The organism is Serratia sp. 1D1416, assembly GCF_003641105.1.
Classification (GTDB): domain Bacteria; phylum Pseudomonadota; class Gammaproteobacteria; order Enterobacterales; family Enterobacteriaceae; genus Serratia; species Serratia ficaria.
In genome coordinates this window covers 1256359-1487044 of sequence record NZ_CP032738.1, presented here as the reverse complement: position 1 = coordinate 1487044, position 230686 = coordinate 1256359, and the positions used below count along the sequence as shown (strand labels likewise).

Genomic DNA, 230686 nt, shown 5'->3' with positions numbered 1-230686 from the left:
TAGGTCATCAGCTGACGCACGATGCCTTCATATTCCTGGTCGACCTTTTTATCTTCGCGATAAATACGGATCGCTTCATCCAGATCCATGCGCGCAAAGGCGTCCAGCACATCGTGCAGCATCTGCACGGTATGGCGGCCCAGCGATTCCAGGCTGACCAGCAGCGGCTGATGCTGGTGCGAGAACTTCTCCAGCGCGGTGCGGCAGATCTTGTCCGCCACGTCGCCGATGCGTTCCAGCTCGGAAATGGTTTTGATGATCGCCATCACCAGGCGCAGATCGCTGGCGGTGGGCTGGCGCTTGGCGATGATGCGCACGCAGGCTTCGTCGATCGCCACTTCCATCATGTTGACCTTGGCGTCGCCTTCGATCACGCGCTTGGCCAGCTCGCCGTCCTGATTGTGCATGGCGGTGATGGCGTCGGTCAGCTGTTGCTCCACCAGCCCGCCCATGGTCAGCACCTGGGTGCGGATATGCTCGAGCTCTGCGTTGAACTGGCCGGAAATGTGTTTATTTAAATTCAGGTTATCCATGATGCGTCCTATCAACCATAACGGCCAGTGATGTAGTCTTCAGTCTGCTTTTTCTGCGGCGCAGTGAACAGGTTATCAGTATCACTGAACTCGATCAGTTCGCCCAGATACATAAATGCGGTGGAGTCGGAGCAGCGCGCCGCCTGCTGCATATTGTGCGTCACGATCACCACGGTGTAATCGGACTTCAGCTCGCTGATCAGCTCTTCAATCTTACCGGTGGAGATCGGATCCAACGCCGAGCACGGCTCATCCAGCAGCAAGACATCCGGGCGGATGGCGATGCCGCGGGCGATGCACAGGCGCTGCTGCTGGCCGCCGGACAGGCTGTAGCCGCTCTGGTGCAGCTTGTCCTTGGTTTCGTTCCACAGCGCCGCCTTGGTCAGCGCCCACTGCACGCGCTCGTCCATGTCGGCGCGCGACAGCTTTTCGAACAGGCGAACGCCGAAGGCGATGTTGTCGTATATCGACATCGGGAACGGCGTCGGCTTCTGGAACACCATGCCGACCTTGGCGCGCAGCAGAGCGATGTCCTGGTTATCGGTCAGGATGTTCTGGCCGTCCAGCAGGATGCCGCCTTCCGCACGCTGCTCCGGGTACAGCTGATACATCTTGTTGAAGGTGCGCAGCAGGGTGGATTTGCCGCAGCCGGATGGGCCGATGAACGCGGTGACCTTGTTCTTGGCGATATCCAGCGTGATGTTCTTCAGCGCATGGAATTTGCCATAGTAGAAGTTCAGATCGCGTACCTGAATTTTGCTGCTGGAAGCGTCAGTAACCATACTCATCAAGACTTCTCTCTTTTCATCAGCGCCGCCAGGGCAGCGCTCAAAATTTTATGAATGCTTTTTCTTGGCGAAAACCACACGCGCCAGAATATTCAGTAACAGTACGCACAGGGTGATCAACAGCACCCCGGCCCAGGCCAGCTGCTGCCATTCGGCGAACGGGCTCATGGCGAATTTGAAAATGGTCACCGGCAGGTTGGCGATCGGCTGCATCAGGTCGGTGCTCCAGAACTGGTTCGACAACGAGGTGAACAGCAGCGGAGCGGTTTCCCCGGCGATACGCGCAATCGCCAGCAGCACGCCGGTGATAATGCCGGACACCGAAGCCTTCAGCGTGATGGCGGAAATCATGCGCCATTTCGGCGTGCCCAGCGCATAGGCCGCTTCGCGCAGCGTGTCCGGCACCAGCTTCAGCATGTTCTCGGTGGTACGGATGACGATCGGCACCTGCAGCAGCGCCAGCGCGATAATGCCGGCCCAGCCGGAGAAGTGCTCCATCTTCGCCACCACGATGGTGTAGACGAACAGCCCCACCACGATCGACGGCGCAGACAGCAGAATATCGTTGATAAAGCGGATAACCTCCGCCAGCCAGGATTTGCGGCCGTATTCCGCCAGGTAGATGCCGGCCATGATGCCCAGCGGCGTGCCGAATATCGTCGCCCACAGGATCAACAGCCCGCTGCCGGCGATGGCGTTGGCCAGGCCGCCGCCCGCGGTGTTCGGCGGCGGGGTCATTTCGGTGAACAGCGCCAGCGACATGCCGTCGACGCCCTTGGTGACGGTGGAGAACAGGATCCACACCAGCCAGAACAGGCCAAACACCATGGTCGCCATCGACAGGAACAGCGCCAGGCGGTTCTTCTGCCGGCGCCAGGCCTGCATTTTGCGGCGGCTTTCCGCCAGCGCTACGTTGTTTTGCATATCCATCGTCGTCACCTTAGCGGCCCTCGTTCTTGGCCAGACGCATGATCATCAATTTCGACAGCGCCAGGACGATAAAGGTAATCACAAACAGAATCAGGCCCAGCTCCATCAGCGCGGCGGTATGCACGCCCGATTCCGCTTCGGCGAATTCGTTGGCCAGCGCCGAGGTGATGCTGTTGCCCGGCATATACAGCGAAGCGCTGTCGAGCTGGTAGGTGTTGCCGATGATGAAGGTCACCGCCATGGTTTCACCCAGCGCGCGCCCCAGGCCCAGCATAACGCCGCCGATCACGCCGTTCTTGGTGAACGGCAGCACGATGCGCCAGATAACTTCCCAGGTGGTGCAGCCGATGCCGTAGGCCGATTCTTTCATCATCACCGGGGTTTGTTCGAACACGTCGCGCATTACCGCGGCGATGTAAGGGATGATCATGATGGCCAGGATCACCCCGGCGGCCAGAATGCCGATGCCGAAGGCCGGGCCGGAGAACAGCTCACCGACGATCGGAATGCCGGACAGCACCTCGCCGACCGGGGTCTGGAAATACTCGGCGAACAGCGGGGCGAACACGAACAGACCCCACATGCCGTAAACGATGCTCGGGATCGCCGCCAGCAGCTCGATGGCGATGCCCAGCGGGCGCTTCAGCCAGTTTGGCGCCAGTTCGGTCAGGAACAGCGCGATGCCGAAGCTCACCGGCACGGCGATGATCAATGCAATCAGCGAGGTGACCACGGTGCCGTAGATAGGCACCAGCGCGCCGAACTGCTCGGCCGGCGCATCCCACTCTTTGGTCCACAGGAAGGCGAAGCCGAATTTCTGCATGCTCGGCCAGGAGGCGAAGATCAGCGAAACAATAATGCCGCCCAGCAACAATAGGGTAATCAGCGCAGCCAGTCGAACCAGCGCGCTGAAGATGACGTCACCATTTTTACTCGGTGCTTTAATGGTCGGCTTGTACTCAGCCATAGATTGCTCTCTGTTTTAACCCTGGCAGGCCCACCCAATACGGGCTGAACCCTGAAAAACTGAGTGGGGCGCGGCGTTACCCGCGCCCCTGCGTTGTTAGTACAGCGCTTTACCGGAACTGTCTTTTACGTTGGTTTTCCATGCCGCGCGCACCTGCTCAACCACTTCGTTCGGCAGAGAAGCGTAGTCCAGGTCGTTAGCCTGTTTGGCGCCGGTTTTGTACGCCCAGTCGAAGAATTTCAGCACTTCGGCGCCCTGAGCAGGGTTTTTCTGCTCTTTGTGCACCAGGATGAAGGTGGTGGAGGTGATAGGCCACGCGTCCTCACCTTTCTGGTTGGTCAGGTCCTGTGCGAAGGTCTTGCTCCAGTCCACGCCTTTGGCGGCGTTGCTGAAGCTCTCTTCGGTCGGGCTCACCGGCTTGCCGTCTGCGGAGATAAGCTTGGTGTAAGCCAGGTTGTTCTGCTTGGCGTAGGCGTACTCAACGTAGCCGATGGAGCCAGGCAGACGCTGTACGAAGGCGGCGATGCCGTCGTTGCCCTTGCCGCCCAGGCCGGTTGGCCAGTTAACGGTAGAACCGGCGCCGATTTTCTCTTTCCACTGCGCGTTGGCCTTGGCCAGGTAGCTGGTGAACACGAACGAGGTGCCTGAGCCGTCAGCACGGCGCACCACGGCGATATTTTGATCCGGCAGCTTCACGCCCGGGTTCAGCTTGGCGATTGCCGGGTCATTCCATTTCTTCACGTTGCCCAGGTAGATATCGCCCAGGGTTTGGCCGTCCAGCGTCAGTTCGCCGGATTTGATGCCCGGAATATTGACCGCCAGCACCACGCCGCCGATCACGGTCGGGAACTGGAACAGGCCGTCAGCCGCCAGCTTGTCGTCGGACAGCGGGGCGTCGGAGGCGCCAAAGTCAACGGTATTGGCCACGATCTGCTTCACGCCGCCAGAGGAACCGATCCCCTGATAGTTAACTTTGTTGCCGGTTTCTTTCTGATAAGAATCTGCCCACTTGGCGTAAACCGGAGCGGGGAATGTCGCACCTGCACCGGTCAGGCTGGCAGCAGCGAACGCGGACACGGCGGTCAGGGAGAAAGTCGCTGCCACAATACTGGCGACGGTGGTACGCATCAGTTTCATAATCCCTCCTAATGGGATATTTAAAATCGACTTCGAGTCGTTTTAATCAGAGTAAGTATTGCTGCAGGAGGGAAAATAGGACAGTTTGGTGACAGAAAAATGTACGCAATATGACAGTTATATTACACCCGATAAAAACGGACTAACTCACCATAAAAATCAGCCAGTTAAATATAAAACACCTCAATTATCAATCAATAAAAAAACCGTTTTCACCCTATCTATCCGCTTGAATATGACAACTTTTATTCAAAATGTCGCTTCGGTGTCATGGTGGTTGCCGCCATGAAAAAAGCCGGCGCAGCGGCCGGCTTTTCGATGATGCCTGAGAAAAATTACTCTACGGTGACAGACTTCGCCAGGTTGCGCGGCTGGTCAACGTCGGTGCCTTTGATCAGCGCCACGTGGTAAGACAGCAGCTGCAACGGCACGGTGTAGAAGATTGGCGCCACGATTTCTTCGACGTGCGGCAGAGGGATGATGGTCATGCCTTCGCTGCTGACGAAGCCGGCGTCCTGATCGGCGAACACGTACAGCTGGCCGCCGCGCGCGCGCACTTCTTCAATGTTGGATTTCAGCTTTTCCAACAGCTCGTTGTTCGGCGCCACCACGATCACCGGCATATCGGCGTCGATCAGCGCCAGCGGGCCATGCTTCAGCTCGCCCGCCGCATAGGCTTCGGCGTGAATGTAGGAGATCTCTTTCAGCTTCAGCGCCCCTTCCATGGCGATCGGGTACTGATCGCCGCGGCCGAGGAACAGCGCGTGGTGCTTGTCGGAGAAACCTTCCGCCAGCGCCTCGATGTTTTTGTCCATCGACAGCATCTGCTCGATGCGCGCCGGCAACGCCTGCAGCGCATGCACGATGTCATGCTCGACGCTTTCCGCCATGCCCTTCAGGCGGCCGAGGCGCGCCACCAGCATCAGCAATACCGCCAGCTGGGTGGTGAAGGCCTTGGTGGAGGCCACGCCGATTTCGGTGCCGGCCCGGGTCATCAGCGCCAGATCGGATTCGCGCACCAGCGAAGAACCGGCCACGTTGCACACCGCCAGCGACCCCAGATAGCCCAGCTCTTTGGACAGGCGCAGCGCCGCCAGGGTATCGGCGGTTTCACCGGATTGGGACAGGGTGATGATCAGGCTGCCCGGGCGCACCGCCGATTTGCGGTAGCGGAATTCGGAGGCGATTTCGACGTCGCACGGTACGCCGGCCAGCGCTTCGAACCAGTAACGCGCCACCATGCCGGAGTGGTAGGAAGTGCCGCAGGCGATAATCTGCACGTGCTGTACCTTCGCCAGCAGTTCGTCGGCGCGCGGGCCCAGCTCGCTCAGGTTGATTTGCCCCTGGCTGAAACGCCCTTCCAGGGTGTTTTTCAGCGCCAGCGGCTGTTCGTAGATCTCTTTTTGCATGTAGTGGCGGTAAGCGCCCTTGTCGCCGGCGTCGTACTGCACCTGAGATTCGATTTCAGGGCGCTCGATGGCGTTGCCCTGCTTGTCGAAAATGCTGACGGTGCGGCGGGTCACTTCCACCACGTCGCCTTCTTCCAGGAAGATAAAGCGACGGGTTACCGGCAGCAGCGCCAGCTGATCGGAAGCGATGAAGTTTTCGCCGACGCCGCGGCCAATCACCAGCGGGCTGCCGGAACGCGCAGCCACCAGCACGCTGGGATCGCGGCTATCCATCACCACGGTGCCATAGGCGCCGCGCAGCTGCGGGATCACGCGCTGGACCACTTCCAGCAGCGTGCCGCCCTGCTTTTGCTCCCAGTGCACCAGGTGGGCAATCACCTCGGTGTCGGTTTCCGAGCTGAAACGATAACCGCGTTCGATCAGCAGTTCACGCAGCGGTTCGTGGTTTTCGATAATGCCGTTATGCACCACGGTAATGTAATCGGAAACATGCGGGTGCGCGTTCGCTTCGGTCGGTTCGCCGTGGGTCGCCCAGCGGGTATGAGCGATACCGGTGCCGCCGTGCAGTTCATGCTGCTCTGCGGCTTCGGAAAGCGCATTCACCTTGCCTACGCGGCGCAGGCGGCTGACGTTGCCTTCGGCATCAACCACCGCCAAACCGGCGGAGTCGTAACCGCGGTACTCGAGACGGCGTAAACCTTCCAACAGGATTTCTGCAATATCACGTTGCGCTACTGCGCCTACAATTCCACACATCAGTTGTATTCCTAATTAAACGCCCTTTAAGGACGCTTTCGATGTCTTGACCTGATTTTCGCCGGTTTTTACCGTGCGGCCCCGAGCCTGTAGATGGTGGGGATTATTATGTTTTGTATTGGGCTCTGCATTGGAGCGCAATATAAAACATACTCTTTATACTACCGCCCAATAGATTTCGGGCTGCAGCTAGGCGGCAAATGCCAGAATCCCCAGGAGCTTACTCAAGTAAGTGACTGGGGTTCCGGCATGAAGCCAACAACGCTGCAGTTCGAAATATGAAGGGCTTCCCCTATTTCTTCTTCAGCGGACGTTGCCAGCCCTGAATATGCACCTGCTTGACGCGGCTCAGCACCAGCTCATCGTCGCCGATATCGCGCGTCACCGTGGTGCCGGCGGCGATGGTGGAGCCTTTGCCGACCGATACCGGCGCCACCAGCTGGGTATCGGAGCCGACGAACACGCCGTCGCCGATGATGGTCTTGTGCTTATTGGCGCCATCGTAGTTGCAGGTGATGGTGCCGGCGCCGATATTCACGTCGTCGCCAATCTCGGCGTCGCCCAGATAGCTCAGGTGGCCGGCTTTCGAGCCTTTGCCGAGGCGCGCCTTTTTCATTTCCACGAAGTTGCCGACGTGGGCGCCGGCCGCCAGTTCGGCGCCGGGACGCAGGCGAGCGAAAGGCCCGACGGTGCAGTCGGCTTCCAGCACCGCGTCTTCCAGCACGCTGTACGGGCTGATTTCGCAGCCGTCGCCGATCGCGCAGTTTTTCAGTACGCAACCCGCGCCGATTTTCACCCGGTCGCCCAGCGTGACGCGGCCTTCGATAATCACGTTGGCGTCGATAGAAACGTCGCGGCCGTGGACAAGTTCACCGCGCAGATCGAAGCGCGCCGGATCCAGCAGCATAACGCCGGCCAGCAGCAGCTTTTCAGACTGTTCCGACTGATACACCCGCTCAAGCCGCGCCAGCTGCAGGCGATTGTTGACGCCTTCCACTTCGCTCAGACGCGCCGGATGCACCGCCTCGATCTTTTTGCCGTCGGCATGGGCCAGAGCGATGATATCCGTGATGTAGTACTCGCCCTGCGCGTTGTCGTTGCTCAGCATCCCCAGCCAGCGTTTAAGGTCACGCCCGTTGGCCACCAGGATGCCGGTGTTGATTTCGTTGATCTGGCGCTGCGCTTCGCCGGCGTCCTTATGCTCCACGATACCCACCACCTCGCCGTTTTCACGCACGATGCGGCCGTAGCCGGTTGGGTCGTCCAGCTTCACCGTCAGCAGGCCGATGCCGCCCTGCGGCTTGGCCGCCAGCAGGCGCGTGAGCGTGTCGACAGAGATCAGCGGCACGTCGCCGTACAGCATCAGCACGTCTTCGTCGTCGGCGAAGTGCGGCGCGGCCTGCTGCATGGCATGGCCGGTGCCCAGCTGTTCCGCCTGCAGCACCCAGTTCAGGGCGCCGTCGGACAGGGTGCTTTTCAGCAGGTCGCCGCCGTGGCCATACACCAGATGGACGTTTTGCGCGCCCAGTTTCATCGCGGCATCAATGACGTGCTGCACCATTGGCTTGCCCGCCAGCGGATGCAACACCTTGGGAAGATCGGAATACATGCGTGTTCCCTTGCCCGCGGCGAGGATCACCACACTCATTGCGCTGTTCGACATAAGCAACCTGATAACTCCATTTTGATAGACGAAAGTAAAACCGTTTAGTGACTAAATTACTACATATTTCTCTGCACGAACCGGGCTCAGGCCGCGCGAGCCTTGGCTTGTCGCCGACCCGGTTAATTCTGCGCCGGGATGAAAAAACTGTCGGCGATCGGCGACGTTTCCCTCAGGGTATTGGCGGTTATACACCACAATGGTCGCCGGGCCGAAACGGTTATTTTAAAGCAAAAAAAAAGCGACCCTATAGGCCGCTTTCTTAAATTTGGGTGCACGTTGAGCACCCAAACCTTACATCGCTTTTCTGGTGAGCTCGATAACGCGAAGTTTTGCGATCGCTTTCGCCAGTTCAGCGGATGCCTGAGCATAGTCGACATCGCCATGAGAGCTGCGAATGTGTTCCTCAGCTTTACGCTTAGCTTCCAGCGCTCTCGCTTCGTCGAGGTCAGTTCCACGGATAGCAGTGTCCGCCAGCACGGTAACCACGCTCGGCTGTACCTCAAGGATACCGCCGGACAGGTAGATGAACTCTTCTTCACCGTGCTGTTTAACAATACGCACCATGCCAGGCTTGATGGCAGTCAGCAGCGGCGCATGGCCAGGGAAGATCCCCAGTTCACCTTCGCTGCCTGTCACCTGGATCTTCTGCACCAGGCCGGAAAACATCTGCTTTTCCGCGCTGACGACATCCAGATGGTAAGTCATAGCCATATCACCCTCCTCTCAAGGCGTTACAGTTTCTTGGCTTTTTCCACTGCTTCTTCAATGGCGCCAACCATGTAGAACGCCTGTTCTGGCAGGTGGTCGTAGTCGCCGTCCATAATGCCTTTGAAACCACGAATGGTGTCTTTCAGCGATACGAACTTGCCCGGAGAACCGGTGAAGACTTCTGCCACGAAGAACGGCTGAGACAGGAAGCGTTGGATTTTACGCGCACGGGATACAACCAGCTTGTCTTCTTCAGACAGCTCGTCCATACCCAGGATGGCGATGATATCTTTCAGCTCCTGGTAGCGTTGCAGAATGGACTGCACGCCACGCGCTACGTCGTAGTGTTCCTGGCCAACCACCAGCGGATCCAGCTGACGGCTGGTGGAATCCAGCGGGTCAACGGCCGGGTAGATACCCAGGGAAGCGATGTTACGGCTCAGTACCACGGTTGCGTCCAAGTGCGCAAAGGTGGTGGCTGGCGACGGGTCGGTCAAGTCATCCGCAGGAACGTAAACGGCCTGTACGGAGGTGATGGAACCGGTCTTGGTCGAGGTGATACGTTCTTGCAGAACGCCCATCTCTTCCGCCAGCGTTGGCTGATAACCTACCGCGGATGGCATACGGCCCAGAAGTGCGGACACTTCGGTACCGGCCAGGGTGTAACGGTAAATGTTGTCAACGAACAGCAGAACGTCGCGGCCTTCGTCACGGAATTTCTCCGCCATGGTCAGGCCGGTCAATGCAACGCGCAGACGGTTACCCGGCGGCTCGTTCATCTGGCCGTAAACCAGGGATACTTTGTCCAGAACGTTGGAGTCGTTCATTTCGTGGTAGAAGTCGTTACCCTCACGAGTACGCTCGCCCACGCCCGCAAACACGGAATAACCGGAGTGCTCGATCGCGATGTTACGGATCAGCTCCATCATGTTTACGGTTTTGCCCACGCCCGCACCACCGAACAGACCGACTTTACCGCCCTTGGCGAACGGACAAATCAAGTCCATTACCTTGATACCGGTTTCCAGCAGGTCCTGGGAGTTGGACAGCTCTTCGTAGCTTGGCGCAGGACGGTGAATCGCCCAACGCTCTTCTTCGCCGATCTCGCCTTTCATGTCGATTGGTTCGCCCAATACGTTCATGATACGGCCCAGGGTAGCTTTACCCACCGGCACTTCAATCGGGTGTTCCAGGTTGTTCACTTTCAGACCGCGACGCAGACCGTCAGAGGTCCCCATTGCGATACAGCGAACGACGCCACCGCCCAGCTGCTGCTGAACTTCCAGCACCAGTTTCTCGGTACCGTTTTCTACCTCAAGGGCATCGTACACTTTTGGTACGGCATCCTGAGGGAACTCGACGTCCACCACGGCGCCGATTACCTGGATAATCTTTCCAGTAGCCATCTTGAATCCTCTACGTAATTCGTTTACCCGTCATATTTCAAACTGCAGGCGCGTTGGCTGCCTTCTCTCACCCCGGTTGCTTACTCCGGTAAGCGCCAGGGGATTCGCTCAGTTGCCGCCTTCCCGCAATCTGAACTATTTGGGGTAATAACCTGGTTAAACCGCGGAGGCTCCCGAAACGATCTCGGTGAGTTCCTGAGTGATGCTGGCCTGACGAGCCTTGTTGTAAACCAACTGCAGCTCTTTGATCAGGCTACCGCCGTTATCGGTTGCGGCTTTCATCGCGACCATTCGTGCGGCCTGCTCGCTGGCCAGGTTTTCCACGACGCCCTGATAAACCTGCGACTCCACATAACGGCGCAGCAAGGTATCAAGCAGCACTTTTGGATCGGGTTCATACAGGTAATCCCAAGGCGTTTTCTTCAGCTCTTCGTCATCGGCTGGCGGTAACGGCAGCAGCTGAATGACCTGCGGCTCCTGGGACATCGTATTGACAAATTTGTTGCTGACAATGTACAGCTTGTCCAAACGACCTTCGTCGTAGGCCTGCAGCATCACTTTCACCGGCCCGATCAGATCCGACAGGGAAGGTTTGTCCCCCATGCCGGTCACCTGGGCAACCACGTTGCCGCCCACGGAACCAAAGAAAGAGGCCGCTTTAGAGCCAATCAGCGCCAAATCAGTTTCAACGCCTTTTTCGGACCAGCCTTTCATCTCCGCCAGCAGCTTTTTGAACAGGTTGATGTTCAAGCCGCCGCAGAGACCACGGTCAGTAGACACCACCAGATACCCGACGCGCTTAACGTCACGCTCATCCAGGTACGGGTGCTTGTACTCCAGATTCCCTAACGCAAGGTGACCAATCACTTTGCGCATGGTCTCTGCATAAGGACGGCTGGCCGCCATGCGTTCCTGCGATTTACGCATTTTGGAGGCGGCGACCATTTCCATCGCTTTAGTGATCTTTTGCGTGTTTTGCACGCTAGCGATCTTACTACGTATCTCTTTTGCGCCGGCCATCTCTGCTTCTCCTCAGTGCCAGACGGCCTGCTGTTTTTCAACAGCAGGACCGTTCGACGTTACCAGGACTGGGTTTTCTTGAAGGTCTCGAGCACGCCTTTCAGCTTGCCTTCGATCTCATCGTTGAAGTTGCCAGTTTGGTTGATGTGGTTCAGCAGTTCGGCGTGCTCGCGGTCCGCATAAGCAACCAGCGCGGCTTCGAAGCTCACGACTTTCGCGACTTCGACGTCGTTCAGGTAACCGCGTTCTGCGGCAAACAGCACCAGAGACTGTTGTGCGACCGACATCGGCGCATACTGTTTCTGTTTCAGCAGCTCGGTCACTTTCTGACCGTGGCTCAGCTGTTTGCGGGTCGCATCGTCCAGATCGGAAGCGAACTGGGAGAACGCGGCCAGTTCACGATACTGCGCCAGAGCGGTACGGATACCACCGGACAGTTTTTTCATGATCTTGGTCTGCGCTGCACCACCCACACGGGATACCGAGATACCCGGGTTAACCGCCGGACGAATACCGGAGTTGAACAGGTTGGATTCCAGGAAGATCTGACCGTCGGTAATCGAGATTACGTTGGTCGGAACGAACGCGGAAACGTCACCCGCCTGGGTTTCGATGATCGGCAGAGCGGTCAGTGAACCGGTTTGGCCTTTGACTTCACCTTTGGTGAAGGCTTCAACGTATTCGGCGTTAACGCGCGCAGCACGCTCCAGCAAACGGGAGTGGAGGTAGAATACGTCGCCCGGGTAAGCTTCACGACCTGGCGGACGACGAAGCAGCAGGGAGATTTGACGGTAAGCGACGGCCTGTTTGGACAGGTCATCGTATACGATCAGCGCATCTTCACCGCGGTCACGGAAGTATTCACCCATAGCACAACCGGCGTATGGCGCCAGGTATTGCAGTGCGGCGGATTCAGACGCGGTAGCCACCACAACGATGGTGTTGGCCAGTGCGCCGTGCTCTTCCAGTTTGCGCACCACGTTAGCGATGGTGGACGCTTTCTGGCCGATAGCCACGTAAACGCATTTGATGCCGGAGTCGCGTTGGTTGATGATCGCATCGATCGCCAGCGCGGTTTTACCGGTCTGACGGTCGCCGATCACCAGCTCACGCTGGCCACGGCCGATTGGAATCATGGCGTCGACAGATTTGTAGCCAGTCTGCACCGGCTGGTCAACGGATTGACGCTCGATAACGCCAGGGGCGATGGCTTCAACCGGGGAGAAACCGTCGTTCTCAACCGGGCCTTTACCGTCGATAGGCGCGCCCAGGGTGTTAACAACGCGGCCCAGCAGGCCACGGCCAACCGGAACTTCCAGAATACGGCCGGTGCACTTAACCTTCATGCCTTCGGCCAGATCCGCGTACGGACCCATAACCACGGCACCTACGGAGTCGCGCTCCAGGTTCAATGCGATTGCGTAACGGTTGCCCGGCAGCGCGATCATCTCGCCCTGCATGACTTCGGCCAGGCCGTGTACGCGGATGATCCCGTCGCTGACGGAAACGATAGTACCTTCATTGTGAGCTTCGCTCACTACATTGAACTGAGCAATGCGCTGCTTGATCAGTTCGCTGATTTCGGTGGAATTCAGTTGCATGCTCCAGTCCCCTTAAGACTGCAAGACGTCTGTCAGGCGTTCAAGACGACCGCGAACGCTGCCATCAATCACCATATCGCCGGCGCGGACGATAATGCCGGCCAGTACAGACTTGTCAATTTTGCAATTCAGCTTAACTTTGCGTGACAGACGTTTTTCCATCGCAGCGGCAATTTTAGCCTGCTGTTCGTCGCTCAGTGCGCTCGCAGAGAGCACTTCGACTTCGACGGTGGATTCCAGCGAGGCGCGCAGTTCGATGAACTGCTGCAGCACGGCAGGAAGAACCAGTAAACGTCCATTTTCGGCCATTACACGGATAAAGTTCTGGCCATTTTCGTCGAGCCGATCGCCACAAACCGCGATGAACGTCTTGGACAGCGTCTCCGGCGCAACCGCGCCAGACAGCAGTTCAGAAATCTGTTCATTGCGAGTGACAACAGCCGCAAACGCCAGCATATCCTGCCAGCGCTCTACGCTTTGGTGCTCAACGGCAAAGTCAAAAGCTGCTTTGGCGTAGGGGCGAGCTACAGTTACAAATTCAGACATCAGCCCCTCCCTCCTTACAGTTCAGCGACCAGTTTATCAACGATGTCGCTGTTAGCAGCTTCATCCACGGAACGTTCGATGATCTTCTCGGCGCCGGCAATTGCCAGCATCGCGACTTGCTTACGCAACTCTTCACGAGCGCGCTTACGTTCGGCTTCGATCTCAGCCTGAGCCTGCGCCACGATTTTGTTACGTTCCTGCTCGGCTTCGGCTTTCGCTTCATCCATGATCTGAGCTTTGCGTTTGTTCGCTTGCTCGATGATCACCTGAGCTTCTGCTTTAGCAGTTTTCAGCTGGTCGGTCGCATTGGCTTGCGCTAAGTCCAGATCTTTTTTGGCACGCTCTGCAGAAGCGAGACCGTCAGCAATTTCTTTCTGACGCTTCTCGATGGCAGCCATAATCGGCGGCCATACGTACTTCATGCAGAACCAGACAAACAGAACGAACGCGATGGCCTGGCCGAGGATTGTTGCGTTAAGATTCACAGCACAATGCCTCTTTAAAAGTTAATAGTGTGGTTTCAGTGTAGAGAAATTCTCTACTTACGCGACGGCGAACATCACGTACAGACCCAGACCAACAGCGATCATCGGGATGGCGTCAACCAGACCCATAACGATAAAGAACTGTGTACGCAGCAGAGGAATCAGATCAGGCTGACGCGCTGCGCCTTCCAAGAATTTACCACCCAGGATGCCGATACCGATCGCAGCACCGATTGCCGCTAAACCCATCATCACAGCGGCAGCCATGTACAGCAGATCCATACTCAGGTTTTCCATGACAGTCTCCAGTTTGTTTCAGTTTAAAAGTGCAAGTGTTTTAAGAAAATCAGTGCTCTTCAGACGCCATCGACAGATAGACGATCGTCAGAACCATGAAAATAAAGGCTTGAAGCGTAATGATCAGGATGTGGAAGATAGCCCAAGGCAAGCTCAGGACCCACTGTGACCACCACGGCAACAGGCCGGCAATCAGGATGAAGATCAACTCACCCGCATACATGTTGCCGAACAGTCGCAGGCCCAGTGAAACAGGCTTGGACAGCAGGCTGACACCTTCAAGAATCAGGTTAATCGGAATGAATACCGGGTGGTTGAACGGCTGCATGGTTAACTCTTTAACGAACCCGCCAACGCCTTTCATTTTGATGCTATAGAACAGAATCAGGATAAATACGCCCAACGCCATCGACAAGGTCACGTTCACGTCGGCGGTAGGCACTACGCGCAGCGCAGGCAGACCGAAAAAGTGTTCGCCAACGTACGGCAGGAGGTCGATTGGCAGCAGGTCCATCATGTTCATCAGGAATACCCAGACGAACACGGTCAACGCCAGCGGCGCAATCACTTTGCTCTTGCCGTGATACATGTCGCGAACGCTGCTGTCGACGAACCCGACCACCAGTTCCACTGCGGTTTGCAGTTTACCCGGCACGCCGCTGGTGGCGTTTTTGGCCACTTTGCGGAAGATCACCAGGAAGAGAGCTCCGAGGACAACGGAGAAAAACATCGAGTCGATGTTGATCGACCAGAACCCCGTCCCGACCTGAAGCTGCGTCAGGTGGTGACCGATATACTCCTGTGGAGTCAAGACTTCTCCTGCAGACATGATGCCTCTTACCCTTATTTAGTTAAGTTCGGTAACTGTTAATCACGGCCGGTGCCACTATCTGCACCACTAACACCGCTAAATAGGTCAGGCCAAGCGGTATAAACTCCGCCTTGAACACCCCCAGCGCCACGATCAGCAAAACGATGGTGATCACGACCTTTAGCCCCTCGCCGATGGCGAACGACCAGGCAACCCGTCCGGGCGCCGGCGTCTGCGCCTGATGGCGCAAGGCAAACAGCATAAACATTGCACTCGGCAACCAGGCGGCAAGACCGCCAGCCAGTGCCGAAGCGCTCCATTCCGGGCTTTTCAGCAGGAAAGCAGCGCTGATCAGAACAAAAGTCATTAACTGCAGGAACAGCAGTTTGCGTGCGACTTTCCCGCTGTAAAGGGACACAGACATGACGTTTGTTCTCTCCGTACCCCTGAGGGGGTATGCTGAGTGACGTATACAACTGTTTTTGCTGTCCTGAGTCAAGCAGCAAAAAACGAGCAAATTATACGGGGCATACCAACGAATTCAATCGATAAGTAGCGAAAAGGTGAACAATTATTTAAATTGCCCCATTTCAGGCTATTTTCACAAGAAATCGTTCGGAATAATAGGCCGCATTTTATTGTCTGATTATTCCAACGTTGCACTACGAAACGCGAAATCGATCACAATAATGTGCCTTTCTGATTTATAGCCGATGGTCAATCAAAAGGTCTTTAGCAATTTGAGCGATCAAAAGATTATATAAATCAAAATATTACAAGTTAACTGTTCAAAAACAATCCGTATACCCGGCAAAAACCTTTTATTGACAGACAACGGGGCAATATTCCAACAACCAATTAACATTAGCAGTAAAGCGAAATCTTTCGCACATGATTGCTAACGTGACTATTTCCAACTGCAATTACCCTATTGTCGCTAATTAGCCGCCGTTTTTGTGTTAATAAAAAGTAAATTAACTAAAAAAAGCGACCAATTAATTAGCCTGCTTACTTTTACACATTTCACTACCGGTTAATTCACGCTTGTTTGATCAAAAGCAAACTCAGTTTGCCTTAAGGATCACCAGATGGCGTTCACCTTCCAGTTCAGGCACCTGCAGCCGCACCACCGACTCCAGGCTGACGCCTGCCGGCAGCTGCGCCAACTCTTCATCCGGGCGCACGCCCTTCAGCGCGTAGAAACGGCCCTGCCCTTTCGCCGGCAGATGGTGGCACCAGGACAGCATGTCCTGCAGCGAAGCGAAGGCGCGACTGATGACGCCGTCGAACGGCGGCTCGGCCGGGAACGCTTCAACGCGGCTCTGCACCGGCTCGATATTGGTCAACCCCAGTTCATGCTGCACCTGCCGCAGGAAGCGCACGCGCTTGCCCAGGCTGTCCAGCAGCGTGAAGTGTGAATCGGGGCGAACGATCGCCAGCGGAATGCCCGGCAGCCCCGGCCCGGTGCCGACGTCGATAAAGCGTGTGCCCTGCAGGTGCGGCTCCACCACGATGCTGTCGAGAATGTGGCGCACCAGCATTTGCTGCGGATCGCGTACCGACGTGAGGTTATACGCCTTGTTCCACTTATCCAGCATGCCGACATAGCCCAGCAGCTGCTGCTTTTGCCGATCGGGCAGTTCAATGCCTGCCGCCGCGAGCAGCGAGTCTAATTTTTTTTGCACAACGGATCCTCTGACAGGCGCTGACGGCCAGCAGTTCTGCGGCTGGCGTTACGAGGCGACTATGATAATTCAGGCCGGGATTGATGTCAGCGGCCGTTTGCTCATCCGGTGAACAAACGGCCGCTCAAATGCGGGTTTTATGCGCTGCGGCGCAGCAGCCCCTGCTTTTTCAGCCAAATCAGCAAAATTGAGATCGCCGCCGGGGTGATGCCGGAGATACGCGAAGCCTGGCCAATCGAATTCGGCTTGTGGTCGTTCAGCTTGGCGATCACTTCGTTCGACAGCCCGGACACCTGGCGATAATCGAGATCCAGCGGCAGCACGGTGTTTTCGTTGCGCTGTTGCTTTTCGATCTCTTCCTGCTGACGAGCGATATAACCTTCGTACTTAACCTGGATCTCCACCTGCTCGGCAGCCTGGGTATCGGCCAGCGCCGGCGCAAAGGCGTCTACGCGGGTCAGCAGCGAGTAGTCCATTTCCGGCCGGCGCAGCAGCTCTTCACCGTTGGCTTCGCGCGACAGCGGCGCTTTCAGCAGCGCGTTGACCTGCTCGACGTTCTCGGCATGCGGATGCATCCAGATATCGCGCAGACGCTGACGCTCCCGCTCGATATGCTCCAGCTTCTCGCTGTAGCGCGCCCAACGCACGTCGTCCACCAGGCCCAGCTCGCGGCCTTTCTCGGTCAGACGCAGATCGGCGTTGTCTTCACGCAGCATCAAACGGTATTCGGCGCGCGAGGTGAACATGCGGTACGGCTCTTTGGTGCCGAGGGTGCTGAGGTCGTCCACCAGCACGCCCAGATAAGCCTGATCGCGGCGCGGCGCCCAGCCTTCGTCTTCCACGGCGTAGCGTCCGGCGTTCAGGCCGGCCAGCAGGCCCTGGGCCGCGGCTTCTTCATAACCGGTAGTGCCGTTGATCTGGCCGGCGAAGAACAGGCCCTGAATGAATTTGCTTTCCAGCGTCGGCTTCAGGTCGCGCGGATCGAAGAAATCGTACTCGATGGCGTAACCCGGGCGAATGATGCGGGCGTTTTGCATGCCTTCCATCGAACGGACGATCTGCATCTGCACGTCGAACGGCAGGCTGGTGGAGATGCCGTTCGGATAAATTTCGTTGCTGGTCAGGCCTTCCGGTTCGAGGAAGATCTGGTGCGCGTTACGATCGGCGAAGCGCATCACCTTGTCTTCGATCGACGGGCAGTAGCGCGGTCCGATCCCTTCGATGATCCCGGCGTACATCGGGCTGCGATCGAGGTTATTGCGGATCACGTCATGGGTTTTTTCATTGGTGTGGGTGATATAGCACGGCATCTGTTCAGGATGCTGGCTGGCATCGCCCAGGAAGGAGAACACCGGCACCGGCGTATCGCCGTGCTGCGGCGCCAACACGCTGAAATCGATGGTGCGGGCGTCGATGCGCGGCGGCGTACCTGTTTTCAGCCGGTTAACGCGCAGCGGCAGTTCACGCAGGCGTTGCGACAGCGAGATCGACGGAGGATCGCCGGCGCGGCCGCCGCTGTAATTCTCCAGGCCGATGTGGATCTTGCCGTCCAGGAAGGTGCCCACGGTCAGCACCACCGCCTTGGCGCGGAATTTCAGCCCCATCTGGGTCACGGCGCCCACCACCCGATCGTTTTCCACGATCAGATCCTCGACCGGCTGTTGGAAGAGAGTCAGGTTAGGTTGGTTCTCCAGCGCAGTGCGCACCGCCTGGCGATACAGCACCCGGTCGGCTTGAGCGCGGGTTGCCCGTACCGCGGGGCCCTTGCTGGCGTTTAGTATCCTAAACTGGATGCCGGCGTGATCGATCGCCGTGGCCATCAGCCCGCCGAGTGCATCAATTTCCTTAACCAGATGCCCTTTACCAATACCGCCAATCGCCGGGTTGCAGGACATCTGCCCCAGCGTATCGATATTGTGCGTCAATAATAAAGTCTGACGCCCCATGCGCGCCGCGGCCATGGCGGCCTCGGTACCTGCATGGCCACCACCGATGATGATGACGTCAAATTGATCTGGATAAAACATGGAACTGCACCTCGCCGTATTGCGAACGATCGTTGTTTGCCCTGGGGTGGGGGATTCTACTCAAGTTTAGACGATCGACCAAGTGGTCAGGATCGTCGGTAATTAAAAGAAGATCTTTTTTATTTAAAGATCTCTTTATTAGATCTCTTATTAGGATCGCGATCCTCTGTGGATAAGTGATTATTCGCGATTGAGATCAGCGGATTAAGAAGGATCGTTAGCTGTGAATGATCGGTGATCCTGGCGCTTATAAGCTGGGATCTAAATGGCATGTTATACACAGGACAAAAAGCGACCTTGGGTTGTTATTGGGATAACTACCGCTTTTACCCTGCTTTTAAGCTTAGTTATCCACAATCGTTCGCGCGATCTTTAAGCGAATTAGAGTAAATTAATCCAGTTTTTCACCCATTCCTCCGCCGGATCCTCGGGAATTTCGTGTTCGGTCACGTCGATCTCGAGCCGATCGCCGATCCTTTTCGCCCCTCTGGCGATCAGAAGATCGTCGATCCGTTGGATCGCGCCGCAGAAGGTATCGTATTCCGAGCTGCCTAAACCGACTGCGCCAAACTGCACCTGGGAGAGATCGGGTTGCTGTTCGACGATCTGGTCCAGCAGCGGCTGCAGGTTATCGGGAAGATCCCCGGCGCCGTGGGTGGAAGACACCACCAGCCAGCGTCCGGCCAGCGTCAGCTCATCCAGTTCAGGGCCGTGCAGCATTTCGGTGGTGAAGCCGGCTTCTTCCAGTTTTTCAGCCAAATGTTCGGCAACGTATTCGGCGCTGCCAAGCGTACTGCCACTGATCAGAGTAATGTCTGCCATGAATGAACGATCCCAACCTTCTACAAAGTGGCAGCATTGTACGCTGTGAATCGGCTGGGATCTACCTGTGGATAATATGGGTATAGTAATTTGCCGCTTAGGGAGTGATGGTGCGCATGATGGGGTTCTGCAGCGAGATCAGGGTTTCGGTGGACTGGATCTCGTCGATGGTCTGGATCTTGTTGATAAGTACCTGTTGCAGCGCGTCTATTGATCGGCACATCACTTTGATGAACACGCTGTAGTGGCCGGTGGTGTAGTAAGCCTCCACCACTTCCTCCAGGCTTTCCAGCTTCTTCAGCGCCGAAGGATAGTCTTTGGCGCTCTTCAATATAATGCCGATGAAGCAGCAGACGTCGTAACCCAGCTGTTTGGGATTCACGTCGATCCGTGCGCCGGTAATGATGCCGGCCTGTTTCATCTTCTCGACCCGCACATGGATGGTGCCGGGGCTGACGGCAAAGTTCTTCGCCAGTTCGGCATAGGGCGTGCGCGCATTGTCCATCAGGGCGTTGAGAATGCCGCGATCGAGATTATCGATCTGATAAATTTCCGCCATTTAATTCCCCATTAATTAATGATTGTTGAATTATACAGCCATAAAAATGAACGATTAAAAGTGAAAAGGCAATATTGATTGATGGATATTGAATATCGATGCCGTTCTGTTGCTTAATCGCTGCAACAGAGACAGGTTTATAAGAGATACGGCAATGAAAAAACAGTTTATCCAAAAACAACAACAAATCAGCCTGGTTAAATCCTTCTTTTCCCGCCAGCTGGAACAGCAGCTTGGTCTGATTGAAGTGCAGGCGCCGATCCTCAGCCGCCTGGGCGACGGCACGCAAGACAACCTTTCCGGCAGCGAGAAGGCGGTGCAGGTCAGGGTAAAAACCCTGCCGGACGCCACCTTCGAAGTGGTGCACTCGCTGGCCAAATGGAAACGCAAAACGCTGGGCAGCCACGACTTCGGCGCCGGCGAGGGCCTGTATACCCATATGAAAGCGCTGCGCCCGGATGAAGATCGCCTGAGCGCCATCCACTCGGTGTATGTCGATCAGTGGGACTGGGAACGGGTGATGGGCGACGGCGAACGCAGCCTGGATTACCTGAAAAGCACCGTGCGCAGCATTTATGCGGCCATCAAGGCGACGGAAGCGGAAGTGAGCCGCGAATATGGCTTGGCGCCGTTCCTGCCGGAACAGATCCACTTTGTGCACAGCGAAACCCTGCTGCAGCGTTACCCGGCGCTGGACGCCAAGGGCCGTGAACGGGCGATCGCCAAAGAATTGGGCGCGGTGTTCCTGATCGGCATCGGCGGCAAGCTGTCGCACGGCAAGTCACACGACGTGCGGGCGCCGGATTATGATGACTGGACCACTCAGGCGGCGGAAGGCCTGGCCGGACTGAACGGTGACATTCTGGTGTGGAACCCGGTGCTGCAGGACGCCTTCGAAATTTCCTCTATGGGCATTCGCGTCGACGCCGCTGCGCTGAAGCGCCAGCTGGCGTTGACCGGCGATGAAGATCGCCTGAAGCTGGAGTGGCACCAGTCGCTGCTGCGCGGCGACATGCCGCAGACCATCGGCGGCGGTATCGGCCAGTCGCGCCTGGTGATGCTGCTGCTGCAGCTGTCGCACATCGGCCAGGTGCAGTGCGGCGTGTGGTCGCCGGAAGTGCGTGGGGCGGTCGAAGGCCTGCTGTAATTCGGCCTAGCGCCGCCAGCGGCGCATCAGACGGCTTTTTAGCCCGGTATCAAAACGCCAGATGTGATCGAAGATGCGCATGATGCCGGGTTTGCCATAGGCGGACATCGCCACCGCGTGAAAGCGCTGATGATGGCTCTGCTGCTGCTGTTTCACCTTCTTTATTACCTCATCCGGCAAGCGCTGGGCGATAAAGTCAGAAATGATCACCGCATCGGCGTCAAACCAGCCGCTTTCCGCCATCTTGCCGGCGGTGGCGTTCAGGCAGGCCGCCAGATCGGTGCCGCCGCGGAAGTGTTGGCCGAGAAAGCGCACCGCCTGTTCGATGCCGCTGGCGGCGGTGAGCTCGTAATGCACGATCTGATTGGCGAACAGCATGATGTAGCAGCGGCGGTTATCCGCCAGCGCAATGCGCAGCAACGCCAGGCAGAACGCCTTGGCGCACTGCTCGTTGAAACCGCCCATCGAGCCCGAGGTATCCACGCAGACGATAAACGGCCCGCGCGGCTGCTGATCCTGCTGCTGGTGGGTGACCTGACGGATCAGGATCTGCTCCTGCCAGACGTCGCCCTGCAGCCGATAGCTCAACAGCCGTTTTTCCAGCAGGCGGCGATAAAACTCGAATTCTAGCTCTTCAATACCCAGCGTCGCCAGCTCCGGCGGCAGCAGGCGCAAGATATCATCGCTCTGGTGAATGCCGCTGACTTCTTCCGGCAGCGTGGCCGGCACCTGCACCATCACGCGAAACGGCTCCGGCTGCGCATCCTGCTGCTGCACCGCCTTGGCCTGATAGCTGCGGCCCAGCTGCTGCGCCAGCTTTTTCAGCTCCGGCTGCCGCTGCAGAAAATCGCCGTACTCCACCAGCCGCTGGTAGTCGCCGCGCTGCAGCTGGCCTTTGCTCATGTCCCACAGCCGCCCGGCGGCGGTGTCGTTTTCCGACAGCAGCGGCTCCAGCGCGCCGCTCAGCGCCAGACGCTCCTGCAGTTCCGCCATCAGCTGTTCGCGCTCCTGCTCCAGCAGCTGGTGGTGCAGCATGGTGGCCTGCAGCGTCAGGCTGATGCGCCAGCGCTGCAGAAACAGGGTCTGAAAGCTGTCGTCCAGCGGATGATTGGGCAGATCGGCGGCGTCCACCAGCGTGCGCGCCTGTTCATAAAACGGCGAGACCAGCTGGCGCAGCAGCTCCAGCGTATCGCTCAGGTTATGGTAGAACTGGGCGTTGTTTTCCAGCTGGCACTGCTGATAGCGATAAAACTCCTGCGCCAGCGCCGGGGGCACCATGGCCTCATGAATGCGCTCCTTGAGCTGCAGCTTCCAGCGCGGCAAGTCGCGATCCAGCGCCCGGCGGATGGCGGGAAACTTTTTGAAAAACACCGTCAGCTGCGGCGCCGCCAGCATGCCGACGATCATCTCTTCGATCAGCTCGCCTTCGGTGATCGCCAGCAGCAGATCGAGCGTCTCCAGGCTGAGCATGGTTACTGGCCGCGCATCTGCTGATGCTGCTGTTTGAGCTGTTCCGCCACCTGCAGCAGGCTGGCTTCGATTTTGGCCAGGCCGGCGGCCGGGGTGAACAGGCAGGGCTGATGCTGGCTGAACAGACGGCGCTGCTCCGCCAGCCGCTGGGCCAATGCCTCCATTTCATCCAGCAGCGCCTGCGGCGTGGCGGTGGTTTGCTTGCCCGGCAGCGCCAGCAGAGAAGGTTGACGGCTGACGTCCAGCACCGTCAGATGCAGCTGCTCATCCACCTCCAGATCGATCTGCTGGGCAAAGCCGATGCCGTTCAGCTTGGCGCGCACGTCACCGCCTTTTTGCAGCCAGTTGTCCAGCGCGCCGCTTTCGATGCTCAGGTGATTAACTTGAATGTCATGCAGCTGCAGCGGTTTTTGCAGCAGTAAGGTCAGGGTGCCGGCGGCGAACGGCGTCGCCGGCGCATACTGCGGCCTGCGGCTGAACATGCCGCCTTTTTTCACCAGGCTGATAGCCTGGCGATCGCTTTGCTGCTGTTGATCCTGCAGCCAGCGGGTGTGTATCTGCTGCAGTTGGATCAGCATCGACTGCTGCTGATAAGCCTGTTCGGTCAGCAGTTGGTCAATCTGCTGCTGCAACAGCTTCAGCGAGGTGAGATCGTGCCACAGGCAGTCTTTCAGCAGCATCAGGTCCAGCGGGGCGAGGGTGTCGCGCCCGCTGAAGAAGGCGCAGGCCTGCAGCAGCCGCAGCGCTTTCTTCCAGCGGCGGTCGGAAACGTAGGGCGCCTGTTCCAGCGCGTCCAGCCGCTGGCGCAGCTGGAAAATCAGCTCGAAGCACGCCTCGGGCAGTTTGACCTTATCGATCTGCGGCTGCCATTGGTGGAATTCTTCATCGCTGATGCTCAGCGCCTCCGGCACCGGGTTGATGCTTTCGCTCTGGCGATTGACCAGCAGCGAACGGAAGTTCTGCTTGTCCTGCACCTTGTCGAGCCACAGGCGGATCAGCATGCGGTCATACAGCGCTTCCAGGCTGTTATCCGCCTCCGGCAGTTCGTTGGAGGCGGTCACCAGCAGCCGCAGCGGGATCGGTTCCTCGCTGTTGCCGTTGCGGAAGCGGCGCTCGTTGATCGCCGTCAGCAGGGTGTTGAGGATCGCCGGCCCGGCCTTCCAGATTTCATCCAGGAACACGATCTCCGCTTCCGGCAGGTAACCGGCGGTCAGCCGCTGGTAGCGCCCTTCGTCTTTCAGCGCCTGAATCGACAGCGGCCCGAACACCTCTTCCGGCGTCGAGAAACGCGTCATCAGATATTCAAACGAGCGGGCGTTGCGGAAGGCGAACTTCAAGCGGCGCGCAATCAGGCTCTTGGCGATGCCCGGCGGGCCGAGCAGGAACACGCTTTCGCCGCTCAATGCGGCCAGCAAGCACAGGCGAATCGCCTCTTGCCGTTCATAAAGACCGCTCTCCAGCGCGCTGCTGAGGCGGGAAATTCGTTCTGCCAGAAGTGATGATGGCGCCATATAATTGTCGCGTTGTCCGAGAGTTAGCCAATCTTGGTCGATAATCCGATGATAAACCACCATTATTTTTAATGGTATAGCTTGTTGATTAGTAAAATCTTTCTATTATCAAAAGGGCGGCTGGTTCACATTTTGTTTATTTTTCGGCTCTGATATAAGAGTAGGCAAGCAGTGTAAATGGTGCATACTGTGCGGCTTTCGAGTGGGCGTGACGGATCTTCGAGCCCGTATCTCTAGCTTGATGCGGACGCATCGCTAACGGATGTTCTGAAAAAGAAACGAATTATGAGCACAGAGCATAAACAGTCCTTATCGGCGGTAACCCTGGCGGCAATTGGGGTGGTTTACGGTGATATCGGCACCAGCCCTCTCTATACCCTGAGAGAGTGTTTCTCCGGCCATTATGGCTTCGATGTGCGTCCGGACGTGGTATTCGGCTTCCTGTCGCTGATCTTCTGGATGTTGGTCGTCATCGTTTCCCTCAAGTATCTCACCTACGTCATGCGGGCGGATAACGCCGGCGAGGGCGGAATCCTGACGCTGATGTCCCTGGCCGGGCGCAATACCTCGGCGCGCACTACCGCGCTGCTGGTGATACTGGGCCTGATAGGCGGCAGCTTCTTCTATGGCGAGGTGGTGATCACCCCGGCGATATCGGTGATGTCGGCGATCGAGGGGCTGGAAATCGCCGCGCCTTCGCTTGACGCTTATATCGTGCCGCTGTCCATTCTGGTGCTGACGCTGCTGTTCGTTATCCAAAAACACGGCACCGGCAGCGTCGGCAAGCTGTTCGCCCCGGTGATGCTGCTGTGGTTTATCGTACTGGCGGTGCTGGGCGCGCGCAGCATCATGGCCAACCCGGAGGTGCTGCAGGCGCTGAACCCAAAATGGGCGCTCAACTTCTTCCTCGAATACAAGAAGGTGTCGTTCTTTGCGCTGGGGGCGGTGGTGCTGTCGATCACCGGCGTCGAGGCGCTGTATGCCGATATGGGCCACTTCGGTAAATTCCCGATTCGTCTGGCCTGGTTCACCGTGGTGCTGCCTTCGCTGGTGCTCAACTACTTTGGCCAGGGTGCGCTGCTGCTGAAAAATCCCGAGGCGATCAAAAACCCGTTCTTCCTGCTGGCGCCGGACTGGGCGCTGATCCCGCTGCTTGTTTTGGCGACGCTGGCGACGGTCATCGCCTCGCAGGCGGTGATTTCCGGCGTATTCTCGCTGACCCGCCAGGCGGTGCGCCTGGGGTATCTGTCGCCGATGCGCATCATCCATACCTCGGAAATGGAGTCCGGCCAGATCTATATCCCGGTGATTAACTGGACGCTGTACATCGCGGTGGTGCTGGTGATCATCGGCTTCGAGCATTCCAGCAACCTGGCGGCGGCGTACGGCATTGCGGTCACCGGCACCATGGTGTTGACCAGCATTCTGGTCACCTCGGTGGCGATTAAAAACTGGCACTGGAATCGCTTCCTGGCGATCGGCATCGCGATTATCCTGCTGATTATCGACGTGCCGATGTTCTCCGCCAACGCCCTGAAGCTGTTCTCCGGCGGTTGGCTGCCGCTGATGCTGGCGCTGATGATGTTCATCATCATGACCACCTGGAAGAGCGAACGCTTCCGCCTGCTGCGCCGCATGCACGAACACGGCAATTCCCTCGAAGCGATGATCGCTTCGCTGGAAAAATCGCCGCCGGTGCGGGTGCCCGGCACGGCGGTATTCATGTCGCGCGCCATCAACGTGATCCCGTTTGCGTTGCTGCACAATCTGAAGCACAACAAGGTACTGCATGAGCGGGTGGTGCTGTTGACGCTGCGCACCGAGGACGCGCCTTACGTGCACAACGTGCGCCGGGTGACCATCGAACAGCTTTCGCCGACCTTCTGGCGGGTGGTGGCCAGCTACGGCTGGCGTGAAACGCCGAACGTCGAGGAGGTGTTCCACCGCTGCGGGCTGGAAGGGCTGCCGTGCCGCATGACGGAAACCTCGTTCTTCATGTCGCACGAATCGCTGATCCTCACCAGGCGGCCGTGGTATCTGTTCCTGCGCGGCAAGCTGTTTATCGCGCTGAGCCGCAACGCGTTGCGTGCGCCGGACCAGTTTGAAATCCCGCCGAACCGGGTGATCGAGCTCGGCACTCAGGTCGAGATTTAATTCCCTCTCAGGGGCTCAGCCAGGCTGGGCCCCTGTCGTTTGCGCTTCCCGCCGCGCGAGCGAAACGTTTCGATAGCGATCACACTTCTGTATTCTCCCGGTTGCCTTCCCCTGACGTTTTTTTAAACTCGCCGCATAGCGAAACGTTTCGCTGCCGGAGTGAGAACATGAAAAAAGGCGTATTACTGAATGCTGAGTTGTCCGCGGTGATTGCGCGGCTTGGCCATACCGATCAGCTCACCCTGTGCGATGCGGGCCTGCCGATACCGGCGGTGACGCAGCGCATCGATCTGGCGCTGAGCCAGGGAGTGCCGACATTTTTGCAGGTGCTCGGGGTGGTGACGCAGGAGATGCAGGTAGAAAGCGCCATCCTGGCGGAAGAGATCGTCGAGCAAAATCCGGCGCTCCATCAGGCGTTGCTGGCCCAGCTGACAGAGCTTGGCCAGCGCCAGGGAAACACCATCAGCCTGCGCTATATCAGCCATGAGGCGTTTAAAGCGCAGACCGGGCACAGCCGGGCGGTGATCCGCAGCGGGGAATGTTCGCCTTATGCGAACCTGATCCTGTGCGCCGGCGTAACTTTCTGAGGCATTTATGCAACCTTTACTGCAACTGAAAGGGATTGATAAAGCCTTTCCCGGCGTGAAGGCGCTTTCCGGCGCCGCCCTCAGCGTGTATCCCGGCAAGGTGATGGCGCTGGTGGGAGAAAACGGCGCCGGGAAATCCACCATGATGAAAGTGCTGACCGGCATCTACCAGAAAGACGCCGGCAGTCAGTCTTTTCTCGGTAAAGAGGTGGTGTTTAACGGGCCTAAAGATTCGCAGGATGCGGGCATCGGCATTATCCATCAGGAGTTGAACCTGATCCCGCAGCTGACTATTGCGGAAAACATCTTCCTCGGCCGCGAGTTCGTCAACCGCTTCGGCCGCATCGACTGGAAGCGCATGTACGCCGAGGCCGATCGGCTGCTGGCCCGCCTCAATCTGCGCTACAGCAGCCACCGGCCGGTGGGCGAGCTGTCGATCGGCGATCAGCAAATGGTGGAGATCGCCAAGGTGCTGAGCTTCGAATCGAAAGTCATCATCATGGATGAGCCGACGGATGCGTTGACCGACACCGAGACCGCCTCCCTATTCAAGGTGATCAACGAGCTGAAGGCGGAAGGCCGCGGGATTGTCTATATTTCGCACCGCTTGAAAGAGATCTTTGAAATTTGCGATGACGTCACGGTGTTCCGCGACGGCCAGTTTATCGCCGAGCGCCCGGTAAGCGAGCTGCAGGAGGATCGGCTTATCGAAATGATGGTCGGCCGCAAGCTGGAGGAGCAGTATCCGCGGCTGCGGCTGCCGCGCGGTGAAAAACGCCTGCAGGTCAGCCACCTTTCCGGCCCCGGCGTCGACGACGTCAGCTTTACGCTGTACCGCGGGGAAATTCTCGGCGTGGCCGGGCTGATGGGCGCCGGGCGCACCGAACTGATGAAAATCCTTTACGGCGCCGCGCCGCGCAAGGCCGGCGGCGTGACGCTCGACGGGCATGAGGTGATCGCCCATTCGCCGCAGGACGGCCTGGCGAACGGCATCGTTTATATCTCCGAAGACCGCAAGCGCGATGGCCTGGTCTTGGGCATGTCGGTGAAGGAAAACATGTCGCTCACCGCGCTGCGCTATTTCAGCCGCGCCGGCGGCAGCCTGAAGCAGGCCGATGAACAGCAGGCGGTGGGCGACTTCATCCGTTTGTTCAATATCAAGACCCCGTCGATGGAGCAGCCGATTGGTCTGCTCTCCGGTGGCAATCAGCAGAAAGTGGCGATCGCCCGCGGCCTGATGACCCGGCCGAAGGTGCTGATCCTCGACGAACCGACGCGCGGCGTCGACGTCGGCGCCAAAAAAGAGATCTATCAGTTAATCAACCAGTTCAAACAGGAAGGGCTGAGCATCATTTTGGTGTCTTCGGAAATGCCGGAGGTGCTGGGCATGAGCGATCGCATCCTGGTGATGCACGAAGGCCGGCTCAGCGGCGAGTTCCCGATTGAACAGGCCACCCAGGAAGCGTTGATGGCTGCGGCCGTCGGCAAGCAATACGGCGTAAAGCAGGAGTAATCAGATATGAGTTCCCAGACTATCGCAGCTAAGCGCTGGTTCAGTAAAGAGTGGCTGTTAGAGCAGAAATCCCTGATTGCTCTGCTGGTGCTGATCGCCGTGGTCTCTTCCATGAGCCCGAATTTCTTCACCCTGAACAATCTGTTCAATATTCTGCAGCAAACCTCGGTGAACGCCATTATGGCGGTGGGGATGACGCTGGTGATCCTCACCTCCGGCATCGATCTGTCGGTCGGATCGTTGCTGGCGCTGACCGGTGCGGTGGCGGCTTCGATCGTCGGCTTTGAGGTGAATGCGCTGGTGGCCGTTGCGGCGGCGCTGGCGCTGGGGGCGGCGATAGGCGCCTGCACCGGGGTGATCGTCGCCAAAGGCAAGGTGCAGGCGTTTATCGCCACGCTGGTGATGATGCTGCTGCTGCGCGGCGTCACCATGGTCTACACCAACGGCAGCCCGGTGAATACCGGCTTTACCGACGTGGCCGACGCCTTCGGCTGGTTCGGCATCGGCCGCCCGCTGGGGGTGCCTACCCCAATCTGGATTATGGCTATCGTGTTCATCGCCGCTTGGTACATGCTGCATCACACCCGCCTGGGCCGCTATATTTATGCCTTGGGCGGCAACGAAGCGGCGACCCGCTTGTCCGGCATCAGCGTCGATAAAGTGAAAGTTATCGTCTATTCGCTGTGCGGCCTGCTGGCGGCGCTGGCCGGAGTGATCGAAGTGGCGCGCCTGTCTTCGGCGCAGCCGACCGCCGGCACCGGCTACGAGCTGGACGCCATCGCCGCCGTCGTGCTGGGCGGCACCAGCCTGGCGGGCGGCAAGGGCCGCATCGTCGGCACCTTGATCGGCGCGCTGATCCTGGGCTTCCTGAACAACGGCCTGAATTTACTGGGTGTTTCTTCCTACTACCAAATGATCGTGAAGGCAGTGGTGATACTGCTGGCGGTTCTGGTAGATAACAAAAGCAACAAGTAACCTCCCCCTACAGGAATCACGATGATGAAAATGAAAAAACTGGCAGTTTTAGCTTCCGCCTTCGCCCTGAGCGCCACGCTGAGCGCCAATGCGCTGGCCAAAGACACCATCGCGCTGGTGGTATCGACCCTCAATAACCCGTTCTTCGTTTCAATGAAGGAAGGCGCGCAGCAGGAAGCCAACAAGCTGGGTTACAACCTGGTGGTGCTGGATTCGCAAAACAACCCGGCGAAAGAGCTGGCCAACGTGCAGGATCTGATGGTACAGGCGCCTAAGCTGCTGCTGATCAACCCGACCGACTCCGACGCGGTCGGCAACGCCATCAAGATGGCCAACCAGGCCAAGATCCCGGTCATTACCCTGGACCGCGTGGCGAGCAAGGGCGAAGTGGTTAGCCACATCGCCTCGGATAACCGCGTGGGCGGCAAAATGGCCGGCGACTTCATCGCCAAGAAAGTGGGGGCAGACGCGAAAGTGATCCAACTGGAAGGCATTGCCGGCACCTCCGCCGCACGCGAGCGCGGCGAAGGCTTCAAACAGTCGCTGGATCAGAATAAATTCAAACTGTTGGCCAGCCAGCCGGCCGATTTTGACCGCACCAAAGGCCTGAACGTGATGCAGAACCTGCTGACCGCGCATCCGGACGTGCAGGCGGTGTTTGCCCAGAACGATGAAATGGCGCTGGGTGCGCTGCGTGCGCTGCAAACCGCCGGAAAATCCGACGTGGTCGTGGTAGGCTTCGACGGCACCGCCGACGGCGTGAAAGCGGTGGAGGGCGGCAAACTGGCGGCGACCGTGGCGCAGCGCCCGGATCAGATCGGCGTAATTGGCGTGGAAACCGCCGACAAAGTGCTGAAAGGCGAGAAAGTGCCGGCCACTATTCCGGTAGATTTGAAACTGGTCACCCAATAAGTCATACCCGCGCCATCTTAGGGTGGCGCGCAATTCAGGAATCAATGCGATGGAAACAGGTAAGCTGGTGGTTCTGGGCAGCATCAATGCCGACCATATCCTCAATATTGAACGCTTCCCTCACCCGGGCGAAACGGTGATCGGGAAACAGTATAAGGTGGCGTTTGGCGGCAAGGGCGCGAATCAGGCAGTGGCGGCCGGGCGCAGCGGGGCGGATATCGCCTTTATCGCCTGCGTGGGCGCCGACGATATCGGTGAACGCATCCGCCAACAGCTGGCTGCCGATCGCATTGATACCCAACCGATCGAGGCCATCGCCGACAACACCACCGGCGTGGCGCTGATTTTCGTCAACGCCGAGGGCGAAAACGTCATCGGCATCGATGCCGGTGCCAATGCCGCGGTTACGCCGGACTATCTGGCGCGCTATCGGCAACGGGTGATTGACGCCGATGCCCTGCTGATGCAGCTGGAGTCGCCGCTGGAGACGGTTATCGCCGCCGCCCGCCTGGCGAAAAGCCATCAAACTCAGGTGATCCTCAACCCGGCGCCGGCGCGCGAACTGCCGGATGAGCTGCTGGCGACTATCGATATGATCACCCCCAATGAAACCGAGGCCCAGCTCCTGACCGGGATTGCGGTCGACAACGATGCAGATGCGGCGCGCGCCGCTCAGGTTCTGCACGATAAAGGCATCGCCACGGTGATCATTACCCTCGGCAGCCGCGGGGTATGGCTGAGCGAAAACGGCGACGGCAAACTGGTGCCGGGCTTCAAGGTGAAAGCGGTGGACACCATCGCCGCCGGCGATACCTTTAACGGCGCGCTGGTCACGGCGTTGCTGGAAGGGGAAACCATGGCGCATGCGGTGCGCTTCGCCCATGCGGCGGCGGCGATCGCCGTGACGCGCCCCGGCGCGCAGCCTTCCGTGCCCTGGCGCGAAGAGATCGACGCCTTCTTGCAGCGGCAGGAGTAAGCCCTTTGGCCACCATGAAAGATGTCGCCCGCCTGGCGGGCGTTTCAACCTCCACCGTATCGCACGTAATCAACAACAATCGCTTCGTCAGCGACAGCGTGCGCGACAAAGTCATGGCGGCCGTTGAACAGCTGAACTACGCGCCCTCCGCCCTGGCGCGCAGCCTGAAGCTCAACCAGACGCGCACCATCGGCATGCTGGTCACCTCCAGCAACAACCCGTTTTACGCCGAAGTGGTGCGCGGCGTCGAGCGCAGCTGCTACGAACGCGGCTACAGCCTGATCCTGTGCAATACCGAAGAAGACGCGGCGCGCATGAACCGCAGCATGGAAACCCTGCTGCAAAAGCGCGTCGACGGCTTGCTGCTGATGTGCACCGAGAATCACCGGCCGTCGCAGGATGCGCTGCGCCGCTACCCCTCTTTACCTATCGTGATGATGGACTGGGCGCCGTTTGAAGGCGCCAACGACATTATTCAGGACAATTCGTTGCTGGGCGGCGAGATGGCGACCGATCACCTGATCGCCAGCGGCTACCGCAAAATAGCCTGCATCGCCGGCCCGCAGGATAAGACCACCGCCCGGCATCGCCTGGAGGGCTATCGCAATGCCATGCGGCGCGCCGGCCTGCCCATTCCGCCGGGCTATGAAGTGCACTGCGACTTTGAATTTGAAGGCGGGGTTAACGCCATGCGGCAGCTGCTGGCGCTGGACGAGCCGCCGCATGCGGTGTTTGCCGGTAACGATGCGGTGGCGGTGGGCGTCTATCAGGCGCTATACCAGGCCGGGCTGTCGGTGCCGCAGGACATGGCGGTGATGGGCTATGACGATATCGAACTGGCCAAATACCTGGCGCCGCCGTTGAGCACCATTCACCAGCCGAAGGATTCGCTGGGTGAATTGGCGATCGATGCGTTGATCAACCGCCTGCAAAACCCGGAGCGCGAGGCGCAGGTGCTGGTGTTGACGCCTGAGCTGGTGGAGCGCGCTTCCGTTGGCCGCCGTTAGCTCGAAGCCTTGGCTTCTTTCCTGCTTTCCCGGCCGCTGATCAGATTGCGGCCGTCCTTCCTTCTCAACAGCATAAACACCAGCGCCGAAGCCACGGTGACGATCCCCATGGTAATAAAGGTGTAGTGGAAGTGGTCAATCATGGTGCCGAGCGACAGGGAGTCGTAAAAGCGCAGCACCGCCGCGCTGATCGCCACGCCAAAGCTGATGGACAGCTGCTGGGTTACCGCCAGCACGCTGTTGCCCGAGCTGGCGTTGGCGTCGTTCAGATCCGCCAGGCTGATGGTGTTCATGGCGGTGAACTGGGTGGACATCGCCATGCCCAGCACGAACAGCGGCAGGATCATCAGCCACAGCGGCATGCCCGGGCTCTGCAGCGCGAACTGGGCGATCAGCACGCCGATGATGACGGTGATGCCGACCAGGGTTTTGCGGTAGCCGAACCAGCGCAATACCTGGGTGACGGTGGATTTCGCCATCAGCGAGCCGACGGCGGTCGGCGCCATCATGCAGCCGGCGACGATTGCCGAGTAGCCAAAGCCCACCTGCAGCATCAGCGGCATCAGGAAGGGCACGCAGCCGGTGCCCAGCCTTGATGCGACGTTGCCGGCGATGCCGACCGAGAAGGTGCGGGTCTTGAACAGGTCCAACCCGATCAATGGCTGAGGGTGGCGGCGCGCGTGGGCGATATAGCCGAACAGCATCACGAAACCGCTGAGCAGAATGCCCAGCGAGATGTAGCTCGCCAACACCCGTTCGCCAAACAGCTCAAGGCCGGTCGAGACCAGCACCAGGCTCAGGCCGAACAGCAGAAAACCGATAAAGTCGAAGCGGCGCTTGGGGGTGGTGAAATCCGGCATGTATTTGCGCGCATAGAAGATGCCGAGCAGGCCGATAGGAATGTTGATCAGGAAAATCCAGTGCCAGGTGGCGTAGGTCACCAGCCAGCCGCCCAGCAGCGGCCCCAGTATCGGCCCGACCAATCCGGGCATGGTGACGAAGTTCAGCACCGGCAGCAGCTCGCTGCGCGGATAGGCGCGCAGCAGGGCCAACCGCGCCACCGGCATCATCATCGCGCCGCCGACGCCCTGGATAACGCGCGAGGCGACCAACACGCTCAGCGTGGGGGACAGTGCGCACAGCAGCGAGCCGAGGGTAAATAACGATACCGCGAAGATAAACACCCGCCGGGTGCCGAAGCGGTCCGCCAGCCAGCCGCTGACCGGGATCAGCATCGCCACCGTCAGCGTATAGCTGATGACGGCCGACTGCATCGCCAGCGGCGAACGTTCCAGGCTGTGGGCGATCGCCGGCAGCGCGGTGTTGAGGATGGTGGCGTCCAACGCCTGCATAAAGAACGCCATTGCGGCGATCCAGGGTAGCCCTGCCATACTGCGCGCGGATTTGGTCATGGTCGGTCCTGGTTAATGATCGTCTGTCCCTCTCATCTTTCTTCTATATATAAGCAGAGGAGGCGTCTAGTCTTTCTCTTTAAGCAATACCTGGCAGGCGGCCAGAGCGCCGGCGCTGTCTCCGGCGAGTATCGCGTCGACGATTGCCTGGTGATGCCGCAGCTTGATCACTTCGTTGCCGGTGATGGCGCGGAAGTAGCTTTGATACACCGAACTGAACAGGTTGGCGAACGAGGTCAGGAAGGGGTTGCCGCTGGCTTCGTAGATAAGCTGGTGGAACTGGGTATCAACCTGGATCCAGCGTTCGCGGTCAAACTGGGTGTGCAGCGCGCGCATTTCCGCCATCAGCTCCGCCAACAGCCCGGTTTGTTGCGCGCTGGCGTGGCTGGCCGCCAGCGCGCAGGCCTGCGGTTCCAGCGAGGTGCGCAAGATAAGGAAGTGCTGCATGACCTGATCGAAGTTTTCCCGCGTCATCCACCAGGTCAGCAAATCCTGATCGAGGAAGTTCCATTGGCTGCGCGGCATCACCCGGGTGCCGATGCGCGGGCGCGGCAGCAGCATGCCTTTGGCCGCCAACATCTTGACCGCTTCGCGCACCGCCGTGCGGCTTACGCCGAATTGTTCGCCCAGTTCCATCTCGCCGGGCAGGATGCTGCCGGCCTGATAGTCGCCCGCCAGGATTTGTTGGCCGAGTTTTTCCGCCAGAAGATAAGAAAGATTGCGTTGGGCGGCCTGTTGTTGAGCATTAAATTGCATGGCTGCGGGTCCTTACTGAACATCGTTATTCTTATTTTACTCCAGGGATCGCCAGCTTTTATGGCTGTTTGCCGGAAAAAGTGACATAAAAGCGCCGCTTTTTGACCCGTTTGCCGAAAAAAACCGCGCTTGAAAAGTTTTTTGCATTTAGGGGTTGCGGCGTTCTGAGAACTCCCTATAATGCGCCTCCACTGACCGGGAACAACGACTCCTCTAACGAGAACCAGTCGACCAGCCAGGAAGAAGCAAGCCGGTGAAAACGCCGTTTCTTAATAAGAAAAAAGCTTGACTCTTCAGCGGGAAAGCGTAATATGCACCTCCCGCGTTACCGAGAGTTATCTCTCAGTAACCAACGCTCTTTAACAATTTATCAGACAATCTGTGTGGGCACTCCACAAGACGATATCCAGCATCTTCGGATGCGAAAAAATATCAAGTCTTGAAGAGTGACTACTGAAGTAAAATTCATGCAGTAACCTTTGAGCATCGCTTCACGAGTTGAAGCAAATCAAGCTTTTAATTGAAGAGTTTGATCATGGCTCAGATTGAACGCTGGCGGCAGGCCTAACACATGCAAGTCGAGCGGTAGCACAAGAGAGCTTGCTCTCTGGGTGACGAGCGGCGGACGGGTGAGTAATGTCTGGGAAACTGCCTGATGGAGGGGGATAACTACTGGAAACGGTAGCTAATACCGCATAACGTCTACGGACCAAAGTGGGGGACCTTCGGGCCTCACGCCATCAGATGTGCCCAGATGGGATTAGCTAGTAGGTGGGGTAATGGCTCACCTAGGCGACGATCCCTAGCTGGTCTGAGAGGATGACCAGCCACACTGGAACTGAGACACGGTCCAGACTCCTACGGGAGGCAGCAGTGGGGAATATTGCACAATGGGCGCAAGCCTGATGCAGCCATGCCGCGTGTGTGAAGAAGGCCTTCGGGTTGTAAAGCACTTTCAGCGAGGAGGAAGGGCGATGTCTTAATACGGCATCGCATTGACGTTACTCGCAGAAGAAGCACCGGCTAACTCCGTGCCAGCAGCCGCGGTAATACGGAGGGTGCAAGCGTTAATCGGAATTACTGGGCGTAAAGCGCACGCAGGCGGTTTGTTAAGTCAGATGTGAAATCCCCGCGCTTAACGTGGGAACTGCATTTGAAACTGGCAAGCTAGAGTCTCGTAGAGGGGGGTAGAATTCCAGGTGTAGCGGTGAAATGCGTAGAGATCTGGAGGAATACCGGTGGCGAAGGCGGCCCCCTGGACGAAGACTGACGCTCAGGTGCGAAAGCGTGGGGAGCAAACAGGATTAGATACCCTGGTAGTCCACGCTGTAAACGATGTCGATTTGGAGGTTGTGCCCTTGAGGCGTGGCTTCCGGAGCTAACGCGTTAAATCGACCGCCTGGGGAGTACGGCCGCAAGGTTAAAACTCAAATGAATTGACGGGGGCCCGCACAAGCGGTGGAGCATGTGGTTTAATTCGATGCAACGCGAAGAACCTTACCTACTCTTGACATCCAGAGAACTTTCCAGAGATGGATTGGTGCCTTCGGGAACTCTGAGACAGGTGCTGCATGGCTGTCGTCAGCTCGTGTTGTGAAATGTTGGGTTAAGTCCCGCAACGAGCGCAACCCTTATCCTTTGTTGCCAGCGATTCGGTCGGGAACTCAAAGGAGACTGCCGGTGATAAACCGGAGGAAGGTGGGGATGACGTCAAGTCATCATGGCCCTTACGAGTAGGGCTACACACGTGCTACAATGGCGTATACAAAGAGAAGCGAACTCGCGAGAGCAAGCGGACCTCATAAAGTACGTCGTAGTCCGGATTGGAGTCTGCAACTCGACTCCATGAAGTCGGAATCGCTAGTAATCGTAGATCAGAATGCTACGGTGAATACGTTCCCGGGCCTTGTACACACCGCCCGTCACACCATGGGAGTGGGTTGCAAAAGAAGTAGGTAGCTTAACCTTCGGGAGGGCGCTTACCACTTTGTGATTCATGACTGGGGTGAAGTCGTAACAAGGTAACCGTAGGGGAACCTGCGGTTGGATCACCTCCTTACCTAATGATATCGATTCGCGTGAAGTGCTCACACAGATTGTCTGATGAAAAAGTAACGAGCAATGCGCACCTGTTGATGTAATGAGTCTCTGACTCATGCTGATGCGAACCGATTAAAACGTTCAGTTTAATCGGATTTTCGTGTCCCCATCGTCTAGAGGCCTAGGACACTGCCCTTTCACGGCTGTAACAGGGGTTCGAATCCCCTTGGGGACGCCATTCCGATAATGAGTGAAAGACATTATCACCGGTCATGCGTGACCAAAAAATCTTAAAGATGACTCTTGCGAGTCGTGTTTAAGATATTGCTCTTTAACAATCTGGAACAAGCTGAAAATTGAAACATGACGGCTGAAACTTGTCCCTCCGTAGAAATATCGGGATGAGGAGTAACCTGTCATAGAGTCTCTCAAATGTTTGCAATGCGAAGTGTCGATTATTCATAAAAGACACCTTCGGGTTGTGAGGTTAAGTGACTAAGCGTACACGGTGGATGCCTAGGCAGTCAGAGGCGATGAAGGGCGTGCTAATCTGCGAAAAGCGTCGGTAAGGTGATATGAACCGTTATAACCGGCGATACCCGAATGGGGAAACCCAGTGCAATTCGTTGCACTATCGTTAAGTGAATACATAGCTTAACGAGGCGAACCGGGGGAACTGAAACATCTAAGTACCCCGAGGAAAAGAAATCAACCGAGATTCCCCCAGTAGCGGCGAGCGAACGGGGAACAGCCCAGAACCTGAATCAGTTCTTGTGTTAGTGGAAGCGTCTGGAAAGTCGCGCAGTAAAGGGTGATAGCCCCGTACACTAAAATGCATTGACTGTGAGTTCGATGAGTAGGGCGGGACACGTGACATCCTGTCTGAATATGGGGGGACCATCCTCCAAGGCTAAATACTCCTGACTGACCGATAGTGAACCAGTACCGTGAGGGAAAGGCGAAAAGAACCCCGGCGAGGGGAGTGAAATAGAACCTGAAACCGTGTACGTACAAGCAGTGGGAGCACCTTCGTGGTGTGACTGCGTACCTTTTGTATAATGGGTCAGCGACTTATATTTTGTAGCAAGGTTAACCGTATAGGGGAGCCGTAGGGAAACCGAGTCTTAACTGGGCGAATAGTTGCAAGGTATAGACCCGAAACCCGGTGATCTAGCCATGGGCAGGTTGAAGGTTGGGTAACACTAACTGGAGGACCGAACCGACTAATGTTGAAAAATTAGCGGATGACTTGTGGCTGGGGGTGAAAGGCCAATCAAACCGGGAGATAGCTGGTTCTCCCCGAAAGCTATTTAGGTAGCGCCTCGTGAACTCATCTTCGGGGGTAGAGCACTGTTTCGGCTAGGGGGCCATCCCGGCTTACCAAACCGATGCAAACTCCGAATACCGAAGAATGTTATCACGGGAGACACACGGCGGGTGCTAACGTCCGTCGTGAAGAGGGAAACAACCCAGACCGCCAGCTAAGGTCCCAAAGTCATGGTTAAGTGGGAAACGATGTGGGAAGGCATAGACAGCCAGGATGTTGGCTTAGAAGCAGCCATCATTTAAAGAAAGCGTAATAGCTCACTGGTCGAGTCGGCCTGCGCGGAAGATGTAACGGGGCTAAACCATGCACCGAAGCTGCGGCAGCGACGCTTAGGCGTTGTTGGGTAGGGGAGCGTTCTGTAAGCCGTTGAAGGTGGCCTGTGAGGGTTGCTGGAGGTATCAGAAGTGCGAATGCTGACATAAGTAACGATAAAGCGGGTGAAAAGCCCGCTCGCCGGAAGACCAAGGGTTCCTGTCCAACGTTAATCGGGGCAGGGTGAGTCGACCCCTAAGGCGAGGCTGAAAAGCGTAGTCGATGGGAAACAGGTTAATATTCCTGTACTCGGTGTTGCTGCGAAGGGGGGACGGAGAAGGCTAGGCTAGCCGGGCGACGGTTGTCCCGGTTTAAGCGTGTAGGGGGGTGTTCCTGGTAAATCCGGAACGCTGTCAACCCTGAGGCGTGATGACGATGCACTACGGTGCAGAAGTAGTTGATGCCAAGCTTCCAGGAAAAGCCTCTAAGCATCAGGTAACACAGAATCGTACCCCAAACCGACACAGGTGGTCAGGTAGAGAATACCAAGGCGCTTGAGAGAACTCGGGTGAAGGAACTAGGCAAAATGGTGCCGTAACTTCGGGAGAAGGCACGCTGGCGCGTAGGTGAAGTCCCTCGCGGATGGAGCTGAAGCCAGTCGCAGATACCAGCTGGCTGCAACTGTTTAATAAAAACACAGCACTGTGCAAACACGAAAGTGGACGTATACGGTGTGACGCCTGCCCGGTGCTGGAAGGTTAATTGATGGGGTCAGCCGCAAGGCGAAGCTCTTGATCGAAGCCCCAGTAAACGGCGGCCGTAACTATAACGGTCCTAAGGTAGCGAAATTCCTTGTCGGGTAAGTTCCGACCTGCACGAATGGCGTAATGATGGCCAGGCTGTCTCCACCCGAGACTCAGTGAAATTGAACTCGCTGTGAAGATGCAGTGTACCCGCGGCAAGACGGAAAGACCCCGTGAACCTTTACTATAGCTTGACACTGAACATTGAGCCTTGATGTGTAGGATAGGTGGGAGGCTTTGAAGCGTGGACGCCAGTCTGCGTGGAGCCAACCTTGAAATACCACCCTTTAATGTTTGATGTTCTAACTCGGCCCCATAATCTGGGGTGAGGACAGTGTCTGGTGGGTAGTTTGACTGGGGCGGTCTCCTCCCAAAGAGTAACGGAGGAGCACGAAGGTTAGCTAATCACGGTCGGACATCGTGAGGTTAGTGCAAAGGCATAAGCTAGCTTGACTGCGAGAGTGACGGCTCGAGCAGGTACGAAAGTAGGTCTTAGTGATCCGGTGGTTCTGAATGGAAGGGCCATCGCTCAACGGATAAAAGGTACTCCGGGGATAACAGGCTGATACCGCCCAAGAGTTCATATCGACGGCGGTGTTTGGCACCTCGATGTCGGCTCATCACATCCTGGGGCTGAAGTAGGTCCCAAGGGTATGGCTGTTCGCCATTTAAAGTGGTACGCGAGCTGGGTTTAGAACGTCGTGAGACAGTTCGGTCCCTATCTGCCGTGGGCGTTGGAAGATTGAGAGGGGTTGCTCCTAGTACGAGAGGACCGGAGTGAACGCACCACTGGTGTTCGGGTTGTCATGCCAATGGCACTGCCCGGTAGCTAAGTGCGGAAAAGATAAGCGCTGAAAGCATCTAAGCGCGAAACTTGCCTCGAGATGAGTCTTCCCTGGGCCTTTAAGGCCCCTGAAGGAACGTTTAAGACTAAGACGTTGATAGGCTGGGTGTGTAAGTGCAGCGATGCATTGAGCTAACCAGTACTAATGATCCGTGAGGCTTAACCTTACAACACCGAAGGTGTTTTTAGAGAGACGAATAATTTTCAGCGAAGTTCTTAGATTGGTTCTGGTGGTTACGCGAGTAACGGCCAAGAATGAAACAGAATTTGCCTGGCGGCAATAGCGCGGTGGTCCCACCTGACTCCATGCCGAACTCAGAAGTGAAACGCCGTAGCGCCGATGGTAGTGTGGGGTCTCCCCATGCGAGAGTAGGACACTGCCAGGCATCAAATAAAACAAAAAGCCCCATGCGAAAGCATGGGGCTTTTTGTTATGTGCAAAAAAGCAAAAAAGCGCAGCTACGCTGCGCCTTTCAGCCATTCCATGATGAAATCGGCAATGCTTTCCGGCCGATTGATATCCAATGAGCGCACGTTGGCGGTTACCGGACGATCGCTGGCGACGGCGAGCACAAACTCGTCCAGCATCTCCTCAAGCGGCCGGCCTATTTCTTCGCGGTAGAGAATAATTTTACCGATAGGTTCATGCTTGAACCCTTCCACTAAAATCAGATCGACCTTATCGGCATCAAAACGGCTGGCCAGATACTGAAGGTCCAGCGGTTGCTGCTCAGGCGTTTCGGTCATCAATGCCCAACGGCGATCGCTGGCGACCAGCGTTTGATCGGCACCGGCTTTGCGCAGTTCATAGCTGTCTTTACCCGGTGTATCCACATCCATATTGTGATGGGTGTGTTTGATCAATCCGACTCTTACCTGCCGCTGCTTCAGCAGAGGGATCAGCCGTTTAAGCAGGGTGGTTTTTCCTGTTCCGCTATAGGCGCCAATGGCCAGCAGCGGCGGCAGTGAGTTATTCATCGCGCAATCCTCGCTCCTGCTGCCAACGCCGGCAGTCGTCAGGCGTATTAAGATTATGGAATGCCGCCTGTTGTCCGCTGAAGACGACCCGCTGAGCCTGAACCTCCTTCAGAAACAGCATCAATTTACGTTCCCCGCGGGCCAGATAGTCGGTCAGTTGCGGTATAAGGCCGGTGTGCAGCAATGCCAGCGTAGGGTGATCCCGTTCACCGTCGCTGGCATAGGCGGCCAGGGCATCGCCTTTCTGCCGCCAGAGTTCTTCGACTAATGTCGCTGGGAAATCAGGCACGTCGCAAGGTACAAAGGCCACCCATTTGCCGGCTGCATGTTCCAACCCGGCCAACATGCCGGCCAGCGGGCCGGCAAAGTCGGGCGTCAGGTCGCCGATCACCGGCAGACCGCTGGCTTGGTAACGTTTCTGATTGCGATTGGCGCTGATGGCGACGGCAGTTACCTGCGTACGTAACCGCGCCAGCACGTACCGATAAAGCGCTACGCCGCCAATCGGTACCAAGCCCTTATCCTCACCGGCCATCCGCGTCCCGCGGCCGCCGGCCAGAATAACGCCGGTAATTTCTTCATGCATATTTTTCTTCCCGCACTGTTAATGCCCTGATTGTAGCGCTAAAGCCGGTGTGACATCAGGATTTACCTTTATTGACAAGCTGCTTCTTTCACTGCGTTGGTAAGCCTGTTACTTTGTGTGTTTATTCATACCACTGGACGATATTGAGATGAAAACGCATCGCGTAAACGAGCTGATCGAGCTGTTGCATCCGGCCTGGCAGGAAGATCCCGATCTCAATCTGATCCCATTTTTGCAAAAGCTGGCGAAGGAAGCCGGTTTTCAAGGCGAGCTGTCCGAGCTGAGTGACGATATCCTCATCTATCACCTGAAAATGCGCGGCAGCGCCGGCACGGATCAGATCCCCGGCCTGAAAAAGGATTATGAAGAAGACTTTAAAACGGCGCTGTTGCGCGCCCGCGGGGTTATCAAGGATTAGCTTTTGTGCGGTGCAGGGAAGCATTACTCGTGAAACTCGCCATTAATGCTACTATTTCTCATTCCCGGCACCCTGCGGTTACCAAGCGAACGTTATGAATAACTCTGCCTTTAATTTTGAAACCCTGTCGCCCGATCTGATTATGGATGCGCTCGAAGGGGTTGGCCTGCGCGTCGATTCCGGGCTGACGGCGCTGAACAGCTATGAAAACCGCGTCTATCAGTTTATGGACGAAGATCGTAAACGTTACGTGGTGAAGTTTTACCGCCCCGAGCGCTGGAGCGCGGAGCAGATCGGTGAAGAACATCAGTTTGCCCTGGATCTTGCTCAGGCGGAGATCCCGGCGGTAGCGCCGTTGGCGCTGCAGGGCAGTACGCTGCATACCTATGGCGGTTTCTTCTTTACCGTTTTCCCCAGCGTAGGTGGGCGGCAGTACGAGATTGATAATCTGGATCAATTGGAATGGGTAGGCCGTTTTCTCGGGCGTATTCATCAGGTGGGAGGCGAAAGGCTGTTTGCCGAACGCCCGACGATGGGCGTGGAGGAATATCTCACTGCGCCGCGCCAGGTATTGGCGAACTGCGCGCTGTTGCCGAATGCGCAGCGCGACGCCTTCCTGAAGGCGACAGACCGCCTGATCGAGGCTATCAAGCAACATTGGCGCCTGGACTGGCAGCCGCGCCGTTTGCACGGCGATTGCCACCCAGGCAATATTCTGTGGCGCGATGGCCCGCTGTTCGTCGATCTTGATGACGCGCGCAATGGCCCGGCGGTGCAGGATCTGTGGATGTTGCTGCACGGCGAGCGCCGCGATCGCTTGATGCAGTTGGATATTTTGCTGGAAGCCTACGCCGAGTTTGCCGAGTTCGATCAGCGCGAACTGGCGTTGATCGAACCGCTGCGGGCGATGCGCATGGTGTATTACCTGGCCTGGGTGGCGCGCCGCTGGCAGGATCCGGCATTCCCCAAAAGTTTTCCGTGGATGGCGGAGTCTGATTTCTGGTTATCTCAGACCGCGGCTTTCACTGAACAGGTTAAGCTGTTGCAGGAGCCCCCGCTGCAGCTGACGCCAATGTATTGAAGCTTTAACATAATGGAGAGTTTAGTCTTATGAAGAAAATATGGTTGGCGCTCGTTGGCATGGTGATGGCGTTCAGCGCCTCTGCCGCGCAGTTTAGCGATGGTACGCAATACGTGACTCTGGACAAGCCGGTAACCGGCGAGCCGCAGGTGCTGGAGTTCTTCTCCTTCTATTGCCCGCACTGCTATCAGTTCGAGCAGGTTTATCACGTGTCTGAAAACGTGAAAAAGGCGCTGCCTGTCGGCACCAAGATGACCAAATACCACGTTGAGTTCCTGGGCCCGTTGGGCAAGCAGCTGACCCAGGCCTGGGCGGTTGCGATGGCGCTGGGCGTAGAAGACAAGGTCAGCCCGCTGATGTTTGAAGCGGTGCAGAAGACCCAGACGGTGCAAACCCCGGATGATATCCGCAATGTGTTCGTGAAAGCGGGCGTGAGCGCGGCGGACTATGATGCGGCCTGGAACAGCTTCGTGGTGAAATCCCTGGTGGTTCAGCAGGAAAAAGCGGCGGAAGATCTGCAGTTGCGCGGCGTGCCGGCGGTATTTGTTAATGGCAAATACATGGTTAAAAACGACGGCCTGGACACCAGCTCGATGGATGCCTACGTGAAGCAGTTTGCTGACGTGGTTAAATTCCTCAGCCAGCAGAAGTAACCGTGATTTAAAATGAAAAACGCCGGCTCAGCGCCGGCGTTTTTTTATCCATATTGGCGTTTCAGTTTATCCAACAGCCGATCTTTCTCCTGCCACAGCCTGTTCAGCCACAGTTGGAAACGCCGTTTGAACAGCTTGTCATTGAAGTAGTCGCCATGCATGGTCTCATCGATCGGTAGCATTTCGATTCTCACCACGATACGCGTCAGCCGCCCGCACAGCATATCCATAAAGGGATGGGCGTTATTTTCCGGATAAAGCAGGGTGACATTCAGTACCTTGTCGAACTGGCTGCCCAATGCGCTCAGCGTAAAGGCGATGCCGGCGGCTTTTGGCGCCAGCAAATTGCGATAGGGTGAACGGGTTTTAATTTTCTTGGCTTCGGTGAAGCGCGAGCCCTCGACAAAATTGACGATGGTGGTCGGCCGCTGGCGAAACTTCTCGCAGGAGCGGCGCGTGGTCTCGATATCCTTGCCGCGCCTTTCCGGATGCTTGAGCAAATAGGCGCGCGAGTAGCGTTTCATAAACGGCATATCCAGCGCCCAGCAGGCCAAGCCGACGAAGGGTACCCAGGCCAGCTGCTGCTTGAGGAAATATTTATTCATAGGGATATGGTTTCTGAACAATACGCACAGCACCACAATATCCGACCAGCTTTCATGATTGCTGATCAGCAGATACCAGTTTTTACGTTCCAGCCCTTCGAGACCTTCAATATCCCAACGCAGCCGCCAGTTAATGCGCAATAACAGCGCCAGCCCCTGGCACCAGCACCACATCATAAAATCGGCAAAGGCGGAGATACGCCGCCAAACGGCGGGGATGGGCACCAATAGCTTTACGATACCGGCCAGCGTGATGGGGATCGAACACAGCACCGTCACCAAAATGGTAAGCATGGCAGAAATGATAAAAATAACAGGGGCTAACAATTTTGGCATGGTTATGGGCTGACGGTTTATGGGAACATCGTTACATGGCGGAGTGCATGAACAAAAAAATATTTTAACAGAAACCGCCAAAGGAAAGCGCCGCTAAAAATCACTGTTTTCCCGCCGGGGCGAAATAGTCATTTGCTGGGTTTTCGTGCAACCTGCTCATCTTGTGCTATGGTAATTGAGGCGCTGAATTTGATTAATAGCGCGATTAAAATCCGATGCAAGTTATATCCACAAATTGAATAAAAGCCGATAATTATCCGTCGGTAAAAACCATTCATTTAACGCAGTGATTTCAATAGGAATTTTATTCTTAATTATAACGATGATCGCATCGTTATAATCCGTTATCTTTTCTATGCACAAAGTTATCCACAGCAGGGATCTTGTGGATCCTCTCGCACAATCCCATCATTTTCACCCGTAATGCACGCTAAGGTTCGTCTCCGGCGGCCACCTATGGCATGCTTACCGCTATGTCCGATCACGATAAAGAAACGCTATGGCCCAGATTGCAGAAAACCCATTAATCCTGGTTGACGGTTCCTCCTACCTCTACCGTGCTTACCACGCTTTCCCTCCGCTGACCAACTCGGCGGGCGAGCCGACCGGAGCGATGTACGGCGTGCTGAATATGCTGCGCAGCCTGTTGCTGCAGTACCAGCCCAGCCACGTTGCGGTGGTGTTTGATGCCAAAGGGAAAACCTTCCGCGATGAGCTGTTCGCAGAGTACAAGTCGCATCGGCCGCCGATGCCAGACGATCTGCGGGCGCAGATCGAGCCGCTGCACAAAATGGTCAAGGCGATGGGGCTGCCGCTGCTGGTCACGCCAGGCGTAGAGGCCGACGACGTTATCGGTACCCTGGCGCTGGAGGCGGAAAAAGCCGGCCATGCGGTGTTGATCAGCACCGGGGACAAAGACATGGCGCAGTTGGTCACGCCGAACGTCACCCTGATCAACACCATGAACAACAGCATTCTCGGTCCGCAGGAAGTGTGCGACAAGTACGGCATTCCGCCGGCGCTGATTATCGACTACCTGGCGCTGATGGGCGATGCCTCGGATAACATCCCGGGTGTGCCGGGCGTGGGCGAGAAAACCGCCCAGGCGCTGCTGCAGGGCGTGGGCGGACTGGATGCGCTGTACGGCAACCTGGACAGCATCGCCACGCTCAGCTTCCGCGGCGCCAAGACCATGGCCGCCAAGCTGGAGCAAAATAAAGAGGTGGCCTACCTCTCTTACCAGCTGGCGACGATCAAGACCGACGTCGAGCTGGAACTCTCCTGCGCCGATCTGGAGGTGTCCGCACCGGACGCCGACGTGCTGCAGCAGCTGTTCAAACAATATGAATTCAAACGCTGGCTGGCGGATGTGGAAGCCGGCGTCTGGCTGGAAAACAAAAAAGGCGCCGGGGTGAGAACCGCCGGTGCGGCGAAACCCGCCGCCGCCGCGCCGGAAGCGCCAAAGGCCGCAGCGGAAGCGAGACTGTCCCAGGACGGCTATGTCACCATTCTGGACGAAGACACCTTCGCCGTTTGGCTGCAGCGCTTGAAAAAGGCCGAGGTGTTCGCCTTTGATACCGAAACCGACGGCCTGGACACCCTGAGCGCCAACCTGATTGGCCTGTCGTTCGCCGTGGCGCCGGGCGAAGCCGCCTACCTGCCGGTGGCGCATGATTATCTGGACGCGCCTGCGCAGCTGGATCGCGCCTATGTGCTGGAAACGCTCAAACCGCTGCTGGAAGACGAAAAGGCGCTGAAGGTCGGGCAAAACCTGAAGTTCGATATGAGCCTGCTGGCGCGCTATGGCATTAATATGCGCGGCATCGCCTTCGACACCATGCTCGAATCCTACGTGCTGGACAGCGTCGGCGGCCGCCATGATATGGACAGCCTGGCCGACCGCTATTTGGGCCATAAGACCATCACCTTTGAAGAGATCGCCGGCAAGGGCAAAAACCAGCTGACGTTCAACCAAATCGCCCTGGAGCAGGCGGCGCCCTACGCCGCGGAAGACGCCGACGTCACGCTGCAGCTGCATTTGGCGATGTGGCCGCAGCTGCAGCAAAGCGCCGAACTGCTGACGGTGTTCAATCAGATTGAGATGCCGTTGTTGCCGGTGCTGTCGCATATCGAACGTACCGGGGTGCTGATCGACCCGGCTATCCTGGCTGCCCATTCGCAGGAGCTGGCCAAGCGCCTCGGCGAGCTGGAAATTCAGGCGCATGAGTTGGCGGAAGAACCCTTTAACCTGGCGTCGACCAAACAGCTGCAGGCGATCCTGTATGAGAAGCAAAAGCTGCCGGTGCTGAAGAAAACCCCGGGCGGCGCGCCATCGACCAATGAAGAGGTGCTGGCCGAGCTGGCGCTGGATTATCCTTTGCCTAAGGTGATCCTGGAGTACCGCGGCCTGGCGAAGCTGAAAACCACCTATACCGATAAGCTGCCGCTGATGATCAATCCGGTCAGCGGTCGGGTGCACACCTCTTATCATCAGGCGGTAACGGCTACCGGGCGTCTCTCGTCCAGCGATCCGAACCTGCAGAACATCCCGGTGCGCAACGACGAAGGCCGGCGCATTCGCCAGGCGTTTATCGCGCCCGAGGGCTACCGCATCGTCGCGGCCGACTATTCGCAAATCGAACTGCGCATCATGGCGCATCTGTCGCAGGACGAAGGGCTGCTGAAGGCCTTTGCCGAGGGTAAAGACATTCACCGCGCTACGGCAGCCGAGGTGTTTGGCGTGCCGCTGGACAAAGTTACCGGCGAGCAGCGCCGCAGCGCCAAAGCGATCAACTTTGGCCTGATTTACGGCATGAGCGCCTTCGGCCTGGCGCGCCAGCTGGGGATCCCGCGCGGCGAAGCCCAGCGCTATATGGACCTCTACTTCGAGCGTTACCCCGGGGTGCTGGATTACATGGAACGCACTCGTCAGCAGGCCGCTGAGCAGGGCTACGTCAGCACTCTGGACGGTCGCCGCTTGTACCTGCCGGACGTGCGCTCCAGCAACGGCATGCGCCGCAAGGCCGCAGAGCGCGCGGCGATCAACGCCCCGATGCAGGGCACCGCCGCGGATATTATCAAGCGGGCGATGATCGAAGTCGACGCCTGGCTGCAGGGGCAGGAGCAGCCGTTGGTGCGCATGATCATGCAGGTACACGATGAACTGGTGTTCGAGGTGCATGAATCGGTGATTGAAGCGTCCAGCGATCGCATCCGCGAACTGATGGAAAGCAGCATGGCGCTGGCGGTGCCGCTGAAGGTGGATGTCGGCGTGGGCATCAACTGGGATGAAGCGCATTGATCGCCCGGTTATCGCCAGATGCGCTAACTGGCGATAACCTAAGCACTTTTCGTAATTAAGCTACAAGATGCGGCGATTGTTTCCGCAACTTCGCCATTCTTGAGCGTTAAATTGTGTAAGTAAACTACAAAAAATTCTTTTGCCCTGCGAAAAAATGAGGTAGAGTTACAGACGTAGGGTACAGAGGTAAGATGTTCTATCTTTCAGACCTTTTACTTCACGTAATCGGATTTGGCTGAATATTTAGCCGCCCCAGTCAGTATTGACTGGGGCGTTTTTTATTGTAAAAACAGCGAAAAACCATAAGTTTTCCCTATCTCGCCCGCCGCTTTTTCCATCGCCTCGCCAGCTCGCCAGCCCCGATATCCGGGCAGGGAGTTCAATTTATCCGATAAGTTTTTATGATGGCTTTTTGTCAGAATTGTAATTAGATAACAAAAAAGCGCAGTTATCGCCGAAAGACGCGCATAAAAAAACCGATGCGTTACCGCATCGGCTCTGACGACGTGCCGGACGATTTTACTCGCCGTCGGCGTCTTCTTCCGGCAGCACTTCCGGCGGGATCTCATTGAACCAGGTATTCAGCTTCTGGCTCAGCTTGTCGACGCCGATTTTTTTCGGTGAAGAGAAGGCTTCAACCTGAATATCGCCCATAAACGGCAGCACCGCTTCCCGCACCATGTTGAGCTGCGCCTTGCGCGCGCCCGAGGCCAGCTTGTCGGCCTTGGTCAGCAACACCAGCACCGGGGTGCCGACGTCGACCGCCCACTGGATCATCTGCTGGTCGAGATCTTTCAGCGGGTGACGAATATCCATCAGCACCACCAGGCCTTTCAGGCAGTTGCGCATTTGCAGGTATTCACCCAGCGCGCGCTGCCATTTGCGCTTCATCTCTTCCGGCACTTCGGCATAGCCATAGCCCGGCAGGTCGACCAGGCGAATGCCTTCTTCCACTTCGAACAGGTTGATCAGCTGGGTACGTCCCGGCGTTTTACTGGTTCGCGCCAGGCTTTTTTGGTTGGTCAGGGTATTTAACGCGCTGGACTTGCCGGCGTTGGAGCGGCCGGCGAACGCGACTTCAATACCTTCATCCCCCGGCAGATGGCGAATATCGGGCGCACTGGTGACGAAGTGGGTCACATGATAATTGTAATTCTTGCTGGTCAAAATTTTTCGTCTCCGTGAGGATGGCTAACTGGTTGGCGATTATAACTGCATCAGCGGTAAAAATGGTGTGTTTCTCTGTTTTTAAGCGGCTGGCCAGCAGGGAGTGGCAGTTATGCCGGGCGAAGCCTGTGAGACATTTGCCATTCGAATCGAGGGTAATGTCGCTTTATTCGAAAGTGGTTTTTATTCTTTTCGTTAAAAAACAAACAATTAATTTTCCGTTGCGCACCAGCGGCGCGGTAAACGGCGGTAAGTACCTTGAGCCGCCGGGGCAATAACGTAAAGTAGCGGTTAACGCAGGGTTGCGCAGGATTAGGGAACATCCGGGACGGATGAAAAATCTCAGGGAACGCACCGGACGTGCAATGAGTGCCAGGATGAGTACAGAAGGAATTGACCCCTTTCGCACCTGAATGCGCGAAATGGCACAGGGATGGTGAAGTTATTGCAGTGAGGACGCCCGCAGGATGCGCGCTCAGGAAGAGCGGATGCGAACGGATTGCGCCATGGAGGATTTTCCTTTCAGGATGAAGGACGTAGTGGCAGGGAATGCGGTTATAGCAGAGGGAAAAACCGGGATGTTGCGTGTGCGCATGGAGCGCGTAGCAGAAATAACCTTCGCAAGAAGGTGCGAAATAGGCGGCAGGTTTAACCTGCCGCCTTTTTTCTTTGTCTGCTTTCTGCTAGATTCCGCCGCAATTCTATACTGAATCTACATACCTAAGAGCGTAAGCCATGAACCAGCCATCAAAAGCACCTCGCGCGCCTCGCAGCAGCGCGGCGAAGCCGAAAACGAAAAAGAAAAGCCGTGTGGAGCTCGATCAGGAAGCCCGCGAGCGCAAGCGTCTGAAAAAGCGCCGCGGTCATGCTTCCGGCTCCCGCACCCAGGTTGAATCCGACAGCCAGAAAAACAAATCAGCCGCACAGGCCAAAGATCCGCGCATCGGCAGCAAGGTGCCGGTAGCGCTGGTGGTTGACGCCAAGGCGAAAGCCAAGCCGCAGCCGAAACCGAAGGCCGAGGCCAAACCGCGCCTGTCGCCGGAAGAAGAGCTGGCGAAGCTGGAAAATGACGAACGCCTGGATGCATTGCTGGATCGCATCGACGACGGCGAAACGCTGAATGCCGAAGAGCAGGCCTATGTCGATCAGACGCTGGACCGCATCGATGTACTGATGGAGCTGTTGGGCATCGAGCTGGGTGAAGACGAAGACGACGAAGAAGAAGAAAAACAGGAGGACATCCTGAAGCTGCTGAAAGGCGGTAACCCGAAAGACGTATTTTAACGCGTCATGTGGCCGATCCCGACAATAGCCCTACTCTTGATGTGTTATCTGCTGTGGTTATTCGGTAAACTGTGGCGGCTGTCTAAGCGCAAAGCGCGTTTTCGCAGCGCTTCCGCGGCCAGACAGCGTAGACAACTGCCCATTTCCCGGCCCGGTAGAAAAAAATGTCGGAAGGAGTGAGCAGCATGTCAGAGCAGGCAATCGTCTGGGATTTGGCCCTGATCCAAAAATATAACTATTCGGGGCCGCGTTACACCTCGTACCCCACGGCGCTGGAGTTTAACCAGCGCTACGACGAAGCGGCGTTTCAACGCGCCGCGGTGCGTTACCCCGATCGTCCGCTGTCGCTGTACGTGCATATCCCGTTTTGCCATAAGCTGTGTTATTTCTGCGGCTGCAACAAGCTGGTGACTCGCCAGACGCACAAGGCTGATGAATATCTGCAGATGCTGGCGCATGAGATAGCCCAGCGCGCGCCGCTGTTTGCCGGCCGCCAGGTGGGGCAGATGCACTGGGGCGGCGGCACGCCGACCTACCTGACCAAAGCGCAAATCAGCCGGCTGGTGGCGTTGTTGCGCCAGCATTTTGACTTTCTGCCCGACGCGGAAATGTCGATTGAAGTGGATCCGCGCGAGATTGAGCTGGACGTGCTCGATCACTTGCGCAGCGAGGGCTTTAATCGTCTGAGCATGGGCGTGCAGGATTTCAACAAACAGGTACAGCAGCTGGTCAACCGCGAGCAGGATGAAGATTTCATTTTTGCCCTGATCGCCCGCGCCAAGGCGCTCGGTTTCCGTTCGACCAATATCGATCTGATCTACGGCCTGCCGAAGCAAACGCCGGAAAGCTTCGCCTTCACGCTGCAACGGGTGGCGGAGCTGGCGCCGGATCGTCTCAGCGTGTTCAATTATGCGCATTTGCCGAGCCTGTTCGCCGCCCAGCGCAAAATCAAGGATGCCGATCTGCCCAGCGCCCGGCAGAAGCTGGATATCCTGCAGCAGAGCATCGCGTTCCTGACCGGCGCCGGCTACCGGTTTATCGGCATGGACCACTTTGCGCGCCCGGACGACGAGCTGGCGATCGCCCAGCGCGAAGGCAAGCTGCACCGCAATTTCCAGGGGTACACCACCCAGGGCGACAGCGATCTGCTGGGGCTGGGCGTTTCCGCCATCAGCATGCTCGGCGACAGCTATGCGCAGAACCAGAAAGAGCTGAAGAGCTACTACGGCAGCGTAGAGGCGCAGGGCCACGCGCTGTGGCGCGGCCTGGCGATGACGGAAGACGACTGTCTGCGGCGCGATGTGATCAAAACGCTGATCTGCAACTTCGGGCTGGATTATCAGGCTGTCGAGCGGCAATACGGCGTCGACTTCGCCGCTTATTTTGCCGAGGATCTGCAACTGCTGGCGCCGTTTGAGCGCGATGGGCTGGTGGAGCGTGATGCAACAGGCATTCGCGTGACGCCGCGCGGCCGATTGCTGATCCGCAACATTTGCATGTGCTTCGATATCTACCTGCGCCAGCAGGCGCGCAATCAACAATTTTCCCGGGTGATTTGACGATGAAAAAACAGCCGCTGATGCGGCTGTTTTTTTAGCTGAAGAAGTTAAGCAGCGCGGCGCACAGCAGCGCGGCAACGGCCGCCTGCGGGGTGTGGCCGGCGGCGGAACCCAGTTCCGCGCCTTGGGAAATGAATGCGATGAATGAATCCAGCATCGTCAGCCTCCAGAGTGTGCGACCCGATCATACTGCGCCCGCACGGGCTGTAAAGCCTGGCACCGTCGATTTTTTGTGCGCCGGATTGCGTTTTTTATCATCGGCGCCGCCACCTATTCCATTCCCAACTCTTTCAGCTTGCGGGTCAGGGTGTTGCGCCCCCAGCCCAGCAGCCGTGCGGCCTCCTGCTTATGTCCCTGCGTATGACGCAAAGCGGTGGTGAGCAGGGTGCGCTCCATTTCCGGCTGCGCCTCCGACAGCAGGTTTTGATGACCGGAACGCAGCGCGCGATCGGCCCACTGCGCCAACAGCGTGGCCCAGCTGTCCGGCAGGCTGTGCCCGGCGCTTTCCGGCGCGGCGGTTTCAAACAGCTCGCCCGGCAGATCCTGAATCAGCACCTCCTGCCCGGCGGCCATCACGGTCAGCCAGCGGCAGGTGTTCTCCAACTGGCGCACGTTGCCCGGCCAGGGCAGGCGAGTCAGGGCGGTTTCGGTTTCCGGGTGCAGGTTTTTCGCCTCCACGCCCAGCTCTTTGGCCGCAACCTGCAGGAAGTAGCGCGCCAGCCGCGGAATGTCCTCACGCCGCTCGCGCAGCGGCGGCAAGTGCACGCGGATCACGTTCAGGCGGTGGAACAGATCCTCACGGAACTTGCCCTCCTGCACCCGCAGCTCCAGATTCTGGTGGGTGGCGGCGATGATGCGCACGTCGACCTTGACCGGCGCATAGCCGCCGACCCGGTAGAACTGGCCGTCCGCCAGCACGCGCAGCAAGCGCGTCTGCACGTCCAGCGGCATGTCGCCGATCTCGTCGAGAAACAGCGTGCCGCCGTCGGCCTGTTCAAAGCGCCCCTGGCGGATCTGGTTGGCGCCGGTGAACGCGCCTTTTTCGTGGCCGAACAGCTCGGACTCGATCAGATCTTTGGGAATGGCGGCCATATTCAGGGCGATAAACGGCGATTTGGCGCGCGGGCTGTGGCGGTGCAGCGCATGGGCCACCAGCTCTTTGCCGGTGCCGGATTCGCCGTTGATCAGCACGCTGATCGACGACCGCGACAGGCGCCCGATGATGCGGAACACGTCCTGCATCGCCGGGGCTTCGCCGATGATGTCCGCCGCCGGATCGCTGGCAGGCTGGCTGCGCGCCGGCTGCTGCTGTTCCTGATAGTGGCTGATGGCGCGTTCGACCAGCGCCACCGCTTCATCGATATCAAACGGCTTCGGCAGGTAATCGAAGGCGCCTTGCTGATAGGCGCTGACGGCGGCGTCCAGATCCGAATGCGCGGTCATTATGATGACCGGAAGCATCGGGTGACGCTGTTTTATCTGTTTCAGCAGCGCCAAACCGTCCATCCCCGGCATGCGGATATCGGACAGCAATACGTCGGGAGTTTGCGTGGCCAAGGCTTCCAGCACGTCATTGCCGCTGTCGAAGGTGGCGCAGCTGACACCGGCTCCCGTGAGCGCACGTTCAAGCACCCAGCGGATGGAGCTATCGTCATCGACGATCCAGACTATCCCTCGTTGCATAGCAAACCTCACTGACGAATGGGCAGGTAGACCGAAAACTCGGTATGGCCTGGCCAACTGTTGAATTCAATTTTTCCGCAATGCTGATCGATCAGATTGCGGGCGATGGATAACCCCAGGCCGGTGCCGCCTTCACGGCCGCTGACCATCGGGTAGAACAGGGTATCCTGTAGCTGCGCCGGTACGCCGGGGCCGTCATCTTCGATATCGATGCGCGCCGCCAGCCGATAACGGGTGCCGTGCAGGGTGATTTGGAACGCGGTGCGGGTGCGCAGCGTAATGGTGCCGCCGGCTTCGCCCAGCGCCTGCAGCGCATTGCGGGTGATGTTCAGCAGCACCTGCTCGATCTGGTCCGGGTCATGGGCCATTTCCGGCAGGCTCGGATCATAGTCGCGCACCAGGGTGACGTTATCCGGTTTCTCCAGCGACACCAGCTGGCAAACGCGCTCCGCCACCTGGTGAATGCTCTGGGTGATGTGCTGGCCCGGCCGCTGAGGCCCCAGCAGGCGGTCGACCAGGTTGCGCAGGCGATCGGCCTGTTCGATGATCACCTTGGTGTATTCGGTCAGCGCCGGATCGGGCAGCGCCTTGGCCAGCAGCTGCGCTGCGCCGCGCAGGCCGCCCAGCGGGTTTTTGATCTCGTGAGCCAGACCGCGCACCAGATCGCGGGCGGCCACCTGTTGCGCATGCTGCAGCTGTTCCTGGCTCAGGCGGCGTTGGTTGTCCATCGGCGCCAGCTCGACCAGGATATAGCCCTCAGGCAGCGCCTGAGCGGTCAGGGAGAGGATATGCGCGCGTCCGTCGACCACCAGAGTCACTTCGTTGTCGGTGAAGCCCTGGCCGGCGTGGAGGCTCTCACGCATCAAATCGACGTTCAGCGAAAAATAGCCGAGCAAATCGGGCAGCGGCGTACCGAAAAGTTTACGGGAACTTTGCGCCAGCAGCTGTTGTGCCGCCGGGTTGGCGTAATGAACCGCCAGAGAGTCATCCAACAGCAGAATGCTGTTGATGAGAGAATTGAGGATCTGCCCTGCGTCGGGCAGCTTGCCAGTTGCCATACAGCAGACTCCTGCACCTTTTTAGTGCGTCTATCCTACTCCATCCCCGAAGGGCGCGGTACGGAATAGTTTTGCAGAAAATACGGTGGAGAAAAAAACCCATCCGAAGATGGGCTGAAAGTTTCCACGGCAACAAAAAAACGACAACTAAAATTTGGGCGCCGTCCGCAGACGGCGCGGTCTGGCTTAAACGCTGTAGTACAGTTCGAACTCAACCGGGTGTGGCGTCATGCGCACGCGGTCCATTTCTTCTTTGCGCAGTTCGATGTAAGCATCGATCGCATCGTCGGTGAACACGCCGCCGCGGGTCAGGAACTCGCGGTCTTCGTTCAGTGCGGCCATGGCTTCATCCAGCGAGCCCGCCACTTTTGGGATCTCGGCTTCTTCTTCCGGCGGCAGGTCATACAGGTTTTTGTCCATCGCGTCGCCAGGGTGGATCTTGTTGATGATGCCGTCCAGGCCGGCCATCAGCAGTGCGGCGAAGCACAGGTATGGGTTGGCCGCCGGATCCGGGAAGCGGGCTTCGATACGGCGCGCTTTCGGGCTGGCGACCACCGGAATACGGATGGAGGCGGAGCGGTTACGCGCTGAGTAAGCCAGCATCACCGGCGCTTCGTAGCCCGGGACCAGACGCTTGTAGGAGTTGGTGGTCGGGTTGGACAGGGCGTTGATCGCTTTGGCGTGCTTGATGATGCCGCCGATGTAGAACAGGGCGGTTTCAGACAGGCCGCCGTATTTGTCGCCGGCGAACAGGTTGGTGCCGTTCTTGGACAGCGACATGTGGCAGTGCATGCCGGAACCGTTGTCGCCGAACATTGGCTTCGGCATGAAGGTCGCGGTTTTGCCGAAGGCGTGCGCCACGTTGTGCACCACGTATTTGTAGATCTGGATTTCGTCGGCTTTTTTGGTCATGGTATTGAAGCGGGTAGCCACTTCGTTCTGACCTGCGGTGGCCACTTCGTGGTGGTGCGCTTCAACCACCAGACCCATTTCTTCCATGGTCAGACACATGGTGGAACGGATGTCCTGCGAAGAGTCGACCGGAGGAACCGGGAAGTAACCGCCTTTCACCGCCGGGCGGTGGCCTTTGTTGCCGCCGTCGTAGGTGGTGCCGGAGTTCCATGCGCCTTCGATATCGTCGATGGCCACGTGGGAACCGCGGATGCTGCTGCCGAAACGAATGTCATCGAACAGGAAGAATTCTGGCTCCGGCCCGAACAGCACGGTATCCGCGATGCCGGAAGAGCGCAGGAAGTCTTCCGCACGCTTGGAGATGGAGCGCGGGTCGCGGTCGTAGCCCTGCATGGTGCCCGGCTCGAGAATGTCGCAGCGGATGATCAGGGTGGATTCTTCGAAGAACGGATCCAGTACCGCCGTGCTGGCGTCCGGCATCAGCACCATGTCAGATTCGTTGATGCCCTTCCAACCGCCGATCGAGGAGCCGTCAAACATTTTGCCTTCTTCGAAGAAGTCGGCGTTCACCTGATGAGCAGGGATGGTGACGTGTTGTTCCTTACCCTTGGTGTCAGTGAAACGCAGGTCTACGAATTTCACTTCATGCTCATTCAGCATCGTCAAAACGTGTTCAGCGGACATACTTAACTCTCCCGGATTTATCATTGTCGTCGTCGTGGAACGAATCTGTGGAACTGGCTTTTTTTCGCCTTGAAAAGACTAAAGCGAAAACTGTGCCAACTTTTCAAAAGGGCTTTCATCGCCTTTCTGTGCGGGTTTTGCACAAACCCAGTATGCACCATCAGTGATGCAATGCACCACAATAGTGCAAATTGAGTGGGCGGTGGCACCGAAATGGTGCAAAAGTGCGTCGATGGCGACTTTTTGCACCGTGAAAGGGATCACAAACTGACCTGTACGCAGTTGTTTATAAGAGATGGTTGTGATCTTGTTTAGTACCTCGCTTAATACGTGTACAATAGCGCGCTATTTCTAATGCCTGAGGCAAAGCTGTGATCGAAAATTTGCGTAACATCGCCATTATTGCCCACGTTGACCATGGTAAAACCACCCTGGTTGATAAGCTGCTGCAACAATCCGGTACTTTCGGAGAGCGTGTAGAAGCCACCGAACGCGTAATGGACTCCAACGATTTGGAGAAAGAGCGTGGGATTACCATCCTCGCAAAAAACACCGCCATTAATTGGAAAGACTACCGCATCAACATCGTGGATACCCCAGGACACGCCGACTTCGGCGGTGAGGTAGAGCGTGTGATGTCAATGGTCGACTCGGTGCTGCTGGTTGTGGATGCAATGGATGGCCCTATGCCGCAAACCCGCTTCGTGACCAAGAAGGCCTTCGCCAACGGTCTGAAGCCGATCGTGGTAATCAACAAGGTTGACCGTCCTGGCGCGCGTCCTGACTGGGTTGTCGATCAGGTGTTCGACCTGTTCGTTAACCTCGACGCGACCGACGAGCAGCTCGATTTCCCAATCATCTATGCATCCGCACTGATGGGCATCGCCGGCAACGACCACAACGACATGGCGGAAGACATGACCCCGCTGTATCAGGCGATCGTCGACCACGTGTCCGCGCCGCAGGTTGAGCTGGAAGCGCCATTCCAGATGCAGATCTCGCAGCTGGACTACAACAACTACCTGGGCGTGATCGGCATCGGCCGCATCAAGCGCGGTAAAGTGAAGCCAAACCAGCAGGTCACCATCATCGACAGCGAAGGTAAAACTCGCAACGGTAAAGTGGGCAAAGTGCTGGGTCACATGGGTCTGGAGCGTATCGAGTCCTCTCTGGCCGAAGCTGGCGACATCATCGCCATCACCGGTCTGGGCGAGCTGAACATCTCCGACACCATCTGCGACACCAACGCCGTTGAAGCGCTGCCGGCGTTGTCCGTTGATGAACCTACCGTCAGCATGTTCTTCAACGTCAACACCTCGCCGTTCTGCGGTAAAGAAGGCAAATTCGTGACTTCTCGCCAAATCCTTGAGCGTCTGAACAAGGAACTGGTGCACAACGTGGCGCTGCGCGTTGAAGAAACCGAAGATGCCGACGCGTTCCGCGTTTCAGGCCGTGGCGAGCTGCACCTGTCCGTGCTGATCGAAAACATGCGTCGTGAAGGTTTCGAACTGGCGGTATCCCGCCCGAAAGTTATCTTCCGTGAAATCGACGGCCGCAAACAAGAGCCGTTCGAAAACGTGACGCTGGACATCGAAGAGCAGCATCAGGGCTCGGTGATGCAGGCCATGGGTGAGCGTAAAGCCGACCTGAAAAACATGGATCCGGACGGTAAGGGCCGCGTGCGTCTCGACTACGTGATCCCAAGCCGCGGCTTGATCGGCTTCCGTAACGAATTCATGACCATGACTTCCGGTACCGGTCTGCTGTATTCCACCTTCAGCCACTACGACGACGTCCGTCAGGGTGAAGTGGGCCAGCGTCAGAACGGCGTGCTGATCTCCAACGGTCAGGGTAAAGCGGTAGCGTTCGCCCTGTACGGTCTGCAAGATCGCGGCAAGCTGTTCCTCGGCCACGGCGCGGAAGTGTATGAAGGCCAGATCATCGGTATTCACTCACGCTCCAACGACCTGACCGTGAACTGCCTGACCGGCAAGAAACTGACCAACATGCGTGCTTCCGGTACCGACGAAGCGACTACCCTGGTTCCCGCCATCAAAATGACCCTGGAGCAAGCTCTGGAATTCATCGATGACGACGAACTGGTAGAAGTGACGCCAACCTCGATCCGTATCCGCAAGCGTCACCTGACGGAGAACGATCGTAAGCGTGCCAGCCGCGGTCCTAAAGACGCGTAATCGCTGATTTAGTGGTCCATGCTTAGGGCGCAGTTCATCATTGCGCCCTGAGTTTTTTCCTCTGTCATTCCCCGTTTGTGCGGCGCGCTATGCGCTTTTCCGTTCGTTCCCTGTTCAGCCCCTCTTTTTCCCGCTACAGTGAAATCTCACCGGCCCATCAGGAGAGGACTATGCTGTATATCTTTGATTTAGGTAATGTGATCGTCGATATCGATTTCAAACGTGTACTGGGTGTATGGAGCAATTTGAGCGGCACGCCGCTGGCGGTGCTGGCCGATCGTTTCACCATGGGTGAGGTGTTCCAGCAGCACGAGCGCGGTGAAATCAGCGACGAAGACTTTGCCGGCAAGCTGTGTGAGGAGATGGGCATCGCGCTCAGTTTCGAACAGTTCGCCACCGGCTGGCAGGCGGTATTCGTCGCCCTGCGCCCGGAGGTGATCGACATCATGCAACGCCTGCGCGGCGAAGGCCACCGGGTGGTGGTGCTGTCGAACACCAACCGCCTGCACTGCAACTACTGGCCGCAGCACTATCCTGAAGTGGCCGCCGCGGCGGACCATCTGTATCTGTCGCAGGATCTCGGCATGCGCAAGCCGGACGCCGCTATCTATCAGCACGTGCTGAACGCGGAAAACGCCGCTGCGGAGAACGCGGTGTTCTTCGACGATCATCCGGCGAACGTCGCCGCCGCGCAGGCCTTGGGGATCAAGGCGGTGCACGTGACCGATCGCGACGTGGTGCCGGCCTATTTTGCCCAATGAGCGCGACGCGTTAAGCTTAAGGCGTGCATACCCGCTGCAGCGCCCTTGTTTCACCTATTCGCCCGCAGGCTGCAACGGGTAAAACTGACATCAAGGAGCGAGCATGTCGTTTTTCCGCCGCAAGAAGCTGCCTTCTGCGATTAAACCCGGCGTCACCTTCGGCCGGCTGTTGATCCAGCGCGTCGACAGCGACGGCCTGACCATGCTGGCGGGCCATCTCGCCTATGTATCGCTGCTGTCGCTGGTGCCCCTGGTCACCGTGGTGTTCGCGCTGTTTGCCGCGTTCCCGATGTTTTCCGACATCAGCGTGCAGCTGAAAAGCTTCATTTTTTCCAATTTCATGCCGGCCGCCGGCAACGTGATCCAAAGTTATCTGGAACAGTTTGTCGCCAATTCCAACAAGATGACCGCCGTCGGCACCTGCGGGCTGATCGTCACCGCGCTGCTGCTGATCTCTTCGGTAGACAGCGTGCTGAACACCATCTGGCGCAGCAAGAACAAGCGGCCGATCGTCTTCTCCTTCGCGGTGTACTGGATGGTGCTGACCCTGGGGCCGCTGCTGGTGGGCGCCAGCATGGCCATCAGCTCCTACCTGCTGTCGCTTAACTGGCTGGCGCAAACCGGCGTTAACAGCCTGGTGGATCAGGTGCTGCGCATTTTTCCGCTGATCCTGTCGTGGATCTCGTTCTGGCTGTTGTACTGCATCGTGCCGACGGTGCGGGTGCCGCCGAAAGACGCGCTGATCGGCGCGCTGGTGGCCGGGCTGTTATTCGAACTGGGCAAGAAGGGGTTTGCGCTGTACGTCACCATGTTCCCGTCCTATCAGCTGATTTACGGCGTGCTGGCGGTGATCCCCATTTTATTCCTGTGGGTCTACTGGAGCTGGTGTATCGTGTTGCTTGGCGCGGAAATCACCGTCACTATCGGCGAATACCGCGACTACCGCCGCCAGAAGGCGGAACAACAAGAACAGCATCAGGAAGGGCAGGAGTTATGATTGCGTTAATTCAGCGGGTGTTGAACGCCAGCGTTACGGTCAAGGGAGAGACGGTAGGCAAGATTGGCCCCGGTTTGTTAGTGTTATTGGGCGTGGAACAGGACGATAACGAGCAAAAGGCCGAGCGCCTGTGTGAGCGCGTATTGGGTTACCGCATCTTCGGCGATGAGCACGACAAGATGAATCTCAACGTCCAGCAGGCGGGAGGCAGCGTGCTGGTGGTATCGCAGTTCACCCTGGCGGCGGACACCCGCAAGGGCATGAGGCCCGGTTTCTCGCGCGGCGCGGAGCCTTCGGCCGCCGATCGGCTGTATCAATATTTTGTTGGCCAGTGCCGCGAGCGCGGCGTAGCGACCCAAACCGGCGAGTTCGCCGCCGACATGCAGGTGGCGTTGGTGAACGATGGGCCGGTGACATTCTGGCTACAGGTTTAAGCATTCGGAGATAAGGCGTCTATGTATCACCTACGAGTACCCGTAACAGAGCAAGAACTGAAGGATTATTACCAGTTTCGCTGGGAAATGCTGCGCAAGCCGCTGCACCAGCCGGTGGGTTCGGAAAAGGATGCCTATGACGCCATGGCGCATCACCAAATGGTGGTGGACGAGGGCGGAAAAATTGTCGCCATTGGGCGGCTGTATATCAATGCCGACAACGAGGCGGCAATCCGCTTCCTGGCTGTCGACCCTACGGTGCAGGACAAAGGGCTGGGCACGCTGGTGGCGATGACCCTGGAATCCGTGGCGCGGCAGGAAGGCGTTAAACGCGTGGTGTGTAGCGCTCGCGAGGACGCGGTGGATTTCTTCGGCAAGTTGGGCTTCGTCAATCAGGGCGAGATCACGGCGCCGCAGACCACCCCCATTCGGCACTTTCTGATGATAAAGCCGGTGGCGACGCTGGACGATATTCTGCACCGCCCCGACTGGTGCGGCCAGCTGCAGCAGGCCTGGTACGATCATATCCCGCTGAGCGAAAAGATGGGCGTGCGCATCAGCCAATACACCGGGCAGCGCTTCGTCACCACCATGCCGGAAACCGGCAATCAAAACCCGCACCATACGCTGTTCGCCGGCAGCCTGTTCTCGCTGGCTACCTTGACCGCCTGGGGATTGATCTGGCTGCTGCTGCGCGAGCGCCATCTGGGCGGCACCATCATCTTGGCCGACGCGCATATTCGTTACAGCAAACCGATCACCGGCCGGCCGCGAGCGGTGGCGGATCTCGGCTCACTGAGCGGCGATCTGGCGCGTCTGGCGCGCGGCCGCCGCGCGCGCGTGCAGGCTGAGGTGCATTTGTTCGGCGATGACGATAAAGGCGCGGTATTTGAAGGCACCTACATGGTGTTGCCGGCCGAGCCGGAGGTTCCTCTGGATCAGGGTGGCTGTGAGCCGCTAGAGCATTGATTGCCCGGCCCCCGCTGCGGGGGCCGTTTGGCGTCAAGGCAGCTGCTGGCTGACCGACTGCTCGCCGGCGGTGGCCTGCAGCGTGCCCTTCAGCGAGTCTTTGAACGGCCCGTCGCTGTTCAGCAACCCTTTCAACTGCAGCTGCAGATTGCCGTCGCCGGTCAGCGGCACCGGCTGCCACCCCCACTGCTGCAACGTATTCACCGGCACCGAGCGGCCATTCAGCGACAGCTGGAAGGGTTTTCCCGGCAGCTGTTCGACTCTGGCCCTGGCCTCCAGCAAACCCTGCGGCATAAAGGCGCTGAGCTCGGTGATGTCGATTTGCCCCGCGTCGGCGGTCAGCGCCAGCGAAGGGCGGCGCACGTCGATCTTGTTGAAGGTGGCTTCGCTGCCGTTCAGGTTCAACGCACCGGACCAGATGCCCCATTGATGTTCGCGCGCCAGCAGCAGATTGCTGCCGTAGCCGTCCAGCGCGGTGATCTGGAACGGGAAATCCGGGTTGATATCGATGATCAGATTGCGGTTGGTGGTCAGCCTGGTGACGTAAACCTCCGCCAGCCAGTCCGGCAACGGTTTCAGCCAGAGTTGGCGCCAGTTGAGCGGCAAGGTGTATTCCAGCGCCGCCATGGCCACTTCGTCCAACTGCAGGCGTTTGGTCGCGCGCAGCCAGCTGCCGGAGGTGCGCAGCAGGCCGCCTTCCCAGCGAGTGGTGAACTGTTGGATGGCGATGCCGGCGGGCGACAGCCGCATCGTCATGATCGGGTCGATCAGGTGGAAGCCGCCGTTGATCATGTCGCTGGCGTTGAAGTTCAGCGAACCGTCCCGGCTGCTCCAGTCGCCCTGCTTGACGCTGACGTTTTGCAGCGACAGGTCGAGATCGTTGAACGCCCATTCCTTGCCTTCCAGCCGCGCGTCGATCAGATCAACGCGTTTGAGGGTCACCGGCGGCAGCTGGCTGAAGCGCCGCATGAACTGTTCCAGCGTCAATGGCGTTTGCATGCGCACGCCGCTCAGCCGCAGGCGTTCCACCTGCCAGCTGCCGTCGGCGGCGCGGCTGGCCACCCCGGTCAGATCGCCCTGCGACAGATCGGCGCCGAAGTTGCTCAGCAACAGCCGGTTCTGTTTCAGCTCACCCTGTACCAGCACCTGCGAGGCGGGAATGCCGTTCAACGTCATCGAGCCGGCGCTGAACTGGAATTGATTGTTTTCCCCCAGCGGGTGACCGGCCTTGGGCTGCCAGGGCGTGATGCCGGCGTTAACCTTCTGCGCGTTGAGCCGCCAGTCTGCATCGCCGGACTGCAGCGCCATGTTGCTCAGCTGCAGCACCTCGGCATGCAGCGGCAGCGCCGCCGCCTGCGGCTGGATATTGAGCGTGCCGTCGCGCAGCGTGACGCTGTGGAAATAGCGCGGCTCGGTGAGCTGGCGCAGGCTGAGGCCCAGATCGACCTTTTTGGCCACCAACGCCTGCGGCTGATGGTTTCTCGCCAGCTGGACGTCCTCCAGGCTGATTTGGCCCGGCTGGCTCCACGAGTGCGAGATTTTCCCTACCGACAGGCGGTATTCGCCGTTGTCGCTGACCCAATCGCTCAACCGGCTCGCCGCCCAGCGGGTTTGCCCCACCACGTACAGCAGCACGATGGCCAGCACGGCGATCAGCAGCAACGTCAGCAACAGTTTTCCGATAAATTTCATCGTCTACATCCGCATCGGTCAAAAAAGATACCCTGTTTATGCCGCAATTGGCCGGGCATCTCAAGTGCAATGGTCTGATAGACAATAAAAAACGGCCGCGGGCGGCCGTTTGGCGAGGAAGGGGGGCGAATTATTTCTGTTCGTGCTCGTGCGGGAACACCAGGTTCAGCACGATGGCGGTAATGCCGCCGGCGGCGATGCCGGAAGACAGCAGGGTTTTCAGCCAGTCCGGCGCGAACTGCAGGATCAGCGGCTGCTGGGACACGCCCATGCCGACGGCCAGCGACAGCGCCATGATCATGATGGCGCGGCGGTTCAGGCGTTCGCGCGACACGATGCGCACCCCGGAGGCGGCGATGGTGCCGAACATCACGATGGTGGCGCCGCCGAGCACCGGCTCGGGAATGTGCTGGACGAAACCGGCCACCGCCGGGAACAGCCCCAGCGCGATCAGCATCAGCGCCACCACGAAGCCGACGTAGCGGCTGGCGACGCCGGTCAGCTGGATCACCCCGTTGTTCTGGCCGAAGCAGGAGTTGGGGAAGGTGTTGAACACCGCCGACAGCATCGAGTTCAGGCCGTTGGCCAGCACGCCGCCTTTCAGGCGCTTCATGTACAGCGGGCCGCTGACCGGCTGCTCGGAGACGTCGGAGGTGGCGGTGATGTCGCCGATGGTTTCCAGCGAGGTGACCATAAAGATCAGCATCAGCGGCAGCAGCAGGTTCCAGTCAAAGCCCAGGCCGTAGTACAGCGGCGTCGGGATGGTGATCGCCGCCGTTTGCGGCGCCGGCTGGCCGGCCGGCAGCATGTCCATCGCCCAGGCCAGCAGGTAGCCGACCGCCATGGCGATCACCAGCGAGGCGACGCGCAGGTAAGGGTTGCGCTGGCGGTTCAGCAGGATAATCACCGCCAGCACCGCGCCGGCCAGCAGCAGGTTTTTCGGTGCGCCGAAGCTGTGATCGCTCATCGCGGCATAGCCGCCGCCGATCGACGTCAGCCCAACCTGAATCAGCGACAGGCCGATAATCATCACCACGATGCCGGAGACCAGCGGGGTGATGATGCGGCGCGCCAGGTGCAGCACCCGCGACAGCAGGATTTCGGTGCAGGAGGCGACCATCAGGGTGCCAAACAGCGCGGCCATCATGGTCGGTACGTCGGCGCCGCCGTTCTTCAGCGCCAGGCCGCCCATGATCAGCGGTGAAACGAAGTTGAAGCTGGTGCCCTGAATCGACAGCAGCCCGGAGCCGACCGGCCCCCAGGTTTTGATTTGCAGAATGGAAGCCAGACCGGAAGCGAACAACGACATGCTGATGATGTGCTGGGTATCCTGCGCCGGCAGGCCAAGCGCCTGACAGATCAGCAGGGCCGGGGTGATCACCGCCACGAACATCGCCAACAGATGCTGGCCGGCGGCAAACAGCGTTTGCGGCAGCGGCGGGCGATCTTCCAGGCGATAAATCAGTTCACTGGTGCGGGGCGTGGCGGCGGCTTTTTGCACGGCATCAAGCTCGGAGGATGACATGGTCATGGTGTGGCGTTTCCAGAAACGGCAAAGAGGGCATTTTAATCATCCGCCCCGCAAAAGCAAACGGTTGCGCCCAAATATTCTGTTACTTCCTTTCGCATTTATGTCGCATTTTCATTCATTTTTTCTTGTCTTCTCAGCGTTTTTTCCTTCTAATCCCGCATTCATCAAGTTTAAAAACTAAGTGGTTTTCTATAACTTATTATTTCTATTGGATCTTTCCCCTTACATGGAGTACCTGGATGTTTCATCTTGATACTTATGGCACGTTAGTCGCGGCAACGCTGGTTCTGCTCCTCGGGGGCAAGTGCGTCAAAAGCATTCCGTTGCTGAGAAAATACACTATTCCCGCCCCCGTCGCCGGCGGTCTGCTGGTGGCCCTCCTGCTGTTAGCCATGAAAAAGTTCGCCAACTGGGAAATCAGCTTCGATATGTCGCTGAAAGACCCGTTGATGCTGGCCTTCTTCGCCACTATCGGTTTGAACGCCAACCTGGCGCGTTTGCGCGCCGGCGGCAAGGCGCTGATGGTGTTCCTGTTCGTGGTGCTGGGATTGCTGCTGGTGCAGAACGCCATCGGTATCGGCATGGCGAAAATGCTGGGTCTGGACCCGTTGATGGGCCTGATCGCCGGTTCGATCACCCTGTCCGGCGGCCACGGTACCGGCGCGGCCTGGAGCAAGCTGTTCATTGAACGCTACGGTTTTGAAAACGCGACGGAAGTCGCCATGGCCTGCGCCACCTTCGGCCTGGTGCTGGGCGGCCTGATCGGCGGGCCGGTGGCGCGTTATCTGGTGAAGCACTCCTCCACGCCGGAAGGTACGCCGGAGGACAGCGTTCAGCCGAGCGGCTTTGAAAAACCGGAAAGCGGCCGCCTGATCACCTCGTTGGTGATGATTGAAACCATCGCCATGATCGCCATCTGCCTGAGCCTGGGGCAGCTGATTTCTGGCCTGCTGAACGGCACGGTGTTCGAACTGCCGAACTTCGTCTGCGTACTGTTTGTCGGGGTGATCCTCAGCAATACGCTGGCCTTCACCGGCTTTTATACCGTATTTGAGCGAGCGGTATCGGTACTGGGCAACGTCAGTCTGTCGCTGTTTCTGGCGATGGCGCTGATGAGCCTGCGCCTGTGGGAGCTGGCCTCGCTGGCGCTGCCGATGCTGGCTATCCTGGCGGTGCAGACGCTGGTGATGGCGCTGTATGCGATTTTCGTCACCTACCGGGTGATGGGCAAGAACTACGACGCGGCGGTACTGGCCGCCGGCCACTGCGGCTTCGGCATGGGCGCGACGCCGACGGCGATCGCCAACATGCAGGCGATCACCGATCGTTTCGGCCCGTCGCATCTGGCGTTCCTGGTGGTGCCGATGGTCGGGGCGTTCTTTATCGATATCGCCAACGCCATCGTCATCAAGCTGTATCTGCTGCTGCCGGTCTTCCCGACGGTGGGATGATGCGCAGGCTGGATTAATGGAAAAAGGGCGCCGCGGGCGCCCTTTTTTATGCGTTGGAGTAGCGTGCCTTTTCCGGCAGCCAGCGCTCAATCAGCGCGCGGGCGTGCTCCGGGTACTGCTGGTGGATATGCCGGGCCACGCGCTGCACTTCCGGGATCATCGCCTGGTCGCGCAGCAGGTCCGCCACCTTGAATTCGGCGCTGCCGGTCTGGCGGGTGCCCAACAGCTCGCCCGGGCCGCGGATCTCCAGATCGCGCTGGGCAATCACAAAGCCGTCGTTGCTGTCGCGCAACACCTGCAGGCGTTTTTGCGCGGTTTTGCTCAGCGGCGTTTTATACAGCAGCACGCAGTGTGAAGCCACGGCGCCGCGGCCCACGCGGCCGCGCAGCTGGTGCAGCTGCGCCAGCCCCAGCCGCTCGGGGTTCTCGATAATCATCAGGCTGGCGTTAGGCACGTCGACGCCCACCTCGATCACCGTGGTGGCGACCAGCAGCTGCAGCTCGCCCTGTTTGAAGGCCTGCATCACCGCCTGCTTTTCCTGTGCCTTCATGCGGCCATGCACCAGCGCCACCTTCAGTTCAGGCAGCGCGGCTTTCAATTCTTCCCAGGTGGCTTCCGCCGCCTGCGCTTCCAGCAGCTCGGACTCTTCGATCAGCGTGCAAACCCAGTAGGCCTGGCGGCCTTCTTCCATGCAGGCGCTTTTCACCCGCTGGATAATGTCGGCGCGGCGGGTGTCGGGGATGGCGACGGTGGTGACCGGCGTTCTGCCTGGCGGCAGTTCGTCGATGACCGAAGTATCGAGATCGGCGTAAGCGGTCATCGCCAGCGTGCGCGGGATCGGCGTGGCGGTCATGATCAGCTGATGGGCGTGGAAGCCTTGCTCTTCGCCTTTTTCCCACAGCGCCAGCCGCTGATGCACGCCAAAGCGGTGCTGTTCGTCGATGATCACCAGCGCCAGGCCGTTGAACTGCACCTGTTCCTGGAAGATGGCGTGGGTGCCGACCACCATCGACACCTGGCCGCTGGCGATGGCTTCCTGCTGCGCAATGCGCGCTTTGCCCTTCTGTTTGCCGGCCAGCCAGCCGACCTCCAGGCCCAGCGGCTCGAACCACTGGCGGAAGTTGTTGGCGTGCTGCTCGGCCAGCAGTTCGGTCGGCGCCATCAGCGCCACCTGTTTGCCGTGGGCGATGGCGCGCAGCGCCGCCAACGCCGCCACCAGCGTTTTGCCGGAGCCGACGTCGCCCTGCACCAGCCGCATCATCGGGAAGCCTTTTTGCATATCGGCTTCGATATCGGCCACCACCCGCGCCTGTGCGCCGGTCGGCGAGAATGGCAGCTGGGCGAGGAATTGATTTTTTAACCGGTCGTCCGGCAGCAGCGGCAGCGCCCGGTAGCTTTGCGCGCCGGCGCGCACCGCCAGCATGCTGAGGTTATGCGCCAGCAGCTCTTCGAGGATCAGGCGTTTTTGCGCCGGATGCGCGCCCTGTTCCAGATCCGCCAGCTGAATATCCGGCGGCGGGCGGTGCAGGGTGTGCAGCGCCTGCGGCAGGCTCATCAGGCCGCCGCTCAGTTCCGGCGGCAGCAGCTCGGCGATGGCGCAGGTGTCCAACAGCTCCAGCGCCTGATCGGTCAGCTTGCGCAGCGTGGCCTGCCTGATGCCTTCGGTGGTGGGGTAGACCGGCGTCAGCGATTCCTGCAGCTCGACCTCGCTGCTTTCGCCCTGAATGCGGTATTCCGGGTGAATGATCTCCGCGCCGTGGTTGCCGCGCTTGATCTCGCCGTAGGCGGTCACGCGGCGGCCGGCGGCCAGGCTGTTCTTCATCGCCGCGTTGAAGTTGAAGAAGCGCATGGTGAGGATGCCGGTGCCATCGCTGATCTGGCAGGTCAGCATGCGCCGGCGGCCGAAGCTGATGTCGCTGCGCAGCACTTCACCTTCCACCGTGGCGAAAATGCCGGGCAGCAGGTCGTTTATCGGATAGAGTCGGGTGCGGTCTTCGTAGCGCAGCGGCAGGTGCAGCAGCAGATCCTGGAGGGTTTCCAGGCCGATTTTGGCCAATTTGTCCGCCTGGCTGGCGCCCACCCCGGAAAGCGCGGTGAGTAGGACAGCATCCAGCAGGCGGCCTTTCATTTGCGTACCGTCGCCTGCATGGTCGCCCACCATTCGGCGTCGGCGACCACCTGGCCCTGTTCGTCGATGTGCGGACGCGGCAGCCCTTTGCGCTTGGCCACGTTGGCCAATACCGGATAGCCGCCTTCAAACAGCAGGCGCTGCTGCTCTTCTTCGTCCAGCATGCTGCGCTCGCGGCGATACAGGCCGGCGTTTTGCCGCTGGCGCTGCGCTTCGTACAGGATCAGGGCGGACGCCACCGAGACGTTAAGCGACTGCACCATGCCGATCATCGGAATAACGATGTCCCGATCGGCCAGCGCCAGCGCTTCTTCGGTGATGCCGGTTTTCTCCTGGCCCAGCAGCACGCAGGTGGGGCGGGTGTAATCCACCTCGCGGAAATCGACCGCGCGGGCGGACAGGTTGGTCGCCAGAATTTGCATGCCCTGGGCTTTCAGGTGGCCTACCGCGTCGGAGATGGTGCGGTGGGTTTTGACATTGACCCAGCTGTTGCTGCCGGCGGCGGAGGAAACCAGGGTGCGCATGCGGGTGGTGGGCCACACGGCGTGCACCTGATGCACGCCGACGGCGTCGGCGGTGCGGATAATGGCGGAGACGTTATGCGGCTTGTGCACCTGCTCCAGGCAGACCGTCAGATCCGGCTGCCGGGTAGCGAGCATTTCACAAATCCGCGCATAGCGTTCAGGACTCATAAGCGCTAATTTCGGTTGCGGTTAACTTTAATCACATCCGGCATGATACGGATTTTACGCATAATGTTTGCCAAATGGATGCGATCGCGGGTGGTCAAGCGGATAAAGGCGCTATAAACCCGACCGTCTTTCTCTTCGGTATTCAGGCTTTGAATATTGGACTCGGCCGCGTTGATGGCCGCCGTCAGGTTGGCCAGCGCGCCCTGGTGGTTGAACATATCCACCTTGATCTCGGCGATGAACTCCTGCTCGGTCTCTTTATCCCACTCTACCGCCATGAATTTCTCGGGCTCTTTCTGGTAGCCGCGGATGTTGCGGCAGGACTCGTGGTGGATCACCAGCCCTTTGCCCGGGCTGACGTGGGCGATAATCGGGTCGCCCGGAATAGGCCGGCAGCACTTGGCGAAGGTGATCAGCACGCCGTCCGCGCCCTTGATCGCCAGATTGCGCACGCCGGAAGACGCGCCCAGGCTGGACTGATCGCCCTGCAGGTTCTTGGCCACCACCACGCTCATGGCGTTGCCGAGGCCGATTTCCGCCAGCAGGTCGTCCAGCGTCGCCAGCTTCATGCGCTCCAGCTCGTGCTGGATATTTTCCTGCGGGATCTCAGCCAGTTTGCGGCTGCCGCCCAGCGCATGGTTCAGCAAACGGCGGCCGAGGCCGACCGAGTCGTCGCGCTTGAGGTTTTTCAGCATCTGGCGGATTTTGGCGCGCGCCTTGGAGCTGACGACAAAATTCAGCCAGGCGGCGTTTGGCCGCGCGCCCGGCGCGGTGATGATCTCTACCGTCTGGCCGCTGGTCAGCGACTGCGACAGCGGATACGGCTGGCGATCGACGCGCGCGCCGACGCAGGCATGGCCGATATCGGTATGCACCGCATAGGCGAAGTCGACCGGCGTCGCGCCGGCGGGCAGTTCGACGATGCGGCCTTCCGGGGTGAAAACGTAAATCTCATCCGGGAACAGATCGGATTTGACGCTCTCGATAAATTCGAACGAGCTGCCGGCGCTTTGCTGCAGCTCCAGCAGGCTCTGCATCCAGCGCTGGGCGCGGATTTGTGCGGTGGTGCCGGTCTCGCCCTGTTCTTTTTCTTTATAAGCCCAGTGCGCGGCGACCCCCATTTCGGCCATCTGATCCATGTCTTCGGTACGGATCTGCACTTCTACCGGCACGCCGTGCGGGCCGATCAGCGAAGTATGCAGCGATTGATAGCCGTTGGCCTTGGGAATGGCGATATAGTCTTTTACCCGGCCCGGACGCGGTTTATACAGGCTGTGAACCTGACCGAGCACCCGATAGCAGGTATCCACCTCTTTCACGATCACCCGGAACGCGTAAATATCCATAATCGAATGGAAGCGCTGCTCTTTCAGGTGCATCTTGAGGTAGATGGAGTAGAGGTGTTTTTCCCGCCCGCTGACGCGGCAGGGAATGCCGGCCTCGGTCAACCGCCCTTCGATCTCGGAGAGGATTTTTTGAATCATCTCCTTACGGTTGCCGCGTGCGGCTTTCACCACTTCTTTGATCACGCGGTAGCGGTTCGGGTACAGCGCCTCAAAGCCCAGCTCTTCCAGCTCGGTTTTCAGGTGGTGAATACCCAGGCGGTGGGCCAACGGGCTGTAGATTTCCAGGGTTTCACGCGCGATGCGCCGCCGTTTGTCGGGGCGCAGCGAGCCGAGGGTGCGCATGTTGTGCGTACGGTCAGCCAGCTTGATCAGCACGACGCGGATATCCTGCACCATCGCCATGATCATCTTGCGGAAGTTTTCCGCCTGCGCTTCTTTTTTATCCTGGAACTTCAGCTTGTCGAGCTTGGATACGCCTTCAACCAGTTCGGCGACGCTCTTGCCGAACAGCTGTTCCATATCCTGATAGGTGGCCGGGGTGTCTTCGATGACGTCGTGCAGCAGGGCTGCCATCAGCGTCTCGTGATCGAGACGCATTTCCGCCAGAATGCAGGCCACGGCGACCGGGTGAGTAATGTAGGGCTCACCGCTGGAGCGTGTCTGTCCCTCGTGGGCATCACGTGCAACGAGGTATGCCTGTTTGAGGCGCTTAATCTGCTCCTCAGGCAGGTAACGTTGAATCAGCAGATTCAGGCTTTCAAACAGGTACAAGGCAGACTCGCAGTCTAATTAACGACGACCTTCAGCAATCGCGGTAACCGCTTGGATCTCTGCGGCTTCCTGCTCTTGCTGCTCCTGGCGCTCACGCACATCGAGGATCTGGCTGGTGATCAGGCCTTCTTCGATTTCGCGCAGGGCGATAACGGTATACTTGTCGTTCTCTTCCGGAACCAGTGCATCTTTGCCGCCGGTCTGGATCTGACGCGCCCGACGAGCAGCGACCAACACCAGGTCAAAACGGTTACCAATTTTCTCTACAGCGTCTTGAACAGTTACGCGTGCCATATTTGTGCTACTCCACAGGTGACGAAAAGACTGGGCATAATACTGAAACTGCCTTCAGTCTGCCAATAGTTTGCTGATTAAAGCGTCATGCCGCAGTAATTGGCGGCCTAAACGCAGGCGTTCGGCGCGAATAATGGTTTTCAGATCGGACAGCGCCAGATCGAAATCATCGTTCACGATTAAATAATCGTACTCCGCGTAGTGCGTCATTTCCGCCACGGCCTGGGCCATGCGCTTGGCGATCACCTCTTCGGAATCTTGCCCGCGGCCGCGCAGGCGGCGGCCCAGCTCTTCCTTGGACGGCGGCAGGATAAAGATGCTGCGCGCCTGCGGCATTTTGGCGCGGATTTGCTGCGCGCCCTGCCAGTCGATATCCAGGAAGACATCCACGCCGGTCGACAGCACTTGCTCGATGGCGGCGCGCGAGGTGCCGTAATAGTTGCCGAACACTTCGGCATGCTCAAGAAACGCATCCTGCTCAATCATCCGGCGGAATTCATCTTTTGAGACGAAGAAATAATGCTCGCCGTGAAGTTCACCCGGGCGGCTGTCGCGCGTGGTGTGCGAAACCGAAACCTGCGTGTCGTACAGCGGTTGCGTCTTTAACAAAGCCTGAATCAGACTTGATTTACCTGCGCCACTGGGAGCAGAGACAATATAAAGCGTGCCTTGAGCCATGATGATGTTCGTTGATAGCGGTTGATATGCCAATAACAGCGGATGTGTATTTTCTCCGCACAGTATACACGGCTAACGCGCCGGATGCAGCGTTAGCTCGCATTTTGCCCGCGGCTTTGTGCTGAAAAAACGTCAAAATGGCGGATTTGCGCAGCGTATCGGGAAATTTCCGTGGTTTTGCATCGTACGGCGGCGCTATCGCCGCCGCGCGATCAGTGATCCGGATGCTGATAGTTGAATACCGGCAGGCCAAGGCGGAAACGCAGGGCGATCAGGCGTGCGCTCAGCCCGGCCACCAGGGTGATGATTACCACCAGGTTATGCGGCAGGCTCAGGTGTTGCAGGCCGATATACAGCCAGGCGGCGCTGAAGGAGATGCCGGCGTAGATTTCCTTCTGGAAGACCAACGGGATGCGGTTGCAGAACATGTCGCGCAGCACGCCGCCGAACACGCCGGTGATCACCGCGGCGATCGCGGCGATGATCGCGCTGTGCCCCATATCCAGCGCCACCTGCGCGCCTATGATGGAAAATACGATCAGGCCGACGGCGTCCAGCACCAAAAACAGACGGCGCAGGTGGCGCATCAGCGGCGCCACCCAGGTGGTGACGATCGCCGCAATGGCGACGATGACGATATACTCGGGATGTTTGACCCAGCCCAGTGGGAAATGCCCGAGCAGCATATCGCGTACCGAGCCGCCGCCGATCGCCGTGACCGAGGCGATGATAATCACGCCAAACATGTCCATTTGGCGGCGCCCGGCGGCCAGAGCGCCGGTCATGGCTTCGGCAGTGATGCCGATGATATAAAGAATGCTCAGTAACATAAGATTTTCACAGGGTGGCTGGGATAAACATCAAGGCCGGCAGGGTAATCTTCGCCGGGGAGCAACGCCACTGAGTTTTTTTCACCAATGGCTTTTCGGATTAGTTTATCTAATTATACTTGGCGTTTTCGTTCTTGCCGGCTGCATTTTTTAACATTGTACTCTTACCGTACGCATTAGAAATTTCGCGTTAGTTTCCGCTGCTGACTATGCTTTTTGCATGCGATGCCCATGCCCCAACGTTTTTCGACGAGGAACCACGACATCATGACCCTTTCCCCCAGGCTGACTGCGGCGCTGACGGCCGCCATCTTGCTGAGCGGCTGCGCCGCGCCGGCAACGCCCACCTGCAGCATTGGCGATCCCATGGTGCAAACCACGCTCTACTTCGGCCTTAACCGCCCGGCGGGGCCGGTGATTAGCGCCGCCGAATGGCAAACCTTTGTCGATCGGCAGGTGACGCCGCGGTTTAGAGACGGGCTTTCGGTGTTTGACGCCAGGGGACAGTGGCTGGGCAATGACGGCAAGCTGGCGCGAGAGAACAGCAAGGCGCTGATGCTGATCCACACGCCGGGCAAGGCGAGCGAGGGGAATATCGAAGCCCTGCGCAGCGGCTATAAGCAGCAGTTTGCGCAGGATTCGGTGATGCGGGTGGATGCGCCGGTGTGCGTGACGTTTTGATGGTTATCCCGGCCTTCAGGCCGGGATAGGCGATTACAGCACCAGCCCGGCGACGGCGGCCGACAGCAGGCTGACCAACGTGGCGCCGTAAACCAGCTTCAGGCCAAAGCGGGAAACCACGTTGCCCTGGCGTTCGTTCAACCCTTTGATCGCCCCGGCGACGATGCCGATAGAGGCAAAGTTGGCGAACGATACCAGGAACACCGACAGGATGCCCAACCCGCGCGGCGTCATCTCTGCGGCGATTTTTTTCAGTTCGATCATCGCCACAAATTCATTGGCCACCAGCTTGGTCGCCATGATGCTGCCGGCCCGCAGCGCGTCCTGTGCCGGAATGCCGATCAGCCAGGCCAGCGGATAGAACACATAGCCCAGGATCTGCTGGAAGCTGATGCCGAATACGGCGGAGAACAGCGCGTTGACGGCGGAGATCAGCGCAATAAAACCGATCAGCATCGCGGCGATAATCATCGCAATCTTGAAGCCGGCCAGGATATATTCGCCCAGCATTTCGAAGAAGCTCTGGTCTTCATGCAGCTTGCTCAGCTTCAGCTCCGGTTCGTCTTCGACCTGATAGGGGTTGATGATCGAGAGGATAATGAAGGTGCTGAACATGTTGAGGATCAGCGCCGCCACCACGTATTGGGCGTCGATCATCGACATATAGGCGCCGACGATCGACATCGATACCGTCGACATGGCGGTGGCGGCCATGGTGTACATGCGGCGCGGCGAGATATCGCCGATGATCCCCTTGTAGGCGATGAAGTTTTCCGATTGCCCCAGCACCAGGGTGCTGACGGCGTTGAACGATTCCAGCTTGCCCATGCCGTTGACCTTGGACAACAGGGTGCCGACCAGGCGGATAACCAGCGGCAGAATGCGGAAATGCTGCAAAATGCCGATCAGCGCGGAAATAAAGATTATCGGGCACAACACGCCGAGGAAGATGAACGCCATGCCGTCTTTGCTCATGCCGCCAAACACAAATTCCGAACCTTGCGCGGCGTAGGTGAGCAGAATTTCGAAGAAGCCGGCGACGTGCTTGACCACGCTGAGGCCGCTGGCTGAATGCAGGAAGAAGTAGGCCAGTGCGCCCTCGATCACCAGCAGCTGAATGATGTAACGCAGGCGGATTTTTTTGCGGTCATTGCTGACCAACAGCGCCAGGGCGATGATCACCACCAGGGCCATAATAAATTGCAGAATTTGCGGCATAAAGAGTCCGTACGGCTAACGGGCAGGAAAAAACACATTTAGCCACAGCTTTGTCGACCTTTCATTACCTTACGTGATAATTGGAACAAAATACTTATCGTATGCGGGATAAGGTGCCGATTGTCATTCCGGCCCGCGGCTCGGCAGTTTTTCATAAACAAAATCAACGCCGGTGTCGGGCATCGCGCTGGCGGCGCTAACCTGCAACCTGCGGCGATAAAAAAGCCCGCATAGCGCGGGCTTGATAAGGCGAAGCGGGATCATTCGATGTTCTGGATCTGCTCGCGCATCTGCTCGATCAGCACCTTCAGCTCGATAGCGGAGGTAGTGACCTCGGCATTGATCGATTTGGAAGCCAGCGTATTCGATTCGCGGTTGAACTCTTGCATCATAAAGTCGAGGCGACGGCCCACGGCTTCTTTTTTCTTCAGGATGTTGTGCGTTTCCTTCACGTGCGCTTCCAGGCGGTCCAGCTCTTCGGCCACGTCGATGCGCTGCGCCATCAGCACCAGCTCTTGCTCCAGGCGGGTGTTTTCCAATTGCACCTGGGCTTCTTCCAGCTTGCTGACCAGACGCTCGCGCTGCCACTGCAGAATGTTCGGCATCTGGGCGCGCACCTTGACCACCTCGGCGCTGACGCCGTCGAGACGCTGCTCGATCAGGGCTTTCAGCGCGGTGCCTTCGCTTTCGCGCGCGGCGATGAAGTCATCCAGCGCGCCGTCCAGCGCCTGCATCAGCTCGGCGCTGATGGCGTCCAGATCCTGTTCCTGAGCGGACATCACGCCCGGCCAGCGCAGTACGTCGATCGGATCGATTTCCCCTTCGTCGCTCTGCATTTTCACCCAGTTGGCGGCTTCGACCAGCTGTTTGGCCAGTTTTTCGTTCAGGATCATCGAGCTTTGCGCGCTCGGGTCCAGTTCGAAGCGCAGGTTGCACTCGACTTTGCCACGGGTCAGACGGCCACGGATACGTTCGCGGATCACCGGCTCAAGGCTGCGGAATTGTTCCGGCAGGCGGATGTAGGTTTCTAAGTAACGCTGGTTAACGGAACGCAGCTCCCAGGCTGCGCTGCCCCATTCACCCTTGATTTCACGCCGGGCGTAGGCGGTCATGCTGCGGATCATTGTGCGTACCCGTAATAGGAAAAGATGGGGCGATTATAGCGTCGCCGCTGCGGGCAGGATAGGCATTACGTCACGAAGCCCGTATAATGCGCAGCCAATAGTTGATTTGAAGCCGGAGAAAGCCCATGCGTCCTGCAGGCAGAGCACCACAACACGTTCGCCCACTGACACTGACCCGTCACTATACCAAACACGCAGAAGGCTCAGTGCTGGTTGAGTTTGGCGATACCAAAGTTTTGTGCACCGCCACGGTAGAAGAGGGCGTTCCGCGCTTCCTGAAAGGCCAGGGCCAGGGGTGGATCACCGCGGAGTACGGCATGCTGCCGCGCTCTACCCACAGCCGCAATGCGCGCGAAGCCGCCAAAGGCAAGCAGGGCGGCCGTACCCTGGAAATCCAGCGCCTGATCGCCCGCTCGCTGCGCGCCGCGGTCGATCTGAAAAAGCTCGGTGAGTTCACCATCACCCTGGACTGCGACGTCCTGCAGGCCGACGGCGGTACCCGCACCGCCTCCATTTCCGGCGCCTGCGTGGCGCTGGCCGATGCGCTGAATGCGCTGGTGGCCAACGGCAAGCTGAAAGCCAACCCGATGAAAGGGCTGGTGGCGGCGGTGTCCGTCGGCATCGTCAACGGCGAAGCGCTGTGCGACCTGGAGTATGTTGAAGACTCCGCAGCGGAAACCGACATGAACGTGGTGATGATGGAAGACGGCCGCATGATCGAAGTGCAGGGCACCGCCGAAGGCGAGCCGTTCAGCCACGATGAGCTGCTGGCGCTATTGGCGCTGGCCCGAGGGGGCATCGAAACCATCTTCCAGGCGCAGAAAGCGGCGCTGGCGGACTGATTTTTCAAGGCGACTGAGAAGTCGCCTTTTTTACGCCCGCAGATCGGGCGGCGGCACCAACAAGACATCAAGACCAGACGAGGAGAAGCAGTAATGAAAGCCTATCAGCGCCAGTTTATCGAGTTCGCGCTTAACAAGCAGGTATTGAAATTCGGCGAGTTCACCCTGAAATCCGGCCGCACCAGCCCGTATTTCTTCAACGCCGGCCTGTTTAATACCGGGCGTGATCTCGCGCTGTTAGGGCGTTTTTACGCCGAAGCGCTGATGGACTCCGGCATTGATTTCGATCTGCTGTTTGGGCCGGCGTATAAAGGCATTCCGATCGCCACCACCACGGCGGTGGCGCTGGCGGAACATCACGAGCGCGATGTGCCTTACTGCTTTAACCGCAAGGAAGCCAAGACCCATGGCGAAGGCGGCACGCTGGTGGGCAGCCCGCTGCAGGGCCGCGTGATGCTGGTGGACGATGTGATCACCGCAGGCACCGCGATCCGCGAGTCGATGGAAATTATCGGCGCCAGCGGCGCAACCCTGGCGGGCGTGCTGATCTCGCTCGACCGTCAGGAACGCGGCCGCGCGGATATTTCCGCCATTCAGGAAGTGGAGCGTGACTATCACTGCAAGGTGATCTCTATCGTGACGCTGAAGGATTTGATTACGTATCTGGAAGAGAAGCCGGAAATGGCGGCGAGCCTGGCGGCGGTGCGCGCCTATCGCGAGCAGTACGGCGTCTAAAGTAACAACGCCGGGCGGGCGCCCGGCGTTGTTGTTACTGCAGCTGAGCCGCCAACAGCGGCCAGCGGCCGTCGAATTCCTGCGTGGGGCGGTAGCGGAATTCGGAGCGCACGTAACGCGACAGCATGCCTTCGCAGAACGCCAGCAGTTGGCTGGCCAGCAGCGTCTCATCGACGATAAAGCCTTTCCCTTCCCTCAGCTTGCGCTCCTTCAGCACCTGGCGCAGCTGCGCCTCGATGCGTTCGAACAGCTGGTTGATGCGGCCCTGCAGGCGGTCCTGCTCAAACATCAGCGCGTGGCCGGTCATGATGCGCGTCAGCCCCGGGTTGCGTTCCGCAAAGCCCAGCACCAGCAGCAAAATCAGGCGCAGGCGGTTAAACGTCTCTTTTTCGTCCTGTAAAATCAGGTTGATGCGGGTGATCAGGCTGTCTTCAATAAACTCGATTAGGCTGTCGAACATCTTCGTTTTACTGGGAAAATGCCGATACAGCGCAGCTTCGGAGACACCGACGTTAGCGGCAAGCTTGGCGGTGGTGATACGCTGGCTGCCGTCGCTGGATTCCAGCATCTGGGCTAACGCCTGCAATATTTCCTCGCGCCGGTTCCTTTTGGTATTTTCTTTTTCTGCCATGTCTGATTAGACCCTTGCTAAAACTGCTTAACTGACGGAAACCCGCGCACCGGCCGCTGCAGAGAAAACTCTGTGCGGCTTATGTGATAGCTTTTTTACGATGCTGGGGTCAGCGGTCTTAACGACCCTTGTTCTCCGCGCTGCCTGCTTGCGCTGTAACCGTTGCCTGACAAACCTTGCCGTGGAGCTGTCCTTCTCTCCGGGCGGCAAGATTTCAGACGACATTTCCCTGTCGGCCTGCGTTTATCGGGCGGCGCTTAGTGGCGGCCCGAGTGGCCAAAGCCGCCGGCGCCACGTTCGCTGCTGTCGAACTCTTCCACCAGATTGAATTCGGCCTGCACTACCGGCACGAACACCATCTGCGCAATGCGTTCGCCCGGCTCGATGGTGAAGGACTTCTGGCCGCGGTTCCAAACGGACACCATCAGCTGGCCCTGATAATCGGAGTCGATCAGGCCGACCAGGTTGCCCAGCACCACGCCGTGTTTATGACCGAGGCCGGAGCGCGGCAGGATCACCGCAGCCAGGCTGGCGTCGGCGATATGAATCGCCAGGCCGGTAGGCAGCAGCGTGGTTTCACCCGGCGCCAGTTCCACCGCGCTGTCCAGGCAGGCGCGCAGGTCCAGGCCGGCGGAGCCAGGGGTGGCGTAGGTCGGTAGCGGGAAATCCTGACCGATGCGCGGGTCGAGGATCTTAACGTCGATTTTTTTCATCATAACGGCTGACTATCTCGTCTATTAAACGTTGGCCAAGGAGTGCCTTGTCGCTCAGCGCCAGGCGCTTTTCTCCATCCTGCCAAAAAAGGTGCAGCGCATTGGTGTCACTGTTGAACCCATGCTCTGCAAGCGATACATCATTAGCGCAAATTAGATCCAGCTTCTTACGCGCCAGTTTTTGCCGCGCGTATTCTTCCACATTCTGGGTTTCGGCGGCAAACCCCACGACAAACGGTCGATTTTTAGCCATGGCCGCCACGCCGGCGACGATGTCGGGGTTTTTTACCATCTTGAGGACGATCTCATCACCCTGTTTTTTAATTTTTTCATCGGCGATCTGTTCGGGGCGATAATCGGCGACGGCGGCGCAGGAAATGAAAATATTCTGCTGAGCGGCGCGCTGTTGCACCGCCTGCTCCATCTCCAGCGCGCTGGTGACGTTCACGCGGGTGACCCAAGGCGGCGTCGGCAGGTTGACCGGCCCGGCGATCAACGTGACCTGTGCGCCGCGGGCGGCGGCGGCGCGTGCGATGGCGAAGCCCATCTTGCCGGAGCTGTGGTTGCTGATGTAACGCACCGGATCCAGCGCTTCACGCGTGGGGCCGGCGGTGATCATAACCTGCAAATGTTGCAGATCCTGCGGTGTGGAAAAATGGCCGTTCGCCAGCTCGACGATGTCCAGCGGGTCCAGCATGCGCCCCGGGCCGACGTCGCCGCAGGCCTGGCTGCCGCTGTCCGGCCCCCAGAGCAGCATGCCGCGCGCCTGCAGCGTTTGCAGGTTGGCCTGGGTTGCGGCGGCGCGATACATCTGCTGGTTCATGGCCGGCGCGGCCGCGATGGGCGCGTCGGTGGCCAGGCAGACGGTGGTCAGCAGATCGTTGGCCATGCCGGCGGCGACGCGCGCCAGCAGATCGGCGGTCGCCGGGGCCAGAATCACCAGATCCGCCCATTTGCCGAGCTCGATATGGCCCATGGCGGCTTCGGCGGCGGGATCCAGCAGATCGTCGGCGACCGGGTGGCCGGAAACGGCCTGCAGCGTCAGCGGCGTGATGAACGCCTTGGCCGCGCCGGTCATTACCACACGCACCTCCGCGCCCCTGTCTCGCAGGCGGCGCACCAGCTCTGGGCATTTGTAGGCGGCGATGCCGCCGCTGATGCCAAGCACAATATGTTTGCCGGAAAGTCCCGTCATCATGATTGTCCGATTGAAAGCCGAAAGATGCGCCATTTTAGCATAACCGCCGGACAGGTGAGCGATTCCGCAGTATCTGCAGCCCGTTACATCGCACTTTGCGCAGCACTTCGCAATGTTATCAATCACCTGTCGAGGCCCCAACCGGTGCATGGCATGCTGTGACGCTTTCAGGGAGGAGCATGATGAGCAATCAGGCGATCGCATTGTGGCCAGGCGCGTTGGCGCCGCGGGAAAAACTGTTGAGTCATGGCGCGGCGGCGCTGTCCGATGCGGAGCTGCTGGCCCTGTTTCTGCGCACCGGGCTGCCGGGTCTGCACGTGATGCAGTTGGCGGAGCAGCTGCTGCGCCAATTCGGTTCGCTGTATCACCTGATGTCGGCCGACCATCAGCTATTTTGCAGCCAGAAAGGTTTGGGGAACGCCAGCTACGCGCAGCTGCAGGCGATTTCAGAGCTGGCGTTCCGCTTTTTTTCCAGCCATCTGGCGCAGGAAAACGCCATGCTCAACCCGCGCATCACCCAGCATTACCTGCAGAGTTTGCTGGCGAACCATGAGCGCGAGGTGTTTTTGGTACTGTTTTTAGACAATCAGCACCGGGTTATTCGCCATCAGGAGATGTTTGCTGGTACCATCAGCAGCGTCGTCGTCTACCCGAGAGAAATTGTGCGCGCAGCGTTGAAGGCTAATGCAGCCGCCATCATTCTGGCGCATAATCACCCCTCGGGTAAGGCTGAACCCAGTCACGCCGACCGTTTGATAACCGAGCAAGTGGTTAATGCCTGCCAGTTATTGGAGATCCGAGTGCTTGATCATTTGGTGATCGGTCGGGGTGAATGCGTCTCTTTTGCCGAGCGCGGATGGCTTTAAGCGATTTTTTCGCGATCCTTGTGGGATCTTTAGCTGTTCGGGACTTGAGCACTTACGCTTCAGAGCGTATACTACGCCACCTTTGAGAATCTTGGGTTTGGCGCAAGAGCCTATCTCAGCAGGTTTCTGACCTGATGTGTGGTTTCTGACCTGATGACGAGAGTCTCCTCAGTATGAAGTTTGCTGAGATGGGCTCTAAAAGCCTGACGAGGCGGCCATACCCTATACGAAGCTCGAGCTGATTTGATTTTTGGAGAATAGACATGTCCCGAGTCTGCCAAGTTACTGGCAAGCGCCCGGTGAGCGGTAACAACCGTTCCCACGCAATGAACGCGACCAAACGCCGTTTTCTGCCTAACCTGCACTCACACCGTTTTTGGGTTGAGGCTGAGAAGCGCTTTGTAACTCTGCGTGTATCTGCTAAAGGTATGCGTGTTATCGATAAGAAGGGTATTGAGACGGTCTTGGCCGATCTGCGTGCCCGTGGTGAGAAGTATTAAGGAACTGCATCATGGCTAAAGGTGTTCGCGAGAAGATCAAGCTGGTTTCTTCTGCTGGTACTGGTCACTTCTATACCACCACGAAGAACAAGCGTACTAAGCCGGAAAAATTGGAACTGAAGAAATTCGATCCAGTTGTCCGCCAGCACGTGATCTACAAAGAAGCTAAAATTAAATAATTTTAGTGGATTAATGAAAAACCCGGCCTCGGCCGGGTTTTTTGTTTTATAAAGGGTAGGAAAAGACCGGGAGGAGCGCCAGATGCCTGAATTACCAGAGGTTGAAACCAGCCGACGCGGTATTGAACCTTATCTTGTCGGCCACAGCATCCAGTACGCGGTGGTGCGCAACGCACGCCTGCGCTGGCCGGTTTCCGAGCAGATCCTGACGCTGAGCGACCAGCCGGTGCTCAGCGTGCAGCGCCGGGCGAAATACCTGCTGATCGAGCTGCAGCGCGGCTGGATCATCGTCCACCTCGGCATGTCCGGCAGCCTGCGCATGCTGCGAGAGGAAAACGAAGATGAGGCCGGCAAGCACGACCACGTCGATCTGGTGATCAGTAACGGCATGATCCTGCGCTATACCGATCCGCGCCGTTTCGGCGCCTGGCTGTGGTGCGAGGACCTGGCGGCCAGCAACGTGCTGGCGCACCTGGGGCCGGAGCCGCTGAGCGAGGCGTTCGACGGCGACTACCTGTATGAAAAATCCCGCAACAAGCGCACCCTGATCAAACCCTGGCTGATGGATAACAAGCTGGTGGTGGGGGTCGGCAATATTTACGCCAGCGAATCGCTGTTTACCGCCGGGATCCTGCCCGATCGTCAGGCGGGATCGTTAAGCAAGGCGGAAGCGGCGCTGTTGGCGGAAACCATCAAGGCGGTGCTGCTGCGCTCCATTGAGCAAGGCGGGACCACGCTGCGCGACTTCCTGCAGTCGGACGGCAAGCCGGGATACTTCGCGCAGGAACTGCAGGTGTATGGGCGGGCCGGCGAACCCTGCCGCACCTGCGGCACGCCGATAGAGTCCGCCAAGCACGGGCAGCGCAGCACCTTCTTCTGCCGGCGCTGCCAGCGTTGAACTGATTATTGGGCGGCGAGCTTTTCCATCAGCGCCCGGGTGACGACATCCGGCAGGAAGGGCGCAATGTCGCCGCCGTGGCGGGCCACTTCCTTCACCAGCGAGGAGGAGATAAACGACCACTCTTCGGACGGCATCAGGAACACGCTTTCCAGCGTCGGCATCAGATGCCGGTTCATGTTCGCCAGCTGCAGTTCGTATTCAAAGTCCGACACCGCACGCAGGCCGCGCACCAGGATATTGGCGTTCTGATGAGCGGCGAAGTGCGCCATCAACTCGCTGAAACCCAGCACTTCCACATTATCCAGATGCGAGGTGACCTGGGTCGCCAGCGCCACCCGTTCTTCCAGGCTGAACAGCGGCTTTTTGCTCGGGCTGGCGGCGATGGCCAGAATCACGTGATCGAACATCAATGACGCGCGCGTCACTAAATCCAGGTGGCCGTTGGTCATGGGATCGAAAGTCCCGGGATAGATGGCTTTGCTGGTCATGATTCACTTCTCTGAGTAGTTGCGGCCCAATGCCCATAATGCGGCATATTTATTGAAGGTATATTGCGCGTTGACCACCGCTAACAGCAACCCCTGTTTACCGTCGAGGAAGCCGGCGCGCAGCAGCCAGGTTTTGCAGAAGGCGCCAAGGGCGTGGGTCAGGATCGACAGATAGCCGCAGCGTTTTCCAGCCTGATGGCGCTGATTGGCCCACTCTTCGGCATAGCGCAGCTGCTTGCGCTGGAAGGCGAAAAAATCGCGGCAGGTCAGATGCAACAGATCGCCGCTGAGCGGGATCACTTTGGCGCTGCCGATATTGAGCGATTCATGCACCAGATCGTCGTTGTAGCGGTAACGACGGTTGGCGTACAGCCGGTTGACCCGATCCGGATACCAGCCGCTGTGGCGCATAAAGCGGCCGAGGAACAGGTTGCGGCGCGCGCAGCTGTAAACGGCTTCGTCGTCCGGCGCGGCCAGCACCCGTTCAATGGATTGGCGCAGCTCGGGGGTCACGCGCTCGTCGGCGTCGATCATCAGAATATAGTCGTGGCTGGCATGGTTTTGCGCCAGCTGACGCTGCTTGCCGAAGCCTTGCCAGTCGGTATGGCTAAAGACTTTCGCGCCCATGCTTTCGGCGATGGCGACGCTGTCGTCCTGGCTGCCGGAATCCAGCACCACTATCTCATCCGCCCAGTCGACCGAGCGCAGGCAATCCGGCAGCAGCCCGGCTTCGTTCTTGGCGATCATCACCACCGACAGGCGTTTGCGGTCGCTCATTCAGTGGCTCCGGGGCGGCAGATGCGGTTCCAGCAGCTGCAGCAGGCGCTGCAGCGCTCCCTGATTTTGATACAGCACTTCCACCGCATGGCGGCCATAGTAACGGCGGTAGTCTTCGTCGGTCAGCAGGGTTTCCACTTCTTTCACCAACGAATCTACGTCGGTCACGGTGATCAGCCCTTCGGCCTGCGACAGCTTGGCGCAGATATCCTTGAAGTTGAAGGTATGCGGGCCCATCAGCACCGGGATGGCGTGAGCGGCGGCCTCCAGCGGGTTATGCCCGCCGCGTTCGACCAGGCTGCCGCCGACAAAGGCCAGATCGGCTATGCCGTACAGCAGCATCAGCTCGCCCATGGTGTCGCCGATCACCACCTGGGTGCTGCCGGAAGGAATTTCGCCGCTGCTGCGCAGGGTGTAGCTGAAGCCGGCTTTCTGCACCAGATCTTTGGCGGTAGGGAAGCGCTCCGGATGGCGCGGCACCAGAATCAGCAACAGGTCAGGGTGTTTTTCCAGCAGTTTGCGGTGCGCCGCCAACAGAATGCTTTCTTCGCCTTCATGGGTGCTGGTGGCGATCCATACCGGGCGGCGCGGCGCCCATTGGCGACGCAGGGTGACGGCGCGGGCAGCCAGTTCCGGCGTGACGGAGATATCGAACTTCAGGCTGCCGGTCACGGTCAGCTGTGAGCGCTTCAGGCCGAGTTCAACGAAGCGATCGCCGTCTTCCTGATTTTGGGCGGCGATCAGCGTAATGCGGCGCAGCATGTCGCGGACAAAACCGCCTATTTTTTTATAGCCGGCGGCCGAACGGGCGGAAAGGCGCGCGTTGGCGATCACCAGCGGAATTTGGCGCTGGTGCAGCGCGTTGATCAGGTTTGGCCACAGCTCGGTTTCCATGATGATCACCAGCTTGGGATTCACCTGGTTCAGAAAGCGATTCATGGCGCCGGGCAGGTCGTAAGGCAGATAGACATGATGTACGTCTTTACCGAAGGCGGACTGCACGCGCTCTGAACCAGTCGGGGTCATCGTGGTCACAGTTATCGGTAAATAGGGGTAGCGGTGGCGCAGCGCCCGCACCAGCGGGATGGCGGCCAGCGTTTCGCCGACGGAGACGGAATGCAGCATGATGCCGCCTGGCACCACTTTGCCGGCGCAGAAGCCATAGCGCTCTGCCCAGCGTTTACGGTAGGCTGGAGCTTTGCGGCTGCGCAGCAGCAGGCGGAGCCAGATCAGGGGTTGGATGAGGTAGAGTAGTACCTGATATAAACGCAGCAACATTCTATCAATTTCATTTATATGGGTTATTCAGAATAGTACCATAACTGGAAGGGAAAGGCGCTAATTTGGTAACCTTGGGTGTCAGTTTCAGACAACGGGCGAGTGATTTCGCTGACAGGCTTGGAATGAAGAATATTTTAATTATCCGCCGCGATAACATCGGCGATCTTGTTTGTACAACGCCCCTGATCGAGGGGGTGAAAATTGCCTATCCGGATGCCAAGCTTTATCTTTTGATCAATAAAGTCAGTCAGGATGTCGTTAAAAACAACCCGCACCTTGAGAAGGTTTTCGTTTATAAGAAGGCCAAGCACAAGGCGAAAAATGAAACCACGTTAGGGGTTTATTTTGAACGGCTGATGATTTTTCTTCGGCTGAGAAAAATAAAGTTTGATGCGGTGATCCTGGCTAACCCGGTGCCTTGCAAATACAGCCTGCGGCTGGCCAAAATGGCCGGCGCCCGCCATATCATCGGCGCCGATCTGGGCACTGCTGAAATTCATCAGCCTTTCCGCAGAGAGGATTTCAGCGGCAAGCATCAGGTTGAGCGCACCTACAGCTATCTCTCGGCCATTACCGACCGGCCGATCCCGATTCCGCCGGTGCGGGTATTTCTGACGCCGGAAGAGCGGCAGCAGGCGGAGCAGCGTCTGCAAAAGCTGTTGCCGCCGGTCAGCCGGGTATGCGCAGTGCATATCAGCAGCCGCAGTCCGAAAAGACGCTGGCCGATTGAGCGTTATGCGGAAATTATCAATCGCTTGGTTGCCGATCCCGATACCGGCGTGCTGATTTTCTGGTCGCCGCAGGGCACGCTGGCGCCGGATGATATCGGCGACCAACGGCGTGCGGAACAGCTGTTGGCGCAATGCCGAAACGCGCGCGTAGCGCTGTACCCGACGGCATCGGTGCGCGAACTGCTGGCCGGTTTCGATTTATGCGACAAGGTGCTGTGCAGCGACGGCGGGCAGATGCATCTGGCCGCGGCGCTGAATAAGGATATGGTGGTGTTCTTCGGCGACACGAATAAAGATGCCTGGCATCCGTGGTCGGGGCGATATCATATTTTGCAAAGCGAGTCGGGCGACTGTGTCGACGTATCCATCGATGAAGTTTGGCAGAAAATGCAAGATTTCGATTGATTGAAAAATAAGGCAGGGCGGTCCCTGCCTTATTTCATTTCTTTAGCGCCAGATATTGCCGGCAAATAGGCTCAAGGCCGTAGCTCAGCAACTGCCGATGATTGATTTCCGGTGGGGCGGCATAAATTTGCGCCATTTTATCCGCCAGCGAATCCGCATTTAATTCCGCCAGCGCGTGGGCCATGCCGGCCTTCTCCAGGATCTCCGCCGGCCCCCCCGGACAACGGGTGCTGACCACCGGCGTGCCGCACAGCAAAGCCTCGACCAGCACGTTGCCGAAGCCTTCGCTGTCGGAGCTGAGCACCAACAAAGACGCATGGCGAATAAACGGATAGGGATTGGCCTGGAAACCGAGGAACCGCACGCGCTCCGCAATGCCCAACTCTGCCGCCAGCCGTTTGGCTGCGGCGATGCCGGCTTCGCTGCCGGCGCCAATCAGCGCCAGCGGCGCCTGAATGCCGGATTGCGCGTAGGCTCTCAGCAGGCGATCGTGCCGTTTGTGCGGGTGGAAGCGGCCGACGTGCACCAGATAATCCTGACCCGCCAGTTCGCAAGGCTCCGCCGCCTGCCGCTGGATGGCGGCGATGTCGAACGGGTTATTGATCACCGCCAGGCGATGTGGGCGAATGGGCAGATTTTGCTGCAGATCGTCGCCGACCGCCTGCGAAACGGCGACGATGTTGCGCCCCTGGTAGACGGCGGCGAGTTTGCGCTGCTTCAGCCAGCGATCCAGCCCCTTGCGGTGGCCAAGGTAGGAGGTGGACAAAATGCCGTGAATGCAGAACCACAGGCGATCCGCGGCCAGCAGCTTGCTGCGGCTGACGATGCGATCGGTCTTGTGCAGGTTGGAGAACGCCAGATCGAAGGCGCCGTGTTGGCGCTCCATCTCGGCGATCGCCCGATCCAGCGCGGCGGCGCGGCGCGGCAGCTCGGTCAGCTTGCGCCACGGCGTTCGGCTGTTATCCGCCACCACACGGTAGTGGATCCCCTGGGGGATGGGGTATTTGCAGACGTCGCGCAATGAGACCAGGCTCACGTCATGCCCCATTTGCTGCATGCCCTGACACAGGGTCAGCACCACTTTTTCCGCGCCGCCGCCAGGCAGGCCGTCGATAACCATCAGAATACGCATAGCTAGTCCAGTAATCGGTTATACAGGGAAATAAGCTGCTCGGAGAGATGCGCCGGCGTGGCCGACATGATGCGCAGCCTGGCCGCTTCGCCCATGGCAGAGCCGATGGCCTGGCGAGGCAGCGCCCGAATCGCTTCGGTGATGGCCGCAACGTCGAGGGCGTCGGTGACGAAGCCGTTCTGCCCAGGGACGATAAATTCGGACCCGCCGCAGGTGGTGCTGGTGATCACCGGCAGGCCGCACGACATCGCTTCCAGGATCACGTTGGGAAAGGGGTCGTACAGCGTCGGCAGCAGCAGCGCGTCCGCCGCCTGATAAAACGGCAACGTTTGTTTCTGCACGCCCATAAAGTGCAGGCGATCGCTGCAGCCCAGCGTCTGCGCCAGCGCCCGGTAGCGTTTTTCGGCCTTATCCTTGCCGACCACCAGCAGGTGGCTGTCGGTCGCCGCCACGGCGCGAATGGCGGCGGCCAGGCCCTTGCGTTCAAAACCGGAACCGACAAAGATCAGGCAGTGAGCCCGTTGAGGGATTTGATACTGCTCGCGCAGCCGCTGGCGTCGTTCGGCATCGGCGGGCAAGAATTTTTGGTTGTCGATGGCGTTATAGATCACCGTGATTTTATCGGCGGGCACGCCAAAGTCATCGATGATTTCCTGTTTGATCATCTCGGCGTTGCAGATCACCGCCTTTAGCTCGGGCGCAGCGTACATCGCGCGCTCCGCGCACATCACATAGCGGTGATAACGGTTGGAGAACAGCCATTTGCGTCGCCATTCCGGCAGCAGGCGCGCGCGCTGCAGCAGCCAGCGGCGATGCACGCCGTCACCGGCGCGGTAAATGTCGCAGCCGGGGATGCGTTCATGGCTTTGCACCAGGTCAAAGCGTTCTTTCTGCCACAGCGCTCTGGCCGCTTCGGCGAAGCCCCGCTCGCGGCTGATACGGCCGAGTTTCAACGGGTTGCACAGGTGAATGTGCCAGTTGGGATTGGCGTCGCCCTGCCATTCGCGGGTGATGACGTTCAGATCGAGGTCCTGCTGCTCCAGCGCCTCCAGGGCGCGTGAGACGAAACGCTCAGCCCCGCCGTCCGGGCGGTATTTTTGGCGAACGATCGCCAAACGAAATGCTTTCATGCCAGCGTGCTCCGCGCGGCTGCAATCACCGCGTCTGTAGGAATAAGGTCAAGATAACGTTCATCGGTGCCGGTATTGATGGCGTCCGGATCGGGCAGCTCGCCGAAGTCGCCGGCCCAAATCACCTGGCCGATAACCTGCCACGGCCGCCAGAAGGTCAGTTTGGAAGGGCCGAACAGCGCAATGCACGGCGTTTGTAACGCTGCGGCCATGTGCATCGGCACCGAATCCACGCCGATAAACAGTTTCGCATGGTCGATGAGGGCGGCCAGCTGCCGCAGCGTCAGCTGCCCGGCCAGCGACGTCACGCCCTGCGGCGGGCAGAGCGCCAGAATGCGCTCCACCATGGCTTTTTCCCGGGCGTCCGGCCCGGAGGTGATCACCAGCTGGTGGCCGTCGGCCTGCAGCGCGCCGATCGTCGCGGCCATCTTTTCTTCGCTCCAGCATTTGAAGAACCAGCGCGAGGTGGGCTGCACCACGATATAGTCGCCGGTCACGCCCTGCCGGCGCAGCAGCTGCTCGCCGGCCTGCCAATCCTGCGGTTGGTAGCTCATGGTCACCCGTTGGCTGAGCTCCGGCAGATTCAGCGGGGCCAGCAGCGACAGGTTTTGTTCCACGGTGTGCAGCCGAGCGTGATCGCTCACCGGCACCAATTGGGTATGGCAGTGACGCCAAACGAAACCGCGGCGTTTGGGGAAATCGAAGCCCAGCCGAATGCGCGCGCCGGTCAGGCGGGTGAGGATGGCGCTGCGCCACTGATCGGCCAGGTTGACCACCAAGTCGTAACGCTGCGCTTTGAGGCGGCGCAGCAGATCCAGTTCGTGGCGCAGATGCGCCCGGGTGCCCTGCTTTTTCCACTGGCGGTCGATGGCGAAAATCGTCGTCAGCTGCGGATTGCTGGCCAGCATCTCCCGGGTTTCCTGGTACAGCAGCACATCGATCTGCGCCTGCGGGTAGTTTTGCCGCAGGCTGCTGATGACCGGGGTGATCAGCAGCATGTCGCCATGATGGCGCAGTTTTACGATCAGAATACGCTGTACGGATGGGGCAGAATTTGGGGCTGGCGCGTCGTTCATCATGAGTCGCTTTCAGGGAAACCAATCTTTGATTCTAAAGGACCCGATCGCATGTGGCTACTGTTGCACGGCTTTCTTGCCGGCAAGTAAAAAAATAGCCGCGACAGGGGACGAATGTCCCTCAACGTTGTCCAAACCGGCAGTAAAGTCGTTTGCCCTGGCGAAACGGCCTGCGTAACATACTGCATTCTGTTGATATCAGGTTCGATATTCATGACTAAACCGGCATTTCTCATTACCATTGATACCGAAGGCGACAACCTGTGGCAAAACCACGATCGCATTTCTACCGAAAATACGCGTTTTTTGCCGCGTTTTCAGGCGTTGTGCGAGAAATACGCCTTCAAGCCGGTTTATCTCACCAATTATGAAATGGCGATGGATCCGGCCTACGTCGAGTTCGCCCGCGATGTCATCGCGCGCGGCGCCGGCGAAGTCGGCATGCATCTGCATGCCTGGAACAGCCCGCCGCTGACGCCGTTGACCGACGATGACTGGCGGCATAAGCCGTATCTGATCGAATATCCCGCCGACCAGATCCGCGCCAAGGTCGATCATATGACCAAGCTGCTGGAGGACGCGTTCCAGACCAAAATGCTCAGCCACCGCGCCGGCCGCTGGGCTTTCAACGCGTATTATGCGTCGCTGCTGCTGGAGTACGGCTACCAGGTTGATTGCTCGGTCACGCCGCGCGTCAACTGGCAATATTCGCCGGGCAATCCGCAGGGCAGCGGCGGCACGGACTACCGCCATTTCCCGTCGCAGGCTTATTTTATCGATCCGCAAAACATCGCCCAGCCCGGCGACTCGGCGCTGCTGGAAGTGCCGATGAGCATTCAGTACAAGCATTCGGCGCTGATGAACGCCGTCAAGCAGGGTTACGATCGGCTGCGCGGCAAGCGGCGTTCGCCGTCGGTGCACTGGCTGCGGCCCAGCGGCAGCAACCTGGACAAAATGAAACGGGTGGCCGAGAGCGCGTTGGCGCAGGGGCAGGACTACGTCGAATTCATGCTGCACTCTTCCGAGTTTATGCCCGGCGGCAGCCCGACGTTTAAAACCGAACAGGATATTGAAGGGCTGTACCGCGATCTGGAACAGCTGTTTGACTGGTTGCAACAGCGGACGGTTGGCATGACGCTGGCTGAGTATTATCAACTTAAAGTGAATTGAAATGTCGAAGCAATGGAAAGTAAAGCTGGCGAACGCCTGTATCCGGCTTTATACGAAACTTGGCAGTAATTTTAAAGATAAGCGTTCGTTTGATAAAAACCGCGAGTTTGACCGCATTGCTATTTTTTCGACCACCGCGCTGGGCGACTTGATGTTTAATACGCCAGCTATCCGCGCGATCCGGGAACGCTACCCCGCCGCCAGGATCACCCTGGTCTCCAGTTATAAGAACGGCGGTTTGGTCGGCACCTGCAGCTATTTTAATAACGTCATTTACTGGGACCACAAGGCCAAGGATATGCTTGGCGTGATTCGCCAGCTTAGAAAGAATCGGCCGCAGCTGGCGGTGATACTGCATTCAAAGGCGCCGTATGATGTCATCACGGCGATATTTTCCGGCTGCGAGTATGTGTTTAAAGACGCGTATAAAAACGATCTGAGCGGCATGGAGCAGTGGCTTACCGGCATCAGCACCCGAGATACCGGCCATCTGATCCAGCGCAAGCTGAATCTGGTCGGTCAGTTGGGGTGCGATACGCAAAATCGGGAAATGTTTATTCCGGTGGATTTCCCGCTGCAACAGAAACAGCCGGGCCAGGTGGTGGTGGGCTTCCAGATGGGGGCTTCCGAGCCGCTGCGTTGTTGGCCGGTGAGCCGCTTTGTCGGTCTGGCGAAAATGCTGCTGTCGCGCTCGCCGGATTATCGCATCGCCCTGATAGGCACGCCGAAAGAGCAAGTGATCGAGCGTGAGTTTATGGCGGGCCTGACGCCGGAAGAGCAGAGCCGGGTGATTAGCCATATTGGTAAAACGACGTTACCGCAGCTGTTGGGCGTGATGAAAAACATGGATGTGCTGGTGACCGGCGATACCGGGCCATTGCATTTGGCCATCGCGTTGAAAACCAAAACCGTCAGCCTGTTCGTGACGGCCAACCCGCAACAAACCGGCCCTTATCAGAACCCAGAGCTGCACCAGGTGATGTACGTGCCGGCTGAAACGCAGCAGCTGAGTGAAGAACAACGGCATCAGCCCCTGAGCATCATCACCAGCGATGAGGTGATGGCAAGGGTGATCAAGGTGCTTGGCGAATAGCCGAAGCGGCGCCAGCGTGAGGATGGCGCCGCTGCTCGGTGGGTTAATAAAGGTGAGATTTGAGCCTGGTGGTCATAATGACGCCCAGCGGGAACCAGAACAGATACCAGGATTCGGACGGGTTGCCCACCACGAACATGCCCTGTGAGGTATAAAACAGCAGCATGAAGATAAACAGCGCGGCTTCCAGCCGCATGCCGTCGCGCAGACGCCGCACGGCCAACATGCCGCAGTAGCTCAAAACCGCCAATAACATGCCCAATCCCACCAGGCCGCCCTTCAGCAGCGCCCCCCAATAAAGACTGTGGGTAGTGCGAATATGCTCGCCCGAATAGTTGGTGAAGGTCAGCTCGTAGTTGAAGCCGTAGCCGAAATAAGGCGCCTGGCTGACCAGTTCGAAAGTATGGCGCCAGATGCTTAAACGCAGGAAGCTCTGAACGTACATCTCTTCGAAGCGGGCCAGCAGCAACTGCCCCATTTCCGACGACAGCACCGCCGCGCCAATAACGATCAACGCCACGAGGCAATAAGCGATATGCTTCAATCTCAAATGCCTGTAAGGCAGCGTGACGAACAGGGCAATCAGCAAGGACAGCACCGGCCCGCGGCTTTGGGTGAGCAGCATCGTGCCGAATAATATCGGGATGGCGATCAAGATAACCCGGCTCTGCTTCTCGCGAAATACCATCAGGCAGAGTATGACGCCCATTCCCGCCATGCCGGCCAAATCAATCACGTTCTCCGGGCCTGGATTGCTTTTTGACACATGCCGGTTGACCAGCATGTCGTGGTAGTCAAAAGCGATAGAGTAGAGGCACAGGATCGTTAATCCCAAAATAACGCTGGCGAACAACAGATTGCGTTGCGTGCCGTTAAGCACGGTGATCAGCATCGCCAAATAGATCAGCAGATAAACGCTGTGCGTCAGGGTGGATTCGATATTGGCCGGGTCGTTCGTCCACAGGTTGCTGAAGGCGAAGTAAAGCAGCATCGCCGCAATAATGCCCAGCCCGCGTCGGATTTCATCATGGCGAAAAAAAGACAGCCGAAGGTCCTTATCGAAATACAGCGTGATAATGAACAGCATGGCTGACAAATGGAACAGGTTGTTAACTTTGGTATAGCTACAGAAAATAGCGCTGAAAAAGGAAAAAAGGAAAAAAAACGCCACATACAGCTGTTGTATGCGGGCAGCGTTATTTGAAAAGTTCATCAGGATCGACCTTGTCGAAAATGTCATTGCTGATAGCGCTGGTGATGGAAAGATTTTTTATCGTGATATTCCTGGCCTTCATCAGCTGGCTGGCATGGCTGAAAGAAGGCATAACCAACCCGGCAACCTTATCTGCCAGATCGGTCGGCAATTTATTCTCGGCGGCCTCATAAAAGCGCGGCTGGTGGAAATTATTCATATCCAGACCAATGATATACAACCGTTCAAAACCGAGGAAAGTCAGGATCTGAAAAGCCCAATACGCGACGGTTCCGGCGTCAAAGATACCGCTGCGAATATCGTGGCTGAAGGCGATGTCCTTCCGGTCCGCGGCAAAAACGACCGCGGGGTTATCTTGATAGACGGGCCACAGGTCATCGTTGGCGATCTTGGGCTGATAGATTTTAAACGCGGCGTCTTCTATCACCGCGAAACCGCACTTCACCCGCTCCAGGCTGAATGTGTCGATGATTTTGGCTACGCCGTGCACCGTGGTGAACAGCGTCAGCCGCGGATCATCGATAATCTCGCCGATAATTTCCGGTTTCTGGTCGATAAACCCCATATCAACAATGACATAGAACCTGAAATCAACGCGGTCGTGCAGGAAATAGGCGCCATTGACGCCCATTGCCGGCATGGCGGGGAAATTTTCCAGGCAGAGGTTTTTTACCGATGGCCCGGTGGCCGTCAGCAGCACATCACCGGTGAACCCCCCCTGTAAATCGGCCAGCCGCACCAGCGGCACGGGGCGTTTCCGGTAACGCAGCTCGACGATTTCTCCACTGGCGGCGCGCTTAATCTTTACGTAGGGCCAGAGGTTCTCGTTATGTCGGAAGGGGCGGGCATGCGTATAGCGATATATCTGCTTGAAAAATGTTCCCATTACATAGGCATCCTGTCATGAATGAGCGCCGCAACGGTTTGGGCCGAGATGTCCGCCATGCTATTGCCCTGTTCCGGGCGACAGGCGTACTGATTCTGCCCATAGCCGCCGATCAGTCCGGGATCGGTCGGGCCAAACAGCGTGATATTCGGTTTGTCGAGCGCGGCGGTAAGGTGGCTGAGCCCGGTGTCCACCGAAACCACCCCCTTGGCGCCGGCCAACACCTCCGCCACCTGCTGCAGGCTGAGCTTCGGCAGCACTTCGACGTGGGGGAAACCTTCCGCCAACCGCTGTGCGCGTTGGTGTTCATGCTCGGCGCCCCACGGCAATTTGATCTTCAGCCCGCTGGCGGCCGTCAGCTCAATCAGTTCGCGCCAGTTTTGTTCCGGCCAGTGTTTGTCGTCACGGGTGGTGGCGTGCAGGAACACCAGATACCGCCCGGCATCGGTCGGCGGCTGGCTGAGAAACCGCGCGGCGATGGCGTAATCGCCGTCGCTCTCCGGCCGGGCGTAGCCCAGGCTTTTGGCGAACAGTTCGCGCGTGCGCTCCACCGCGTGCTGCCGCTTGTCTATTTCATGACGGTGGTTGTAGAACCAGCTGGCGAAGGGCTCGCGCGCGCTTTTGCAGTCCTGGCCGTGTTTGCTGCCTTTAGCGATGCGGGTAACCAGCGCGGCGCTCTTGATCAGGCCCTGCGCATCGATCACCGCGTCGTAGCTGCGCTGCTGGACCTGGCGTTTGAAATCGCAGCGCTGTTGGCGGGTTTCGCTGCCGAACCAGTTCTTGCGCCAGCGGCGAATGGCCACCGGGATCACGCGGTCCACCGCCGGATGCCAGGTGGGGATTTGGCTGAAGCCTTCCTCCACCACCCAGTCGAAACGAATGCCGGGTATGGCCTGCATGGCGTCGGTCAGGGCGGGAAGCGTGTGGAGTACGTCCCCCATGGAGGAGGTTTTTACAATCAACACCTGCATGGTTATTCCTCGCTGGCGGCAAGCAACGGCGTCAGCGCTTCCAACACCTGCTGCGGCTGAATGTCGATCAGGCTCTGATGGTAACCCTGAGCGGCGTCGCCTTTACGCACCTTGTGATAACCGCTGATTAAGCGGATCACCCTGGCCTTATCGGACAATGGCGGCGTGAAGTCCGGGCTGCTCGGCCCGTACAAGGCGATCAGCGGTTTGTTCAACGCCGCTGCAACGTGCATCAAACCGGAGTCGTTGCTGACCACCGCCTGGCAGGAAGCGATCAGGATCACCGCCTGTTCCAGCTGGGTTTCCCCGGCCAGGTTCATGCAAAAGTCGCGGGCGTCTTCCTGCAGCGCGGCGCGGATCTGCTCACCGGCCTCGTGGTCTTTCGCCGAACCGAACAGCGCGATTTGGTAGCCCTGGTCGATCAGCATCTGCGCCAGCGCGGCGTAGTGATAGTGCGGCCAGCGCTTGGCCGGGCCAAACTCGGCCCCCGGGCAGAAGCCGATAATCGGCCGATGATCGGTCAGGTTGAACGCGGCGGTGGTTTCGGCAATCTCTTCGTCGCTGACCTGCAGCTGCGGCCACAGCAGCGGCTGCGGCAGATCTTCGGCACGCTGAATGCGCCCTTTGTCATAGGCCAGCGCCACATAGCGCTGCACCATCAGCGGGAAGGCGGCTTTGTCGAGCGTGCGCAGGTCGTTCAGCAGGCCGTAGCGCATCTCGCCGCGCCAACCGGTGCGCTGCGGCACCTTGGCGAAGAACGGCACCAGCGCCGATTTGAACGAGTTGGGCAGGACATAAGCGCGATCGTAACGGTTGGCGCGCAGGGCGTGGCCGAGCCGCCGACGTTCGCCGATCGCCAGGGCGCCGTGGCCCAGCGGCATCGACAGCGCCTGGTTCACTTCCGGCATGCGCGCCAGCAAGGGACGGCACCAGGCCGGCGCCATCACGTCGATCTCCGCTGACGGGTGCTCGGCCTTCAGGGTGCGGTAGAGACTTTGCGACATCATCATGTCGCCAACCCATGAAGGGCCGATAACCAGTATTTTCATACTCAGCGTCAATTCCTTCAGCTTATGCGGTGCGGTTCAACCAGGCCATGTACTCTTTGACGCCTTCGGCCACCGTTTTGAACGGGGCATCATAGCCCGCGGCGCGCAGCTTGGTCAGATCGGCCTGGGTATACGCCTGGTAGCGGCCCTTCAGCTTTTCCGGGAACGCGATGGATTCCACCGCGCCTTTCTGATGGAAGTCCACCACCGCATCGGCGACCGCCTGGAAGCTTTCCGCCCGGCCGGTGCCGCAGTTGAAAATGCCTGACTTGCCGGTTTCCCAGAACCACAGGTTGACCGCCGCCACGTCGCCGACGTAGATGAAGTCACGCTTGAAGTTTTCGCTGCCGGCGAACAGTTTCGGGTTCTCACCGCGGTTGATCTGGCCATTCAGGTGGAAAGCGACGCTGGCCATGCTGCCTTTGTGGCCTTCACGCGGGCCGTAGACGTTGAAATAGCGGAAGCCGCAGACCTGCGAGTCGGCCTCTGGCAGGATTTCGCGCACGTACTGATCGAACAGGAACTTGGAATAGCCGTAGACGTTGAGCGGCTCTTCGTATTGGCGCTCTTCGATAAACTCTTCCCGGGCGCCATAGGTGGCGGCGGAGGAGGCGTACAGGAATGGGATCTCGCGATCCAGGCAGTAGTGCAGCAGGTCCTTGGAGTACTGATAGTTGTTGTCCATCATGTACTTGCCGTCCCACTCGGTGGTGGCGGAGCAGGCGCCTTCGTGGAATATCGCCTCGATATCGCCCAGATCGTCGCCGGCCATGATGCTGGCGATAAAATCTTCCTTGTCGATATAGTCGGCGATATCAAGATCGACCAGGTTGACGAACTTGGTGCCATCTTTCAGGTTATCCACCACCAGGATATCGCGGTATCCCTTGTCATTCAGTGCCTTAACGATATTGCTGCCGATCATGCCGGCGCCGCCTGTGACGATAATCATTGGGTTACCCCTGTTAATCTGCCCGGTGAGGCACAATGCCTCACGCTCAATGCCGCTTATAATAGCATTTCATGCCGCGGCAAACAGCGGATGGGCTCCTAATATCCCGCATTGCCATTGCAGGCGGCAGTTTGCCGTGATATCTGCTGCAAATTTCATATTCTCTCCCGCGTATTGTCGTCAGTTTGGTTACAAATCAGTAAAATATGCCGGAAATAGTCCAATCCTGGAGATAACCGAATGTCCGCGTCTTTTTATCAGCAGTTGGAACAACAACTTGCCGTCACCCGCAGCGAAGGGCTGTTTAAGGAAGAGCGCATCATCACTTCCGCGCAGCAGGCGGATATCGCCGTCGCCGACGGCAGCCATGTGATCAACTTCTGCGCCAACAACTACCTGGGCCTGGCCAACCATCCGGCGATGATCGCCGCGGCCAAGGCCGGCATGGACAGCCACGGCTTCGGCATGGCGTCGGTGCGCTTTATCTGCGGCACCCAGGACAGCCACAAACAGCTGGAGCAAAAGCTGGCGGAATTCCTGGGAATGGAAGACGCGATCCTGTATTCCTCCTGCTTCGACGCCAACGGCGGGTTGTTTGAAACCCTGCTCGGCCCGGAAGACGCCATTATCTCCGACGCGCTGAACCATGCGTCGATCATCGACGGCGTGCGCCTGTGCAAGGCCAAGCGTTACCGCTACGCCAACAACGACATGGCCGAACTGGCCGCGCAGCTGAAGCAGGCCAAGGCCGACGGCGCGCGGCACATCATGATCGCCACCGACGGCGTATTTTCGATGGACGGCGTGATAGCCAACCTGAAAGGCGTGTGCGACCTGGCGGACGAGTACCAGGCGCTGGTGATGGTGGACGATTCCCATGCGGTCGGCTTTGTCGGCGCTCACGGGCGCGGCACCCATGAATACTGTGAAGTGATGGGCCGCGTCGACATCATTACCGGCACCCTGGGCAAGGCGCTGGGCGGCGCTTCCGGCGGCTACACCGCCGCCAGGAAAGAGGTGGTGGAGTGGCTGCGCCAGCGTTCGCGCCCGTATCTGTTCTCCAACTCGCTGGCGCCGGCGATCGTCGCCGCGTCGATCCAGGTATTGGAACTGCTGGAGCGGGGCGATGCGCTGCGCGATCGCCTGTGGGCCAACGCGCGCCTGTTCCGCGAAAAAATGACCGCGGCCGGTTTTGAACTGGCCGGGGCCGATCACGCCATCATCCCGGTGATGTTGGGTGAAGCCAAGCTGGCGCAGGACTTCGCCAATGCTCTGCTCAAGGAAGGCATTTATGTTACAGGTTTCTTCTATCCGGTGGTGCCGAAAGGCCAGGCGCGCATCCGCACCCAGATGTCCGCCGACCACACGCCGGAGCAAATTGAGCGCGCCGTTGCGGCGTTTATTCGTATCGGTAAGGATCTTGGCGTTATTGCATAAGGTAAAACCATGAAAGCATTGTCAAAACTGAAAGCGGAAGAAGGGATTTGGATGACCGATGTGCCCCAGCCGGAGCTGGGCCACAACGACATCATGATCAAGATCCGTAAAACCGCGATCTGCGGCACCGATGTGCATATCTACAACTGGGACGAATGGTCGCAGAAAACCATTCCGGTTCCGATGGTGGTCGGCCATGAATACGTGGGCGAAGTGGTGGCTATCGGGCAGGAGGTCAAAGGCTTCAGCATCGGCGATCGCGTCTCCGGCGAAGGCCACATTACCTGCGGCCACTGCCGCAACTGCCGCGGCGGCCGCACCCACCTGTGCCGCAACACCATCGGCGTGGGCGTGAATCGTCCGGGCTGCTTCGCCGAATATCTGGTGATCCCGGCGTTCAACGCCTTCAAGATCCCGGATAACATTTCCGACGATCTGGCTTCTATCTTCGACCCGTTCGGCAATGCGGTGCACACCGCGCTGTCGTTTGATCTGGTCGGCGAAGACGTGTTGGTGTCCGGCGCCGGTCCGATCGGCATCATGGCTGCGGCCGTGTGCAAACACGTCGGCGCCCGCCACGTGGTGATCACCGACGTCAACGAATACCGCCTGGAGCTGGCGCGCAAGATGGGCGTGACCCGCGCGGTGAACGTCAGCAAGGAAAACCTCGACGACGTGATGGCCGAGCTGGGCATGACCGAAGGGTTTGACGTCGGCCTGGAGATGTCCGGCGCGCCGCCGGCGTTCCGCACCCTGCTGAATGCGATGAACCACGGCGGCCGCATCGCCATGCTGGGCATTCCGCCGTCGGACATGTCGATCGACTGGAATCAGGTGATCTTCAAGGGGCTGTTTATCAAGGGGATTTACGGTCGAGAAATGTTCGAAACCTGGTACAAGATGGCGGCGCTGATCCAGTCCGGTCTGGATCTGAGCCCGATCATCACCCACCGCTTCTCGATTGACGAGTTCCAGCAGGGCTTCGACGCCATGCGCTCCGGCAAGTCCGGCAAGGTGATATTAAGCTGGGATTAACCCGATAGCCGTGAAAAGGGCCGGAGTTTCCGGCCCTAATGAGATGGTCACCCCACCCTGTGAGCGGTACGCTGGCAGGGTGTTTTTCTTTTCGAAGGGGATCATCATGCAAAACATCACACTTATCGGTATCGACCTCGGCAAGCATACCTTCCATGTCCACGCTCAGGATAAAAACGGCCACGCTCTGCTGCGCAAGAAGTTTTCCCGTACCCAGCTCACCGCTTTTCTTTCCACCTGCAGCACAGCCACCGTCGTCATGGAGTCCTGCGCCGGCGCTCACTTTATGGCGCGCCATATCACTCAGCTCGGCCATCAGGTTAAACTCATCTCGCCCCAGTTTGTCCGGCCATTCGTCAAGAGCAACAAGAACGACTTCATCGACGCTGAAGCCATCTGCGAAGCAGCTTCACGCCCCTCTATGCGCTTCGTGACGCCGAGAACCGAAGACCAACAGGCGATGGCGGCGCTGCATCGCGTCCGGGATTCTCTTGTCAGAGAACGGGTCAAAACCACCAATCAGATGCACGCCTTTCTGCTTGAGTTTGGCATCAGCATGCCGCGAGGAACGGCCGTTATCCGACGCCTGGCTGCGGTACTTGAAGAGCATTCACTCCCGCCTTATTTAACCCGGCTGCTTATGCGCCTCCAGCAACATTACACCTATCTCAGCGAGCAGGTTGAGGGACTCGAACAAGAGTTAAAAACGCATATGGCGGATGACGAGGCTACGCAGCGTCTGCTGACCATCCCCGGTGTCGGCATGATAACCGCCAGCCTGCTGGCCACAAAGCTGGGCGACGGGAAAAACTATGTCGGCAGCCGGGACTTTGCGGCATCGACGGGATTGGTCCCGCGGCAATACAGCACCGGCGGGAAAAATACGCTGATGGGCATCAGCAAGCGGGGAGATAAAAATCTGCGCCGCCTGCTGGTTCAATGTGCGCGGGCCTTTATGCAGCGACTTGAACATCACCCGGGGCGTCTGGCTGAATGGGTGAAGGTCCAGTTGACACGGCATCACTCGAATGTGGTGGCCTGTGGACTGGCGAACAAGCTGGCACGGATAGCCTGGGCGGTGACGGCGCATCGCACCGTATTTAGCCAATAAAAAGCGCCGACAGTTAGCCGCTGTCAGCGCTTTGGATAACCCAGTTACGACCTGGTTTTGCGACGACTGATGATGATGACATGAACGGCACAGCGACCTGCTGATGAACCTGACATAAAAAATGGCTCTTTGAAGCCGGGACCCTTTTCAGGTTCAGCAGGTGTGGACTTCATCGTGGCGCGGGTAACGCAGTGTTACCCATCAGACGCCGTATAGATTTACGCAAGCCCATCATAAATCAAAATCGGTGTTGCAAAAACGGGGGTGACCATAGATTTTTTTATGCTTTCGGCTTGTCCTGCCCGCTTTGCGTCCAGCGCTGCCACTGGCGTTTGATAAACTCCGCCGGCGGCGAGGTCGCGACGCTGTCGCCAATCACGCCCAGCACGGCGCCCGCGCTGACTTTTTCCTTCGGCGGCTTGACCTTGCACTGCTTGACGCCGCCGCTGAACGGGTTCTTCGGCTGCGGTTTCTGCGGCTTGACCGGAGGCGGCACGTAGCCGCCGCCGTTGCCCTGCGGCTCGTTCAGCAGCGAGCTCGGTTTGACCAGCACGATATCGGCGGGCAGCGTCGGCAGCATCTGCTGCAGCACTTTCACCGTCGCCGGGCGCGGGTGGCCGATGGCGATGGCGGAACCGTTGCGCCGCGCCAATTCGACCGCGCGGTTGAACTGGCGGCGAATGTCGGCTTCGTTGGCGGTATCGTCGAGGAACACCTTGCGCTTGATCACCTTCACGCCGGTGCCCGCTGCGGCGCGGGTCGCCTGGCTGTTGCCGATGGTCATGCTGTCGAGGAAATAGAGCCGGTAGCTTTCGAGCGCCTGCATCACTTTTTGCATGCCCGGCAGGCTGGAGGTCATGGCGCTGCCCATGTGGTTGTTCATTCCCACGGCGTAGGGCACGTTATTCACCGCATTGCGGATGATGCGCTGGACTTCGTCGCTGCTCATGGAAGGTTGCAGGGTGTCGCGTTCCAGCGGCTGCTTGCTGAGCGGCGCCATCGGCATGTGGATCAGCACTTCCCGGCCCTGGCTGTGGGCGCGGGTGGCCATCAGGCGGGCATGCGGCGCGTTGGGCAGCACGGCGACCGAGATCGCCGTCGGCATCTGCAGCACCGCATTTTCCTCATGCGGGCGGTAGCCTACGTCGTCGATCACGATGGACAGTTTTCCTGCCTGCGCGGCGCAAACCTGCAGCAGACAGCCGATCAATACGGCAGTACGGGTGTTGAAATAGCGCAAATCTATCTTCCCAACCACGGCAGTGGGTTAACCGCCCGACCCTGACGGCGAATTTCGAAGTAAAGCGATGGCGTACCCTGGCCGCCGCTGGTGCCCACTAATGCAATCGGCTGGCCGGCGCGCACCTGCGCCCCGACGTTGACCAGCGCGCTCTGGTTGTAGCCGTACAGGCTCATGTCGCCTTTACCGTGCTCGACCACCACCACCAGGCCGTAGCCCTGCAGCCAGTCGGCCAGCAGGACGCGGCCGTCGGCGATGGCTTTCACCTCGGTGCCTTCCCTTGCTTCGATCACCAGGCCTTTCCAGCGCAACTCACCCTGCAGCTGCTCGCCAAAGCCGTGCAGCGTCCGGCCGCGAACCGGCCAAAACGCCTGACCCGCCGGCCGGCCAAGGCCGCCGGTACGGGCCATCAGCGAACGATCGGCCTCGCTTGGCTTGTAGGTCGTGCCGGTTTTCTTCGCCTGCTGTTCTTTGGCGCGCACCTGCTCGCGCACCCTGGCGGCCTCACGGGCTTCGCGTTCGGCGCGGGCGCGGGCTTCGCGTTCCGCCCGGGCTATCTTGTCGCGCATGCGGGTTTCGTTCTGACGCAGTTCCACCAGCCGCTGCTGATCTTTCTCCAGCGAAGCTTCCAGCGCCGTCAGCGTTTTCTTGCGGGCGCCGCGCGCCTGTTCCAGCTTCTGCTGCTGCGTCTGCTGTTCGCCCAGTAACGTTTTCTGCTGACCCTGTTTGGCCACCAGCGCGGTTTTTTGCTTCGCCAGCTCGGCGCGGGTTTGTTTCAACTCTTCAATGGTTTGCTGACGCGCGTCGTTCAGGTAGCCGAAGTAGGCCAGGATGCGTTCGCTGCGCTGGCTTTCCTCACCGCTGAGGATCAGCTGCACCGCGCTGTGCTGCCCCTGGCGGAAGGCGGCGTCGAGCTGTTTGGCGAGGATATCCTGCTGAGCGGTTTGCTGCTTTTGCAGCTTGGCGATGGAGGCGTTCAGGCCGGCGATGTCTTTGCCCAACCGGCTGAGCGTGCCCTGGGTGTCGCGCAGTTGGCGACTGGCCTGGGCAATGGTTTTTTCCTGCTGCCTGAGCTGATCCTGCAGCGAGCTGCGCTGCTGCTGCTGCTGTTTCACCGCCTTTTCTTTCTCGGCGATGCTCTGCTGGATGTCTTTGAGCCGGGATTTGTTGTCCTCGGCGGCGTGGCTGACGAGCGGCAACAGCAAGACGCCAGCGCAAAATACGCTGGCGCACATGGCGGTCAACTTCCTTGGCGCGGTGCGTTCAGGCAGCGGCTGGCTGCCTGCGTTTGCGCTTCGGGTTACCCTTGATAGTGCAAAAAACGCCTTCTCCCTCATGGAGAAGGATTATTCCACGATGAACAGCGGCTTACCAGTCATCTCTTGCGGGATTTCCATTCCCATCAGCGTCAGCATGGTCGGCGCGATGTCCGAAAGCTTGCCGCCGCCGACCGCCGTCGCCGGTTTGCCGACGTAAATCAGCGGTACCGGCAGGCTGGTGTGGGCGGTGTGCGCCTGGCCGGTGGCCGGATCGCGCATCTGCTCGGCGTTGCCGTGATCGGCGGTGATCAGCAACTGGCCATCGACCGCTTTTACCGCCTCTACCACCTGGGCGATGCAGCCGTCCAGCGTTTCCACCGCCTTTACCGCCGCCTCATAGACGCCGGTATGGCCCACCATGTCGCCATTCGGATAGTTGCAGATGATGGCGTCGTACTTGCCGCTGCGGATGGCGCTCAGCAGTTTGTCGGTCAGTTCCGCGGCGCTCATTTCCGGCTGCAGATCGTAGGTGGCGACTTTCGGCGAGTTGATCAGCACGCGGTCTTCGCCCTTGAACGGCGCTTCGACGCCGCCGTTATAGAAGAAGGTGACGTGAGCGTATTTTTCGGTCTCCGAAATGCGCAGCTGGGTTTTGTCGTGCTTCATCAGCCATTCGCCGAAGGTATTGCTCAGCCCGGCCGGCGGGTAGGCGCAGGCGGTAGCGATATCGGCGGCGTATTCGGTCAGCATCACGAAATCGCCGAACTTCACGACCCTGGCGCGCGGGAAGCCGTCGAAATCGGCGTTGACGAAGGCGCGGGTAATCTGGCGCGCGCGGTCGGCGCGGAAATTCATGAAGATCAGCGCGTCGCCATCCTGCAGTGCGGCGTCGGCTTCGCCGGCGGCCTGAATGACGCTCGGTTTGACGAACTCGTCGTTCTCACCGCGCTGATAGGCGGCCTGCAGCGCGGCTACGGCGCTGTCGGCAGCGTATTCGCCTTTGGCTTCGGTCAGCAGATCGTAAGCCAGCTGCACGCGCTCCCAGCGGTTGTCGCGGTCCATGGCGTAGTAACGGCCGATCAGGGTGGCGATGCGCCCGACGCCCAGTTCGGCGAAGGCTTCGCTGCAGCGCTGCAAAGACGCTTCGGCGCTGCGCGGCGGCGTGTCGCGGCCGTCGAGGAAGGCGTGCAGATAAATCGCCTTGGCGCCGCGCTGGGCGGCCAGCCGGATCATCGCCAGGATATGCGCTTCGTGGCTGTGAACGCCGCCCGGCGACAGCAGGCCCATGATGTGCACCGCCTTGCCCGCCTGCGCCGCCTTCTCCACCGCGGCAATCAGGGTAGGGTTGCTGAAGAAGTCGCCGTCGGCGATGGCTTTGTCCAGCCGGGTGAGATCCTGATACACGATGCGCCCGGCGCCGAGGTTGACGTGGCCCACCTCCGAATTGCCCATCTGCCCGTCCGGCAGGCCGACGTCCAGACCGGACGCCGCGATAAGCTGGTGCGGCTGCCGTTGCCACAGGCGGTCCATCACCGGAGTGCCGGCGTTCAGGATAGCATTGTCCTGCGGCTCCTCACGGTGGCCGTAGCCGTCCAGGATCACCAGTACCATCGGCTTTTTGTTGCTCGACATCGCATTAACCTCTCAGGGAATTTCAAGTTGTGAATAGCGCTCCTCCCCGGCGAGAAGGACGGCTATTCACCCTCAGAAACCGGCTGATTTTACACCGTGGCCGGCGGCGAATAGCCCGGAGAGATCAAAGTTGCGGCGAACTGCGCGGGCTTTTATGCTCTGACACTGAAAATTTCTCAGCGCAGCCCGCAGTTTCTGCATTAGCGCTTGCTTATTGGCTGTATTTGCCGCACTCGGCAGGTATACTCTGGAGCCTTGACTTATTTTTCCCTTAACTGACGGGAGTTGTTACACCCCATGCTGCAAGAAATTATGCCATTCGTTAGCAGACATCCCATCCTGAGCCTGGCCTGGATCGCCCTGCTGGTTGCCGTGATCGTCATGACCTTCAAAAGCCGTTTCTCCAAGGTTAAAGATATTTCTCGCGGCGAAGCTACCCGCCTGATCAACAAAGAAGACGCCGTGGTGGTCGATACCCGCAGCCGTGACGATTTCCGCCGGGGCCACCTGGCCAACGCCATCAACCTGACGGCCAGCGAAATCAAAAGCGGCAGCCTGGGCGAGTTGGAAAAGCACAAGGCACAGCCGATCATCGTGGTGTGCGCCAACGGCACCGCCTCGCGCGAGCCGGCGGAAAACCTGAGCAAGGCCGGTTTCGAAAACGTGGCCACGCTGAAAGACGGCATCGCCGGCTGGAGCGGGGAAAACCTGCCGTTGGTACGCGGCAAGTAATTATTTAACCTATTTGAGGTGGTAATCCATGGCTAACATTGATATCTACACCAAGGCGACCTGTCCGTTCTGCCATCGCGCCAAGGCGCTGCTGAACAGCAAGGGCGCGGCGTTTAACGAAATCGCCATCGACGGCGATAGCGCAAAACGCGAAGTGATGATTGAGCGCAGTGGGCGCACCACCGTGCCGCAGATTTTCATCGACGGCCAGCATATTGGCGGCTGCGATGATTTATATGAACTCGATGCTCGTGGTGGTTTGGACCCGTTGCTTTAAGCGGGCGCCACCGGTTTGCCGAGTATCAATAAGGACGTTTAACCAAGGGTATTACACACATGTCAGAACAAAACAGCACAGAGATGGCTTTCCAGATCCAGCGCATTTACACCAAGGACATTTCCTTCGAAGCGCCGAACGCGCCGCAGGTTTTCCAGCAGGAATGGCAGCCGGAAGTTAAACTTGATCTGGATACCGCTTCCAGCCAACTGGCTGATGAAGTGTATGAAGTCGTACTGCGCGTAACCGTGACTGCGTCCCTGGGCGAAGAAACCGCGTTCCTGTGTGAAGTGCAGCAGGCGGGCATCTTCTCCGTAGCGGGCATCGACGGCACGCAGCTGGCGCATTGCCTGGGCGCATACTGCCCGAACATTCTGTTCCCGTATGCGCGCGAGTGCATCACCAGCCTGGTTTCCCGCGGTACATTCCCGCAGCTGAACCTGGCACCGGTCAACTTTGACGCGCTGTTCATGAACTATCTGCAGCAGCAGGCGGAAGGCGAAGGTGCCGCACCACATCAGGATGCCTGATGAACACCGTCAATGCTTCAATGACCGTAATCGGTGCCGGCTCGTACGGCACCGCATTAGCCATTACGCTGGCGCGTAACGGCCACCCCGTGGTGCTGTGGGGGCATAACCCCGCGCAAATTCAAAAACTGCAGCAAGACCGCTGCAATCAGGCGTTCCTTCCCGACGTGCCCTTCCCGGATTCATTGTTGCTTGAGGCCGATCTGCCGCGTGCGCTGGCCGCCAGCCGCAATGTGCTGGTGGTGGTGCCGAGCCACGTGTTCGGCGACGTGTTGCGTCAGCTGAAACCGCATCTGCGCCCGGACGCGCGCATCCTGTGGGCGACCAAGGGCCTGGAAGCGGAAACCGGTCGGCTGTTGCAGGACGTGGCGCGCGAAGCGCTGGGCGAAGACATCCCGCTGGCGGTGGTGTCCGGGCCGACGTTCGCCAAAGAGCTGGCCGCCGGATTGCCGACGGCGATCGCGCTGGCGGCCACCGATACGCAGTTTGCCGAAGATCTGCAGCAGCTGCTGCACTGCGGCAAAAGCTTCCGCGTCTACAGCAATCCTGACTTTGTCGGCGTGCAGCTGGGCGGCGCGGTGAAAAACGTCATCGCCATCGGCGCCGGCATGTCCGACGGCATCGGTTTTGGCGCCAACGCCCGCACCGCGCTAATCACCCGCGGGCTGGCGGAAATGAGCCGGCTGGGTTCTGCGCTGGGCGCCGATCCTTCGACCTTCATGGGCATGGCGGGGCTGGGCGATCTGGTGTTAACCTGCACCGATAACCAATCGCGCAATCGTCGTTTCGGGATTATGCTGGGGCAAGGCAAGGGCGTGCAGGAAGCGCAGGACAGCATCGGCCAGGTGGTCGAAGGCTATCGCAATACCAAAGAGGTATTGGCGCTGGCGCAGCGCCACGGCGTGGAAATGCCGATTACCGAACAGATTTATCAGGTGCTGTACTGCAACAAGGATGCCCGCGAAGCGGCGTTGAGCCTGTTGGGCCGTACCCGGAAAGACGAAAAGCACGGCGCGTGACCTAAAAAAACGATATGCCGGGGCAGCATGCTGACCCTGGCAATTGAACGGGGCCGCCTGACCGCATAGCCGGTCAGGCGGCCTGTTTGGCAAGGCAGAGAGGAATGTGATGTCGTCTGAAGAGTTGGAGCAGGTCTGGAATAGCATTAAATCAGAAGCGAGAGCGCTGGCTGACTGTGAACCGATGCTGGCTAGCTTTTTCCATGCGACGTTGCTCAAGCATGAAAATCTGGGCAGTGCGCTCAGCTATATTCTGGCCAACAAGCTGGCCAATCCGATCATGCCCGCCATCGCGGTGCGTGAGGTGGTAGAAGACGCCTACCTGGCCGATAAGCAGATGATCGTCTCGGCGGCGCGCGATATTCTGGCGGTACGCCTGCGCGACCCGGCGGTAGACAAATACTCCACGCCGTTGCTGTACCTGAAAGGCTTCCATGCGCTGCAGGCCTACCGCATCGGCCATTGGCTGTGGCTGCAGGGGCGGCAGGCGCTGGCTATCTATCTGCAGAACCAAATTTCGGTCGCCTTCGGCGTCGATATCCACCCGGCGGCCACCATCGGCTGCGGCATCATGCTCGACCATGCCACCGGCATCGTGATCGGTGAAACCGCGGTGGTGGAAAATAACGTTTCCATCCTGCAGTCGGTCACTTTGGGCGGCACCGGTAAAACCAGCGGCGATCGCCACCCGAAAATCCGCGAAGGCGTGATGATCGGCGCCGGCGCTAAAATTCTCGGCAACATCGAAGTGGGCAAGGGCGCGAAAATCGGCGCGGGTTCGGTGGTGCTGCAGGCGGTGCCGCCGCATACCACGGCGGCAGGGGTGCCGGCGCGCATCGTCGGCCGGCCGGAAAGCGACACGCCTTCGATGGACATGGATCAGTACTTCAACGGCGCCAACCACGGCTTCGAGTACGGCGACGGCATTTAATTCGTTCGCCTCACGCAGAGCAAAAAAACAGGGGGAGCTTCGGCTCCCCCTGTTTACTTATCGCGCTGATTAACCCTGTCTCGGGAAATTGGTGATATCGGTGACCATGTCGTCGATCGCCGCCTTGACGTCCGCTTCGGTGACCGGCGTGCTGTCGTTGCTGACGGTTTTGCCGTAGGCCTTGCGCGCCACTTCCAGCACCGTTTTGCCGGTGTCCTGGTCGATCAGTTCGCCTTCAAGATACAGCGTGGTGTTTTGCGTCCGGTGACCGGTGGCCGCCATGGTGCTGGCTACGACCGCCGCAACCGGCACCACCTCATAGAATTTCATGTCTTCGTCTTCGGCGGATACCGCGGTGATGGCGATCTTGGCGATCAGCACGCGCGAACCGGCCGGGCTTGGCAGAATGGTGAAACGATCCTGAAGGGCGGTTTTAATCCGCTGGGTCGCATAGGCCTTAATCTTGTTCAAGGTTTCCTGGCTGACGCGCGCCGTCGGTTTCTCCGTCGGGAAATAGACCACCGGCTGGAAATACAGGCCGCGATAGTTGGATTCTTTGTAGCTTGGATCGATCCAGCGCAGCGTTTTGTGGCCGCTTGGCGAGGTGGTTTCTCGCAGCTTGCTGTAGTCAGACAGGAAGCCGGAGTACTGATCCGTTTTCGTTACTTTGGACGAACAACCCGCCAGCAACAGGCCCGCCGCCAGAACCGCCATGGCAACGCACAAGCGTTGTTTTTGCATACGATTTCCTATGATGAATGGTGATTACCCTTACAAAACATAGCTTATTATCGGCGCTGCCAACGAAAGTTTTCGGTGCAGGATGTGGCATGCTTCAGACGCGTCGCTCAGGATTGTGATGCGCCGCCGGTTTTGCTGGCGCCAAGCGTCGCCGCCAGCGCCCGTTCCGCGTCTTTCAGGGGCCGGTGGCCGGTCGCTTACGCCTTGATCAGCGCGCCGGCGTAATCCAGCTGTCGCCAGGCTTCGTATACCACCACCGCCACGGCGTTCGACAGGTTCATGCTGCGGCTTTGCGCCTGCATCGGGATGCGGATTTTTTGCCGTGTCGGCAGTGCGTCGAGGATATCGGCGGGCAGCCCGCGGGTTTCCGGCCCGAACAGCAGGTAATCGCCGGCCTGATAGCTGACCGCGCTGTGCGCCGGCGTGCCCTTGGTGGTCAGGGCAAACAGCCGCTGCGGGTTTTCGCTGGCGATAAAGGCGGCGTAATCGGCATGGCGACGGATGCTGGCGAACTCATGATAGTCCAGCCCGGCGCGGCGCAGGCGTTTGTCGTCCCACGGGAAACCCAGGGGTTCGATCAGATGCAGCTGGAAGCCGGTGTTGGCGCACAGGCGGATGATGTTGCCGGTATTGGGTGGAATCTCGGGTTCAAATAAAACGATGTTCAGCATGTAAAAAGCCCCTCGTGAACGAGGGGCGCAGGATAGCAAAATCTTATTGCTCTGTCTTAGCCGATCGGCGCTGGTGGTGCAGCGGCAGCCACAGCACCAGACGCAGGCCGCCGAGCGGGCTGTCTTCCGCCTTCACCCAGCCGCGGTGCTGGTTGACCGCCGCCTCGACGATCGCCAGGCCCAGGCCGGTGCCGCCGGATTCGCGGTCGCGCGCTTCGTCGGTGCGGTAGAACGGCCGGAAAATCTGCTCGCGGTCTTCCGCGCTGACGCCGGGGCCATCGTCGTCAACCACAATGGTGACGCCCTGATTGTCGGCGCTGAACGCCACCGCGATGCGGGTATGCGAATAACGCAGGGCATTGCGCACGATATTCTCCAGCGCGCTGTCCAGGGCGCCGGCGTTGCCGAACAGCGTCCAGGACCCCGGCGGGGAAGTGACCTCCAGCTGTTTGCCCATCTGTTCGGCTTCGAAACTGGCGTTGTCCAGCACGTCGGCCCACAGTTCGTTGGCTTTCAGCTGCTCGCGCGCCAGCTCGCTTTTCTGCTGCCCGCGCGACAGCACCAGCAGATCGTTGATCATCGAGTCCAGCCGCTGCGCTTCGGTTTCGATGCGCGCCAACTCATGGCCTTCGCCGTGGCGGCGGCGCATCAGCGCGGTGGCCAGCTGCAGGCGGGTCAACGGCGTGCGCAGCTCGTGCGAGATGTCGGATATCAGGCGTTGCTGGGCGGTCATCATGCGCTCCAGCGCGCTGACCATCTGGTTGAAGCTGGCGCCGGTGGCCAGGAACTCTTGCGGGCCGGCCTCCAGTTCCGGATGCTGCTTCAGGTTGCCGCGCGCCACGTCATCGGCGGCGTTTTTCAGCTTGCGCGCCGGTTTGGCCAGGCTCCAGGCCAGCCACAGCAGCAGCGGGGCGCTGATCAACATGGTGACGATCAGCAGCAGCAGCGGCCGGTCGAACATCAGGTTGATGAAATCGGATTGCGGGCTGTTGGCGGGGCGGATCAGATACAGCTGGTAGTTGTCTTCACCGTCGCGCACCGAGAACGGGCCGACCAGCTCGACGCGGCCGTATTTCTTCTTCTTCGGATGATCCGAGTTGTCGGATTGGCCAATAAAGTTGCGCACGATCTGCATTTCGTTGCGCTGCGCGCCGATCACCCGGCCTTCGCTGGTGACCAGAATCAGGCGCTGCCCCGGCGGGGCCCATTTATCTATCGCCCGAAACAGGCGCCGCCACCACATCAGGTCGTTGGCCGGATCGTTTTGCAACTCGGCCTCGACGTGTTGTTCCAGCATCAGTCCCTGCCGCTGCTCGCTGTCCAGCAGCGAGGTCATTTGGCGGGAGTCGAGCTTGGGCACCATCAACACCAGCATCAGCACCAGGGCTAACGTAAACCAGAAAATGGCGAAGATTCGTGCCGTCAAACTGTTGATCATGTTGCAGATACCATCAAATAACCGCGTCCGCGCAGGGTTTTGAACCAGGGGTGGCCGTCTTTGCGATCCGGCAGTTTGCGCCGCAGGTTGGAGATGTGCATATCGATGGCGCGGTCAAACGGCGTCAGGCGTTTGCCCAGCACTTCCTGGCTCAGCAGTTCGCGGGAAACCACCTGGCCCAGATGCTGCGCCAGCAGGTAAAGCAGGGTGAACTCGGTGCCGGTCAGATCCAGCACCTGGCCGTCGAAGCTGGCTTCCTGGCGGCCGGGATTCAGCTGCAGGCCGTCGACGTCCAGCGTCGGCGCGCCGCTGTCCACTTGCTGTTGCTGTTCGCTCCAGTTGGAACGACGCAGAATAGCGCGAATGCGCGCCACCAGTTCACGATCGTTGAAAGGCTTGGGCAGGTAGTCGTCGGCGCCCAGTTCCAGGCCCAGCACGCGATCCAGCTCGCTGCCGCGCGCGGTCAGCATGATGACCGGCGTCTGGTGATGCTGGCGCAGCTCTTTCAGCGTATCGATGCCGTTTTTCTTCGGCATCATGATATCGAGCAGCAACAGATCGATGGAGCTGTCCAGCAGCGACAACGCCTGCTCGCCATCGTGAGCGACGACGATAGTAAAACCTTCCATTTCAAGCAGTTCTTTTAATAGCGAGGTCAACTCGCGGTCGTCGTCAACTAACAGAATCTTGTTCATTATGATTTACCTCCTGACGCAAAATACGTCATCAACTGTTGGCATTCCATGACTTTACGTAGTTTTACATGCACTGACGCATGTTTGCAGCTGCAGCAGTACACTGCTCCTCGTTGATTCGCAAAATGAGAAAGCACGAGGGGTTGAAATGCGTAAGGTGACCGCATTAGTTATGGCATCAATGCTGGCGATAGGTTCTAGCGCCGTGTTCGCTGCCGATACTACATCGGAAACTGCTCAGACTCCCGGCGACGATGCGATGACCCGAACACCCGGCCAGCACCACATGTTCGACGGTGTCAGCCTGAACGAACAGCAGCGCCAGCAAATGCGCGATTTAATGCGCCAGGCCCGCCACGATCTGCCTGGTGTCACTGTAGCTGAAATGGAAGCCATGCATAAACTGGTGACCGCAGACAAATTTGATCAAGCCGCCGTTTACGCCCAGGCGGAGAAGATGGCCCAGCAACAGGTCAAGCGCCAGGTCGAAATGGCCCGGGTACGCAATCAGATGTATAACCTGCTGACGCCAGAGCAAAAAAGTGTTTTAGACCAGAAACATCAGCAGCGCATGCGGCAGATGGAGCAACAAATTTCTGGTTTGCAGCAAACTTCTGCCCAGAAGTGAGTACGACTGAGTAGTCCCCTGTTTTTCCTTGCCATAGACACCATCCCTGTCTTCCCCGCCATGATGGCGGGGCTTTTTTTGCCCGTCATTCCGCTATACTGAGCGCCTCACGTTTAACCGGGGTTCGTTATGGAACAGCAATATGCGCGCCTGGTAAAGTCCGCCGCGCTCGCTGCCACCGCGCTGGCGTCCACGCTTCTGCTGATAAAAATCATCGCCTGGTATCACACCGGCTCGGTCAGCCTGTTGGCGGCGCTGGTGGATTCACTGGTCGATATCGCCGCCTCCCTGACCAATCTGCTGGTGGTGCGCTATTCGCTGCAGCCGGCGGACGAAGAACACACCTTTGGCCACGGCAAGGCGGAGTCGCTGGCGGCGCTGGCGCAAAGCATGTTTATTTCCGGCTCGGCGCTGTTTCTGTTCCTCACCGGTTTTCAGCATCTTTATGCGCCGCAAACGCTGCGCGATCCCGGGGTCGGCATCGTCGTGACGGTGGTGGCGCTGATCAGCACGCTGATCCTGGTCACCTATCAGCGCTGGGTGGTAAGAAAAACCCGCAGTCAGGCGGTGCGTGCAGATATGCTGCATTATCAGTCAGATGTCATGATGAATGGTGCTATTCTTATTGCTCTTGGGCTAAGCTGGTACGGTTTCCAACGGGCGGATGCGCTGTTCGCGTTGGGCATCGGCGTCTACATCCTCTATAGCGCGCTGCGCATGGGTTATGAGGCGGTGCAGTCGTTGCTGGATCGGGCGCTGCCGGATGAAGAACGCCAGGCGATTATCGAGGTGGTGTCTTCCTGGCCTGGCGTGAAAGGCGCGCACGATTTGCGCACCCGCCAATCCGGCCCGACGCGTTTCATTCAGCTGCATCTGGAGATGGAGGATTCGCTGCCGCTGCGGCAGGCGCACAGTCTGGCGGAGCAGGTGGAGCAGGCGCTGCTGCATCGTTTCCCGGGGGCGGACGTCATCATCCACCAGGATCCCTGCTCCGTGGTGCCGCCGGGCCGGCAGGGGCATTGGGAGCTATAATCAGATCGAGGCACAGATCGAAGCGCGACAACAAATGCCTGAGTTAGCTCAGCGTGCCATGCGGTTTTTTTACCGTTATATTGCGTGACTTGAATCAATTCAGCTGGGTGTTTTTGATATAATATCCAGCAATAAAGCCGTAAAGCTGGTTTTCTGCAGCCGGAGAGGTTCCAAAGCAATCGGCGAAGACAGAATTCTTAAGAAATTGCATCTACAGTTCAGAGGTAGTCATGATCAAGAAAATCGGTGTACTGACGAGTGGCGGTGATTCGCCGGGTATGAACGCTGCGATCCGTGGCGTTGTGCGTGCTGCACTTTCGGAAGGTCTGGAAGTTTTTGGTATTTACGATGGCTACCTTGGCTTGTACGAAGATCGCATGGAGCAGCTGGACCGCTACAGCGTGTCCGATATGATCAACCGCGGCGGCACCTTCCTGGGCTCGGCGCGTTTCCCTGAGTTCAGGGATGAAAACGTGCGCGCCAAGGCGATTGAAAACCTGCAAAACCGCGGCATCGATGCGCTGGTGGTGATCGGTGGCGACGGTTCCTACATGGGCGCCAAGCGCCTGACGGAAGAAGGCTTTCCTTGTATCGGCCTGCCAGGCACCATCGATAACGACGTGGCCGGCACCGACTACACCATCGGCTACTTCACCGCGCTGGAGACCGTAGTGGAAGCGATTGACCGCCTGCGCGACACCTCATCTTCACATCAGCGCATTTCCATCGTCGAAGTCATGGGCCGTTACTGCGGCGACCTGACGCTGGCGGCGGCGATCGCCGGCGGCTGCGAGTTCATCGTGTTGCCTGAAATCGAGTTCAACCGTGAAGATCTGGTGTGCGAGATCAAGGCCGGCATCGCCAAGGGCAAAAAACACGCCATCGTGGCGATCACCGAACACATCTGCGATATCGATGAGCTGGCGCGCCATATCGAGCAGGAAACCAAGCGCGAAACCCGCGCGACCGTGCTGGGCCACATTCAACGCGGCGGCTCGCCGGTCGCTTACGACCGCATCCTGGCCTCGCGCATGGGCGCTTACGCCATCGAGCTGCTGCTGCAGGGTTACGGCGGCCGCTGCGTCGGCATCCAGAACGAAAAGATGGTGCATCACGACATCATCGACGCTATCGAGAACATGAAGCGTCCGTTCAAGGGCGACTGGTTGGATACGGCGAAAAAGCTGTACTGATCCGCCGTTTGCCTCGCCGACAAGAGCCTCCGTTGCGGGGGCTTTTTTTATGCCCGTCGGCGTTATATTCCAGAATCGTCTAGCCCAAAATTTTTTATTCTTTAATTGCCGGGAGAGTTTCTGGCAGGCTCTGATGCTATATCAACCGATTGAGGTTGCGCTTAATTTTCCTGGGAGAGCCTGTCGATGCGTAAATGGGGTGTAGGTCTGACATTGGTGCTGTTGGCGTCCGGCGCCATGGCGAAAGATATTCAATTGCTGAACGTCTCATACGATCCGACGCGCGAGTTCTATCAGGAATATAACACCGCGTTCAGCAAGCACTGGCAGCAGCAGACCGGCGATAAGGTCACGGTGCGCCAGTCGCACGGCGGCTCCGGCAAGCAGGCGACGTCGGTGATTAACGGCATCGAGGCCGACGTGGTGACGCTGGCGCTGGCCTACGACGTGGACGCCATCGCCGAGCGCGGCCGCATCGACAAGAACTGGATCAAACGCCTGCCGGACAACTCGGCGCCATACACTTCAACTATCGTGTTCCTGGTGCGCAAGGGCAACCCGAAACAAATCCATGACTGGCCGGACTTGGTCAAATCGGGCGTCTCGGTGATCACCCCGAACCCGAAAACCTCCGGCGGGGCGCGCTGGAACTATCTGGCGGCCTGGGGTTACGCGCTGCATCACAACGACAACGATAAAGCCAAGGCGCAGGAATTCGTCAAGAGCCTGTACCGGAACGTCGAGGTGCTGGACTCCGGCGCTCGCGGCGCGACCAATACCTTCGTGGAGCGCGGCATCGGCGACGTGTTGATCGCCTGGGAAAACGAAGCGTTGCTGGCGGAAAAAGAGCTGGGCAAAGACAAGTTTGAAATCATCACCCCGAGCGAATCCATTCTTGCCGAGCCGACCGTGTCGGTGGTGGACAAGGTGGTGGACAAGCGCGGTACCCGCGACGTGGCCAATGCCTACCTGAAGTATCTGTATACGCCGGAAGGCCAGACCATTGCGGCCAAGAACTACTACCGTCCGCGCGATGCGGCGGTGGCGGCCAAGTTTGCCGAGCAGTTCCCGAAACTGAAGCTGTTTACCGTGGATGACACCTTCGGCGGCTGGACCGAAGCGCAGAAGGTGCACTTCGCCACCGGCGGCGTGTTCGACGAGATCAGCAAACGCTGATCACGGCCAAGCGGCAATAAAAAACCCCGGCAAGCCGGGGTTTTTTTATGGGCAAGCCGAATGAAATCAGGCTTTTTTCGCAGCGGCGGCGGCTTTGACGATCACGGCGAAAGCGTCGGCTTTCAGTGATGCGCCGCCAACCAGCGCGCCGTCGATGTCCGGCTGAGCAAACAGCTCTGCGGCGTTCTTGTCGTTGACCGAACCGCCGTACTGGATGATCACTTCAGCGGCAACGGCCGCATCGTGCTTGGCGATGTGATCGCGGATAAATTTGTGTACTGCCTGAGCCTGCGCCGGGGTGGCTGACTTGCCGGTACCGATGGCCCACACGGGCTCATAGGCGATCACTGTGCCTTTCATGGCCGGCGCGCCCAGGGTTTTCAGCACGGCGTCGATCTGGCGAGCGCAAACTTCTTCGGTTTTACCCGCTTCGTTTTCCGCTTCGGTTTCGCCGATGCACAGCACCGGGATCAGGCCGGCTTCTTTCAGCACGGCGAATTTCTCGGCGATCGCTTCGTCGGTTTCTTTGTGGTAGGTGCGGCGTTCGGAGTGGCCGATGATGATGTACCTGGCGCCGACGTCTTTCAGCATATTGGCGGAAACTTCGCCGGTGAAGGCGCCGGACAGGTTGATGTCCACGTTCTGCGCGCCCAGGGCGATGCGGCTGCCGGCCAGCGCGTGATTGGCCTGATCCAGATACATTACCGGCGGTGCGATAGCGACGCCGCAACCGTCGACGCTGCTCAGCTCCTGGCGCAGGCCGGCGATCAGTTCGTTGACCATGTGGGTGCTGCCGTTGAGCTTCCAGTTACCCATAACTAATGGATGACGCATGTTTTTTCCTCCAACAAGGGAACGCGAGAGTCGAAATGACAACTGCCGGACCGGCAGTTTACCTGCCCAACAGTATAGAGATGATTAAGCGCGAAGGCTTTGCTTTTCGTCATTAAATACCCTGCCGCTAAGGCTCGGAAAGCGCCAGCTTAACCGGTTCAACCGCGAAGGTTACCCCTTTATCGCCGCTGTCCGACACCACGTAGCGAATGGCGCCGACCTGTTGTTGATAAAAGCGCGATCCTTTGCCTTTTTCCAGCAGGTTGTTCACTTTGCTTTGGCTCCGCTCTACCGTCAGCGCCGGCTCGAACTGGCGCATCAGCGCCGCCATATAGCTGACGGCGATGGCGCGAGCGGCCTTTTCTTCGTTGCTCTGCTGCAGCGGCAGGTGAGTGATCTGCAGCGTTTTGATTTTACCGGTGCCTTTTTCCAGCGCGGTGGAGGCATAGAGGTTTTCATTGAGCTTGCTGGCGGCGCGGGTCAGCAGCGGCGAGTCGTCTTCGGCGGCCGCGATGGCGCGAAACTCGCCGATCGGCAGCGTCGGGTTATCGCGGTTGTATTTTTCGCGGAATTTCACCACCGTCAGATCGAAGGTCGGCGCCCCGGCCAACAGGTAGGGCGCAGCGGGGGATGCGTCTGCGGCGGCATCCGGCGGATCGGCCCAGGCGCTGGCGGCGGCCAGCAGCAGGCAGGCAATGGCGGTGATTTTTCTCAGCATGGCGTATGACATCAACAACAAAGATGGCTCCGATTAAAGCGATAACCGGGGGGCGTTGTCAAAGATCCCACACCCCGATCGGCTTGCTGAAGGAAAAGCTGTGCGGCGTACCGCGTTATGCGAGGCGGAAATCTCGGCCCGACGGCGCCTATGTTACACTGCGGCGCAGAATATGGGCAGGCTTAGAGCGCAGGAATCGATGACGTTACAGCAGTGGTGTTTTTCTTTTAAGGGCCGCATCGGGCGGCGCGAATTCTGGATCTGGATGGGCGCCTGGCTGGCGCTGATGGCGGCGGCCTTTACGCTGGCGAATTATCAGCTGGTGGCCATTCAGTCGATCGCGTTCTTTATCGTCGCGCTGTTGTGGCCGACGGCGGCGGTGTTGGTTAAGCGTCTGCACGATCGCAACAAGGCCGGCTGGTGGGCGCTGCTGTTGATCCTGGCGTGGATGCTGGCGGCGGGCAACTGGCAGATGCTGGCGCCGATCTGGCAGTGGGGCGTCGGGCGTTTCGTTCCGACGCTGATTATCGTGATGATGCTTATCGATCTCGGCGCCTTTGTCGGCACGCCGGGGAATAACCGTTTCGGCCCGGAGGCCGAGCCGGTAAGGTTCCGCGCCAAATAGGCCCGAAGGTATTACCAGTAGTGTTCGCTGGTGATATGGCCCGGCTTGCGGCGCAGGTGCTTGCGCATCTGGCGCTGGTCTTTCAGGGTTTGCTGGGTATCCCGCACCATCTGCGGGTTGCCGCACAGCATCACGTGGTCGGTTTCGGCGTTGAGGATCAGGCCCGTCGCCGCCTCCAGCCGGCCATCTTCGATCAGCGCGGGTACGCGCCCGGTCAGGGAGCCGGCAAGATCTTCGCGGCTGACGACGGTCTGAATGCGCAGCTTGCCGTTGTAGCGCTGCTGCAATTGCTGCATCAGCGGCAGGTAGCTCAGATCGCGCGCAAAACGGGCGGCGTGCACCAGCACCAGATTTTTGAAGCGGTCCAGCCCGGCGCCTTGCTGCAAGATTGACAGGTAAGGGCCGATGGCGGTGCCGGTCGCCAGCATCCACAAGGTTTCACACTCGGGCACTTCATCCAGCACGAAGAACCCGGCGGCCTCTTTGGTGATCATCACCTCCGAGCCGGGGCGCAGCTGGTTGAGCCTTGGGCTCAGCTTGCCTTCCGGCACGGTAACCAGATAAAACTCCAGGTTCGGGTCGCTGGGGGCGTTGACGTAAGAATAGGCGCGCTGCACGCGTTCGCCGTCGATTTCCAGCGCCAGCTTGGCAAACTGCCCGGCGGTAAAGGGATCAATGGGGGCGTCGACGATGATGCTGAACAGCCCGTCGGTCCATTGTTTTACCTGTGTAACTTTGCCGTTAACCCATTCAGCCATACTCTAAAGCTCCCGTGGTCGAATCAAATAAGCGCAATGTCGTGAGCCGGAAATGGCATGCGCGGTGCGTTCTATTCGGTAGCCGTTGCCGAACAGGCGATGAAACAGCCGCAGCTCCGAATTGCACAGGCTGCTGCAGGCGGTGGCGGCCACGCCAATCGGGCACGGGTTCTCTACCAGCAGCATGCCGTGCGGATGTTCCAGCAGTTCGGCCATATAGCCGTCATGCTGCCGCAGGCGCACCAGGCGGGCAAGCCTGTCCCGATGCGTGGTTTCCGCAGACAGCTGTTCGACATAGCGCAGATACAGCTTGTCTTCGCGCGCGTTGATCAACGGCTCGGCGCCGGCGGCGCCAAACAGCTGAATGGCGGATCCCCGCAGCCTGTCCTGGTCATCGGCCAGACGGGCGTGCCCCCGGTCGGTCAAAGACCAATAACGGGTCGGGCGGCCAACCTTGGTGCGCGCCTCTTCGTAACAAACCAGCTCACGTCTTTCCAGGGATTGCAGATGTTGTCGGATACCCATCGGCGTCATGCCCAAACGCTCGGCCAGCATTTTGGCCGAATGCGGGCCGAGGGTATTCAACTGCAATAAAATCAGCTCTGGCGTTTTCATTAACCCAATCCCTATGGTGTTATTTTATTTTAAGTTGCTGAAAATAATTATCGATTAAATGCTAAAGCCACACTACTGCTGTTTAGGCTTTTTTCGTCCCCCGGGCGTGAGTCGTACAGTTTAATTTACGAGGCTGGTTGCGTTTGCTGCCAGTGTGACCTGGATCAATATCTCGCTGAAACTCGCTTAAAAAATCAGATTTGGTAGCTTATGCCGCCATAGAGGGCTGCTCGCCGTTCTGGCTGCTTCAACGGCCATACCGGGACGCTGTGACGAGTTGATACGTTAACGAAGATAATGAGAAAAATTGAAAACTTTCACCTGTTGGTGATGCTGATCCTGCTGGTTGCCGTCGGTCAGATGGCGCAAACCATCTATGTTCCCGTCATTGCCGATATCGCGCACGACCTGTCGGTCCGTACCGGCGCCGTGCAGCGTGTGATGGCGGCCTATCTGATGACCTACGGCTTTTCCCAGCTGATTTACGGCCCGCTGTCGGACCGCATCGGCCGCCGGCCGGTGATCCTGGCCGGGATGATGATCTTCCTGATCGGCGCGCTGGGGGCATTGCTGTCCAACAGCCTGACGATGCTGGTGGCCGCCAGCGCCATCCAGGGCATGGGTACCGGCGTGGCGGGGGTGATGGCGCGCACCATGCCGCGCGACCTGTATGCCGGCACCGCGCTGCGCTACGCCAACAGCCTGCTGAATATGGGCATTCTGGTCAGCCCGCTGCTGGCGCCGGTGATCGGCGGCGCGCTGGCGATGCTGTTTGGCTGGCGCGCCAGCTATGCCTTCCTGCTGGCGTTGTGCGCCGGCGTCGCCTTCGCCATGTTCCGCTGGTTGCCGGAAACCCGGCCGGCGTTGACGGAGAAGCGTCGCATGCTGGCCAGCTTCCGCCAACTGCTGACGGACGGCACCTTCAGCTGTTATCTGGTGATGCTGATCGGCGCGTTGGCGGGGATTGCGGTGTTTGAGGCCAGCTGCGGCGTGCTGATGGGCGGCGTGCTGGGGCTGAGCGGCCTGACCGTCAGCATTCTGTTTATCCTGCCGATCCCGGCGGCGTTCTTTGGCGCCTGGTACGCCGGGCGCGACGGCAAAACCTTCCACAGCCTGATGTGGCATTCGGTGATCAGCTGCCTGTTGGCGGGGCTGATGATGTGGATCCCGGGCTGGTTCGGGGTGATGAACATCTGGACGCTGATCGTGCCGGCGGCGCTGTTCTTCTTCGGCGCCGGCATGCTGTTCCCGTTGGCCACCACCGGCGCGATGGAGCCGTTCCCTTATCTGGCGGGCGCGGCGGGCGCGCTGGTGGGCGGCATGCAGAACATGGGCTCCGGCCTGGCGACCTGGCTGTCCGCCATGCTGCCGCAAACCGGGCAGTTCAGCCTGGGGTTGCTGATGTTCGCGATGGCGGTGCTGATTTTGCTGTGCTGGTGGCCGTTGTCCAATCGGATGCAGCATCAGGGGCATACCGCATAAAACGCAGGGCGCCAAACGGCGCCCTGATTCATTACAGCAGGAACGGGTGCAGCGCTGGGTCCTTGCGGTCCAGATAGTGGGTGGAGCGAATGCGGCGGATGGTGCGCGACTTGCCGCGGATCAGCAGGGTTTCGGTGGTGGCCACATTGCCCTGGCGGCTGATGCCGTCCAGCAGGTCGCCCTTGGTGATGCCGGTGGCGGAGAAGATCACGTTGTCGTTGCGCGCCATTTCGCCCAACTGCAGCACCCTGCCGGCCTCAATGCCCATCTCCCGGCAGCGCGCCAGCTCTTCTTCGCCGATGCGGCGGTTTTCGGCGCTGTCGCCCTTCACCTGATGGCGCGGCAGCAGGCGCGCCTGCATGTCGCCGTCCAGCGCGCGGATCACCGCGGCGGAAATCACCCCTTCGGGCGCGCCGCCGACGCCGTACATCAGATCGACTTCGCTTTCCGGCATGCAGGTCAGGATCGAGGCCGCCACGTCGCCGTCAGGAATGGCGAACACCCGCACGCCGAGCTGCTGCATCTGCGCGATCACGCCGTCGTGGCGCGGCTTGGCCAGCACGATCACCGTCAGCTGCGTCAGCGGCTTGCCGAGGCGCGCGGCGACGTTTTTCAGGTTTTCCGCCAGCGGCAGGTTGAGATCGATGGCGCCGCGCGCCGCCGGGCCGACCACCAGCTTTTCCATATACATGTCGGGCGCGTGCAGGAAGGTGCCGCGATCGCCCACCGCCAGCACCGCCAGCGCGTTGGACTGGCCCATGGCGGTCATGCGGGTGCCTTCGATCGGATCGACCGCGATGTCTACCGCGTCGCCCTGGCCGCTGCCGACCTGCTCGCCGATATACAGCATCGGCGCTTCATCAATTTCACCTTCGCCGATCACGATGCGGCCATCGATATCCACTTTATTGAGCATGATGCGCATGGCGTGGACCGCCGCGCCGTCGGCGGCATTTTTGTCGCCGCGCCCCAGCCATTGGTAGCCCGCCAGCGCGGCGGCTTCGGTTACGCGGGAAAATTCGATGGCTAATTCACGTTTCATGGCAAAAACCTGTCTGTGAGAAGGGAAGGAAATATCGACAAAGTTTATCACAGCGCGCCGGCGGCGGGGCGGGGCAAAAAAAAGCGCCGCCCGTGGGCAGCGCAATTCAGGGGGTAAACGGCAACGCGGGCTTAGTCGTGTTCTTCCCACGCCTGAGCGCGGGCCACCGCTTTTTTCCAGCCGCTGTAACGGTAGTTGCGCTCGGTGGTTTCGATGCTTGGGCGGAATTCGCGTTCAATCACCGCCTTGCTTTTCACCTCATCCAGGTCGTTCCAGTAGCCGATGGCCAGGCCCGCCAGGAAAGCGGCGCCCAGCGCCGTCGATTCGCGCACTTCAGGGCGCTCTACGCGGGTGCCGAGGATGTCGGACTGGAACTGCATCAGGAAGTTGTTGGCGACCGCACCGCCGTCCACGCGCAGCGACTGCAGGCGGGTATTGGAATCGGCCTGCATGGCGTCCAGCACGTCGCGGGTCTGATAGGCGATAGACTCCAGGGTGGCGCGGATGATGTGGTTGCTGTTGGCGCCGCGGGTCAGGCCGAAGATGGCGCCGCGGGCATACGGGTCCCAGTAAGGCGCGCCGAGGCCGGTGAAGGCCGGCACCACGTAGACGCCGTTGCTGTCTTTCACCTTGGTGGCGAAGTATTCGGAGTCGGCGGCGTCGCTGATCAGCTTCAGTTCGTCGCGCAGCCACTGGATTGACGCGCCGCCGATGAATACCGCGCCTTCCAGCGCGTAGTTCACTTCACCGCGCGGCCCGCAGGCGATGGTGGTCAGCAAGCCGTGGCTGGAGCGCACCGCTTCCTTGCCGGTGTTCATCAGCAGGAAGCAGCCGGTGCCGTAGGTGTTCTTCGCCATGCCCGGTTGGACGCACAGCTGGCCGTACAGCGCCGCCTGCTGGTCCCCGGCGATGCCGGCGATAGGAATACGGGTGCCGCCCTTACCGCCGATGTTGGTCTGGCCGTACACTTCTGAAGACGGGCGCACTTTCGGCAGCATGGCGCGCGGGATATCCAGCACTTCCAGCATGCGTTCGTCCCAGTCCAGCTCATGGATGTTGAACATCATGGTGCGCGAGGCGTTGGTGTAATCGGTGACATGCACCCGCCCCTGGGTCATCTTCCACACCAGCCAGGTGTCGACGGTGCCGAACAGCAGCTCGCCGCGCTTGGCGCGCTCGCGGGCGCCTTCCACGTTGTCCAGGATCCACTTGACCTTGGTGCCGGAGAAGTAAGGGTCAACCACCAGACCGGTGTTGTGACGAATATACTCTTCCAGACCGTCGCGCTTGAGCTTCTCACAGATCTCGGCGGTGCGGCGGCACTGCCAGACGATGGCGTTGTAAATGGGTTTGCCGGTCTCTTTTTCCCAGACGATGGTGGTTTCGCGCTGGTTGGTGATGCCGATGCCGGCGATCTGGTCGGAATTGATGTCGGCTTTCGCCAGCACTTCCACCAGGGTGGAGCTTTGCGATGACCAGATCTCCATCGGGTCGTGTTCAACCCAGCCGGCTTTCGGGTAAATCTGGGTGAATTCACGCTGCGACACCGCAACGATGTTGGCATCGTGATCGAGCACGACGGCGCGAGAGCTGGTGGTCCCCTGGTCGAGAGCGACAATGTATTTTTTTTCTACTGTCATGATCTTAGTCCTGCTGTTGTTAACCGGTTAAAACTGCGCCAATCACGCTTTGCGCTGCTGGGTCTTGGCGGCGGACTCTTCATCCGTTACGCAGACGTCGCAAGGCAGATGGCGGCCAATCAGTGCGCGGTAGCCGAAGGCACCCAGGCCTGCGCCGATGATTGGGCCAAAGATCGGCACCAGGAAGTACGGGATGTCGCGGGCGCCGGTGAAGGCCACTTTGCCCCAGCCGGCCAGGTAAGCGAACAGTTTCGGGCCGAAGTCGCGCGCCGGGTTCAACGCAAAGCCGGTCAATGGTCCCATAGAGGCGCCGATGACCGCAATCAGAAGACCGATCAGCAGCGGCGCCAGCGGGCCGCGCGGAATGCCGTTGCCGTCGTCGGTCAGGGCCAGGATCAGACACATCAGGATGGCGGTGATCACCGTTTCCACCAGGAACGCCTGGCCGACGGAGATATGCGGATTAGGGTAGGTCGAGAAGATGCCGGCCAGATCGAGGCTTTCGTTGCTGCCGCGCACCATATGATGCGCCGCTTCGAAGTCGAAGAACAGGTTGTAGTACAACCCGTAGACCAGAGCCGCCGCGCAGAAGGCGCCGGCGATTTGCGCCAGGATGTAAGGCAGCACCTTGCGGCCGTCGAAGCAGGCGAACAGCCACAGGGCCAGGGTGACCGCCGGGTTGAGGTGTGCGCCGGAGATTGCCGCGGTCATATAAATGGCCATGGCGACGCCCAGGCCCCAAATGATGCTGATTTCCCACTGACCAAAGCTGGCGCCCGCCAGTTTCAGCGCGGCAACGCAGCCTACGCCAAAGAAGATCAGCAGCGCGGTGCCGAGAAACTCCGCGATGCACTGGCCTTTTAATGTCGGACTGGTGGTTTGGCTCATAATGTTGTTGTCCTGCAAAACGGCGGTTATAGGTTTATAGGCTCAGGTTTTTGGTATCCGTCTGGCCTATGGGTACAGTTTTTTTCATCTCGTCCAATTATCGAATGAGGACGTGATGTAAATTTATCGTTAACGAACATAAACGAGAAATAGCGAAATCAAAATGTGTGTGCTTCGTCATAAAATTGAGCGAATTCGCGTCGTTCTGTGTTCTTTCTGAGCCATGAAAGTGTGATCTGACCAGTGCTTCACCCGGCGATTGTTAACAACCCGGTGAAGGGAGGCGACGGCATTTTCAGTTTTTACTGATGGTGGCGACAGGAAAATTGCAACAGACTGCGCGATGAGCCGGTATGTTGCTAGACAGTCGGGGACAGGCTACTTACAATCGTTTTTATCGAAAGAAACGTTTTATCGAGACAGGCGCGTTATTTTCACAACAACGCGTGTCACTTGGCGCGATGCATATTCGCAGCAGTTGCAACCTGAGTTGCGGCCGTTACCTATAGATGTACGCCTTGCTATCATGAGGGGACTGAAGAATGTCATTTGAAGTATTTGAGAAACTGGAAGCAAAAGTTCAGCAGGCGATTGATACCATCACCTTGTTGCAGATGGAAATTGAAGAGCTGAAAGACAAAAACAACGCTCTGTCGCAGGAAGTTCAGGCTGCCTCCGGCAACCACGAGTCGCTGGTGCGCGAGAACCAGCAGCTGAAAGAAGAACAGCACGTATGGCAAGATCGCCTGCGCGCGCTGCTGGGCAAAATGGAAGAAGTCTGATTCCACGCCGCCACGCAGCAACGAAAAGGGCGCCTCAGGCGCCCTTTTTCATGTCTGACGATCACTCGATATCGAGCGGATCCTCGGAAAGTATCATGCCGGTATTGTCGGCATACAGATGGTCGCCGGAGAAGAAGGTGACGCCGCCGAAGTTAACGCGGATATCGCTTTCGCCCACGCCTTCGCTGATGGCCCCCACCGGGATCGCCGCCATCGCCTGAATGCCGATGTCCAGCTCTTCCAGATCGTCCACCTGGCGCACCGCACCGTACACCACGATACCTTCCCATTCGTTCTGGGTGGCCAGGCGCGCCAGTTCGGCGTTGATCAGCGCGCGACGCACCGAGCCGCCGCCGTCGATCAGCAACACGCGGCCGCGGCCGTTTTCTTCAAGCAGGTCGAACAACAGGCCGTTATCCTCAAAGCATTTCACCGTGGTGATCTGCCCGCCAAATGAAGTACGCCCGCCAAAATTGGAGAATAGAGGTTCAACAACGTTCACCTCTTCATGATAGATGTCGCAAAGTTCGGAAGTATCGTATTTCATAGGATTTTACGTCTGTTTGCCGCTGGAATAACCAGTATATCCCTTTATTCGCCCCGTTGGCAAAATCATCGGTTTTTAACTGAGCGCCACGCCGATGGCGAACAGCAGATTGGCCAGCAGCGCCGCCTTCACCATGTGCTCCAGCATCGGGCGCATGCCGACCGGCGTCGGGTCGCGCAGCACGCGCAGCGCATGGCGAACCAGCAATGGGATCGCCAACACGAACAGCCAGCCCCACAGGCTGCGCAGGTTGAACAGCGTAAACAGCGCGAAGCACAGCACGGCGCCGCCCAACAGCAGGGCATGGTAGACCCGCGCCTTCTGCGGCCCGAGCCGCACCGCCAGAGTATTCTTACCGTTTTCGCGGTCGCTCTCGATATCGCGCAGGTTGTTGATATTGAGCACCGCCGTCGCCAGCAGCCCGCAGGCGGTGGCCGGCAGCATCACCACGCTGTCGAAGGTATGCGTCTGCAAATAATAGGTGCCGGCCACGCTCAGCCAGCCGAAGAACACCAGCACCGAAATGTCGCCCAGCCCCAGATAGCCGTAGGGTTTGGTGCCGACGGTATAGGTAATGGCGGCGACGATCGACAGCCCGCCCAGCACCAGGAAGCCCACCACGTCGCTGGGCTGCTCGCAGGCGACGGCGATCAGTGAACCGCCGGCGATGGCGATCAGCACCACCGTGAGCACCAGCGCCCGTTTCATCTGCGCCTGGGTGATCATGCCTTTCTGCATGCCGCGCAAGGGCCCGATGCGGTCTTCTTTGTCGCTGCCCTTTACCGCATCGCCATAGTCATTAGCCAGATTGGAGAGGATTTGCAGCAGGCCGGCGGTCAACAGCGCCAGCAGCGCTACGCCGGGTTTCAGGCTGCCATGCCAGGCGGCGATGGCCGAGCCGACCACGATGGAGGCAAAGGCCAGCGGCAGGGTGCGCGGGCGTAAACTTTCCAGCCAGGCGCTGATAGGGGTGGTGGGGGTTGATGAGCTCATGTTTCGCTTCTGTCAGTAAGTTGCTGTGTCCATTGGAAATAATTGTGGGAGGCAAGGCCTCCCACACAGATGACTGACAGGACAGTGATAGAGCGATTATAGGATAAAACGACTCAAATCTTCATCCGCAACCAGTTCATCCAGATGACTACGCACGTAATCCGCATCAATTGTAATGGATTGGCCGTTAATTTCACTCGCATCGTAGGAAATATCTTCCATCAGACGCTCCAGCACGGTGTGCAGGCGACGCGCGCCGATGTTTTCGGTGCTTTCGTTTACCTGCCATGCTGCTTCGGCGATGCGGCGGATGCCGTCGGCGGTGAAGTCGATATTGACGCCTTCGGTGCCCATCAGCGCTTTGTACTGTTCGGTCAGCGACGCGCTCGGCTCGGTCAGAATGCGCTCGAAATCTTCGGTGGTCAGCGCCTGCAGCTCAACGCGGATCGGCAGACGGCCCTGCAGTTCAGGGATCAGATCCGACGGGTTGGCGGTCTGGAAGGCACCGGAAGCGATGAACAGGATGTGATCGGTTTTCACCATACCGTGCTTGGTGGAGACGGTACAGCCTTCCACCAGCGGCAGCAGGTCGCGCTGCACGCCTTCGCGCGAGACGTCCGGGCCGGAGCTCTGGCCGCCGCGCTTACAGATTTTGTCGATCTCGTCGATAAACACGATGCCGTGCTGCTCAACCGCTTCGATCGCCTGCTCTTTCAGCTCTTCCGGGTTCACCAGCTTGGCGGCTTCTTCTTCCACCAACAGCTTGAAGGCTTCCTTGATCTTCAGCTTGCGCGGCTTCTGCTTCTGGCCGCCGAGGTTCTGGAACATCGACTGCAGCTGGTTGGTCATCTCTTCCATGCCCGGAGGGGCCATGATTTCCACGCCCATCGGCGCGGCGGCCAGGTCGATTTCGATCTCTTTATCGTCCAGCTGGCCTTCACGCAGTTTTTTGCGGAACGCCTGGCGGGCGGCCGATGGCTCCTGATGCTCTTCCGGCTGGCCCCAGTTGTTCTTGGCCGGCGGGATCAGCACGTCGAGAATGCGCTCTTCGGCCAGTTCTTCGGCGCGCGTGCGGTTTTTCTCGATCGACTGCATGCGCACCATTTTGATGGCGGCGTCGGTCAGGTCGCGGATGATGGAGTCCACTTCTTTACCCACATAGCCCACTTCGGTGAACTTGGTGGCTTCAACCTTGATGAACGGCGCGTTGGCCAGCTTCGCCAGACGGCGGGCGATTTCGGTTTTACCGACGCCGGTCGGGCCGATCATCAGAATGTTCTTTGGTGTCACTTCGTGACGCAGCATCTCGTTGAGCTGCATCCGGCGCCAGCGGTTGCGCAGGGCAATGGCGACAGCGCGTTTGGCCTTGTTTTGGCCAATGATGTAGCTGTCCAGTTCGCTGACGATCTCGCGCGGGGTCATTTCAGACATGGTATTCGATCCTTACGCTTTGGAAGGCAATTCTTCAATGGTGTGGAAATGGTTGGTGTAAATACAGATGTCACCGGCGATGTTGAGAGATTTATCAACGATTTCGCGGGCGCTCAGCTCGGTATTTTCCAACATCGCGCGGGCGGCTGCCTGGGCGTAGGGGCCGCCGGAGCCGATGGCAATCAGATCGTTCTCCGGCTGAATCACGTCGCCGTTGCCGGTGATGATCAGCGAGGAGTTTTCATCGGCGACGGCCAGCAGCGCTTCGAGTTTGCGCAGCATGCGGTCGGTGCGCCAATCTTTCGCCAGCTCGACGGCGGCTTTCACCAGATGCCCCTGGTGCATTTCCAGCTTGCGCTCAAACAGCTCAAACAGCGTGAAGGCGTCAGCGGTGCCGCCGGCGAAACCGGCAATCACTTTGTCGTTATACAGGCGACGCACTTTCTTGACGTTGCCCTTCATCACCGTATTGCCCAGGGTAGCCTGGCCATCGCCACCGATCACTACCTGGCCGTTGCGGCGTACGCTTACAATTGTTGTCACGAGCAGACCCTCGTTGAAGACGGAAAGAAGCCCTCGCAGCTTCTGCTTGCGCAGAGGCTACGAGGCATATTGAGAGTATAGATGGGGGGGATTGACGCTTTTCAACCCCCAACGGAGAGGGGAATGCAACTCGACATGCCGACGCCCTTCAGGCGAGAGAGGGTTTTGTCCGCCGCTGCGCGGCTGCTGTACGGGCCGAGCACCACGCGGTTCCAACCGCCGCCGGCGGTAATCCGGCTTTCGATGCCTTCAAACGCCAGGCGCGCGCGCACGGATTCAGCCTGATCGGTAGCGCGGAACGAACCGCACTGCACCATCCATTTCTGCTTGGACTCCGGCTTGGCCGTTTCCTGCTTCACTTCCGGCTTAGGCTGCGGCTTGGGTTCAGGCTGCTTGACCTGCGTCGGCGGCGGCGCGGCCGGTTTTGGCTGAGCCGCCGGCTGATGCTGTTGCACCGGCGCGGTTGTCGCTCCGCTGTTGAACGGATTGCGCGGTTGGGCCACCTGCTGCGGTTGCTGAACCTGCGGTTGCTGAATTTGTTGCTGTTGCATCTGCTGCTGTTGCATCTGCTGCTGGCGGCTATTGCTGCGCGCGGCGGCTTGCGAAGGGTCGTTGTACGGCACTTCATTCAGCTGCGTCGGGCGCTGTTGCATATCGGCCTGCATTTGCTCCAGCAGCTGGCGCTGCTCGGCGGTCAGCTGGGTTTTGGAGTTCACTTCGCCGCCGGCCGTCGGTTCGGTCGGCGTCTGCACGCCAATCTGGCGGTTCTCCAGCTCTTTGATGTAGCGCCAGCGCTCTTCCGGCTTCGGCGGCAGCCCGTTGCCCGGGCGGTTGGTATGCGCAGGCAGCAGCGGCGCGTCGTCCGGCTTATTGTGCGTGATGAAATAGAGGCCACCGATAAAGATCACCAACAGCGCGGCGGCCAACGCCAGCACGGTTTTGGAGACCTTCGGAGAACTGCGTTTTTTACGGCTGGGGGTTTTACGCTTAGCTCCTGCTGCGCGCCCACGGCTTACATAGTCTTTTTGTGCCACTATTATTCCGCTGTGTCCTGATGAGGGGATAAGTCCGTCATGTTACTGAACCCTAAAATATTTGACTAGCGTTTAGGGGCAGCCGTGCTGCCTCTGATAATCAACTCGCTGTCCAACAACCGCGAGCCGCTTGCCACCGTGTGCCCATGCAACTGCTCTAACAGCAGCAGCATCGCCTGCTGGCCAATCTCGTAGCGCGGCTGAGCCACCGTGGTTAACGGCGGATCGCAATACTGCGCCAGCTTGATGTCGTCGAAACCCACTATCGACAGATCCTGCGGTACCCGCAGGCCCATTTTTTTCGCCTGCGACAGCACGCCGATCGCCATTACGTCGCTGTGGCAGAAGACGGCCGTAGGCGGTTTAGGCTGAGCCATCAACGCCGCCAGCGCCTGAGCGCCGGCTTCGTAAGTAAAATCACCCCGGGTAATATAGCTGCTTTCGACGCTAATGCCATTACGACGTAGCGCCTGAATGTAACCTTGCAGCCGATAATGGCTCAGCGGCATCTGTTCCGGCCCGGCGACACAGGCGATCTGCTTGTGGCCCAGCTGGTGTAAATAATGCACGGCCTCGAAGGCGGCGGTCAGGTTATCGATATGCACCGTCGGCAGTTCCAGCTCGGGGGCGAACTCGTTGGCCATCACCATCGGCGGCAGATTGCGCTGCTCTTCCTTGCTGGCGTCGAACGGCAGGTTGGAGCCCAGCAGCAGCATGCCGTCGATCTGTTTGGTGATGATCAGATTGACGAAGGTGCGCTCCTGCTGATTTTGCTGCGCGCAGTCGCCGATCAGCACCAGATAGCCCTGCTGCGCGGCGGTCTGCTCGATCCCCTGGATCACATCGGCGAAAAACGGATCGCAGATGTCGGGAACGATCACCAGGATGGTGCGAGATTCATTGCGCTTGATATTGCGTGACAGGGCATGAGGAGAATAACCCACGGCCAGGACGGCCTGTTCCACTTTCTGACGCGTCGGCGTTGACACCTTTTCCGGGTTCATCAGCGCGCGCGATACTGTAGCCGTTGAAACGCCCGCCATTTCGGCGACGTCTTTCATGGTCGCCATGGATAAATCTTTCTTGTGTTCCAACGCCTTTCTCCTTGCGTCAGCCCCATGCCAACGCGACTACTGCAGTTTGCTCACAATTTTCGGCGTGCGGTGAGGGTGTTGTTATCATTTCTCGTCATCCGCGCTTGAGCCTTTCTGTACGCCGCGACTTTCGGCGACAAAATTTCTCTTGGCAGACATTCTAAACAGAATATGTCCCGCCTTTGTTACCTAATTTGCATAAAAAATGTGACTTGAGAAGGTTTTTTAGCGTTCGCTCGCAATTTCAAGGGTAAACGTTTGCCTCAAGGCAACTGAATCAGACTTTTCTGGGATCAACTGTCTATCGGATCGACGTCCAGGGTCCACTTCACCTTCCGCGCCTGCGGCAGGGTGCCGATCAACGGCAGCGAGCTCTTCATTAACTGTTGCAACACCCGCCGGGAAGGATGCTGCAGCAGCAGCTGCCAGCGGAAGCGGCCGCCGCGTTTGGACTGCAGCGCCGGCACCGGCCCCATCACCCACAGCGCGTCGTCCTTCAGCGGGCTGGCCTCCAGCAGGTTGCGCAGCTGCTGCAGGAACAGCGGCGCCTGCTGATTATCATGATCTTCCGAACGCACGATAATGTGGCTGGTGTAGGGCGGCAGGAATACGCTGTTGCGCTCCGCCAGGGTCTGCGCGGCGAAGGCGTCGTAACCCTGTTGCAGCAAAATTTGCAGCAACGGATGCTCAGGGTGGTGGGTTTGCAACAGCACCTCGCCCTGCTTGCCCGCCCGCCCGGCGCGCCCGGAGACCTGGGTATACAGCTGGGCGAAGCGTTCGGCGGAGCGGAAGTCGGCGGAGAACAGCGCGCCGTCGACGTCCAGCAGCGCCACCAGCGTGACGTCCGGGAAGTGGTGACCCTTCGCCAGCATCTGGGTGCCGATCAGAATGCGCGATTCGCCGCGGTGGATATCCGCCAGATGTTGTTCCAGCGAGCCCTTGCGGCTGGTGGTGTCCCGATCGATGCGGGTGATCGGGGTGTCGGGAAACAGCGGCGCCAGTTCGTTTTCCAACTGCTCGGTGCCGACGCCGACCGAGACCAGGTGCGTGGAGCCGCACTGCGGGCACTGGTGCGGCACCGGCCGCTGGCTGTCGCAGTGGTGGCAGCGCAGCTGGCGCTGATTCTGGTGGAAGGTGTAGTAATGGTCGCAGCGCTGGCATTCGGCGATCCAGCCGCACTCGTGGCACAGCAGCGCCGGGGCGTAACCGCGGCGGTTGAGGAACAGCATCACCTGATTGCCGGCCTTCAGATGGTGCTGCATGCTTTTCAGCAGCGGCTGCGACAGGCCGACCTTCAGCGGCAGGCCTTTCAGATCGATCAGGTGCTGCGCCGCCGGCTTGGCGTTGCCGGCGCGCTGGGTGAGTTTCAGCTGGCGGTATTTGCCCAACTGCACGTTGTGCAGCGTTTCCAGCGCCGGGGTGGCGGACCCCATCACCATCGGGATGTTTTCTTCCCGGGCGCGGAACACCGCCAGATCGCGGGCGTGATAGCGCCAGCCTTCCTGCTGTTTATAAGAGCTGTCGTGTTCTTCGTCGATGATGATCACGCCCAGCCGCTGGAACGGGGTGAACAGCGCCGAGCGGGTGCCGATAACGATGGCGGCCTCGCCGCTGCGCGCGCGCAGCCATACCGCCAGCCGTTCGCTGTCGTTCAGCCCGGAGTGCAGCACGTCCACCGGCGCGTTAAAGCGTTCGCGGAAACGGGCGATGGTCTGCGGCGTCAGGCCGATTTCCGGCACCAGCACCAGCGCCTGCCGCCCCTTGGCCAGGATGTTCTCCAGCACGCTGAGGTAGACCTCGGTCTTGCCGGAGCCGGTCACCCCGGCCAGCAGCCAGGCGGCGAACTGCTCGTCCTCGCTTCTGATCGCCCCCACCGCGGTGGCCTGCTCGGTGTTCAGCCGCAGCCGTTCCCCCAGCACGGCGAAATGGGGGCGCCAGTCCTGGGTGGCGGCGACCTGCGAGCGCAGGTCGATCAACCCTTTGGTGCGCAGCGCCTGCAGGGCGCTCTCGGTCAGCTCGAGCTGGCTGACCTGATGACGATAGACCGGGCGCTGCAGCAACGCCGCCAGCGCCTGCTGCTGCTTGGGCGCGCGCTTCAGGCTTTCCGGCGGCGTGGCGCGGCCCTGTTCGGTGGCGAACCACTGCCACAGCGGCGCGGCTTCGGCCGGTTTGCCCTGCCGCAGCAGGATAGGCAGCGCGTGAAACAGCACTTCGCCGATCGGGTAATGGTAGTAATCGCTGGCCCAGCGCAGGATTCGCCACAGGCTGGGAGAGAACAGCGAGGCGTGGTCGAGAACGCTGTCGATGGGTTTCAGCTTCTCCAGCGGCAGCTCGCTGGTTTCGCTGCAGCCGGTGACGATGCCGATCGCCCGCTGCTTGCCCCAGGGCACGCAAACGCGCGCGCCGGCCACCGGCTGCGGGCCAGGCGGCAGCAGATAGTCGAAGGTGCGGGCGAGGGGTACCGGCAAAGCAACGTGAACAACGGGCATGGGGTCATCCAGAGTGAAAAAAAGAGGCCATCAGTTTACACGGCGCGCCGGCAAATGTACGGTTCCGATTGCGCGGCACTTTTAATTCTGTATAATTTGCCGCCTTTGGTATAATTCGATACCAAATTCTATTATCAACCACGTGTGGTGTCTGGCGAAACAGGGCTGGATAGCGACACGGCCTTAACTGAGGTTTCCCATGAAACAAGGTATCCACCCAAAATACGACGAAGTTACTGCTAACTGCTCTTGCGGTAACGTGATCAAAATCCGCTCTACCGTGGGTCACGATCTGAACCTGGACGTTTGTGGCGCATGCCACCCGTTCTACACCGGCAAGCAGCGTGACGTTGCTACCGGTGGCCGCGTTGACCGCTTCAACAAGCGCTTCAGCGTACCAGGCGCTAAGAAATAAGATTTCTTATCGTCAGATGAAAAAGGCGCCTTCGGCGCCTTTTTTCGTTTCTGCCGCCTGCGTTCGCAGGCCGGCGCTTAATATTCCCAGGTATCGGGATCGACACCCAGTTCGCGCATCAGCAGCTTTGCGGCTTCCGGGATCTCGTCGCTGCGTTCTTTGCGCAGGTCTTCATCGTTCGGCAGCGGCTGGCCGGTAAAGGCATGCAGGAACGCTTCGCACAGCAATTCGCTGTTGGTGGCGTGGCGCAGGTTGTTCACCTGGCGACGGGTCCGTTCGTCGGTGAGGATTTTCAGGACCTTCAGCGGAATGGATACCGTGATTTTTTTTACTTGCTCGCTTTTTTTACCGTGTTCAGCGTAAGGGCTGACATACTCGCCGTTCCACTCAGCCATGGGACACCTTAAATTTGTCAGAAAAATTACAAAATTCTAAAAACCGGCCAATTATGCCCGATCTTCACTGTTCTCACTAAATAAATGTCAATTTTACGCGACCAGGGTCACTGAATGCCGAGGTTCGATAGGCTCCGCCTATGCATTTTCGGTTAACATCTTATCGTCATGTCAAACTGGCATAATTTTAGCGGGTATTGCGGCTTTGCTCAATCTATACGCAAAGAAGTTTAGATGTCCAGATGTATTGACGTCTATACTCGATGCGATTAATCTTTAGGCCTCATTCACCGACATCCCGAGAGCCGAGCGACCCTATGACGCGTAAACCAGCCACGATTGCCGTACGCAGCGGCCTGAACGACGACGAACAGTACGGCTGCGTTGTCCCGCCGATCCATCTGTCCAGCACCTATAACTTTACCGACTTCAACCAACCCCGAGCCCATGACTATTCGCGCCGCGGCAACCCGACGCGCGACGTGGTGCAACGCGCCTTGGCGGAGCTGGAAGGCGGTGCCGGCGCGGTGATGACCGGCAGCGGGATGTCGGCTATCCACCTGGTGACCACCGTCTTTCTGCAGCCCGGCGATCTGCTGGTGGCGCCGCACGACTGCTACGGCGGCAGCTACCGTTTATTCGACAGCCTGAGCAAGCGCGGCGCCTACCGGGTGCTGTTCGTCGATCAGGGGAATGAAGAAGCGCTGCGGCAGGCATTGGCGCAAAAACCCAAGCTGGTGCTGATCGAAAGCCCCAGCAACCCGCTGCTGAGGGTGGTGGACATTGCCGCCATCTGTCGCGCCGCGCACGCCGCCGGTGCGCTGACGGTGGTGGACAACACCTTCCTCAGCCCGGCGCTGCAGCAGCCGATCGAACTGGGTGCCGATCTGGTGGTCCATTCCTGTACCAAATACCTTAACGGCCACTCGGACGTGGTGGCCGGCGCGGTGGTTGCCAAAGATCCGGCGCTGGCGGTCGAGCTGGCCTGGTGGGCGAACAATATTGGCGTGACCGGCGGCGCGTTCGACAGCTATCTGCTGCTGCGCGGCATGCGCACCCTGTCGCCGCGCATCAAGGCGGCGCAACAAAACGCCGAGGCGATTGTCAGTTATTTACAGCAGCAACCGCTGGTGAAAAAGCTGTATCATCCTTCTCTGCCGGAAAACCCGGGGCATGAGATTGCCCGTCGGCAGCAGCGTGGCTTCGGCGCGATGCTGAGCTTTGAACTGGACGGCGATGAAGCGGTACTGCGCCGTTTTCTCTCTGCCCTTGAGCTGTTTACTCTGGCAGAATCGTTGGGCGGCGTAGAAAGCCTGATCTCGCATGCGGCGACCATGACCCACGCCGGTATGGCGGCGGAAGCGCGGGCGGCGGCCGGCATCTCCGAGAGCCTGCTGCGCATTTCCGTGGGTATTGAAGACAGTGAAGATTTGATTGCCGATCTGGAACGCGCTTTCCAGGCGGCGGCAACGAGGTAAGCATGAATGCAATTGCGGTAGCAGGGCCGGTGAGCGGGCGTCAACTGCACAAGTTTGGCGGCAGCAGCCTGGCGGACGCGAAGTGTTATCTGCGCGTGGCCGGGATCATGGCCGAATATAGCCAGCCGGGCGACATGATGGTGGTGTCGGCCGCCGGCAGCACCACCAACCAATTGATCAGCTGGCTGAAGCTCAGTCAGAGCGATCGCCTCTCTGCGCATCAGGTGCAGCAAGCGCTGCGCCGTTATCACAGCGAATTGATCGGCGGCCTGCTGCCGCCGGAGAGCGCGGAGCCGCTGATCGCCCGGTTCATTCAGGATCTGGAGCGCCTGGCGGTATTGCTGGACGACAAGGTCGACGACGTTTGCTACGCCGAAGTGGTGGGGCACGGCGAGATTTGGTCGGCGCGGCTGATGGCGGCGGTGCTCAATCAGCTGGATATGCAGGCGGCCTGGCTTGATGCGCGTGACTTCCTGCGTGCGGAGCGCGCCGCGCAGCCGCAGGTGGACGAAGGCCGTTCTTACCCGCTGTTGCAACAGCTGCTGGCTCAGCACCCGGGCAAGCGCCTGGTGGTGACCGGCTTTATTTCACGCAACGACGCCGGAGAAACCGTGCTGTTGGGGCGTAACGGCAGCGACTATTCCGCGACCCAGATCGGCGCCTTGGCCGGCGCTGAGCGCGTAACCATCTGGAGCGACGTGGCCGGGGTATACAGCGCCGACCCGCGCAAGGTGAAGGACGCCTGCCTGCTGCCGCTGCTGCGGCTGGACGAGGCCAGCGAACTGGCGCGCCTGGCGGCGCCGGTGTTGCACACCCGCACCCTGCAGCCGGTTTCCGGCAGCGATATCGATCTTCAGCTGCGCTGCAGCTATCAGCCGGAACAGGGTTCGACGCGCATCGAGCGCGTGCTGGCTTCCGGCACCGGCGCCAAGATTGTCACCAGTCATGACGACGTTTGCCTGATCGAACTGCGCGTGGCCGGCCAGCATGATTTCAAGCTGGCGCAAAAAGAGTTGGATCTGGTGCTGAAACGCGCGCAGATCAAACCGTTGGCGGTGGGCGTTCACCCCGATCGCAGCCTGGTGCAGCTGTGCTACACCTCCGAAGTGGCCAACAGCGCGCTGCGCATCCTGCAGGGCGCGGCGTTGCCGGGCGAGCTGCAGCTGCGTGAAGGCCTGGCGCTGGTGGCGCTGGTGGGAGCGGGGGTGTGCAAGAATCCGTTGCACAGTCACCGTTTCTATCAGCAGCTGAAAGATCAGCCGGTAGAGTTTATCTGGCAGGCGGAAGACGGCATCAGCCTGGTGGCGGTGCTGCGTCAGGGCCCGACCGCGCTGTTGATCCAGGGGCTGCACCAGAGCCTGTTCCGCGCGGAAAAACGCATCGGCCTGGTGCTGTTCGGCAAGGGCAACATCGGCTCGCGCTGGCTGGAGCTGTTCGCCCGCGAGCAAAAAAACATTTCCGCCCGCAGCGGCTTCGAGTTCAGCCTGGCGGGGGTGGTGGACAGCCGCCGCAGCCTGCTGGACTACGACGGGCTGGACGCCAGCCGCGCGCTGGCGTTCTTTGAGGAAGAGGCGCAGGAGCTGGACGAAGAGTCGCTGTTCCTGTGGATGCGCGCGCACCCGTTTGACGATCTGGTGGTGCTCGACGTTACCGCCAGCGAAAACCTGGCCGAGCAGTATCTGGATTTCGCCAGCTACGGTTTCCACGTTATCAGCGCCAACAAATTGGCCGGGGCATCGTGCGGCGACACCTATCGCCAAATCCGCGACGCCTTCGCCAAAACCGGCCGCCACTGGCTGTATAACGCCACCGTCGGCGCCGGCCTGCCGGTCAACCACACGGTGCGCGATCTGCGCGACAGCGGCGACAGCATTCTGGCGATCAGCGGCATTTTCTCCGGCACGCTGTCCTGGCTGTTCCTGCAGTACGACGGCACGGTGCCGTTCACCGAGCTGGTGGATCAGGCCTGGCAGCAGGGGTTGACCGAACCGGATCCGCGGGTCGATCTGTCCGGCCAGGACGTGATGCGCAAGCTGGTGATCCTGGCGCGCGAAGCGGGCTATGACATCGAACCGAATCAGGTGCGGGTCGAGTCGCTGGTGCCGGCGGGCTGTGAGCAGGGCTCCGTCGATCAGTTCTTCGAGAACGGCGATGCGCTGAACCAGCAGATGCAGCAACGCTTTGAGGCCGCCAGTGAAATGGGGTTGGTGCTGCGCCACGTGGCGCGCTTCGACGCCAACGGCAAGGCGCGGGTCGGCGTGGAGGCGGTGCGTCCCGAGCATCCGCTGGCTTCGCTGCTGCCGTGCGACAACGTGTTCGCCATCGACAGCCGCTGGTATCGCGACAACCCGCTGGTGATCCGTGGGCCGGGCGCCGGCCGCGACGTGACCGCCGGCGCGATCCAGTCGGATCTTAACCGTTTGGCGCAGCTGCTTTAATTCTCTCTGGGGCGCGCCTCGCCGCGCCCCTTCGTTTTTCCTGCCATAATTACCTGCGCCGACATCATGAAACTCTTTCTCTTAACGGGTGAGGATTAATCATCTTATTACCCTCACTTTCCTGTTGACTCTTTAGCCAACATACGGCATTTTCTATCTAGACGTCTAAACGTATAGACGCTTATTAAAATGAAATAAAACAGTGATCGACAAGAGGCGGGCAGGGTATGAGTTTTTTCCACGCAAACCAGCGGGAAGCGCTGAATCAGAGTCTGGCGGAGTTAAACGGCCAGATTAACGTATCATTCGAGTTCTTTCCGCCGCGCACCAGCGAGATGGAAGATACCTTGTGGCAGTCGATCGATCGTCTGAGCAGCCTCAAACCCAAATTCGTTTCCGTGACCTACGGCGCCAATTCCGGCGAGCGCGACCGCACCCACAGCATCATCAAGGGGATCAAGGACCGTACCGGCCTTGAGGCGGCGCCGCACCTGACCTGCATCGACGCCAGCCCGGCGCAGCTGCGCGATATCGCCACCGATTACTGGAACAGCGGCATCCGCCATATCGTGGCGCTGCGCGGCGATTTGCCGCCGGGCGGCGGCAAGCCCGAAATGTACGCCACCGATCTGGTGACGTTGCTGAAAGACGTGGGTGATTTCGATATCTCGGTTGCCGCTTATCCGGAAGTGCATCCGGAGGCAAAAAGCGCCCAGGCTGACCTGATCAACCTGAAGCGTAAAATCGACGCCGGCGCCAATCGCGCCATCACCCAGTTCTTTTTCGACGTGGAGAGCTACCTGCGCTTCCGTGACCGCTGCGTGGCCGCCGGCATCGACGTGGAAATCGTACCGGGCATTCTGCCGGTGTCTAACTTCAAGCAGCTGCAGCGCTTCGCCACCATGACCAACGTGCGGGTGCCGAGCTGGATGACCAGCATGTTTGCAGGGCTGGACGACGATGCGGAAACCCGCAAGATGGTCGGCGCCAATATCGCCATGGACATGGTGAAGATCCTCAGCCGCGAAGGGGTGAAGGATTTCCACTTCTACACGCTGAACCGCGCCGAGATGAGCTATGCGATCTGCCACACCCTGGGCGTGCGGCCGGTGGCGGCCGCCTGATTATATTGACGGATCGTGAAAAGGGCGCTGTGTAATGAACTGCACCCCAAATGTTGGATATCCATCTGACATTCGGAGGTGCAGTTTTTATGAAATATTCGCTCCCATTCAAGCTCGAGGCGGTCCGGTACTATCTCGCCGGGTTCGGCAGCCAAAGGCAGACCGCGAAAAAATTTTCCGTTGCTCATGTTCAGCTTCGCCGCTGGATTGCCGCCTATCAGCACCATGGTGAGGCAGGGCTACAATCCGGGCGTCAGCGGCAGTACACGCCCGAATTTAAGCTCGCCGTTGTCGAGTTTGCCCGCGCCAATCCCCTTTCTTTAGCCAGCGTCGCCGCCAAATTCGACATCCCCTCATACACGACGCTGGAACACTGGGTTAAGCTTTATCAGGAGAATGGGGCCGAAGCCCTCAACCTGAATCAGCGTGGTCGCCGAATGTATCAGCATCCCAAAACCCCCCATGCCGGCAAGTCGCCGGATGAACTGACCCCCGAAGAGATGCGGGAGGAAATCGAGTTTTTACGCGCGCAGAATGACTACATAAAAAAGTTGAGAGCCTTGATGCAGGAAAACGATGCCCGGGCACGGCGGAAAGGGCAAAAATAGTCACGGCATTAAGGCAAAAACACCGTTTAGACATGCTGTTGCATGCCGGTGGGCTGGCGCGCAGTACGTATTATTATTGCTGTAAAGTCAGTCGAGTGCCGGATAAATACCGTGAGGCTAAACAACGGATAACCGAGGTCTTTAACATACATAAAGGCCGTTACGGCTATCGTCGCGTAACCTGCGCAATGCGAAAGGAAGGATACGTTTTAAATCATAAAACCGTGCAAAAGCTGATGACAGAGTTGCAGCTGAAGTCACCGGTTCGCCGTAAAAAGTACCGTTCATACAAAGGAAATGCAGGCAAGGTGGCTCCCAATCTCCTGCAGCGTAATTTTACCGCTCAGTGCCCCAATCAAAAGTGGGTGACGGATGTAACGGAGTTCCGGGTTGGTGAGGATAAGCTGTATTTATCACCGGTGCTTGACTTGTACAACGGTGAAATCATCGCTTATGAAGTGGCACGCCGGGCAGAGTTTAGGCTGGTTAAAAAGATGCTGGACAAGGCGGTGTGCAGGATAAAACCGGGTGAGCAGTTACTGTTGCACAGTGACCAGGGTTGGCACTATCAGATGGCGGCTTACCAGCATGCGTTGCGGGTTAACGGGGTAAAGCAGAGCATGTCTCGCAAGGGAAATTGCCTGGACAATGCGGTAATGGAGAACTTCTTCGGTCATCTGAAAGCGGAGCTGTATTACTTGCAGCGCTTTGATAGTGTGGAACACTTGGCGCAGGAGATAGACGCCTACATTGATTACTACAACTACCATCGCATCAGGCAGAAACTGAAAGGCCTGAGTCCGGTGGAATACCGAACTCAGGCCTCGAAGGCTGCGTGAATTTACACCGTCCAACTTCTGGGGGTCAGTTCATAACCACAGCGCCCTTTTTGTTTGATAAGAAACGGCCCCCGGTGAGCAGGCGCCGTATCGTGCGGCCTAGCCGGTGTTGCGCATCCCGGCGGCGACGCCGGCGATGGTGACCATCAATGCCTGCTCAACGCGGGCGTCCGGATGCGCTTGCTGGCGCGAGCGGTGCAGCAGCTCGGCCTGCAGCACGTTCAGCGGATCGGTGTAGACGTTGCGCAGCGCGATGGATTCGGCGATCCACGGCAGGTCTTCCATCAGGTGCGCGTCGTTGGCGATGGTCAGCACCACCTTGATGTCGCTTTCCAGCTGATCGCGCAGCTGCTGGCCCAGCGGCCACAGCGATTTGTCCACCAGGCGCTGATCGTAGTATTCCGCCAGCCACAGGTCGGCCTTGGCGAACACCATTTCCAGCATGGCGATGCGGGTGGAGAAGAACGGCCAGTCGCGGCACATGGTTTCCAGCTGGTGCTGCTTGCCGGCTTTCACCGCTTCCTGCAGGCCGGCGCCGGCGCCCAGCCAGGCCGGCAACATCAGGCGGTTCTGCGTCCAGGCGAAGATCCACGGGATGGCGCGCAGGCTTTCTACGCCGCCGTTCGGCTTGCGCTTGGCCGGGCGCGAACCCAGCGGCAGTTTGCCCAGCTCCAGCTCCGGCGTGGCGGCGCGGAAGTAGGGCACGAAGTCCGGGTTCTCGCGCACGTAGCCGCGGTACATCCGGCACGAGGTGTCAGACAGTTCGTCCATCAGCGTGCGCCACTCTTTCTTCGGCTCCGGCGGCGGCAGCAGGTTGGCCTCCAGGATGGCGCCGGCATACAGCGCCAGGCTGCTGATGGTGACCTCCGGCAGGCCGAACTTGAAGCGGATCATCTCGCCCTGTTCGGTGACGCGCAGGCCGCCTTTCAGGCTGCCCGGCGGCTGCGACAGCAGCGCCGCATGCGCCGGCGCGCCGCCGCGGCCGATGGAGCCGCCACGGCCATGGAACAGCGTCAGCGCCACCCCGGCCTTTTCGCAGGTTTTGATCAGCGCGTCCTGCGCGCGGTACTGCGCCCAGGAGGCCGCCATCACGCCGGCGTCTTTCGCCGAGTCGGAATAGCCGATCATCACCATCTGCTTGCCCTGAATGAAGCCGCGGTACCAGTCGATGTTCAGCAACTGGGTCATCACGTCGTCGGCGTTGTTCAGGTCGTCGAGGGTTTCGAACAGCGGGGCGACCGGCAGCGCGAACGGGCAGCCGGCCTCTTTCAGCAGCAGATGCACCGCCAGCACGTCGGAAGGGGTGCGCGCCATCGAAATCACGTAGGCGGCGATCGAACCCTGCGGCGCTTCGGCGATCACCCGGCAGGTTTCCAGCACTTCCTGCGTATCGGCGCTCGGTTCCCATTTCAGCGGCACCAGCGGGCGTTTGGAGTTCAGTTCGCGGATCAGGAACGCCTGTTTGTCGGCTTCCGACCAGCTTTCATAGTCGCCCAACCCCAGATAGCGGGTCAGTTCGGCGATGGCTTCGGTATGGCGAGTGCTTTCCTGACGCACGTCGATGCGCACCAGCGGCACGCCGAAGCAGCGCACGCGGCGCAGGGTATCCAGCAACTGACCGTTGGCGATGATGCTCATGCCGCAGGCCTGCAGCGACTGATAGCAGGCGTACAGCGGTTCCCACAGCTGTTCGTTGCTCACCAGCAGGTCGTGCGGCTTCAGGACGCGTTCGCCCTTCAGGCGGCCTTCCAGGTAGGCCTGAGTGCTGGTCAGCTGGCTGCGCAGCTGCTTCATGATCTCGCGATAGGGTTCCTGCACCTCATCGCCGCCGGCGAGTGCGCGCAGTTCCGGGGTGCATTCGGTCATCGACAGTTCAGACACCAGCACCTGAATATCGCGGGTGAACAGATCGCAGGCCTTCCAGCGGCTGAGCAGCAGCACGTGGCGGGTGATTTCGGCGGTCACGTTCGGGTTGCCGTCGCGATCGCCGCCCATCCACGAGGTGAAGCGCACCGGCACCGCTTCTACCGGCAGGCTGTAGTCGATGGAGTTTTCCAGCTGTTCGTTGAACTCGCGCAGAAAGGCCGGCACGCCCTCCCACAGGCTGTTTTCCACCACCGCAAAGCCCCATTTGGCTTCGTCAATCGGTGAAGGGCGGTACTTGCGGATCTCGTCGGTGTGCCAGGACTGCGCCACCAACTGGCGCAGACGGCGCATGATCTTGTTGCGCTCGTAGTCGGCCAGGTCGTTGTGGTCGAGCTGGCTGAGGCAGGTATTGACCTCCACCAGCTTGTGGATCAGGGTGCGGCGGGTGATTTCCGTTGGGTGCGCGGTCAACACCAGCTCGATGGAAAGCTGGGACACGGCGTTTTGCAGCTCTTTGGTGCTGAGCTTCTTGTCTTTCAGCCGGGTAAACAGCTGCGCCAGCGCTTCCGGGTTGCTGGCGGCTTCGCCATTGGGGGAAATGCTGTGGTATTGCTCGGCCACGTTGGTCAGATTAAGGAACTGACTGAACGCGCGCGCCACCGGCAACAGCTCGTCGTTGGACAGGTTTTGCAGCGTGGAGAGCAGCTCCTGGCGGTGCGCTTCGTTGCCGGCGCGTGAAGATTTGGAAAGCTTACGGATAGTTTCAACGCGATCGAGAATATGCTCGCCCAGCGCTTCTTTGATGGTATCGCCGAGCAATTTGCCGAGCATACTGACATTACTTCGCATTGCCGAATATTGTTCGTTCATATAACCCCTGACCCAATTCTGTATGATTTTTATCTTGTAAGTAAATTTCACGCGTCAGGCGCGGACCGCCTGTTTCATCGCACCACTTTCCTGTCCAATCGTCAATTGACACTATTTTTAGCAAAAAAACATCAAAATCGGCGCATTTTCTGAAATTTAATTACGGAGCGCCGGTTATCAGTCTGGCTTATTTCAGCCTGTTTATACTTATTTTGAGGTAGGGGAATGATAAGGCATTCCCCTACTTATTGTCAGGTTTAGCGCCGGCAAAAATGATCGACCAGCTGCCCCAACAGTTTGCGCGTCGGCTCGATAAACGCGGTATCAATATATTCATCCGGCTGATGCGCCTGATCGATGGAACCGGGGCCCAGCACCAGCGTCGGGCACACCTGTTGAACGAACGGCGCTTCGGTGCAGTAGTTGACCACCTGGGTGCGGGTGCCCAGCAGTTCCTCAATCACCGCCACCATGCGGTGGTCGGTCGGGCATTCATAGCCCGGCACCGAGGCGTGCAGCTCTTCGATGGTCAAACGGCCCGGCCAACGCTGGCTTACCGGCTCCAGCGCCTGGTGCATCAGCTCGTTGATGTTGTCGAGCGTCATGCCGGGCAGCGGGCGGATATCCAGATGCAGTTCGCAGCAGGCGCAGATGCGGTTGGCCGCGTCGCCGCCGCTGATATGGCCGAAGTTCATGGTCGGGTAAGGCACGGCGAACGCCGGGTTGTTGTAGCGTTCCTGCAGCGTTTTGCGCAGCTCGATCAGTTGGCCGATGGATTCGTGCATCAGATCGATGGCGTTGACGCCGCGCGCCGGATCGCTGGAGTGGCCGGATTGGCCGACGATGCGAATGGCGTTGGCGATATGGCCCTTGTGCGCGCGCACCGGCTGCAGCGAGGTCGGCTCGCCGATGATGGCGAAGTCGGGACGAATGGCGGTGGAGGCGGCGAAATAACGTGCGCCGGCCATCGTCGTTTCTTCATCTGCGGTGGCCAGAATGTACAGCGGCTTGGTCAGCTTGCCGGCGTCGATGTCGCGCACCGCGTCGAGAATAAAGGCGAAGAAGCCTTTCATGTCGGCGGTACCCAGGCCGTACAGCTTGTTGTCGTGTTCGGTCAGGGTAAAGGGATCGCGCGTCCAGCGGCCTTCGTCATAGGGCACGGTATCGGTATGGCCCGCCAGCAGCAGGCCGCCGCTGCCTTCGCCAATGCTGGCCAGCAGGTTGAACTTGTTGCGGGTATCCGGCACCGGCTGTACGTCGACGCGAAAACCCAAATCGGCAAACCATTCGGCCAGCAAGTTGATTAATGCTTCATTACTCTGATCGAGGGCGCCGTCGGTGGCGCTGATCGACGGAGTGGCGATCAACGCCCGGTACAGCTCAATAAATGGAGGTAATTTCATCTTCACTGTTGACAGCCTTTGGTTAGGGTAGTATCAATATTCATGCATTTATTTTGAATAAAAATACAATAAGCTGGAGCGTAAGGGAACCCGATACCCGGATGTTTATAAAAACATCAACGCTCGACCTCGTGGGTGGACGGCGCAACAACGCTGGCGAGCCCTGTTACCTGAGTCGAATACGACCACACGTCAGTCAAGAAGGTGAACGGCCACATGTTGAATACGCTGATTGTTGGTGCCAGCGGTTACGCCGGAGCGGAGCTCACGGCCTACCTTAATCGCCACCCACACATGAACATAACCGCTTTAGCGGTTTCAGCGCAAAGTGCAGATGCAGGAAAATTGCTTTCCGATCTGCATCCCCAGTTGAAAGGCATCGTCGATCTGCCGCTGCGGCCGCTGGTGGACGTTGCCGAAGCGGCCAAGGGCATCGACGTGGTGTTCCTCGCCACCGCCCATGAAGTCAGCCACGATATCGCGCCGGCCTTTCTGGCGGCGGGCTGCGTGGTGTTTGATCTCTCCGGCGCCTTCCGCGTGCGGGACGCCGCTTTCTACAGCCAATACTACGGTTTCGAACACCAGCACGACGATCTGCTGGAGCAGGCGGTGTACGGCCTGGCCGAATGGCAGAGCGAGCGGATCAAACGGGCGCAGCTGATCGCCGTGCCGGGCTGCTACCCGACGGCGGCGCAGCTGGCGCTGAAGCCGCTGATTGAAAAGCAGCTGCTGAATCCCGATCAGTGGCCGGTGATCAACGCCACCAGCGGCGTCAGCGGCGCCGGGCGCAAGGCCAGCGTCACCACCAGCTTCTGCGAAGTGAGCCTGCAGCCGTACGGTATTTTCAACCACCGCCACCACCCGGAAATCGTGGCGCATCTGGGCGTGCCGGTCATCTTTACGCCACATTTGGGTAACTTCCCGCGTGGTATTCTCGAAACCATCACCTGCCGTCTGAAAGCCGGCGTGACCGCGCAGGAGGTGGCCGCCGCCTATCATGCCGCCTATGACGACAAACCGCTGGTGCGGCTGTACGACCAGGGCGTGCCGGCGCTGAAAGCGGTGGTGGGTTCGCCGTTCTGCGACATCGGTTTTGCGGTACAGGGCGAGCACCTGATCGCCGTAGCGGCGGAAGACAATCTGCTGAAAGGCGCAGCCGCTCAGGCGGTGCAATGCCTGAATATTCGTTTCGGTTTCCCTGAAACCCAGTCACTTCTTTAAACCAGCGTGAGTAAACAGCGATGAACCCGTTAATTATCAAGTTAGGTGGCGTGTTATTAGACAGTGAAGAAGCGCTGGAGCGTCTGTTTACCGCGCTGGACAGCTATCGCCAGCAGCAGCAGCGCCCGCTGATTATCGTGCACGGCGGCGGCTGCGTGGTGGATGAGCTGATGAAACAGCTGTCCCTGCCGGTGGTGAAGAAGAACGGCCTGCGGGTGACCCCGGCCGATCAGATCGACATCATTACCGGCGCGCTGGCCGGCACCGCCAACAAAACGCTGCTGGCGTGGGCCATCAAGCACCAGATTAACGCGGTCGGCCTGAGCCTGGCGGACGGCGGCAGCGTGTCCGTAACGCAACTCGACCCGGCGTTGGGCCACGTAGGCCACGCGCAGCCGGGTTCGCCGGCGCTGGTCAATACCCTGCTGGGCGCCGGCTATTTGCCGGTGATCAGCTCCATCGGCATCACCGCCGACGGGCAGCTCATGAATGTGAACGCCGATCAGGCGGCGACGGCGCTGGCCGCTACCCTGGGTGCGGATTTGATCCTGCTGTCGGATGTCAGCGGCATCCTTGACGGCAAAGGGCAGCGCATCGCGGAAATGACGGCGCAAAAAGCGGAACAACTGATTGCCCAGGGCATCATCACCGATGGTATGGTGGTGAAGGTGAATGCGGCGCTTGATGCCGCCCGCACCCTCGGCCGCCCGGTGGATATCGCCAGCTGGCGCCATGCCGATCAGCTTCCCGCTCTGTTTAACGGCGTGTCGATTGGCACCCGGATCCTCGCTTAAATATAGAATTAAAAAGGAATAGACCATGCAAAACCAAGGCATCAAAAAAATCGTTCTGGCGTACTCCGGCGGCCTGGATACCTCGGCCATCATTCCATGGCTGAAAGAGAACTACGGCGGCTGCGAAGTGGTGGCGTTCGTGGCGGACATCGGCCAGGAGCGCAGCGATCTGGAAGGCGTGGAGCAAAAAGCCCTGCAGTCCGGTGCCTCTGAGTGTCACGTGGTGGATCTGCGTGAAGAATTTATCCGCGATTACGTGTATCCGGTGCTGCAAACCGGCGCACTGTACGAAGGCAGCTACCTGCTGGGCACCTCGATGGCGCGTCCCATCATCGCCAAGGCGCAGGTTGAGCTGGCGCTGAAGGTCGGCGCGGACGCGCTGTGCCACGGCGCAACCGGTAAAGGCAACGACCAGGTGCGTTTCGAAACCACCTACACCGCATTGGCGCCGCAGCTGAAAGTGGTGGCGCCTTGGCGTGAGTGGAACCTGCGTTCCCGCGAGGCGCTGCTGGATTACCTGAAAGAGCGCAACATTCCGACCACCGCGTCGCTGGAAAAAATCTACAGCCGCGACGAGAACGCCTGGCACATTTCTACCGAAGGCGGCGTGCTGGAAAGCCCGTGGAACGCACCGAACAAAGATTGCTGGGTCTGGACCGTCGATCCGCAGGAGGCGCCGGATCAGCCGGAGCAGGTGACCATCACCGTGGAAAAAGGCCGCGTGGTGGCGGTGAACGGCGAGTCGCTGTCGCCTTACAAATGCCTGGAAACCCTGAACGTGCTGGGCGCCAAACACGGCGTGGGCCGTATCGACATCGTGGAAAACCGCCTGGTGGGCATCAAGTCCCGCGGCTGCTACGAAACCCCGGGCGGCACCATCATGGTGGCGGCGCTGCGCGGCGTTGAGCAGCTGGTGCTGGACCGCGACAGCTTCAAATGGCGCGAACAGCTGGGCCTGGAAATGTCTTATGTGGTGTACGACGGCCGCTGGTTCGCGCCGCTGCGTCGTTCCCTGCAGGCTTCCGCCGAGGCGTTGGCCGAAGAGGTGAACGGCGAAGTGGTGCTGCAGCTGTACAAGGGCCAGGTAACGGCGATCCAGAAAAAATCCGCCAATAGCCTGTACTCCGAAGAGTTCGCCACCTTCGGCGAAGACGAGGTTTACGATCACAGCCACGCGGGCGGCTTTATCCGTCTGTTCTCGCTGTCTTCACGCATCCGCGCGTTGAACGAGAAAAAGAACAAGTAATCTTCTTTGGCGTGGCTGGTGAAGGGCGCAGCATGCTGCGCCCTTATTTGCATAATGTAGGAGTAAAAGTATGGCACTTTGGGGCGGACGCTTCACACAGGCGGCAGATCAGCGGTTCAAACAGCTCAATGATTCGCTGCGTTTCGATTATCGCCTGGCGGAACAGGACATCGTGGGCTCGGTGGCCTGGTCAAAGGCGCTGGTGACCGTCAACGTATTGACGGAAGAGGAACAGCAGCGGCTTGAGCAGGCGCTGGGCGTGCTGCTGGAAGAAGTGCAGGCCGATCCCTTGGCGATCGTCAGCAGCGACGCGGAAGATATCCACAGCTGGGTGGAACAGAAGCTGATCGACAAGGTCGGCGACCTGGGCAAAAAACTGCATACCGGCCGCAGCCGTAACGACCAGGTGGCGACCGACCTGAAGCTGTGGTGCAAACTGCAGGTCAGTGAACTGCATCAGGCCATCGTGCAGCTGCAGCAGGCGCTGGTGGAAACCGCCGAAGCCAATCAGGACGCGGTGATGCCGGGTTACACTCACCTGCAGCGCGCGCAGCCGGTGACCTTCGCTCACTGGTGCCTGGCGTATGTGGAAATGCTGGCCCGTGACGAAAGCCGCCTGCAGGATACCCTGAAACGTCTGGATGTCAGCCCGCTGGGCAGCGGCGCGCTGGCCGGCACCGCTTATCCTATCGATCGCGATCAGCTGGCCGGTTGGCTGGGCTTCGCCTCTGCGACCCGCAACAGTCTGGACAGCGTTTCCGACCGCGACCACGTGCTGGAGCTGCTGTCTAACGCCGCCATCAGCATGGTGCACCTGTCGCGCTTTGCCGAAGACCTGATCTTTTTCAACAGCGGCGAAGCGGCCTTTGTCGAGCTTTCCGACCGCGTGACCTCCGGCTCTTCGCTGATGCCGCAGAAAAAAAACCCGGACGCGCTGGAACTGATCCGCGGCAAGTGCGGCCGTGTGCAGGGTGCGCTGACCGGCATGATGATGACGTTGAAAGGCCTGCCGCTGGCGTACAACAAAGATATGCAGGAAGACAAGGAAGGGCTGTTCGACGCGCTCGACACCTGGATGGACTGTCTGCAGATGGCGGCGCTGGTGCTGGACGGCATTCAGGTGAAACGTCCGCGCTGTAAAGAAGCGGCGGAGCAGGGCTACGCCAACTCCACCGAGCTGGCGGACTACCTGGTCGCCAAGGGCGTGCCGTTCCGTGAGGCGCACCATATCGTCGGCGAGGCGGTGGTGGAAGCCATTCGTCAGGGCAAGGCGCTGGAAGCGTTGCCGCTGGCCGATTTGCAGAAGTTCAGCGCGGTGATTGGCGACGACGTCTACCCGATTTTGGCGCTGCAGTCCTGTCTGGACAAGCGTGCGGCCAAGGGCGGCGTTGCTCCGCAGCAGGTCGCCGCGGCGATCGCCGAAGCGAAGCAGCGTTTGGCTTGAGTTGAGCTAATCGAGGGCAAGGGCGCAGTTCACTCCGTGAACTGCGCCCTTGGTTTTTTAGCCGATTACTCGCCCGGGCAGCGCTGGCAGCGTTCCGCTTCGGCCTCGCCGAGCCTGAGCTTGGCCTGCAGATCGCGCAACGCGGTGCGCAGCCCTTCTTCGATGACCGGATGATAGAACGGCATGTCCAGCATCTGATTGACGGTCATCTGCTGCTGATGCGCCCAGGCCAGCAGGTGGGCGATGTGCTCGACCTCCGGCCCCATCATCTCGGCGCCGAGGAAGCGGCCGGTGCCCTGTTCGCCGTAAACGTGCAGAATGCCCTTGTTGCGCAGCATCACCCGTGAACGGCCCTGATTTTCAAACGAGACCTCGCCGACGTCGAAGCAGCCGCAGGCGCTGAATTTTTCGCTCAGCTCGCGGAAGGTGGAGCCGACCATGGCGATTTGCGGATCGGAGAACACCACCGAAATGGCGCTGCGCCGCAGGCCCGGGTTGATTTCCGGGAAGCTGCCGGCGTTGGCGCCGGCGATGCGCGCCTGATCGCTGGCTTCATGCAGCAGCGGCAGTTGGTTGCTGGCGTCGCCGGCGATGAAAATGTGCGGCACGCTGGTTTGCATCGTCAGGCGATCGGCCAGCGGCACGCCTTTGGCGTCGAGCTGCAGGCGGGTGTTGTCGAGATCCAGGCGATCGACGTTGGGCCGGCGCCCGGTCGCCGCCAGCACGTAATCCACCATGATGTCCTGCGGCTGGCCCTGTTTATCCCGATAGCGGATAAACACCTGGTCGCCTTCGCGCTGCATCATCTCCACCTTAACGTCGGCGTCGAGGTAAAATTCTTCGCCCAGCGTTTTGGCGGCATAGTGGCGCACCGCGCTGTCGGTCAATGGGCCGACCGCGCCGCCGACGCCAAACACTTTGGTGTCCACGCCGAGGCGGTGCAACGCCTGGCCCAGTTCCAGACCGATCACGCCGGGGCCAAACACCGCGACGGACTGCGGCAAATCGTCCCAGTCGAAAACGTCGTCGTTGACGATCAGGCGGTCGCCCAGATCGTTCCAGGCCGCCGGCCAGCTCGGGCGAGAGCCGCTGGCGATTACGATGCGCTGGGCCACGATGCGCGTGTGTTCGTCCACCTGCAGGGTGTTGTCGTCGATAAAACGGGCGTAGCCCCGGATCTTGTCGCCGGCGGGGATCTCATCCACCCCTTCCAGCACGAAGCCGACAAATCGGTCGCGTTCGCGTTTGACGCGGCTCATCACCTCGCGGCCGTCGATGCGCGTCTTGCCGGTGGGGTGCACGCCAAAACCCGGCGCGCGTTCGATTTGATGCACCGCCTCGGCGGCGGCAATCAGCAGTTTGGACGGCATGCAGCCAACGCGCGCACAGGTGGTGCCGTAAGGCCCGCCTTCGATCATCACCACGCTGGGGGTAGAAAGCTTGGCCGCGCGATAGGCGCCGAGCCCGGCGGTGCCGCCGCCGATAACCGCGACGTCGACGTTCAACTGTTTCATATCCGCTCCTGAAAGGTAAAAAAAGGGCGGGCCGGAGCCCGCCAAAGTTCACGTTGGCTTAGTTATTACTTGTTAATCAGGCTGACAGGAACGTTTCCAGGTCATCGCTGCCGCCGATGTGCCGGCCGCCGATGAATACCTGCGGTACGGTGGCGCGGCCGCTGACGGCGCGCAGGCTGACGGTGGTGGCGTCTTTGCCCAGCACGATTTCTTCGTACTGAATGCCGCGCTCTTGCAGCATTTGTTTGGCCTTGGCGCAGAACGGGCAGCCCGGTTCGGTGAACAGGGAAACCGATTCCTGCACCTTGAATTCCGGCGCCAGGTATTTCAGCATGGTGTCGGCGTCGGACACTTCAAACGGATCGCCCGGTTGGTTCGGCTCGACGAACATTTTTTCCACTACGCCGTTGCGCACCAGCATTGAATAGCGCCATGAGCGCGGGCCAAAGCCCAGATCCGCTTTTTCGACCAGCATGTTCATGCCTTTGGTGAACTCGCCGTTGCCGTCCGGCACGAAGGTGATGTTTTCCGCGTGCTGATCGGCTTTCCAGGCGTTCATCACGAAGGTGTCGTTCACCGAGACGCACAGGATGCCGTCGACGCCGTGCTGTTTGAAGACGCTGGACAGCTCGTTGTAGCGCGGCAGGTGGCTGGAAGAGCAGGTCGGCGTGAACGCGCCCGGCAGCGAGAATACGATGACGGTTTTGTCTTTGAACAGGTCATCAGTGGTTACATCAATCCATTGGTCGCCCTGACGGGTATGGAAAGTAACCTGCGGGACTTTCTTGCCTTCTTGACTGGTAAACATTGATTAACCCCTTAATTAGGAAAAATAATTTTTAGCTTTTAGCGTTGTGCCGCTTCGTTGGGACACATTATTGATGCTGGGGCTTGATAGATCTAATCGCTCATTGCTATCTTATCTATCGCCATGAGCTATCATGGTTTGGAGGGAAACAATGAATATTCGTGATTTAGAGTACCTGGTCGCCTTGGCCGAGCACCGGCATTTCCGCCGCGCCGCCGATTCATGCCATGTCAGCCAACCCACGCTCAGCGGGCAGATCCGTAAACTGGAAGATGAACTGGGCGTGATGCTGCTCGAGCGCACCAGCCGCAAGGTGCTGTTCACGCAGGCGGGGCTGCTGCTGGTGGAGCAGGCGCGTACCGTGCTGCGCGAAGTCAAAGTCCTGAAGGAAATGGCCAGCCAGCAGGGCGAGGCGATGTCCGGGCCGCTGCATATCGGCCTGATCCCGACCGTGGGGCCCTACCTGCTGCCGCAGATCATCCCGACGCTGCACAAAACCTTTCCCAAGCTGGAAATGTACCTGCACGAAGCGCAGACCCATCAGCTGCTGGCGCAGCTCGACAGCGGCAAGCTGGACTGCGCCATTCTGGCGCTGGTGAAGGAAACCGAGGCGTTTATCGAAGTGCCGCTGTTTGACGAACCGATGAAGCTGGCGGTGTATTCCGATCACCCGTGGGCGCAGCGCGAACGCGTGGCGATGCCGGATTTGGCGGGCGAGAAGCTGCTGATGCTGGAAGACGGCCACTGCCTGCGCGATCAGGCGATGGGCTTTTGCTTCCAGGCCGGTGCGGACGAGGATACCCACTTCCGCGCCACCAGTCTGGAAACGCTGCGCAATATGGTCGCGGCCGGCAGCGGCATTACCCTGCTGCCAACGCTTGCGGTGCCGCCGCAGCGGGAGCGCGACGGCGTTTGCTACCTGGACTGCTACAAGCCGGAACCGAAGCGCACCATTGCATTGGTGTACCGCCCCGGCTCCCCATTGCGCAGCCGCTATGAGCAATTGGCCGAGGCGATCCGCGAGCACATGCAGAACCACATCGGCGGCGCGTTAAAACAGGCGGTTTAAGCCGTTCAACGCCGCCACCCGGTAGGCTTCGGCCATGGTCGGATAGTTGAAAGTGGTATTAACGAAATACTCGATAGTATTGCCTTCGCCCTTCTGTTCCATGATCGCCTGGCCGATGTGGATGATCTCCGCCGCACGCTCGCCGAAGCAGTGGATCCCGAGGATCTGCAGGGTGTCGCGATGGAACAGGATCTTCAGGCTGCCGACGTTCATCCCGGCGATCTGCGCGCGCGCCAGGTGCTTGAACTGGGCACGGCCCACTTCGTAGGGCACCTTCATCGCCGTCAGTTCCTGTTCGGTTTTGCCGACGGAGCTGATTTCCGGAATGGTGTAGATGCCGGTCGGGATGTCTTCGATCAGGTGGCCGCTGGCTTCGCCGGAGGCGATGGCCTGCGCGGCGATTCGGCCCTGATCGTAGGCGGCCGACGCCAGGCTTGGGTAGCCGATCACATCGCCTACCGCATAAATGTGCGACAGTGCGGTCTGGTACATGCTGTTCACTTTCAGCAGGCCGCGGCTGTCAGACTCCAGGCCGACGTTTTCCAGCCCCAGCGAGTCGGTGTTGCCGGTACGGCCGTTGGCGTACAGCAGGCAGTCCGCCTTCACCTTCTTGCCTGACTTCAGGTGCACAATCACGCCGTCTTCGGTACCTTCGATCTTCTCGAACTCTTCGTTGTGGCGGATCACCACGCCGTTATTCCAGAAGTGATACGACAGCGAATCCGACATTTCCTGATCGAGGAACGCCAGCAGGCGATCGCGGGTGTTGATCAGATCCACCTTGACGTTGAGGCCGCGGAAAATCGACGCGTATTCGCAGCCGATCACCCCGGCGCCATAAATGATCACGTGGCGCGGTTCGTGGTTCAGCTCGAGGATAGAGTCGCTGTTGTAAATGCGCGGGTGATTGAAGTCGACGCTGGCCGGCAGGTAAGGGCGCGAACCGCAGGCGATCACGATATGGTCGGCGCGGATGGTGTCCTGGGTGCCGTCCATATAGCTGACGCTGACGGTGTTGGCGTCGATAAAGCGCGCATCGCCGGCGAACAGTTTGCACTGGTTGCGCTCGTAGAATCCCTGGCGCATGCGGGTTTGCTGGTTAATGACGTTATCGGCGTGGCGTAAAATGTCAGGGAAAGTCGCGCTGAGCGTGCGAGAGTTGTTATAAAGCGGGTTCTGGTTGAATTCGATAATGCGGCTGACGGCGTGACGGAGGGCTTTGGATGGGATGGTGCCCCAATGGGTGCATCCGCCGCCGACGTTGTTGTACCGTTCGATAACGGCCACGCGGGCGCCCTGTTTCACCAGCCCCATAGCGGCACCTTCACCACCAGGGCCCGAGCCAATTACTATGGCATCAAATTGATAGTGCTGTTGCATGTAGGAGAGACCTGTTTTTATACAAGATTACAACGGTATCTTAACATCATAGCGCTGTGTGCCCAATCACCATTAGGCTTTTTGAGCCAAAGCACAATTGGTTCAGGCCGGAACTGTGATTGCGCGCGTTAGTATAAATGCTGTTGCAATAAAATTTGCTATATTGCCGGCTCAAGGGCGTTAGACTGATTGAATGGAACTTATCTGGATATGCATATGGGCGTCAGAGCACAACAAAAAGAACGGACGCGTCGTTCCCTGATCGAGGCCGCGTTCAGCCAGCTTAGCGCCGAGCGCAGCTTTGCCAGCCTGAGCCTGCGGGAGGTCTCGCGCGAGGCGGGGATTGCGCCCACCTCGTTCTATCGCCACTTCCGCGACGTGGACGAACTCGGGTTGACCATGGTCGACGAAAGCGGCCTGATGCTGCGCCAGCTGATGCGCCAGGCGCGTCAGCGCATCGCCAAGGGCGGCAGCGTGATCCGCACGTCGGTCTCCACCTTTATGGAGTTTATCGGCAACAACCCCAATGCATTTCGCCTGCTGCTGCGTGAGCGTTCCGGCACCTCGGCCGCGTTTCGCGCGGCGGTAGCGCGTGAGATCCAACACTTTATCGCCGAACTGGCGGATTACCTCGAGCTGGAAAATCATATGCCGCGCAGCTTTACCGAAGCGCAGGCGGAGGCCATGGTGACCATCGTGTTCAGCGCCGGCGCGGAAGCGCTGGATATTGACCCCGAACAGCGGCGCCAGCTGGAAGAACGCTTGGTGCTGCAGCTGCGGATGATTTCCAAGGGGGCGTATTACTGGTATCGCCGCGAGCAAGAAAAAGCTTCTGTATCCCACGTATAAAAAAGGTAGAGAGTGATGGAAAAACCAGGTCGTGAGAATGGCACCTTACTGCTGGCGTTGATTGCCGGCCTTTCAATCAACGGCTCGTTCGCTGCGTTGTTCAGCTCGGTGGTGCCGTTTTCAGTCTTCCCGATAATCGCGCTGGTGCTGGCGGTGTATTGTCTGCATCAACGTTACCTGAATCGCGCCATGCCGGAAGGCATGCCGAAGCTGGCCGCCGCCTGTTTCCTGCTGGGGCTGCTGCTGTACAGCGCCATCGTGCGCGCCGAATACCCGCAGATCGGCTCCAACTTCCTGCCGTCGATCATCTGTGTCGCGCTGGTGTTCTGGATAGGCTTCAAGCTGAAGGCGCGCAAGGCGCTGGATGAAAATACCCAAGAATAAAAAGCCGGGGCGCCATAGCGGCGCCCCGATGATATCAGCGGCGTTTTTCCAGCAGCACGCCGCATTCCATATGGTGGGTGTAGGGGAACTGGTCGAACAGCGCCAGGCGGCTCACCCGATGCGTTTCCTGCAACGTTGCCAGGTTGGCGCACAGCGTGTCCGGATTGCATGAGATATACAGAATGCGCGGATAGGCCTGCACCATCTTCACCGTTTCGTCATCCAGACCGCTGCGCGGCGGATCGACGAAAATGGTCTCGCAGTTGTAGCCGCTCAGATCGATGCCCTTCAGCCGGTTAAACTCGCGCACCCCGTTCATCGCCTGGGTAAAGTCTTCCGCCGCCATGCGGATGATCTGCACGTTGTCGATGTGGTTGGCGGCGATATTGTATTGCGCCGCCGCGACGGACGGTTTGGCTATCTCGGTGGCCAGCACGCGCTCAAAGTTGCGCGCCAGCGCCAGCGAAAAGTTGCCGTTGCCGCAGTACAGTTCCAGCAAATCGCCTGTTGACCCGGCGGTGACTTCCAGCGCCCACTCCAGCATCTGCACGTTCATCGCCGCGTTCGGCTGGGTGAAGCTGTTCTCCACCTGGCGGTAAATCATGTCGCGACCGGCGACCGGCAGCACTTCGTCCACGTGATCCTTGTCCAGCATGATTTTCATCTTCGCGGCGCGGCCAATCAACTGCAGATCGAAGCCCTGGGCGCGCAGGCTGTCGCGCAGCTGCGTAGCGCGTTGCTGCCAGGCGTCGTCCAGCTTGCGGTGGTACAGCAGCGAAGCGATGATTTTGCCGCTTTGCGTCGACAGATAATCGATCTGGAACAGCTTGTGGCGCAGCGTCGGGTCTGGCTTGATGGCGGCAATCAGCGCGCTCATCAGGCGGTTGATCAGTTCGCTGGCGGCCGGGAATTGATCGACGCGGATGCGCTGCTTGGTCTGCTGGTCGAACATGATGTGGTACATCTCGTCTTCATCATGCCAGATGCGGAATTCTGCGCGCATGCGGTAGTGGCTCACTGGCGAGCGGAACACTTCCGGCTCGGGCGCCGCGAACGGTGACATCAACGTCTTCAGGCGGGCGGTTTTCTCCGCCAGCTGGTCATCGTAACGTTCAATAGGCAAATTCTCGGGCGTCATGTGTTTCATCTCGTCAGGCTAATTTGATCAGCGGGGATTGTAGGGAATCAGCCCGTGAAGTCCAGTTTTGTCGCGTTTATTATTTGTAACATTAGTGGAAGTCTAGACATCCATTTACATTGATCGTAGCATTGCCGTCCGGCCTCAAGCAGCGAGTGAAAAGGGAATCCGGTGTGAATCCGGAGCTGACGCGCAGCGGTAAGGGGAAGTCACGGCGATAGCGTGTTAACGCAGACACTGTCCACTGCAGGATGGGAAGTCATCGCCCGGTGTCGGTTGCGGCAAGCAGCCTGCAAATCCCAAGCCCGAAGACCTGCCGGTGTTACGTCGCAATGTGCGTGGCCGTCGCGAACCACCGGCCATGATCCTGCGGCATCCGCCAATTAAGTTTGGATGCTTTTTCATGACAATTACAAAAAATACGCTGCTGATGGTGGTTTCCTCCGTCACGGCTTTTTCTGGATGGGCGCAAGACAACACCACAGCCAATAACGGCGATAACCTGATGGTTACCGCCAACCGTTTCCCGCAGCCGGTCTCTTCCGTGCTGGCACCCACCTCTATCGTGACCCGTAATGACATCGACCGCTGGCAGGCCAAGAGCCTGACCGACGTGATGCGCCGCTTGCCGGGCGTGGATATTGGCCAGAACGGTGGCATGGGGCAAAAAAGCTCGCTGTTCATTCGCGGCACCAACTCCAGCCACGTGCTGGTGCTGGTCGACGGCATCCGTCTTAACCAGGCCGGCGTCAGCGGCTCTTCTGACCTCAGCCAGATCCCGATCTCGCTGGTGCAGAAAATCGAATATATCCGCGGTCCGCGTTCGGCGGTGTACGGCTCAGACGCCATCGGCGGCGTGGTCAACATTATCACCACCCGCGAAAAGAACGGCACTACGCTCTCCGCCGGCCTCGGCTCGCATGGCTACCAGGCCTACGATGCCTCGACTCAGCAACGGCTGGGCGACAGCACGGTGGCGACTGTTGCGGGCAACTATACCTATACCAAAGGGTATGACGTGGTGGCGGAAGGCAACACCAGCATTCCACAGCCCGATCGCGATGGCTTTATGAGCAAGTCGCTGTACGGCGCCGTGCAGCACCAGTTTAACGAGCAAATCAGCGGCTTTTTCCGCGGCTATGGCTATGATAACCGCACCGGCTACGACGGTTTTTATGCTTACGACAACAACTTCAATGTCACCGGTTTGCCTGACACCCGTAAGCTGTATAGCCAAACCTGGGACACCGGGCTGCGCTATCAGGAAGGGATTTATGCCACGCAGTTAGTGGGCAGCTACAGCCACAGCAAAGATTACAACTATGATCCGCGTAAGGGGCAGTACGCCGTTTCCTCCAGCCTGGACGATTCCGAACAATACAACCTGCAGTGGGGCAATACCTTCAAAGTTGCACAAGGTACGGTGAGTGCCGGCGCCGACTGGCAGGATCAACAAATCAAGCCAGGCACTGCGTCTGTCAGCAGCGAGAAGAGCCAACGCAACACCGGCATCTATTTGACCGGCCAGCAGTTGGTTGGGCCGGTTACGCTCGAAGCCGCGGCGCGCGGCGACGACAACTCGGAATTTGGCTGGCACGGCACCTGGCAAACCAGTGCGGCCTGGGAATTCGTTGAAGGGTATCGTTTCATCGCTTCCTATGGCACCGCATTTAAAGCGCCAAACATGAACCAGCTGTTCAGTACCACTTACGGCAACGATAACTTGAAGCCGGAAGAGAGCAAACAGTGGGAAGGCGGTTTTGAAGGGTTGACCGGGCCAGTGGCCTGGCGCGTGTCCGGCTACCGGAATGACATCGATAACCTGATTGACAGCGATCCTGTGACTTACCGTTATTACAACATCGGTAAAGCGACCATTAAAGGCGTAGAAGCCACCGCTTCGTTTGAAACCGGTCCGTTGACGCATCAGATCAGCTATGACTATGTCGACCCACGTAATGCCAAGACCCACGAAGTCTTGCTGCGTCGCGCCAAACAGCAGGTGAAGTACGAGCTGGACTGGCAGGTTTATGACTTTGACTGGGCGGTCACCTATCAATACCTCGGCGAGCGCTATGACAAGGACTACGGCGTGTATCCAAGCCCGACCGTCAAACTCGGCGGCGTGAGCCTGTGGGATCTCGCAGTTTCGTATCCGGTCACATCTCATCTGACAGTTCGTGGTAGAATTGCCAACCTGTTTGATAAAGATTATGAGACGGCCTATGGCTACGCTACTCCAGGAAGAGAATATTACATTACTGGAAGCTATACCTTCTAACAGCCCCGCGACGCCCCGCCCGACGGTGCTGGTATTTGACTCCGGCGTTGGCGGGCTATCGGTGTATCAAGAGGTTCGGCAACTGCTGCCGGACCTCCACTATATATATGCCTTCGACAACGTGGCGTTCCCCTACGGCGAGAAATCCGAAGAGTTTATCGTTGAACGCGTGTTGGAAATTGTCGGCGCGGTGCAGCAACGCCACCCGCTGGCGATCGTGGTCATCGCCTGCAACACCGCCAGCACCGTTTCCCTGCCCGCATTGCGCGAACGCTTCAGTTTCCCGGTAGTGGGCGTGGTGCCCGCCATCAAACCGGCGGCTCGCCTTACCGCCAACGGCATCGTCGGCCTGTTGGCTACCCGCGGCACCGTTCAGCGCACCTACACCCATGAACTGATCGCCCGTTTCGCGACCGACTGTAAAATCGAGCTGTTGGGTTCTTCCGAACTGGTGGAGCTGGCGGAAGCCAAGCTGCACGGCGAAGCTGTTCCTCTGCCGACCCTGAAGAAAATCCTGCAGCCGTGGCTGAGCATGCGCGAGCCGCCGGACACCGTGGTGCTGGGTTGTACCCATTTCCCTTTATTGGCGGCAGAGTTAATGCAGGTGCTGCCTGAAGGCACCCGGCTGGTGGATTCCGGCGCCGCTATTGCCCGCCGCACCGCCTGGCTTATCTCAACGCAGGAAAACCTGGTGTCGACGCAGGAAGATCATCTGGCGTACTGCATGGCGTTAAATGAAGATACCGACGCTTTATTGCCCGTTTTACAAGGCTACGGCTTCAAAACGTTGAAAAAACTGCCGCTTTAACGGGGTTTTGGTTAAACATTCAACGGTCGGAAAAAATATTGAAAATAGGGGTTGCGGCGTTCTGAGAACTCCCTATAATGCGCCTCCACTGACCGGGAACAACGACTCCTCTAACGAGAAGCAGTCGCCCAGCCAGGAAGAAGCAAGCCGGTGAAAACGCCGTTTCTTAATAAGAAAAAAGCTTGACTCTTCAGCGGGAAAGCGTAATATGCACCTCCCGCGTTACCGAGAGTTATCTCTCAGTAACCAACGCTCTTTAACAATTTATCAGACAATCTGTGTGGGCACTCCACAAGACGATATCCAGCATCTTCGGATGCGAAAAAAATATCAAGTCTTGAAGAGTGACTAACTGAAGTAAAATTCATGCAGTAACCTTTGAGCATCGCTTCACGAGTTGAAGCAAATCAAGCTTTTAATTGAAGAGTTTGATCATGGCTCAGATTGAACGCTGGCGGCAGGCCTAACACATGCAAGTCGAGCGGTAGCACAGGAGAGCTTGCTCTCTGGGTGACGAGCGGCGGACGGGTGAGTAATGTCTGGGAAACTGCCTGATGGAGGGGGATAACTACTGGAAACGGTAGCTAATACCGCATAACGTCTACGGACCAAAGTGGGGGACCTTCGGGCCTCACGCCATCAGATGTGCCCAGATGGGATTAGCTAGTAGGTGGGGTAATGGCTCACCTAGGCGACGATCCCTAGCTGGTCTGAGAGGATGACCAGCCACACTGGAACTGAGACACGGTCCAGACTCCTACGGGAGGCAGCAGTGGGGAATATTGCACAATGGGCGCAAGCCTGATGCAGCCATGCCGCGTGTGTGAAGAAGGCCTTCGGGTTGTAAAGCACTTTCAGCGAGGAGGAAGGGCGATGTCTTAATACGGCATCGCATTGACGTTACTCGCAGAAGAAGCACCGGCTAACTCCGTGCCAGCAGCCGCGGTAATACGGAGGGTGCAAGCGTTAATCGGAATTACTGGGCGTAAAGCGCACGCAGGCGGTTTGTTAAGTCAGATGTGAAATCCCCGCGCTTAACGTGGGAACTGCATTTGAAACTGGCAAGCTAGAGTCTCGTAGAGGGGGGTAGAATTCCAGGTGTAGCGGTGAAATGCGTAGAGATCTGGAGGAATACCGGTGGCGAAGGCGGCCCCCTGGACGAAGACTGACGCTCAGGTGCGAAAGCGTGGGGAGCAAACAGGATTAGATACCCTGGTAGTCCACGCTGTAAACGATGTCGATTTGGAGGTTGTGCCCTTGAGGCGTGGCTTCCGGAGCTAACGCGTTAAATCGACCGCCTGGGGAGTACGGCCGCAAGGTTAAAACTCAAATGAATTGACGGGGGCCCGCACAAGCGGTGGAGCATGTGGTTTAATTCGATGCAACGCGAAGAACCTTACCTACTCTTGACATCCAGAGAACTTTCCAGAGATGGATTGGTGCCTTCGGGAACTCTGAGACAGGTGCTGCATGGCTGTCGTCAGCTCGTGTTGTGAAATGTTGGGTTAAGTCCCGCAACGAGCGCAACCCTTATCCTTTGTTGCCAGCGATTCGGTCGGGAACTCAAAGGAGACTGCCGGTGATAAACCGGAGGAAGGTGGGGATGACGTCAAGTCATCATGGCCCTTACGAGTAGGGCTACACACGTGCTACAATGGCGTATACAAAGAGAAGCGAACTCGCGAGAGCAAGCGGACCTCATAAAGTACGTCGTAGTCCGGATTGGAGTCTGCAACTCGACTCCATGAAGTCGGAATCGCTAGTAATCGTAGATCAGAATGCTACGGTGAATACGTTCCCGGGCCTTGTACACACCGCCCGTCACACCATGGGAGTGGGTTGCAAAAGAAGTAGGTAGCTTAACCTTCGGGAGGGCGCTTACCACTTTGTGATTCATGACTGGGGTGAAGTCGTAACAAGGTAACCGTAGGGGAACCTGCGGTTGGATCACCTCCTTACCTAATGATATCGATTCGCGTGAAGTGCTCACACAGATTGTCTGATGAAAAAGTAACGAGCAGAAATACCTTTATAGGCTTGTAGCTCAGGTGGTTAGAGCGCACCCCTGATAAGGGTGAGGTCGGTGGTTCAAGTCCACTCAGGCCTACCACTTCTTCCCTATGCTGCGTTATGCGCGGTCGTTTACCCAGGTAAACTTCCCTTCCGCATGCCTTGCCTAAGAAAGAAGTTGTATATCAAAGGTACTGCACGTGACTGTATGGGGCTATAGCTCAGCTGGGAGAGCGCCTGCCTTGCACGCAGGAGGTCAGCGGTTCGATCCCGCTTAGCTCCACCATATAGTCCGGTATTTCAATACTTCAGAGTATATTGGCGACAGTATGCTGCGAAGTATTTTGCTCTTTAACAATCTGGAACAAGCTGAAAATTGAAACATGACGGCTGAAACTTGTCCCTCCGTAGAAATATTGGGATGAGGAGTAACCTGTCATAGAGTCTCTCAAATGTTTGCAATGCGAAGTGTCGATTATTTATAAAAGACGCCTTCGGGTTGTGAGGTTAAGTGACTAAGCGTACACGGTGGATGCCTAGGCAGTCAGAGGCGATGAAGGGCGTGCTAATCTGCGAAAAGCGTCGGTAAGGTGATATGAACCGTTATAACCGGCGATACCCGAATGGGGAAACCCAGTGCAATTCGTTGCACTATCGTTAAGTGAATACATAGCTTAACGAGGCGAACCGGGGGAACTGAAACATCTAAGTACCCCGAGGAAAAGAAATCAACCGAGATTCCCCCAGTAGCGGCGAGCGAACGGGGAACAGCCCAGAACCTGAATCAGTTCTTGCGTTAGTGGAAGCGTCTGGAAAGTCGCGCAGCAAAGGGTGATAGCCCCGTACACTAAAACGCATTAACTGTGAGTTCGATGAGTAGGGCGGGACACGTGACATCCTGTCTGAATATGGGGGGACCATCCTCCAAGGCTAAATACTCCTGACTGACCGATAGTGAACCAGTACCGTGAGGGAAAGGCGAAAAGAACCCCGGCGAGGGGAGTGAAATAGAACCTGAAACCGTGTACGTACAAGCAGTGGGAGCACCTTCGTGGTGTGACTGCGTACCTTTTGTATAATGGGTCAGCGACTTATATTTTGTAGCAAGGTTAACCGTATAGGGGAGCCGTAGGGAAACCGAGTCTTAACTGGGCGAATAGTTGCAAGGTATAGACCCGAAACCCGGTGATCTAGCCATGGGCAGGTTGAAGGTTGGGTAACACTAACTGGAGGACCGAACCGACTAATGTTGAAAAATTAGCGGATGACTTGTGGCTGGGGGTGAAAGGCCAATCAAACCGGGAGATAGCTGGTTCTCCCCGAAAGCTATTTAGGTAGCGCCTCGTGAACTCATCTTCGGGGGTAGAGCACTGTTTCGGCTAGGGGGCCATCCCGGCTTACCAAACCGATGCAAACTCCGAATACCGAAGAATGTTATCACGGGAGACACACGGCGGGTGCTAACGTCCGTCGTGAAGAGGGAAACAACCCAGACCGCCAGCTAAGGTCCCAAAGTCATGGTTAAGTGGGAAACGATGTGGGAAGGCATAGACAGCCAGGATGTTGGCTTAGAAGCAGCCATCATTTAAAGAAAGCGTAATAGCTCACTGGTCGAGTCGGCCTGCGCGGAAGATGTAACGGGGCTAAACCATGCACCGAAGCTGCGGCAGCGACGCTTAGGCGTTGTTGGGTAGGGGAGCGTTCTGTAAGCCGTTGAAGGTGGCCTGTGAGGGTTGCTGGAGGTATCAGAAGTGCGAATGCTGACATAAGTAACGATAAAGCGGGTGAAAAGCCCGCTCGCCGGAAGACCAAGGGTTCCTGTCCAACGTTAATCGGGGCAGGGTGAGTCGACCCCTAAGGCGAGGCTGAAAAGCGTAGTCGATGGGAAACAGGTTAATATTCCTGTACTCGGTGTTACTGCGAAGGGGGGACGGAGAAGGCTAGGCTAGCCGGGCGACGGTTGTCCCGGTTTAAGCGTGTAGGGGGGTGTTCCTGGTAAATCCGGAACGCTGTCAACCCTGAGGCGTGATGACGATGCACTACGGTGCAGAAGTAGTTGATGCCAAGCTTCCAGGAAAAGCCTCTAAGCATCAGGTAACACAGAATCGTACCCCAAACCGACACAGGTGGTCAGGTAGAGAATACCAAGGCGCTTGAGAGAACTCGGGTGAAGGAACTAGGCAAAATGGTGCCGTAACTTCGGGAGAAGGCACGCTGGCGCGTAGGTGAAGTCCCTTGCGGATGGAGCTGAAGCCAGTCGCAGATACCAGCTGGCTGCAACTGTTTAATAAAAACACAGCACTGTGCAAACACGAAAGTGGACGTATACGGTGTGACGCCTGCCCGGTGCTGGAAGGTTAATTGATGGGGTCAGCCGCAAGGCGAAGCTCTTGATCGAAGCCCCAGTAAACGGCGGCCGTAACTATAACGGTCCTAAGGTAGCGAAATTCCTTGTCGGGTAAGTTCCGACCTGCACGAATGGCGTAATGATGGCCAGGCTGTCTCCACCCGAGACTCAGTGAAATTGAACTCGCTGTGAAGATGCAGTGTACCCGCGGCAAGACGGAAAGACCCCGTGAACCTTTACTATAGCTTGACACTGAACATTGAGCCTTGATGTGTAGGATAGGTGGGAGGCTTTGAAGCGTGGACGCCAGTCTGCGTGGAGCCAACCTTGAAATACCACCCTTTAATGTTTGATGTTCTAACTCGGCCCCATAATCTGGGGTGAGGACAGTGTCTGGTGGGTAGTTTGACTGGGGCGGTCTCCTCCCAAAGAGTAACGGAGGAGCACGAAGGTTAGCTAATCACGGTCGGACATCGTGAGGTTAGTGCAAAGGCATAAGCTAGCTTGACTGCGAGAGTGACGGCTCGAGCAGGTACGAAAGTAGGTCTTAGTGATCCGGTGGTTCTGAATGGAAGGGCCATCGCTCAACGGATAAAAGGTACTCCGGGGATAACAGGCTGATACCGCCCAAGAGTTCATATCGACGGCGGTGTTTGGCACCTCGATGTCGGCTCATCACATCCTGGGGCTGAAGTAGGTCCCAAGGGTATGGCTGTTCGCCATTTAAAGTGGTACGCGAGCTGGGTTTAGAACGTCGTGAGACAGTTCGGTCCCTATCTGCCGTGGGCGTTGGAAGATTGAGAGGGGTTGCTCCTAGTACGAGAGGACCGGAGTGAACGCACCACTGGTGTTCGGGTTGTCATGCCAATGGCACTGCCCGGTAGCTAAGTGCGGAAAAGATAAGCGCTGAAAGCATCTAAGCGCGAAACTTGCCTCGAGATGAGTCTTCCCTGGGCCTTTAAGGTCCCTGAAGGAACGTTTAAGACTAAGACGTTGATAGGCTGGGTGTGTAAGTGCAGCGATGCATTGAGCTAACCAGTACTAATGATCCGTGAGGCTTAACCTTACAACACCGAAGGTGTTTTTAGAGAGACGAATAATTTTCAGCGAAGTTCTTAGATTGGTTCTGGTGGTTACGCGAGTAACGGCCAAGAATGAAACAGAATTTGCCTGGCGGCAATAGCGCGGTGGTCCCACCTGACCCCATGCCGAACTCAGAAGTGAAACGCCGTAGCGCCGATGGTAGTGTGGGGTCTCCCCATGCGAGAGTAGGACACTGCCAGGCATCAAATAAACGTTATCAGCCTGACACCTGGTAATGAGCGAAATCGCCGAGGCGGTTTTGCCGGCATCGAAAGGTGCGACGTAAAAGAATCGGTGGAGCGGTAGTTCAGTTGGTTAGAATACCTGCCTGTCACGCAGGGGGTCGCGGGTTCGAGCCCCGTCCGTTCCGCCACTTATTTAAATTATGCCTGCTTATCTTAGCAGGCATAATGTTAAGCGAGATTTAGGGGCGTAGCTCAGTTGGTAGAGCACCGGTCTCCAAAACCGGGTGTCGCGAGTTCGAGTCTCTCCGCCCCTGCCATATTAGAAACCCTTCGCGAAAGCGAAGGGTTTTTTTTTGCGTCTCATTCCTTGCCCTTTTCCGCTATTCCCCTGATAGATTGTCTGAAATTCCTGCAAAGCCGTTTTCGATTTAGACATTTTTAGCTGAATCCATGTACAAAATGGTTGTTATCCTGCGATGTGATGCCGCGCATTATTCCCGCCCATTTTTCAACTACACCTAATAAGCGACCGTCCCTTTTGGACTCGCTTCATCAGAAAAATAAACAGATCACACCACAACAGCTAACCCTGCAGGGCGAGGAAAACACCATGATCAAACGTTTGCTGTTAGCAGCCGCCGTCGCTGGCGCATTTATCAATACGGCTCAGGCCGCACCGCTGATCGTCGGCTTCTCTCAGATTGGCTCAGAGTCGGGCTGGCGCTCGGCGGAAACCAAAGTGTCCAAACAGGAGGCCGAAAAGCGCGGAATTACGCTGAAAATTGCCGACGCTCAGCAGAAACAGGAAAATCAGATCAAAGCGGTAAGGTCATTTATCGCCCAAGGGGTGGACGCTATTTTCATCGCCCCGGTCGTCGCAACCGGTTGGACGCCGGTGCTGCAGGAAGCCAAAGAGGCAAAAATTCCGGTGTTCCTGCTGGACCGCATGATCGAAGTGAACGACCCCTCGCTGTATACCGCCGCAGTGGCCTCCGACAGCGTCCATGAGGGCAAGGTGGCGGGGGAATGGCTGGTGAAGGAGGTGGCCGGCAAGCCGTGTAACGTGGTGGAACTGCAGGGCACGGTTGGCGCCAGCGTTGCGATTAACCGCAAGAAAGGTTTCTCCGACGGCATCGCTTCCGCCGCCAACGTCAAGATTATCCGCTCGCAGTCCGGTGATTTTACCCGCAGCAAGGGCAAAGAGGTGATGGAGAGCTTCATCAAGGCCGAGCAAAACGGCAAGAACATTTGCGCCGTCTATGCGCATAACGACGATATGGCGATCGGCGCCATTCAGGCGATTAAGGAAGCGGGGCTAAAACCCGGTTCCCAAATAAAAATCGTCTCTATCGACGGCGTGCCCGATATCTTCAAGGCGATGATCAACGGCGAAGCCAACGCTACGGTCGAGCTGACGCCGAACATGGCGGGCCCGGCGTTTGATGCGCTGTTGGCGATGAAAAAAGAGGGGACATCGCCGCCGAAGTTCATTCAGACCGAGTCGAAACTGCTGCAGCCGGATACCGCCAAGCAGGAGTTCGAACTGAAGAAAAGCATGGGTTATTGATCCACTCACCGGCGGGGCAGCAAGATGGTTGCATCTCAGACTCACCTACTGGCGATTAACGGATTATCCGTCGAATTCCCCGGTGTCAAAGCGCTGGATCAGGTCGATTTCACGCTGCAGAGCGGGGAAGTGGTGGCGCTGTTGGGGGAAAACGGCGCGGGGAAATCCACGCTGATCAAAGCGCTGACCGGCGTTTACTCGCGGTCCGCCGGCGAGATCCTGCTGGAGGGGCGCGCTATCGCACCGCAGAGTACGGCACAGGCGCAGGCGTTAGGCATAGGGACGGTTTACCAGGAGGTGAACCTGTTGGCGAATATTTCGGTCGCCGCCAACCTGTTCATCGGCCGCGAGCCGACCCGCTTTGGGCTGGTCGATCAGCGCACCATGCTGCGCCGCGCCAGTGAGCTGTTGCAAGGCTATGGCCTGCAGCTGGATGTCAGCCAGCCGTTGGGCAATTACTCGATCGCCATTCAGCAAATCGTGGCTATCGCCCGGGCGGTGGATCTGTCCGCCAGGGTGCTGATCTTGGACGAACCCACCGCCAGCCTGGATGCCAAAGAGGTCGGCATGCTGCTGGATATTCTCCGTCAGCTGCGATCTCAAGGGCTGGGCATGATCTTTGTGACTCACTTTCTCGATCAGGTTTATCGCATCAGCGATCGCATCACCGTGCTGCGCAACGGCAAGCTGGTCGGCACGCGTGCGGCTGCCGAGCTGCCGCGGCTGGAGCTGGTGCAGATGATGCTGGGGCACGCGTTCGATGAATCCTTGCTCAAGCGCGGTGAGCGCCGGGCGTCAACGGCGGCGCCGCTGGTTGAATTCAACGGCTATGGCCGTCGCGGTACGGTAGAACCCTTCGAGTTGGCGGTCAGGCCGGGCGAGATTGTTGGCCTGGCGGGTCTGTTGGGGTCGGGGCGTACCGAAACGGCCCAACTGATATTTGGCGTCAGGGCCCGGGATAGCGGCAAGGCGAAAGTGGCCGGCAAGGCGGTGAATATCCGTACGCCGCGTAAAGCGGCCAGCCTGGGTTTCGGCTATTGCCCGGAGGACCGTAAAACCGACGGCATCATTGGGGCGGCGACGGTGCGGGAAAATATTATTCTGGCGCTGCAGGCCCAGCGCGGCTGGCTGCGACCGCTGCCGCTGCGGGAGCAAACGCGCATCGCCGACGATTTCATCCGGCTGTTGGGCATCCGTACGCCGGGGGCGGAGCAGCAGATCCAATATCTTTCCGGCGGCAATCAACAGAAGGTGCTGTTGTCCCGCTGGCTGGCGACCAAACCGCGTTTTCTGATCCTCGACGAGCCGACGCGCGGCATTGACGTCGGCGCGCACGCGGAGATTATCCGGTTGGTCGAGAAACTGTGTGAAGAAGGGCTGGCGCTGCTGGTGATCTCTTCCGAGCTGGAGGAGCTGGCAGGCTATGCCGATCGCATTGTGGTGCTGCGCGACAGACGACATGTGGCGCAGTTGGAACATGACGCCATCACGGTGCCGGCGATTATGCAGGCTATTGCCGTGCAACAGGGGGCAGGATGAACCTCAGGAGCTCCTCCATGACCGGTGAACCGCGCAAAATCAGGTGGGCATTTCCCGCCGGGGCGACGCAGCTGGGGGCGTTGGCGGCAATTTTGCTGATCGACAGCCTGGTGGCGCCAAATTTTTTCTCTGTGCATATTCAGGACGGAAGGCTGTTCGGCAGCCTGATCGATATCCTCAACCGCGGCGCCCCGGTGGCGCTGCTGGCGCTGGGCATGACGCTGGTGATCGCGACCGGCGGCATCGATCTTTCGGTGGGCGCGGTGATGGCGATAGCCGGCGCCACGGCGGCGACGCTGACCAGCGCCGGTTATCCGCTGGCCTATGTGCTGGCTGCGGCGTTGGCCGCCGGGGCGCTGTGCGGCTTGTGGAACGGTTTTCTGGTGGCGGTGCTGCAGATACAGCCGATCGTCGCCACCCTGATGCTGATGGTCGCCGGCCGCGGCGTTGCGCAGCTGATCACCGAAGGGCAGATAGTGACCTTCGAGCGGGAAGGCTTGGCGCAGCTGGGCAGCGGCGCATTAATGTATCTGCCGGTACCGGCGATCGTCGCCGCGCTGTCGCTGTTGCTGCTCTGGCTGTTGACGCGCAAGACCGCTCTGGGGCTGTTTATCGAAGCGGTGGGCATCAACCTGCGTTCCGCCCGCAATGCGGGAGTGAGTACTCGCTGGGTGGTGATGTCGGTGTACGTGATCTGCGGCCTGTGCGCCGCGGTGGCCGGGATTATCGTGACGGCGGACATCCGCGGGGCGGACGCCAACAATGCCGGCCTGTGGCTGGAACTGGACGCCATCCTGGCGGTGGTGATTGGCGGCGGTTCGCTACTGGGCGGCCGGTTTAACCTGCTGCTGTCGGTGGTGGGGGCGCTGATTATTCAGGGGATGAACACCGGCATCCTGCTGTCCGGCTATCGTCCCGAATTCAATTTGGTGCTGAAAGCGGTGGTGGTGTTGGCGGTGCTGATGGTGCAATCGCCGAGCGTATCGCTGCGCCGGCTGCTGCGGAGACGCAAATCATGATCAAACGTAATCTGCCGCTGTTGATCACCCTGGCGGTATTCTTGCTGGGCTACGCGTTTTGCCTTGCTCAGTTCCCCGCCTTCGCCTCCACGCGGGTATGGTGTGATTTGCTGACCGATAATGCGTTTCTCGGCATTGTGGCGGTGGGGATGACCTTTGTGATCCTGTCCGGCGGCATCGATTTGTCGGTCGGTTCGGTGATCGCCTTCACCGGCGTGTTGCTGGTCAAACTGATCGGCAGTTACGGCATGGCACCGGGCTATGCGTTCATCATCGCGCTGCTGATGGGAGCATCATTCGGTGCGCTGATGGGCTGGATCATCGACGTGCTGAAGCTGCCGGCGTTCATCATCACGCTGGCCGGCATGTTCTTCGTGCGGGGTATGAGTTTTATCGTTTCCGAGGAGTCGATTCCCATCGATCACCCGCTGTACGCCAGCCTGGCCAACTACGCCTGGAAACTGCCGGGCGGCGGACGCTTCACGCTGCTGGCGTTGGTGATGTTGACGGTGGTGGCGGCTGGCGTCCTGTTGGCGCACCGCACCCGCTTTGGCCACAACGTCTACGCCATTGGCGGCAACCGGGTGTCGGCGGCGCTGATGGGCGTGCCGGTACAACGCACCACCGTATTGATTTACATGTTATCCAGTACGCTGGCGGCGCTGTCCGGCATTGTTTTCTCGCTGTATACGTCGGCGGGCTATGCGCTGGCGGCCAGCGGCGTAGAGTTGGACGCCATCGCCGCGGTGGTGATTGGCGGCACGCTGTTGACCGGCGGCGTCGGCACCGTGCTGGGCACGCTGTTCGGCGTGCTGATCCAGGGCCTGATCCAGAGCTACATCACCTTCGACGGCACCCTCAGCTCCTGGTGGACCAAAATCGTCATCGGCATCCTGCTGTTCTGTTTTATCGGCCTTCAGAAGGCGATGAGCGCATTTTGGCTGAACAGGCGAGCCAAACCCCGCCATCCGCGTCTGAAGCCGTTATAGCGCTTCAGGCTGCGGTATTTAAAGGTATTTTCAGCAATTGCCGGATCAACGGCTGCTGATCGCTGTTCTGCAGCCAGACCGCATACAGCGGGCGCACGATCGGCGGCGTCTCGGTGGCGGCGATCAGCTGCGGGTAGTCTTTTTCCCACTGGCTGGGCAGAAAGGCGCAGCCGCCGGTGGTTTCCAGCAGCTGACGGGTCAGGTGCGCCGAGGTGGTGGTGAGCACCGGCACGCTGTCGCCTTCCAGCATGCGGCTCTCCTGTTGGTGAAAATCGGCGCCCCATTCCAGCTTGATGTACGGCATCGGCGCCTGCTTGTCGCGGCGGCGGGATGAAAACAGACGCAGCGAGAAATTGCCCAACAGCTGGCTGGCCAGCTCGTCCATCTTTGGCGGCTCGGTGGTGATGAGCAAATCGAGCTGCCTTTCGTGCAGCTGCTTTACCAAAGAGTGCCTTAGCGCCACCCGCGCCTCCAGCTGCAGCGCCTCGCGCTGCTGATAGAGCGATTGCAGCCAGGGGGTCAGATAGGCTTCCCACAGCGAGGCGGTGGCGCCGATAGAGAGCTCGGTGTGCTGCAGCGATCGCACCACCTCTTTTTTCGCCAGCTGCCAGGTGTTCATCAGGCTCTCGGCATAGGGCAGAAGCCGCTCTCCGGCCGGCGTCAGGCGGATATTGTTGCGGTGGCGGGTGAATAAATTTGCGCCCAGCTGGTTTTCCAACTGACGGATGCGGAAACTGACCGCGGACTGCGTTAAGTACAAGGATTCTGCGGCTCGGCCAAAGTGACGCGTTCTACTGACCTCCAAAAAGGTTTTCAGTAATTCGGTATCCACACCCATCTCCAAAAAATTTTGTCGTTAAGATTTAAATGTTTTGTTTTACACAATGTCAAGCCTATCTAATACTCCGCGCCATAAACAGCACGGCCATGAGAGAATTAGGAGCGTGTCAGATGGCGGATAGCTTCACCACGACCAATCGTTTTTTTGATAACAAACACTATCCTCGCGGGTTCTCCCGTCACGGCGATTTCACCATTAAAGAAGCGCAATTGCTAGAGCGCTTCGGGTACGCGTTCAACGAGCTGGACGCGGGCAAACGCCAGCCGGTCACTGAAGAAGAACAGCTGTTCGTCGCAGTGTGCCACGGCGAGCGCGAGCCGGTTACCGAGCAGGAAAAAGTATGGGCCAAATATCTGGCGCGCACACGCCGTCCGAAAAAATTCCATACCCTGTCCGGCGGCAAGCCGCAGGCTGATGCGGTGGAAGATTACACCGACAGCGACGACTGATGAGAATGGGGCCTGCGGCCCCATTTTTATTCCAGGCTGCGATGCAGCTGCAGCAACAGACGGTCCATACCCCGGTACCCCAGCGCTTCGCTCAAGTGGCGCTTATCGATATCCCGATCTCCGTTCAAATCCGCCAGCGTGCGCGCCACCTTTAGGATCCGTTGCCAGGCGCGCACCGACAGGCCCAGCGCGTGCAGGGTCGCTTCCAAAAACTCGGCGTCCGCCGCCCGCAGTGCGCAGTCTCGCTCCACTTCCTGGTTGCTCAGCAGCGCATTGATTTTCCCGGCGCGGCTAAGCTGCCTGTCGCGCGCCCGCTGCACCCGAGCGCGCACCTGAACGCTATTTTCCCCACCGGCGCAGCGTTTGCTGAGTAGGCCAGGCGGCAAGAGCGGCACGTCGATCGACAGGTCGAAACGGTCGATAAAGGGGCCGGAAAGGCGGCCCAGATAGCGCAATACCTGCTGGGGGAGGCGCGGTTATGCACGCCCTGATAGTGCCCGGTCGGGCTGGGGTTCATCGCCGCAATCAGCTGGACCCGGGCCGGAAAACAGACCTTGGCGTTGGCGCGGGATATCACGATCTCGCCGGATTCCAGCGGTTCGCGCAGCGCATCCAGCACCCTGCGTTCGAATTCGGGCAGTTCATCCAGAAACAGCACGCCATTGTGCGCCATGGATATCTCTCCCGGCTGCGGCAGCGAACCGCCGCCGACCAGCGCCGCCATCGAGGCGCTGTGGTGCGGCGCGCGAAACGGCCGTTGGCGCCAGGGCAAGGGTTCGGCGTCATGGCGCAGCAGGCTGGCCACCGCCACGCTCTCCAGCGCCTCCCGCTCGGTCAACGGCGGCAGCAAACCGGTCAGGCGGCTGGCCAGCATGGTCTTGCCGGTGCCCGGCGGGCCGATCAGCAGCAGGTTGTGTCCGCCCGCGGCGGCGATCTCCAGCGCCCGCTTGGCCTGCTGCTGGCCGATGATATCCTGCAGGTCAGCCGTCGGCCGCGCCGCATCGGCGGCCGGCGGGGCGCAGGCCGCCGGCAATTCCCCTCGTCCGAGCAGAAAGGTGCAGACTTCGAGCAGATGCTGCGCCACCCGGGTTTCACCCTGGGCGATCAGGCCGACCTCGTGACCGTTGTCCGCCGACAGGATCAGTTTGCGCCCGGCGGCGGCGGCCGCTAAAGCCGCCGGGATGGCACCCCTGACCGCCCGCAGCGCGCCGGACAGCGCCAGCTCGCCGAGGAATTCATAACGCGTCAGCGACTCGACCGGCAGCTGTTCGGACGCGGCGAGGATCGCCAACGCAATCGGCAGATCGTAACGGCCACCTTCTTTGGGCAGATCGGCCGGCGCCAGGTTAACGGTGATGCGCCGCGCCGGGAAGGTGAAGCCGTTGTTGATCAACGCGCTGCGCACCCTGTCGCGCGCCTCTTTTACCGTGGTTTCCGGCAGGCCGACCAGCGTTAAACCGGGCAGCCCGTTGCTGATATGCACTTCCACCGTAACCGAGGGGGCCTGCACGCCGATCGTGGCCCGGGTATAGATAACCGCCAGTGACATGTTGCTCTCCTTGCTGAGGGCGACATGATGCGGGATAGGCGGGCGCAGGGCCTGCCAGGGTTGCGCGGTATGCGCGGGGCAAAGCAAATAATATATTGTTATTCATGAAGATAAATTTTTTCTGCGGACGATTTCACAATCGGTGGCAATACCCACTAACAATTCCGCGATGGCTGCAACACATTAGCAGGCTAACCAAGTTGCCACCGCAGGGGAACGGGTGTATTTAACAAATGGTTAAAATAAAAATCACTTCGTTAACAAACCCCGACCGCCGCCGCATTCCGCCCGGCAGCCGCTAAACCTCCTGACTACGTACTCCAGGGTAGGGATAACACTATGTTTGGTTGGACCTCGCTGCAACGCAATGCGGCAATCGCCAGCTTTTCAAGCTGGACGCTCGACGCTTTTGACTTTTTCGTGCTGGTGTTTCTGCTCAGCGATATCGCCCAATCCTTTCACGTCGGCATGGAGCAGGTCACGCTGGCGATCCTGCTGACGCTGGCGGTGCGGCCGATAGGCGCGCTGATCTTTGGCCGCGCGGCCGAGAAATACGGGCGTAAGCCGGTTCTGATGCTGAACATCGTCTTTTTCTCGGTATTTGAGTTGCTGTCCGCTGCGGCGCCTTCGCTGACGGTATTCCTGCTGTTGCGCGTGCTGTACGGCGTGGCGATGGGCGGCATCTGGGGCGTGGCGTCGTCGCTGACGATGGAGACCATTCCGGACCGTTCACGCGGCCTGATGTCGGGCATCTTTCAGGCCGGTTATCCGTTCGGCTATCTGTTGGCGGCGGTGGTTTACGGCCTGCTGTTCGAGGCGGTGGGCTGGCGCGGCATGTTTGTCATCGGCGCGGCGCCGATCCTGCTGCTGCCGTTTATTTACTATTGCGTGCAGGAATCGCCGGTGTGGCTGGCGGCGCGCGAGCGCAAAGAGAGCACCGCCTTGCTGCCGGTGCTGAAGAGCCACTGGAAGCTGTGCGGCTACCTGGTGCTGCTGATGGCGGCGTTCAATTTCTTCTCGCACGGCACCCAGGATTTGTATCCGGTATTCCTGAAGGTTCAGCATGGTTTCGACCCAAAAACCGTCAGTATCATCGCCATTAGCTACAATATCGCCTCAATTGTCGGCGGCGTGTTCTTCGGCTCGCTGTCGGAAAAGATCGGCCGCAAAAAAGCGATTATCATCGCCGCGCTGTTGGCGCTGCCGGTGATCCCGCTGTGGGCGTTTTCCAGCGGCTCGCTGATGCTGGGCATCGGCGCCTTCCTGATGCAGTTCATGGTGCAGGGCGCCTGGGGCGTGGTGCCGACCTACCTGACCGAACTGGTGCCGGCCAACACCCGCGCGGTGCTGCCGGGGTTCGTGTATCAGCTGGGCAACCTGATCGCGTCGGTCAACGCCACCCTGCAGGCGACCATTGCCGAACATAACGGGCACAACTACGGGTTGGCGATGGCGATCATCGCCGGCACGGTGGCGGTGGTGATCGCTTTGCTGGTGTTCTTCGGCAAGGACACCCGCGGCAAGGCCATCACCGGCGAAGTGAAAACCGCCGGCGTGCGCGCTAACGTTTGAAATCCGGGCAGTTTGCACGAGGTATGACCAGAGTGCGCCGAATAATAACGCAAAAAAAGTGTTGTCATGCCGCGCGCGACTATGGTACCTCTGTAGGCATTAGTTCGAAACGAGCACAGTGAACAAACCCATTATGAAAGCCTTTGCCCAAGTGATTAGCCTAGTCGTGATTAGCGTGGTGGTGATTATTATCCCACCGTGCGGGGCTGCACTTGGACGAAGAAAGGCTTAGAAAACAAGCCGGAATCGCAAGAGAACCCCCGCACCGTCAGGTCCGGGGGTTTTTTATTGGTCAGAGAAAAGTGAAGCAAGGGGCAGAGAATGAGAAACAGAACAAAATCCTGCAGTTGTCGAAGTAAGGCGGGGAAATAACTATGAATGGCGCTCAGTGGGTGGTTCAAGCGTTGCGTGCGCAGGGTGTGGATACCGTATTCGGCTATCCGGGTGGGGCAATCATGCCGGTGTACGATGCGCTGTATGACGGCGGAGTGGAGCACCTGCTGTGCCGCCATGAGCAGGGCGCCGCAATGGCCGCCATCGGCTACGCCCGCGCCACCGGCAAAGTCGGCGTGTGCATCGCCACTTCCGGCCCCGGCGCCACCAACCTGATCACCGGCCTGGCCGACGCGCTGCTCGATTCTGTCCCCGTCGTCGCCATCACCGGCCAGGTAGGCTCCACGCTGATCGGCACCGATGCCTTTCAGGAGGTCGATGTTCTCGGCCTGTCTCTGGCCTGCACCAAACACAGTTTCCTGGTGGGATCCCTCGACGCGCTGCCGGGCATCATGGCGGAAGCCTTCGCCATCGCCGGCAGCGGCCGCCCGGGCCCGGTACTGATCGATATCCCGAAAGACATCCAGCTGGCGCAGGGTGAACTGCATCCGCATCTGATGCCGGTCGAAGAGGCGTTCGACTACCCGGCTGCGGCGTTGGCGCAGGCCGCCGATCTGCTGGCGCAGGCGCGCAAACCGATGCTGTACGTCGGCGGCGGCGTAGGCATGGCGCAGGCGGTGCCGGCGCTGCGCGAGTTTATCGCCGTGACCGGCATGCCGAACGTCGCCACCCTGAAAGGGCTGGGCGCACCGGACGCCGGGCACCCGTCCTACCTGGGCATGCTGGGCATGCACGGCACCAAGGCCGCCAACCTGGCGGTACAGGAGTGCGACCTGCTGATCGCCGTCGGCGCCCGCTTTGACGACCGCGTCACCGGCAAACTGAACGCCTTCGCCCCGCACGCCAAAGTGATCCACATGGATATCGATCCGGCGGAAATGAGCAAGCTGCGCCAGGCGCACGTGGCGCTGCAGGGCGACTTGAAAGCCCTGTTGCCGGCGCTGCAGCAGCCGCTGAACATCGCCGACTGGCGGCAGCGAACGGCGGAGCTGAAAGAGACCCACGCCTGGCGCTACGATCATCCGGGCCAGCCTATCTACGCGCCGCTGCTGTTGAAGCAGCTGTCCGATCGCAAGCCGGCCAACAGCGTGGTGACCACCGATGTCGGCCAGCACCAGATGTGGACCGCGCAGCACATGAGCTTCGAACGCCCGGAGAACTTCATCACCTCCAGCGGCTTGGGCACCATGGGGTTCGGCGTGCCGGCCGCGGTGGGTGCCCAGATGGCGCGGCCTGAAGATACGGTCATCTGCGTATCGGGCGACGGTTCCTTCATGATGAACGTGCAGGAGCTGGGCACCATCAAGCGCAAGCAGCTGCCGGTGAAAATCGTGCTGCTGGATAACCAGCGTCTGGGGATGGTGCGTCAGTGGCAACAGCTGTTTTTCGACGGCCGCTACAGCGAAACCAACCTCTCCGATAACCCCGATTTCCTGATGCTGGCCGCCGCCTTCGGCATTCCCGGCCAGCGCATCAGCCGCAAAGATCAGGTCGCGGACGCGCTCGATGCGCTGTTCAACACCGCCGGGCCATATCTGCTGCAGGTCTCGATAGATGAACTCGAAAACGTCTGGCCGCTGGTGCCGCCGGGCGCCGGCAACGAAACCATGTTGGAGGAAATATCATGATGCAGCATCAACTCTCGATCCACGCGCGTTTCCGCCCTGAAATGTTAGAGCGCGTATTGCGCGTCGTGCGTCATCGCGGCTTTCAGGTTTGTGCTATGAATATGGTTTCGGCGGTAAATACCGACAATATTAATATTGAATTGACCGTTGCCAGCCAGCGCCCGGTAGATCTACTGTCATCCCAATTAAGCAAATTGATGGACGTCTCCTGCGTTGAGATCCAGCAACCGACATCACAACAAATACGCGCCTGATGCGCGAAGAAGGATAAATAACAATGACGAAGAAAGCCGATTACATTTGGTTCAATGGCGAGATGGTTCCATGGGCTGAGGCCAAGGTGCACGTGATGTCGCACGCGCTGCACTACGGCACGTCGGTGTTCGAAGGGGTGCGTTGCTACGACTCCCATAAAGGCCCGGTGGTGTTCCGGCACCGTGAGCATATGCAGCGTCTGCACGACTCGGCCAAGATCTACCGCATGCCGGTGTCGCAAAGCGTCGACGAGCTGATGGAGGCCTGCCGCGCCACGTTGCGCAAAAACAATCTGGTCAGCGCTTACATTCGTCCGCTGGTGTTTGTCGGCGACGTCGGCATGGGCGTCAACCCGCCGGCCGGTTATAAAACAGACGTGATTATCGCGGCGTTTCCTTGGGGCGCGTATCTGGGTGAAGAAGCGCTGGATCAAGGCATCGATGCGATGGTTTCTTCCTGGCAGCGCGTAGCGCCAAACACCATCCCTACCGCGGCCAAGGCCGGCGGCAACTATTTGTCCTCCCTGCTGGTGGGCAGCGAAGCGCGCCGCCACGGCTATCAGGAAGGCATCGCGCTCGACGTGCACGGCTATATCTCCGAAGGGGCGGGCGAGAACCTGTTCGAAGTGAAAGACGGCGTGCTGTTCACCCCGCCGTTCACCTCCTCGGCGCTGCCGGGCATCACCCGCGACGCCATCATCAAGCTGGCGAAAGACATGGGCTTTGAAGTGCGCGAGCAGGTGCTGTCGCGCGAGTCGCTGTACCTGGCCGACGAAGTGTTCATGTCCGGCACCGCGGCGGAAATCACCCCGGTGCGCAGCGTCGACGGCATTCAGGTCGGCATCGGCAAATGCGGCCCGGTGACCAAACAGATCCAGCAGGCGTTCTTCGGCCTGTTTACCGGCAAGACCGAAGACAAATACGGTTGGTTGGATCCGGTTAATCAATAACGACTGACGACAGACAAGATAAGAATATCCAGGCGGTTCGTTCGCCGCCTGCAATAAATACATTTGGAGTGAAGAGCATGCCTAAGTACCGTTCCGCCACCACCACCCACGGCCGCAACATGGCGGGTGCCCGCGCATTATGGCGCGCGACCGGGATGACCGACGCCGATTTCGGCAAGCCGATTATTGCGGTGGTCAACTCCTTTACCCAGTTTGTTCCGGGCCATGTGCACCTGCGCGATCTGGGCAAGCTGGTTGCCGAACAGATTGAAGCCTCCGGCGGCGTCGCCAAAGAGTTCAACACCATCGCGGTGGACGACGGCATCGCCATGGGCCACGGCGGCATGCTCTATTCCCTGCCGTCGCGCGAGCTGATCGCCGACTCGGTCGAATACATGGTGAACGCCCACTGCGCCGATGCGATGGTGTGCATCTCCAACTGCGACAAAATCACCCCGGGCATGCTGATGGCGTCGCTGCGCCTGAACATTCCGGTGATCTTCGTTTCCGGCGGCCCGATGGAAGCCGGCAAGACCAAACTGTCCGACAAGCTGATCAAGCTGGACCTGATCGACGCGATGATCCAGGGCGCCAACCCGAACGTCAGCGACGCCGACAGCGCGCAAATCGAACGCTCCGCCTGCCCGACCTGCGGCTCCTGTTCCGGCATGTTCACCGCCAACTCGATGAACTGCCTGACCGAGGCGCTGGGCCTGTCGCAGCCGGGCAACGGCTCGCTGCTGGCGACCCACGCCGACCGTAAAGACCTGTTCCTGAATGCCGGCAAGCGCATCGTGGATCTGACCAAGCGTTACTACGAGCAGGACGACGAAAGCGCGCTGCCGCGCAGCATCGCCAACAAGGCGGCGTTCGAAAACGCCATGACGCTGGATATCGCCATGGGCGGTTCGACCAACACCGTGCTGCACCTGCTGGCGGCGGCTCAGGAAGGCGAGGTCGACTTCACCATGGCGGACATCGACCGCCTGTCACGCAAGGTGCCGCACCTGTGCAAGGTGGCGCCGAGCACCCAGAAATACCATATGGAAGACGTGCACCGCGCCGGCGGCGTGCTGGCCATCCTGGGCGAGCTGGACCGCGCGGGCCTGATGAACCGCGACGTCGACAACATCCTCGGCATGAAGCTGTCGGAAACGCTGGATAAGTACGACATCATGCTGACCCAGGACCCCGAGGTGAAGAAAATGTTCCGCGCCGGCCCGGCGGGCATCCGCACCACTCAGGCGTTCTCGCAGGACTGCCGCTGGGACACCCTGGACGATGACCGCGCCGAAGGCTGCATCCGCTCGCTGGAAAACGCCTTCAGTCTGGAGGGCGGCCTGGCGGTGCTGTACGGCAACATGGCGGAAGACGGCAGCATCGTGAAAACCGCCGGCGTCGATAAAGACAACCTGACCTTCCGCGGCCCGGCCAAGGTCTATGAAAGCCAGGATACCGCGGTAGAAGCGATCCTCGGCGGCAAAGTGGTGGCCGGCGACGTAGTGGTGATCCGCTACGAAGGGCCGAAGGGCGGGCCGGGCATGCAGGAAATGCTGTATCCGACCACCTATCTGAAGTCGATGGGTTGGGCAAGGCCTGCGCGCTGATCACCGACGGCCGCTTCTCCGGCGGCACCTCCGGTCTGTCGATCGGGCACGTTTCGCCGGAGGCGGCCAACGGCGGCCTGATCGCCCTGATTGAAGACGGCGACATGATCGACATCGATATTCCCAAACGCAGCATGGTGCTGGACGTGCCGGACAGCGAACTGGCCGCCCGTCGCGAAGTCGAGCTGGCGCGCGGCGATCTGGCCTGGACGCCGAAAAATCGCGAGCGTCAGGTTTCCTTCGCGCTGCGCGCCTACGCCACCTTGGCCACCAGCGCCGACAAAGGCGCGGTGCGCGACAAAAGCAAGCTGGGAGGCTAAGCGCCATGGCGGCATCACAACCCCTACCCGACGCCCCCTGCGGCGCGGAATATTTGCGCGCGGTGCTCCGTTCGCCGGTTTACGAGGTGGCTCAGGTCACCCCGCTGCAGGCGATGAGCAAAATATCTTCGCGCCTCGGCAATACTATTTTGGTGAAGCGCGAGGATCGCCAACCGGTGCACAGCTTTAAGCTGCGCGGGGCCTACGCGATGATCGCCAGCCTGGACGAAGAGCAAAAGGCGCGCGGCGTGGTCACGGCTTCGGCCGGCAACCACGCGCAGGGCGTCGCCTTCTCCGGCAAGCGGCTGGGGATTAAAACGCTGATCGTGATGCCGGTTTCCACCGCCGATATCAAGGTCGATGCGGTGCGCGGCTTCGGCGGCGAAGTGCTGCTGCACGGCGCCAACTTCGACGAGGCCAAGGCCAGGGCGATCGAGCTTTCGCAGCAGCAGGGCATGACCTTTGTGCCGCCGTTCGATCACCCGACGGTGATCGCCGGGCAGGGCACGCTGGCGATGGAGCTGCTGCAGCAGGACGCGCATCTGGACCGGGTCTTCGTGCCGGTCGGCGGCGGCGGCCTGGCGGCCGGCGTGGCGGTGCTGATCAAACAGCTGATGCCGCAGATCAAGGTGATCGGCGTGGAGGCGGAAGACTCCGCCTGCCTGCGGGCGGCGCTGGATGCCGGGCAGCCGGTGGATCTGGCGCGGGTCGGGCTGTTTGCCGAGGGCGTGGCGGTGAAACGCATCGGCGACGAAACCTTCCGCCTGTGCCGCGAATACCTGGACGACGTGATTACCGTCGACAGCGACGCCATCTGCGCGGCGGTCAAAGACCTGTTCGAAGACGTGCGCGCCATCGCCGAACCTTCCGGCGCGCTGGCGCTGGCCGGGCTGAAGAAATACGTGCAGCAGCACAACATTCAGGGCGAACGGCTGGCGCACGTGCTCTCCGGCGCCAACCTGAACTTCCATGGTCTGCGCTATGTCTCCGAGCGCTGCGAGCTGGGCGAACAGCGCGAAGCGCTGCTGGCGGTCACCATTCCGGAACAGCAGGGCAGCTTCCTCAAGTTTTGCCAGCTGTTGGGCGGCCGCGCGGTGACCGAGTTCAACTACCGTTACGCCGACGCGGACAACGCCTGCATTTTCGTCGGCGTGCGCCTGACGCGCGGCCATGCCGAGCGGCTGGAGATCATCGATGAGCTGGACCGCGGCGGCTATCAGGTGGTGGATCTGTCCGATGACGAAATGGCCAAGCTGCACGTGCGTTATATGGTCGGCGGGCGCCCGTCGAAGCCGCTGCGCGAGCGGCTGTACAGCTTCGAGTTCCCGGAGTCGCCGGGCGCGCTGCTGAAATTCCTGCAAACGCTGGGCACCCACTGGAACATTTCGCTGTTTCACTACCGCAGCCACGGCACCGACTTCGGCCGGGTGCTGGCGGCTTTCGAGCTGTCGCAGACCGAGCCCGAGTTCGAACAGCACCTGCAGGCGCTGGGCTACGACTGCCACGATGAAACCGACAACCCGGCGTTCCGCTTTTTTTTGCAGGGTTGATAAGAAATCCATAAGTATCGTGACCTATAGATCAGTTTATGGGTTGTGAAGTTGTGATTTTGTTGTGCGTTTTTATACTGCCAAGACTTTTGACGTATAGGGATGCACGACAATGACCGCTGCTTTTTCTTCACCGCTGGGTTCCCCAGAAGATAATTTGATCCGCGCCGAGTTCGCACGCATGACCGGCAACGCGAATGTGCAGGAACTGTATCGGGACATTAATCTACAGGCCTTGCAAGACGCGCTGGATTGCAACATTGCTTTTCATGGGGTGGGTATTATTTTTTCTGATGGCCAAAACTCATTTTTGGTCAGGCCGACACAACATACGGGTTACTCAACCTCTTCACAGGTTACCCATGTAGTTATCACCAAAACGGCTGCGCATACTTCACGTACTGCGGCGACCAATACGATGTCTGAAGCCCTGACTAAACCGAGCGTCAGTAAAGAATTGGCTTCGGCGGCGCTTTCTTGCGGCACGCTGCTGGTGTCCGTTTTTTTACTGGCATCGGGGAGTGTTGCCGTGCCCTTTACCGGTGGCACGAGTTCAGCCATTGCCTATTTAGGCTATGCCGGAATGGCTGCGAGTGCCCTGCAGTGCGGCAATGGTCTGTATCGTGTGAATAAGCTTTATGATGGGAAGGGGGATGAGCTTGCTCAGTTGGATTCCGAGCAGTGGTACGTTGCTACCAGCACCATACTCGACGTCATCTCTTTGGCCAGCGCTGGCGCTGCATTGAAAGAAGCGGCGATGACCTACCGCGCAATGCGCAGAATATCGACGCGTAAGGCGGCGGAATGGCTGAAAAGCATGCCGCGCAGTGAAAGGAAACGGCTGACTGAGAACATCATTCGGGCGGAAAATCCGGGGATTTCCAATCAGGTATTAAAGCAGATGGTCAAGACGGGTTTGTACCCAAAACGTTACCCGACGGAAGCCATCCAAAACGGACTTCGTCAGCAATTGCAGTCGGCGCTGAATAATTCTATGGCGTTTGTGGGCAGCGGTATTAGCGGTACCTTGTCTTCGCCCGTTAATGTAAAAACTACGGGGCAGTATTTTGTCGGGATCATGCAGAAATTACCGCAGATGGTGAGGTGATGTCAGATTGGATTATTAGTCGCCTGATATCTCAAGGGCGAGAAATGGAACATCAGGTATCCACGCGCGATCACGCCGTCTTTGCCGGTGTAGATAAGCAAGTGGAGCAACATTTTCTTACGCCAGGGCAACGTTTATCACCGCCGGGGGTGGGTAATGTGATGCTGCTGATGATTTGCCTGACGCTGGGGTTGGCAGGAACGATGGGGCTATTGGCCGATGTGGCCTTTTCCGTTGGCGGCAGGGCTTCTGCCGCTACGCTAATGGGTAGCGGCGCGCTCATGGCTGTCTGGATGACGCTCATTCTATTTCAACTGGTACAGGGTAAAAACAGCGGGGTGATATTGCTGAAATATTATCTTGGCATGCTGGGTTTGTTGCTGGTGGGTGCATGGGTTGCCTGGAGCGCTAATGTTACCGACATTGCCAATGGCGTGATGTTGCTCTGTGCCGGTATTGGCGGTTTTTTCTTCAGTAATCGGACGGTATTTTATCTGTACGTTGCCTATTTCAGGACGCGCCGGCGCGTTTTTCTAAAGCGCCGTTGGCTGATGGAAGGCATGCGCAACCCCCGATAAAAACATTGTTACGGGAAAGAATATGACACAACCCTTCACCGGCTTTAGCCAGCAGGGCCTGAACTTCCTGCAGCAGGTGCGGATCGAAAACGACAAAGAATGGTTCGAAGCCCATCGCGGCGTTTACGATCGCGAGCTGCTGACGCCGTTCCGTGCGCTGGTGGAACAGCTTGCGCCGGCCATGCTGGCGATCGACCCGCAGTTCGAAACCCGGCCGGCGATCGGCAAAACGCTGTCGCGCATTCACCGCGATACGCGCTTTTCCCACGACAAGTCGCGCTACCGCAGCCGCATGTGGCTGACGTTCAAACGGCCGAGCAAGGACTGGAAGGATGCGCCGGTGTATTTCTTCGAACTGGGGCCGGACATGCTGCGTTACGGGCTGGGCTATTACAGCGCCAACAAGCCGACCATGGATCTGTTTCGCCATACGCTGAAACAGCGACCGCAGCGGTTCCTGGAGGCGGCGGCCTGTTGCCGGCCGCCGTTCGAGCTGGTGGGCGAGAGCTACAAACGCCCGCTGGTGAAAGAGCAGGCGGCGGAGATCGCCACCTGGTACAACCGCAAGTCCTTTGCCGTGATGGCCACCGATCCTCAGGTGGAGAAACTGTTCAGCGCCGGGCTGGCCCGGACGCTGGCGCAGGCTTTTTTGCAGCTGGAGCCGCTCTACCACTGGCTGATGCAGGTAGAGGCGATGAAGCAGATCGACCCGGCGGATCTGTAAACCCCGCGTCAGCGGGGATGCAGCAACCGCCAAAAGGCGTCGATCAGCGGATCGCTGAGGCGTTTTTTCTGCACGCAGACGCCCAGCTCGAACGGCTCGACCATCGAGATGTTATCCAGCTGCGAAATGCGGTTGCGCACCGGTTCCGGGCTGTTGTCCACCACTACGCTGGGGATCAGCGCAATGCCGCAGCCCAGCGCCACCATCGAGACGATGGCTTCATGGCCGCCGACGGTGGCGTAAATCAACGGATTGCTGATGCGCTGGCGGCGGAACCACAGCTCGATGCGTTTTCGCGAAGGCCCGTGCTCCGGCAGGATAAAGGGAATGTCGGCCCAGTCGGGCTTCTCGGCGAACGCCTGGCTGCGCACCGCGCAGGGCAGCGCCGGGGCGATCAGCACCAGCGGAATTTCGCCGATTTTGGTGAACGCCACGCTGGTGGGCAGCGTCTCCGGCCGGCCGGCGATGCCGAGGTCGGCCTCGTTGGTCTGCACTTTATCGACCGCGTCGGCGGCGTCGCCGGTGGTCAGTTTGATTTCCACCAGCGGATGCTGCGCGCGGAAACGGTCGAGGATCGGCGGCAGGTGGCTGTAGGCGGCGGTGACCGAACAAAACAGCCGCAGCTCGCCGCTTAGCGAAGGGCCGTGCTGGCCGAGCGAATGCTTCAGCTGCTGGTATTGCAACAGCGTCTGCTGGGCAAAATCCTTCAGCTGCTCGCCGGCGTCGGTGAGCTGCACGGTGCGGTTATCGCGTAAAAACAGCGGCTGCCCGAGGATCTCTTCCAGCCGCTGGATCTGGCGGGAAAGCGTCGACGGGCTGACGTGCATCGCCTTGGCGGTGCGGCCAAAGTGATGGCTTTCAGCAAGATGGAGGAACAGCTTTAAATCACGCAAATCCATATCGGTACGCTCGCAGTGAGGGTGTTGCATAAATTGCAATATCACGTTCGTAATATATCAATTTAAGCAACGCATTTCCTGTTATACATTGAGTTTAACGAATCTCCGCACAGACAGGGCGGGGAATGAAAATAACAAGCAAGACACAACATCTAACTGGAGCACCACCATGGCTAACTATTTCAACACATTGAACCTGCGTCAGCAGTTGGCGCAATTGGGTAAATGCCGTTTTATGGCGCGCGACGAATTTGCCGATGAAGCAGGCTACCTGAAAGGCAAAAAAGTGGTGATTGTCGGCTGTGGCGCGCAGGGGCTGAACCAGGGCCTGAACATGCGCGACTCGGGTCTGGATGTCGCTTACGCCCTGCGTAAGGAAGCTATCGACGAGAAGCGCGCTTCATGGCGTAAAGCGACCGAAAACGGTTTTAAAGTGGGCACTTACGAAGAGCTGATCCCGCAGGCGGACCTGGTGGTCAACCTGACGCCGGACAAGCAGCACTCATCCGTAGTGCGCGCCGTGCAGCCGCTGATGAAAGACGGCGCGGCGCTGGGCTACTCCCACGGCTTCAACATCGTCGAAGTGGGCGAGCAGGTGCGTAAAGACATCACGGTGGTGATGGTGGCGCCGAAGTGCCCGGGCACCGAGGTGCGTGAAGAGTACAAACGCGGTTTCGGCGTGCCGACCCTGATTGCGGTTCACCCGGAAAACGATCCGAAGGGCGAAGGCATGGCGATCGCCAAGGCCTGGGCCGCGGCGACCGGCGGCCACCGCGCCGGCGTGCTGGAATCTTCCTTCGTCGCCGAAGTGAAATCCGACCTGATGGGCGAACAAACCATCCTGTGCGGCATGCTGCAGGCGGGTTCGCTGCTGTGCTTCGACAAACTGGTGGCCGATGGCGCCGATCCGGCCTATGCCGAGAAACTGATTCAGTTCGGCTGGGAAACCATCACCGAAGCGCTGAAGCAGGGCGGCATCACCCTGATGATGGATCGCCTGTCCAACCCGGCCAAGCTGCGCGCCTATGCGCTGTCCGAGCAACTGAAAGGGATCATGGCGCCGCTGTTCCAGAAACACATGGACGACATCATCTCCGGCGCCTTCTCCAGCGGCATGATGGCCGACTGGGCCGAAGACGACGTGAAGCTGCTGACCTGGCGTGAAGAGACCGGCCAAAGCGCATTCGAGAACGCGCCGCAGTTCGAAGGCAAAATCAGCGAGCAGGAATACTTCGACCACGGCGTGCTGATGGTGGCGATGGTGAAAGCGGGCGTTGAGCTGGCGTTCGAAACCATGGTAGACGCCGGCATCATCGAAGAGTCGGCCTACTATGAATCGCTGCACGAGCTGCCGCTGATTGCCAACACCATTGCGCGCAAGCGTCTGTACGAAATGAACGTGGTGATCTCCGACACCGCCGAGTACGGCAACTACCTGTTCGCCAACGCCGCGGTGCCGTTGCTGAAAGAGTTCATGACCACCCTGCAGGCGGGCGATCTGGGCAAATCCGTTGCCGGTACCGCGGTAGACAACGCGCAGCTGCGCGACGTGAACGAAGCGGTGCGCAATCACCCGATCGAATCCGTTGGCCGCAAACTGCGTGGCTACATGACCGACATGAAACGCATCGCCGTTGCGGGCTAATCGCCGCGCAGCGTGAAAAAGCCGGCAGCGATGCCGGCTTTTTTTTATTGCGGCATAGCCGCCAGCGGGATAATGGCGCCGCAATATTGGATCACCGTGCTGGCGGTCAGGTGGCCGCGTCGGGCGGCCTGCACCGCATCGCCGCCGCTCAGGCGCACCGCCAGATAGCCGGCGCTGAACGAATCCCCGGCGGCGGTGGTATCCACCACTTTGTCTTTCGGCAACGCGATCGCCGGCACTTCATGTTGCTCCCCCTCTGCGCTGAACACCAGGCAGGCGTCCGCGCCGCGTTTGATCACGATTTCGCCCACGCCGAATTCGCGCGTGCGGCTGACGACCCGCTCCACCGGCTGTTGGCCCCACAGCAGGTCTTCGTCGTCCAGCGTCAGGAAGGCGATGTCGGTGCAGGCCAGCACCTCGGCGTAGGCCCGCTGGGTCTCCTCGCGGCTGTGCCACAGACGCGGCCGGTAGTTGTTGTCAAAAATCACCTTGCCGCCGTTGGCGCGGCACTGGCGCAGCAGCGTCAGCAGCTTCGCCCGGCTGCCTGGGTTGAGGATCGCCACGCTGATGCCGCTGAGGTACAGATAATCGAACTGCGCCAGCTGCGCGCACAGGCTGTCCGCCTGCGGCCCCTCGAGCCAATAGCGTGCGGCGGCGTCGTTGCGCCAGTAGTAGAAGGTGCGCTCGCCTGCGGCGTCGGTTTCGATCACGTACAACCCCGGCAGCTTATTCTCCAGCCGCGGGATCAGATCGGTTTTGACGTTTTCACGCCGCCAGGCCTGCAGCATTTCTTCGCTGAAGCTGTCGGTGCCCAGGGCGGTGACGTAATGCACCTGCAGCGCCTGCTCCGGCAGTTGGCGGGCAAGGTAAACCGCGGTGTTCAGAGTATCGCCGCCAAAGCCGCGGCTGAGGTCCGCACCTTTTTGCGACAGTTCAATCATGCATTCGCCGATCACGGCAAGGTTCTGGGTGGTCATCGTCAACGTGCCCTGGCTGAAAGAAAAGGAAACAGCCTCAGTCTCAACGCAAGGGCCAGGGGAGTCAATATAAATAAAACGCCGTTTTATTTTATTATGATCGCGATCGGCAAACCTCGGGAGGTAAAGTTTCGCGTCGCCTTGCCGATAAACCAGGCAAAGAAACAGCAACGGCGTTTTCATTCCCCCGCCATGGCGATAGTACCGATGATAACCAACCTGATCTCGGGCCTGCTGGCGCCCTGCCTTGCCCTGCACGCACGCATAACGTCACGGAACTACTGGCGACGGTGCCGGCGTTTGTATACCTTCCAGCCGATTTATCGCACCAGCGGCGCGCTGCTGGCGCTAGAGCTGCTGACGGCGGTTTATCATCCGGCATCGCCGGACCAACCGCAGTCGCCGGAGCGCTATTTTTCCGCGCTGGGGGTTCGGCAGCGTTTGCGGATCATTCAGGAGCAGCTGGCGCTGCTGCAGCGGTGGCAGGCGCTGTTCAGTCGCCATGCGCTGATGGTGTCGGTGAATATCGACGGCGTAGCGCTGCAGGCGCTGCAGCATCACCGTGCGCTGCAGCGGCAAATCGCCGCCATGCCCTACCTGCGTTTTGAGCTGGTGGAGCATGCCGAGAGGGCGCTGAGCGGCCCGCTGCAGCAGATCGCCGGCGCGGAACGGCTGTGGCTGGATGACTTCGGCAGCGGCCTGGCGAACTTCTCCGCCGTCGGCGCCTGGCGCTATCAATACATTAAGGTGGCGCGCGAATTATTCACCTTGCTCAAACAAACCGACGAAGGGGTTCAACTGCTCACCACCCTGGTCAGATTGATGAATCAACACAGCGATGGGGTGATCGTCGAAGGCGTGGAGACCGAACAGGAATGGCTGCTGGTGCAGCGATCCGGCGCGTTGGCCGCCCAGGGCTATTACCTTTCCCGCCCGGCGCGTTTTGAAACGCTGCACAGTCTGCCGACGCTGTTCGCCGCCCCCGCCCCCTGATCCCGAAGCGTGAACTCAGGCCTATCCTCGGCTAGGCTTAATAACAGCTGCTTATCAATCTATTCTTTACCCGGCAGCGGGTTATTGCGCATAGGGACGCCGTTATGACAAGAACAGGAAAAGCTTTCAGCTGGGTTGGCGGCATTTTACTGCTGCTGGTCGCCGCGCTGGCGATTTTCATCATGACCTTCGACTGGAATCGGCTCAAGCCGACCCTCAATGACAAGGTGTCGGCCGAGCTGCAGCGCCGCTTCGAGATCCGCGGCGATCTGGGCGTCGACTGGACGCGCAACAAGGATGAGGGCGGCTGGCGCGCCTGGGTGCCCTGGCCGCATATCCACGCCGAAGACGTCTGGCTGGGCAACCCGCCCAATATTCCCGGCGACGGCATGGCGACGCTCAAACGCGTCGACGCCAGCATCGCGCCGCTGGCGCTGCTGGGCAAGGAAGTGCTGATCCCGCGCATCTGGTTGAAACAGCCGCAGGCTTCGTTGCAGCGGCTGGCCAACGGCGACAATAACTGGACCTTTAACCTGGCGAACGGTCAGGATGCCAGTCAGCCGCCGTCGGCCTGGTCGGTCAATATCCATGACATCGTGTTCGATCGCGGGCAGATAACGTTCAAAGACGCCACCCTGAAGGCGGACTTCCGCGCCACCGTCGATCCGCTCGGCGAGCCGCTGCCGTTCAGCGAAGTCACCGGCGAACGCGACGAAAACCGGGCCGCCACCCCCGACTACGCGTTTGGCTGGCAGGTGAAGGGCAGGTACCACGGCGAGCCGCTGGTCGGCAGCGGCAAGATTGGCGGCATGCTGTCGCTGCAGAACGCCGATCTGCCTTTCCCGCTGCAGGCCGACGTGCGTTCCGGCGCCACCCGGGTGGCGGTGGCCGGCACCCTGTCCGATCCGCTGAACCTGGGCGGGCTGGATCTGCAGCTTAAATTTTCCGGCGACAGCCTGAGCAACCTGTACGGGTTGACCGGCGTGCTGCTGCCGAATACGCCGCCGTACGCCACCGACGGCCATCTGATCGCCCGGCTGCATGAGAAAGGCGGCGCGGTGTTCCGGTACCAGAAGTTCGACGGCAAAATCGGCGACAGCGATATTCACGGCGATCTGAAGTACGTCGCCAGCCAACCGCGGCCAAAGCTGAGCGGCGAGGTGGTGTCGAAGCAGCTGCGGCTGGCCGACCTGGCGCCGCTGATCGGCGCGGATCCCAACGCCGAAAAGGCCGGGCGCGGCGAGAAGAGCCGCCAGCCGGCCGACAAGGTGCTGCCGGTGGAGACGTTTGACACCCAGAGCTGGGGCCTGATGGATGCGGACGTCGAGTTTACCGCCAAACGCATCGAGCGCGGCGGTTCGCTGCCGCTCAGCGACCTTTACACCCATCTGCAGCTGGATAAAGGGGTGCTGCTGCTGGATCCGCTGCGCTTTGGCGTGGCGGGCGGCAATTTGAACTCCAGCGTGCGGCTGGACGGCGGCAAAAGTCCGATGCAGGGGCGGGTGGATATGCATGCGCGCAAGTTCCAGCTCAAGCAGCTGCTGCCGGACGTGGAGTCGATGAAGCGCAGCCTCGGGCAGTTGAACGGCGATGCCAAACTGACCGGCCGCGGCAATTCGGTGGCGGAATTGCTGGCGAGCAGCGGCGGCGATCTGCGGCTGTTGATCAACAACGGGGTGATCAGCCGCAGCCTGATGGAAATCCTTGGCCTGAACGTCGGCAACTATCTGGTGGCGCAGCTGTTCGGCGACGACGTGGTGGGCATCAACTGCGCGGCGGCGGACGTCGGCATTCGCGACGGCGTTGCGGCGCCGCGGCTGCTGGTGTTCGATACCGAGAACGCCATCATCAACGTCACCGGCAACACCAACTTCGCCACCGAGCGGCTGGACCTGTCCATCGATCCGGAAAGCAAGGGCATGCGCGTGCTGACCCTGCGCTCGCCGCTGTACGTGAAGGGCACGTTCAAACACCCGGACGCCGGGGTGAAGGCCGGGCCGTTGATCGCGCGCGGGGCGGCGGCGGTGGCGTTGGGGGTGGTGCTAACGCCGGCGGCGGCGCTGCTGGCGCTGGTCTCGCCGAGCGACGGCGGCGAGGAGAACCCGTGCGGGCAGATCCTGCAGGAGATGAAAAAGAAAAAATAGCTATGGCCGCGGATCAAGCGTCGGGCAGCGATGGTCCTGGATCTCCTCCGCCGAGGCCAGGGTGAACGGCAACAGGCTGCGTTCGGTCGCCAGCAGCAGAAAATCGCCGTCCGGCAGCGCGGTCATCGCCAGCCCGAAGCTGCCCATGCGCCCCTCGGTGCGTTTAACGCCCTGCGCCAGCAGGCGAAAGGCACCCTGGCGCTGCAGCTCGGCCGGCGTCACCCGGCGCGCCAGGTAGTCGTGCCCCAGCAGGCCGCCGGGCATCGGCTGCCACTGTTCGGTAAACGCGGGCCCAATCTGCGCCAGGCGGCTTTTTACCGCCGGCAGCAGGCAGGAAATATGAATGTGCAGCTGGTTTTGCGTGCGACCGTATTCCGAGTTGATCGCCAGCGAGATATCGGCATCGTCGATCGGTCTGCCATAGCGTTCGGCCATAAAGTGGCGCGCTCGCCAGGCCTGGGCAAAGAAATTCGGCGTGGCGGCGTCCAGCACCGCCGGGCTTTCGATGCCGGTGATTTTAGCGCTCGGCATCAGCAAATACTGCAGCGGCCCGTTGCGATCCTTAAACACCACGAAACCGTCCGGCAGCGCCACCTGCGCGCAGGGCGCCGGATTGCCATGCGCCTGCTGATTGGGCACGCACTGCCGGCTGACGATGCGCCACAGCGTATCCGGGTGCGAGGGCTTCAGCCAAAAATAGAGCGCGGCGGCCACCACCGCCAGCAGCGCAACGCACAATAGCCATCCACGACGTACAGACATCAGCAAATCCCGATACGGAGAGAAGCTCTCAGCATAGTCGGCTTTTATGACAGGAGACAAACAACGCGTGCGGCCCCCGCAGCAGGGGGCCGACGGTGGGGTTACAGCGACTGGTGGCGGGTTTCTTTCATCAGCAGCAGGGCGATCAGCGTCAGGGTGGCCATCGCCGCCAGGTACATGCCGACGTAGAACAGCCCGTAGCGGGTCGCCAGCCAGGTGGCGATATAAGGCGCCACCGACGCGCCGAGGATCGACGCCACGTTGTAGGAGAACGAAGCGCCGGTATAGCGCACCTCGGTCGGGAACAGCTCCGGCAGCAGCGCGCCCATCGGGCCGAAGGTCAGGCCCATGATGCTCAGGCCGCACAGCAGAAAGCCCATCACCAGCGCCTGATTGCCGGAGCCCAGCATGCTCGGGAACAGGAAGGCGAAGCCAATCATCAGCAGGGTAATGACAATCATGGTCTTGCGGCGGCCAAAGGCGTCCGCCAGCAGGCCGGCGATCGGCACCATCACGCCGAAACCGATCACCGCCACCATCAGCATCCACAGGAAGCTGTTGCGCGAGTAGCCCAGGCCCAGCGGCTGCGGCGTGGTGCCGTAGGTCATCGAATACACCGTCATCAGGTAGAACAGCGTGTAGGTCGCCAGCATGATGAAGGTGCCGAGGATGGTGGCCTTCAGGTGCTTGCTCAGCAGGGTGCCGAGCGGGATTTTCACCTGCTTGCCGGCCTTGGCGACCTTGGCGAACACCGGGGTCTCGTGCAGCGATACCCGCACGTACAGGCCGATCAACACCAAGGCGGCGGAGAGAATGAAGGGCACGCGCCAGCCCCATTCCATAAATTGCTGGTCGGTCAGCAGCCATGACAGCAGCAGGAAAGTGCCGTTGGCGAAGAAGAAGCCGATCGGCGCGCCGAGCTGCGGGAACGAGCCGTACAGCGCCCGCTTTTTGGCCGGCGCGTTTTCGGTCGCCAGCAAGGCCGCGCCGCCCCATTCGCCGCCCAACCCCAGCCCCTGACCAAAGCGCGCCAGCGCCAGCAGGATCGGCGCGAAGATGCCGATGGTTTCGTAGCTCGGCAGCAGGCCGATCAGTACGGTGGAGATCCCCATGGTCAGCAGCGAGGCGACCAGCGTCACCTTGCGCCCGACGCTGTCGCCGAAGTGGCCGAACAGCGCAGAGCCGATTGGCCGCGCGACGAAGGCGACCGCGAAGGTGGCCAGCGACTGCAGCGTGGCGGTGGTCGGATCGCCCTGCGGGAAGAAGATATGCGGGAAGACGATCACCGCCGCGGTGGCGTAGATATAGAAATCGAAAAACTCGATGGCGGTGCCGACCAGCGAGGCGACAATCACTTTTCCGCGTGAGTTTACCGGTGTTGACGCTTCGTCGGCGTCCAGAGTTGTTGCGATGGAGGCTTGCATAATGTTTCTTATATTTGGAATTTGTAAAAATCCATCTTAGACATAGCAAAATGCCTTTTCAATGCTGCAACTTTGTACAATGCGGTGATTAAGTGGTTAAAAAGATTAATGTTTTATCGGCGCTCAATCTTGCAGACGGAAACATTGGGAAATTGTCGATAAGCAGATGTAACGGCTGTAAAAACGGGAAAGAAAAGTTATTGGCTAGTTTGTTATGCTGGTTTTGCCGACCGGGCGGCGCTTGTTTTGGCGTTATATGCTGGTTTTTGGCCTTAATGCCAAAATAAAATGCCGGCCACGGCGATGTGGTCGGCATGATTGCGTTGCTTCAGGGCGCCGGCGGCGGCGGCTCCGGCAGGGTTTTATCCTCTTTGTACTGCGCGGTGGCGATCCAGGCGGCGCAAAATAGCGTCAGGCGGGCGAAGAAGTAGAAGAAGGCCATCAGCCCAATCACCGAACCGAAGGCGGCGCCCGAGGGCGATTTCGCCACCTGCGGCAAGGTCATGGTCATCACGAACTTGATCACTTCGAAGCCGATGGCGGCCAACAGCGTGCCGCGCAGCAGCGCTTTTTTCTTCGGCTTATGGCGCGGCAGCATCCAGAAGATCCACAAGAACAACAGGTAATTGGCGAAAATGGAGATCGACAGCGCAATCAGCGTCATCGCCGGCCGCAGCCACTCGATGCCGTCCAGCCCCAGCGCCTTGACGATCGCCGCCTGCGCCGAACCGGCGATAGAGGTCAGCGACAGCGTGACGATCAGCGCCACCACCAGGCCGGTCAGCGAGATAAAGTCGCGGGTGTACTTGAAGTAGATTTTCTCCTGGTCCTGCGGGTTGCGCTCCCAGACATCGCGCGACTGGGCGCGGATCGCTTCGCGCAGGTTGCCCATCCAGCTGATGCCCGAATACAGCGCCAGCGCCAGACCGGTCAGCCCAACGGTGGTGCGCTGCTGAATGGCGGTATTGACGGTGTTCTTCAGCGTGCCGGCGAGCGTCGGATCGCTGATGCTGCCGACCATCTTGTTGATCAGGCTGGCCAACAGATCGGGATTGGACGCCAGCACGAAGCCCACGGCGGCGAACGACACCATCAGAATGGGGATCAGCGACAGGAAGGAGAAGTAGGTGATGGCTGCGCCGAACTGGCTGCCCAGGCGATCGTTGAAACGTTCGGCGGCGCGCAGCAAATGCGCGATGCTCGGCCAGGCTTTGATGCGCTCCACCAGGCGTGAAAAACCGGAGATGCGGCGGTCGATCTTTTCATGGCCGGTTTTGATGGCGATAAGCGGCTTGGGCTGCTGTTCCTGCGGCGGCTGACGGCGTTCTTTATCTGGTCCTGTAGGCATTACTTCACGATTTCCTTAACGATAAATAGCATGTCTCGAATTTGATTATAGCCAAAACGCCCGGCGATTTGGCCGCCCGGCGCGGCAAAGGGGGCATTTCCGAGCTTAGCGCGTTAGCCTGCGGCATGAAACGCCGGGGGTGGCCGATAGGTAAAATTCTTATGCGAGCCCAGTCCCGGCGCGGTTTTTTTCACTCGTTACCCGCCAATTTTTATCTGTTTCATCGAAGAGAAAGCGTTTACTCATGATGTGGCGCGGCGGTTTATCGTCCGTCGCGCCGCCGCAGCCGTAGGGGCTGGAACGGTTTCACCGGTTATCAACAGAGAAATGGAAGGTCATATGAAATTACTTAATCACCCCACCTGTCGTCCGTTTACCGAAGCGGGCAACCTGACGCAGATCTCCGCCTATTACGAGGAGGAGCGGCACATCATGTGGATGCTGCTGCGCGCCGAGCCGCGTCCGTGCTTCAATCAGGCGCTGATTGAAGACATCATGACGCTGGCGCAGGCGGCGAAAGAGTCATCGCTGCAGTTCGACTTTTGGGTTACCGGTTCACTGGTGCCGAACATGTTCAACGTCGGCGGCGACCTGCAGTTCTTCGCCGAGGCGATCAAAAACCGCAAGCGTGAGGCGATGATGGCCTATGCTCGCGCCTGCATCGATTGCGTGCATGCGGCGGCGCGCGGTTTCGACACCGGCGCGGTGAGCATCGCGATGGTCGAAGGCAGCGCGCTGGGCGGCGGATTCGAAGCGGCGCTGGCGCACCATTTTGTGCTGGCGCAGAACAACGCGCGCATGGGCTTCCCGGAGATCGCCTTCAACCTGTTCCCCGGCATGGGCGGGTATTCGCTGGTGGCGCGCAAGGCCGGCATGCGGCTGGCGGAGGAGTTGATCTGGGGCGGCGAGTCGCACACCGCCGAATGGTTTGAAAGCCGCGGATTGGTGGATCAGCTGTTCCAGCCCGGCGACGCCTATGTGGCCACCCGCACCTTTATCGACACCATTCGGCCCAGGCTGAACGGCATGCGCGCCATGTTGCGCGCGCGCCAGCGGGTGTTGCAGCTGACGCGCTCCGAGCTGATGGATATCACCGAGGACTGGGTGCATTCCGCCTTCACCATCGAGGAAAAGGACCGCGCCTACATTGAACGGCTGGTGATGCTGCAGGACCGCCATACGCTCAACCTGCGGCGTGCCGGCTAACCTTGACTCGCCCGCATCACGCTGAGGGGGTGTGCGGGCGATATGACCGCAGCCAATGTTCCAGCTGCGCCGGGAGCATTGGCCGCGCAAACAGGAAGCCCTGTTTTTCATCCACGCCGACCTCGTCGAGGAAGCGGTTTTCGCTTTCGGTCTCCACGCCTTCGGCGATCACTCTGAATGCCAGCGCCTCCGCCGCCGCAACGATGGCGCGAACCAGCGATTGCGACACCGGGTTGGCGTCTACCCCGCGCACAAAGCTTTTATCCAGCTTGATGGCGTCCAGGGGAATGCGCGCCAGCTGGGCCAGCGATGAATAGCCGGTGCCAAAATCGTCAAGATGCACCTGAGCGCCCAACTCACGCAGCCGGGTGATCAACGCCCGCGCGCGCGCTTCGTCTTCAATCAGGCTGCTTTCGGTCAGCTCGAAGTCCAGCAGGCAGGGCGTCATCCGATGGTGATGCAACATGCCGATCAGCGCGTCGACGATGCCGTCGTCGGCCAACTGCCGGGCGGACAGATTGACCGCCACCCGCAGGTTCAGCCCCTGCCGCTGCCACTGCGCCGCTTGCCCGGCGGCGGTCTGCAGCACCCATTGCCCCAGCGGGCCGATCAGCCCGGACTCCTCGGCGTACGAGATGAACTGCAGCGGCGGGATCAGCCCGCGCTCCGGCGAATCCCAGCGCACCAGGGCCTCCACGCTGTGCACTTCGCCGCTGCGCGCGTCGATCTTCGGCTGGTAATAAACCACCAGCTGGTTCTGCTCCAGCCCTTTGCGCAGGTTGGTGTCCAGCCACATGTATTCGGCGACGCGCCTGTTCATTTCCGGCGAAAACACGGTATAGGTGCGCTTGCCCTGCTCTTTGGCCACGTACATGGCGGTATCGGCGCTGCGGATCAGGCTGTCGAGATCGTTGCCGTGCTCCGGGCACAGCGCGATGCCGATCGAGCAGCCGGTATAGACTTCGATCAGGCCGATGCGGAAGGGGGTTTTCAGCCGATCGATGATGCGCTGCGCCAGGGTTTGCAGCATTTCGCGGTTGGCCTGCTGCGCCAGCACCAGGAATTCGTCGCCGCCCAGCCGGGCCAGCACCTGGTCCGGGCTCAGGCAGCCGAGGATCGCCAGCGAGACCTCGACCAGCAGACGGTCGCCGAACATGTGGCCGTAGGCGTCGTTCACCTTCTTGAAATTGTCGAGATCGAGATACACCAGCCCGACGTTGTCGTCCTGGCGGTTGGCGATGGCCCGGGTGATTTTATCCTGGATGGCGTTGCGGTTGGGCAGGCCGGTAATGATATCGGTATTGGCCAGCACCCGCAGCCGCTCCTGCGCGCGCCGCTCTTCGGTGATGTCGGTGCCGGAGCAAATCAGGAACACCTCGTTTTTGCCGCTGCCGCTGTGGACGAACTTGTTGCGAAACAGGAACAGCCGCTCGCCTTTGACCGTTTTTATCCAGCGCTCCACCTCGTAGGAGGAGCCGTTGCGAAAGAAACCGGCGATGTTGCGCCTGGAGGCGGCGGCCTCTTCGGGGCTCATGAACAGCTGAAAGACGTTTTTGCCGATCACGTCATGCTCATGCAGCCCGGTATATTCCTCGCTCAGGCGATTGAAGCGTTGAATGCGGCCGTGCTGATCGACAATCACGATCACAGAGTTGGCTTCCGAGACCACCTGTTCGGCGAAGGACAGGCCGTGCACCAGGTCACGCGCTACCGACTGGGTATCGCTGAAGGCGGAGGCGGTGCCGGCCCATTCCAGCTTGTTGACGCGTCTTCCCACCAGATGCAGGTGTATCTGTTCGCCGGCCAGCGTAATGCTGAGGTCGAGGCTGGCGGTAACGCCGCTCAGCCGGCGGATTTTTGCCGCTTGCATGGCGCTGAGCGCCACCGCCAGGTGGGCTTTTCCTTTGACGGCGGACAGTTCCAGGGCGTTGCTGTCAAACGCCAACCGCCAGTAGGGGCTGTTGGTGCCGAAATGCGCGTTAAGAAGCATAGGGCCTTGGTCTGCGAACATGATTATTCCTCAAAAGAGCGCGGGCGGCCGGTCTGCGCGGTGAGCGTCGCGGCGGACTTATGGCCCGTTGGTGGCCGCAGTGTGCGTATCTCCATCATATAACACGTTTTTCACAGGCGGGCATGGGTGGTGAAACTATTATATAAGCAATAATTAGTTCTGCGTTGTACTCGCCGCTTGATCGCCGGCTGTCTTAAAGTGTAGAAACAGAAGCCATGGCCGTGCCAAATTATCGCCGACGGGCCTCACGCGGGAGCCGAAAAGCCGTTGACGAGCGGTTGCAATGCGCGAACGTAAATTATAGAGGCGACGGCGGTGAACCAAAATACCCTGATAGGGGGATATTACTTTCGTCAGGAAATCAAAATTTCCACTGAATAAGCGCCATCTCCATAATTTTCTCATAATTGGCGAATAAAGCCGTCGCGGGTTTTAAAAAGTTTACACTGCATCGCATTACTTTAAGTTTATCAGCCTATTATTATCTCCGACGAACGATGAGCCTGTTAATGTACAGCGCTCCCGATGAAGAATAATTTTTAAAGGAAATGATTATGCGTAAATTGACCGCTTTATTTGTCGCTTCTACTCTGGCTTTGGGTTCTGCTTCTATGGCCTTCGCCGCAGACACCACGGCGGCGCCGGACGCCGCGCCGATGAAGATGATGCATCATAAAGGTGAAGGCAAAGGCGGCCCGTTCGCCGGTCTGAACCTGACCGAACAACAGCGCCAGCAAATGCGCGACATCATGAAAGAGTCGCATCAGAAGCGCGGCCCGGGCATGAAAGAGGACCGCCAGGCGCTGCATAACCTGGTCGCTTCCGACAGCTTCGACGAAGCGAAAGCGAAAACGCAAATTGACGCCATCAGCAAAGCGCAGTCCGAACGCATGCTGGAACGCGCCAAGGCGGAAAATAAGATGTATAACCTGCTGACCCCTGAGCAGAAAAAACAATACAATGAGAATTATCAGAAACGCGAACAAAAAATGATGGACCACATGAATAAAATGAAATCGCAAATGGCGACTGAGCAATAATATATTCCAGTGGTAAAAAAGGGCCAGATGAATAATCTGGCCCTTTTGTTTTTTATTAACCGGATGCCGTTAAATAATCGCCCGCTCTGGCGCGCCGGCGATGTGCCGAAACTGCTCGACAATCGCCTGCGAGAAGCGCGGATCGTTAATATGATAGGGCGTTTTGACCAGCCGCCGTTGATGGGTGGGCTGCAGCGTGCGCTCCAGCGCCTGCACAAAGGCGGCCAATGCCTGCGGGTCCCAGAACGGTTGGCCAGGGGCATCCAGGGCGGAAACGCCGCCCCCCGGGATCACGAAGCGCACTTCGCCCGCGCAGGCATTCAGTTTTTCCCCGATCCAGCGCCCAAGCCGGGCGTTTTCCTGCGGCGTGGTGCGCACCAGGGTGACCTGCGGGTTATGGTGATGGCGCAGGCGCCCGGCATAACGCTGCGGCACGGTGGCCGGCGAGCCGAAATTGATCATGTCCAGCGCGCCGCAGGACAACACGCAGGGAATGCCGGTGCGGGCGATGGCACCGAAGCGGTCGCCGCTGCAGGGCAGCACGCCGCCAAACAGATAGTCGGCCACCTCGGTGGTGGTCAGATCGAGCACGGCATTCAATAAACGGCTGTCGATCAGTTTCTCCATCGCTCTGCCGCCGCTGCCGGTGGCGTGGAACACCAGGCAATCCCAATCGGGCTCGAGGGCGGCGACGATGGTTTTAACGCAGGGCGTGGTGAGGCCAAACATGGTCAGGGCCACGGCGGCTTTGCTGTCTGCATCGGCATCGCCGGCAAAGCGCACCGCGCCGGCAATCTGGCGCGCCGCATTGCCCAGCACCCGGCGGGATATGCGGTTCAATCCGGCGAGATCGGTCACGGAATACAGCATGGCGATATCGCTGGTGCCGACGTACGCCGACACATCGCCGGACGCCATGCTCGAGACCATCAGTTTGGGCAGGCCGACGGGCAGCTGCTGCATCGCCGGGGTGAGGATAGCCGTGCCGCCGGAGCCGCCCAGGCCAAGCACGGCGGCGATATCGTTGCGCGTTAGCATAAAGCGCTCAAAGGCGAGCGCCATGGCGGCGATCGCCTGGCCGCGATGGCGGCAAAATACCGCGGCGGCCCCGTCAGGGTGATGGCCGGCGATGTCTATTGCACTGATGTCGGTTGCAGAGTCTGCGCCGGGACGGCGGGTGGAAATATCAACGGTGACCGTGGGTAACCCGAGGGCGGCGATGGCCTGACGAACATACTCCAGCTCTTGTCCTTTGGTATCTGCTGTGGTAGCAATATAGACAAAATTTGAAGTATTAATCATTGTCTTTTCCTGGGTGTTTCTTATTTTTATGTATAAAATTATGATGTTACTTAATCATTGGGGGCCCTGGCGTTGGCCTATTAAGTTAGAATGATTAATGTATCTACATAATGAGACGGCAGTATCATTTTTGCAAGGCGCATTACGCCCATAATGAGATGCCGATCTCATTTTTGGGCTTTTTATGCTGCCGGCCTGAAGGCTATCGCATGTTGTGCCGGGGCGAAGCGTTGCGAAGAAGTATGAGGTTGCCGTGCCAATAACTGCCTTTCCCGAGAAGCCGGAGGAGTCTTTGACTTCGGCGCGGGCGAAAACCCACCGTCTGTTGCTGACCAGCGCCATGGCGCTGTATAACGAAGGCGCTTTTCCTTCCATTACCGAAGTGGCTGCGCATGCGCAGGTATCGCGCGCCACCGCTTACCGTTATTTCCCTACCCAGAGCGCGCTGATCGCCGCCGTGGTGGCGGAAAGCCTGGGGCCGATCCTGGAATGGCGGCCGCAGGATAATGACGCCTTGAAACGCATTCAGCAGCTGTTGGCCTTTGCGTACCCGCAGATGGAGCGGCATGAGGGCGCCCTGCGCGCCGCGCTGCAGCTGTCTTTGCAGCAGTGGGCCAATGCGACGCCGGGCGAGAAACTGGTGCGCGGCAATCGCAAGCGGCTGCTTAAACTGGCGGTCGAGCCGCTGCAGGATAAACTGCCGGCTGATGCGCTGCAGCGGGTGATTCATTCTTTCTCGCTGATTTACGGTTCGGAAGTGTTCCTGGTGTTGAAAGACATCTGGGGACTCGAACTTGACGGCATTCAGGAGGTGACGCAATGGATGGCCAAAGCCATTATTCGCCAGGCCGAAGAGGATGCGATGGACCGCAAAAAAACATCAGCAGGATAATCCATTTTTTGCCGAGTGCGGCGGTAAAACTCAGCATATTTCACTGAGTTAATATTGGCAAAAGTTATAATTAAAAGCGATAAAAAGAGCCTCGCAAGCAATTTGAAACCGGCCGCAGGTGGGGATCCTATGCGGCCTTTTTTGTCATTATTTCCATACTTATCATTTGATTAATTTATTTTATTACCGGGCGCGAAATGCCCCCTCCCTGAATGGCAAGCCATCGCCAACGCTTATCGGTTGCACCCCATTTTATCGACGTTGGTTCTCCTGCTGCCGCTCGTTGCCTATTTGACACATTAGGCGCACTTCAGATTGTTGTGCTTTATTTATTTGGTGTTACCAAACTGTTACACAAAAAAACCAATAAAACATTTGCAAACAACAATGGACGGTATCTGGGATGGGAAATACACGTAGAGGAGTCAAGCCTGCTCGGGCGGCTTTCGGCTGGCCTGAGATTGGGGTGCATCGCGCGCGCTGTAGCGCCATGTTGTTGTGTCTGACTACCATCGGCGGCGCACAGGCCGCAACCTATATAGAGAACGGTAAAGCCGGCGATCCGGCCAGCTGGCGCAGCGGCGAATTCAACGCCGAGTGGGGGCTGGGGGCGATCCATGCCGATCGGGCCTATGCCGCCGGTTATACCGGAAAAGGCGTAAAACTTGGCATTTTCGATCAGCCGGTTTATGCCAAACACCCCGAGTTCGTCGGCGATGGCAAAGTGATCAACCTGGTTACCGAAGGCACCCGCGAATATACCGATCCCTATATTCCGGTGAAAAAAGGCGATCATTTCATCTATGACGGCACGCCGAGCGTGGATTCCGACGGCACGCTCGGTTCCCACGGCACCCACGTAGGCGGCATCGCCGCCGGCAGCCGCGACGGTGGCGCCATGCACGGCGTGGCGTTCAACGCCCAGATCATCAGTGCCGAGAACGGCGATCCCGGCCCGGAAGACGGCATTATCCTCGGCAATGACGGCGCGGTGTATAAGGCCGGTTGGGATGCGCTGATCGCCAGCGGCGCGCGCATCATCAACAACAGCTGGGGTATCGGCATTACCGAGAAGTTCGCCAAGGGGGGGACGATCCGGCCTACCCGCACTTCACGGTGGACGACGCGCAAAAGCAGTTCGATCAGATCAAACTGATCCTCGGCACCAAGCCGGGCGGCGCCTATCAGGGCGCCATTGACGCCGCGCGCAGCGGCATCGTCACCATTTTCGCCGCCGGCAACGACGGCAACCTGAACAACCCGGACGCCATGGCCGGCCTGGCCTATTTCGTGCCGGATATCGCCCCGAACTGGCTGTCGGTCGCCAGCCTGGAGGATCCGAACAACACCGGCGACTACGGCATCAGTACCTTCTCCTCTCGCTGCGGCTACACCGCCAGCTTCTGCGTCGCCGCTCCGGGCACCAAGGTTTACAGTTCGGTGATCGAAGGCAACAGCACGGACAACCTGACCACCGGCTATGCCAAATACAGCGGCACCTCAATGGCGGCGCCGCACGTGGCCGGCAGCATTGCGGTGCTGATGGAGCGCTTCCCTTACCTGAACGGCGCGCAGGTAGCGGAAGTGTTGAAAACCACCGCCACCGACATGGGCGCGCCGGGCATCGACGCGCTGTACGGCTGGGGGATGATCAACCTGGGCAAGGCGATCAACGGCCCGGGTATGCTGGTTACCGAGCAGGATATTCCCGAAGAGTTTCGCGTCAGCGGCGCCTACGGCTCGGAACAGTTCGTGGTGGACCTGCCGGGTATCGGCGCGGTGCTGGATAAGGGCCAACCGACCGAGCGCGTCTGTGACGACATTCACTGCGGGCTGGACGTCTGGAGCAACGATATCTCCGGCCACGGCGGCCTGACCAAACAGGGCATCGGCACCCTGGTGCTGACCGGCGCCAACACCTATACCGGCCCGACCCAGGTCAACGCCGGCCTGCTGGCGGTCAACGGCTCGCTGGCGTCGGACGCCAGCGTGCAGGGCAGCGGCATCCTCGGCGGTGCCGGCAGCGTCGGCTCGCTGGCGGTGCATCGCGGCGGCACGGTGGCGCCGGGCAACTCGATCGGCACCCTCAGCGTGGCCAACGACCTCAGCTTCGACGCCGGTTCGCGCTACGCGGTGGAGGTGGGGCCGAACGGCCGGAGCGATCGGATCGTCAGCGGCGGATCGGCGACGATCGGCGGCGGCGAGGTGGCGGTATCGCTGGAGAACAGCGGCAACCTGCTGTCGCAAAGCGAGGCGCGCAGCCTGCTGGGCCAGGAATACAACATCCTGAGCGCCCGGCGGGGGATCAGCGGGCGCTTTGACGCGGTGGCGCCGAACTACCTGTTCCTCGGCACCGGCCTGAGCTACCGGCCGAACCAGGTGACGCTGAGCGTCGGGCGCAACGACACCGCCTTCGCCGACGTGGCGCAGACGCAGAACGAGCGCGCGGTGGCGGCGGCGGCGGATGCGCTGGCGGCGGGCAACCCGGTGTACGAGAGCATTTTGACCAGCGGCACGGCGGGTGAGGCGCGGCAGGCGTTCCGGCAGCTGTCGGGGCAGATCCATGCGGACATCGCCTCGGCGCTGGTGAACGACAGCCGCTACCTGCGCGAGGCGCTGAACGGGCGGCTGCGTCAGGCGGCAGGGCTGGCGGCGTCGCCGGAGATCAAGGCGGACGAGGGCGGCGCCTGGGCGCAGTTGCTGGGGGCCTGGGATCATGCGTCGGGGGACGCCAACGCCACGGGGTATCAGGCGTCGACCTACGGGGTGCTGCTGGGGCTGGACTCGGCGCTGGCGGACGACTGGCGGCTGGGGGTGGCGACCGGTTACACCCGCACCTCGCTGGACGGCGGCTACGGCGCGAACGGCGACAGCGACAACTACCACCTGGCGACGTACGGCGGCAAGCAGTGGGGGGCGCTGGCGCTGCGGGGCGGGGCCAGCTACAGCTGGCATCGCATCGACACCGCGCGGTCGGTGAACTACGGCCAGCAGTCAGATCGTGAGACGGCGAAGTACAGCGCGCGCACCGAGCAGGCGTTCGTGGAGGCGGGCTACGGGGTGAAAACCGCCTGGGTGGACCTGGAGCCGTTCGCCAATCTGGCGTACGTCAACTTCAAGAACAACGGCATCGCGGAAGACGGCGGAGCGGCGGCGCTGCAGGGCGACAAGCAGCACACCGACGCGACGGTGTCGACGCTGGGGCTGCGGGCGGACACCCAGTGGCAGGCGGGCAAAACCACCCGGGTGGCGCTGCGCGGCGAGCTGGGCTGGCAGCATCAGTACGGCGAGCTGGAGCGGGGCACCGGGCTGCGCTTCAGCGGGGGCAACGCACCGTTCGTGGTGAACAGCGTGCCGGTATCGCGCGACGGGATGGTGCTGAAGGCCGGCGCGGAGGTGGCGGTGAACGACAACGCCACGCTGTCGCTGGGCTACGGCGGGTTGCTGTCGCAGAACCATCAGGACAACAGCGTCAACGCCGGTTTCACCTGGCGCTTCTGATAGCAACAAACCAACGGATAAACCGTCTGGGGCGGTTTTACTAAAACAATAAGGGTAAGGGAATGAGAAGACTTGCAGGCAAGAATAAACCGGTGTCGGCGCCGTCATGGAAACTGAACGCCCTGCTGTGCGGGCTGCTGGCGGCCGGCCTCGCGCAGGCTGCGCCGCATGAGCCGGGCGGCAAGGCGGGCGATCCGGCCAGCTGGCGCAGCGATGAGTTCAACGCCAACTGGGGGCTGGGCGCGATCCACGCCGACGAGGCTTATGCCGCCGGCTATACCGGCAAAGGGCAGAAGGTGGGGATCCTGGATACCCCGGTCAACCGTCATCCGGAATTCGCCGGTGACGGCAAGCTGATCAACGTCGTCACCGAGGGCTATCGCGCCTATACCGATCCGCACCGGCCGGGAATCAACGCCGGCGATCGCTTCTACTTCGACGGCACTTTCCACTTCTACAACGGGGCAACGCTGAGCAACCACGGGGTGCACGTGGCCGGGATCAGCGCCGCCAACCGCGACGGCGTCGGCATGCACGGCGTGGCCTTCGACTCGCAGGTGATCAGCGTCGACAACGACAACGACGGCCCGGCCTACGGCGAATTCCTCGGTCTGGACGGCGCCGTCACCAACGCCGGCTGGCAGGCGATGATCAACAACGGCGTACGGGTGATCAACAACAGCTGGGGCGTCAGCATTCCCGACATCCTGTCCGACGGCGGGCGGGATCCGGATGCGCTGCACTTTGAGCTGAAGGATGCGCAGGAACAGTTCGATCAGGTCAAGCCGCTGTTGGGAAGCCTGGCGGGCGCCGGGTATCAGGGAGCGATCGATGCGGCGCGCAAGAATATTCTGGTGCTGTTCGCCGCCGGCAACGACGGCAACTATAACCAACCGGATGTGATCAGCGGCCTGGCCTATTTCGTGCCGGATATCGCGCCGAACTGGCTGTCGGTGGCCAGCGTGGCGCAGGACGAGGCGTCGACCAACCGCGTGCCTTACAGCATCAGCGCTTTCTCTTCCCGCTGCGGCTATACCGCCAGCTTTTGCGTTTCGTCGCCGGGCAGCAAAATCTACAGTACGGTGGCCAACGGCTCGGATCCCGCACAGCTGGTGTCGGACTACGGCAACAAGAACGGCACCTCGATGGCCACCCCGCACGTGGCCGGTGCGGTCGCGGTGTTGCTGCAACGCTTCCCGTACATGACTTCGGCGCAGATTGCCGACGTGCTGAAAACCACCGCCACCGACATGGGCGCGCCGGGCATCGACGCGCTGTACGGCTGGGGGATGATCAACCTGGGCAAGGCGATCAACGGCCCGGGCATGTTTTATACCGTCGAGGATATTCCTGAAGAGTTCCGCATCCCGGATCCCGCCGGCGTGGCCTATGGCCCCTCGCAGTTTGTCGCCAATATTCCGGGATTGGGCGCCGAGGTGGATGCGGGCACGCCGCACGCCAGGAAGTGCGACGATATTCATTGCGCGCTGGAGGTCTATGCCAACGACATTTCCGGCCACGGCGGCCTGACCAAACAGGGCATCGGCACCCTGGTGCTGACCGGCGCCAACACCTATACCGGCCCGACCCAGGTCAACGCCGGCCTGCTGGCGGTCAACGGCTCGCTGGCGTCGGACGTCAGCGTGCAGGGCAGCGGCATCCTCGGCGGTGCCGGCAGCGTCGGCTCGCTGGCGGTGCATCGCGGCGGCACGGTGGCGCCGGGCAACTCGATCGGCACCCTCAGCGTGGCCAACGACCTCAGCTTCGACGCCGGTTCGCGCTACGCGGTGGAGGTGGGGCCGAACGGCCGGAGCGATCGGATCGTCAGCGGCGGATCGGCGACGATCGGCGGCGGCGAGGTGGCGGTATCGCTGGAGAACAGCGGCAACCTGCTGTCGCAAAGCGAGGCGCGCAGCCTGCTGGGCCAGGAATACAACATCCTGAGCGCCCGGCGGGGGATCAGCGGGCGCTTTGACGCGGTGGCGCCGAACTACCTGTTCCTCGGCACCGGCCTGAGCTACCGGCCGAACCAGGTGACGCTGAGCGTCGGGCGCAACGACACCGCCTTCGCCGACGTGGCGCAGACGCAGAACGAGCGCGCGGTGGCGGCGGCGGCGGATGCGCTGGCGGCGGGCAACCCGGTGTACGAGAGCATTTTGACCAGCGGCACGGCGGGTGAGGCGCGGCAGGCGTTCCGGCAGCTGTCGGGGCAGATCCATGCGGACATCGCCTCGGCGCTGGTGAACGACAGCCGCTACCTGCGCGAGGCGCTGAACGGGCGGCTGCGTCAGGCGGCAGGGCTGGCGGCGTCGCCGGAGATCAAGGCGGACGAGGGCGGCGCCTGGGCGCAGTTGCTGGGGGCCTGGGATCATGCGTCGGGGGACGCCAACGCCACGGGGTATCAGGCGTCGACCTACGGGGTGCTGCTGGGGCTGGACTCGGCGCTGGCGGACGACTGGCGGCTGGGGGTGGCGACCGGTTACACCCGCACCTCGCTGGACGGCGGCTACGGCGCGAACGGCGACAGCGACAACTACCACCTGGCGACGTACGGCGGCAAGCAGTGGGGGGCGCTGGCGCTGCGGGGCGGGGCCAGCTACAGCTGGCATCGCATCGACACCGCGCGGTCGGTGAACTACGGCCAGCAGTCAGATCGTGAGACGGCGAAGTACAGCGCGCGCACCGAGCAGGCGTTCGTGGAGGCGGGCTACGGGGTGAAAACCGCCTGGGTGGACCTGGAGCCGTTCGCCAATCTGGCGTACGTCAACTTCAAGAACAACGGCATCGCGGAAGACGGCGGAGCGGCGGCGCTGCAGGGCGACAAGCAGCACACCGACGCGACGGTGTCGACGCTGGGGCTGCGGGCGGACACCCAGTGGCAGGCGGGCAAAACCACCCGGGTGGCGCTGCGCGGCGAGCTGGGCTGGCAGCATCAGTACGGCGAGCTGGAGCGGGGCACCGGGCTGCGCTTCAGCGGGGGCAACGCACCGTTCGTGGTGAACAGCGTGCCGGTATCGCGCGACGGGATGGTGCTGAAGGCCGGCGCGGAGGTGGCGGTGAACGACAACGCCACGCTGTCGCTGGGCTACGGCGGGTTGCTGTCGCAGAACCATCAGGACAACAGCGTCAACGCCGGTTTCACCTGGCGCTTCTAAGCTTTTCTTGATTATCTTGTTCCACGGAGCCGGCATGCCGGCTCCGTTTTTATTTGTCGCGGTGACGTTCCGCCGAGGAGAACGTATGATGGCGCCGGAAATTGACGGCGATAACGACAATAAAAAACCGGGATCCTTGCGGAACCCGGCTCAAAAGTGGGTAAAACAGATTGGTGCTAAAGGCTCAAATCCAGTATTGCTTGCCGGCTGATCTGATGCATACATCCTTTCAGCAGCCACAATCGGAATGAGTTTTCCCTGGTGTTATTATGGTTATTATCAAAAAACGATCTGGTATTATTTTTTATAGTGTATTGCTGTATGTCTCTTTTGATACCATGTTTGACTATAGAACATGGTATGTCAAGCAACGTTTTTAGCGCATAATTGCATGAGATGCTAGTTTTAGAAGGTGCTTCTTCATCATAAATAATCAAAACGACTGATAAATCAGCAAAAAAAATCGAAGGAACAAATGGATAACAATCATCAAAAATTCGATTCACAGTCGATTGCAAACCGGGTCAGGGAGCTATTTTTACATTACGGGATTGGCAAGCGTCAGCATGCCAAAGAGCTCAGCCGCATTTTGGATCTGAGTTTTTCGCATGCGCACCGCAAACTGAAAGGGCAAAGCCCATGGACGCTGGAGCAGATCAACAGCGTCGCCGCCGCGTTGGGAGAAACGCCGGCGGCGATCGCCGATATGGATGCCGAACATGACGCGCCGGAGCAAACTATGGCACAGGATGCCATCTTTGTGGTCGGCGGCGTGGACATTCCCTGCGTCGGGCACATCGGCGACGAGCTGACGGCCGGGCGGTTATCGGAGTTTGTCGCGCTGCGGGTGGAACAACAATGGCGTATCTACCGCACCGACGATGCGCCGGCGGGCAAGCGCCACAGCGTCGAACTGATCGAAATCCGTCCCGGCAGCCAAGAAGACGAGCGGTTAAGCATTGCGGTGCTGGATGATTCGCATCAGGCGGCCGACGAGCTGGCGAAATATCTGGTCAGCCGCGGGTTCAACGCGGTGGCGTTCTATGACGTTAGCCGTTTTTGTCAGGCATTGCAGCAAAGCCTGTTCGACGGTTACGTGGTCGACTGGCTGATCGGCGAGGAAACGGCGGATAAGTGCATCGAGGTGATCCGCGCCTCCGATAACCCGGATGCGCCGGTGCTGGTGTTGACCGGTGAGCTGGGCACCGACCGGCGCGAATCCGAGATAGCCAAGGCGATGCGCGAGTACGACGTGCTCGGCCCTTATGAAAAGCCGGTGCGGCTTCACGTGATAGAAGCCGCCCTGCAGCGTTGTTTTAATCTGTAGAAGGGAATACCTCGGCCAGCGCGCCTGACAGCGCATCCAGCCGCACGGGTTTCATCAGGTAATTGTCGAACAGCGCCCGCTGTTCGGCGGAGAGCTGCTCCGGGGTATAGGCGCTGATGCCGATAATCGGCACGTGGCGGTTGGGCCCCCGGCGGTTGCGCAGCTGTTTGGCCAGCGCGGCGCCGTCGATGCCCGGCATCTGCAAATCCAGCAGCAGCGCATCGTAAGGCCGGCGCAGCAGCTTCTGCAGCGCGCGCTCCGGCGAATCGCACAGTTCATGCTGATAACCGAGCTTGTCCAGCAGCGCCGCAAAGGCATCCCCCACCGACTTGTTGTCGTCCACCACCAGCACATGCTGCGGTTTTTGCTGCGGGTTGTGGTGCGGCGCAGCCTGGTCGCCGGCCTGCGGGTCTTCGCTGACCTGCACCGGAATGCTGACGATAAAGGTGCTGCCCTTTTTAACTTCGCTGTAGACCGTGATGGTGCCGTTAAGCAGCGTCACCAGGCCATGCACGATCGCCAGCCCCATGCCGACGCCGGCATACTGCTTGGTATGCGACTGATCCAGCTGGGTAAAGGGTTTGAAGATCTGGTCGAGCATGTCTTTTTCGATGCCGATACCGGTGTCGGTCACTTCGATAATCAGCGAGCTGCCGCCGGGTTGACGCCGCAGGCAGCTGTGCAGGGTAATGCTGCCGCTCTCGGTATATTTGTAGGCGTTGGTCAGCAGGTTGACGATAATCTGCCGGATACGCAGCGGATCGGAATACACCTGCAGATGGCTGCATTCCACTTCGCAGCTCAGCTTGACCTGTTCTTTGCGCGTCAGCGTGGCGATTTCGTTGGCGGTTTCCCCGATCAGCTTCTGCGCGTCAAACGGCACGATGCGCAATTCCATCATGCCGCTGTCCAGGTGCGCGTAGTCGGTCAAATCCTTCATCTGGCTTTCGATCTGCTGCGCGGCGGTCTCCAGCCGCTGGAAGGTGTCCGCATGCTCCGCCGACACCCGGGTGTTCACCAGCACGTCGATGGCGGACATGATGCTTTGCAGCGAAGTGCGCAGCTCGTGGCCGATGGCGCCGAGGAAGGCGTTTTTGGTGCGGGTGGCCTTCTCCGCGGCGATCGCCTTGGCCTGCTGGCGAATGGTCAGCCGCTGCTGGCGGAAGACGATCAGGGTGATGGCGATCAACGCTATCACCGAAAACATCACGATCACCAGGCCATAGAAAATGATGTGCCGCTTCTCGATATAGTCTTCATAGGCGGCGGTGCGCTGCTTCACTTCGGCATGGTCGGTCAGGTTGGCCATTTCGATGGCGTAAGGCTTGATTTGCCGCATGGCTTGGGAAATCAGGCCAAAGTCGATTTGCGGGCTGTCCAGCAGCCGGTCAATTTTGTCCATTTGCTCGCGCATGTGCTTGACCACCTCCGGGTAACCCGGCTGGGCGTACAGCGGCTGGGTAGATTCGGAGACGGTTTCCAACACGTAAAAACGCGAATAGAGAATTTCAAACTTGAGACGCAGGTCTTCGCCGTTCACCCGCGGCGCGTTTCTCTGCTGTTCGACCAGCGTCTCGAACTCGGCCAGCTTGATGGAGAACTTGGCGATCGACCAGGAGTAGTTTTCCTGCGTGCCGGCGATGGCGTACAGCCCTTTCTTCGACAGGGTGGCGCTGTAGTAATACAGCGTCACCGTCGAGGCGACCAGGAACAGCGCGGCGAAGATGGCCGGGATCGCCAGCCTGCCGCCGCTTTTAAAACTTGTCAGCTTCATTTGATCACTATCCTGTCGACCTGCCAGATAAAGCGCGAGTTGTATAACGGCGAGTTCAACTCAGGCCCTGCGGCGTCCCTTGGGTAAACTAAAAATAACGGGCCGAAGTTTCTGATCTTCAGCATTTCCCCGTCCATTTTGTAGGCCAGAATCATGTTGTATTTTTCAACGTCGGACAGCGGCACGTCGATGTAATAGTCATTCAGCGCATAGAAGGTCAGCGTGCTGCCCCTGGCGCCGACGCGGGCCAAAATATCCGCCACCGCGATGCCTTCAAACTTGCGCTGCGGGGTCCAGGAGGTGGACGTGGTGATGCTGCGCACCGGCATGGCCAGTAACTGTTTATCGGTAAACAGATAGCTTTTTTTTGTCGGGTCGGTCACGTTGTCGATCTTTCCCGCCACTTCCAGCGTGAAGCTGAACGCGCTGGCCTGGGCGATAACCAGGGCCATGCAGGCTAACGTGATGTTTTTAAAAAGCGTGAACAGCATCAATATTCTCCAGAGGCGCGGATGCACTTATCGGTTCCGCTAATTTATCAGGCAAAATAATGGCAGAAAATGCCGGTTTATGTCGAAGGGAATGCTAAAGAGCACGAAAAGAATAGGCCAGCGGCGCATCCCGGCCCGGCGGCGCGGTTAAGCTTAATATAACGGGCGACGGCATCATGCGGCAGATTTTAAATGAGAGTGAGGGGGGGAAATAAGCCCGATGCGGGCATACAGCTTGATTACCAATGAATATCTCTATGCCGATGAGGGTGGCTCAGGGGGAAATAATCTGGTTGGGTGAATAGGACGCTCATTTTGCCTTGCCGAATTCAGTAGAAACGTTTTAGTTATCGTTGCAGGAAAGAAAAACCAGCGATGCGGGCGCTATCGGTTTGTATTCGCCTGATTATGGGCGTGGTGAAGAAAAAAAAGCCCTATAAACATAGGGCAAAGACACACAACAACACCAGGGAAACTTTAGGGTATCTTATATTATAGGTTTCTAATCATATATACCGTTTTGTTATATCTATATCCTCACTCATTCAGTTGTTTAAATCTGCTTTACTTTCAACGGGTTGTTTTTTCTGCCGGCGACGGCAGGCCCGAGCAACCCGCGGGTTAATTTTGGCGGTAACTTTTAGTTACATTGCCATGATGCAAATATGCATCGTAATGATGAGCTTTTATGCATTCAAAAGAGGGCACTGATCGTTTATTGTCCAGCGGTCGCCGATCGCAGCGTTATTGAATTTAAGCCGATACCAGGGCTTTTACGGCACCAGGGAATACCGATATTAGGGCGATGTTTTGCCCGCGATAAAATGGTTTGCGACGATTTAACGCGGCGGTTTTTTTTAGCCTGCGATTTACCGCATCGATGATAAAAACGCTTATTTTTAGCCGGCGGCGGCGATGGCTGAGCGAATTGACGGGCGTGGGCGCTTGCTGTTGCCGGCCGTTTTTTATCGGCGAAAGGCAATATTTTAACGCCCTCCTCAACGATAAAACCCGGGCGCCTAGGATTTTTGTCATGCGCAAAAATGCGGCGGCGGCCGGAGATAAAAAAAGCCAGACGCAAAGGCGTCTGGCTTGCGATGCTGCCGAGCGCGACGGCGCCGAGGATCAGCGCATGGTGACGAACTCTTCCGCGGCGGTCGGGTGGATCGCCACGGTGTTGTCGAAGTCCTGCTTGGTGGCGCCCATCTTCACGGCGACGGCGAAGCCCTGCAGGATTTCGTCCATGCCGAAGCCGATGCCGTGCAGGCCGACGATTTTCTCTTCCTTGCCCGCGCACACCAGCTTCATGCGGCACGGCTGGCGGTGCTGGGTCACGGCGCTGTACATGGCGGTGAAGGAGGATTTGTACACCTTCACGTTGTCGGCGCCGAATTTCTCGATGGCCTGCGGTTCGGTCAGGCCGATGGTGCCGATCGGCGGGTGGCTGAACACCACGGTGGCGATATTGCTGTAGTCCAGGTGCTCTTCCGGCTTGTTGTTGAACAGGCGCTCGGACAGACGACGGCCGGCGGCGACCGCCACCGGGGTCAGTTCAACCGCGCCGGTGTTGTCGCCCACCGCGTAGATGCCCTTGACGCTGGTGTTCTGGAACTTATCGACGTCGATATAGCCTTGCTCGTTGGTTTTCACCCCGGTGACGCTCAGGTTCAGGTTGTCGGTCGCCGGTTCGCGGCCGATGGCCCAGATCAGGCTGTCGACGGTGAATTCCTTGCCGTTTTCCAGCTGCAGCCGCAGGCTGCCGTCGGCGTTCTTCACGATCGCTTTCGGCACCGATTCGGTGTGCAGGCTTGGCCCTTCGGTGTTCATGACCTCCACCAGGGTTTCGACGATCATCGGGTCGAAGGTGCGCAGCGGCGCGTGCTTGCGCACGAACAGGTGAGTTTCCGCGCCCAGCGCGTTCAGCACCCCGGCGATCTCCACGGCGATGTAGCCGGCGCCCACCACGGCGACGCGTTTCGGCATTTCGTCCAGCTCAAAGAAGCCGTCGGAGTCGATGCCGTATTCCGCGCCCGGAATGTCCGGATGGCTCGGGCGGCCGCCGGTGGCGATCAGAATATGGTCGGCGGTGATTTTCTCGCCGTTCACTTCCACGGTGTGGGCGTCGACAAAGCGCGCGAAGCCTTTGATCACGTCGACTTTGTTTTTGCCCAGCACGTTATCGTAGGAGTTATGGATGCGGTCGATATACGCGGTGCGGTTGGCGACCAGCTTTTTCCAGTCGAAGGCATTGACGGTGGTGTCGAAACCGTAGTCCGGGCCGTACTGGTGGATGGCTTCGGCGATCTGCGCCGCGTGCCACATGACTTTTTTCGGTACACAACCCACGTTGACGCAGGTGCCGCCCAGTTCCTTGGCTTCAATCAGCGCACATTTCTGGCCGTACATGGCTGCCCGGTTGATCGATGCGATACCGCCGCTGCCGCCGCCAATTGCTAGATAATCGTAATGTTTCGTCATCTGGGATTTCCATGAGTTGTGAGATTCGAAGAGGGTAAGAGTTTAACGCCTGATGTGGGTTTGTCGCAAAGGTTGCGTCGATGGCTGCAATAGGCGGGGTAAAGGCGCGGCGTGCCGCGCCCCGGATGGCTTATTCCGGTACGACCCAGTTCACCAGATGGTGGCCGTTGCCGGACGGCACCAGCGTTTTGTGCAGCCACGGCAGCACGTTGTTCATCTGCTGCTCCAGCTTCCACGGCGGGTTAATCACGATCATGCCGGAGGCGGTCATGCCGCGCTGATCGCTGTCGGGTTTCACCGCCAGTTCGATCTGCAGAATACGGCGGATGCCGGTGGCTTCCAGCTCTTTCAGCATGCGTTTGATCTGCTGGCGCATCACCACCGGGTACCACAGCGCATAGGTGCCGGTAGCGAAGCGCTTGTAGCCTTCCTGAATGCCCTTGACCACGTCCTGATAGTCGGTCTTCATTTCGTACGGCGGGTCCATCAGGATCAGCCCGCGGCGCGAGGCCGGCGGCAGCTGGGATTTCAACTGCTGGTAACCGTCGGCGCGCTGCACCTTGGCGCGTTCGTCCTTTTGAAACTCGCCGCGCAGCAGCGGGAAATCGCTCGGGTGCAGCTCGGTCAGGTGAATTTTGTCCTGCGGGCGCAGCAGCTGGCGCGCGATCAGCGGCGAACCCGGGTAGTAGCGCAGGGTGCCGGAGCGGTTGAAGTTGTGCACCACGCTCATGTAGGCCGCCAGCTCTTCCGGCAGATCGTCGCGTTGCCACAGCAGGCCGATGCCTTCCAGATATTCGCCGGTGCGTTCGGCGTGCTCGCCGCTCAGCTGATAGCGCCCCGCGCCCGAGTGGGTGTCCAGATACAGGAAGGGTTTTTCTTTTTCTTTCAGCGACTCGATGATCAGGCTTTGAACGCTGTGCTTGAGCACGTCGGCGTGGTTGCCGGCGTGAAAACTGTGGCGATAACTTAACATGGCTGGTGGCAGTTCCTTGCGCTCCGCAGGCGGAGCTTTCAATAAGGCATATAATCTGCACAGTATAAACTGTCTGGCCGGGAAAAACCGGACTGCGTTGCAACGGCTTATGCTAGAGCGGTCACCAGCTGTTCGCGTAGCCAACTATGGGCCGGGGCCAGGTGAAAACGCTATGGTGCCAAATGGGGCGATTACGCCAGCTTGGCTTTGATTCGCTGCCGGAAAATGTCGAGAAATTCTTTTACTGGCGAAACATCCGACTCTGAAGGATATCGTTCAGCGAAGGCCACATCCAAATCTGCTGCATGGGCTATCTGAAAATTATTCATTTCTTCAAGCAAACCCCATAACAAATTTTCCGATGCTCCCTGAAGGTAATAATCAATCATCCCTTCCAGCTCTGTTGAGCCACTTATTAGGTCAGCATCCTGATTGAAATAGCCACCCATTAAATTATCTAGTAGCGGGTATTCTTGCATCATGTCTCCTAGGGTATCGGGTAGGCCGTGAGGATGTAGTAAGGTTTGCCGTTGAACATGCTGTATTCAATCACCACTTTCAAGTTGGCGGTCTTTACTCTCTCGGTAGAACCTCGCTGTATATAGTACCCCACGTTTTGAGTGGCCCTGTGCGTTATGACCAAATTGCGCGAAGGGTATTTCGCCCAATTTTTTATCAATGCTCTGTGGGAGCGCATTGCGCTCGATACAGAACTTTCGGCCGTAGCCAAATTTGTGAACGAACTGACAGAACGCGGAGGAAGGCGCCCAAACTTTGTCTCTTCCAGTCGTTTCAACAGGGCTTCTTTGGGTAATCCAACATGCCGGGCAAGCGTATGCCCACCAGGCTTGATGCCCGTCATGGATTCGTGTTCAATCAGTTTAACCCGTCCCATACGAACAGAGGCGACACGGGCGGCCCCCAACGCACCTGCAATTACCAGCGGCACGGCAATATCAACGGTGAGGCCTACATGATAGGCAGTATCCTCATCAGCCCCCAGCGTTTGAGCTAATGAAATAGCGGATTTGTATGTATCGGTGGTGGATGGTTGACCGGTAACGATCTGGTTTGATGCGGCCTTTATGTTATCCAGGCTGTGGGTGCCGACCACGACACACCCGGCTTTCGTTAGGAATGTCGGATCTGGGGCGTAACACAAGGCACCCGCACCAATTAGTTCGATAACGCCGCCAGCCAAATTTAGTCCCCCATACAGACGATTACTCAAGGTTTCGCCTTCGGTCACGCTTTTGTCCGACATCACAGCCGCTAGCTGTACGGGAGAGAGAACAACCCTCATTCCTTCGTTCGTTGTCATACCAACTCAAATCCTTTGGTTGATGCAATATTGCGCATAAATAATGCAGATAGGCGTTGATGATAAACGGGATAGGCGCGAGAAAATTCCGGTTTTGATGGATATAATCGAGGCCGCCCATTCCGGTAGGCATGCGATTGAACCACGACGATCAAAAAGGAGGCGACATGAGCTGCATTTTTTGCGACATGGTGGCGGGCAAGGTGCCGTGCCATAAAATCTGGGAAGACGACGCCCATATGGCGTTCCTTTCCATCTACCCCAATACCGACGGCTTCAGCGTGGTGATCCCCAAGGCGCACTACCCGAGCTACGCCTTTGAACTGCCGGACGCGGCGCTGAGCGCGCTGATGCTGGCGACCAAGCGGGTGGCGCAGCGGCTCGATCGGGCCTTCGACGACGTCGGCCGCTGCGGCATGGTGTTTGAAGGCTTCGGCGTCGATCACGTGCATGCCAAACTGATCCCGATGCACGGCACCGCCGCGTTGGAACAGTGGCGGCCGATCGAGTCGGCCTCGGCGAAGTTTTTCGATCGCTACGAGGGCTATTTGTCCTCCCACGACGCCGCGCGCGCCGATGACGCGCATCTGGCGGCGCTGGCCGAGCAGATCCGCCGATGCGCCGTTTAAGGCACTATCTATCAACGCCGGGCATTGATTTTCCCCTGTTCTGGCTCCATGTTAGATATTCATACGCATTTTAAGGCCTGCCCGCTGCGGCGGGCCCCAACGCTAATCAGGACTGCCCTATGACAAATCCGTTGCTGACTCCGTTTTCCCTGCCGCCGTTTTCGGCGATCCGCCCTGAAGATATCGTGCCCGCGGTGCAATCCGCGCTGGCAGACTGCCGCGCCGCGGTAGAGCGCGTGGTCGCGCAGCCGGGGCCGTTCACCTGGGACAACCTGTGTCAGCCGCTGGCGGAGTCGGACGATCGCCTGTCGCGCATCTGGTCGCCGGTCGGGCACCTGAACTCGGTGAAAAACAGCCCGGAGCTGCGCGCCGCCTATGAGCAGGCGCTGCCGCTGCTGTCCGAATACGGCACCTGGGTCGGCCAGCACGCAGGGCTGTACCAGGCTTACCGCAGCCTGAAAGAGGGCGCGGCGTTCGAGACGCTGAGCGCGCCGCAGCGCAAGTCGGTGGAAAACGCGCTGCGCGACTTTGAGCTGTCGGGCATCGGCCTGTCGGCGGAAAAACAGCAGCGCTACGGCGAAATCGTCGCGCGCCTGTCCGAGCTGGGCTCGACCTACAGCAACAACGTGCTCGACGCCACCATGGGCTGGAGCAAACTGATTACCGACGAAGCCGAGCTGAGCGGCCTGCCGGCCAGCGCGCTGGCCCAGGCGCAGGCGATGGCGCAGGCCAAAGAGCAGGACGGTTGGCTGCTGACGCTGGACATGCCGAGCTACCTGCCGGTGCTGACCTACGCCGACAACCGCGCGCTGCGTGAAGAAATGTATCGCGCCTTCGCCACCCGCGCTTCCGATCAGGGGCCGAACGCCGGCAAATGGGACAACAGCGAAGTGATGGCGGAAACGCTGGCGCTGCGCCACGAACTGGCCCAGCTGCTGGGCTTCGACACCTATGCCGACAAATCGCTGGCCACCAAAATGGCGGAAAGCCCGGACCAGGTGATTGGCTTCCTGAGCGATCTGGCCAAGCGCGCCCGCCCGCAGGCCGAGCAGGAGCTGGCGCAGCTGCGCGCCTTCGCCAAACGGCATCACGGCGTGGACGATCTGGAAGCCTGGGACATCACCTATTACGGCGAAAAACAGAAGCAACACCTGTTCTCGATCAGCGACGAGCAGCTGCGCCCGTACTTCCCGGAACAGCGGGTGGTGGAAGGGCTGTTCGAGGTGGTGAAACGCATTTACGGCATCAGCGCCAAAGAGCGCAAGGATGTGGATACCTGGCATCCTGAAGTGCGCTTCTTCGATCTGTTCGACGCCAACGGCGAGCTGCGCGGCAGCTTCTATCTCGACCTGTACGCGCGTGAAAACAAACGCGGCGGCGCCTGGATGGACGACTGCGTCGGTAGCCTGCGCAAGGCCGACGGCACGCTGCAAAAGCCGGTCGCCTACCTGACCTGCAACTTCAACCGCCCGCTGGGCGATCAGCCGGCGCTGTTCACCCACAACGAAGTGACCACGCTGTTCCACGAGTTCGGCCACGGCCTGCACCATATGCTGACCCAGATCGACACCGCCGGGGTCTCCGGCATCAGCGGGGTGCCGTGGGATGCGGTCGAGCTGCCGAGCCAGTTTATGGAAAACTGGTGCTGGGAGCCGGAAGCGCTGGCGTTCATCTCCGGCCATTATCAGAGCGGCGAGCCGCTGCCGAAAGAGATGCTCGACAAGCTGCTAGCGGCCAAGAATTACCAGGCGGCGCTGTTTATCCTGCGCCAGCTGGAGTTCGGCCTGTTCGATTTCCGCATGCACTTCGAATACCGCCCGGAAAAGGGCGCGCAGATCCTGCCGACGCTGGCGGAAGTGAAGAAAATGGTGGCGGTGGTGCCTTCGCCGAGCTGGGGCCGCTTCCCGCACGCCTTCAGCCATATCTTCGCCGGCGGCTACGCGGCGGGTTACTACAGCTACCTGTGGGCGGAGGTGCTGTCGGCCGACGCTTACTCGCGCTTCGAAGAAGAGGGCATTTTCAACGCCGAAACCGGCAAATCCTTCCTCGACAACATCCTGTCGCGCGGCGGTTCGGAAGAGCCGATGGCGCTGTTCAAACGCTTCCGTGGCCGCGAGCCGCAGCTGGATGCTATGCTGCGCCATTACGGCATTAAAGGATAACCCGCCACGTGAGTGTGTGTTTATTGTGTGAAGCAGGCGCCGATCCCGGCGCCTTGTCTATTTTGGCGCAGCGCTGGCAGTTGGTCTCGGACGACGACGCGCCGATGGCGCTGGTGCTGACCCCGGAGCGGCTGGAGCTGCGCAAGCGCGACGAGCCCAAGCTTGGGGCGATCTACGTCGATTTCGTTACCGGCACTCTGGCGCACCGGCGCCGTTTCGGCGGCGGCCGCGGCGAAGCGGTGGCCAAGGCGGTCGGCATCAAGGGCAGCTACCTGCCGGACGTGGTGGACGCCACCGCCGGCCTGGGGAGAGACGCCTTCGTGCTGGCGGCGCTGGGCTGCCGGGTGCGGATGCTGGAGCGCAATCCGGTGGTGGCGGCCTTGCTGGACGACGGCCTGCAGCGCGGCTATCGCGATGCGGAAATCGGCCCCTGGCTGCGCGAGCGCCTGACGCTGCTGCACGCTTCCAGCCTGACGGCGCTGGCCTGCCTCGATCCGTGGCCGGAGGTGGTGTACCTCGATCCGATGTATCCGCATAAGCAGAAAAGCGCGCTGGTGAAAAAAGAGATGCGGGTGTTCCAGTCGCTGGTGGGCAGCGACGACGACGCCGACGGCTTGCTGGAGCCGGCGCGCCGGCTGGCGACCAAACGCATCGTGGTGAAGCGGCCGGACTACGCGCCGCCGCTGGCCAACGTGCCGGCTCACGCCGCCACGCTGACGAAAAGCCACCGCTTCGATATCTATATGCCGCTGTAATCTTCGCCGGGCTCGGCGCGCCGGGCCCTCAGTTCCCCTCCCGCAAACTTTTCCCCACGTCGCCGCCCGGGTGCACCGCCAGCAAGGTTTCTTTGCCGTAGCCGCTGCGTTCCATCAGACAGGCGCAGGCGGCGTCGAAAATCGCCAGCACCAGCACGATAGAGGTGGTCGCCAGCATGTTCAACGGATCTATCTCGTTTTCCACCCCGGTGGCGATGGTCAGCTGCGCCGCCTGCGCGATGGCGGAGGCGGGGTTTTCCGTCACCGCGATCAGCGGCACCCCCTTGGCCTGCAGCGTCGGCAGCAGGCGGGTCAGCTCGTCGGAATTGCCGCCGCGCGAGATAAGGATCAGCAGATCGTCACTGCGCAAAAACCCCAGGTCGCCGTGCGCCGCGTCGGTGGCGTCGAGGTAGACCGCCGGCCGCTCCACGCAGGCCAGCATATGGGCGATTTTACGCGCCGCAATGCCCGAGGTGCCGACGCCGGTGACGGCGATTTTGCCGCGACACTCCGCCAGCTGCGCCAGCAGCCGTTGCCAGATCTGCGCGTCGAGGCGATCGCCGAGCTGCGCCAGCTCGCGGCTGTAGGTTTCCCACCCCTGAACGGCGCGTTGCCATTCCCGCTGCATCAGGCATCCTCCTGCATCAGTTGGCGGTATTTCATATGGTCGTCGTACAGCTGATGGAAGACCCGGTATTTGCGGTCGTAGTAGCGTTTGATCTTGTTGGTCTGCGGCGTGACCGTTTTGCCGATGCGGCTCATGGCGCCCATCGCCTCCGGCAGGGTGTCGAACACGCCCGCCGCCACGGTGCCCATCATGGCGCCGCCCAGCAGCATCGCTTCGCTTTCCTCCGGCAGCAGCATGGCGCAGCCGGTGGCGTTGGCGTGCTCCTGCACGAAGATCGGGTTCTTGGTGCCGCCGCCGCTGGCCATGATGGTGTCGATGCGGTAGCCGCTGTGGTTCATGGTCTCGATGATGTGGCGGGTGCCGAGCGCGATGGCCTGAATGGTGGCCAGGTAGTGCAGCGCCATGTCTTCCGGGGTGCGCGACAGCTTCAGCCCGGTCAGGGTGCCGGTCAGCGTCGGGTTGGCGCGCGGCGAGCGGTTGCCGTGGAAGTAGGGCAGCATGTGGATGTCCTGGGTGAGGAAGGCGATGTCCTCCGGCTCGCCGGCCATGCGGCGCAGAATGGCGTTCAGCGCCTCATAGATGGTCTGCCCCTGGGTTTTCGCCTGCGCCAGCAGATCCTGATGGCAGGGGTGCGACTGGATCACGTGGTCGATCAGCGCGCCGGTGGCCGACTGGCCGCCTTCGTTGAGCCAGTATTCCGGCAAAATGGCCGAGTAGTAAGGCCCCCAGACGCCGCCGATAAAGCGCGCGGTGCGCGACATCGCCATATGGCCGGTGGAGGTGCCGCCGATCAGCGCCACGCGGCGGTTGAAGTCCGCCACCTCGCCGGAAACGCCGGTGGCCCCCAACGTGCCGAGGGTGCCGGCGTGGGCGTCGATGATCGACACGCTGACCGCGGTGCCGGCAATCAGCCCCATCTCACCGGCGGCGCGTTGGGTCAGGCCGTGGCCCAGCGGTTCGCCCATCATCTTGACGTCGCTGCCGATCTTGGCGGCGTCGTGCTCCAGCAGGTCTTCCAGACCGATCTGCCGGAAGTAGCTTTTGTCCCAGCGCTGCTCGTGGCCGAGGTAGGTCCACTTGCACACCGTCGAACACAGCGAACGGGTGGCGTCCTGGGTGGCGCGCCAGGTGAGGAAATCCGGCAGATCGAACAGATAGCCGGCGTTGGCCCAGGTGGTGGGCATGTGCTGCTTCAGCCACAGCAGCTTCGGCGTCTGCATCTCCGGCGAAATGATGCCGCCGACGAAGTCCAGCACCCGGTGTTTGGTGGCGTTGATGCGTTCGGCCTGGACTATCGCCCGGTGATCCATCCACACGATGATGTTCTGCTCGGTGCGGCCGGACGGGCTGACGGTCAGCGGCTTGCCCTCTTTGTCGAGCACCACCAGCGAGCAGGTGGCGTCGAAGCCCAGTCCCTTGACCTGAATCGGGTTGATGTCGGCCTGATTGACCGCATCGCGCACCGCGTTGCACACCGCCTGCCAGATATTGTCCGACGACTGCTCGACGAAGTCCGCCTTCGGCCGGTACAGTTCGATGGCCCGGCTGGCCTGGCCGACCATGCGGCCGTTGAGATCGAATACGCCTGCGCGCGCGCTTCCGGTGCCCACATCTACGCCAATAAAATAGCTCGCCATCATTTTCTCCTAAGGGTTGTGTCCGCAACCTAGCTTTTTCGATTCTGTAACGCGATAAACAGGATCAGCACGCCGCCCCACAGGGCCATGGTCAGATAGCTGCTGACCCCCAGCAGGTTGAGGCCGCTTTCCAGCATTTGCAGCACGATCAACGCCAGCACCAGCCCCAGGACGCGGCCGAAGCCGCCGTCCGGGTTGATGCCCCCCAGCACCGAGGCCAGAATGGTCACCAGCAGATAGGACTCGCCGTAGCCGGCCTTGGCCGAGTTGAACTTGGCCATCATCAACAGCGCGGCGCCCCAGCCGAGCAGCGCCGACAGGATGTACACCGCGACCTGCACCCGGGCGGTATTCACCCCGCTGAAGCGGGTAGCCTGTTCGTTGGAGCCGATCAGATACAGGCTGCGCCCCAGCGTGGTGTGCTCCAGCAGCAGCCACAGGCCGGCGGCCACCAGCAAGAACAGCAGCAGCGCCACCGGGATGCCCAGCACCGCGCCGTTGCCGAGAAACTGTATCGCCGCCGGGAAGCCGGAGATCACCGCGCCGTTGGACAGCAGGATGTTCAGGCCGGTGATCAGCGTCATGGTGCCGAGCGAGGCGAGGATCGGCGAAACGCCGACCCAGGCCACCAGCACGCCGTTGAGCGCGCCGATCGCCACCGCCACCAGCAGGCCCGCCAGCAGCGCCAGCGCCAGAAACAGCGGCTGATCGGGGTGGTTGACGATAATCGCCGCCATCACCAGCGAACAGGCGTTGGCGCCGGCGATGATCGACAGGTTGATGCCGCCGGTCAGCATGGTGATGCCCATGCCGAGCGCCAGCAGGCCGAGGATCGGCAGTTGCGAGGCGATCGACTGGAAGTTGCCGAGGCTGAAGAAGCGCGATCCGAGCAGGCCGGCGAACAGCAGCGCCACCGCGATGATGATCGCGCCCTGCAGGCGGATGATCCGATCGTTGGGGATCAAACGGGTTAACTGCGTCATGCTATAGCTCCTTGACCAGTTTGCGTTTTTCGTTCCAGGCGGTGCTGCTGATGCTGATCAGAATGATCGCGCCGCTGAACACCTGGTGCCAGTAAGCCGAGACGCTGAGCAGCGTCAGCCCGTTCTGCAGGAAGGCCAGCAGCACCACCCCGAGCAGGGTACCGGTCAGCGAGCCGCGGCCGCCGGTCATGCTGGTGCCGCCCAGCACCACCGCCGCCAGCACCGTCAGTTCGAAACCGAGCAGCGAGTTGGGGGCCACCGACTGGGTGATCTGCGCCTGCACCACCGCGGCGATGCCGGCTAAAATCCCCATGTAACCGTAGACATAGAAGTGCAGCCGCAGCAGGTTCAGCCCCAGGCGCGACGCCGCATCGCGGTTGCCGCCCATGGCGTAGATCTGGCGCCCCAGCCGGGTGCGGTTCATCAGCACGCCGGTGACGACAATCACCGCCAGCAGGCACAGCAGCGGCAGCGTCAGGCCGTAGTCATAGCCGTCGGCGCCCTGGAACGAGAACCAGTTGATGCCGTCCATGAACCAGTCCGGGAAGCCGTACAGCCAGGTGCCGTTGGTGGCGTACACCAGCAGGCCGTAGAACAGGTTGAGCGTGGCGATGGTGATGATGATCGCCGGCACCTTCAGCCAGTACACCAGGAAACCGTTCACCAGCCCGAGCAGCAGGCCGACGCCGGCAGCCAGGGCGAACGCCAGCGGGAAGCCGCCGCCGTGCTGGATAACCCAGCTGGCCATCGCGTACTGGGCGATGGCGGTGATCGCCGGGAAGGAAATGTCGATGCCGCCGGCGATCAGCACCACGAACAGCCCGCAGGCGAGAATGCCGAGAATGGCGTAGCTGGTGGCGACGTCGGTCAGGTTGCCGAGCGTCAGAAACTCGTCGGTGCCCAGGCTCAGGCCGACGCCCAACGCCAGCACCAGCAGGCCGAGATAGAGCTCGTGCCGGCCGGCCAGGCGGGCCAATAATGACTTATCCATTCACCACCTCGGCGATCTGTTGTTCGGTACTCTGGTGCGGCGCAAATTCGGCGATCAGCTCGCCCTTGCGCATCACCATCACCCGATGGCTGTTGTAGTAGGCTTCCGGGATCTCGTCGCAGATCATCAGCACCGCCATGCCCAGCTGCGCCAGATCGCGGGCGATCTGGTAGATCCCCTCTTTGTTGGCGATATCCACCCCGACGGTCGGCGAATCGAGGATCAGGATCTTCGGCTGCGTCGCCACCCATTTGGCGATGGCGATGCGCTGGGCGTTGCCGCCGGACAGGGTTTTCACCGGCAAGGCGCTGTCGGACACCTTGATGTTCAGATCGCGGATCAAGCGGTTGACCAGCTCGCTCGCCTTGGCGTGGTCCAGCAGGCCGAGCCGGGTATGCAGCTGGTCAAACACCGTGACGATGGTGTTGTCGTAGATCGATTGCTCCATGATCAGCCCCTGGGTCAGGCGATCCTCCGACACATAGCCGATGCCGTGGCGCACCGCTTCGCGGTTGTTGTGCAGCCGCACCGGCTGGCCCGCCACCTTGATCTGGCCGCTGTCCGGCCGGGTCATGCCGAACAGGCTGAGGCACAGTTCGGTGCGGCCGGCGCCCAGCAGCCCGACGATCGAGACTATTTCGCCGCCGCGCAGCGCCAGGTTGATGTTGCGGTACTTGTCGCCGCGGCTGAGGTTGCACACCTCCAGCAGCGGTGCCTTGTCGGCCGGCGGCTGCGCCGGCAGCGGGCTGTAGTGGAAGCGTTGGCCGGTCATCAGGAACGCCAGCTCGTGGCTGTCCAGCTCGCTGGCGGGCCAGGTGCCGACCAGCTTGCCGTCGCGCATCACGCTGATGCGGTCGGCGACCTCCATCACTTCGTCCAGCCGGTGGCTGACGAACACCACGCAGATGCCCGCCGCCTTCAGCTCGTTGACCACCCGCAGCAGGCCGTTGACCTCCTGGCGCGTCAGCGAGGCGGTGGGTTCATCCATGATCACCAGCCGCGCCTCGGCGGCGATGGCGCGGCAAATCGCCACCAGTTGCCGATCGGCGATCGACAGTTTTTCGACCTTCTTGTCGGGATCGATGGTCACGCCGACGCGCGCCATGGCGTCCAGCGCCGTCTGGCGCATCACCCGCTTGCGCACCCAGAAGTGGCCGCCGGGCAGGTAGCGGTGGATGGCGATATTTTCCGCCACCGTCAGGTTAGGGAATAACGACAGATCCTGATAAATCACCTGAATGCCGTAATAACCGGACAGCTGCGGCGTCAGGGAGTGGAATAATTTGCCTTCCAGCGAAATATTGGCGCCTTTTTCCGGCTGATAAACGCCGGAGATAATTTTAATGATGGTGCTTTTGCCGCAGCCGTTTTGCCCGGCCAGGCAGTGCACTTCGCCAATATTTAGCGTCAGGTTGATCTGGTCTAATGCCAGCACGCCGGGGAATCGCTTGCTGATATTCTCCAGAGTGATAAATGCAGGGGATGCGTTCATAACGTTAACCTGTGTTTGCATAGCGGCGGCACGCGCAGCCGCTATGGATTTTCCCGGTGTGGCTAATGAATTAAAAACCGAGCGATTTGGCGTTATCTTTGGTCACTTCCAGAATTTTATTGAACCGAATCACTTTGTGTTCCATATCGACATCGGCCTTGCCCAGGCCCTCTATCGACAGATCTTGGGTCACTTCCTTGCCCTGCAGCAGCCGATCCGCCACCGTCACCAGCGCGTAGCCGGCGTCTTTCGGATCCCACAGCAGCGCTTTCTTGATGTCGCCGCGCATCAGGTAAGGGGCGGCCTGCGCCGGCATGGCGATGCCCACCACCGCAATCTTGTCCTTGGCGCGCTTCTTGGCCACCGCCTGGCCGGCGCCGATCGGGCCGAGCGAACCGAAGCCGATGATGCCCTTCATCTGCGGATAGGTTTTCATCAGGTCCAGCGTGGTGGCGTAGGATTTGTCGATGCTTTCGGCCACCGGCAGGCGCGAGGTGACTTCGAACATGTCCGGATATTTGGCTTTCTGGTACTTGATGGCGGAATCGGCCCAGGCGTTGTGCAGCGGCACGGTCAGCGAACCGACGTAGATCGCGTAGCCGCCCTTGCCGCCCATGTCTTTCGCCAGCTCATCGACGTTGGCCTGCGCGTATTTCTCGCTGTCGATGGTTTCGATATCCCACTGGCCGATCTGCTGGTCAGGAGATTCATGGGTCAGCACCACGATGCCTTTGTCGCGCGCCTTTTTCAGCACCGGCTCCAGCACCTTGGCGTCGTTCGGCACCACGATGATGGCGTTGACGTTTTTGGCGATCAGATCCTCAATCACCTTGACCTGCGCGGCCGGGTCCGGCGTGGAAGGGCCGGTCTGGTAGGCGTTGACGTCGAGCTTTTTCGCCGCCTCGTTCACGCCCACTTCCATACGGTTGAACCACGGAATGCCGGTCACTTTGGCGACCACGGCGATCTCGTACTTATCAGCGGCGAAAACAGGTGTTGTCGATAACATGCACGCAGAAACCACACATGCATTCAATAATGCGAGGTTAAATTTCATTAGCGGTACCTTTTTTATCTGTAGGGGTGGCGGTTTTTCCACCGATGCAGATTACAAAGGAATGGAAGGGGGGCGTAACCGAAGTTAACGAAATGTGATCTGCGCACATTGGAGTGAAATAATGACGGTTTTAATGTTAATTAAATGTTTAATAATTTTGAGGTGGTAATTTTACCACGTTAAATAGTCATTTACTTAACATATTAAATAATTATTGATAACATAATGGCAACCATTGGCGTTGAACAAAGCGGGAAAAAATGCCGGCGTCGTCGCCGGCATTGCAACATTTAACGGATGTGTGAACAAGATCACCTTGTCGGCAGGTCAGAGCACCCCCTGCGCCAGCATGGCGTCGGCCACCTTGACGAAACCGGCGATATTGGCGCCGTGCACGTAGTGGGTTTGCTTGCCTTCACCGCCGTATTCCACGCAGGCGTGATGAATATCCGCCATGATATGTTGTAAACGTACATCCACTTTCTCCGCCCGCCAGCCGAGGCGCGCGGCGTTTTGCGCCATCTCCAGCCCCGAAGTGGCCACCCCGCCGGCGTTGGCCGCCTTGCCCGGCGCGAACAGCACGCCGGCGTCGAGGAAGGCGTCGGTGGCCTGGATGGTGGTCGGCATATTGGCGCCTTCCGCCACCGCTTTCACCCCGTTGCGGATCAGCGTTTGCGCCGCCTCCAGGTCCAGTTCGTTCTGGGTGGCGCACGGCAGGGCGATATCCACCGGCACGCCCCACGGCTGTTGGCCGGCCAGATAGGTCAGGCCGCGCTCGCGGGCGTAATCCTCGACCCGGCCGTAGCGCTGGTTTTTGATCTCGGCCAGGTGCGCCAGCTTTTCGGTGGTGAAGCCGGCCTCGTCGACCAGCGTGCCGCCCGAGTCCGAGACGGTAATGACCCGCGCGTCCAGCTCCAGCGCTTTTTCGATGGTGTACTGCGCCACGTTGCCGGAGCCGGACACCGCCACCCGCATGCCCTCAAAACCCAGCCCGTGACGTTGCAGCATGGCGTCGGTGAAATACACCAGGCCATAGCCGGTCGCCTCGGGGCGGATCAGGCTGCCGCCGAAGGACAGTCCCTTGCCGGTAAACACGCAGGCGGTGTTGTTGGACAGCTTCTTCATCATGCCGGCCATAAAGCCGACCTCACGGCCGCCAACGCCGATATCCCCGGCGGGCACGTCGGTGTCCGGCCCCAGGTGACGGTACAGCTCGGTCATCAGCGCCTGGCAAAAACGCATGATTTCGCCCTGGCTTTTCCCTTTGGGATCGAAGTCGGCGCCGCCTTTGCCGCCGCCCATCGGCAGGGTGGTCAGCGCATTTTTGAAGGTTTGCTCGAAGCCGAGAAACTTCAGAATCGACAGGTTCACCGACGGATGAAAGCGCATGCCGCCCTTATAGGGGCCGATAGCCGAGCTGAACTGCACGCGCCAGGCGCGGTTGACCTGTACCTGGCCGCGATCGTCGACCCAGCTGACGCGGAACTGGATGACGCGCTCCGGCTCCACCAGGCGTTCCAGCAGCGCCTGCTCGCGATAGTGCGGGTTGCGTTCGATAAACGGCCACAGCGAGGTGAAAACCTCCCTCACCGCCTGCAAATACTCCGGTTGGTGGGGGCTGTGGCGCTGCAGCGAGGATAGGAAAGATTCGACCGATACGGCATGTTCCATGGATTAGCTCCTTCTGGCATTAAATGTCCCCCCGCTTTTTTTATAAATATGGGTATAGGCGATGTCCGGGGGAGTGATGTTGTGTCTTTAGCGACTATATCACCGGGGGGCGGTTGATTATCAAGCGATTAATCAGACAGGCGGAATGAAAAACGCCCGCGAGGGGCGGGCGTTGGCGAGCGGGTTCGGCAGAGGCTTAGTTATCTTCCGCCTCTTCTTCATCGCGCAGCGGCACGATCAGCATGTCGATATGCACGGTGTTGATCAGCTGGCGCGCGGAGGACATCAGCTTGCTCCAGAAGTCCTGGTGGTGGCCGCACAGCACCAGGTCCATATCGTATTTCTTGATGGCGTCCACCAGCACCTGCGCCAGATCGCCGCTGCCGCTCAGGGTCTCGGTAATCGGGTAGCCGGCGTTCTGCGACAGCTCGGTCAGCGCCTGGTGGGTTTCCTCGGAAATGCGCTTTTGCATGTCGCCAAGGTTGACGTCGATCAGGCCGGTGTACAGGTCGGAATAGTTGACATCTACGTGGATCAGGGAAACTTTGGCGTTGTAGGGGCGCGCCATAGATACGGCTTTCTCCACCAGAATTTTGCTTTCCGGGGACAGGTCTACCGCAATCAGAATGTGTTTGTAAGCCATGAGAATACTCCTTCCATAATACTGCCGATTAAAGGGTTAGCAGGCGTTCCATGTACCAGCCTGACGCTTTTGGTTTCATAGTATCATTCGGATAACGTAATGATATGTTGGGGCGATCACACTGCGCCGCATCAAAAATCTTGCCACTTCAACTCGTTCAGTTTTACACCCGGACGGCAGAAAAACCTATTGTTTATGCGGTCTTGAGCGGTCTGACCGCTTGAATTATAAGCGTTCTTACACAGAGTATAGCCCCAAAACCCCCATCAGGCAGTGGAAAATGCCGGGCGTCGCCCGGCGGCGCGGTTATCACTTATAACCCATCGGCAGATGACAAATCGGCGCGTTGCGGTAAATTTTATCTACTGCTCAGGCCAGTTTGCGTTTCATTAACCTACAATGATGAATATGGGCCTTATCATTTCTCCTCTGGCGGGATCGCGCTGACTATGCAGCCTGCGTGGCGATGACCCTTCTTCAGAGGCCGTGGGTTATGCGTCTGGCCCGTGCGGTGCAAAAGGGGATGGGAGCGGTATGCTCCAGCAGAGTATTGGGTATAGAGGTAGGGCGGTTGGACCCGGCGGATTGCCGCGGATAACCACGCCTTGAGGGGGCTATCATGATCAGTACCGTCGCGCTGTTTTGGGCTTTATGTGTGGTGTGTGTGGTAAACATGGTGCGGTATTACTCTTCTCTGCGTGCGCTGCTGGTGGTTCTGCGCGGCTGCGACCCGCTGCTGTACCAATACGTCGACGGCGGCGGTTTCTTCACCGCCCACGGGCAGCCCAGCAAGCAACTGAGGCTGGTGCGTTATATCTTTGCGCAGCGCTATGTCGAGCATCACGATCCGGAATTTATCCGCCGCTGCGAGCGGGTGCGCGGGCAGTTTATGCTGACCTCGGCCCTGTGTGGCCTGGTGGTCATCAGCCTGATTGCGATGATGATCTGGTATTGACTCCCGCCGGTTTGCTCGGCGAAGGGCAAAAAAAAGGCGGCCATCCTGGCCGCCTTTCTCATGCTGTGAAGGGCTTAAATCACCTTCAGCGCCAACCAATACAGCCCGCCGGAGAGCAGAATCGAGATTGGCAGGGTCAGTAACCAGGCCAACAGGATGTTCTTCACGGTTTTGCTTTGCACGCCGCCGCCGTCCACGATCATCGTCCCGGCAACCGCCGAAGACAGCACGTGGGTGGTGGAGACCGGCATGCCGGTATAGCTGGCCACGCCAATCGACAGCGCGGCGGTCATTTGGGCCGACACGCCCTGGGCGTAGGTCATGCCTTTCTTGCCGATCTTCTCGCCGATGGTGGTGGCCACGCGTTTCCAGCCAACCATGGTGCCGAGCGACAGCGCCAGCGCTACCGCGACGATGATCCACAGCGGCGCATACTCAACGGTCTGCAGCAGATCCTGACGCAGGTTCTTCAGGAAGCGCTGGTCGGCCGCGGAGGTTTCCGGCAGTTTGGCGACCTTGTCCGCAGTGTCGGTGACGCACATCAGCAGGCGGCGCAGATGGCTGCGCTGTTCTACCGTCAGCTGGTCGTAGCTCTGCAGGTTGTTCAGCATGCCCTGCGTCAGCTCAATCGCCGGCATGGCGCGGGAGCTGTCGCAGTGGAACTCGACCGGCTGGTTAGGCGCGGCTTCCTGATCCGGGCTCGGTACCAGCGGCGTCAGGGACACCACGTGCGCCAGCGCGTCGCCGTGCTGCTGGTAATATTGCTGCAGGTGGGTGACGGCATCCCGCGTACGGGTGATGTCATAACCGGTTGCATTCATATTGACCACGAAGCCGGCCGGCGCAACGCCGATCAGCACCAGCATAATCAGGCCGATGCCTTTCTGGCCGTCGTTGGCGCCGTGCGAGAAGCTGACGCCAATCGCCGACAGGATCAGCGCGATACGGGTCCAGAACGGCGGCTTGCGTTTGCCGTCGACCTTTTCGCGTTCCGCCGGGGTCATGTGGATACGCTGGCGTTTCTTGGTGCCGCTCCAATAGCGGCGCAAGGCGAACACCATCAGCCCGGCGACCATCATGCCGACCAGCGGCGAGATGAGCAATGACAGGAAAATACCGATCATTTTCGGGACGTTGAGCGCATCCACCACCGAAGTGTGGGTCATCAGGGCGTTGGTTAAACCGACACCGATGATTGCGCCGATCAGCGTATGGGAGCTGGAGGCCGGCAGACCGAAATACCAGGTGCCGAGGTTCCAGATGATCGCCGCCAACAGCATGGAGAACACCATGGCTAATCCGTGTGCTGAACTGACGTTCAACAACAGATCGGTAGGCAGCAAATGGACAATGGCGTAGGCAACACTCAAACCGCCGAGCATCACGCCAAGAAAGTTGAACAAGCCCGCCATGACGACCGCAAGTTGCGAACGCATGGCACGGGTATAGATTACTGTAGCAACCGCATTGGCCGTATCATGAAAGCCGTTGATGGCCTCATAAAACAACACGAACAACAATGCGAGAATTAACATCAGGCCGGTATGGAAATCCAGGCCAGCGAACAAATGCAGCATAAGCGTTACGCCAGGTTTGTGGACATGAACGCCGCGCATTATCAGTGACAACCGGGCCCGGG

General features: G+C 59.4%; 197 protein-coding genes, 5 tRNA genes, 6 rRNA genes, 3 pseudogenes and 1 riboswitch (1 of these 212 cut by a window edge). Of the genes and pseudogenes, 101 read left to right on the top strand and 110 right to left on the bottom strand.

The features are described from left to right. From phoU to asnC, 20 genes are all read right to left on the bottom strand, one after another. On the bottom strand, positions 1-533 hold the 5' portion of the coding sequence (gene phoU / locus D7I37_RS07095) for a phosphate signaling complex protein PhoU (protein ID WP_061800286.1). 202 nt of this gene lie to the left of the window's left edge; the window shows 533 of its 735 coding nt (coding positions 1-533); it begins with the start codon at positions 531-533; its stop codon lies off the left edge, out of view. Positions 534-544: 11 nt separating this feature from the next. Then, positions 545-1315, bottom strand: coding sequence for a phosphate ABC transporter ATP-binding protein PstB (gene pstB, locus D7I37_RS07090; protein WP_370671129.1), 771 nt, complete (start codon positions 1313-1315; stop codon positions 545-547). 54 nt (positions 1316-1369) lie between these two features. Further along, positions 1370-2260, bottom strand: coding sequence for a phosphate ABC transporter permease PstA (gene pstA / locus D7I37_RS07085; RefSeq protein WP_061800284.1), 891 nt, complete (start codon positions 2258-2260; stop codon positions 1370-1372). Between the two features lies 1 nt (position 2261). Next, complete coding sequence (gene pstC, locus D7I37_RS07080; protein WP_061800282.1) at positions 2262-3218, bottom strand: phosphate ABC transporter permease PstC; 957 nt, start codon at positions 3216-3218, stop codon at positions 2262-2264. A gap of 96 nt (positions 3219-3314) precedes the next feature. Continuing rightward, positions 3315-4355 (bottom strand): phosphate ABC transporter substrate-binding protein PstS, encoded by a 1041-nt coding sequence (gene pstS, locus D7I37_RS07075; RefSeq protein ID WP_061800281.1) that lies wholly within the window; start codon positions 4353-4355, stop codon positions 3315-3317. A 335-nt stretch (positions 4356-4690) separates the two neighbouring features. Beyond that, positions 4691-6520 carry a glutamine--fructose-6-phosphate transaminase (isomerizing) gene (glmS, locus tag D7I37_RS07070; protein ID WP_061800279.1) on the bottom strand — a complete coding sequence of 610 codons (1830 nt, stop codon included), beginning with the start codon at positions 6518-6520 and terminating at the stop codon, positions 4691-4693. 292 nt (positions 6521-6812) lie between these two features. Continuing rightward, entirely contained in the window at positions 6813-8183 is a 1371-nt protein-coding gene (glmU, locus tag D7I37_RS07065; protein ID WP_095099898.1) for a bifunctional UDP-N-acetylglucosamine diphosphorylase/glucosamine-1-phosphate N-acetyltransferase GlmU, read from the bottom strand. Between the two features lie 294 nt (positions 8184-8477). Beyond that, positions 8478-8897 (bottom strand): F0F1 ATP synthase subunit epsilon, encoded by a 420-nt coding sequence (locus tag D7I37_RS07060; protein WP_004933814.1) that lies wholly within the window; start codon positions 8895-8897, stop codon positions 8478-8480. Positions 8898-8917: 20 nt separating this feature from the next. Continuing rightward, the gene (atpD, locus tag D7I37_RS07055; RefSeq protein ID WP_061800277.1) at positions 8918-10300 is read right to left on the bottom strand and encodes a F0F1 ATP synthase subunit beta; all 1383 of its coding nucleotides are present in this window, start codon (positions 10298-10300) and stop codon (positions 8918-8920) included. 156 nt (positions 10301-10456) lie between these two features. Next, entirely contained in the window at positions 10457-11320 is an 864-nt protein-coding gene (gene atpG / locus D7I37_RS07050; protein WP_061800276.1) for a F0F1 ATP synthase subunit gamma, read from the bottom strand. Positions 11321-11379: 59 nt separating this feature from the next. Next, on the bottom strand, positions 11380-12921 hold the full coding sequence (atpA, locus tag D7I37_RS07045; RefSeq protein WP_061800275.1) for a F0F1 ATP synthase subunit alpha: 1542 nt from the start codon (positions 12919-12921) through the stop codon (positions 11380-11382). 12 nt (positions 12922-12933) lie between these two features. Continuing rightward, positions 12934-13467, bottom strand: a complete 534-nt coding sequence (gene atpH, locus D7I37_RS07040) for a F0F1 ATP synthase subunit delta (protein WP_061800272.1) — start codon at positions 13465-13467, stop codon at positions 12934-12936. A gap of 14 nt (positions 13468-13481) precedes the next feature. Beyond that, positions 13482-13952 (bottom strand): F0F1 ATP synthase subunit B, encoded by a 471-nt coding sequence (gene atpF / locus D7I37_RS07035; RefSeq protein ID WP_004933804.1) that lies wholly within the window; start codon positions 13950-13952, stop codon positions 13482-13484. Positions 13953-14009: 57 nt separating this feature from the next. Beyond that, complete coding sequence (atpE, locus tag D7I37_RS07030) at positions 14010-14249, bottom strand: F0F1 ATP synthase subunit C (protein WP_004093904.1); 240 nt, start codon at positions 14247-14249, stop codon at positions 14010-14012. Positions 14250-14298: 49 nt separating this feature from the next. Beyond that, positions 14299-15078, bottom strand: a complete 780-nt coding sequence (gene atpB / locus D7I37_RS07025) for a F0F1 ATP synthase subunit A (RefSeq protein ID WP_095099895.1) — start codon at positions 15076-15078, stop codon at positions 14299-14301. Positions 15079-15100: 22 nt separating this feature from the next. Further along, on the bottom strand, positions 15101-15484 hold the full coding sequence (atpI, locus tag D7I37_RS07020; protein WP_061800269.1) for a F0F1 ATP synthase subunit I: 384 nt from the start codon (positions 15482-15484) through the stop codon (positions 15101-15103). Positions 15485-16124: 640 nt separating this feature from the next. After that, positions 16125-16745 (bottom strand): 16S rRNA (guanine(527)-N(7))-methyltransferase RsmG, encoded by a 621-nt coding sequence (gene rsmG, locus D7I37_RS07015; RefSeq protein ID WP_061800266.1) that lies wholly within the window; start codon positions 16743-16745, stop codon positions 16125-16127. A 137-nt stretch (positions 16746-16882) separates the two neighbouring features. Beyond that, positions 16883-18772, bottom strand: a complete 1890-nt coding sequence (mnmG, locus tag D7I37_RS07010; protein WP_095099888.1) for a tRNA uridine-5-carboxymethylaminomethyl(34) synthesis enzyme MnmG — start codon at positions 18770-18772, stop codon at positions 16883-16885. A 381-nt stretch (positions 18773-19153) separates the two neighbouring features. Further along, positions 19154-19594, bottom strand: a complete 441-nt coding sequence (gene mioC, locus D7I37_RS07005) for an FMN-binding protein MioC (RefSeq protein WP_061800262.1) — start codon at positions 19592-19594, stop codon at positions 19154-19156. A 97-nt stretch (positions 19595-19691) separates the two neighbouring features. Further along, positions 19692-20153: a transcriptional regulator AsnC gene (asnC, locus tag D7I37_RS07000; protein ID WP_061800261.1), complete on the bottom strand. Its 462-nt coding sequence runs from the start codon at positions 20151-20153 to the stop codon at positions 19692-19694. Between the two features lie 154 nt (positions 20154-20307). On the opposite strand from asnC, the gene asnA reads away from it, so the two are divergent. Continuing rightward, the gene (asnA, locus tag D7I37_RS06995) at positions 20308-21300 is read left to right on the top strand and encodes an aspartate--ammonia ligase (protein ID WP_061800259.1); all 993 of its coding nucleotides are present in this window, start codon (positions 20308-20310) and stop codon (positions 21298-21300) included. Between the two features lie 6 nt (positions 21301-21306). On the opposite strand, the gene viaA is transcribed toward asnA, so the two are convergent. Both viaA and ravA read right to left on the bottom strand, forming a co-directional pair. Beyond that, entirely contained in the window at positions 21307-22770 is a 1464-nt protein-coding gene (viaA, locus tag D7I37_RS06990) for an ATPase RavA stimulator ViaA (protein WP_061800258.1), read from the bottom strand. Between the two features lie 2 nt (positions 22771-22772). Further along, a complete protein-coding gene (ravA, locus tag D7I37_RS06985; RefSeq protein WP_095100322.1) occupies positions 22773-24281 on the bottom strand; it encodes an ATPase RavA in 1509 nt (502 codons plus the stop codon). A 285-nt stretch (positions 24282-24566) separates the two neighbouring features. Here ravA and kup point away from each other — a divergent pair, with 285 nt between their 5' ends. The 7 genes from kup (at position 24567) to rbsR (ending at position 32405) form a co-directional block, all read left to right on the top strand. Then, positions 24567-26435: a low affinity potassium transporter Kup gene (gene kup, locus D7I37_RS06980; protein WP_061800253.1), complete on the top strand. Its 1869-nt coding sequence runs from the start codon at positions 24567-24569 to the stop codon at positions 26433-26435. 167 nt (positions 26436-26602) lie between these two features. Then, complete coding sequence (gene rbsD, locus D7I37_RS06975) at positions 26603-27022, top strand: D-ribose pyranase (RefSeq protein WP_061800251.1); 420 nt, start codon at positions 26603-26605, stop codon at positions 27020-27022. A gap of 7 nt (positions 27023-27029) precedes the next feature. Then, positions 27030-28535 (top strand): ribose ABC transporter ATP-binding protein RbsA, encoded by a 1506-nt coding sequence (gene rbsA, locus D7I37_RS06970; RefSeq protein WP_061800249.1) that lies wholly within the window; start codon positions 27030-27032, stop codon positions 28533-28535. Between the two features lie 6 nt (positions 28536-28541). Continuing rightward, a complete protein-coding gene (gene rbsC / locus D7I37_RS06965) occupies positions 28542-29510 on the top strand; it encodes a ribose ABC transporter permease (protein WP_061800247.1) in 969 nt (322 codons plus the stop codon). 24 nt (positions 29511-29534) lie between these two features. Next, entirely contained in the window at positions 29535-30422 is an 888-nt protein-coding gene (gene rbsB, locus D7I37_RS06960; protein ID WP_061800291.1) for a ribose ABC transporter substrate-binding protein RbsB, read from the top strand. Positions 30423-30471: 49 nt separating this feature from the next. Next, on the top strand, positions 30472-31398 hold the full coding sequence (rbsK, locus tag D7I37_RS06955; protein ID WP_129543482.1) for a ribokinase: 927 nt from the start codon (positions 30472-30474) through the stop codon (positions 31396-31398). A gap of 5 nt (positions 31399-31403) precedes the next feature. After that, positions 31404-32405, top strand: a complete 1002-nt coding sequence (rbsR, locus tag D7I37_RS06950; RefSeq protein WP_061800244.1) for a ribose operon transcriptional repressor RbsR — start codon at positions 31404-31406, stop codon at positions 32403-32405. On the opposite strand, the gene mdtD is transcribed toward rbsR, so the two are convergent. Both mdtD and D7I37_RS06940 read right to left on the bottom strand, forming a co-directional pair. Beyond that, a complete protein-coding gene (gene mdtD / locus D7I37_RS06945) occupies positions 32402-33817 on the bottom strand; it encodes a multidrug transporter subunit MdtD (RefSeq protein WP_061800242.1) in 1416 nt (471 codons plus the stop codon). The two genes, rbsR and mdtD, sit on opposite strands and share 4 nt — an antisense overlap. A gap of 66 nt (positions 33818-33883) precedes the next feature. After that, positions 33884-34573: a FadR/GntR family transcriptional regulator gene (locus D7I37_RS06940; protein ID WP_061800241.1), complete on the bottom strand. Its 690-nt coding sequence runs from the start codon at positions 34571-34573 to the stop codon at positions 33884-33886. Positions 34574-35090: 517 nt separating this feature from the next. Between D7I37_RS06940 and D7I37_RS06935 the strand changes: the two genes are divergently transcribed. The 4 genes from D7I37_RS06935 to rrf (D7I37_RS06920) all read left to right on the top strand — a co-directional run bounded on the left by D7I37_RS06935 (position 35091) and on the right by rrf (D7I37_RS06920) (position 40225). Continuing rightward, positions 35091-36632, top strand: a 16S ribosomal RNA gene (locus D7I37_RS06935). A 143-nt stretch (positions 36633-36775) separates the two neighbouring features. After that, a tRNA-Glu gene (locus D7I37_RS06930) sits at positions 36776-36851 on the top strand. A gap of 247 nt (positions 36852-37098) precedes the next feature. Beyond that, positions 37099-40006: ribosomal RNA gene (locus tag D7I37_RS06925) — 23S ribosomal RNA — on the top strand. A gap of 103 nt (positions 40007-40109) precedes the next feature. Next, positions 40110-40225, top strand: a 5S ribosomal RNA gene (gene rrf / locus D7I37_RS06920). The 16S, 23S and 5S rRNA genes sit together here with 1 tRNA gene alongside, the layout of an rRNA operon. Before the next feature lie 73 nt (positions 40226-40298). Here the strand turns inward: rrf (D7I37_RS06920) and mobB are convergent. Next, the gene (gene mobB, locus D7I37_RS06915) at positions 40299-40817 is read right to left on the bottom strand and encodes a molybdopterin-guanine dinucleotide biosynthesis protein MobB (RefSeq protein ID WP_095099874.1); all 519 of its coding nucleotides are present in this window, start codon (positions 40815-40817) and stop codon (positions 40299-40301) included. Then, positions 40810-41403, bottom strand: a complete 594-nt coding sequence (mobA, locus tag D7I37_RS06910) for a molybdenum cofactor guanylyltransferase MobA (protein WP_061799662.1) — start codon at positions 41401-41403, stop codon at positions 40810-40812. Before mobA ends, mobB begins: the two co-directional genes overlap by 8 nt. A gap of 148 nt (positions 41404-41551) precedes the next feature. On the opposite strand from mobA, the gene D7I37_RS06905 reads away from it, so the two are divergent. The 3 genes from D7I37_RS06905 (at position 41552) to dsbA (ending at position 43555) form a co-directional block, all read left to right on the top strand. After that, on the top strand, positions 41552-41821 hold the full coding sequence (locus D7I37_RS06905) for a YihD family protein (RefSeq protein WP_061799661.1): 270 nt from the start codon (positions 41552-41554) through the stop codon (positions 41819-41821). Between the two features lie 94 nt (positions 41822-41915). Beyond that, positions 41916-42902, top strand: coding sequence for a serine/threonine protein kinase (locus tag D7I37_RS06900; protein ID WP_061799659.1), 987 nt, complete (start codon positions 41916-41918; stop codon positions 42900-42902). 29 nt (positions 42903-42931) lie between these two features. Further along, a complete protein-coding gene (gene dsbA / locus D7I37_RS06895; protein WP_061799658.1) occupies positions 42932-43555 on the top strand; it encodes a thiol:disulfide interchange protein DsbA in 624 nt (207 codons plus the stop codon). A gap of 44 nt (positions 43556-43599) precedes the next feature. Here dsbA and D7I37_RS06890 read toward each other — a convergent pair whose 3' ends face one another. Continuing rightward, positions 43600-44496: an acyltransferase gene (locus tag D7I37_RS06890; protein WP_061799657.1), complete on the bottom strand. Its 897-nt coding sequence runs from the start codon at positions 44494-44496 to the stop codon at positions 43600-43602. A gap of 499 nt (positions 44497-44995) precedes the next feature. On the opposite strand from D7I37_RS06890, the gene polA reads away from it, so the two are divergent. Then, positions 44996-47797, top strand: coding sequence for a DNA polymerase I (polA, locus tag D7I37_RS06885; RefSeq protein WP_095099868.1), 2802 nt, complete (start codon positions 44996-44998; stop codon positions 47795-47797). 519 nt (positions 47798-48316) lie between these two features. On the opposite strand, the gene yihA is transcribed toward polA, so the two are convergent. Then, on the bottom strand, positions 48317-48964 hold the full coding sequence (yihA, locus tag D7I37_RS06880) for a ribosome biogenesis GTP-binding protein YihA/YsxC (RefSeq protein WP_061799654.1): 648 nt from the start codon (positions 48962-48964) through the stop codon (positions 48317-48319). Positions 48965-48996: 32 nt separating this feature from the next. Here yihA and D7I37_RS06875 point away from each other — a divergent pair, with 32 nt between their 5' ends. The 3 genes from D7I37_RS06875 to hemN all read left to right on the top strand — a co-directional run bounded on the left by D7I37_RS06875 (position 48997) and on the right by hemN (position 51807). Then, a complete protein-coding gene (locus D7I37_RS06875; RefSeq protein WP_129543481.1) occupies positions 48997-49242 on the top strand; it encodes a hypothetical protein in 246 nt (81 codons plus the stop codon). 457 nt (positions 49243-49699) lie between these two features. Next, complete coding sequence (gene yihI / locus D7I37_RS06865; protein WP_073970346.1) at positions 49700-50248, top strand: Der GTPase-activating protein YihI; 549 nt, start codon at positions 49700-49702, stop codon at positions 50246-50248. 185 nt (positions 50249-50433) lie between these two features. Beyond that, positions 50434-51807 carry an oxygen-independent coproporphyrinogen III oxidase gene (gene hemN, locus D7I37_RS06855; protein ID WP_061799652.1) on the top strand — a complete coding sequence of 458 codons (1374 nt, stop codon included), beginning with the start codon at positions 50434-50436 and terminating at the stop codon, positions 51805-51807. A 34-nt stretch (positions 51808-51841) separates the two neighbouring features. Here the strand turns inward: hemN and D7I37_RS26980 are convergent, their stop codons facing one another. The 4 genes from D7I37_RS26980 to glnA all read right to left on the bottom strand — a co-directional run bounded on the left by D7I37_RS26980 (position 51842) and on the right by glnA (position 56144). Then, on the bottom strand, positions 51842-51964 hold the full coding sequence (locus D7I37_RS26980) for a YshB family small membrane protein (RefSeq protein ID WP_145957260.1): 123 nt from the start codon (positions 51962-51964) through the stop codon (positions 51842-51844). Between the two features lie 113 nt (positions 51965-52077). Continuing rightward, entirely contained in the window at positions 52078-53490 is a 1413-nt protein-coding gene (gene glnG, locus D7I37_RS06850) for a nitrogen regulation protein NR(I) (protein WP_061799651.1), read from the bottom strand. Positions 53491-53498: 8 nt separating this feature from the next. Further along, positions 53499-54548 carry a nitrogen regulation protein NR(II) gene (glnL, locus tag D7I37_RS06845; RefSeq protein ID WP_061799650.1) on the bottom strand — a complete coding sequence of 350 codons (1050 nt, stop codon included), beginning with the start codon at positions 54546-54548 and terminating at the stop codon, positions 53499-53501. A 186-nt stretch (positions 54549-54734) separates the two neighbouring features. Next, complete coding sequence (glnA, locus tag D7I37_RS06840; protein ID WP_061799648.1) at positions 54735-56144, bottom strand: glutamate--ammonia ligase; 1410 nt, start codon at positions 56142-56144, stop codon at positions 54735-54737. Positions 56145-56515: 371 nt separating this feature from the next. Here glnA and typA point away from each other — a divergent pair, with 371 nt between their 5' ends. The 5 genes from typA (at position 56516) to fabY (ending at position 61500) form a co-directional block, all read left to right on the top strand. Next, complete coding sequence (gene typA, locus D7I37_RS06835; RefSeq protein ID WP_061799646.1) at positions 56516-58339, top strand: ribosome-dependent GTPase TypA; 1824 nt, start codon at positions 56516-56518, stop codon at positions 58337-58339. A gap of 170 nt (positions 58340-58509) precedes the next feature. Beyond that, positions 58510-59100, top strand: coding sequence for a glucose-1-phosphatase (gene yihX, locus D7I37_RS06830; RefSeq protein ID WP_061799644.1), 591 nt, complete (start codon positions 58510-58512; stop codon positions 59098-59100). 103 nt (positions 59101-59203) lie between these two features. Further along, the gene (locus tag D7I37_RS06825; protein WP_129543480.1) at positions 59204-60097 is read left to right on the top strand and encodes a virulence factor BrkB family protein; all 894 of its coding nucleotides are present in this window, start codon (positions 59204-59206) and stop codon (positions 60095-60097) included. Continuing rightward, a complete protein-coding gene (gene dtd / locus D7I37_RS06820) occupies positions 60094-60531 on the top strand; it encodes a D-aminoacyl-tRNA deacylase (RefSeq protein ID WP_061799642.1) in 438 nt (145 codons plus the stop codon). The genes D7I37_RS06825 and dtd overlap by 4 nt, the downstream gene beginning before the upstream one ends. A gap of 21 nt (positions 60532-60552) precedes the next feature. Further along, a complete protein-coding gene (gene fabY / locus D7I37_RS06815; RefSeq protein WP_061799640.1) occupies positions 60553-61500 on the top strand; it encodes a fatty acid biosynthesis protein FabY in 948 nt (315 codons plus the stop codon). A 33-nt stretch (positions 61501-61533) separates the two neighbouring features. On the opposite strand, the gene D7I37_RS06810 is transcribed toward fabY, so the two are convergent. Both D7I37_RS06810 and D7I37_RS06805 read right to left on the bottom strand, forming a co-directional pair. Continuing rightward, a complete protein-coding gene (locus D7I37_RS06810) occupies positions 61534-63192 on the bottom strand; it encodes an AsmA family protein (protein ID WP_129543479.1) in 1659 nt (552 codons plus the stop codon). 130 nt (positions 63193-63322) lie between these two features. Then, positions 63323-64723, bottom strand: coding sequence for an NCS2 family protein (locus tag D7I37_RS06805; protein WP_129543478.1), 1401 nt, complete (start codon positions 64721-64723; stop codon positions 63323-63325). A gap of 239 nt (positions 64724-64962) precedes the next feature. Here D7I37_RS06805 and gltS point away from each other — a divergent pair, with 239 nt between their 5' ends. Then, the gene (gene gltS / locus D7I37_RS06800; RefSeq protein WP_061799636.1) at positions 64963-66174 is read left to right on the top strand and encodes a sodium/glutamate symporter; all 1212 of its coding nucleotides are present in this window, start codon (positions 64963-64965) and stop codon (positions 66172-66174) included. Positions 66175-66220: 46 nt separating this feature from the next. Here the strand turns inward: gltS and recG are convergent, their stop codons facing one another. The 6 genes from recG to D7I37_RS06770 all read right to left on the bottom strand — a co-directional run bounded on the left by recG (position 66221) and on the right by D7I37_RS06770 (position 72913). Next, on the bottom strand, positions 66221-68302 hold the full coding sequence (gene recG, locus D7I37_RS06795) for an ATP-dependent DNA helicase RecG (RefSeq protein ID WP_129543477.1): 2082 nt from the start codon (positions 68300-68302) through the stop codon (positions 66221-66223). Further along, the gene (gene trmH, locus D7I37_RS06790) at positions 68299-68994 is read right to left on the bottom strand and encodes a tRNA (guanosine(18)-2'-O)-methyltransferase TrmH (RefSeq protein WP_129543476.1); all 696 of its coding nucleotides are present in this window, start codon (positions 68992-68994) and stop codon (positions 68299-68301) included. Before trmH ends, recG begins: the two co-directional genes overlap by 4 nt. Before the next feature lie 5 nt (positions 68995-68999). Beyond that, positions 69000-71111 (bottom strand): bifunctional GTP diphosphokinase/guanosine-3',5'-bis pyrophosphate 3'-pyrophosphohydrolase, encoded by a 2112-nt coding sequence (gene spoT / locus D7I37_RS06785; protein ID WP_061799632.1) that lies wholly within the window; start codon positions 71109-71111, stop codon positions 69000-69002. Positions 71112-71129: 18 nt separating this feature from the next. Continuing rightward, positions 71130-71405: a DNA-directed RNA polymerase subunit omega gene (gene rpoZ / locus D7I37_RS06780; RefSeq protein ID WP_004931221.1), complete on the bottom strand. Its 276-nt coding sequence runs from the start codon at positions 71403-71405 to the stop codon at positions 71130-71132. 54 nt (positions 71406-71459) lie between these two features. Further along, complete coding sequence (gene gmk / locus D7I37_RS06775) at positions 71460-72083, bottom strand: guanylate kinase (protein ID WP_061799631.1); 624 nt, start codon at positions 72081-72083, stop codon at positions 71460-71462. 212 nt (positions 72084-72295) lie between these two features. After that, complete coding sequence (locus tag D7I37_RS06770; RefSeq protein ID WP_019452191.1) at positions 72296-72913, bottom strand: trimeric intracellular cation channel family protein; 618 nt, start codon at positions 72911-72913, stop codon at positions 72296-72298. Positions 72914-73180: 267 nt separating this feature from the next. Between D7I37_RS06770 and D7I37_RS06765 the strand changes: the two genes are divergently transcribed. Then, on the top strand, positions 73181-73594 hold the full coding sequence (locus D7I37_RS06765) for a DUF3574 domain-containing protein (protein ID WP_061799630.1): 414 nt from the start codon (positions 73181-73183) through the stop codon (positions 73592-73594). A 33-nt stretch (positions 73595-73627) separates the two neighbouring features. Here D7I37_RS06765 and D7I37_RS06760 read toward each other — a convergent pair whose 3' ends face one another. Beyond that, positions 73628-74812, bottom strand: coding sequence for a NupC/NupG family nucleoside CNT transporter (locus D7I37_RS06760; protein WP_061799629.1), 1185 nt, complete (start codon positions 74810-74812; stop codon positions 73628-73630). Between the two features lie 260 nt (positions 74813-75072). Continuing rightward, a complete protein-coding gene (locus D7I37_RS06755; protein ID WP_061799628.1) occupies positions 75073-75936 on the bottom strand; it encodes a YicC/YloC family endoribonuclease in 864 nt (287 codons plus the stop codon). A gap of 125 nt (positions 75937-76061) precedes the next feature. On the opposite strand from D7I37_RS06755, the gene rph reads away from it, so the two are divergent. Beyond that, complete coding sequence (gene rph, locus D7I37_RS06750) at positions 76062-76778, top strand: ribonuclease PH (RefSeq protein WP_061799627.1); 717 nt, start codon at positions 76062-76064, stop codon at positions 76776-76778. A gap of 93 nt (positions 76779-76871) precedes the next feature. Next, the gene (gene pyrE / locus D7I37_RS06745) at positions 76872-77513 is read left to right on the top strand and encodes an orotate phosphoribosyltransferase (protein ID WP_061799625.1); all 642 of its coding nucleotides are present in this window, start codon (positions 76872-76874) and stop codon (positions 77511-77513) included. A 34-nt stretch (positions 77514-77547) separates the two neighbouring features. Here the strand turns inward: pyrE and slmA are convergent, their stop codons facing one another. The 3 genes from slmA to coaBC all read right to left on the bottom strand — a co-directional run bounded on the left by slmA (position 77548) and on the right by coaBC (position 80055). After that, complete coding sequence (gene slmA / locus D7I37_RS06740; RefSeq protein WP_061799624.1) at positions 77548-78144, bottom strand: nucleoid occlusion factor SlmA; 597 nt, start codon at positions 78142-78144, stop codon at positions 77548-77550. A gap of 257 nt (positions 78145-78401) precedes the next feature. Then, positions 78402-78860, bottom strand: a complete 459-nt coding sequence (gene dut / locus D7I37_RS06735; RefSeq protein ID WP_061799623.1) for a dUTP diphosphatase — start codon at positions 78858-78860, stop codon at positions 78402-78404. Then, positions 78838-80055 (bottom strand): bifunctional phosphopantothenoylcysteine decarboxylase/phosphopantothenate--cysteine ligase CoaBC, encoded by a 1218-nt coding sequence (coaBC, locus tag D7I37_RS06730; protein WP_161990710.1) that lies wholly within the window; start codon positions 80053-80055, stop codon positions 78838-78840. The genes dut and coaBC overlap by 23 nt, the downstream gene beginning before the upstream one ends. Positions 80056-80237: 182 nt before the next feature. Between coaBC and radC the strand changes: the two genes are divergently transcribed. The 4 genes from radC (at position 80238) to mutM (ending at position 82498) form a co-directional block, all read left to right on the top strand. Then, positions 80238-80921: a DNA repair protein RadC gene (gene radC, locus D7I37_RS06725; protein WP_061799621.1), complete on the top strand. Its 684-nt coding sequence runs from the start codon at positions 80238-80240 to the stop codon at positions 80919-80921. A 263-nt stretch (positions 80922-81184) separates the two neighbouring features. After that, positions 81185-81421, top strand: coding sequence for a 50S ribosomal protein L28 (gene rpmB, locus D7I37_RS06720; RefSeq protein WP_004931195.1), 237 nt, complete (start codon positions 81185-81187; stop codon positions 81419-81421). An 11-nt stretch (positions 81422-81432) separates the two neighbouring features. Next, entirely contained in the window at positions 81433-81600 is a 168-nt protein-coding gene (rpmG, locus tag D7I37_RS06715) for a 50S ribosomal protein L33 (protein ID WP_004392084.1), read from the top strand. An 82-nt stretch (positions 81601-81682) separates the two neighbouring features. Next, positions 81683-82498, top strand: coding sequence for a bifunctional DNA-formamidopyrimidine glycosylase/DNA-(apurinic or apyrimidinic site) lyase (mutM, locus tag D7I37_RS06710; protein ID WP_061799619.1), 816 nt, complete (start codon positions 81683-81685; stop codon positions 82496-82498). A 5-nt stretch (positions 82499-82503) separates the two neighbouring features. On the opposite strand, the gene coaD is transcribed toward mutM, so the two are convergent. From coaD to waaA, 3 genes are read right to left on the bottom strand one after another with little or no spacing between them, the layout of a single operon-like run. Beyond that, positions 82504-82989, bottom strand: coding sequence for a pantetheine-phosphate adenylyltransferase (gene coaD / locus D7I37_RS06705; protein ID WP_061799618.1), 486 nt, complete (start codon positions 82987-82989; stop codon positions 82504-82506). A 3-nt stretch (positions 82990-82992) separates the two neighbouring features. Further along, positions 82993-83766 (bottom strand): glycosyltransferase family 2 protein, encoded by a 774-nt coding sequence (locus D7I37_RS06700; protein WP_061799617.1) that lies wholly within the window; start codon positions 83764-83766, stop codon positions 82993-82995. Further along, positions 83767-85044 carry a lipid IV(A) 3-deoxy-D-manno-octulosonic acid transferase gene (gene waaA, locus D7I37_RS06695; RefSeq protein WP_061799616.1) on the bottom strand — a complete coding sequence of 426 codons (1278 nt, stop codon included), beginning with the start codon at positions 85042-85044 and terminating at the stop codon, positions 83767-83769. It abuts the gene before it with no gap. A gap of 125 nt (positions 85045-85169) precedes the next feature. Between waaA and D7I37_RS06690 the strand changes: the two genes are divergently transcribed. Next, positions 85170-86183: a glycosyltransferase family 9 protein gene (locus D7I37_RS06690; protein WP_061799615.1), complete on the top strand. Its 1014-nt coding sequence runs from the start codon at positions 85170-85172 to the stop codon at positions 86181-86183. A gap of 34 nt (positions 86184-86217) precedes the next feature. On the opposite strand, the gene D7I37_RS06685 is transcribed toward D7I37_RS06690, so the two are convergent. From D7I37_RS06685 to rfaQ, 3 genes are read right to left on the bottom strand one after another with little or no spacing between them, the layout of a single operon-like run. Continuing rightward, positions 86218-87315 carry a glycosyltransferase gene (locus tag D7I37_RS06685; RefSeq protein ID WP_129543475.1) on the bottom strand — a complete coding sequence of 366 codons (1098 nt, stop codon included), beginning with the start codon at positions 87313-87315 and terminating at the stop codon, positions 86218-86220. A 2-nt stretch (positions 87316-87317) separates the two neighbouring features. Beyond that, the gene (locus D7I37_RS06680; protein ID WP_061799612.1) at positions 87318-88445 is read right to left on the bottom strand and encodes a glycosyltransferase family 4 protein; all 1128 of its coding nucleotides are present in this window, start codon (positions 88443-88445) and stop codon (positions 87318-87320) included. Further along, complete coding sequence (gene rfaQ, locus D7I37_RS06675; RefSeq protein ID WP_129543474.1) at positions 88442-89524, bottom strand: putative lipopolysaccharide heptosyltransferase III; 1083 nt, start codon at positions 89522-89524, stop codon at positions 88442-88444. The genes D7I37_RS06680 and rfaQ overlap by 4 nt, the downstream gene beginning before the upstream one ends. Here rfaQ and D7I37_RS26975 point away from each other — a divergent pair. From D7I37_RS26975 to D7I37_RS06665, 3 genes are all read left to right on the top strand, one after another. Further along, positions 89450-89611 (top strand): hypothetical protein, encoded by a 162-nt coding sequence (locus tag D7I37_RS26975; protein ID WP_165283069.1) that lies wholly within the window; start codon positions 89450-89452, stop codon positions 89609-89611. The genes rfaQ and D7I37_RS26975 overlap by 75 nt on opposite strands. Before the next feature lie 123 nt (positions 89612-89734). Beyond that, positions 89735-90691, top strand: a complete 957-nt coding sequence (locus D7I37_RS06670) for a polysaccharide deacetylase family protein (RefSeq protein WP_061799609.1) — start codon at positions 89735-89737, stop codon at positions 90689-90691. A 1-nt stretch (position 90692) separates the two neighbouring features. Further along, positions 90693-91784 (top strand): glycosyltransferase family 9 protein, encoded by a 1092-nt coding sequence (locus tag D7I37_RS06665; RefSeq protein WP_061799608.1) that lies wholly within the window; start codon positions 90693-90695, stop codon positions 91782-91784. 43 nt (positions 91785-91827) lie between these two features. Here D7I37_RS06665 and D7I37_RS06660 read toward each other — a convergent pair whose 3' ends face one another. From D7I37_RS06660 to rfaD, 5 genes are all read right to left on the bottom strand, one after another. Continuing rightward, positions 91828-92871 carry an O-antigen ligase gene (locus tag D7I37_RS06660; protein ID WP_242502867.1) on the bottom strand — a complete coding sequence of 348 codons (1044 nt, stop codon included), beginning with the start codon at positions 92869-92871 and terminating at the stop codon, positions 91828-91830. Between the two features lie 109 nt (positions 92872-92980). Further along, entirely contained in the window at positions 92981-93883 is a 903-nt protein-coding gene (locus D7I37_RS06655; RefSeq protein WP_095099846.1) for a sugar glycosyltransferase, read from the bottom strand. Beyond that, on the bottom strand, positions 93883-94854 hold the full coding sequence (gene rfaC / locus D7I37_RS06650) for a lipopolysaccharide heptosyltransferase RfaC (RefSeq protein WP_129543472.1): 972 nt from the start codon (positions 94852-94854) through the stop codon (positions 93883-93885). The genes D7I37_RS06655 and rfaC overlap by 1 nt, the downstream gene beginning before the upstream one ends. A 2-nt stretch (positions 94855-94856) precedes the next feature. Then, positions 94857-95903, bottom strand: a complete 1047-nt coding sequence (rfaF, locus tag D7I37_RS06645) for an ADP-heptose--LPS heptosyltransferase RfaF (protein WP_061799603.1) — start codon at positions 95901-95903, stop codon at positions 94857-94859. A gap of 22 nt (positions 95904-95925) precedes the next feature. Continuing rightward, the gene (gene rfaD / locus D7I37_RS06640; RefSeq protein WP_061799602.1) at positions 95926-96855 is read right to left on the bottom strand and encodes an ADP-glyceromanno-heptose 6-epimerase; all 930 of its coding nucleotides are present in this window, start codon (positions 96853-96855) and stop codon (positions 95926-95928) included. 240 nt (positions 96856-97095) lie between these two features. Here rfaD and D7I37_RS06635 point away from each other — a divergent pair, with 240 nt between their 5' ends. From D7I37_RS06635 to D7I37_RS06625, 3 genes are all read left to right on the top strand, one after another. Next, complete coding sequence (locus D7I37_RS06635) at positions 97096-98292, top strand: glycine C-acetyltransferase (protein ID WP_095099840.1); 1197 nt, start codon at positions 97096-97098, stop codon at positions 98290-98292. 9 nt (positions 98293-98301) lie between these two features. Further along, positions 98302-99327, top strand: a complete 1026-nt coding sequence (gene tdh / locus D7I37_RS06630) for an L-threonine 3-dehydrogenase (protein WP_061799599.1) — start codon at positions 98302-98304, stop codon at positions 99325-99327. Between the two features lie 106 nt (positions 99328-99433). After that, a complete protein-coding gene (locus tag D7I37_RS06625) occupies positions 99434-100438 on the top strand; it encodes an IS110 family transposase (protein ID WP_061800785.1) in 1005 nt (334 codons plus the stop codon). 280 nt (positions 100439-100718) lie between these two features. Here the strand turns inward: D7I37_RS06625 and D7I37_RS06620 are convergent, their stop codons facing one another. Genes D7I37_RS06620 through gpmM form a run of 3 tightly spaced genes read right to left on the bottom strand, consistent with a single transcriptional unit; the run spans position 100719 to position 104569 of the window. Next, a complete protein-coding gene (locus D7I37_RS06620; protein WP_061799785.1) occupies positions 100719-101678 on the bottom strand; it encodes a divergent polysaccharide deacetylase family protein in 960 nt (319 codons plus the stop codon). A 2-nt stretch (positions 101679-101680) separates the two neighbouring features. Continuing rightward, positions 101681-103015 (bottom strand): murein hydrolase activator EnvC, encoded by a 1335-nt coding sequence (gene envC, locus D7I37_RS06615; protein ID WP_129543471.1) that lies wholly within the window; start codon positions 103013-103015, stop codon positions 101681-101683. 9 nt (positions 103016-103024) lie between these two features. Continuing rightward, positions 103025-104569 (bottom strand): 2,3-bisphosphoglycerate-independent phosphoglycerate mutase, encoded by a 1545-nt coding sequence (gene gpmM, locus D7I37_RS06610; protein WP_061799778.1) that lies wholly within the window; start codon positions 104567-104569, stop codon positions 103025-103027. 297 nt (positions 104570-104866) lie between these two features. On the opposite strand from gpmM, the gene D7I37_RS06605 reads away from it, so the two are divergent. From D7I37_RS06605 to cysE, 5 genes are all read left to right on the top strand, one after another. Then, the gene (locus tag D7I37_RS06605) at positions 104867-105301 is read left to right on the top strand and encodes a rhodanese-like domain-containing protein (protein WP_061799777.1); all 435 of its coding nucleotides are present in this window, start codon (positions 104867-104869) and stop codon (positions 105299-105301) included. Between the two features lie 28 nt (positions 105302-105329). After that, positions 105330-105578, top strand: coding sequence for a glutaredoxin 3 (gene grxC / locus D7I37_RS06600; protein ID WP_061799775.1), 249 nt, complete (start codon positions 105330-105332; stop codon positions 105576-105578). Positions 105579-105637: 59 nt separating this feature from the next. Further along, positions 105638-106108 (top strand): protein-export chaperone SecB, encoded by a 471-nt coding sequence (secB, locus tag D7I37_RS06595; protein ID WP_004953255.1) that lies wholly within the window; start codon positions 105638-105640, stop codon positions 106106-106108. Further along, a complete protein-coding gene (gpsA, locus tag D7I37_RS06590) occupies positions 106108-107127 on the top strand; it encodes an NAD(P)H-dependent glycerol-3-phosphate dehydrogenase (protein WP_061799773.1) in 1020 nt (339 codons plus the stop codon). The genes secB and gpsA overlap by 1 nt, the downstream gene beginning before the upstream one ends. A gap of 109 nt (positions 107128-107236) precedes the next feature. After that, entirely contained in the window at positions 107237-108058 is an 822-nt protein-coding gene (gene cysE / locus D7I37_RS06585; protein WP_061799772.1) for a serine O-acetyltransferase, read from the top strand. Between the two features lie 69 nt (positions 108059-108127). On the opposite strand, the gene D7I37_RS06580 is transcribed toward cysE, so the two are convergent. The 4 genes from D7I37_RS06580 to cpxR all read right to left on the bottom strand — a co-directional run bounded on the left by D7I37_RS06580 (position 108128) and on the right by cpxR (position 111603). Continuing rightward, positions 108128-108799, bottom strand: a complete 672-nt coding sequence (locus D7I37_RS06580) for a DUF3313 domain-containing protein (protein WP_061799771.1) — start codon at positions 108797-108799, stop codon at positions 108128-108130. A 197-nt stretch (positions 108800-108996) separates the two neighbouring features. Beyond that, positions 108997-109470, bottom strand: coding sequence for a tRNA (uridine(34)/cytosine(34)/5-carboxymethylaminomethyluridine(34)-2'-O)-methyltransferase TrmL (gene trmL / locus D7I37_RS06575; protein WP_061799769.1), 474 nt, complete (start codon positions 109468-109470; stop codon positions 108997-108999). 43 nt (positions 109471-109513) lie between these two features. After that, the gene (cpxA, locus tag D7I37_RS06570) at positions 109514-110908 is read right to left on the bottom strand and encodes an envelope stress sensor histidine kinase CpxA (protein WP_061799768.1); all 1395 of its coding nucleotides are present in this window, start codon (positions 110906-110908) and stop codon (positions 109514-109516) included. Continuing rightward, the gene (gene cpxR, locus D7I37_RS06565) at positions 110905-111603 is read right to left on the bottom strand and encodes an envelope stress response regulator transcription factor CpxR (protein WP_061799767.1); all 699 of its coding nucleotides are present in this window, start codon (positions 111601-111603) and stop codon (positions 110905-110907) included. The genes cpxA and cpxR overlap by 4 nt, the downstream gene beginning before the upstream one ends. Positions 111604-111751: 148 nt before the next feature. On the opposite strand from cpxR, the gene cpxP reads away from it, so the two are divergent. The 4 genes from cpxP to D7I37_RS06545 all read left to right on the top strand — a co-directional run bounded on the left by cpxP (position 111752) and on the right by D7I37_RS06545 (position 115632). Further along, complete coding sequence (gene cpxP / locus D7I37_RS06560) at positions 111752-112231, top strand: cell-envelope stress modulator CpxP (protein WP_061799766.1); 480 nt, start codon at positions 111752-111754, stop codon at positions 112229-112231. 129 nt (positions 112232-112360) lie between these two features. Continuing rightward, positions 112361-113263 (top strand): CDF family cation-efflux transporter FieF, encoded by a 903-nt coding sequence (fieF, locus tag D7I37_RS06555; protein WP_095099834.1) that lies wholly within the window; start codon positions 112361-112363, stop codon positions 113261-113263. Positions 113264-113493: 230 nt separating this feature from the next. Continuing rightward, positions 113494-114456 carry a 6-phosphofructokinase gene (pfkA, locus tag D7I37_RS06550; protein WP_061799763.1) on the top strand — a complete coding sequence of 321 codons (963 nt, stop codon included), beginning with the start codon at positions 113494-113496 and terminating at the stop codon, positions 114454-114456. A gap of 186 nt (positions 114457-114642) precedes the next feature. Continuing rightward, on the top strand, positions 114643-115632 hold the full coding sequence (locus D7I37_RS06545; RefSeq protein WP_061799761.1) for a sulfate ABC transporter substrate-binding protein: 990 nt from the start codon (positions 114643-114645) through the stop codon (positions 115630-115632). A 66-nt stretch (positions 115633-115698) separates the two neighbouring features. Here the strand turns inward: D7I37_RS06545 and tpiA are convergent, their stop codons facing one another. Together tpiA and D7I37_RS06535 are read right to left on the bottom strand one after the other, a co-directional pair. Continuing rightward, positions 115699-116466 (bottom strand): triose-phosphate isomerase, encoded by a 768-nt coding sequence (tpiA, locus tag D7I37_RS06540; RefSeq protein WP_061799760.1) that lies wholly within the window; start codon positions 116464-116466, stop codon positions 115699-115701. 127 nt (positions 116467-116593) lie between these two features. Beyond that, on the bottom strand, positions 116594-117184 hold the full coding sequence (locus D7I37_RS06535) for a DUF1454 family protein (RefSeq protein ID WP_095099827.1): 591 nt from the start codon (positions 117182-117184) through the stop codon (positions 116594-116596). A gap of 199 nt (positions 117185-117383) precedes the next feature. Here D7I37_RS06535 and D7I37_RS06530 point away from each other — a divergent pair, with 199 nt between their 5' ends. Further along, positions 117384-117809, top strand: a complete 426-nt coding sequence (locus D7I37_RS06530) for a DUF805 domain-containing protein (RefSeq protein WP_061799757.1) — start codon at positions 117384-117386, stop codon at positions 117807-117809. An 11-nt stretch (positions 117810-117820) separates the two neighbouring features. Here D7I37_RS06530 and fpr read toward each other — a convergent pair whose 3' ends face one another. Further along, on the bottom strand, positions 117821-118567 hold the full coding sequence (gene fpr / locus D7I37_RS06525) for a ferredoxin--NADP(+) reductase (RefSeq protein ID WP_061799756.1): 747 nt from the start codon (positions 118565-118567) through the stop codon (positions 117821-117823). A 3-nt stretch (positions 118568-118570) separates the two neighbouring features. Then, entirely contained in the window at positions 118571-119182 is a 612-nt protein-coding gene (locus D7I37_RS06520) for a metalloregulator ArsR/SmtB family transcription factor (protein ID WP_061799755.1), read from the bottom strand. 297 nt (positions 119183-119479) lie between these two features. On the opposite strand from D7I37_RS06520, the gene emrD reads away from it, so the two are divergent. Further along, entirely contained in the window at positions 119480-120664 is a 1185-nt protein-coding gene (emrD, locus tag D7I37_RS06515) for a multidrug efflux MFS transporter EmrD (RefSeq protein ID WP_061799754.1), read from the top strand. Between the two features lie 31 nt (positions 120665-120695). On the opposite strand, the gene glpX is transcribed toward emrD, so the two are convergent. The 3 genes from glpX to D7I37_RS06500 form a co-directional block, all read right to left on the bottom strand. After that, entirely contained in the window at positions 120696-121706 is a 1011-nt protein-coding gene (gene glpX, locus D7I37_RS06510) for a class II fructose-bisphosphatase (RefSeq protein ID WP_061799752.1), read from the bottom strand. Between the two features lie 131 nt (positions 121707-121837). Next, positions 121838-123346, bottom strand: coding sequence for a glycerol kinase GlpK (glpK, locus tag D7I37_RS06505; RefSeq protein ID WP_061799750.1), 1509 nt, complete (start codon positions 123344-123346; stop codon positions 121838-121840). A 42-nt stretch (positions 123347-123388) separates the two neighbouring features. Then, positions 123389-124234 (bottom strand): MIP/aquaporin family protein, encoded by an 846-nt coding sequence (locus D7I37_RS06500; RefSeq protein ID WP_061799790.1) that lies wholly within the window; start codon positions 124232-124234, stop codon positions 123389-123391. 542 nt (positions 124235-124776) lie between these two features. On the opposite strand from D7I37_RS06500, the gene zapB reads away from it, so the two are divergent. Beyond that, positions 124777-125016, top strand: a complete 240-nt coding sequence (zapB, locus tag D7I37_RS06495) for a septal ring assembly protein ZapB (protein WP_061799749.1) — start codon at positions 124777-124779, stop codon at positions 125014-125016. A 61-nt stretch (positions 125017-125077) separates the two neighbouring features. Here zapB and rraA read toward each other — a convergent pair whose 3' ends face one another. The 7 genes from rraA to priA all read right to left on the bottom strand — a co-directional run bounded on the left by rraA (position 125078) and on the right by priA (position 133147). Next, complete coding sequence (gene rraA, locus D7I37_RS06490) at positions 125078-125563, bottom strand: ribonuclease E activity regulator RraA (protein WP_061799748.1); 486 nt, start codon at positions 125561-125563, stop codon at positions 125078-125080. A gap of 75 nt (positions 125564-125638) precedes the next feature. After that, positions 125639-126556 carry a 1,4-dihydroxy-2-naphthoate polyprenyltransferase gene (locus tag D7I37_RS06485; RefSeq protein ID WP_061799747.1) on the bottom strand — a complete coding sequence of 306 codons (918 nt, stop codon included), beginning with the start codon at positions 126554-126556 and terminating at the stop codon, positions 125639-125641. 96 nt (positions 126557-126652) lie between these two features. Then, entirely contained in the window at positions 126653-127987 is a 1335-nt protein-coding gene (hslU, locus tag D7I37_RS06480) for an HslU--HslV peptidase ATPase subunit (RefSeq protein WP_061799746.1), read from the bottom strand. Positions 127988-127999: 12 nt separating this feature from the next. Beyond that, the gene (gene hslV / locus D7I37_RS06475) at positions 128000-128530 is read right to left on the bottom strand and encodes an ATP-dependent protease subunit HslV (protein WP_012147466.1); all 531 of its coding nucleotides are present in this window, start codon (positions 128528-128530) and stop codon (positions 128000-128002) included. Between the two features lie 101 nt (positions 128531-128631). Continuing rightward, the gene (gene ftsN / locus D7I37_RS06470) at positions 128632-129564 is read right to left on the bottom strand and encodes a cell division protein FtsN (RefSeq protein ID WP_061799744.1); all 933 of its coding nucleotides are present in this window, start codon (positions 129562-129564) and stop codon (positions 128632-128634) included. A 65-nt stretch (positions 129565-129629) separates the two neighbouring features. Continuing rightward, positions 129630-130658 carry a DNA-binding transcriptional regulator CytR gene (gene cytR / locus D7I37_RS06465; RefSeq protein ID WP_061799742.1) on the bottom strand — a complete coding sequence of 343 codons (1029 nt, stop codon included), beginning with the start codon at positions 130656-130658 and terminating at the stop codon, positions 129630-129632. 293 nt (positions 130659-130951) lie between these two features. Continuing rightward, positions 130952-133147 (bottom strand): primosomal protein N', encoded by a 2196-nt coding sequence (gene priA / locus D7I37_RS06460; RefSeq protein ID WP_061799741.1) that lies wholly within the window; start codon positions 133145-133147, stop codon positions 130952-130954. 199 nt (positions 133148-133346) lie between these two features. Between priA and rpmE the strand changes: the two genes are divergently transcribed. After that, entirely contained in the window at positions 133347-133562 is a 216-nt protein-coding gene (rpmE, locus tag D7I37_RS06455) for a 50S ribosomal protein L31 (protein ID WP_073970353.1), read from the top strand. A 77-nt stretch (positions 133563-133639) separates the two neighbouring features. Here the strand turns inward: rpmE and metJ are convergent, their stop codons facing one another. Continuing rightward, positions 133640-133957: a met regulon transcriptional regulator MetJ gene (gene metJ / locus D7I37_RS06450; RefSeq protein WP_012147461.1), complete on the bottom strand. Its 318-nt coding sequence runs from the start codon at positions 133955-133957 to the stop codon at positions 133640-133642. Between the two features lie 317 nt (positions 133958-134274). On the opposite strand from metJ, the gene metB reads away from it, so the two are divergent. The 4 genes from metB to D7I37_RS06430 all read left to right on the top strand — a co-directional run bounded on the left by metB (position 134275) and on the right by D7I37_RS06430 (position 140444). Then, positions 134275-135435 carry a cystathionine gamma-synthase gene (gene metB / locus D7I37_RS06445; protein ID WP_129543470.1) on the top strand — a complete coding sequence of 387 codons (1161 nt, stop codon included), beginning with the start codon at positions 134275-134277 and terminating at the stop codon, positions 135433-135435. A gap of 2 nt (positions 135436-135437) precedes the next feature. Further along, entirely contained in the window at positions 135438-137873 is a 2436-nt protein-coding gene (locus tag D7I37_RS06440) for a bifunctional aspartate kinase/homoserine dehydrogenase II (protein WP_061799738.1), read from the top strand. Positions 137874-138100: 227 nt separating this feature from the next. Continuing rightward, positions 138101-138997, top strand: coding sequence for a methylenetetrahydrofolate reductase (gene metF, locus D7I37_RS06435; RefSeq protein WP_061799737.1), 897 nt, complete (start codon positions 138101-138103; stop codon positions 138995-138997). An 89-nt stretch (positions 138998-139086) separates the two neighbouring features. Further along, a protein-coding gene (locus D7I37_RS06430; RefSeq protein ID WP_129543134.1) for an IS3 family transposase occupies positions 139087-140444 on the top strand; the annotation gives its coding sequence in 2 pieces (ribosomal slippage) (positions 139087-139564 and positions 139564-140444; 1359 coding nt in all). 99 nt (positions 140445-140543) lie between these two features. Here D7I37_RS06430 and ppc read toward each other — a convergent pair. Both ppc and argE read right to left on the bottom strand, forming a co-directional pair. Next, positions 140544-143180, bottom strand: a complete 2637-nt coding sequence (gene ppc, locus D7I37_RS06425; RefSeq protein ID WP_061799736.1) for a phosphoenolpyruvate carboxylase — start codon at positions 143178-143180, stop codon at positions 140544-140546. Between the two features lie 257 nt (positions 143181-143437). Next, entirely contained in the window at positions 143438-144583 is a 1146-nt protein-coding gene (argE, locus tag D7I37_RS06420) for an acetylornithine deacetylase (protein WP_061799734.1), read from the bottom strand. Positions 144584-144799: 216 nt separating this feature from the next. Between argE and argC the strand changes: the two genes are divergently transcribed. The 4 genes from argC to argH all read left to right on the top strand — a co-directional run bounded on the left by argC (position 144800) and on the right by argH (position 149288). Beyond that, positions 144800-145804: an N-acetyl-gamma-glutamyl-phosphate reductase gene (argC, locus tag D7I37_RS06415; protein ID WP_061799733.1), complete on the top strand. Its 1005-nt coding sequence runs from the start codon at positions 144800-144802 to the stop codon at positions 145802-145804. 20 nt (positions 145805-145824) lie between these two features. Continuing rightward, a complete protein-coding gene (argB, locus tag D7I37_RS06410; RefSeq protein ID WP_061799732.1) occupies positions 145825-146598 on the top strand; it encodes an acetylglutamate kinase in 774 nt (257 codons plus the stop codon). Positions 146599-146623: 25 nt separating this feature from the next. After that, positions 146624-147844: an argininosuccinate synthase gene (locus tag D7I37_RS06405; protein WP_061799731.1), complete on the top strand. Its 1221-nt coding sequence runs from the start codon at positions 146624-146626 to the stop codon at positions 147842-147844. A 70-nt stretch (positions 147845-147914) separates the two neighbouring features. After that, positions 147915-149288: an argininosuccinate lyase gene (gene argH, locus D7I37_RS06400; protein ID WP_061799729.1), complete on the top strand. Its 1374-nt coding sequence runs from the start codon at positions 147915-147917 to the stop codon at positions 149286-149288. 65 nt (positions 149289-149353) lie between these two features. On the opposite strand, the gene D7I37_RS06395 is transcribed toward argH, so the two are convergent. Together D7I37_RS06395 and D7I37_RS06390 are read right to left on the bottom strand one after the other, a co-directional pair. Then, positions 149354-150802 carry a dihydrolipoyl dehydrogenase gene (locus tag D7I37_RS06395; RefSeq protein WP_095099805.1) on the bottom strand — a complete coding sequence of 483 codons (1449 nt, stop codon included), beginning with the start codon at positions 150800-150802 and terminating at the stop codon, positions 149354-149356. Between the two features lie 76 nt (positions 150803-150878). Then, positions 150879-151610, bottom strand: coding sequence for a glutathione peroxidase (locus D7I37_RS06390; protein ID WP_129543469.1), 732 nt, complete (start codon positions 151608-151610; stop codon positions 150879-150881). A gap of 151 nt (positions 151611-151761) precedes the next feature. On the opposite strand from D7I37_RS06390, the gene oxyR reads away from it, so the two are divergent. Then, positions 151762-152679, top strand: a complete 918-nt coding sequence (oxyR, locus tag D7I37_RS06385; RefSeq protein ID WP_061799723.1) for a DNA-binding transcriptional regulator OxyR — start codon at positions 151762-151764, stop codon at positions 152677-152679. Here the strand turns inward: oxyR and sthA are convergent. After that, on the bottom strand, positions 152662-154059 hold the full coding sequence (gene sthA / locus D7I37_RS06380; RefSeq protein WP_061799721.1) for a Si-specific NAD(P)(+) transhydrogenase: 1398 nt from the start codon (positions 154057-154059) through the stop codon (positions 152662-152664). The genes oxyR and sthA overlap by 18 nt on opposite strands. Positions 154060-154275: 216 nt before the next feature. Here sthA and fabR point away from each other — a divergent pair, with 216 nt between their 5' ends. Further along, complete coding sequence (gene fabR, locus D7I37_RS06375; protein WP_061799719.1) at positions 154276-154908, top strand: HTH-type transcriptional repressor FabR; 633 nt, start codon at positions 154276-154278, stop codon at positions 154906-154908. 15 nt (positions 154909-154923) lie between these two features. Continuing rightward, positions 154924-155292: a YijD family membrane protein gene (locus D7I37_RS06370; RefSeq protein ID WP_061799718.1), complete on the top strand. Its 369-nt coding sequence runs from the start codon at positions 154924-154926 to the stop codon at positions 155290-155292. A gap of 34 nt (positions 155293-155326) precedes the next feature. On the opposite strand, the gene trmA is transcribed toward D7I37_RS06370, so the two are convergent. Beyond that, a complete protein-coding gene (gene trmA, locus D7I37_RS06365; protein ID WP_061799788.1) occupies positions 155327-156430 on the bottom strand; it encodes a tRNA (uridine(54)-C5)-methyltransferase TrmA in 1104 nt (367 codons plus the stop codon). Positions 156431-156552: 122 nt separating this feature from the next. Beyond that, positions 156553-156766, top strand: a riboswitch (cobalamin riboswitch). Positions 156767-156833: 67 nt separating this feature from the next. Between trmA and btuB the strand changes: the two genes are divergently transcribed. The 13 genes from btuB to yjfF all read left to right on the top strand — a co-directional run bounded on the left by btuB (position 156834) and on the right by yjfF (position 170258). After that, the gene (gene btuB, locus D7I37_RS06360; protein WP_061799717.1) at positions 156834-158711 is read left to right on the top strand and encodes a TonB-dependent vitamin B12 receptor BtuB; all 1878 of its coding nucleotides are present in this window, start codon (positions 156834-156836) and stop codon (positions 158709-158711) included. Further along, positions 158656-159519 carry a glutamate racemase gene (gene murI, locus D7I37_RS06355; RefSeq protein ID WP_061799716.1) on the top strand — a complete coding sequence of 288 codons (864 nt, stop codon included), beginning with the start codon at positions 158656-158658 and terminating at the stop codon, positions 159517-159519. Before btuB ends, murI begins: the two co-directional genes overlap by 56 nt. A 416-nt stretch (positions 159520-159935) precedes the next feature. Next, positions 159936-161477: ribosomal RNA gene (locus D7I37_RS06350) — 16S ribosomal RNA — on the top strand. Positions 161478-161552: 75 nt separating this feature from the next. After that, a tRNA-Ile gene (locus tag D7I37_RS06345) sits at positions 161553-161629 on the top strand. A 110-nt stretch (positions 161630-161739) separates the two neighbouring features. Then, positions 161740-161815 (top strand) — tRNA-Ala (locus tag D7I37_RS06340). A 219-nt stretch (positions 161816-162034) separates the two neighbouring features. Then, a 23S ribosomal RNA gene (locus D7I37_RS06335) occupies positions 162035-164942 on the top strand. A 103-nt stretch (positions 164943-165045) separates the two neighbouring features. Continuing rightward, positions 165046-165161, top strand: a 5S ribosomal RNA gene (gene rrf / locus D7I37_RS06330). Between the two features lie 94 nt (positions 165162-165255). Next, positions 165256-165332, top strand: a tRNA-Asp gene (locus D7I37_RS06325). 53 nt (positions 165333-165385) lie between these two features. After that, positions 165386-165461 (top strand) — tRNA-Trp (locus D7I37_RS06320). 293 nt (positions 165462-165754) lie between these two features. Beyond that, positions 165755-166711 (top strand): galactofuranose ABC transporter, galactofuranose-binding protein YtfQ, encoded by a 957-nt coding sequence (ytfQ, locus tag D7I37_RS06315; protein ID WP_061800339.1) that lies wholly within the window; start codon positions 165755-165757, stop codon positions 166709-166711. A 24-nt stretch (positions 166712-166735) separates the two neighbouring features. Then, positions 166736-168250 carry a galactofuranose ABC transporter, ATP-binding protein YtfR gene (gene ytfR / locus D7I37_RS06310; RefSeq protein ID WP_129543468.1) on the top strand — a complete coding sequence of 505 codons (1515 nt, stop codon included), beginning with the start codon at positions 166736-166738 and terminating at the stop codon, positions 168248-168250. Positions 168251-168267: 17 nt separating this feature from the next. Continuing rightward, positions 168268-169269: a galactofuranose ABC transporter, ATP-binding protein YtfT gene (ytfT, locus tag D7I37_RS06305; RefSeq protein WP_061800336.1), complete on the top strand. Its 1002-nt coding sequence runs from the start codon at positions 168268-168270 to the stop codon at positions 169267-169269. Next, positions 169266-170258, top strand: coding sequence for a galactofuranose ABC transporter, permease protein YjfF (gene yjfF / locus D7I37_RS06300; protein ID WP_129543466.1), 993 nt, complete (start codon positions 169266-169268; stop codon positions 170256-170258). Before ytfT ends, yjfF begins: the two co-directional genes overlap by 4 nt. A gap of 4 nt (positions 170259-170262) precedes the next feature. Here the strand turns inward: yjfF and hdfR are convergent, their stop codons facing one another. After that, on the bottom strand, positions 170263-171090 hold the full coding sequence (gene hdfR, locus D7I37_RS06295) for an HTH-type transcriptional regulator HdfR (protein ID WP_061800332.1): 828 nt from the start codon (positions 171088-171090) through the stop codon (positions 170263-170265). Positions 171091-171209: 119 nt separating this feature from the next. On the opposite strand from hdfR, the gene D7I37_RS06290 reads away from it, so the two are divergent. After that, positions 171210-171548: a DUF413 domain-containing protein gene (locus D7I37_RS06290; RefSeq protein ID WP_061800331.1), complete on the top strand. Its 339-nt coding sequence runs from the start codon at positions 171210-171212 to the stop codon at positions 171546-171548. Between the two features lie 26 nt (positions 171549-171574). Here D7I37_RS06290 and D7I37_RS06285 read toward each other — a convergent pair. After that, positions 171575-173097: pseudogene (locus tag D7I37_RS06285) on the bottom strand (YifB family Mg chelatase-like AAA ATPase). Positions 173098-173436: 339 nt separating this feature from the next. Between D7I37_RS06285 and D7I37_RS06280 the strand changes: the two are divergent. The 10 genes and pseudogenes from D7I37_RS06280 (at position 173437) to D7I37_RS06235 (ending at position 183781) form a co-directional block, all read left to right on the top strand. After that, positions 173437-174669 (top strand): MFS transporter, encoded by a 1233-nt coding sequence (locus D7I37_RS06280; protein WP_129543465.1) that lies wholly within the window; start codon positions 173437-173439, stop codon positions 174667-174669. Between the two features lie 133 nt (positions 174670-174802). Next, positions 174803-174901, top strand: coding sequence for an ilv operon leader peptide (ilvL, locus tag D7I37_RS06275; protein WP_013814970.1), 99 nt, complete (start codon positions 174803-174805; stop codon positions 174899-174901). 142 nt (positions 174902-175043) lie between these two features. Continuing rightward, on the top strand, positions 175044-176690 hold the full coding sequence (gene ilvG, locus D7I37_RS06270; protein ID WP_061800323.1) for an acetolactate synthase 2 catalytic subunit: 1647 nt from the start codon (positions 175044-175046) through the stop codon (positions 176688-176690). After that, positions 176687-176944, top strand: a complete 258-nt coding sequence (gene ilvM / locus D7I37_RS06265) for an acetolactate synthase 2 small subunit (protein WP_061800321.1) — start codon at positions 176687-176689, stop codon at positions 176942-176944. Before ilvG ends, ilvM begins: the two co-directional genes overlap by 4 nt. 23 nt (positions 176945-176967) lie before the next feature. Next, entirely contained in the window at positions 176968-177894 is a 927-nt protein-coding gene (ilvE, locus tag D7I37_RS06260) for a branched-chain-amino-acid transaminase (RefSeq protein WP_061800319.1), read from the top strand. A gap of 77 nt (positions 177895-177971) precedes the next feature. After that, a pseudogene (gene ilvD / locus D7I37_RS06255) lies at positions 177972-179821 on the top strand (dihydroxy-acid dehydratase). Between the two features lie 5 nt (positions 179822-179826). Then, positions 179827-181371 carry a threonine ammonia-lyase, biosynthetic gene (gene ilvA, locus D7I37_RS06250; protein ID WP_061800316.1) on the top strand — a complete coding sequence of 515 codons (1545 nt, stop codon included), beginning with the start codon at positions 179827-179829 and terminating at the stop codon, positions 181369-181371. Between the two features lie 112 nt (positions 181372-181483). Then, on the top strand, positions 181484-182479 hold the full coding sequence (locus D7I37_RS06245; protein ID WP_061800314.1) for a hypothetical protein: 996 nt from the start codon (positions 181484-181486) through the stop codon (positions 182477-182479). A 44-nt stretch (positions 182480-182523) separates the two neighbouring features. Further along, positions 182524-183057 carry a hypothetical protein gene (locus D7I37_RS06240; protein WP_237648807.1) on the top strand — a complete coding sequence of 178 codons (534 nt, stop codon included), beginning with the start codon at positions 182524-182526 and terminating at the stop codon, positions 183055-183057. A 22-nt stretch (positions 183058-183079) separates the two neighbouring features. Next, the gene (locus D7I37_RS06235; protein WP_129543464.1) at positions 183080-183781 is read left to right on the top strand and encodes a DUF2461 domain-containing protein; all 702 of its coding nucleotides are present in this window, start codon (positions 183080-183082) and stop codon (positions 183779-183781) included. 8 nt (positions 183782-183789) lie between these two features. On the opposite strand, the gene ilvY is transcribed toward D7I37_RS06235, so the two are convergent. Further along, on the bottom strand, positions 183790-184680 hold the full coding sequence (ilvY, locus tag D7I37_RS06230) for an HTH-type transcriptional activator IlvY (RefSeq protein ID WP_061800309.1): 891 nt from the start codon (positions 184678-184680) through the stop codon (positions 183790-183792). A 169-nt stretch (positions 184681-184849) separates the two neighbouring features. Between ilvY and ilvC the strand changes: the two genes are divergently transcribed. Continuing rightward, positions 184850-186325, top strand: a complete 1476-nt coding sequence (gene ilvC / locus D7I37_RS06225; RefSeq protein WP_061800307.1) for a ketol-acid reductoisomerase — start codon at positions 184850-184852, stop codon at positions 186323-186325. 44 nt (positions 186326-186369) lie between these two features. On the opposite strand, the gene D7I37_RS06220 is transcribed toward ilvC, so the two are convergent. Further along, positions 186370-187302 carry a sugar kinase gene (locus tag D7I37_RS06220; RefSeq protein ID WP_129543463.1) on the bottom strand — a complete coding sequence of 311 codons (933 nt, stop codon included), beginning with the start codon at positions 187300-187302 and terminating at the stop codon, positions 186370-186372. Positions 187303-187509: 207 nt separating this feature from the next. Between D7I37_RS06220 and pdeH the strand changes: the two genes are divergently transcribed. Together pdeH and D7I37_RS06210 are read left to right on the top strand one after the other, a co-directional pair. Next, complete coding sequence (gene pdeH / locus D7I37_RS06215; RefSeq protein WP_095099779.1) at positions 187510-188295, top strand: cyclic-guanylate-specific phosphodiesterase; 786 nt, start codon at positions 187510-187512, stop codon at positions 188293-188295. Positions 188296-188399: 104 nt separating this feature from the next. After that, a complete protein-coding gene (locus D7I37_RS06210; RefSeq protein ID WP_129543462.1) occupies positions 188400-190439 on the top strand; it encodes an AsmA family protein in 2040 nt (679 codons plus the stop codon). On the opposite strand, the gene D7I37_RS06205 is transcribed toward D7I37_RS06210, so the two are convergent. From D7I37_RS06205 to yhjD, 4 genes are all read right to left on the bottom strand, one after another. Beyond that, complete coding sequence (locus D7I37_RS06205; RefSeq protein ID WP_129543461.1) at positions 190440-191201, bottom strand: CDP-diacylglycerol diphosphatase; 762 nt, start codon at positions 191199-191201, stop codon at positions 190440-190442. 101 nt (positions 191202-191302) lie between these two features. Continuing rightward, positions 191303-192625 carry an MFS transporter gene (locus D7I37_RS06200; RefSeq protein ID WP_129543460.1) on the bottom strand — a complete coding sequence of 441 codons (1323 nt, stop codon included), beginning with the start codon at positions 192623-192625 and terminating at the stop codon, positions 191303-191305. Between the two features lie 88 nt (positions 192626-192713). Then, the gene (locus D7I37_RS06195; protein WP_129543459.1) at positions 192714-192941 is read right to left on the bottom strand and encodes a hypothetical protein; all 228 of its coding nucleotides are present in this window, start codon (positions 192939-192941) and stop codon (positions 192714-192716) included. Between the two features lie 12 nt (positions 192942-192953). Then, complete coding sequence (gene yhjD, locus D7I37_RS06190; RefSeq protein WP_129543458.1) at positions 192954-193973, bottom strand: inner membrane protein YhjD; 1020 nt, start codon at positions 193971-193973, stop codon at positions 192954-192956. Positions 193974-194312: 339 nt separating this feature from the next. Between yhjD and D7I37_RS06185 the strand changes: the two genes are divergently transcribed. Then, on the top strand, positions 194313-195179 hold the full coding sequence (locus D7I37_RS06185) for a crotonase/enoyl-CoA hydratase family protein (RefSeq protein ID WP_061800297.1): 867 nt from the start codon (positions 194313-194315) through the stop codon (positions 195177-195179). 16 nt (positions 195180-195195) lie between these two features. Here the strand turns inward: D7I37_RS06185 and pdeR are convergent, their stop codons facing one another. After that, the gene (pdeR, locus tag D7I37_RS06180) at positions 195196-197190 is read right to left on the bottom strand and encodes a cyclic di-GMP phosphodiesterase (protein ID WP_061800296.1); all 1995 of its coding nucleotides are present in this window, start codon (positions 197188-197190) and stop codon (positions 195196-195198) included. Positions 197191-197744: 554 nt separating this feature from the next. On the opposite strand from pdeR, the gene spy reads away from it, so the two are divergent. Next, positions 197745-198230, top strand: a complete 486-nt coding sequence (gene spy / locus D7I37_RS06175) for an ATP-independent periplasmic protein-refolding chaperone Spy (protein WP_061800340.1) — start codon at positions 197745-197747, stop codon at positions 198228-198230. 69 nt (positions 198231-198299) lie between these two features. Here the strand turns inward: spy and D7I37_RS06170 are convergent, their stop codons facing one another. Further along, positions 198300-199532: a Tm-1-like ATP-binding domain-containing protein gene (locus tag D7I37_RS06170; RefSeq protein WP_061800295.1), complete on the bottom strand. Its 1233-nt coding sequence runs from the start codon at positions 199530-199532 to the stop codon at positions 198300-198302. A 253-nt stretch (positions 199533-199785) separates the two neighbouring features. Here D7I37_RS06170 and D7I37_RS06165 point away from each other — a divergent pair, with 253 nt between their 5' ends. The 5 genes and pseudogenes from D7I37_RS06165 (at position 199786) to D7I37_RS06150 (ending at position 208407) form a co-directional block, all read left to right on the top strand. Next, entirely contained in the window at positions 199786-200424 is a 639-nt protein-coding gene (locus D7I37_RS06165; RefSeq protein ID WP_061800293.1) for a TetR/AcrR family transcriptional regulator, read from the top strand. Positions 200425-200914: 490 nt separating this feature from the next. Beyond that, positions 200915-203925 (top strand): annotated as a pseudogene (locus tag D7I37_RS06160) (autotransporter outer membrane beta-barrel domain-containing protein). 62 nt (positions 203926-203987) lie between these two features. After that, complete coding sequence (locus D7I37_RS06155; RefSeq protein WP_129543457.1) at positions 203988-207080, top strand: autotransporter outer membrane beta-barrel domain-containing protein; 3093 nt, start codon at positions 203988-203990, stop codon at positions 207078-207080. A gap of 34 nt (positions 207081-207114) precedes the next feature. Next, on the top strand, positions 207115-207291 hold the full coding sequence (locus D7I37_RS26970; RefSeq protein WP_157079258.1) for a hypothetical protein: 177 nt from the start codon (positions 207115-207117) through the stop codon (positions 207289-207291). A gap of 264 nt (positions 207292-207555) precedes the next feature. Then, positions 207556-208407, top strand: coding sequence for a helix-turn-helix domain-containing protein (locus tag D7I37_RS06150; protein WP_061799593.1), 852 nt, complete (start codon positions 207556-207558; stop codon positions 208405-208407). Here D7I37_RS06150 and D7I37_RS06145 read toward each other — a convergent pair. The 7 genes from D7I37_RS06145 to D7I37_RS06115 all read right to left on the bottom strand — a co-directional run bounded on the left by D7I37_RS06145 (position 208397) and on the right by D7I37_RS06115 (position 215444). Beyond that, positions 208397-210181: an ATP-binding protein gene (locus D7I37_RS06145; RefSeq protein ID WP_061799592.1), complete on the bottom strand. Its 1785-nt coding sequence runs from the start codon at positions 210179-210181 to the stop codon at positions 208397-208399. The two genes, D7I37_RS06150 and D7I37_RS06145, sit on opposite strands and share 11 nt — an antisense overlap. Continuing rightward, positions 210178-210672 (bottom strand): molybdopterin-dependent oxidoreductase, encoded by a 495-nt coding sequence (locus D7I37_RS06140; protein ID WP_061799591.1) that lies wholly within the window; start codon positions 210670-210672, stop codon positions 210178-210180. The genes D7I37_RS06145 and D7I37_RS06140 overlap by 4 nt, the downstream gene beginning before the upstream one ends. A gap of 715 nt (positions 210673-211387) precedes the next feature. Then, positions 211388-211753 (bottom strand): hypothetical protein, encoded by a 366-nt coding sequence (locus D7I37_RS06135; RefSeq protein WP_129543456.1) that lies wholly within the window; start codon positions 211751-211753, stop codon positions 211388-211390. Positions 211754-211797: 44 nt separating this feature from the next. Beyond that, positions 211798-213150, bottom strand: a complete 1353-nt coding sequence (gene gorA, locus D7I37_RS06130; protein WP_061799590.1) for a glutathione-disulfide reductase — start codon at positions 213148-213150, stop codon at positions 211798-211800. Between the two features lie 130 nt (positions 213151-213280). Next, the gene (locus D7I37_RS06125; RefSeq protein WP_061799588.1) at positions 213281-214123 is read right to left on the bottom strand and encodes a 23S rRNA (adenine(2030)-N(6))-methyltransferase RlmJ; all 843 of its coding nucleotides are present in this window, start codon (positions 214121-214123) and stop codon (positions 213281-213283) included. Positions 214124-214314: 191 nt separating this feature from the next. Next, a complete protein-coding gene (locus D7I37_RS06120) occupies positions 214315-214605 on the bottom strand; it encodes a contact-dependent growth inhibition system immunity protein (protein ID WP_129543455.1) in 291 nt (96 codons plus the stop codon). 5 nt (positions 214606-214610) lie between these two features. After that, positions 214611-215444 carry an RNase A-like domain-containing protein gene (locus tag D7I37_RS06115; protein WP_129543454.1) on the bottom strand — a complete coding sequence of 278 codons (834 nt, stop codon included), beginning with the start codon at positions 215442-215444 and terminating at the stop codon, positions 214611-214613. 167 nt (positions 215445-215611) lie between these two features. Between D7I37_RS06115 and D7I37_RS06110 the strand changes: the two genes are divergently transcribed. The 3 genes from D7I37_RS06110 to rsmJ all read left to right on the top strand — a co-directional run bounded on the left by D7I37_RS06110 (position 215612) and on the right by rsmJ (position 218990). Beyond that, positions 215612-216073 (top strand): HIT family protein, encoded by a 462-nt coding sequence (locus D7I37_RS06110; RefSeq protein WP_061799586.1) that lies wholly within the window; start codon positions 215612-215614, stop codon positions 216071-216073. A gap of 119 nt (positions 216074-216192) precedes the next feature. Further along, positions 216193-218235, top strand: a complete 2043-nt coding sequence (gene prlC / locus D7I37_RS06105) for an oligopeptidase A (RefSeq protein ID WP_061799583.1) — start codon at positions 216193-216195, stop codon at positions 218233-218235. 8 nt (positions 218236-218243) lie between these two features. After that, positions 218244-218990 (top strand): 16S rRNA (guanine(1516)-N(2))-methyltransferase RsmJ, encoded by a 747-nt coding sequence (gene rsmJ, locus D7I37_RS06100; protein ID WP_129543453.1) that lies wholly within the window; start codon positions 218244-218246, stop codon positions 218988-218990. Between the two features lie 28 nt (positions 218991-219018). Here the strand turns inward: rsmJ and D7I37_RS06095 are convergent, their stop codons facing one another. The 8 genes from D7I37_RS06095 to uspA form a co-directional block, all read right to left on the bottom strand. Further along, positions 219019-219618, bottom strand: coding sequence for an SIS domain-containing protein (locus D7I37_RS06095; RefSeq protein ID WP_061799579.1), 600 nt, complete (start codon positions 219616-219618; stop codon positions 219019-219021). Further along, positions 219618-221255 carry an FGGY-family carbohydrate kinase gene (locus tag D7I37_RS06090; RefSeq protein WP_061799578.1) on the bottom strand — a complete coding sequence of 546 codons (1638 nt, stop codon included), beginning with the start codon at positions 221253-221255 and terminating at the stop codon, positions 219618-219620. The genes D7I37_RS06095 and D7I37_RS06090 overlap by 1 nt, the downstream gene beginning before the upstream one ends. 29 nt (positions 221256-221284) lie before the next feature. Then, positions 221285-222238 carry an ABC transporter permease gene (locus D7I37_RS06085; protein ID WP_061799576.1) on the bottom strand — a complete coding sequence of 318 codons (954 nt, stop codon included), beginning with the start codon at positions 222236-222238 and terminating at the stop codon, positions 221285-221287. 1 nt (position 222239) lies between these two features. After that, positions 222240-223229 (bottom strand): ABC transporter permease, encoded by a 990-nt coding sequence (locus tag D7I37_RS06080; RefSeq protein WP_129543452.1) that lies wholly within the window; start codon positions 223227-223229, stop codon positions 222240-222242. Next, on the bottom strand, positions 223222-224721 hold the full coding sequence (locus D7I37_RS06075) for a sugar ABC transporter ATP-binding protein (RefSeq protein ID WP_095099751.1): 1500 nt from the start codon (positions 224719-224721) through the stop codon (positions 223222-223224). Before D7I37_RS06075 ends, D7I37_RS06080 begins: the two co-directional genes overlap by 8 nt. Positions 224722-224791: 70 nt before the next feature. Continuing rightward, on the bottom strand, positions 224792-225778 hold the full coding sequence (locus tag D7I37_RS06070) for an autoinducer 2 ABC transporter substrate-binding protein (protein ID WP_061799574.1): 987 nt from the start codon (positions 225776-225778) through the stop codon (positions 224792-224794). A gap of 327 nt (positions 225779-226105) precedes the next feature. Further along, a complete protein-coding gene (gene gdhA, locus D7I37_RS06065; RefSeq protein ID WP_061799573.1) occupies positions 226106-227449 on the bottom strand; it encodes an NADP-specific glutamate dehydrogenase in 1344 nt (447 codons plus the stop codon). Between the two features lie 196 nt (positions 227450-227645). Further along, the gene (gene uspA / locus D7I37_RS06060; protein WP_061799571.1) at positions 227646-228092 is read right to left on the bottom strand and encodes a universal stress protein UspA; all 447 of its coding nucleotides are present in this window, start codon (positions 228090-228092) and stop codon (positions 227646-227648) included. Between the two features lie 619 nt (positions 228093-228711). Here uspA and uspB point away from each other — a divergent pair. After that, positions 228712-229047 carry a universal stress protein UspB gene (gene uspB / locus D7I37_RS06055; protein ID WP_061799568.1) on the top strand — a complete coding sequence of 112 codons (336 nt, stop codon included), beginning with the start codon at positions 228712-228714 and terminating at the stop codon, positions 229045-229047. Positions 229048-229121: 74 nt separating this feature from the next. On the opposite strand, the gene pitA is transcribed toward uspB, so the two are convergent. After that, a complete protein-coding gene (pitA, locus tag D7I37_RS06050; RefSeq protein WP_061799566.1) occupies positions 229122-230624 on the bottom strand; it encodes an inorganic phosphate transporter PitA in 1503 nt (500 codons plus the stop codon). Positions 230625-230686: the final 62 nt, after the last annotated feature.

Coding starts and splice junctions, on each gene's coding strand:
- pstB (WP_370671129.1), bottom strand. CDS start 1,315: ATGGTTACTGACGCTTCCAGCAGCAAAATTCAGGTACGCGATCTGAAC.
- pstC (WP_061800282.1), bottom strand. CDS start 3,218: ATGGCTGAGTACAAGCCGACCATTAAAGCACCGAGTAAAAATGGTGAC.
- pstS (WP_061800281.1), bottom strand. CDS start 4,355: ATGAAACTGATGCGTACCACCGTCGCCAGTATTGTGGCAGCGACTTTC.
- glmS (WP_061800279.1), bottom strand. CDS start 6,520: ATGTGTGGAATTGTAGGCGCAGTAGCGCAACGTGATATTGCAGAAATC.
- glmU (WP_095099898.1), bottom strand. CDS start 8,183: ATGTCGAACAGCGCAATGAGTGTGGTGATCCTCGCCGCGGGCAAGGGA.
- D7I37_RS07060 (WP_004933814.1), bottom strand. CDS start 8,897: ATGGCTATGACTTACCATCTGGATGTCGTCAGCGCGGAAAAGCAGATG.
- atpD (WP_061800277.1), bottom strand. CDS start 10,300: ATGGCTACTGGAAAGATTATCCAGGTAATCGGCGCCGTGGTGGACGTC.
- atpG (WP_061800276.1), bottom strand. CDS start 11,320: ATGGCCGGCGCAAAAGAGATACGTAGTAAGATCGCTAGCGTGCAAAAC.
- atpA (WP_061800275.1), bottom strand. CDS start 12,921: ATGCAACTGAATTCCACCGAAATCAGCGAACTGATCAAGCAGCGCATT.
- atpH (WP_061800272.1), bottom strand. CDS start 13,467: ATGTCTGAATTTGTAACTGTAGCTCGCCCCTACGCCAAAGCAGCTTTT.
- atpE (WP_004093904.1), bottom strand. CDS start 14,249: ATGGAAAACCTGAGTATGGATCTGCTGTACATGGCTGCCGCTGTGATG.
- atpB (WP_095099895.1), bottom strand. CDS start 15,078: ATGTCTGCAGGAGAAGTCTTGACTCCACAGGAGTATATCGGTCACCAC.
- atpI (WP_061800269.1), bottom strand. CDS start 15,484: ATGTCTGTGTCCCTTTACAGCGGGAAAGTCGCACGCAAACTGCTGTTC.
- mnmG (WP_095099888.1), bottom strand. CDS start 18,772: ATGTTTTATCCAGATCAATTTGACGTCATCATCATCGGTGGTGGCCAT.
- mioC (WP_061800262.1), bottom strand. CDS start 19,594: ATGGCAGACATTACTCTGATCAGTGGCAGTACGCTTGGCAGCGCCGAA.
- asnC (WP_061800261.1), bottom strand. CDS start 20,153: ATGGCGGAAATTTATCAGATCGATAATCTCGATCGCGGCATTCTCAAC.
- asnA (WP_061800259.1), top strand. CDS start 20,308: ATGAAAAAACAGTTTATCCAAAAACAACAACAAATCAGCCTGGTTAAA.
- viaA (WP_061800258.1), bottom strand. CDS start 22,770: ATGCTCAGCCTGGAGACGCTCGATCTGCTGCTGGCGATCACCGAAGGC.
- ravA (WP_095100322.1), bottom strand. CDS start 24,281: ATGGCGCCATCATCACTTCTGGCAGAACGAATTTCCCGCCTCAGCAGC.
- kup (WP_061800253.1), top strand. CDS start 24,567: ATGAGCACAGAGCATAAACAGTCCTTATCGGCGGTAACCCTGGCGGCA.
- rbsD (WP_061800251.1), top strand. CDS start 26,603: ATGAAAAAAGGCGTATTACTGAATGCTGAGTTGTCCGCGGTGATTGCG.
- rbsA (WP_061800249.1), top strand. CDS start 27,030: ATGCAACCTTTACTGCAACTGAAAGGGATTGATAAAGCCTTTCCCGGC.
- rbsC (WP_061800247.1), top strand. CDS start 28,542: ATGAGTTCCCAGACTATCGCAGCTAAGCGCTGGTTCAGTAAAGAGTGG.
- rbsB (WP_061800291.1), top strand. CDS start 29,535: ATGAAAATGAAAAAACTGGCAGTTTTAGCTTCCGCCTTCGCCCTGAGC.
- rbsK (WP_129543482.1), top strand. CDS start 30,472: ATGGAAACAGGTAAGCTGGTGGTTCTGGGCAGCATCAATGCCGACCAT.
- mdtD (WP_061800242.1), bottom strand. CDS start 33,817: ATGACCAAATCCGCGCGCAGTATGGCAGGGCTACCCTGGATCGCCGCA.
- D7I37_RS06940 (WP_061800241.1), bottom strand. CDS start 34,573: ATGCAATTTAATGCTCAACAACAGGCCGCCCAACGCAATCTTTCTTAT.
- mobB (WP_095099874.1), bottom strand. CDS start 40,817: ATGAATAACTCACTGCCGCCGCTGCTGGCCATTGGCGCCTATAGCGGA.
- mobA (WP_061799662.1), bottom strand. CDS start 41,403: ATGCATGAAGAAATTACCGGCGTTATTCTGGCCGGCGGCCGCGGGACG.
- D7I37_RS06905 (WP_061799661.1), top strand. CDS start 41,552: ATGAAAACGCATCGCGTAAACGAGCTGATCGAGCTGTTGCATCCGGCC.
- D7I37_RS06900 (WP_061799659.1), top strand. CDS start 41,916: ATGAATAACTCTGCCTTTAATTTTGAAACCCTGTCGCCCGATCTGATT.
- dsbA (WP_061799658.1), top strand. CDS start 42,932: ATGAAGAAAATATGGTTGGCGCTCGTTGGCATGGTGATGGCGTTCAGC.
- D7I37_RS06890 (WP_061799657.1), bottom strand. CDS start 44,496: ATGCCAAAATTGTTAGCCCCTGTTATTTTTATCATTTCTGCCATGCTT.
- polA (WP_095099868.1), top strand. CDS start 44,996: ATGGCCCAGATTGCAGAAAACCCATTAATCCTGGTTGACGGTTCCTCC.
- yihI (WP_073970346.1), top strand. CDS start 49,700: ATGAACCAGCCATCAAAAGCACCTCGCGCGCCTCGCAGCAGCGCGGCG.
- hemN (WP_061799652.1), top strand. CDS start 50,434: ATGTCAGAGCAGGCAATCGTCTGGGATTTGGCCCTGATCCAAAAATAT.
- D7I37_RS26980 (WP_145957260.1), bottom strand. CDS start 51,964: ATGCTGGATTCATTCATCGCATTCATTTCCCAAGGCGCGGAACTGGGT.
- glnG (WP_061799651.1), bottom strand. CDS start 53,490: ATGCAACGAGGGATAGTCTGGATCGTCGATGACGATAGCTCCATCCGC.
- glnL (WP_061799650.1), bottom strand. CDS start 54,548: ATGGCAACTGGCAAGCTGCCCGACGCAGGGCAGATCCTCAATTCTCTC.
- glnA (WP_061799648.1), bottom strand. CDS start 56,144: ATGTCCGCTGAACACGTTTTGACGATGCTGAATGAGCATGAAGTGAAA.
- yihX (WP_061799644.1), top strand. CDS start 58,510: ATGCTGTATATCTTTGATTTAGGTAATGTGATCGTCGATATCGATTTC.
- D7I37_RS06825 (WP_129543480.1), top strand. CDS start 59,204: ATGTCGTTTTTCCGCCGCAAGAAGCTGCCTTCTGCGATTAAACCCGGC.
- dtd (WP_061799642.1), top strand. CDS start 60,094: ATGATTGCGTTAATTCAGCGGGTGTTGAACGCCAGCGTTACGGTCAAG.
- fabY (WP_061799640.1), top strand. CDS start 60,553: ATGTATCACCTACGAGTACCCGTAACAGAGCAAGAACTGAAGGATTAT.
- D7I37_RS06810 (WP_129543479.1), bottom strand. CDS start 63,192: ATGAAATTTATCGGAAAACTGTTGCTGACGTTGCTGCTGATCGCCGTG.
- D7I37_RS06805 (WP_129543478.1), bottom strand. CDS start 64,723: ATGACCATGTCATCCTCCGAGCTTGATGCCGTGCAAAAAGCCGCCGCC.
- gltS (WP_061799636.1), top strand. CDS start 64,963: ATGTTTCATCTTGATACTTATGGCACGTTAGTCGCGGCAACGCTGGTT.
- recG (WP_129543477.1), bottom strand. CDS start 68,302: ATGAAAGGCCGCCTGCTGGATGCTGTCCTACTCACCGCGCTTTCCGGG.
- trmH (WP_129543476.1), bottom strand. CDS start 68,994: ATGAGTCCTGAACGCTATGCGCGGATTTGTGAAATGCTCGCTACCCGG.
- rpoZ (WP_004931221.1), bottom strand. CDS start 71,405: ATGGCACGCGTAACTGTTCAAGACGCTGTAGAGAAAATTGGTAACCGT.
- gmk (WP_061799631.1), bottom strand. CDS start 72,083: ATGGCTCAAGGCACGCTTTATATTGTCTCTGCTCCCAGTGGCGCAGGT.
- D7I37_RS06770 (WP_019452191.1), bottom strand. CDS start 72,913: ATGTTACTGAGCATTCTTTATATCATCGGCATCACTGCCGAAGCCATG.
- D7I37_RS06765 (WP_061799630.1), top strand. CDS start 73,181: ATGACCCTTTCCCCCAGGCTGACTGCGGCGCTGACGGCCGCCATCTTG.
- D7I37_RS06760 (WP_061799629.1), bottom strand. CDS start 74,812: ATGCCGCAAATTCTGCAATTTATTATGGCCCTGGTGGTGATCATCGCC.
- D7I37_RS06755 (WP_061799628.1), bottom strand. CDS start 75,936: ATGATCCGCAGCATGACCGCCTACGCCCGGCGTGAAATCAAGGGTGAA.
- rph (WP_061799627.1), top strand. CDS start 76,062: ATGCGTCCTGCAGGCAGAGCACCACAACACGTTCGCCCACTGACACTG.
- pyrE (WP_061799625.1), top strand. CDS start 76,872: ATGAAAGCCTATCAGCGCCAGTTTATCGAGTTCGCGCTTAACAAGCAG.
- slmA (WP_061799624.1), bottom strand. CDS start 78,144: ATGGCAGAAAAAGAAAATACCAAAAGGAACCGGCGCGAGGAAATATTG.
- dut (WP_061799623.1), bottom strand. CDS start 78,860: ATGATGAAAAAAATCGACGTTAAGATCCTCGACCCGCGCATCGGTCAG.
- coaBC (WP_161990710.1), bottom strand. CDS start 80,055: ATGATGACGGGACTTTCCGGCAAACATATTGTGCTTGGCATCAGCGGC.
- radC (WP_061799621.1), top strand. CDS start 80,238: ATGAGCAATCAGGCGATCGCATTGTGGCCAGGCGCGTTGGCGCCGCGG.
- rpmB (WP_004931195.1), top strand. CDS start 81,185: ATGTCCCGAGTCTGCCAAGTTACTGGCAAGCGCCCGGTGAGCGGTAAC.
- rpmG (WP_004392084.1), top strand. CDS start 81,433: ATGGCTAAAGGTGTTCGCGAGAAGATCAAGCTGGTTTCTTCTGCTGGT.
- mutM (WP_061799619.1), top strand. CDS start 81,683: ATGCCTGAATTACCAGAGGTTGAAACCAGCCGACGCGGTATTGAACCT.
- coaD (WP_061799618.1), bottom strand. CDS start 82,989: ATGACCAGCAAAGCCATCTATCCCGGGACTTTCGATCCCATGACCAAC.
- D7I37_RS06700 (WP_061799617.1), bottom strand. CDS start 83,766: ATGAGCGACCGCAAACGCCTGTCGGTGGTGATGATCGCCAAGAACGAA.
- waaA (WP_061799616.1), bottom strand. CDS start 85,044: ATGTTGCTGCGTTTATATCAGGTACTACTCTACCTCATCCAACCCCTG.
- D7I37_RS06690 (WP_061799615.1), top strand. CDS start 85,170: ATGAAGAATATTTTAATTATCCGCCGCGATAACATCGGCGATCTTGTT.
- D7I37_RS06685 (WP_129543475.1), bottom strand. CDS start 87,315: ATGCGTATTCTGATGGTTATCGACGGCCTGCCTGGCGGCGGCGCGGAA.
- D7I37_RS06680 (WP_061799612.1), bottom strand. CDS start 88,445: ATGAAAGCATTTCGTTTGGCGATCGTTCGCCAAAAATACCGCCCGGAC.
- D7I37_RS26975 (WP_165283069.1), top strand. CDS start 89,450: ATGATGGCGCAGTTTTACGATCAGAATACGCTGTACGGATGGGGCAGA.
- rfaQ (WP_129543474.1), bottom strand. CDS start 89,524: ATGATGAACGACGCGCCAGCCCCAAATTCTGCCCCATCCGTACAGCGT.
- D7I37_RS06670 (WP_061799609.1), top strand. CDS start 89,735: ATGACTAAACCGGCATTTCTCATTACCATTGATACCGAAGGCGACAAC.
- D7I37_RS06665 (WP_061799608.1), top strand. CDS start 90,693: ATGTCGAAGCAATGGAAAGTAAAGCTGGCGAACGCCTGTATCCGGCTT.
- D7I37_RS06660 (WP_242502867.1), bottom strand. CDS start 92,871: ATGCTGTTCATTATCACGCTGTATTTCGATAAGGACCTTCGGCTGTCT.
- D7I37_RS06655 (WP_095099846.1), bottom strand. CDS start 93,883: ATGGGAACATTTTTCAAGCAGATATATCGCTATACGCATGCCCGCCCC.
- rfaC (WP_129543472.1), bottom strand. CDS start 94,854: ATGCAGGTGTTGATTGTAAAAACCTCCTCCATGGGGGACGTACTCCAC.
- rfaF (WP_061799603.1), bottom strand. CDS start 95,903: ATGAAAATACTGGTTATCGGCCCTTCATGGGTTGGCGACATGATGATG.
- rfaD (WP_061799602.1), bottom strand. CDS start 96,855: ATGATTATCGTCACAGGCGGCGCCGGCATGATCGGCAGCAATATCGTT.
- D7I37_RS06635 (WP_095099840.1), top strand. CDS start 97,096: ATGTCCGCGTCTTTTTATCAGCAGTTGGAACAACAACTTGCCGTCACC.
- tdh (WP_061799599.1), top strand. CDS start 98,302: ATGAAAGCATTGTCAAAACTGAAAGCGGAAGAAGGGATTTGGATGACC.
- D7I37_RS06625 (WP_061800785.1), top strand. CDS start 99,434: ATGCAAAACATCACACTTATCGGTATCGACCTCGGCAAGCATACCTTC.
- envC (WP_129543471.1), bottom strand. CDS start 103,015: ATGAGGGAGAAGGCGTTTTTTGCACTATCAAGGGTAACCCGAAGCGCA.
- gpmM (WP_061799778.1), bottom strand. CDS start 104,569: ATGTCGAGCAACAAAAAGCCGATGGTACTGGTGATCCTGGACGGCTAC.
- D7I37_RS06605 (WP_061799777.1), top strand. CDS start 104,867: ATGCTGCAAGAAATTATGCCATTCGTTAGCAGACATCCCATCCTGAGC.
- grxC (WP_061799775.1), top strand. CDS start 105,330: ATGGCTAACATTGATATCTACACCAAGGCGACCTGTCCGTTCTGCCAT.
- secB (WP_004953255.1), top strand. CDS start 105,638: ATGTCAGAACAAAACAGCACAGAGATGGCTTTCCAGATCCAGCGCATT.
- gpsA (WP_061799773.1), top strand. CDS start 106,108: ATGAACACCGTCAATGCTTCAATGACCGTAATCGGTGCCGGCTCGTAC.
- cysE (WP_061799772.1), top strand. CDS start 107,237: ATGTCGTCTGAAGAGTTGGAGCAGGTCTGGAATAGCATTAAATCAGAA.
- D7I37_RS06580 (WP_061799771.1), bottom strand. CDS start 108,799: ATGCAAAAACAACGCTTGTGCGTTGCCATGGCGGTTCTGGCGGCGGGC.
- trmL (WP_061799769.1), bottom strand. CDS start 109,470: ATGCTGAACATCGTTTTATTTGAACCCGAGATTCCACCCAATACCGGC.
- cpxA (WP_061799768.1), bottom strand. CDS start 110,908: ATGATCAACAGTTTGACGGCACGAATCTTCGCCATTTTCTGGTTTACG.
- cpxR (WP_061799767.1), bottom strand. CDS start 111,603: ATGAACAAGATTCTGTTAGTTGACGACGACCGCGAGTTGACCTCGCTA.
- cpxP (WP_061799766.1), top strand. CDS start 111,752: ATGCGTAAGGTGACCGCATTAGTTATGGCATCAATGCTGGCGATAGGT.
- fieF (WP_095099834.1), top strand. CDS start 112,361: ATGGAACAGCAATATGCGCGCCTGGTAAAGTCCGCCGCGCTCGCTGCC.
- pfkA (WP_061799763.1), top strand. CDS start 113,494: ATGATCAAGAAAATCGGTGTACTGACGAGTGGCGGTGATTCGCCGGGT.
- D7I37_RS06545 (WP_061799761.1), top strand. CDS start 114,643: ATGCGTAAATGGGGTGTAGGTCTGACATTGGTGCTGTTGGCGTCCGGC.
- tpiA (WP_061799760.1), bottom strand. CDS start 116,466: ATGCGTCATCCATTAGTTATGGGTAACTGGAAGCTCAACGGCAGCACC.
- D7I37_RS06535 (WP_095099827.1), bottom strand. CDS start 117,184: ATGCTGAGAAAAATCACCGCCATTGCCTGCCTGCTGCTGGCCGCCGCC.
- D7I37_RS06530 (WP_061799757.1), top strand. CDS start 117,384: ATGACGTTACAGCAGTGGTGTTTTTCTTTTAAGGGCCGCATCGGGCGG.
- fpr (WP_061799756.1), bottom strand. CDS start 118,567: ATGGCTGAATGGGTTAACGGCAAAGTTACACAGGTAAAACAATGGACC.
- D7I37_RS06520 (WP_061799755.1), bottom strand. CDS start 119,182: ATGAAAACGCCAGAGCTGATTTTATTGCAGTTGAATACCCTCGGCCCG.
- emrD (WP_061799754.1), top strand. CDS start 119,480: ATGAGAAAAATTGAAAACTTTCACCTGTTGGTGATGCTGATCCTGCTG.
- glpX (WP_061799752.1), bottom strand. CDS start 121,706: ATGAAACGTGAATTAGCCATCGAATTTTCCCGCGTAACCGAAGCCGCC.
- glpK (WP_061799750.1), bottom strand. CDS start 123,346: ATGACAGTAGAAAAAAAATACATTGTCGCTCTCGACCAGGGGACCACC.
- D7I37_RS06500 (WP_061799790.1), bottom strand. CDS start 124,234: ATGAGCCAAACCACCAGTCCGACATTAAAAGGCCAGTGCATCGCGGAG.
- zapB (WP_061799749.1), top strand. CDS start 124,777: ATGTCATTTGAAGTATTTGAGAAACTGGAAGCAAAAGTTCAGCAGGCG.
- rraA (WP_061799748.1), bottom strand. CDS start 125,563: ATGAAATACGATACTTCCGAACTTTGCGACATCTATCATGAAGAGGTG.
- D7I37_RS06485 (WP_061799747.1), bottom strand. CDS start 126,556: ATGAGCTCATCAACCCCCACCACCCCTATCAGCGCCTGGCTGGAAAGT.
- hslU (WP_061799746.1), bottom strand. CDS start 127,987: ATGTCTGAAATGACCCCGCGCGAGATCGTCAGCGAACTGGACAGCTAC.
- priA (WP_061799741.1), bottom strand. CDS start 133,147: ATGCCCGTTGTTCACGTTGCTTTGCCGGTACCCCTCGCCCGCACCTTC.
- rpmE (WP_073970353.1), top strand. CDS start 133,347: ATGAAACAAGGTATCCACCCAAAATACGACGAAGTTACTGCTAACTGC.
- metJ (WP_012147461.1), bottom strand. CDS start 133,957: ATGGCTGAGTGGAACGGCGAGTATGTCAGCCCTTACGCTGAACACGGT.
- metB (WP_129543470.1), top strand. CDS start 134,275: ATGACGCGTAAACCAGCCACGATTGCCGTACGCAGCGGCCTGAACGAC.
- D7I37_RS06440 (WP_061799738.1), top strand. CDS start 135,438: ATGAATGCAATTGCGGTAGCAGGGCCGGTGAGCGGGCGTCAACTGCAC.
- metF (WP_061799737.1), top strand. CDS start 138,101: ATGAGTTTTTTCCACGCAAACCAGCGGGAAGCGCTGAATCAGAGTCTG.
- ppc (WP_061799736.1), bottom strand. CDS start 143,180: ATGAACGAACAATATTCGGCAATGCGAAGTAATGTCAGTATGCTCGGC.
- argE (WP_061799734.1), bottom strand. CDS start 144,583: ATGAAATTACCTCCATTTATTGAGCTGTACCGGGCGTTGATCGCCACT.
- argC (WP_061799733.1), top strand. CDS start 144,800: ATGTTGAATACGCTGATTGTTGGTGCCAGCGGTTACGCCGGAGCGGAG.
- argB (WP_061799732.1), top strand. CDS start 145,825: ATGAACCCGTTAATTATCAAGTTAGGTGGCGTGTTATTAGACAGTGAA.
- D7I37_RS06405 (WP_061799731.1), top strand. CDS start 146,624: ATGCAAAACCAAGGCATCAAAAAAATCGTTCTGGCGTACTCCGGCGGC.
- argH (WP_061799729.1), top strand. CDS start 147,915: ATGGCACTTTGGGGCGGACGCTTCACACAGGCGGCAGATCAGCGGTTC.
- D7I37_RS06395 (WP_095099805.1), bottom strand. CDS start 150,802: ATGAAACAGTTGAACGTCGACGTCGCGGTTATCGGCGGCGGCACCGCC.
- D7I37_RS06390 (WP_129543469.1), bottom strand. CDS start 151,610: ATGTTTACCAGTCAAGAAGGCAAGAAAGTCCCGCAGGTTACTTTCCAT.
- oxyR (WP_061799723.1), top strand. CDS start 151,762: ATGAATATTCGTGATTTAGAGTACCTGGTCGCCTTGGCCGAGCACCGG.
- sthA (WP_061799721.1), bottom strand. CDS start 154,059: ATGCAACAGCACTATCAATTTGATGCCATAGTAATTGGCTCGGGCCCT.
- fabR (WP_061799719.1), top strand. CDS start 154,276: ATGGGCGTCAGAGCACAACAAAAAGAACGGACGCGTCGTTCCCTGATC.
- D7I37_RS06370 (WP_061799718.1), top strand. CDS start 154,924: ATGGAAAAACCAGGTCGTGAGAATGGCACCTTACTGCTGGCGTTGATT.
- trmA (WP_061799788.1), bottom strand. CDS start 156,430: ATGACGCCCGAGAATTTGCCTATTGAACGTTACGATGACCAGCTGGCG.
- btuB (WP_061799717.1), top strand. CDS start 156,834: ATGACAATTACAAAAAATACGCTGCTGATGGTGGTTTCCTCCGTCACG.
- murI (WP_061799716.1), top strand. CDS start 158,656: ATGGCTACGCTACTCCAGGAAGAGAATATTACATTACTGGAAGCTATA.
- ytfQ (WP_061800339.1), top strand. CDS start 165,755: ATGATCAAACGTTTGCTGTTAGCAGCCGCCGTCGCTGGCGCATTTATC.
- ytfR (WP_129543468.1), top strand. CDS start 166,736: ATGGTTGCATCTCAGACTCACCTACTGGCGATTAACGGATTATCCGTC.
- ytfT (WP_061800336.1), top strand. CDS start 168,268: ATGACCGGTGAACCGCGCAAAATCAGGTGGGCATTTCCCGCCGGGGCG.
- yjfF (WP_129543466.1), top strand. CDS start 169,266: ATGATCAAACGTAATCTGCCGCTGTTGATCACCCTGGCGGTATTCTTG.
- D7I37_RS06290 (WP_061800331.1), top strand. CDS start 171,210: ATGGCGGATAGCTTCACCACGACCAATCGTTTTTTTGATAACAAACAC.
- D7I37_RS06280 (WP_129543465.1), top strand. CDS start 173,437: ATGTTTGGTTGGACCTCGCTGCAACGCAATGCGGCAATCGCCAGCTTT.
- ilvL (WP_013814970.1), top strand. CDS start 174,803: ATGAAAGCCTTTGCCCAAGTGATTAGCCTAGTCGTGATTAGCGTGGTG.
- ilvG (WP_061800323.1), top strand. CDS start 175,044: ATGAATGGCGCTCAGTGGGTGGTTCAAGCGTTGCGTGCGCAGGGTGTG.
- ilvM (WP_061800321.1), top strand. CDS start 176,687: ATGATGCAGCATCAACTCTCGATCCACGCGCGTTTCCGCCCTGAAATG.
- ilvE (WP_061800319.1), top strand. CDS start 176,968: ATGACGAAGAAAGCCGATTACATTTGGTTCAATGGCGAGATGGTTCCA.
- ilvA (WP_061800316.1), top strand. CDS start 179,827: ATGGCGGCATCACAACCCCTACCCGACGCCCCCTGCGGCGCGGAATAT.
- D7I37_RS06245 (WP_061800314.1), top strand. CDS start 181,484: ATGACCGCTGCTTTTTCTTCACCGCTGGGTTCCCCAGAAGATAATTTG.
- D7I37_RS06240 (WP_237648807.1), top strand. CDS start 182,524: ATGGAACATCAGGTATCCACGCGCGATCACGCCGTCTTTGCCGGTGTA.
- D7I37_RS06235 (WP_129543464.1), top strand. CDS start 183,080: ATGACACAACCCTTCACCGGCTTTAGCCAGCAGGGCCTGAACTTCCTG.
- ilvY (WP_061800309.1), bottom strand. CDS start 184,680: ATGGATTTGCGTGATTTAAAGCTGTTCCTCCATCTTGCTGAAAGCCAT.
- ilvC (WP_061800307.1), top strand. CDS start 184,850: ATGGCTAACTATTTCAACACATTGAACCTGCGTCAGCAGTTGGCGCAA.
- D7I37_RS06220 (WP_129543463.1), bottom strand. CDS start 187,302: ATGACCACCCAGAACCTTGCCGTGATCGGCGAATGCATGATTGAACTG.
- pdeH (WP_095099779.1), top strand. CDS start 187,510: ATGATAACCAACCTGATCTCGGGCCTGCTGGCGCCCTGCCTTGCCCTG.
- D7I37_RS06210 (WP_129543462.1), top strand. CDS start 188,400: ATGACAAGAACAGGAAAAGCTTTCAGCTGGGTTGGCGGCATTTTACTG.
- D7I37_RS06205 (WP_129543461.1), bottom strand. CDS start 191,201: ATGTCTGTACGTCGTGGATGGCTATTGTGCGTTGCGCTGCTGGCGGTG.
- D7I37_RS06200 (WP_129543460.1), bottom strand. CDS start 192,625: ATGCAAGCCTCCATCGCAACAACTCTGGACGCCGACGAAGCGTCAACA.
- D7I37_RS06195 (WP_129543459.1), bottom strand. CDS start 192,941: ATGCCGACCACATCGCCGTGGCCGGCATTTTATTTTGGCATTAAGGCC.
- yhjD (WP_129543458.1), bottom strand. CDS start 193,973: ATGCCTACAGGACCAGATAAAGAACGCCGTCAGCCGCCGCAGGAACAG.
- D7I37_RS06185 (WP_061800297.1), top strand. CDS start 194,313: ATGAAATTACTTAATCACCCCACCTGTCGTCCGTTTACCGAAGCGGGC.
- pdeR (WP_061800296.1), bottom strand. CDS start 197,190: ATGTTCGCAGACCAAGGCCCTATGCTTCTTAACGCGCATTTCGGCACC.
- spy (WP_061800340.1), top strand. CDS start 197,745: ATGCGTAAATTGACCGCTTTATTTGTCGCTTCTACTCTGGCTTTGGGT.
- D7I37_RS06170 (WP_061800295.1), bottom strand. CDS start 199,532: ATGATTAATACTTCAAATTTTGTCTATATTGCTACCACAGCAGATACC.
- D7I37_RS06155 (WP_129543457.1), top strand. CDS start 203,988: ATGAGAAGACTTGCAGGCAAGAATAAACCGGTGTCGGCGCCGTCATGG.
- D7I37_RS26970 (WP_157079258.1), top strand. CDS start 207,115: ATGCCGGCTCCGTTTTTATTTGTCGCGGTGACGTTCCGCCGAGGAGAA.
- D7I37_RS06150 (WP_061799593.1), top strand. CDS start 207,556: ATGGATAACAATCATCAAAAATTCGATTCACAGTCGATTGCAAACCGG.
- D7I37_RS06145 (WP_061799592.1), bottom strand. CDS start 210,181: ATGAAGCTGACAAGTTTTAAAAGCGGCGGCAGGCTGGCGATCCCGGCC.
- D7I37_RS06140 (WP_061799591.1), bottom strand. CDS start 210,672: ATGCTGTTCACGCTTTTTAAAAACATCACGTTAGCCTGCATGGCCCTG.
- gorA (WP_061799590.1), bottom strand. CDS start 213,150: ATGACGAAACATTACGATTATCTAGCAATTGGCGGCGGCAGCGGCGGT.
- D7I37_RS06125 (WP_061799588.1), bottom strand. CDS start 214,123: ATGTTAAGTTATCGCCACAGTTTTCACGCCGGCAACCACGCCGACGTG.
- D7I37_RS06120 (WP_129543455.1), bottom strand. CDS start 214,605: ATGATGCAAGAATACCCGCTACTAGATAATTTAATGGGTGGCTATTTC.
- D7I37_RS06115 (WP_129543454.1), bottom strand. CDS start 215,444: ATGACAACGAACGAAGGAATGAGGGTTGTTCTCTCTCCCGTACAGCTA.
- D7I37_RS06110 (WP_061799586.1), top strand. CDS start 215,612: ATGAGCTGCATTTTTTGCGACATGGTGGCGGGCAAGGTGCCGTGCCAT.
- prlC (WP_061799583.1), top strand. CDS start 216,193: ATGACAAATCCGTTGCTGACTCCGTTTTCCCTGCCGCCGTTTTCGGCG.
- D7I37_RS06095 (WP_061799579.1), bottom strand. CDS start 219,618: ATGCAGCGGGAATGGCAACGCGCCGTTCAGGGGTGGGAAACCTACAGC.
- D7I37_RS06090 (WP_061799578.1), bottom strand. CDS start 221,255: ATGGCGAGCTATTTTATTGGCGTAGATGTGGGCACCGGAAGCGCGCGC.
- D7I37_RS06085 (WP_061799576.1), bottom strand. CDS start 222,238: ATGACGCAGTTAACCCGTTTGATCCCCAACGATCGGATCATCCGCCTG.
- D7I37_RS06080 (WP_129543452.1), bottom strand. CDS start 223,229: ATGGATAAGTCATTATTGGCCCGCCTGGCCGGCCGGCACGAGCTCTAT.
- D7I37_RS06075 (WP_095099751.1), bottom strand. CDS start 224,721: ATGAACGCATCCCCTGCATTTATCACTCTGGAGAATATCAGCAAGCGA.
- D7I37_RS06070 (WP_061799574.1), bottom strand. CDS start 225,778: ATGAAATTTAACCTCGCATTATTGAATGCATGTGTGGTTTCTGCGTGC.
- gdhA (WP_061799573.1), bottom strand. CDS start 227,449: ATGGAACATGCCGTATCGGTCGAATCTTTCCTATCCTCGCTGCAGCGC.
- uspA (WP_061799571.1), bottom strand. CDS start 228,092: ATGGCTTACAAACACATTCTGATTGCGGTAGACCTGTCCCCGGAAAGC.
- uspB (WP_061799568.1), top strand. CDS start 228,712: ATGATCAGTACCGTCGCGCTGTTTTGGGCTTTATGTGTGGTGTGTGTG.
- pitA (WP_061799566.1), bottom strand. CDS start 230,624: ATGCTGCATTTGTTCGCTGGCCTGGATTTCCATACCGGCCTGATGTTA.